The sequence below is a fragment of the Cognatiyoonia sp. IB215446 genome, assembly GCF_033963825.1.
GTDB lineage: Bacteria > Pseudomonadota > Alphaproteobacteria > Rhodobacterales > Rhodobacteraceae > Yoonia.
This window is the reverse complement of record NZ_JAXBMD010000001.1, coordinates 147,501-375,044: the sequence shown is the minus strand read 5'-3', so window position 1 is coordinate 375,044 and position 227,544 is coordinate 147,501. Positions and strand designations below refer to the sequence as shown.

The following is a 227,544-nucleotide window of genomic DNA, read 5'->3' as shown; positions in this document are numbered from 1 at the left end:
AAGAGCTTTTGTCACTGTTCCCATCACTAACCGAAGCGATCCGCGATTTCGGCGATATGGCCGCACCCGCCTTGCGGGGATTTGAGGCATCGGTGCTGCGCGATCACATGGCTGCTCAATCAGCGACGGCGCGCTAAGCGTGGCCTCGCGACGAGTCGCCGCATACGTGGCACCATGTAGGGCACCTGGGCCTGATATTCAGTGAAGCGCTCACCATAAGCTTGGGTAAATCGCCGCTCTTTCAACCGCGGTGCCAGCACACAATAGGCTGTATAGCTGACTGCCAACACCAACTGGTCCGGTGTCCAGACCGGCACCGTCCAGAGTGTCAGCGCAAAGGCCACATAGATCGGCTGCCGGATCAGCCTGAAAAGGCCCACGGTCGGCATGTCTGGAAAGACCGGTTTGATCTTTTGTAGCAGTGACATCCAGCCCAGCGCACCCGATTGCACCTCGGCTCCGGCATCATAGCTGGCCTTGATCAGGATGAGCCATGCCAGCGCATAAAGCGCCGACCAGACGACAAGGGCCGAACCCTCTGCCTGCCACCAGATGATCCCGCTTGGAGTCCAGAGCGTGAACAGCACCAAAAGCTGTGTCGAGGCGATGATTGCATATGTCGTGGTCGCTAGGGTTGGTCCATGACCTGCCGGTGCAAACCGGGTAAGAATCATTCGCCCTCTTTTCGACAACAGAAACGAATGGGCCAGCGGAAATTGCACGATCAATGCGATGTTGGCGACCCAAGCCCACGGCTGCGGCACCTGCCCGAAACTCGCGCTCATCCCGAAATACATCGCGGCAATCATCGCCAAAACGGCGGCGGTAAAGATCACGTGGCAGACCGCACCGTAGGTAAGTGCGACAGCGATCCTGCTCTTCCCGGGTGGTGGATGAAAATTGCCCGCCATCAAACGGTAAAGGCGACGGAAATGAGAATGATCGTGACGAGCCATATAGCGGAGCTAAAACCGCGGCGTGGCGCGACAAGGGCCACTGCCAACGGGTCGCAGGGCTTCGGGTTAGCGCCGCATGTCATATGCGCGGACCAGAACTCGCCTTCCCTGATAATCCCCGCGCAAGGCACCAAACAGGTAGCTTGCATCTTTGGCAAAGGCCCGCACGATCTTCTCGCCGGCCTTGTCCACATCCTGAAGGTCGTGCCGGCGCAGCCTAAATGGCTGACGCCCCAACAAAAGGTCCCACCGCGTTCCCCCACATAGTTGATATTCGGTGAACGGTTGGTGCAGCCACATATCCGTCCAATCCCCCACAACAGCGGGGAGGTCTACCAAATCATTGATCCCGAACACATTCTCAGAGCGTGTGATCGCGAAACGGAACGCACGATCTTTCGGAAAGAATGACATTTCCAGCTGATCAATATGCGGCGCAAGATCGGTGCAAATCAGACTTTTCTGGTAGGCCTGGTTTGCCGCCTCCCAGCCAGTGGGATAAACGGGATGCTCGACAAAACCTTCTGGCTTCCAAAGGTCGGCGACTGCGTCGCTCACACTGAGAAACAGGTGCTTGTTTGCCTTCATCAGGCCAGTGCTGCTACCGGCCGAATTTGGCCCGTCGTAATGCCGCGCCGGTTCTGAATAGGCGGGCTCAGGCGCGCCTTTGCGGCTGAATGATCGGCATCCAAGACACCCAGTTTCACAAGGATGGCCGCGATAGCACATTCGCTCGCCCGCGTTGCGCCATCCGCAATCTTGAGCGCAACGCCCATACGTTTTTCAGGAACAATGGCAATAAACACGCCCTCAGCCCCCGTCTTGATTGCAACGCGTCCATCCATTGCCCGCATCAACTCCGTGCAAGCCCGCGTCTCACCCGCGACAAGATCGGGATGCGCCACCATCGCTTGGGTGAGCCGGGTGGCTGCCTGACTGCGCGTATCGCTCCGCTCACTGGCGCTTGCAAAGAACGCCATCGCGCGGGCAAGACCGTGCAAGGTGCAGGCATGGTTAGGGGCAGAGCAGCCATCGATACCGAACATTGGGCTCGTCTCACCCGACACATCCTCAAAGGCCGCCTTGCAGGCCTGCTGCACGGGATGGTCAATCTCATGGTACTCCGCGCCGGCATTCAGATGCTTTGTCAGCGTCAGAAAGCCCGCATGCTTGCCCGAGCAATTGTTGTGAAATTGACATGGCGCATCGCTCGCACGGATCAGTGCATTGCGAGCCTCTTTGTCGCTGGGCATCTGCGGACCACAACGCAATGCATCATCCGTAAGATCAAGATCGCGCAACCATGCCCTGACCCGGTCCGTATGGATCGCTGCCCCCTGATGCGAGGCGCAGGCCAGCGCCAATTGCTCATCGGTCAGATGCGCTCCTGCCCCACTTTCCAAAAGCGGTAGGGCCTGCACCATCTTGCAGGACGACCGTGGATAGATCAGCGTCTCCGGATCGCCCCAAGCCTCAACAATCTGGCCGGTTTCATCACAGACAAGTGCATGCCCCTGATGCACGCATTCGCGCAGATCGCCACGCCAGATTTCAACCAGATCGACAGGATTTGTCATGCTTTTTGCCTTGCCCAGCCGGGCCGTCCTGCCCGCGTGATATGTGTATTTCGGGGCTTTGCCCGGCCAGCAATTTTTTGCTACGCTTCACGCTATCGAGTTGAACCACGTCTCGCCAGTCGAAAAGGTGTCGTCAGATGCATCAGGGCTGAACGAGGCATCCAGAGGCAAGGACAGCTTGGAGGCTGTAAAATGATTTTGAAGACTTCCCGGACCCTTGGTGCGATTTTGGCGTTGTGTGTGGCCGGGTCCGCATTCGCACAGGAAGAAAGCGACAACCGTATCGCCGCCAACACTGACTGGAGCGTATTTGTCGAAAGCGATCCCACCGAATGCTGGGCCGTATCAGCCCCAAAGGAAACGGTGAATACGCGTGACGGCAGTGTCGTGACAGTGCGCCGTGGCGACATCCGTTTGATCGTGTTTTACCGGCCGTCTGAAGATGTGGCGGGCCAGGTCATGTTCACCGGTGGCTATCCTTTTGCCAGCGGCTCGACCGTGTCGATGACCGTCGGTGATACGACCTTCCAGATGTTCACCGAAGGCGAAACCGCATGGCCTGCAACGCCAGAGGACGACGTGAAATTTGTCGCGGCAATGAAGCGGGGCGCGGATGCGGTGATCACCGGACGCTCCGGTCGCGGCACGCAGACCGAAGACACGTTCAGCCTGCTGGGCTTTACCGCAGCCGTTGAAGAGGCCGAAAGACGGTGCACGAGCTAGGCACGTGCGATAGGCGGGAATGATGACGGGCCGGTTTTCTTGCGAAAATCGGCCCTTCCTCTTATATGCCAAGTCTGATCCAGAAAAATGAGTCGCCCGATGCCTGCAAGCGCCCCGATCACACAGGACGTCATGACCTTTCCGCGCCAGCTGCCGGACGGGCTGCCAAACCTTGTGGGCATGACGAGCGACGCGATGCGCGAGGCGTTGGTTGGTGTCGGGACACCAGAAAAACAGGCGAAAATGCGCGTCGGGCAGATCTGGCAATGGATTTACCACTGGGGCGTACGCGACTTCGCAGCAATGACCAACCTCGCCAAAGACTATCGTGCGATGCTGGCCGAGAACTTCGTCATCGAAGTTCCTGAAGTCGTAACGCGCAAAGTCTCGGATGATGGGACGCGCAAATATCTTGTGCGCATCGCCGGCGGGCATGAGGTGGAGGTCGTCTATATCCCCGAGACGGATCGCGGGACCTTGTGTATTTCGTCCCAAGTCGGCTGCACGCTGACCTGTTCGTTCTGCCATACCGGCACCCAGAAATTGGTCCGTAACCTGACCGCAGGAGAGATCATCGGCCAGGTCATGATCGCGCGTGATGATTTGGATGAATGGCCCGTGCCGGGCGCACCCAAGGACGAAACGCGGCTCTTGTCCAACATCGTCCTGATGGGTATGGGCGAGCCGCTCTACAATTTTGAGAATGTACGCGACGCGATGAAGATCGCGATGGACTCGCATGGCATCCAACTCTCACGTCGCCGGATCACGCTGTCGACTTCTGGCGTCGTGCCTGAGATTGCGCGGACGGCCGAAGAAATCGGCTGCCAGCTAGCTGTATCCTTTCACGCGACGACGGATGACGTACGCGACAAGCTGGTGCCGATCAACAAGCGCTGGAATATTGCAGAATTGCTCGATGCCTTGCGCAGCTATCCCAAAGTCTCGAATTCAGAGCGGATCACGTTTGAATACGTGATGCTGGATGGCGTGAATGACACGGATGAGGATGCGCGCCGCCTGATCAAGCTGATCGATGGTATACCGGCAAAGATCAATCTGATCCCATTCAATGAATGGCCGGGCGCGCCCTATAAGCGGTCATCAAACAACCGTATTCGGGCCTTTGCGGATATCATCTACAAAGCGGGCTATGCCTCTCCCATTCGGACGCCACGTGGGGAAGACATCATGGCCGCCTGCGGGCAGTTGAAATCTGCCACCGAACGGGCCCGCAAAAGCCGGGCACAGATTGCACAAGAGGCCGGGCTTTAATCGGATCTTGGAGACAGGTTCTCCAAGGTAGTGTGCGTCATTCGTAAACGGTTTCCGGAGCACACGCACCGATATCCGTATGAAAGTTAGGCCAGCAAGGCGCGCGCTTCGTCTGGCGAAAGGGCCGCTGGACGTTCGCAGGTCGTGGTCAGATCCACAAAGCGCCGCTCCTCCCCCGCCTTCAAGATGCTCGTCATGACATCAACGGCATGCACGGCCAGATCGATACTGCAGCGGTGCGGGCGGCCCTCTACAATCGCGGTCGCCATGTCTGCAAGACCTGCACAACGATAATTGGCCCGGTCGTCCTGGTTATTGACCCCAAACGGATGATTCCAATCAGGCAAAGGCTTGATACTCCCGTCGCCTGTGCCGATTTCAACGGTCCCGCCAAAGAAGTTGGGATCAGGCAGGAACAGCGACGCGTCTTCGCCATAAAGCTCCATGTGCGTATGCCGATGCGCCTGGACATCCCAGCTTGCACCAAGGGTGATCGTGGTGCCATTTGCCATCTGCAACAGCGCATGGATGTTTGTCGGCGTTGCGACCGGCACCTTCTCTCCCGCACGATCACCAGATCCGATGAGCCGTTCTTTGAATGCCGCCGTCGCCAATGACGCGACGGACTTCACCGGGCCCAAAAGCTGAATGAGGTTGGTGACATAGTAGGGACCAATATCAAGGATCGGGCCAGCGCCCGGTTGGTAAAAGAAATCCGGGTTCGGGTGCCAGCTTTCCATCCCGCGGTCCATCACGTGGCAGGTGCCCCCAATCACGTTGCCAATCTGGCCCTTGTCAATCGCTGCACGGGCCTGCTGATGGGCGGCGCCCAGAAATGTATCCGGTGCGACGCCCACGCGAAGGTTCCGTGCTGCGGCTAGGGCGCGCAGTTCTTCCGCCTCGGACAAATCAAGAACCAGCGGCTTCTCGGAATAAGCATGTTTGCCCGCTTGCAGGATCTGCCTTGTCACCTCAAAATGCACGACCGGGATTGTCAGATTGACGATTATGTCAATGTCTTTTGCGGCAAGCAGATCGGCAACCGTCTCGGCCCGCACACCATATTGCGCGGCACGGAAATTAGCGGCGTCCATGTTGAGGTCAGCCACCGCAACCATGCGAAGCAATCTGAAAAGCGGCGCCAATGACAGATATGTCGTTGAGATATTGCCGCAGCCGATAATGCCGACGCGTAATTGTGTCATGAATGCTGTCCTTCGAATGCTTTGACCGATGCAAGACTGCGCGTCGCAAAGCGATTGTCATCATTTGGGTTGTCGTGTTCGATTACGTAGTGATCGACGCCGGCGCCTTGCAGCGCTTCATGGATGGCTGGCCAGTCCATGATGCCATGTCCCACATCGGCCCAGCCATCTTCATCGGCGCATGCGCCGTCAGCAGCGATATCCTTAACATGCACCGACGCGATCCGGCCCGCGTATTTGTTGATCCAGGCGACCGGATCGTGGCCAGCCACACGAACCCAGCCCAAATCAAGCTCCAACATCAGGTCGTCCGACGCAGCGGCAATCAGATCAAGCGGGATATCCCCACTACTTGTCACATCGAACTCAAAGGCGTGATTGTGCCATCCAAAGATCAGCCCCGCATCCATGAACGGTTTGCCCGCCTCGGCCAAGCGCTTGCCAAAGGCGGCCCAACTGGCGGTGTCGCGCGGGCGATCCTCGGCATCGATGTAAGGCACAAACACCTTTTGCACGCCCAAGGCTTTGGCGATCCGTAATGCGTCATCAAGGGCACCGGCGATCATATCCAGCCCCATATGGCAACTTGTCATCTGCAGATCGTTGACATCCAGCGCAGCCTTCAGCCCGTCCATGTCCGTGAACAGCCCGGCATAACCCTCAACCTCGGTAAAGCCTGCCTTTGCCAGCATGCGCAAAGTGTGATTCAACGGCGGGAAATTGCGGGAACAATAGAGTTGATAGGATATCCGCATGGTCAGTGTCCTTTAGACAAATTCGGCGCGCTGCCCGCGACAGTGCGGCGCGTCACTACCCAGATCCGAAATCGTTATAGTTCGACCTATAACGATTTAGATTGACGCATCAATACAAAATTCGCAGAGTCAAGCTAAGGACTAGCATCCCGACGGGAATTGCGTGATAGAGCCGAAAGCAGCGCGTCGATCCTGTCAATGCGCCACCGCCAGAAAGACGAAGCATGTCGCAAGACAAAATCGACAACAGCAAGCCGTCCAGAACTGCGGCCAACGAAAAGCCGACGCTCAAGACGATTGCCCGCCTCAGCGGTCTTGCCGTGCCAACAGTGTCGCGGGCGCTGAATGATGCGCCCGATATCGGCACCGACACAAAAAAGCTGATCCGCCAAATCGCAACCGATATCGGCTATGTGCCCAATCGGGCTGGCGTCAGGCTCCGCACGGGCCGCACGAATGTCGTTAGCCTTGTGATATCGACCGAGCATGATTTCATGGGCCATACGGCCCGCCTGATCACCTCGGTCGCAGGTGGATTGCGGCACACGCCTTTTCATCTGGTCGTGACGCCGTTTTTTCCGGATCAGGACCCGATGGTACCCGTACGCTATATCGTCGAAACAGGCTCCGCCGATGCGATCATCATGAACCAGGTCCAGCCCGACGATCCGCGCGTCGCCTATCTGATGGAACGCAATTTTCCCTTTGCCACCCATGGCCGCAGCAATTGGGCCGATCAGCATCCATATTACGACTTCGACAATAAAGCATTTGGGCAGATCGCGATCAAAAAGCTTGCCGCACGCGGTCGCAAGTCAATCCTGATCATCGCGCCGCCACGCACGCAAAGTTACGCGCAACACATCATTTCTGGTGTTCGGGAAAGCGTCGATCCTCATGGTGCCGAGATCCTTATTGCTGACGAAATCACCAGTGACGCGTCCGGGGCTGAAGTTGTGGCTTTTGTGCAAGATAAACTGCGAGAACGGCCCGATATTGACGCGGTTGTGACCGCCTCAACCTCCTCTGCGATGGCTGCCGTCGCCGCGATTGAGCAGCACGGCGCGCAGGTGGGCCAGCAGATCGATGTCTTTGCGAAAGAGGCGATACCGTTCCTAAAGCTTTTCCGGGCTGACATTCTGACAATCGCGGAACAGGTGAACACGGCAGGTGAATTTCTGGCGCAAGCGGCCATTCAGGCGATCCGCAGCCCGGACGACCCGCCAATGCAGGCGCTGGACGTTCCCGAAGACCGGCGGTCTTGAAAGGGTCAGCTATCGCCCCGGGATCGCACCGCGCTTGACGCCCTTACCCTCCCAATTGTCCAGAGCCGCCACCGCCTCATCAGCGGTTTCGACGAACCGGAAAAGCTTCAGATCATCTTGAGAGATCGTGCCCGCCTCCGCCAGAGCATCCCAGTTGATGATCTTGTCCCAGAACTCCCGACCGAACAGCAGGAAGGGGACCTGCGCCATCCGGCCTGTCTGGATCAGCGTAAGGGACTCGAATAGTTCGTCCAGCGTGCCGAACCCACCGGGAAAGACGCAGATTGCAGAGGCGCGCATCAGGAAATGCATCTTGCGGATGCCGAAATAGTGGAAGTTGAAGCAGAGTTCCGGCGTCACATAAGGGTTGGGCGATTGTTCATGCGGCAGCACGATGTTGAGCCCGATGGACTTGCCGCCCGCATCCTCCGCCCCACGATTGCCCGCCTCCATCACGCCCGGCCCACCGCCGGTGACGATCACATCGTCCTTGCCGCCCTTGGCCAGTGACTTCGCGGTCATGATCTGCGCGAATTTGCGCGCCTCATCGTAGTATTTGGTCAGATCCGCCAGCGTCTTTGTCCGCGCCTTGTTCTTATGCGCAGGCTCTGGAATCCGTGCGCCACCAAAAAGCACGATGGTCGAATTGATACCGGCCTCATTCATCAAGAGTTCAGGCTTGAGCAGTTCCAGTTGCAACCGCACCGGCCGCAATTCCTCGCGGCACATGAAATCCTCATCCGCGAAGGCAAGCCGATAGGATGGCGCGCGCGTTTGCGGCGTGTCGACGGCATGCGTGGCCGCCTCACGGTCCTGATGGCTGTCGCGGAAGGGATGCTTGCGGTCGTCTTTCATCGATCGGGTCCTGTCATGGTTTACCGCTAACATTTCGTGATGCGGGCATAGATGCAATGGGCATGGTTCACGATTGCGGAACATGGGCACGGCCTTTATAGCCAATCCGAATGAATGTGACCGGAGAATCCCATGTCGAACGCAGCCCTTGAGACCGCCATCGAAGCCGCTTGGGAGGCACGCGATACGATAACTCCGGCCACAACAGGTGAGACACGTGAGGCGATCGAGGACACATTGAACGCGCTCGACAGTGGTGATCTGCGCGTCGCCGAAAAGCAGGGTGACGGGTCGTGGCATGTGAACCAGTGGGCCAAAAAGGCGGTGCTGCTGGGCTTCCGCATCAAGGACATGGAACAGCAGGATGGCGGCCCGCAGGCGGGTGGCTGGTGGGACAAGGTCGACAGCAAGTTCAAGGGCTGGGGCGACAATCAATGGCGCGCAGCTGGCTTTCGGGCTGTGCCCAATTGCGTGGTCCGTAAATCAGCCTTTATCGCCCCCGGCGTCGTGCTGATGCCATCCTTCGTGAACCTTGGGGCTTACGTGGACGAAGGCACGATGGTCGACACATGGGCCACCGTTGGCTCCTGCGCGCAGATTGGCAAGAACGTGCATCTCTCTGGCGGTGTCGGCATCGGCGGTGTTCTCGAGCCAATGCAGGCCGGACCAACGATCATCGAAGACAACTGCTTTATCGGCGCCCGCTCTGAAGTGGTCGAGGGCTGCATCGTTCGCGAAGGTTCCGTCCTCGGCATGGGCGTCTTCATCGGCCAATCCACCAAGATCGTGGACCGCGAAACGGGTGAGGTCATGTATGGCGAGGTGCCGCCCTATTCGGTGGTCGTCGCAGGCTCCATGCCGTCCAAGAACGACATCAACCTATATTGCGCGGTGATCGTCAAACGTGTCGACGAAAGAACGCGCTCAAAGACCGGCATCAACGAGCTTTTGCGCGACTAGGATGATCCTGAGCCGCTTTCTTGCGCGCAAGCGGATTGCGGCGGGCATGCACCCGTCATTCCGGGCAGCCTGGGCGCCAGTTGCCTTTGACACCTGTGTCATCGCACTGATCCTGGGCGTACTGTTCCTGCCCATCGTGTCGCTTACGCTGGCCATGGGCTTGAGCCTATTCTGGCGCATCGTGTTTCTGATGGTTGCTGTTTACGTCCCGTTTCAGATCGTCGTGGTTATTTCAACGATCTGGGCTATCAGATCACGTTGGGACGAAAACGCCTGATCCTTCATGACGCATTTCGGGATCATGTGGCGGACAAAAGAACGTCCGCCTCATAGCGCTTGAGCACCCGCCGTGCGGTTGGCAGCTTTGAAAGATCCGGAAAGAGCGAAAAAACTTCACGCCGCGCTGCACGATCAAATTTTGAAACTGTTCTCTGCGCGGGATGAAAGCTCTCGGTAGGCAAACCGTTCGAAATCAGGATTTGATGCGCATCGAACAGAAGGTGATAATAGCAGATATCTTGGTTAACGGTCGCTCTGAGGATCCCGTCAAATTGATCGACAAGGAATTTCGCGGGGACCAATGCTTCGCTTTCGCCGAAAAGAAGTTCCGCCTTTGCATCGCGGATCAAGATGCGATGACATGGCGAAAGTGTCAGATCAGTTGAGGGTTTTTGAGCCCCGAGCGCGCCTGCGGAAATGACGATAGGCGTCCATTCAGGTCGCTGGCGTATCTCATTTGGCGCAAGCATGCGCGAACCCACCCAGCGTAGCTGACATGGCCCATCATCCAGCGTGTTGACCCAATCACCGGCTCGCAGTGCTTCGACGGGCGCTGCACCTGTCGGTGTCATGATCAACGTGCCCTGCCCAAAGCAGGTCAACACAAAATCATCCACGACCAGTGCCGAATTCACGCCGCCAAAACCAAAACCGCCCCGAAACTGCAGCACCGCATCCTCGAAAGGCGACACAAATGTAATGCTGACGTTGTTCGTGACCCCATTGAAGGCAAATTCGAACCCAAGGAACTCTGTATTACCCAGACTGCCGTCGGGGTTCAGCTCAATGAGTTCGATGTTTAAGCCGAAGCCACCAAATGCAGGACCAACTTCCTGCATCGTAAAGGTCAGCGTGTATTCGGTACCCGGTTCAAGGCTCACCTGCTGCTGTAGTCTATCACCATCCTGCACATCGTTGTTACCGGTACCGAAGACAACCCATCCATTTGCAGCATCAAAGGTCGGCGCAGTCGGCCCCGTACCAAGGACAGTCCAGCCGTTCAAACCATCCGCAAAATCACCATTTTCAAGAATTGACATTTTGGACACTCCCATTCGACGCATATCAGTTTTTGGGCATCTCCCAAAGAATGAACTTGCCGTTACATGGCATCGCGGCGTACTTGGATATTGCGTGGCTTAGCGGTGCGCAAACGCGAGATTTTGAGGCGGTTCCAACCCTGTAGCGCGTGGACATTGACACATGGAATAGTTCACCGCATGCAGGTGCGACCCTAACTGCAGGCCGCCTTTATGTCCGTGAAAGCATCCAAACAAAAAATCTTTACGTTATTGGTTCAGGTGGGCCGGAACGCCGGTGACGGCCTGCCTGAAGGGGCTACTGGGGGCGCACTGATGTGCTATGCCAGCGGCGTGGATGAGGCCGAGGCGGTGCGCGAAACGGTGGCGATCCTCAAGCAGGCTGACCTCGCCCCCTTGGATGTGTCGGGTTACGGCACACTTGAGGAACGGCTGGCCGAGGGGCATGACATCTCGGACGAGGAAAAGACGCTGATGCAGCGGGCGCTCAACGAAAACAGCGTCATCGTCGCGCAGATGACGCCATTTTTTGACGACGACTGACAAACGCGGCTGGAAACCGGCTATAGCATTGCCTGACCTTTGACGCGCGGCGTTCAACGCAAAAGCACCAGCCCTTCATCGACACTGTAAACCGCGCGCTGGCCTGAAAGGATTACCGTGTTCACCCCGCGATCCAGAAACCGACGCGGCGCACCGACCGGGGCGACATATCCCAACCCACCTGCATTCTCGCCATGCATGATCAGCCCACGCGCCACGATCCGCCGGGACGCATCGAGACCACTGGAATAGACCAAACCAGAGCCGCCCGAAATCGTGAGAACCCCATTCATCTGCACATCCGGCGCTTGCCAAACCGGTGCAAAGCCCCGCCCATCCCAAGCCAGCGAGACCACGCCCCCCGCGCGTGGGTTGGCGCGATAGCCGCCATAATCAGCAATCACAACTTGTCTGCCGTCGGTGGCGGGCGAATTTTCCGCGGTGCGGATAAATCCGGGCAACCTGACCTCCCCCACCTCTGGCCGCGCGCCGTCACGCCGCACCCAGATCAGGCGCGATGCATCACGGTTGCTGCACTCGATACGACCGGAAAAGACGCCAGTTACAGCGCAAATACCTTCGACCAGCACGACGAAGCGGTCTCTGCCAAAGCCAACCAATGTGGGGGTGGTCCCGGTCCGCTCCGCAAGATCAATGGGCACAGACCACCGGCGCGTCATGGTTGAACCTGTCTGATCAATCCGCACCAGCGCCTCATCTGTGGCTACATAAAGCGCGCTTCGACCGCCCCCGAGGCTTTCGACGGGAATGTTGTTCGTCGGTCGGCCCGCACCAACTTGCACGCAGGCGATCAGATTGCCTGAACGCGGATTTGCCGTGACAAGATAAGTGACGCGTGCGCCACCGATCCGGAAAATCGCGGGAACGGCGATGCTCCCGTCCCAAAGCGGCACAACGTTGGATGCGGTATAGCCCATCTCGCCGCGCGCGCCGCAGAGCCGCCTGATTGTTGGCGCATCAAACCGGATCTGGCGGAGGCAGCGTAACGGACCATCCCGATCTTCGAACACCAGCAGCGCTGGATCCTGCCCGGCACAGGCGCTGCCGCGATGTACGGCAGGGCGCAATCCGAGCGGTTGCGGAACGATGATCAGATCCGGGCCGCCCTGCCCTGCAAGTGCCACGATATTCCAACTGATCGACCCAACCCGCGTCAGCTGAAACCCCGTCTCAAATGCTAAGTCCGGCGCGGTCCGATACCGGAAAAGATGGGTCAGGCTGGCCCCGTAAAGCGCGCCACGCCCCGTCTCGACCAGCCACGGCGATGTCCCTTTCACACCCGCACCATAAGGGACAAGCGTCGCACTGCCTTGGCCTGTGGGTCCCGGACGGGCACTAAAGGCGGCTTGAGCTGATGACCCATGCCCCATCGCCCAGTCACTCGCGAGGTTTGGATTGCGCGGCGGCTCTGCCCGCGCAAGGCTCGCCCAGCATGCCAGAGCCATCGTTATGATAAACCACATCTTCCATCTCCCTTCTGGGCTGCAACAAATCCAAGCAGGCCGGACACGCGATAGGGGGCGGTCCAACCTGATCTTCTCTCACGCATACGCGGGAGATGGCGCAGACCTACGCTGGAGGTGCATGTTTTTTCGAAGAACGCTGATTGGGTTGCGCGCCTGGTTTACTCTGCTGGCAGGGCGTCCAAGTCGCGCGTGGCGCTTGGCTTACGCGTCAGCACCAGTCGCAATAGTGGTGGCACGGTCAGGAGCGTCAAGAACGCTGACATCGACAAGCCACCCACGACCACGGCACCAAGACCACGATAAAGCTCCGACCCCGCACCGGGGAAGATCACTAGCGGCAGCATCCCGAAAACCGATGTGAGCGTAGACATGAAAATCGGCCTGATCCGGTTGCGTGTCGCTTCTTCGATGGCATCAACGGGGCTCATCCCCTCTTCGCGCAGGTGATAGAGCGATTGGTGCACGATCAGGATCGCGTTATTCACGACGATCCCCACGAGGATCACAAAGCCCAATAAGGTCAGCATGTCCAAAGGCTGCGTGCCGATCATATTCAGCACCGCCAGACCGCCCACCCCGCCTGCCGCTGCAACGGGGACGGAGATCATGACGACCAGCGGCAAAACAAAGCTCTCAAACAGGATCGCCATGACAAGGAATACGATCAGCATCGCCACTATCAGGTTGATCTGGATCGCGTTCCAGGTTTGCGACAACTGATCAGCAGTGCCTGAGACCGAGAGCCGCACACCCGGCGGCAGGCCCTGTTCTTCCAACGGCGCGATCACCTCCGTTTCAAGCAACTCCACCGCCGCTTCCAATGGCAAAGCGTCGGATGGGCGCACTTCCAGCGTCACGGTTCTGAGCCGCTCAAGATGGCGGATTTCCGTGGGTCCAGCGGTGACGCGGACCTCGGCCAGTTCCGACGCGGGAATGATCTGCCCCGACGGTGTCACAACCGGAAAGGACCCGATATCCTGCGTCCGCAAAGCCGATTGCACCGTCTCGTCGCCTTTCAGCGTCAGGTCGATCCGCCGGTTGCCCACGCTGATCTCGGCCACGCGGATCCCGTCATTATAGGCGTCAATCGTCGCAGCAAGGGCTTGCGTCGTCAGCCCCGCATCTGCCAGCCGCAACCGGTCGGGGATCAGACGCACCTCTGGCGCGCCAAGTTCCAGCCCAGGGATAGGTCGGAACTGATGCCCCTCAGATCGTGGCAAAAGACGCGCGACATTGCCAGCGGCCTGCCCCGCAACGCCGAGGATCTCTTCAAGTTCATTACCGGTGATGTTCAACTCAATCGTGCGGCCCCCACCCACGCCACGCCCGAAAAGCGACGGCTGGGTCATGAAGCCAAACGTGCCCGGCTCGGAAAAGATCGGGCGCGACAGGATCGGGATCACCTCTGCGACACGGTCACCATCGACCGTTGCCGCACCGACAAAGCTGTTGCCCGGCGTCGCCACGAAGAAAAAGCTTTCGAGCGCCGGTGCACCTTCCGCGGTCTCGGTGGCGGGTGCCGCTTCCCACATGGGCTGTGCGACGGTTTCAATCCGCTGGGCGATGGTCTCGGTCGTTTCAAGATTATAGCCCGGCGGCGGGATGATCAGGCCGAAGACCAGATTGCGATTGCCCTCTGGCAGGTATTCGAGCTTGGGCAGGAACGTGAAGGCGGCCACGGCAGCGCTCGTCGCGATGGCTGAAACGAAAAGCAGGCCCAGCGCACGAAACCGTACTGTCATCTGCACATATTTCATGACCAGCCAGCTGAACGCGCGGGCGAAGTGATCGATGATCGGCAGCCGTAATGTCTTGGCCTCACCTCCCGCCAAAATGCGGCTTGAAAGCGCCGGGATCACGGTGACCGCCACGAGAAGCGACAAGAGCACCGAGACCGAAATCGCGACGGCGATATCACGGAAAAGCTGCCCTGCCTCCAGCTCCATTACCAGGATCGGGATGAAGACCATCACGGTGGTGAGGGCCGAGACAAGGATCGCCCCCCAGACCTGCCGCGCACCGTGATAGGCCGCATCGCGCCGGTTCATGCCGCGTTCGCGCAGGCGACAGATGTTTTCGAGTACCACAATCGCCGCATCGACGATCATCCCGATGGCAAAGGCGATGCCAGCGAGCGAGATCACATTCAGCGTCCGGCCCGTCGCCGCCATCGCCACAAATGTCGCCACGATGGAGACCGGAATGGCCAGACTGATCACCAGCGTTGCACGCGGCGAGCGCAGGAAGATCAGGAGGACGAGCGCGGCAAGAAGGCCACCGATCCAGATGTTCTGCACGACCAGATCGATGGCCCCTTCGATATAGATCGTCTCGTCATACACCTGTTCCAGCACAAGATTTTCGCGGGTGATCGGCCCGGCCTCAAGCTCAGCCAAAACCGTTTTGACCTCTTCCATGGTCGAGATCACGTTCGCGCCTTGTTCGCGGATCAGGTTGAAGGCCAGCGCAGGCTCACCGCGAAAGCGCAATTGCGCGGTGTTTTCCTTGTAGGCAAAGCCCACATCGGCCACGTCCGACACACGCACGCGGCCCAGAATACCCGCGGCACCCTGCCCCTCACTGCGCAGAACGACGTCCTCGATGGACTGGATCGTATCGAGCCGCCCCTCGGCCCGGACCACATAACGGCGCTTGCCCTCGTCGACCTCACCAGCGGAAACGCTGACATTTTCTGACCGCAAGCTTTGGACAACCGCCGGAATGGTCATGTTGTAGCGGGCGAGTTCCTCGGGGTTGATGACGATCTGCAACTCGCGTGAGACGCCGCCAAAGACGTTGACGGTGGATATGCCGTCGATCCTCTCCAGTCGCTCTTTGACCTCATCTTCCAGAAAGTCGCCGTAATTTGGCATCGGAGTCAGATTGCCCTCACCCGCGCTGACGATAACCCAGGCAATCGGGCTGTCATCGGCACCTGCTGTATTCAGCGTCGGCTCACCCGCCTCGTCAGGATAGCCACCGACCCGGTCAAGCCGGTTTGAGACCAGCAAAAGTACATCGCCCATGTCAGAGCCAACGGCGAATTCCAGCGTAACCTCAGCCTGACCCGTCCGCGACCGGCTCGTCATCCGTTCCAGCCCCTCAAGGCCGCGAAACGCATCCTCTTGCGGGTTCACGATCTCGCGTTCGACCTCGGCGGGCGCGGCGCCGGGCCAGGATGTTTCGACGACAACGATGGGTTTGCGCACGTCGGGTGCGAGCTGCACCGGGATTCGCGTAAGCGCCAGAACGCCGAACAGAACCGCCATCACCACGATGGCCATGACCGCGATGGGGCGCTCAATCGAAAGGCGGATCGGGTTCATGATCTACCCTTCCTCTGCCGGGGCGGTGCCGGCCTGCGCGGCGGCGGGGGGCGGGCCGTTCATCGGCATGATATCCTGCCCGGGGCGCAAACGCTCATTGCCGCGCACGACCACCTCGTCCCCCGGCGCAAGCCCCGAGACGACTTCGAACGTGTCACCGATGGCCGCTCCGATCGTGACTGTGCGCGGCGCCGCCTTGCCCTCTTCGTTGACAAACGCGGTCCAGCCCCCGCGCGCTTGTACCAGCGCATCTTTCGGCACGACCACAACTTCGCGGGCGGCCCCGATGGGGACATCCAAGGTCACCGGCTGGCCGATTGCAAAGGACGGATCCACTTGCGTCAGGGAAAAGCGTACGGGGCGGGTGCGGGTCTCGGAAAACTCCGTGGGCAACACCGCGCGCAAGGTCATGGTCAGCGCGGTGCCTGCATCGTTTTCGCCCATCACATCGCGCCCCGGCTCCAATGCGGCGATGAAACGTGAAGGCACATTGGCCTCTACCTCCATCGATCCGGTGTCCAGCAAGGTCGCTACCTGACTGCCTGACGAAGCGAACTGGCCCACTTGCGTCGCGACGTCCAACACGATGCCGTCAAACGGTGCCCGGACAATTGCGTTGTCGAAATTGTAGCGCGCCAGTTCAATCGCGTTGTCAGCGGCGCGGATCCGCGCCTGCGCCTCGGAAAGTCCGCCAAGGGCCGCAGCCAAATCGCTCGCCCGGTCATCAAATTGCGCGGTGGAGATTGAGGCATTGGCGACCAGTTCCTCAGCCCGTGCAAAGGCGGTCTGCGCGCGATCCGCTTGAGCCTGCGCCACTTCAAGCCCGGCGGTGGCGATGGCCAATTCCGCCTCGGCACTGCGCAGTTCGATCTCAAGCCGGGAGGTGTCCATGCGCGCGAGCACGTCGCCCGCCGCAACGCCGGAGCCGATCTGGACCGGCACCTCGTTCACGATGCCCGCAACCCGCGTGGCCACATCACTTTCGCGCACCGCGACGATCTGGCCAAAGACCGTCACGGTTTCTGTCATCTCGGCCATTTCAACCAGATCGGTCTGTACGCCTGCGGGTCGGCCTTGTGCTGCCAGAAATGCCGGTAGCGTGATCGCCAACAAGGCGACAAATGCGAACTTACGGCATCTCATGACGTTTCACGCCCCACTGATTTTCGGTTTTCCAATGGCTTCTGCGCAGTGACCTAGCGTTAAGATCCCGCCGGACCAGTCGCTAGCCGCGCGGTGCTGCAGCGCGCCTCAGGCGGTCATTGATCGCACGGCCCAGACCGTGATGGGGAATGGGTGACACGGCGATGGCAGTGGCACCCACCTTATCAAGCGCATGCAGGCAGGCAAAAAGCCGCGCCGCCGCTTCTGTCAGGTCACCCGAAGGCGAGAGATTGAGGTCGGCCTCTACGGGTCCGAAACCGAGTAAGAACTCACCGTCTTGCGCTGCATTTGCGTTCAAACGGACGCTGCCAGCGGGCGCATAATGCGAGGCGAGCTGGCCGGGCGCCATCGGCGTCTGCGGGTCGTCAGGAAGCCGCAACAGCGCGCCAAGACAATCCTCGATGCGCTCTGCTGGAATCCCACCTGCGCGCAAGAGGGCCGGGGCGCCGATGCAGGACACAATTGTGGATTCCAACCCAACGCGACAATCGCCGCCATCAACAACCGCGTCAATTTCATTGCCAAGCCCGGCTATCACATGGGCTGCACTGGTCGGGCTGACCCGACCCGATGGATTAGCCGAAGGCGCCGCAACCGGCCCGGCAAAACGCCTCAGCAAGCCTTGAGCCAGACTATGATCAGGCACGCGCACTGCGAGACTGTCCAACCCCGCCGTCACCAGCTTTGAGATACCCTCATCCGTGCGCAAGGGTAAAACGAGGGTTAGCGGACCGGGCCAAAAGTTTGCCGCCAAACGCTCTGCCGTATCGTTGAAATCGACGTACTTTGCGGCCGTTTCGAGGTCGGCCACATGCACGATCAGCGGGTTGAAACTGGGCCGCCCCTTGGCCGCAAAAATGCCTGCCACCGCCCGGTCATTCCGCGCATCTGCACCTAGGCCATAGACCGTCTCGGTGGGGAAAGAAACCAGACCACCTTGCTGCAAGATTCCAACGGCCTCGGACAAACCAGCCTCGTCGGGCGAAAGGATGCGCAATGTCGCTTGGCTCATGACGTGGCGTTTTGGTTGATGGGGCAGAGTGCTGGTTTAGGTTAGCGCTAAGTTTGCGATGCATAGACTCACGCGTGGTCTTTGCCAAGCTGTTGCAAAATTTGGAGAGATGACAATGCCCTATCGTGCCCCGGTAAGCGATTTCCGCTTTTTGATGGATCATGTTGTGGGCTTTTCGGATGTCGCCGCAACCGAACGTTTTGCCGAAGCGACACCCGATATGGTCGATGCGATTCTGACGGAAGCGGGCAAGATGTGTGAAGAGGTGCTGGCACCGCTCAATCGCGCGGGCGACCTGCACCCTGCGCATCTGGAAAACGGCGTTGTGCGCACTTCGCCTGGTTTTGCCGATGGCTACCGCGCCATTGCAGAGGGCGGCTGGGTCGGCATGGCGGCGCATCCCGACAATGGCGGCATGGGCCTGCCCATGACGCTGACAACCAGCGTGAATGAGATGATCGCAAGCGCTTGTCTGTCGCTACAACTGAACCCGTTGATGACGCAGGGCCAGATCGAGGCGCTGGAACATCACGCCTCGGACGAGATCAAGGCGACCTATCTGCCGAAGCTCATTTCCGGTGAGTGGTCCGGCACGATGAACCTGACCGAGCCGCAGGCCGGGTCGGATGTTGGTGCGTTGCGATCCAAGGCCGAACCGAATGGTGACGGCTCTTACGCGATCACGGGGCAGAAGATTTACATCTCTTGGGCCGACAATGACTTTACCGAGAATATCTGCCATCTGGTGCTCGCCCGTCTGCCCGACGGTGTGCCCGGCACGAAGGGTATCAGCCTTTTCATGGTGCCCAAGTTCATCCCTGACACCGATGGCAATCCGGGCGCAAAGAACGATCTGCGTGTGGTCAGCCTTGAGCATAAGATGGGCCTGCATGGCTCACCCACTGCCGTGATGGAATATGCGGGCGCCAAGGGGTGGCTCGTTGGCCCGGAACATGGCGGTATGGCTGCGATGTTCACGATGATGAACAATGCCCGTCTGGGTGTCGGCGTGCAGGGAATCGGTGTGGCCGAGGCCGCGATGCAGCATGCGCTCGCCTACGCGCAGGACCGCAAACAGGGCAAGGCGCCCGGCACCGGCTCGATCATCGAACATGCCGACGTGCGCCGCATGCTGACGACGATGAAGGCCGAGGTTTTCACCGCACGCGCCATCTCCCTGATGAATGCCGTAGCCATCGATATGGCAACCGCCACAGACGATGCCGGATGGCAGGCCCGCGCCGCGTTTCTGACGCCCATCTGCAAGGCCTTCGGCACGGATGTCGGCATGGAATCGGCGGCCACCGGCATTCAGATCCATGGCGGCATGGGCTTTATCGAGGAAACCGGCGCCGCCCAATACTCCCGCGACGTGCGCGTGACGGCCATTTACGAAGGGACCAACGGCATTCAGGCCATGGACCTCGTCGCGCGCAAGCTGATGGATGGTGGTGAGGCCGCGTTCCGCTTGCTTGAGGAAATCGAACAAGGCGCCGAAGCCGCCAAGGCAAAGCATCCAGAACTCGCGGAGGCTGTTTGGCAAGCCGCAGAGACATTGCGCGAAGCGACCGAGTGGCTGGTGGCGCAGGACAATCTGAACGACCGGTTCGCCGGTGCCGTGCCCTACTTGCGCGCCTTTGCGCGCGTGCTGGGCGGCCATATGCACCTGATGGCGGCGATGAAGGGCGATGAGGCGCGGCTGAAACTCGCCACCTTCTATATCAAGCGCCTGCTGCCAGAGCATGTGGGGCTATTGGCCCATACACGCGAAGGTGCCGACGATCTGATGGCGATCACCGCAGAAGACCTGGCCGCCTGATGGCGGATGGGGAGGGCGGCATCCGGTACCCTTTCCCGGAAGCCCCATTGGAAGGCGAGGCGATGGAGGTTGCGTCACGCATCTTTTGGATGCGGCTGCCGCTGCCCATGGCGCTGGATCATGTGAACGTCTACGCGCTGGACGATGGTGACAGTTGGACGATCATCGACACCGGCTTTGCGTCAAAACGCGGACGCGGCATCTGGCAGACACTCCTGAACGGCCCCTTGGCAGGTAAGCCAGTGGCCCGCGTTGTTGTCACCCACCATCATCCTGATCATGTGGGGCTGGCAGGCTGGTTCATTGAAAATGGTGCGGAACTCTGCATGCCGCGCACCGGCTGGCTGATGGCGCGCATGCTTACGCTTGATGTACAAGACGCCCCCTCGCCCGAGGCGCTGACATTCTACACCCGCGCTGGCATGGACCCGGCGGTTTTTGCCAAACGCAAGGAAGAGCGTCCGTTCAACTTTGCTGATTGCGTGGATCCGCTGCCGCAGGGTTACACACGCCTGCAGGACGGGCAGACCATCACAATGGGCGGCCGGGTCTGGGACATTTGCATGGGTCACGGCCATGCCCCGGAACATGCTACATTCTGGAGTCGCGATGACGCGCTTGTCATCGGTGGCGATCAGCTCTTGCCGTCGATCAGCCCGAATCTGGGCGTCTATCCAACCGAACCGGAGGCTGATCCGGTGGCGGAGTGGCTTGCGTCCTGTGCGATGTTTCAGGCTTCCGCCCGCGACGGTCAGCTTGTCCTTGGTGGGCACAAACTGCCCTATACCGGCCTGCCACTACGGTTGACACAGATGATCGCCAATCATCACGGCGCATTGGCGCGTCTGCTGGATTTCCTGAAGACACCGCATACCGCCGGAGAATGCTTTCCGCCGCTATTCAAGCGCGAGATCTCAGGCGGCGAATACGGCCTCGCGTTGGTGGAGGCGGTGGCGCATGTCAATCACCTCTATCAGACGGATCAAGTGCGCCGCGAGCTGAATGATGCGGGCGCGTGGGTTTATCAGGCCACCTGATCCACTTCGCCGTTGAAAGGCGTTTGGCTCAACCCCGTCGCGGTCAGCGCACATAACGTGTTTTGCGGCAAGAGCGTCCAATGCGGTGCCCGCCCACACAAAGGTTCAGAGGCAAGCGCGCGACCGCCATTGTCCAGCACGCCGGACGCATAAAGCGTCGGCGCAGGACCAGAGGATGCATAGCGAAAGCCGTAGAGCGTTTCGCCATCAGAGAAGACACATGTCAGCTTGATGGGCCCCTCCTCGGCGGCGGGTCCGATCTCAGTCAGTGTTGCGTCAATCGCGGCCAGCGGATCGGCATCGAGCCAATGCGACAGGAGCAACAGAAACACCATCTCACTATCTGTCGTGCCGCGCCTTGCGTCGTAAAGGTCATCGGGCAATGCGGCGGCCAGGCGCCGCCTGATCGCGCGAAAATGCGGGATTTGCCCGTTATGGCAAAACGACCAGCGCCCATGCGTGAAAGGATGACAGTTTGCGCGGTTCGTCTCGCCCACGGTCGAGGCGCGGATATGCGCGATGAAGTGCTCGGCATGCACCATGCGGCAAAGATTGGTCAGGTTGTCATCGGCCCAGGCGGGCAGGACATCACGATAAAGACCGGGTTTCTCATCCTCGCCATACCAGGCAATGCCAAATCCATCTCCATTCACGGCCAGCTTCGCCTCGCTCGCGTGCTGGCTTTGCTGCAGCAGCGAATGCTCGGGTCGGATAATGATGTTTTCCAGTGGAATGGCGGGACCGGTATAGGCAGCGATCCGACACATCAGTGGCGGTTCTCAATCCGGGCATGAAGACGTTTGAGGATGCGGCTTGCCGTGGTTTCGCACAGTGCCGGAACCACAGCGTGAACCAACGCGGCGACAGCTGCAACCCCAAGCCAGAAGGCAAAGCCCAGCGCAAACCGCATGTGGCCGAAATAGCTTTCGTTTACGCTTGCGGGATGATCAAGGAAGAGGGTGGTGATGATGCCCCGCTGCTTGGCTGCAGTATCTGCGTCTGACATGGTGAGCCTTTCCTCTGCTCGCTCCCTAGTCAGGCTATCCAGCACGTCGCGCACAAACATCCCAAGTGTGATTGTGTTTTCTACAAATTGTGGGATGTTGTCCCAACAATGGGACATGAGCTAGATCAGATAGACCGCACTATCCTGCGTTTGCTGCAAAAGGATGCAAGCCTTTCCGTCGATGACATCAGCGGCGAGGTTCATCTGTCTCGCAATGCGTGCTGGCGCCGGATCAAAGCCATGGAACAGGTGGGTATCATCAAAGGTCGTGTCGCGCTCATCGACCCCGCAAGCGTCGGCGTCCCGCTAACCGCGATTGTACTGATCCGTACCAATGCTCATGACGCGGCCTGGATGAAGAAATTCCAGACGACCCTGCAGAGTTTTCCCGAAATTGTGGGCGCCTATCGTATGACTGGTGATCTGGACTACATGTTGCGGGTGCGCGTGGCGGATGTGCCCGCCTATGACGCGTTCTACAAAAGGCTCACTTCACGGATTTCTGTCTCGGACATCTCGGCAAGTTTCGTTATGGAAGAGATCAAAGAGACAACGGCGGTGCCCTTATGACCGAAACCAACCCACCTCAAATGCGTATCGACACCTCGGCGGAGCAGATGGAGAACGCGGTTCTCCCCCGGACGCAGGAAATCCACACCGATCCAAATGTCCACTGCCCCGATACATCAAAACTCCCGCAAGCGCTGTCGGAACCTGTAGCGCAAAAAAGCCCCGCCCAATGGGCCTATGAGCGGATCATCATGTATATCCAGAACTTCGAGAAGCATCTCGACAATGACCACGAGGTCGGTATGGGTCTGGCCGGTGGTGAGGCTGGCGTGATCCGCATCGAGGGGCTGGGTTACTACGATCCCGATATTGTCACCTATTACGGGGTGAACGGGGCCGGTGCAAAGACCCAGCTGATCCAGCATGTCAGCCAGTTGAACGTCACATTGGTGGCAAGTCCAAAGCATATCGATCAACCTGAAGCGAACCGAATCGGCTTTCGCCTCGCCAAGGGGCTGGAACGGGACGAAGATGTGACCACCTGACCGCGTGACAGGCCAGAGTGAATCGTCTAAAGGACTTCGCAAATGATGCATGAGGGAGCCGCGTGATGGCTGAGCACAAGCACGGTGAGATGGATATCACCACACAAGAAAAAACCTTTGCGGGCTTCATGAGCATGAGCACCAAAGCCACCATAGGCATTTTGGTGTTCCTGATCTTCCTGGCCCTTATCGCCGCCTAAACATCCTGATGGATCGTCGTGCTTTTTTGATCGGCCTGCCGCTGGCCCTGTCGGGCTGCACGGGACAACCCGTCTGGGCGCCTGACGATGTCATCGAACGCGCAATCTATCGCGACCCAGGGCCAAAGCATCTGACGCTCTACACGATGAGAAATGTGCGTTCGGATGGTGGAGAGCATTCGGCGCTGCTGATCAACGCGAGCCAGCGGGTGATCTTCGACCCTGCGGGTGCCTGGAAACAGGATCGGATGCCTGAACGCAACGATGTGCTCTTCGGTGCCAGCCCACAGCTGGAGGACTATTATGTCAGCTTCCACGCCAGGATCACATATTACGTCGTCGGGCGGAAAGTCCCTGTTGCACCGGAAGTCGCTGAGAAAGCGTTGAACCTCGCACTGGTGGCAGGGCCAGTCGGACAGGCCAACTGCGCCCGCTATACATCGCGTATCGTGCGCCAGTTACCGGGATTCGAAAGCGTCCGCCAGACCTGGTGGCCCGGCAAACTTGACAATGATTTTGGCAGATTGCCCGGCGTGGAAACCACTGAATACCGCGAAGACGATGACGACGATAAAAGCGTCGCCGCCCGCGAAATCGACGCCGCGCTCAGAGCAGGGCAGTAAGGCCCATCGCGCTATAAAGGGTGAGCGCGCCAGCGACGATGGCCCAAAGGACATTGCGCGTCCAGATCCCCACCGCGACCGTGACCAGCGCTGCACACAGGCGGAGCGGATCAAGTGTACCGCCCGTTGCGGGTGGCCATATGACCAATGGCGCAACCATACCAGGAAGCACGGCCACCGGGGTGAACCGCAACAGCCTAAGCACGAAACTCGGCATCGGCCGGTCCCCGATCAGGCCCAGAAAAGAAAAGCGGATCAGAAACGTGCCTGCGCCCAGGATCGCGATAATCGTCCAGATTTGCGCATCAGAATAGGTCATTTCTGCCGCCCCTCGATCCATATCTCGACCAGCGCACCGGTCAGCATTGCCGCACCGGCAGCGATGAGCAAGCCCGTGCCGGATGGCAGGCCTATCAGGGCGAGTGCCACGCTGATCGAGACACAAGTGGCCGCAACATGGGCGAGTGATTTGACCATGGGTGCCACCATTGCGAGGAACATAATCGGCATGATGAAGTCCAGAGCCCATGCTTCTGGAATGGCCGCGCCCGCCACCATGCCCACCATGGTCATGCCAACCCAAAACGGCACAATTGGTGTCGCCACGCCGAAAAAGTACGCGAACCGTTCAGGAACGGTCATCTCCGGTCTGCTCTCATAGCGGGCAACCGACACGATATAGGTCTGGTCAAAATTGAGATATGACACCAATGCTCGTTTCCACAGTGGGGCCGCACCAAGATAGGGGACGAGGGCCGCGGAATACATTGCCATCCGCAGGTTCACTGCCAAAGCCGCCAGGAGCACGAAAGCGATGCTCGCATTCTCAATCATCATCTGGATCGCGGCAAATTGCGATGCACCGGCGATGACCAGAACGCTGAACCCCATCCCTTGCGCCAATGTCAGCCCGGCATCCGTCGCGATCACACCAAAGACCATCGCAAAAGGTGCGGCCATCAGGATGAACGGCAGCCCATCCCGGAAGCCCGCCCAATAGGGCGCGCTGGTCTGCGTTTTGACGGTAGAAGTTGTCATGGCTTTGCCCTAGCTTGAGGCCGTTGTGACAGGCTTAACGGCGCAATACGGGAATGACAATTGGCGCGCATTGATGACATGTCGGAGTATCTGATCGCGCCCGCACCGCAGGCCCGCCGACTGACCCGTGCGGTCACCGGTACGGATCAAAATGGCGCGCAAATTGACCTGAGTGTGGTTGAAGAACGCCCGTTGACCATCTTTCTCAATGCGCAGGAAATCGTCACGGCGATGACCATCGGCGATTACCCGGAATATCTTGCCCTTGGGTTCCTGCGCAATCAGGGCATGCTGCGCCCGGGTGAGGTGATCAAGGTTGTCGATTATGATGAGGAACTGGAAACGGTTGTCGTCCGCACCGAGGGCCAGACGACCTACGAGGACAAGCTGAAGAAAAAGACCCGCACAAGCGGATGTGCGGTTGGCACCGTCTTTGGCGACATGATGGAAGGGTTGGAGGATGTGGTCCTGCCCAGGCTGCAGGTGAAAACCTCGGACCTTTATGCGCTGGCTTCCAAGATCAACCGCACCCCGTCGCTTTATCTTGAGGCGGGTGCAATCCATGGCACGGTTCTGTGCCAGGCGGATCGTCCGCTTGTCTACATGGAAGATGTGGGTCGGCACAATGCCGTCGACAAGATCGCAGGCTGGATGCTGTCAGAAGGTATCGCAGCCGAGGACAAGACACTCTACACAACGGGCCGCCTGACCTCCGAGATGGTGATCAAAACAGCGCTGATGGGCATTCCGGTGCTCGCCTCCCGCTCGGGCTTTACCGCCTGGGGGGTTGAGATCGCCCAGCAAGTAGGGCTGACACTGATTGGGCGCATGAAGGGGCAGCGCTTTGTTTGCCTTTCCGGTGAAGAACGTCTTCTGCGCGATGCCGACCCGGCGATGGTGGCCGATGAGCCCCGGAAGATGGGCAGAAAAGGATCGGCATGACCGATAATATAAGCGTGACCTATCAGGCCTCTGCGCCCGCGATTGCAGAGGGGATCCGGGTCGCCGGTGTTTGGATGCTTGGCCCCTACCGCCCATTGCAAAGCGCTGCCGCATTGCTGGTCACGCTGCTGGTTGGGCTTGGGGGTGCCGGACTCTACTTCGCGATAGCCTTGCGCGCCACCGGCACAGCCAAGGCCGCATTGCCTTATGTCTGGATCGGAACCGTTATCGCCATCGTCTTTTTTATCGCCGTGCAAAATTGGTCGATCCGCAGGCTGGCGCGTCATGCAGCCGCTTCAACTTATTGTAGCGGGACGCAGACAGCGGACTTTGATGAAACCGGCATGGTCATCCGCAATGCACACAGCCACTGGCAAACCAATTGGGCGGCTGTCGACAAAATCGGGCTCGGGAAGACCGGTCTGATCATCGGCGTCGCCGGGCTGGTCTTTGCAATCCCGCGCGAAGCGCTGGATGATCCGCAAGCCACAGAAGCCAAACTCCGCACGTGGAAAGAGGCTTCATGACCCAGCCCCTTGGCGTGATACTCGCGGGCGGTCGGGCAACGCGCATGGGCGGCGGTGACAAGGGCCTGCTGGACTTGGGCAACAGCACGATACTGCAGCGGGTCATCGATCGTCTGGAACCGCAGGTTGCAGCACTTGCGCTCAATGCCAATGGTGACCCGCAGCGGTTCGCGCATCTCGACCTGCCGGTGATCGCTGACAGCATTCCCGGCTTTGCGGGGCCGTTGTCTGGCGTGCTGGCGGGTCTCGATTGGGCGGCGGATCAAGGGGCCAGTCACATTGTGACCGCCGCCGCCGACACGCCCTTCTTTCCTTGCGACCTTGTCCCGCAACTGATGCTGGCCGCCGAGGATAACGGCACCCAGATCGCCCTCGCGGCGACCCCCGACGGGCGGCATCCGACCTTCGGGCTTTGGCCCACCGCCTTGCGCGACGATCTGCGCGCGGCACTCACGGATGGATTGCGCAAGGTGATCCTCTGGACCGACAAGCATGGCTGCGCCATGGCACAGTTCCCTGACGATGCCGCCTTTTTCAACGTCAACACGCCCGACGATCTGGCCACAGCGGAAGCGATGCTATGAGGCTTTATGGCATCGTCGGCTACAAGAACGCCGGAAAGACCGGGCTGATGGAGCGGCTGGTGAAAGAGATCACCGGACGTGGCTTCAGCGTCTCAACGCTCAAACACGCACATCACACATTCGATATCGATCATCCCGGCAAGGACAGCTATCGCCACAGGCAGGCGGGTGCGCATCAGGTCCTGCTCGCCTCACGCGCGCGCTGGGCGTTGATGACAGAGCTGCGTGATTCGGACGAACCACCGCTGGCTGATCTTCTGACAAAGCTCGACCCGGTCGACCTGATCCTTGTCGAAGGCTACAAGCGCGACACCCACCCCAAGATCGAGGCCTATCGCGCCGAAACCAAAAACCCGATCCTCGCCCATAACGACCCGACCGTGCGCGCGATGGCCAGTGACACGGCCATCGACCTCGACCGCCCCGTCTTTGACCTCAACGACACAAAGGCCATCGCCGATTTCATCCTCGCCGAGGTTGGCCTGTGAGCTTTGACACCTTTCTGATGGTCGATTGGTCCGGCGGGAATGATCGCGGACCAACCCCGAAAAAGGACGCGATCTGGGTCTGCGCGGCGCGTGACGGGGTGACCGATGCGCCGATATACCTGCGCAACCGTCAGTTAGCCGAGAAGTGGATCAGGGCATTCCTTGCCGAGGAAGTAGATGCTGGGCATCGTGTCCTCGCCGGGTTTGATTTCGCCTTTGGCTACCCCGATGGCTTCGGCAAAGCACTGACCGGCAGCGATGATCCATTTGCCGTGTGGGACTGGTTCGCGCAGCGGGTCAAGGATGCGCCCGATGCCAACAACCGCTTTGATCTGGCGGGTGAGATCAACGCGATGTTTCCCGGCATCGGGCCGTTTTGGGGCAATGGTCGCAGGCACGATATCCCGCATCTGCCCCGCAAGGGCAGCGCGCGTGAGGGTCATGGTTTACCGGAAAAACGCGCGGCAGAGGCGCAAGCGAAAGGCGCGTTTCCCGTCTGGCAATTGGCCGGTGCGGGCGCCGTTGGGTCCCAAGTCATCATGGGATTGCCCGTGCTCGCCCGGTTGCGGGCGGAATTCCGCGACGCCCTGCGCGTCTGGCCGTTTGAGCCGCTTGATGCCTCGATCGCGATTGTGGAGATCTGGCCCTCGCTCATCGCCAAAGCCGTGACAGCCACGATGCCCGAAGGCCAGATCAAGGATGCGCATCAAGTCGCGCTTTTGGCGCAGACCTTGTCTCGGCTGCCAGCCACACAACTAGCGGCGATGCTCGATATTCCCTACACCGCCGAAGGGTCAATCCTCGGGCTTGGGCATGTCAGCTTGTTAGAAGAGACCGCTATGGCACCCGCCGCGCCGCGCCCGCTGAAGAACGACTGTTTTGCCATGCCGCAAGGCGCGCATTGGACGCCGGTTGACGATGCTTTGGAGCATCTGAGGTCACAACTGCGCCCGGTGACCGGAATTGAAAACCTGCCCATCGCGCAGGTCGCGGGCCGGTTTCTGGCGGGAGACGTGGAAGCCGCACGCGCGCATCCACCAGCGCCAAATGCCGCCGTCGATGGGTATGGATTTGCAGGGCCCGCCGCGGAAGGTATGCAACGGATGCCTCTGATCACGGGCCGTGCTGCGGCAGGTGCCCCTTTTTCGGGGGCGGTCCCCGAAGGACGCGCCATCCGCATTCTCACCGGTGCGAACCTGCCTGAAGGTGTCGACACGGTGATCTTGCAGGAAGATGTCACTGCCACACCATCCGAAATAGCCTTCCAAGGCCCGCTGAAAAAGGGGGCCAATGCCCGCAAGGCGGGCGAGGATATGGTTGCCGGTCAGACCATCCTGACAAGCGGACGCCGCCTTAGCCCCGCTGACCTTGGCACGATGGCCGCTGCCGGTATTGGCAGTGTTGCGGTCCGGCAGTGCCTGCGTGTCGGCGTCTTGTCCACTGGCGATGAACTGCAAGACCCGGGCATGCCTGCGGATGCGGGCCAGATTTACGACGCCAACCGACCCATGTTGTCAGCGCTGATCAAGCATTGGGATTACACGCTTGTCGATCTGGGCCGCGCCCCTGACGACCAAACCAAGCTGCGCGCGGTCCTAGATCAGAGGGCGGCGGATTGCGACGTAATCCTGTCATCCGGCGGCGCATCGGCGGGGGATGAGGATCACATTTCCACGCTTCTGGAAGGTACCGGGTCATTCGCGCTTTGGCGGATTGCGGTCAAGCCGGGACGCCCGCTCGCCTTGGGCCTTTGGAACAATACGCCCGTCTTCGGGCTGCCCGGCAACCCAGTGGCGGCCATGGTCTGCGCCCTGATCTTCGCCCGCCCAGCCTTGCGTGTTCTTGCCGGAGGCGGCTGGACAGAGCCGCAATCCTACCAGCTCCCCGCCGCCTTTTCGAAATCAAAGAAAGCGGGGCGCCGCGAATACCTGCGCGCGCGTATCACGGATGGCGAGGTCGAGATTTTCACCTCCGAAGGGTCAGGCCGTATCTCCGGGCTGAGTTGGGCAACAGGGCTTGTGGCGCTGAACGACCCTGCCCAAAACATAAAACCCGGCGATCCCGTCACCTACATCCCGTTCTACAGTTTCGAGCCATGAAGATCACGACAGGCATACCCGAGGCAAACAGGGCCGAAGTCGCCGCCCTTTATTGGGAGGCATTCGGCGAAAAGCTTGGTTTTGTGCTCGGCCCCAAATACCGCGCGCTCATTTTCATCACCAGCGTCCTTCGAGGTGATCACGGGATTTGCGCCCATGACGAACGGGGGCGGCTTTTGGGCGTGGCGGGCTTCAAGACGGCGCAGGGCGCACTAGTGGGCGGCGATTTCACGGATCTTCGGCGCGTTTATGGTTGGGTAGGTGCGTCGATCCGCATCCTGCTGCTGGCCGCGCTTGAGCGCGATACGGAAAATGAACGTTTCCTGATGGATGGGATTTTCGTGGCGCCCGAAGCGCGCGGTCGGGGTGTCGGCACCGCGTTGATCGACGCCATCTGCAAGGAAGCGAAGCAGCGCGGTTATCGTCAGGTCCGCCTTGATGTCATCGACACCAACCCGCGCGCCCGCGCGCTCTACCTGCATGAGGGGTTTGAGGAGGTGGCGACCCATCACTTGGGCGTCTTACGCCACATCTTTGGCTTCAGCGCGTCAACGACGATGATCCGGGAAGTTTAGCGACCGCAGCATTGCGCATAGACCGCGCCAGGCACAGCAAACAGCGATGCCACATTGGCCCATGAAGGGTCATCTTCATGGTCGAGCGGCACAAACTCGGCCGATATGGGCACAGCGTCGCGGCGTATCAGCGGCGGTGGCGTCGCGCCCTTACTCCAAATGCGCAAGATGCCGGATCGACGGAGAGATGTGAACATGTTCCGCCAGCTACCGATTATTTCCTGCATGCTTCAACATCAGAGCCATTTTTTTGTCCCTCTCCATGATGCCGCAGGCACGGGACCACTTGCGGTGGTCCGACGGGGTTGTCGCAACTTTATGTTCGCAAAACTGAACTACTCAGTTCATTTTTCTCTTGATTTCTAAACTGAACAGTTTAGTTAGTGTTTCACCTAGAGATTTGGCAAAGGAAAATCGTCATGAAACGCACGCTTTTTGCACTCTCCGCTGTGGCTCTTGTCGGGTTTGCGGGATCTGCTTCTGCAATGTCCCTTCAATTCGAATTACCGCGGCTCAGCTTCCCGACACAGCCCGCGCCAGAGACGACGCAAGGCTGCGCGGACCTCAAATCGCTGCAGGGCGACGTCTGCGTGACCCCTGCAAAGTAAGCACAGATTGACGAGGCCTCGCGTCATGTGAGGCCTCATTTTCCGCAATCTCCTTGCTCAAAATGAACTGGTCAGTTTATAATTGCTCTAAAGCGGGAGGACGCGATGCCGGACGGAACGATCGAACCCAAAAAAGGACGGAAGTTTGATCAGGTGCTGGACGGCGCCCGGACAGTCTTTTTGTCGGACGGGTTTGAGGGGGCCTCGGTTGACGATATTGCCCGCGCTGCTGGCGTCTCAAAGGCCACGCTTTACAGCTATTTCCCGGACAAACGTTTCCTGTTCATGCAGGTGGCCAAGACAGAATGTCAACGTCAGGCCGACCTCGCGATTGAGACCATCGACATGGACGCCCCGATCCGGCAGGTGCTGCATGATATCGCCACCGAGATGGTCGATTTCATGACCTCGCAATTCGGCAAGCAGATCTTCCGGATTTGCGTCGGCGAAAGCGACCGTTTCCCCGAACTCGGTCGCGAATTCTATGAAAGTGGCCCTGTGATGATCCGCGCGAAGCTGATCGACTTCTTCGAGAAAGGCGTGGCGCGCGGGGATTTGAAGATCGACGATTTCGAGTTGGCGGCCGAACAGTTTCACGAACTCAGCAAAGCTGATCTTTTCCCGAAGCTAGTGTTCAACATTGCCGAAGACTTCACCCATGAAGAAAAAGAGCGTGTGGTGAACGGCGCCGTTGACATGTTCATGGCCCGCTACGGGACCTGAAGGTCTGAAACCGCCTCGAAAATCTGCAGCTCCTCTGTGGCAAAAGCATCGCTTTCGTCACCCATGGGAAAGCCGTTAAGCGCGTAGGCAAAACTCAGGTCGCGCGCCTGATCGTACCAGACACCCCCTCTGAACCCATAAGCATTGCCGAAATGGCCGACGAGAGGGCGTGGATAAAAACGCGGGTGATCAAAGATTTGCAGGCCCGGACCATAGGCTTCAAAAACACCGTCCGGATCGTGGGTCTCACCCATCGCCGCGTCCCAAAGGGGCGTGGCATCCGCTGCCCGCAGGCTCTCCGCCAGATACAGCATCCCGTTCAGTGAAATGCGCAAGCCTCCTTGGGGTGAGAATACGCCGACATTCCTTGCCAGTCTGATCCGGGGGATTTCAAAGTCGATCTGCGGCAAGAACTCGCCCTCATCAGATCGAAATGTCGGTAACCTGTTCGTGGCGGCGGCATCCGGCACGTTACACCAGTTAAAGCCGCCCGGTTGTGGCAGATAAGCGCCGAAGGCATCGGGAAAAGCCTGACCGGTCAGAGCTTCGAGTGCGGTGGCCAAAACAACGTAGTTCAGATTGGCATAGTCAAACCGGCTGCCGGGCTTAGCGGCGAAGACCGGCTTTGACGCGAACCAGTCCTGCAATGTCAGATCGGGCGGCAAGACATATCCCGCATCATCGCTCAGCCCGCTCGCGTGGCTCGCCACCATGCCAAGGGTCACCGGCACGTCCGGGGCGTCCGGATGACGTAAGGGCCATCCCAGAATCTCCGAGATGTCACTGTCCCAGCTCACATCCCCTGCATTTACACGCGCCGCAACGGCCTGCCCTACCACCAGCTTTGAGATAGAGGCGACGCGGAACATCGTATCTTCGTCCGCGTTAATCCCCGGTGCTGTAGCGAGTGACAGATGGCGCGCGCCGCCTTGCGCCACACCCACCCCACAAAACGCAAAAGACCCGGCCAGTGACCGGGTCAATGCATCAAGCGGGTCGGTCTTCAAAACTCGACGACAGCCCGGATCGACTTGCCCTCATGCATCAGATCAAAGCCCTTGTTGATGTCATCAAGGCTGAGCGTGTGGGTGATCATCGGATCAATCTCGATCTTACCCTGCATATACCAGTCCACGATCTTGGGCACATCCGTTCGGCCCGACGCACCGCCAAAGGCCGTCCCGCGCCAGCTGCGCCCGGTGACCAGTTGGAAAGGTCGCGTGGAGATTTCCGCACCAGCCGGTGCAACACCGATGATAATGCTTTCGCCCCAGCCCTTATGCGCGGCTTCCAATGCTGTGCGCATCACCTCGACATTGCCGGTTGCGTCAAAGGTGTAGTCGGCGCCGCCACCGGTCAGTTCGACCAGATGCGCGACCATATCGCCGGTCACATCCTTGGGGTTCACGAAATCGGTCATCCCGAAATGCTCGGCCATCGCGACCTTGCCGGGGTTCAGATCCACGCCGACGATCTGGTCCGCACCGGCCAGCCGCAATCCCTGGATCACGTTCAGCCCGATGCCACCCAAGCCAAAAACAATGGCGCGCGACCCGATCTCCACCTTTGCGGTGTTGATGACAGCACCGATGCCCGTAGTCACACCGCAGCCGATATAGCAGATCTTGTCAAAAGGCGCGTCCTTGCGCACCTTGGCCAAGGCGATCTCAGGCAGAACCGTATGGTTCGAGAAAGTTGAACAGCCCATGTAATGCAGGATCAGTGTGCCATCGAGCATCGAGAACCGGCTCGTCCCATCGGGCATCACACCCTGCCCTTGCGTGCTCCGGATTTTCTGGCACAGGTTTGTCTTGGGGTTCAGACAGTACTCACACTCCCGACATTCAGGCGTGTAAAGCGGGATGACGTGATCGCCAGGCTCCAGACTGGTCACGCCCTCGCCCACTTCAACGACAACACCCGCCCCTTCATGGCCAAGGATCGCGGGGAACATGCCTTCGGGGTCCGCACCGGACAGCGTAAATTCATCGGTATGACAGATGCCTGTCGCCTTGATCTCGACCAGAACCTCACCCGCTTTGGGGCCGTCGAGGTTCACCTCCATCACTTCAAGTGGCTTCCCCGCCTCCAAAGCAACCGCTGCACGTGTGCGCATCATCATTCCTCCCATACTTTTGTCCGACGATCAGACAAAGGCTGGCAGATTTCAACCATACAGTTTGTGCAGGCTTGCCAATCACCGGCGCTTGTCACCAGAATGGGCCTATGAAACGCATTCCCTTACTGCTGTTGCTGGCGGCGTGCGCGCCTGCATCGGAGCCCTTGCCGCCCACATTGGAAGACACTTGTGGCGCCCGTGAGTATGGCGATCTGATTGGCCAGGATGTTACCGCGCTTGAACGCGTGCTGATCCTTGGGCCGGTGCGGGTAATCCGACCGGGTGACATGGTCACGATGGAATTCCTACCCGACAGAGTCAATTTCGGCATCAGTGAAGATGAAAAGGTCATTGAGGTCTCGTGCGGCTGATGACAGCGGCGCTCTGACGACTTTGGAGGGAAAGGTCCCCGATGTCACGAACTGGGTGGGGGCTATTGACCGTAACATCGGGGTAAGCTTTTCGCTATGCCCTGACTATTCCGCTCAGATGTGTTCCCAGTTGGTAAGTGCTGCGGCGCGTCAATGGTGATTTCGTGGCATAAACGTGGCGGCGCGCGAAGAATGCTTGATTTTTAAAGGAGAGGCCGCAACTGTCATTGTATGACGTTACATACCCCTTCGCCGTTTCAGTCCCCCCAGCAAGTCGCATTCCAACGCAATGAGCTTAACGTGATTCTCGGTTTGTATGGCCGGATGGTCGCGGCGGGCGAATGGCGCGACTATGGGATGTCGCATCTGCGGGACGTGGCGGTCTTCTCGGTCTTTCGCCGCACGGCAGAGCATCCGCTTTACCGCATCGAAAAGCGCCCGAAGCTGCGGCTGCGGCAGGGCCAATATGCGGTGATCGGGATGGATGGGCAGATCCTGAAACGCGGGAATGACCTGCGGCAGGTGCTGCGGGTCTTGGAACGCAAGCTGATCCGCGCGGTCGACTAAAGCCGCCTTCGCGCCAATACCGGCCCATCTCCCTGCGCCGCAATCCTCGTGATGGCCTGATCGATCGGCTCATAGTTGGTTGCCATATGATGGGCATTGGCGTGGATCATCGTCTCTGCATCCACCATCATCCCCACATGCCCCTGCCAAAAGATCAGATCGCCGCGCTGCAACGGTTCGGTCAGATCGTCTCCCAATGCCGCGCGCTGCATGTCGCTATCCGCCGGGCAGTCGACATCACAGGCCGTCAGGCCTGCCGCGATCAGCCCCGAACAATCAATACCGCGCGTGGAGTTGCCACCCCATAAGTAAGGGACACCAAAGAAGAGTTGCGCAACGGTGGCGGGGTCCGCGAATGGCCGGTCCAGTGGACGCAGATGCTTTTTCGGCACAAAGCCAGCATCCGTTTCAAAGAACTTCTGCCGTTCATCCAGAACCGATAGGCGCGCGCCAAAGGGCAGCCACTCCAGATCTGGTGATTTGAAGTCCGGTTCTTCATAGGCATGGGTGGCGGCGGTGGCGACCCGGTGGGTCATCGTCTTGACAGGGCCAAGCGCATCGGAGGTGACATATCCCACATAGCCATCCGCAGCTTGTAAAAAGGCCCAGCCCGCGCGGTCTTCGTACACCGTCACCGCAGCCCCAAGCAGCAATTGCCGGTCCCGCGCACCGCCGGGGCTAGCGCAAAGGTCGGTCACAGGGCGGCGCAGGCGCATCACCTCGCCCTGCACGTAACGCTCTGCTGTCACCTGCCCGGCCAGATGCATCGCCGCCACACGGCCATTGGCAGGTGTCAGACGCCGGTCGCTCACAAGTTCAAAAGCTCTGGCAGCGCATCCAGGATCGCCCGCGCGCCCATGCCAACGCCACCCTTCGGGCGCGACGGCGCAGCGTTCGGCTGCCATCCATAGATGTCGAAATGCACATAGCGGCTTTCGACAAAGCGGCGCAGGAATAGAGCGGCGGTGATGCTGCCTGCAAAGCCGCCCTTTGGTGCGTTGTCCAGATCGGCGATGCCGGGTTCGATCATCGCCTCGTAAGGGGCATGAAACGGCATCCGCCAGACCGGATCCGCAACGGCATCACCTGCCTTTAACAAAGCTGCGGCATCGTCATCGCGATCCGTGAAGAAAGGCGACAGATCAGGGCCTACCGCGACACGTGCCGCACCCGTCAGGGTCGCCATCGAGATGACGAGATCGGGCTCATCCTCATCCGACAGAGTTAGCGCATCGGCAAGCACCAACCGCCCCTCCGCATCGGTGTTGTTGATCTCGACCGTCAGCCCCTTGCGGGATGTCAGGATGTCCTGCGGCCGGAACGCATTGCCATCAATGCTGTTTTCCACCGCTGGAATCAGGACACGCAAGCGCAACGGCAGGCCCAGCGCCATGATCATCTGCGCAAGGCCCAGTACGGTCGCCGCCCCGCCCATATCTTTCTTCATCAATGCCATGGACGCGCCGGGTTTGAGGTTCAACCCGCCCGTGTCAAAGCACACGCCCTTGCCGACAAGCGTTAGTTGCGGCCCCGCCTGCCCCCAGCGCAGGTCCAAGAGACGCGGTGCGCGGGTGCTTGCACGACCCACAGTGTGGATCATCGGGAAATTTGACGATAACAGATCATCACCCGTGATCACATTGATCGCCGCGTTATGATCCGCCACGAGGCGCCGCGCCGCCTGCTCCAACTCGTCCGGCCCCATATCCGATGCGGGCGTGTTGATCAGATCACGCGTTAGCACCTCACCGTTTGCAATAATGGCCAACCGCTCCGCATCGACGCCTTGGGGCGCAACCAGGCCGGCAACCGGCTGCGCGGGTTTCCGGTACTGATCAAAGGAATACCCGGCAAGCAGCCAGGCCAGTGCCGCCTCTTCCAGATCAGAGCCTTCGAGCCCGCTTGCAATGCGATAGGTGCCTTTGGGTAAGGCCTTGGCAACAGCGCCCAAGTGAAATCGCCCGCGCGCGCGCTTCGCTTTTGTCCCAAACCCGATCAGCCCTTCGGAGATTTGACCCTCCGCATCAGGGATCAAGACATGCTCACCCAAACCCGCCGAGAACCCCTGAGCTTTGACCCAGTTCCGTGCGGGCGATTGCAGCCGGTCGAGCGCCTTATCCAAGGCATCCGCCGAAATCACATGAAGTGGGATTGCGTCGTCAGTCTCATCGGCAAAGGCAAGGGGCATTGGGGTTCCTGCGTCGTGTCAGTTACTCGTCACCCTAACCGCCAAGGAAAGCGCTGCAAGGTCCTAAACCTCGCGATAGGTCCAGATCTCTGAAACGGCCACGTCAAACCCACGTTCAAGCCGGGCCATTGTTGCCTCAAGTGCGACACCATCCATTTGTTCCAAACAGGTGACCACGTGACCGGCGGCAGCAGCCACCTCGATCAGGCCAATCTGGCTTGCCACCGACCGGATGCGGCGGGCAGGTTTGAACATCAGATCAAACCGGCTTTCGCTGCGCCCTTCCTGCAGCATATCAAGGCGCATCGCGATATCCTCAAGGATGCGGCACACCACCTCCTCAGCGGCATGAAAGCCCTTTTTGGCGAAAAGCGCATTCAATGCGGTCGGATCAAAGTGCAGATGATCCGAACAGCGCAGCACGATAACGTCGGATTCTGCATCGGGCACGGGTGCCAGGAAGGGAGTTGTAGTGTCCATGAGGGCGGTCCTAAGCCATCAAGGTTCCCAGAACGTTTAGCGCGCCGCCAAAAGTCGCTCGAATTCCATGAAAATGCGAACCATCCTTGCCCGTAGTTGGTTGGGAACCCAGATGTACGAGTGGTGCGAAGACGCCGCTGCCAGACCAATCTCAATCACCCTGCGAAGGCGCCTATCATGCGATCCAAGCAAGCCCTGATGATCTTACATTCCGCTCCAAAGAATTCTTCGACGAAGGGCCAGCCACACCAAAGCGCAGTGAACCGCTGCCGCACGGCCAACATGCTTTCTGGGCACTAGACAATGCGCTTGCGGCACTGGCTGATCATTGGCGCGCTTTCTGTTGTCGCCTTTTTTGCGGTGCTGCTGACAGGTCTTGATGATTTTGACCTTACCGAGTTTGAAAGCATAGAGATTGCGTTTCTAAGTGATGAGCAAACGCTGCGAGGGACATTGCTGCGACCAAATGAAGTGTTTGATCCGCCAATTGCCGTGATCGTGCATGGCGACGGTCCTCAGGACCGGTTTTCAGATGGTGGGTATCTGCCGCTATTCCATGTGTTGCTTGATGCGGGCATTGGCGTTTTCACCTGGGACAAGCCCGGAATTGGTAAAAGCGGCGGCAATTGGCTGGATCAGTCGATGCCTGACCGCTCGGCGGAAGCCATAACTGCACTGCAAATCATTCGCGACCACGATGATCTCTCATCAAGTCGAGTCGGATTTCTGGGATTTTCTCAAGCAGGCTGGGTCATCCCGGCAGCCACACACGAGGTGACACCCGCATTTGCGGTGCTGATCGGACCTGCAGTGAACTGGCAGGAACAAGGTGCGTACTTTACCCGTAAAAGGCTGGAAGCTGAGGGTGCCACTACGGACGAGATTGAAGCGACCATTGCAGCAGATGCACGACGCGACGCACGCATCTTTGCAGAAGAATATGTGCCCAGCAGGGAGGATCTGCGCGGTATGACGCCGGATCGTTTTGCGTTTGTGGCCCGCAACCATCAGACCGATGCAACCGACGACATCGCGGCGATGACCGGCCCGGTCCTGGCTGTTTGGGGCGCGGATGATCTGAACGTCGACGCAGAGACAGATGCGGCCAGATAGCGCGCGCTGTTGCCGAACCCAAACATGCAATCAAGTCTCATCATCCCCGATGCAACACACGGTCTGTTACGCACCCGTTTCTTTAACTACCAACTGGCTGATCAATGGCCCGCATACAGTCAGGCTCTGTTTCTGGTCGCAGGCCGACGCGCCTTTGCTCCGAACGCACTGGATGACATTGCCAAATGGATCCATGCACAGGTGAAGTGAGGGGGTGTGTCCACCATTTGCATTCAGCAGCAATTGCAGTAAACCGCGCCAAAATGGTCTGAGGGACGTTCATGTCAGAAATCCTGAGCTTGGCGGGCGAAAACCTGATTTCGCCCATTATCCTCAGCTTTGCGCTTGGCCTTGCTGCCGCCCTCGCCCGGTCTGACCTCACAATCCCCGAGGCTGTGGCCAAGGGGATGTCGATCTACCTGTTGTTTTCCATCGGCTTTAAGGGCGGTGTTGCGGTCAGTGCGAATGGGCTGGATCAGACGCTGATCCTGTCACTCATTGCGGGGCTCGTCCTGTCTTTCGCCCTGCCGCTGATTGCTTTTGCACTTTTGCGCATCATGACAGGGCTGTCGCATATCGATGCCGCTGCCGTTGCTGCCCACTACGGCTCAATCAGCATTGTGACCTTTGTGGCAGGCACCTCTGTTCTACAAGGGCGGCTTATTGACGCAGAGGGCTATATGGTTGCCGTGGCGGCTGTGATGGAGGCGCCCGCGATCCTGTCGGCCCTCTGGCTCGTGGCGCGCAGCGGAGGCGCCGCGAAGATGGAGCCCGGACTGATCCGCGAGCTTCTACTGAATGGCTCCATCGTCTTGCTGGTTGGTTCTTTCGCCATCGGCGCCATCACGGGCGAAGAAGGTCTGGAAGATATCAGCGCCTTTATCGTGGCACCTTTCCAGGGTGTGCTCTGTCTGTTCCTGTTGGATATGGGCCTGATTGCGGGGCGGGGATTGCGCCAATCACGGGGCGTGTTGGGGTTGGGCGCGGTCGGCTTTGCCATCCTGATGCCGCTCATTTCCGCCTCGATTGGCCTCGTCGTCGGCATGCTGATCGGTCTGTCGCTGGGTGGTATCGTCCTCTTGATGGTGCTCTCCGCCTCGGCCAGCTATATCGCGGTGCCTGCGGCGATGCGCGTGGCTCTGCCAGAGGCGAACCCGTCCGTCTATCTCACCCTTTCGCTGGGCGTGACATTCCCATTCAATCTGACTTTGGGCATCCCACTTTATCTTGCGGTCGCCCAATCACTCGCCGGAGGCTGATATGGAAACCCACACCGCCAAGCGCGTTGAAATCGTCATCGAAGCCCCGCTGGAACGTCGCCTGACCGATGCCCTGACCAGTGCGGGCGTCACTGGGTACACGATCCTGCCGGTGCGCGGTGGCTCTGGCCGCTCCGGCAAATGGACCCGCGAAGGTCAGGTGGGCCGCGCCGGTATGGTCGCTGTGGTCTGCCTGATCAAGCCAGAGCGGTTGGACGGCCTGCTCGACGCGGCCTTTGCCGTGGTCGAAAAGCACATCGGCGTGGTCAGCATCACCGATGCGCAGGTCGTCCGGGCCGAGCGATTTTAGGCGGCGACCGGCGTAATTCTCACGCCGCCATCACCGAAAAAGCAGGTCTTGCTGAACAGGTTTAGATCAAGCGGATTAGGCAGACGCACGTCCGACAATTCGGGGATCGGTCTGACAGAAGGATCGTAGTTCCGGCTGATCTGGGAGATCAACACGATGATCAGGCCCTGTCGTTGTGCGCAGTTTCGCAGCGCCGTGACCTGATGTGCCAGATCGGGATGATCGCGTCGCTGGTCCAAAAGCTGCAGATAATCAATCACAACAAGACTGCCGGAGGGCATCCCTGCCACCTGTGCAACAACATAATCTGCACTGATATCGTCCGAGACATCCAAGCCGAAAACCGCGCCCAGCGCCTGCGGGTCAACATCCAACTGCCGCAACCGGGCGACCACGTCGGCCTGCGTATACTCCAGAGAAAAGAAGACGCCTCGCCCGCCGTCCGCCACCGCGTCGGCGATCAATTGCAGGCCCATCAGCGTTTTGCCTTTGCCAGGGCGCGCGCCGAGCAGGACCAGATCACCGGGTGCAAGGCATGAGAGTAGCTGGTTTTGACGACTTTGCGCCTCCTGCGCGGCCAGCAGGCTCCAGGCTGAAAAGCCTTGCGTCCGGGCCATCTGGTCGAGCGCTCGGCTCAACGGGATCCTGTCGCGTTTGGCCAACGCCTTCGCGCGGCTTTTGAGAACGGGAATTGGTAATGTGCAATTCATATCTTACATCCATCGCTTGATGATCGCGTCACAGCCCCTCCTTTTGTGCGGTATCAGCGTGGTTGATATGATCGCGATGTGTCCTGCAGGCTCACTGCTTCCCGAAGCGGAGGGTGGTGGGCCGAACACCAAGGCCCAATTTCAGCCTAAGCCGCGGCCAAACAAATGCAACGGCTAAGTGATCCAATCCGCTGATTGCATCTCACGCAAGCGGCTTGCGGTGCGTTCAAACTCAAACGTGCCCTCACCCTCAACATAGAGCATCTCGGGCTGGGCAGCAGCGGAGGCGATTAACTGAACCTTCCCTTCGTAGAGCGCGTCGATCAGCGTGACAAACCGCTTCGCCTCATTGAAGTTGTTGCGCGAAAGGGCGGGAATGTCCTCCAGGATCAGAACCCGCACCGCATCGGCCAGTGCGAGATAATCTGCGGGGCCCAACGGTCGCCCACACAGATCAAAGAATTTCGCGCGCGCGACCCCGTTGTGAAACCGCGGCAATTCGACCTGGCGTCCATTCACATGCAGAACAAGCGTCTCGGATTGCCCATTGCTGAGCCGCGCCCAGATATCGGAAATCGCCGCGCGCGCGGCGGCATCAACCGGCGTGAAATAGCTTGGCGTTCCCGCGAGTCGGTCCTGCCGGTAATCGGTGTCGCTCGCCAATTCATGGACAACCATGCGCTCCTTTAGGAGATCAATGAACGGAAGGAAAAGCTGTCGGTTCAGACCGTCCTTGTAAAGGTCATCTGGTGGTCTGTTGGATGTGCTGACGATGGTGACGCCCGCAGCAAACAACGCCCCAAAGAGACGGCCCACGATCATTGCATCGGTGATGTCAGTGATCTGCATTTCGTCGAACGCCAAAAACCGGATGTCATCGGAGAGTTTGGCGGCCACTGGCGCAATCGCGTCATCAACGCCGCGCGCACGTGCCGCATTCATCTCCGCATGAACCCATTGCATGAAAGCATGAAAATGCCGGCGCTGTTTGGGCGCATCCACATGATCAAACAGCAAATCCATCAGCATAGACTTGCCACGGCCCACACCGCCCCACATGTAAAGGCCTGGAATCGGTGGCGGTGCCTTGCGAAACAGGCCCTTGCGCGGCGGCGGAACAGCCAGCGCGCTGCGTACCCGTTCAAGTTCCGGCAAGACGGCCACCTGCGCGTCATCCGCACGCAAACTGCCGGCAGCCACCGCCGCCTGATATGCCTCTTGCACTGTCATCGCGTCTGGATAGCTTGGGCCGCGTCCGTTGGAAAGCATGGCGTCACACAGATGAACCTCAGACCGGCAACACCAGATGACGTGGAGACGCTCGCGCATATCCATGTGACCGCCTGGCAGGAAACCTATGCCGGAATGTTGCCCGCCGAAGTCATTGCAGCCCAGACCATCGCGAAACGTACGTCTTTCTGGCGCATGTCACTTTCGGAAAACCTCGGGCGCGTGTGGCTGCTGGACGACACAGGCTTTGCCCATTTCGGCCCGCAGCGTACCCGGCGATGGCTGGCACAGGGCTATCCTGAAGAGCTTTATGCCATTTACCTTCTGTCCACCGCCTACGGCAACGGCACCAAATTGTTGAAGGCCTCGCATGGGCGAGATGGCAGGCCGTTCACGGCCAACGTCCTGACAGGCAACAAAAGAGCCTGCGCGTTCTACGACAAGACAGGTGGACGCATCCTGATCACCTGCAAGGATCGGGTCGGCAACGTGGTGGTTGATGAACATGTCTACGGTTGGCGCAGCCTTGAACCTCGAAAAAACCAAGATCATTCAAGGGACTTAAGCCCAATTTGAATTGAATGCACAAAACACAGGTAAGTTGTCGGGTCAGATTGCTTGTGTTGTTAAGATTACCGTTACGACCCGCGCGTTATGGTCGTCCTTCAAAGAGGACAGGACCGAGATGCTCCCAGCTTTTGAAAACATGATGCTTGTTGTCCAGCCAATCGCTTTGGCTGTTCTCGTAATCTATCTCTACGGGTTGTTTTCGCGGTCCTTGCAAAACAGGCATATCCTCAACAGCGTCATGGGTGGGATGCTTGGCTTTGCAGCGATCGCAGCCATGTCATCCCCAATTCCAATCGCCGACGGTGTGATTGTTGATATTCGAAACCTCTTCATCGGTGTTGCCGCCGCATTCTTTGGTGCCGTTGGCGGAATCATCGCCTTGGTGCTTGCTGCCACAATGCGCATTTCAATCGGTGGATATGGTATGTTTCTCGGCGTCACCGGCATGTTCGTTGCGGGACTAATGGCGTGGATCTGGGGCCACGCATTACGGCAACGCATCAAGAACGAGAATCTCGGCCTGTTCGTGCTTGCAATTATGATTTCGTTGCAGATGCTGACCGGCTTGTTCTTGCCGCCAGCCGTGCGCACCAGCTTTTTCCTAGGGCTTGGGCCGACGCTTCTTTTGGCCAATCTGATTGGCGCGTTTCTGTTGGGAAAACTGATCGCACGTGAACGCGCGTTGATCGCGGAAGCAAAACGTCTGGAAAATGAAGCGACAACCGATCCCTTAACCAAGCTGATTAACCGCCAGACCGCGACTGCAGCCTTTCGCAAGCTGCCCCGGATTGAGGATCCGTCTCAGGGTCAGGCCATGCTGTGTATCGATGTAGATAGCTTCAAAGGCATCAACGACAGCCATGGCCATGTCAGCGGTGATCGCGTTTTGGTAGAAATTGCGAAACGTCTTTCTGATTGCTTGCGCCCTGTCGATATTGTCTCACGGCTCAGCGGCGACGAATTTGTCATAATTCTGCATGCTGTGACCGCCAATCAGGCGCTTAGTATCGCGGAGCGTTGCCGACAGGCCATCGGTACAAGACCAATGACATTCGACAGTCGCATTTTAAGGCCATCAATCAGCGTTGGGGCAGTCTGGACGCAATTGCCAATGTCATTCAACGCATTCCGCGAAAAGGCTGATGACGCTCTATATCAATCCAAATCCGATGGTCGCAACTGTGTCACCTTCGAAATCCATAGCGAACCAAAGGGCTTTGTTGCTGCGGCCGTTGCCTAGGAACAGAACGCGCACGATCGCAACGCGAAGCCCAACTGGCTGAGCATTCCAAAGTGAAAGGCGCGGTTCTTAGTTACGCAGCGCAGTGCGCAGCGCGTTGATAAGCTGCTCGGCATGCGTGTAAGGCAGCGCGTGATCCGCACCGGAGACGACCTCTTGCCGGGCCGCCCGGTTCCATTGGGCCAAGACACCCAAGGCCTTGATTGGGATGATCTGGTCATTTTCGGCCCAGATAGCGATTACTGGCACATCTTCTCGCGCCAACTTACGGTGGTCCTTTTGCGATGACCCCGCCAGCATTCCGCGACGGCTCGACAGGATCGCGGGAAGATAGCCGCGCCGCGCAAGCTCTTCCCTTTGTGCCGCCAGCACCCGCTGGATATAGGGATTATCGAAATCAAGCGGGATCGCCTGCATAATCCGGCGGCGCACGAACATGCCGTGCCACCAATCGCCAAGCAAGGGAACCACCCGACAGAACCACGAAAACCGGCTTTCATTGGTCACAACACCAGCAGATGCCACAAGGATCACGCGGTTGATCCGATGCGGGTTCTCGGCGGCAAAGGCGGTCGCAATCGCACCACCCATTGAATAGCCCACAAAGGTGATCTCTTCTTCAACCTGCTGTTCTGCGAGAAGCTCGGACAATTGCTGTAAAAAGAACGCGCGACTTTGTCGCCCGAGCGGCGCGTCCGACAAACCGCGCCCGTAAAGATCATAGGTCAGTACGCGATAGCCCATGTTGCCCAGCGCCTCGGCCAGACCCTCCATCGCGATTTGCGGCGAGGCGAGCCCATGGATCAGCACCGCAACCGGGCCGCGCACCGGTCCAACCCAGCGATAATGCGTCACACCTTGCGACAATTGCGCAAAGCCACCCTCCGCACCACGTCGTTGCGCCGGGCCGATCGTCGTCCGTAGACGCTCCAGCACCACCGGAAGCAGTGCCAGGAAAGCAACGACCGCCAATCCTGCGCCAAACCACATCGCCCGCAGCCTTTCTAGCCTTGAATCAGCGCATCGCCCTGCGCTGCCTGCCAAGCCGACAAAATGTACCGACTTGTCATCAAATCCAAATGCGCCCCGCCGCCATTCTTGAACAATGTAATGTCCTGCGGATCACGCCGGACAAACTGATCAATCGCGTAATAGTCGGCGACAACGTAGTTTTCGTCAATCACACCGTTTGCGATGGGGATTTTCAACTCTCCGATATGGTCAATTGTCGTGGCGCGACTGTCCACAAAGACGCGAGAGCGCAGCAGGGCCTCATCGTCAACCTCGCGCATATCAGGGCGATAAGCACCAATAAGATCAATGTGTTGACCCGGTTGCAGCCACGCGCCCTTGATCAAGGGTGCGGTCGCCATTGTCGCACACGCCACAATATCAGCATCACGTACCGCCGTCTCCAGATCCGTCGCCACCTCAACCTCTGGATGCTGCGCGCTGAACGCCTCGGCGCCTTCTTTCGAGCGGTTCCAGATTGTGAACTGCGCCTGCGGAAACCCTGCCCCATAGGCCGCGACCAGAGAATGAGCAACAGTTCCGGCACCAACGATCAGCACTTTTCGACTGTCAGGTCGCGCCAGCCGTGTCGCAGCAAGCAGGCTGTCGCCTGCTGTCTTCCACTTGGTCACCAGCGCGAAATCCAAAATCGCCTCTAAGGTGCCATCCCGACCTGAGAAAAGGTTCACCGCCCCGCCAATGGCGGCTTTGCCTTCCGCGCGATTGCCGGGAAAGATCGTAGCGCATTTGACCGCCAATCCCATCCCCGCAATCCAGGCCGAGCGGTTCAGGAGCGTGTTCTCACCTTCATACAGGAATACATCGGCCACTTCGGCCTTGGGCAATTCGTGCCCTGCGGCCAATGCCTCGGTCAGCGCAAGCCAATCTAGATGCCGCTCACCGTCGGCGAATGGGATCATCACCGTCATTGCGCGGCTGCTTGCGTCAATAGACCCGCCTGAACAAGCCGGTCTGCCCAACCCTGCGACCCTTCAAACAGATGTGTTTGCCACCCTCTTGCAGCTGCCGCATCGATATTGTCAGGCTTGTCATCGGTGAAGAGCAGTGCGGTCGGATCCAGTCCGCAATCCGCCTCAACCATCTGATAAATCTGCGCTTCCGGTTTGATCACGCCCATATGGCCCGAGATATAGCGGCGGTCGAACTCACCCAGAAAAGGATAGACCGGCTCAGCCACTTCAAATGTCTGGATCCCGAAATTGGTGAGCGCGAAAACAGGAACATCGGCGGCTCGCAAGGCCTGCAAAAGCCTGACAGAATGGTCGATGGCGGGAGCCGCCATCTCAATCCAGCGATCATGCCACATCCGCACTTCATCGGCCCAGCCGGGATTCGCCTCAGCGGCGGCATAGATCGTGTCGCGAAAGTTGCCGCCGCGATCGACGACATCATTGATGCCGTGCAAATCGATCTCGGCAAACATCGCTTTGCGACGTTCGGGGCCGATCACGCTGTCATAAAACCGTTCCGGTTGCCATTCGATCAGCACATTGCCGATATCAAAGATCACCGCCTGCACGTCTGCCATATCTGCCCCTCTTGCCCTGGCGTCACACTAGCGGGGTGAGGGGCACTGTAAACACCCTTGCAACTCAGGCGGTCAGAGATTGCTGCGCTAAAGCCGCGCGGCCTGCCGCACCACCCGTTCCAACGCATCCAGAAAGCGTGCCCGATCCGCCTTACCAAACGGCTTGCCCCCGCCCTGCCGGAACGGATCGGCGGCGCGCATATCGGCCATCAGATCGCGCATGGCGAGGACATTGCCGATGTTTTTTTCGGTCAAGGCCTCACCATTGTGCTTGAGCACCAGTGCACCGTTCTCAATGCAGCGCGCCGCTAACGGAATATCACCGGTGATCACCGCATCGCCACGAGTCGCACGTTCCGCAATCCACATATCGGCAACATCCGGACCGTCAGGCACCACAACGGTCTCAACAAGCGGGTTTTGCGATGGTCGCAAACCGCCGTTCGAGACAATGAACATTTTCAGCTTGTGGCGGGTGCCGACCCGCTCGATCTCGGCCTTGACCGGGCAGGCATCGGCGTCAACGTAGATCACCGGTAGAGCGCAGCGGCGTGAAAGGTCACGTGATCTTCCACAAAGCTTGAGATGAAGAAGTAAGAGTGATCATAGCCCTTTTGAAGGCGCAGCTGCCCCTCTTGCCGACGCGCCGCCATGGCCTGCGCCAGATGTTCCGTCCCCAACAGATCGCCGAACTGATCATCCGTGCCGGTATCCACCAGAACTGGCCCGTCGAAACCGGCCTCGCGCATCAAAAGCGTCGCATCATGGGGCGCCCATGTAGCTTCATCGCTACCAAGATAAGCAGCCAATTGCTTGCGGCCCCAGTCGCTTTGTGTCGGATGGCAAATCGGTGCAAAGGCAGAAACGGACCGGAAACGCCCAGGCAAGGACATCGCCAAGGTCAGCGCGCCATGGCCACCCATCGAATGCCCGGTGATTGCCTGCCGCTCCATATCCAGCGCGAAGTGTTCCGCCAGAACACCGGGCAATTCATCTGACATGTAGTCCCACATCTGGAAATGCCGCGCCCACGGGTCTTGCGTCGCATTCACATAAAACCCCGCCCCTTTGCCCAGATCATAGGCCTCATCATCCGGCACATCGTCACCGCGCGGCGAGGTGTCAGGAAAGACCAGGGCGATCCCATGCTCGGCCACCCAGGCCTGCGCCCCGGCTTTGGTCATTGCGTTTTCATGGGTGCATGTCAGCCCCGACAGGAACCACAAAACCGGCACCGGGCCGTCCGCCGCCTCGGCAGGCAGGAACAAGCCGAATGTCATATCGCAGGAACAGGCATCCGATTTGTGCGTGTAGACGCCCTGCGTCCCCTCAAAACTCCGGTTCTCAGAAACAGTTTCCATACCACCCTCCTGTCATCGCAACAGGGCTATCCTAGGCGATCAATGTTGTCACCCAGGCAATCACCAGAGAGACGGTGACGACGCTCGCCATCGTGGACAGCAATATCGCCGCCGAAGCGCGGGCCGGGGCCACGTCATAATGCTGGGCTATGATGTAGACGTTGCCCGCTACCGGTAAGGCTGCGGCAGCGATCATCACGCCCGCCGCATAAGGATCGATATCGAAGAGAAACAGCGCCGCGATGGCCACCGCTAAGGGGTGCAGCACAAGTTTGCAGAACGAAAGCCAGCCCGCCACCGCAACACGTTCTGCCGATTTGGAGGCGAGCGAGGCACCGATGGCAAAAAGCGCTCCTGGCGTTGCCGCCGCCCCCAAAAGACTCAGGAAGTCGTTGACCGGCACCGGGATCGGCACGTTGTTGGCCGAGACCAGCAGTCCCAGCGAAATCGATACGATCATCGGGTTCTTCACCAGCCCCAGCGCGACGGTGACCAGAATACGCGGCGACATCCGCCCATCACGCGCACCGGTGATCAGGATCACGATCAGGCTGCCAAAGACGATAAGATCAACAGCCAAAACCATCATGACAGGCCCCACCGCCGCTTCACCCAGCAACAGAACCAGCATCGGGATCCCCAGAAACCCCACATTGCCGATCACGGCGCATTGCGCCTCAATCGCAGCCTCGGTCACAGGTGCGCGGCGGCGGAGTGCGACATATGTTGCCAGCACATAAACCGCAGATGTGGCGGCGAGATAGGCCAGCACAAACTGCCAGTCGAGAATCTCGCCCAACGACAGATTGGCCGAAAACCGGAACAACATCGCCGACAGCGCGAAGTAAAAGACAAACTTCGTCAGATACGCTGTCGCCTCTGCGGAAAAAAACCCTGTCCTGCCAGAGCCATAGCCCAGCGCGATCAGCATGAAGAAGGGCAAGGTCTGCAGGAAGATGTCGAGCATGTGTTAGTCGAAGGTGCCCGTCGCCCGCCCCAACAGCATGAACGCCCGGGCGGTGCGCGTCTCGGCGAGTTCCAGAAGGTCGGTATCGGTCGCCTCGGCCTCGAAGGTGATTAGCAATTGATCGAAATGCCGCAGGAAATGATGTACCGCATCGCGAAAGATCGTGTCTTCGCGCATCCGTCCCGCGGCTAGCGAAAGTGCCGCGCGGTCGCGCACAGCGCCAAGCGTATCCATGCTGCGCCCCCGTTCGCCATGGGCAAAGCGGCGCCACATCTCGGCACTTGCAGGTTCGGGGCGCAGATCATCCATATAGATGCCGTCTTGCGACAAGAGCGTCAGCACGTCCTGCGCTGCCTGCACCAGCTTGCGCATGGGCCGGTCCTGCAAGGCACGGCGCAGGGCCGCAAATCCATCCATATCATGCTCATCATCGGGGAAGTTGAGCGCGCGGATCAGATCGACACTTTCCAACGGCGGTGCCAATTCCTCTTGCGAGGTGCCAAGCGCGAGTGCGGGCTGGTCGCTCGGTGTCTGTGGTGCCGCGCGTGGCACGATGATCCGCGAGACCTCGCGACGGGACGCAAAGCGAGACACAGCCGTTTCGGTGTTTTTGGCCGATTGCGCAATCGCCTCAAGATGCTTTTCCACAGCAGGTTCGGCATGCGCTTTCTGAGCCTGCGCCAGATAGGTCTGCCGCATCCCGTCAATCGCCGCCTGCACGCGAAACGATTCCTCGCGCATGATCCGGGCAGAGCGGGCCGCGACAGCGGCGACCCAAATCAGCCCGACCGGCATGAAGATCGCGATCAGCATCACGATAAAGCGCAAGCTGTCAAAAGGCGCGCCTTCCGGCTGTTTGGGCGGCAGGATCCAGAAGAACAGCCCGACTGCGATCAGCCAGCCCACCGCCAATGCCATGGCAATGCCTTCGGCCTGGCTTAGCCCTTCGGCCTCACGCGCCTTATCGCTCAGCGGTTGTTGCGCCATGCACTGCGCACTTTCTACTTATACGTTACAGACAGAATTTCGTAACTGCGCACACCGCCGGGCGTCCGCACATCCACACTATCGCCTTCTTCCTTGCCGATCAAAGCCCGCGACAACGGCGATTTCATGTTCAGCTTGCCGTTTTCGATATCGGCCTCGTATTCGCCTACAATCTGATAGGTTTTTTCTTCGTCGGTGTCTTCGTCGACCAACTCAATGGTCGCGCCGAACTTGATCGCGCCGGACAGTTTCGACGGATCAATCACATCGGCAAGCGAAATCACGCCTTCAAGCTCTTTCACGCGCCCTTCGATGAATGACTGCTTTTCCTTGGCGGAATGATACTCGGCATTTTCGGACAAATCGCCATGCTCGCGCGCCTCAGCGATCGCGCGGATAATCGCCGGGCGTTCCACTGTTTTCAGATGCTTGAGTTCCGCATCAAGCTTGTCAAAACCGGCCCGGGTCAGTGGTATCTTGTCCATCTTTCATCCCCTTCTGAAGAGGTCTTACAGTCAATCGATCGTTCATAGTCCATTCGGGACGCAAATAGTCAAGCCGTTGACGCGATTTGGTGTCGCGCCAAGCCGTTTTGACGTCGTGTCTTGATTGCCCCGTAACCTTCCTTGAGGTAACCGGTGCCGACGCTAAATGAAAGGGGCGAAATTCCCCAAGGTTGAAGGATGTGTTGATGGCCGAGATTGAACGCGAAGCGATGGAATATGACGTGGTGATCGTGGGTGCGGGCCCAGCAGGCCTGTCAGCGGCGATCCGACTGAAACAACGCGATGCAGATCTCAATGTCGTCGTGCTCGAAAAAGGGTCAGAGGTTGGCGCGCATATCCTGTCGGGCGCGGTGCTTGATCCCGTTGGCCTGAACAAGCTGATGCCCGACTGGAAGGAAAAGGGCGCACCGCTCAACGTCCCCGTGAAGGAAGACAACTTCTATATGCTGGGCGAAGCGGGGCAGTTGCGTATCCCCAATTTCATCATGCCCCCACTGATGAACAATCACGGCAATTATATCGTCTCCATGGGCAATGTCTGCCGCTGGATGGCGGAACAAGCCGAAGAGATGGGCGTAGAAATCTTCCCAGGCATGGCCTGTTCTGAGCTGGTCTATAGCGAGAACGGCGAAGTCAAAGGCGTGGTCGCCGGTGAGTTCGGCAAGAACCCCGATGGCACCCCTGGCCCATCCTATGAGCCCGGTATGGAGCTTCACGGCAAATACGTTTTCCTCGGGGAAGGCGTGCGCGGGTCGCTGTCAAAGCAGGTGATCGCGAAATACGACCTTGATGCGAAATCCGACGTCCAGAAATACGGGCTGGGCATGAAGGAAATCTGGGAAATCGACCCAGAAAAGCACCGCGAAGGCACCGTGACCCACACGATGGGCTGGCCGCTTGAGGGCAATGCCGGTGGTGGGTCATTCATCTACCATCTTGAAAACAATCAGGTCTATGTGGGTTTCGTCGTCCACCTTAACTACAAGAACCCGCATCTTTTCCCTTACATGGAGTTCCAGCGCTTTAAGCATCACCCGATGGTGGCCGAGCTTCTGAAGGGCGGCAAACGCGTGGCCTACGGCGCGCGCGCGATTTCCGAGGGTGGTTTCCAGTCGATGCCGCAGCTCGAATTCCCCGGCGGGGCTTTGCTGGGTTGTGCCGCGGGCATGGTCAATGTGCCGCGGATCAAGGGCAACCATAACGCCATGCTCTCCGGCATTGCTGCTGCCGATGCGGCGGCCGACGCGATTGCAGCAGGTCGTGGAGGTGATTTGCTCGACGGCTACGACAAGGCCGTGCGTAAGGGTGAGATTGGCGCAGACCTCAAGAAGGTGCGGAATGTCAAACCGCTCTGGTCGAAATACGGCCTGCTCGCGTCGCTCGGCATTGGCGGCATGGATATGTGGATGAACACGTTTGGTGGCGGTATTCTTGGCACGCTGCATCACGGCAAGTCGGACGCCGACGCCACTGAAGATGCCAGCAAGCACAAGGCCATCGACTACCCCAAGCCCGATGGCACGCTGTCCTTCGACCGGCTGACGAATGTCTCGTTCAGCTTCACCAATCACGAGGAAAGCCAGCCTGCGCATCTGAAGCTGACCGACGCGTCCGTCCCGGTTGAGGTCAACCTGCCGAAATATGCGGGCCCCTCAGCCCGCTACTGCCCGGCAGGCGTTTATGAATTTGTTGAGGAAGAAGGCAAAGACACACGCTTTGTCATCAACTTCCAGAACTGCGTGCATTGCAAGACATGCGACATCAAAGACCCCAGCCAGAACATCACCTGGACGGTCCCGCAGGGTGGCGACGGACCGAACTACCCGAATATGTGATAGCGAAAGGGGCGCTGCAACGCCCCTTATCGCATGGACCTCATTGATGAGCATGTACCGTGCAAGACATTGCGCCTACTGCATGTTATCACCCCATCAAGTACGGGGTACATCTGTTGAGAACACTTACATGGATTGGGCTGACCGTTGCCGCACTTGGCGGTGGTATCGCTGCATGCTCAACAGCATCTGTGCTTCTGGGATGTCACAACCCAACGGGCTATTGCGGCGGTAATACCCCGGACCCGGACCGTGTTGGCGGGCCATCTTGGTTTTTGTGGCAGGCGACCGCAGAAGAACGTTTATCCTATTACAGCACAAGATGCGCAGCGCGCGATCCGTCACAATTACAGCGCGAGGTCGAAGACTGTGCGTTGGAAAGCATCGCGCAGAATGCGCATCAATACTGTGTTCTCTACTATTTGCCCCCCACCCGGCCCGCAGATGACGCGGAAGAGGCAGAGCGTGACCGCAACTTTGCGAAATGCAAAACCGACCTGCTGTCCCAGCACAATTTGTGACGGTGCGGTGGGCCGGATGGGCGGTGCCCATCCGACATCGGTGCCTCTACCGTAACAGATAGCCCTCAGGCCAGGTCAGCTTGTATTCCAAGGACACATCCTGCGTCGCACCCGCAGCCACATCGAGGTCCCATTCAAGGATGCCGCGCTGGCCTTCTGGATTACGGCGGGTGACCGATGGGGAGGCTGAAAACTCCACCTCCAGATCATCCTGTTCCGAATAAGGGATCGCATCGCGCAACAGCACGCGCCAATCCTGTCCGGTCAGGTTCTCGACCGAAATCTCAGCCTGCTCGACCAGTTGGTTATTGCTGGTGAACACCCCGGCATCACCCTCTGACCGGCGCGGGGTCGCGCGGGTCAGCCGTAGCCCGTCAAGCGGGCCGAAGCCCATTTCGGTGTCCGCACCGGCAGCGAGCAGCGGCAACTCACTGAACCCGATCATCGTACCATCAGCAAAGATCAGCGCCTGTCCGGGCAACAGTATCTCATCGGTCGTGTTGGTGAACTCCGCCATCCGATACGCGATGCTGTCACGGCTTGGCGCAGCCTCGGCCCAAACGTCAGCCTCCAAAGCGAGCGTATCAAGCGGCAGCCGCAAATCCTCCACCCCGTTGCGGATATCGACGCGGCCTGGATAGATGTAGGTCACGGTCGCACCGCTGAAATCCGCCTGCGCCGTCATCGCCGGGGCAGGCATGATGGCTTCGGCCATACCTGCCAAAGAGCGGTTCATCGGCATCGCCTCATCCGCCATCAACAGCATCTCTCCCTCTTCGCGCTTCAGCGCCTCCTCCGAGATAATCCGCCGCAGCGGTGCCCAGACCCCGCTGGGTGCGATTTGTTCGCCCGGACGGGCGGTTGACAGGATCAGTTGCACATCGAGCCAATCCTGCCCCGTTGCCTGGCTGACCACGACGGCCCTGTCGATATCCAGTGCGGCGTCATCGCCCGTGGTCAGGTGCATGTCATAGACGGGCGACCAATTGGCGAAGCCCTCCAGCGTGCTAACGTCAATCACAACCTCGCCAGCCTCGACCGCATTCACCGTAAAGGTCAGCACCGCGCCATCACTTTCCGGCGCCATCAAGGCGGCGAGCGCCTTCTTCGCATCCTCCAGCGCCTCAACATCGTCTTCGCGGGCGCGCAAGGCCGCTTGAGCCTCTTGTTCGGCGGCAAAAGCCGCCTCGCGCACGGCCAAGGTCTCGGTCCCGACCATCTGAGCCAGCGCTTGAATATCTGCGATGGAAGACGTCGTAAGGGTCTGACCCGCGCTGGCTTGGCTGAGGCTTTGCAGGAATGCGATCTGTTCTTCTGCCGCCTGAACCCGCAAACGGATCGCCGCAATCTCGGCGTCACGCTCACGCAGCACTTCTTCCAGCCGCTCCACCTCTTCTTTTGCCGCGACGATGGCCGGGCTGCTTTGATCCGGCGTCACGGGCAACCGGTCATAGGCAAGGTTGACCGCGCCGATCTGCACGCCTGCAGGTGCAGAGAGCCGCAAGCCTTCGGTCGAAAGCGATTGCGGCAGGTCCGGCACGATAATCTCGTGCGATCCGGCAGGCAGATCCAGTATTACCAGACGGCTGACCGTCGCCAGACCGGGATAGATCGTGACGGTGTCCACTTTGGCCTGCCCTGTGATCGTGTCAGCAAGGCCGGGTGCGGCCAATGCGATCAGGCTGGTTGTCAGAAAAAAGCGCAGCATCGATGTCTCCTGCAAATTTTGCGTCTTCATTATACATCTTTGACGCGCCGCAAGAGCCGATCCTTGGAAAGAAATCGAAAAAAGAGGTCCCGCGTCTGCTGGGGACGATATACGCGGGGCCTGTTGTCGCTAGTTGGCCCAGCGACGCCACCAGCTTCGCCGTTCATGACGGTCGATGCGGGGGGTAGCCTCAATCCCGTTACGGTCGGCGACGCTTTCCCAGAGGTCAATCCGGTCTTCGATCACATCGCGCGGGCCGTGGTCAACGCGCTCATCCCGGATGCTTTCGCGCCGGTCTATTCTGTCTTCGACCCGGTCGAGATTGATGTGTGCGTCAGCAGCAGCAAAGGTCGCCGGAAGGGTCAAAGTCGCCGTTAAGGCCACGATCAGGATTGTTGTTCTTCGCATATCCATCACTCCTGTTGTTGGGGGATATGCGGGTTGAACGCTGACCAAGTGACGCTCCGTCGCGGAGGTATTTCACGAAACCTGACACTCCGAAACAATGAGGGCCGAGTGGGCTAGCCCTTCTTCAGACACTCACGGCCCAACAACTCCGCAATTTGCACCGCATTGAGTGCTGCACCTTTTCGTAGGTTGTCAGAGACGCACCAAAGGTTCAGGCCATTGTCGATTGTGCTGTCCTGCCGGATGCGGCTGATGAAGGTGGCGAAATCACCGACGCATTCGACAGGCGTGACATAGCCGCCATCCTCGCGCTTATCAATGACCATGACACCGGGGGCGGTCCGCAGGATATCGCGCGCTTCGTCTTCATCGAGGAAATCTTCGAACTCGATATTGATCGCCTCGGAATGGCCGACAAAGACCGGCACCCGCACGCAAGTCGCGGTGACCTTGATGGCGGGGTCGACGATCTTTTTCGTCTCGGCCACCATCTTCCATTCTTCCTTGGTCTCACCGCTATCCATGAACTTGTCGATATGCGGGATCACGTTGAAAGCGATCTGTTTGGTGAATTGCTTGGCCGGTTTATCATCGGTGGGGTTGTAGATCGACTTGGTCTGGTCCCAAAGCTCATCAATTCCGCCTTTGCCTGCACCTGAAACAGACTGATAGGTGCTCACGACAACCCTTTTGATCGTCGCGCGATCATGCAGGGGCTTGAGCGCCACAACCATCTGCGCGGTCGAGCAGTTGGGGTTGGCGATGATGTTTTTCTTGGCATAATCGTGCACCGCCTGCGGGTTCACTTCCGGCACGATCAGGGGGACATCGGGGTCATAGCGGTAAAGCGATGAGTTATCGATCACCACGCAGCCAGCCGCCGCAGCCTTGGGCGCATAGGTCTTGGTTGCATCCGACCCAATGGCAAAAAGCGCGATATCGCAACCGGTGAAGTCGAACGTATCGAGATCCTTGGTGGTGAGTGTCGCATCCCCAAAGCTCACCTCGGTACCCAGCGATTTGCGGCTGGCGAGGGCCACAACCTCATCAACGGGAAAGGCCCGTTCATCAAGGATGTTCAGCATTTCGCGGCCCACATTGCCCGTGGCACCGGCAACGGCGATTCGATAGCCCATGTCGCAGGCTCCTTCTTAACAGATGCGCCCCTTTACCGCGCAGCGTGGTGAAGGGAAAGGGGCTGCGACGGAAGCGTTGGTTGACATTAATTCATTATTCCATTAATCCATGGATTATGGAATCAAATGACGCGATCAACGGCCTCAGCGCCCTTGCCCATGACGGGCGGCTTGATCTCTTTAGGCGGCTTGTTCAGGCGGGGCCTTCGGGTATGCCAGCAGGCGCCCTTGCCAGTGCTGCAGGCAGCGCCTTTACGACAACCTCCGCACAGTTGAATGTACTCAGCCAGGCCGGACTTGTGAAAGGCCAGCGCGCAGGACGATCCGTGATTTACGCCGCCAATTACGATACGATCCGCAGCCTCTTTGCCTTCCTGTTGGAGGATTGCTGCCAGCGGCGCCCGGAAATCGTGCAAGACCTCATCACCACCAACCCAGACGGAAAGGACCAGTCATGAACCGCTTCCACGTCCACGTGAATGTCGATGATCTCAAGCAATCGATCAGCTTTTATTCGAGCCTGTTTGGCACCTATCCGACCGTTACGAAGGATGACTATGCCAAGTGGCTGCTTGATGATCCGAGCGTGAACTTTGCCATTTCGGTCCGCGATGGTGCGAAGCCAGGGTTGAACCATGTCGGGCTGCAAACCGATACCGGCGAAGGGCTGGGTGCGATCAGCGCACGGCTGAAGGCGGCGGAAGCGGCGACCTTTGATGAAGAGGCGACGACCTGCTGCTACGCGGTATCTGACAAAACCTGGGTACAGGACCCCGCCGGATTGCGGTGGGAGACGTTTTATACCCATGGCGATGCCACCGAATACGGCGTTGATGCGTCCGACACGATCTACACCGCGATTGACCAACCGCACTCCAACGCGCGCTGCTGCGCAGCAGAATAATCCCATCAACAAGTATCAGCCGGTCATGATCGGCTGATACCATCCGATTGCCAGTCGCTTGACCTTACGTCACTGACGTAGCGTCATTTATCCGATTGCAAACCTTCTCCCTATGGTCGGCCACACAACCAAAACGCGCATCCCGCGACGAGAGGAGCCAGCATGCTGGTGTCAAAGGGACGCGTCACCCCAGGGAGGAATGATATATGGGATGGCTTAATTGGCTCAAAGCGGTGGTCACACCGGTTGTCCAAGCGGTTGAAGAGACCGTTGAATTTGTCAAAGAGACGGTAATCGACCCCGTTGTCGATACGGTCACACAGGCCGTTGATACTGTTGTCGAGGTGGTGAAAACCACTGCCGAGAAAGTTGTGCAAGAGGTTGAGGAGGCCGTCGGATCACTGATCGACACAACCGCCGCGGCGGCAATCGATCTGGTGCTCGAAACGGTCGAGGACGCCGTGGGTGAAGGATATGTGCCAACCAACCCCGATCTCTCGCGTTTTGAGCCTGTCGCGGCCCTGGAAGATCAGGTGCCATCCCAAACCATCAAAAGCGCGGACTGGACCCTGGATCAAGAGATTGAGGTGCGCGACGCCATCGTCGCCGCCCAGATCGGGTATGCCGATTATTCCGAACTCTTTGCGGCGGGTGCTGTCGATGCGGATGGCTATGTGCTTGATGCTGAACTGGTCTATGAGACCGAAGAGTGGCTCGACGGGATCGTGACCTGGGCCGATGACCGTTTTGAGATCATTCGCGTGCTGGAGGACTCCAGCAGCAGCTTTCTGGCCAGCTTCGAGGCAAATGTCACCCTTTTGCAGAACAAGGCGACGGGTGAATACTATATCTCCGTCGGCGGATCGGACGGTTTTGGCGATGCGCTGAGCGACATCACCTTGATCCTATCTGAGGATACGGGCGCCAGCGAGGACGCGATCAGCGCGATGATCGCGGAATTTTTTGAGGATGACATTGAGGATGGTGCCATCGTCAATCTTGCCGGTCACTCGCTGGGTGGGGCCGAAGTCGTGCTGCAATATCGCGACAATCCGGAGCTTTTTGACGATGTCTATGCTGTGCAGGCTGTCGGCATCGGAGGATTTGACGGCACGCATTACGATCAGACAATCTGGCATGGGATCGGCGACGCGAATATCACCGAAATCACGGGCGATGATCCGGGCAACGATTTCAACGATCTGGTGACGTCCTGGGGTCATATCGGGGCGGGCCAGACCTTTCATGTGGAAGAGGTTATTCTGGCCTCGGATGAGCCGGATTTTCTGCGCGATCTTGATCTGATTGACGCGCATCTTTTGGACAATCTCTGGGCCTCGTTGCCCGGCGGTGAGGACCCCGACCTGCCGGTCTTTGATCCAGGTGCGGATGTTTTTGCGTTCGTCTAATTCTGTGGAAGGCCGGGATAGAAATCCCGGCCAACCCAGCTTCGTTGGCTGATCTGCCCTTGGCCTTCATCCGCTGCGCCGCTAGGCTCGGATGATGGGAACCAGCCCCCAAACCCCCGCCTTCAACACGCCCGCGCCGCGAGGCCTTTGCACCGATTGCGGCGTCTCGCGCATGTCGGATCCCAGCGCCTGCGGCAAGGCGTGTCAGTTCATCAAGCCCGACTACCCGACGCCTGAGGCGCGCGTGCATGGGCGCGAACCCAGGGCGCAAGGTGATGAGCGTTTTTTTGGCGTCACGAGTGCAATGTATCGGGCCGCACTGCACCCGGCGCGGGATGGTGCCCAATGGACCGGGCTGACCACGCGGCTGGCAGAGCGACTGCTGGAAACCGGTGCTGTGGATGCGGTTCTGACAATGATCCCCGACGCCAATGACCGCTGGCGCCCGCGCCCTGCGATCATCACGGACTCCACCGACTTGCAGCAGGCAAGAGGCATGCGGATGGGTTATGCGCCACTGCTCGCGCTGCTTGAACCGGCGCGGGATGCGGGGCACCGGACGATCGCAGTGATCGGCATTCCCTGTCAAGTCTACGCGCTCCGCGCGCTTGAGGCCAAGCTGGGATTTGATCGGCTCTACGTGATCGGCACGCCCTGCTCCGACAATACAACGACCGAGAATTTCCATGCCTTTCTCGCGCGCCTCACCGACGCGCCGGAGACGGTCACCTATCTGGAATTCCGTGCCGACTATCATGTGGAACTCCGGTTTGAGGATGGGCGCAAGCGCCTCATCCCGTTTCTGAAACTCCCTCTAGCGGATTTGCCGTCTGACTTTTTCCCGCTGACCTGCCGCACTTGTGTGGATTACACCAACAGGCTCGCTGACATTACGGTTGGGTACATGGCTGGTGAGGGCGATCAATGGCTGATCGTCCGGAATGCGCGTGGGCAGGAAATGCTGGACAATCTTGGGGCAGAAGTTTCTTTGAGCGACCTCGGCTCGGCCGGGAAACGCGACAACGCCGTGAAGGGCTTCATCGAGAACACCCGCCGCGCAGCAGGTGGTCTGCCTCTGCGCCGGATGCCGAATTTCATGCGTGGGATCATGGGGTGGCTCATGCCCCGGATCGGACCACGCGGCCTTGAATTTGCACGCGCACGGGTCGAGATGAAGGCGGCCGAAACGATCCTGCATCTGCGCCGGGAGGAACCGGCCAAGATGAAGAACATGGTGCCCGACCATGTCTGGACCATCGCTGTTCGGTATGGGCTGGGGCGCGAAGAGGACCCGCTGAGCCGCTAGATCGGCAATGCCGTTGTCTGGCGAACAGTACGCAGCGCAAAGGAGGATTGGATTTGCGCAACCCCCGGCAGGGTCGCGAGATAGCGACGATGGATGCGGGCAAAATCCTCGGTGTCCCCTGCCACGACCTTCAGCAGATAGTCCGCTGTGCCTGCCATCAGGTGGCATTCCAGTACATCCGGCACCCGCGCCACGGCGCGCTCGAACGCATCCAGAACCTCGTCTGCCTGTCCGCTCAAGGTGATCTCGACAAAGACCGTCGTCGGGCGGCCCATTTTGCGCGAGTCGAGCAGCGCGACGTAGTCGCGGATGAATCCCTCCTTCTCAAGCCGCTGAACGCGCCGATGACAGGCCGAAGCCGAAAGGTTGGCCTGCTCGGACAATTCGGCATTCGACATGCGGCCCTTTTTCTGCAGCACGGCGAGGATTCGATGATCGATGCTATCAAGTTCGGACACACGCACAATCCTTCGGTTTTTTTGTCGTTTGTTGCACGTTTCTAGCGTCAAGTGCCGAGTACTTCAACAAATTGCCATGCACCTTGCGCCCGGATCAGTAGATTATCACCTTAAGGAGCGAGGAGGAGAAAGATCATGCATATCGGCTGCCCGAAAGAGATCAAGCCGCAGGAGTTTCGCGTGGGGCTCACGCCAAATGCGGCCCGCGAGGCTGTGGCGCACGGTCATCAGGTGACAATCGAAACCGGCGCAGGTGTGGGCGCAGGCTTTTCTGATGACGATTACATCGATGCCGGGACGGCTATTGCAGGCACGGCGGTGGAAATCTTCGAAACCGCCGATCTTGTTGTAAAAGTGAAAGAACCGCAGCCCGTTGAGCGGAAAATGCTGCAGGAAGGGCAGATTTTGTTTACCTATCTGCACCTCGCCCCAGACCCGGAACAGACCAAGGACCTGATGGAAAGCGGGTCCACCTGCATCGCATATGAAACCGTCACTGATACCCATGGTGGTCTGCCCCTTTTGGCGCCGATGTCGGAGGTGGCCGGACGGCTCGCCCCGCAGGTCGGGGCCTGGACACTGCAAAAGGCCAATGGCGGACGCGGTGTTCTGATGGGCGGCGTGCCCGGCGTTGGCCCTGCTAAGGTGGTTGTCATTGGCGGCGGGGTTGTTGGCACCCATGCCGCACGTATTGCCGCTGGAATGGGTGCGGATGTCACGGTGCTCGACCGGTCACTGGCCCGACTTCGCTATCTGGATGACGCTTTCGGCATGCTCTTCAAGACAAGTTACGCCAGCGCGGGCAATACGATTGCGCTTGCCAGTGATGCGGACCTGATCATTGGTGCTGTCCTGATCCCCGGCGCGGCTGCGCCCAAGCTGATCAGCAGGACGCAGCTTTCAGAACTCAAGGCAGGTGCCGCCCTTGTCGATGTGGCCATTGATCAAGGCGGTTGTTTTGAGACCTCTCGCCCGACAACGCATCAGGATCCGACTTATGATGTCGACGGGATCATGCATTATTGTGTGGCCAATATGCCCGGCGCTGTGGCTCGTACCAGCACCATCGCGCTTGGCAATGCAACGATGCCCTTCATGCTCGCATTAGCCGACAAGGGGTGGCGTCAGGCCTGCGAGGACGACCCGCATCTTTTGAACGGGTTGAATGTGCACGCTGGCAAGCTGACCTATTACGCGGTCGGCAAGGCGCTTGGCATCGATGTCTTGTCACCCAGCCTCGCTCTGAAAGCCTGAATGTAAAAGGGCCTACCAAGATTGCAGGCCCCGAACCACTGGTGCGCCTCAGTTTTGTTTGGCCAACGCGTCCCGGATCTCCAGCAGTACATCCAGCTCGGTTGGGCCTTTTGGCTCTTCCGGTGCTTCTTCCTTCTCCCCTTCCGCGGCGTCTTTGATGCGGTTCACCATCTTCACCAGGATGAAGACAACAAAGGCCACGATCAGAAAGTTGATCACCGCCATGATAAAGTTGCCAATCGCAAAGACGGCGGCGCCCGCCTCTTGCGCGGCGGCAAGCGAAGCATGGTCGGACCCGTCAAGCGTGTAGAACCAGCCTGAGAAATCGATCCCACCCGTGAAGAGCGCGATAATCGGGTTGATCAAATCGCCGACAAGCGATGTGACGATGGCCGTAAAGGCCGCGCCGATGATGATACCGACGGCCATGTCCATCACATTGCCCTTGGCGATAAACTCTTTGAATTCGTTGATCATGTTAAGTCCCCACAACTTTTCACCCATGCGCCGGTCTTTTGCCCTATGCGCAACTACGCACATTGATATCAATATTGGCTCACATGGCTATGGGTTTTATCATGCGGCTTTGGGTCTATCTTAGGGAAACGTTAATTTGCCCAAGAAAGCACATCCATGACCGACCTGTCTGCATTCCCGATCACCAAGCGCTGGCCCGCAAAAGACCCGTCCGTAATCCAGCTTTATGCTTATCCGACACCGAATGGTGTGAAAGTCTCAATCGCGTTGGAAGAGATGGGGCTGGCCTATGAGCCGCATCTGGTCACCTTGTCCGATGCGGACGTGAAGAGCCCTGAATTTCTATCGTTAAACCCCAACAACAAGATCCCCGCGATCATCGATCCGAATGGTCCCAACGGACCCATCGGGATTTTCGAGAGTGGCGCGATCCTGCTTTATCTGGCTGAAAAGTCGGGAAAATTCCTTGGGTCGAATGCCGCCGAAAAGGCGCATGTCACCCAATGGCTGATGTTCCAGATGGGCGGTTTGGGGCCGATGCTGGGGCAGATGGGCTTCTTCTACAAATTCGCGGGCAAGGATATCGAAGACCCGCGCCCGCGGGAACGTTACCGCGATGAGGCGATCCGTCTGCTGGCCGTCGTCGACAAACAACTGGAGGGGCAGGACTGGATCGTGGGTGACTATTCCATCGCCGACATGGCCATTGCGCCCTGGATCAATGCGCTGGAATTCTACGGCACGAAGGATGTGGTCGGCTATCATGACCTCAAAAACGTACCGGCTTATGTCGAGCGGTTTTTCGCCCGCCCCGCCGTCGACAAGGCGAGGCGCATTCCTGATCCGTCCTAGGTCAGGGCAGTTGCCCGGACAGCACGTATTTCAGGATATCAACCACCTGCTGCGGCCTTTCGACGACGGAAAGGGCCGCGGCATCCACCTCTTTGAGCGCGTGTTGATGATCGTCCCCATGCATGACGATCAGTGATTTGCCAAGCGCTGCGGCATAACCTGCATCAAAGGCCGCATTCCACTGCTTGTACTTCTCACCAAATCGCACGACGACGATGTCGGCGTTTTCAATTCCGTGGCGCGTGCGGATCGCGTTCAGCTTCGCGCCTTTGTTGTCATGCCAGAACTTATCCGGCTCCGCCCCCATGATCGCCACACCGCAATCATCCGAAGCCGCGTGATCGGTCACCGGGCCATCAAAGACGACGTCCAGACCTTTCGCTCCATTAACAATCTGATCCCGCCAATCGGTGTGAATCTCGCCGGAGAGATATACGCGCATCGTTCCACCCTTCTTTCGTTCAAAAATACCTCCGCCGGAGGCCAAAGTTTTCGTGACGAAAACTCTGTCACCCGCGCAAAACGCCACCCGTCGCTTTCGTCACTTTCTCGACGATCTTGGCACTCACTGCCTCAATATCCGTGTCTTTCAGCGTCTTCTCGGTCGGCTGCAGGCGCACGGTCAGGGCGAGAGATTTCTTACCTTCACCGAGGCTGCCCCCGATGAATTCGTCAAAGACGCGCACATCTGTGATTAGCGTCTTGTCTGCCCCGGCGGCAGCATTGATCAGGGCCAGGGCTTCGACATCAGCGTCCACGACAAATGCAAAATCGCGCTCAACCGCTTGCAGGTCCGTTGCGGCAAGTGCGGCGCGGGTTGTGGATTTCTTGCGCGGTGCGGGCACTTCGTCAGGCAAGATGGTGAAGGCAACAGCGGGGCCTTTGACATCCATCTCGCGCAGGACGCGCGGGTGGAGTTCGCCGAAGATGCCCAGCACCTTTTTCGGACCGAGGCAGATCATGCCGTGCCGACCCGGGTGCCACCAGTCTGACGCCCCGCGCAGGATTTGGACCTTGGCGGGCGCGCCTATCGCCGCCAGCACAGCCTCGGCATCGGCCTTGGCATCATAAAGGTCGACGGGGCGCGATGCGCCATGCACATCTTTCGGACCCGTTTTTCCGATCAGAACGCCAAAGATCAGGTCGTGTTGCTCGCCCGGTTCACCGCCGTGGAAACCGGCACCAACCTCAAAAAGCGCCATATCCATGAAGCCCCGCGCCTGATTGCGCGCCGCCGCCCGCAGCAGGCCGGGCAAAAGGTTGGGCCGCATATGCGACATCTCGGACGAGATCGGGTTTTCCAGCATGGTGCTGTCGTCGCCGCCGCCGAACAGTTTCGCTGCCTGATCGTCGATGAAGCTGTAGGTGACACATTCGTTGTAGCCCAGCGCCGCAGCGGTCCGCCGCACGGCCTGTTGCCGCGATTGGCTCGGCGTCAGGATGGGCCGCGCCACGCCCGGTTCAGTCCGGGGCAAAGGTTTGCCTTCCAGCTTAGTCAAGGACGCAATGCGCGCGACCTCTTCGACCAAGTCTGCCTCGCCCTGCACATCGGGGCGCCATGTGGGCACATGGGCCATGTCGCCTTCCATGCGAAAGCCGAGCGCTGTGAGCGTCGCGTGCTGTGTCTCTGCCGGGATGTCCATGCCGACAAGCGACGAACAACGGGCCGAGTCGAGCTTGTAGGCGCGGGACGTATCGGGCACCTGCCCCGCCTGGATCAGCTCGGACGCCTCACCGCCCGCATGATCTACGATCATCCGCACCGCATGCTCCAGCCCAACCGGCGTGAAGGCCGGGTCAACGCCGCGTTCGAACCGGTAGCGTGCATCGGAATTGATCTTGAGCGCGCGGCCCGCATAGGCGATCTGGATCGGGTCCCAATAGGCGCTTTCCACGAACACGTTCACAGTGTCCGTGGTGCAGCCCGTTTCGGCCCCGCCCATGATCCCCGCGATGCTTTCCGGGCCTTCCTCGTCCGAGATCACCATCTGGCCGGGCTGGAACGTGTATTCCTTGTCATCAAGCGCCATCAGCACCTCACCACCCTTGGCACGGTGGACCCGCAAGTTGCCTTTGACCTTGTCCGCGTCAAAGACGTGCAGCGGGCGGTTGAGGTCGTAAGTGAACCAGTTCGTCACATCGACTAGGAAGCTGATTGGCCGGAGACCGATGGCGCGTAGCTGCTGCTGCAACCACTCGGGGCTAGGGCCGTTTTTGACACCTTTGATCAAACGACCACAGAAAACCGGGCATCCGTCCAGAGTATCGTCATCAATGGACACATTCAGATCAGAGGTAAAGCTGGCCGGAACCGGGGTCACCTCGACCGCTTTCAGCCTGCCAAGGCCACGGGCGGCAAGGTCACGCGCGATGCCATGCACGCCCAGCGCGTCGGGGCGGTTGGGGGTAATCGCGATCTCGATCACCGGATCGACCTTGGAAGGATCATTGGCGGCGAGCCAGTCGGTGAACCGTTCTCCCACCTCTCCGCTAGGCAGTTCGATGATGCCGTCATGCTCGTCCGACAGCTCCATCTCGCGTTCGGAACACATCATTCCGTAGCTTTCGATGCCGCGGATTTTGCCGACGCCGATTGTCGTGTCGATGCCGGGCACGTAAGTCCCGGGGCTGGCGATCACCACGGTGATGCCGGCGCGGGCATTCGGCGCGCCGCAGATGATCTGGGTGGGCCCATCCTTGGTGTCGACCTGACAGACCTTCAGCTTGTCCGCATCGGGGTGTTTCTCGGCGCTCAGCACCTTGCCGATGGTGAAGGCGGCCAGCCGTTCGGCAGGGTTCTCGACGCCTTCCACCTCAAGCCCGAGGTCGGTCAGCGCATAGGTGATGTCATCCACGGAAGCATCCGTGTCGAGATGGCGTTTCAGCCAGGAAAGCGTGAATTTCATGCGAGCGTCCAGCGTCAAATTCGGGTCGGACAGGGCTTAGCGGATAACGCCGGGGGGTGGAAGGCTATTTGCGGTGCTTGTGGGCGGCGGCCCATTTGGAAACCGCCCATACAGGCAACAGGATCACCGCCCAGGCAGCGGCATTGATCAGCGTCAGCTTCAGCGCGAGATCGCGGGACATGTCAGAGGTCCACATGGCGATATGGGCACCCACGATGAGGATGAGCAGAAGGAGGAGGGAGACGCGCATCATGTCACGCAGGATAGCGCGGACTGAACGCGGCGTGGAGTCCAGCGGGCACTTTAGGCGAGGTCTTCGACAAGTTCGAAGTGTTCGAAGACCAGCATCATGTCAGGGCTGAAGCCGCCGTTGCGGGTGAAGAAGGCCTCGTGGTCCCGCCGCCACCCGGCGAGGCTGTCGTTTTCGCCTTCGGCCAGCGCCATGGCTTCGGTGACGTCGCAGAACCGGATTTGGGTGACTTGGGTAGTGCGGATGACCAACGCCGGGCTGCCGTTCCAATTGAGCGCGATATCGCAGCGACCCACGACGGGCAGCGGCTCGCCCTCGGCTGTGAAGTCCGACAGCGCCCCGCAGGTGGCGGTTTTCTTGCCTTGCCGCACAAGGGTGATGAGACGCCGGCAGAGGTCTGGATTGTCGCCGAAGGTGAAGGTTTCGGCGGTGGGGTATTTGGATTTGAGGGCGGTCAGGGTGGTCATGCAAGGAATATGCAAAAGCCCGACGTGGTGCGCAACGGGAGGGCAGCGCCCGGGCTGAGGGGGTCTGGACCGTCTCGAAAACTGTCCAGTGAACAGTTGCAGGTCCAGACGGGTGGAGCCCAGGGGGCGTGGCAACTATGCACAGCGGTAGGGCAGCGCCCGGACCTCGGGGTGGGCGCACGGACATCTCATCGATGCGAAGTGGTCAATTCATGTGCGACGGTTGTTAGGGTTGCAGCGTTGCAAAAGCGCCCTCCCCGTGGGGGAGGTCCGGGCGCTGCCCGGCTTCGCCGGGAGGCCGGTCATAAGAATATGTGAACCAACACGGATAACATGAACACAAACGTAATAAGAAACATCCAACGAATTGCGATATTCAGAAGCAAAGAGCGCCTTCTGACCTCCAATCGAAGCTGCTCGTCTATTCTTCCCAGGCCACCCGTACCCGCTAACGGAAGGTCAACAAAGCGCAGACACCGAACACAAATGAGTGCGAGAAACAGGTAGCAAACGAGTTCGAGGCCTATGATCACACGCTCTACATCTGAGGTATCGGCAGCTGAAATCATGAAAGTTGCTGCCGCAAGCATCATTGAAATATGGGTGAGCAACGATCCCGCCTTTGAGTCTAAGCGATCAAGTGCTGCCGCATTTCCTTTGACCCAAACAGTTGGGTTAACGCCTTCAAAATCCGCGTCATCAATCATAGGATCGTCGATCATCAAATGATCGATTTCTAAGACCATCTTTTGTGCAAGGCGGTCTAAAAGTCTGATCATCTACCTACTCAACCCACCATGCAGCGTCGGCTGCACCAGCGGGTTGAACCCGTAGTGCCGCAGCCATCGCAGGTCTGAATCGAAGAACGCCCGCAAATCCGGGATCCCGTATTTCAGCATCGCCAGCCGGTCGATCCCCAGACCAAAGGCAAAGCCCTGCCACTCCGCCGGATCAATCCCGGCGTTTTGCAGCACTTTGGGGTGGACCATGCCAGAGCCACCGCCCTCCAGCCAGTCATCGCCTTCGCCCAGTTTCAGTTGGCCATCGACCCAGGAACAGCGGAAATCGATCTCGGCCGAGGGTTCGGTGAAGGGGAAGTGAGAGGCGCGGAAGCGCACCTCGATCTTGTCGACTTCAAAGAAGGCTGCGGCGAATTCCTCCAGCACCCATTTAAGGTTCGCCATGGAGATATCGCGGTCAATCGCCAGCCCCTCTATCTGATGGAACATCGGCGTGTGGGTCTGGTCATAGTCAGAGCGGTAGACGCGACCGGGGCAGATGATGCGGGTGGGCGCGCCCGTCGCCTCCATCGAGCGGATTTGGACGGGGCTGGTATGGGTGCGCAGCACATGTGGCGGGCGGTTATCGCCTTCCTTGCGGTGCGTGTAGAACGTATCCATTTCGGCCCGCGCGGGGTGGTGGCCCGGGATGTTGAGCGCGTCGAAGTTATACCAGTCGCTTTCGATCTGCGGGCCTTCGGCGACGGAGAAGCCCATATCGGCGAAGATGGCCGTGATCTCTTCGGTGACCTGGCTGATCGGGTGGATTGTGCCTTGGGCGCGAGTACGGGACGGCAGGGTGACATCCAGCCATTCGTCGCGCAGGCGGGCATCGAGAGCCGCATCCGCAAGGGCCGCTTTCTTGGCCGAAAGCGCGCTGTTGATCTCATCCTTGAGCGCGTTCAAAGCCGGGCCAGCCACCTGCCGTTCTTCAGGTGTCATCTTGCCCAGCTCGCGCATTTTCAGGCTGATCTCACCCTTCTTGCCGACCGCCTGCACGCGCAGGTCCTCAATCGCGGCCTCATCGGCGGCATTGGCAATCAGGCCCAGATACTTTTCCTTAAGGTCGTCCATCACGCGCCTCTTACATTCATCCGCCTTCGGTTAGCGAATGGGTGGCACGGTTGCAAGCGCCCTTAACCCGGCGCGATTTTGGCAATCTCGCTTTGGAAATAGGCAAGGGTCACCGTCGCCCGGTTGCCCGCAATCCCGTGATAGCGCGACCGCCCATTTGAGGTGGGTAAACCTGCCCAGATCGCAGCGAGGTTGTTCATGAAGTCTTTCTGGTTCAGTTCACCCGCGAGAAACGCGGCAAAGCCAGCATCGGCAAGCAGTACATCGGCAAGCCGGTCCTGCATTGCGGGGCTGAACCGATCACCAGGTTGTGCGTCGATCTGGGTGGCGACGCGGCGCAGGGTGGCCGGGATAAACTGATAGCGGCCAATGGCATGCGGCTGGCCGGGCGTGGCATCGATCCAGGCGAAAATCTCGGCCAGGGTCATTTGCGTCGGCAGATTTGCGGGGCGAATGCGGGCACCATGCTGCACGGCATCATATCCCGCTTGCGGCGATTCCGCCTGACCGATCACGTTGCGGATATGGATCAGCGCGTCTTTGTCGAAGGTCGATTTCGGCGCAAAGAAGCCGGTTGCGGCCCCTTGAAAGAGGCTGGCACTTTCCACGCCACCAGATGTCGGAGCCATCTGGAAAAGCGGCTGCCGCGCGCCAGAGAGGAGCGGCACGGTTTCAGCCTTCGCCACAAAGGGCCATAAGAGTAACAGGATCAGCAGCGTTCGCATCAGCACCTCGGACCATCCGCGCGCAACTTGGCGCAAAGTCCTTACGGTTTCATTGCCTGTTCACGGAAAGGCGCACAGGACTTCAAATAATCGGGAAAGGCGCAAAACTGATACTTGTTTAAGCGCGATCTTAAGACCTCTGTGTCCACAAAGGCCCATGACAGACGAAAAGCACTTTGTCGAACCGTTCCGGCTTGCGGAACATGCGCGCGCCGCGGCCGGGCGCGACGCGTTGCAGGTGCCAATCGGCTTTTTGAACGACCTGTCTCAGGCGACATCCCGAGGCGAGGTGCTCGATGCGTACTCCCTGTGGTCAAAGCAAATTGTTGCGGCGGATCGTTGTTCCATCGCTCTACATGATGACACTCAGTTGGTAGTCACTGCGATGACGGGCACCAAAGGGGTTGCGCCGGACAGCCAATACGGCGTCCGTCACAGCATTGCCGGCGCAGTGTACCGCGAAGGACGATCAGCATACGTCCCCGATCCAGCAAGCGTTGACTCACCCGGCGTTCAAACTTTGGCAAACATGGGATATCGGACAATAGTCATTGTCCCGCTGATGACCAAATCGCGCCGGTTTGGCGTCATCAATGCAAGCTTTTTCGGGTCGCTTGATCAGCCTGGCAACGTCATCTGCGCGCTGGAAGCGATCGGTCAATGCCTTGCCATGCAGTTGCAGGTGATCGAACAGATGGAGACGCTGACACATATGGCGCGGATTGATGCGTTGACGGGCGTTGGAAACCGACGCCTGTTTTATGAAGAAGCCGAGGTAATCTGGGACCAATGGCGGCTGACAAACGAACCCTTTTGCTATCTTGCGATGGATCTAGACCACTTTAAGCAAATCAACGACACATACGGCCACGATGTAGGCGACGCGGTGCTAACAGCATTCGCGCAGCGGGTGAGCGGACGATCGAGGGGCGAAGACACGCTCATCCGGATGGGGGGCGAAGAGTTCGGGCTTTTGATGAAAGCTACACAACTTGAGGATGCAACGCGGGTTGCGAAAAGGCTGTGCGACGGCATCGGGGATACGCCTTTTTCAGTCGCTAACATGCAACTGATGGTCACGGCCAGTTTTGGATTAACGCAAGTTCATGCAGACGATCACGCGGTCGAAGAGACGCTCAAGCGGGCCGACATCGCGCTTTATGAAGCGAAAACCGGCGGTCGTGACCAAGTGGTTGTGCTGAGCGGTACGGATTTGGCCGCCTGAGGGCAGCACGTTGATACCACGCCCCAATAATGGCGACCTAGTCTTGCTACTTACAAAAAAGGCCGTCACTTTTCGCAACGGCCTTTCACATCCTGTTCACGTGTCGGACCTGCTTTAGGCCATCGCGGCCTTCGCCTTACCGACAATCGTCGCAAAAGCCTCAGGCTCGTTCACAGCCAGATCGGCGAGGACCTTGCGGTCAACTTCGATGCCCGCCTTGTTCAGACCGTTGATGAACTTCGAGTAGTTCAGTGTCTCATCAACGGCACGCACGCCCGCATTGATCCGCTGGATCCACAGCGCACGGAAATTGCGCTTGCGGTTGTGCCGGTCGCGGGTTGCATATTGGTTGGCCTTGTCGACGGCCTGCTTGGCCACCTTGAAGGTCTTGGAGCGGCGATCATAATAACCTTTGGCCTGATCCAGAACTTTCTTGTGACGACGATGGGTGACGGTTCCGCCTTTAACGCGCATATCTCAAATCCTTCCTTAACGTGCGTAGGGCATCATCGGCTTGATGATACCTTCGTCGGCCTTCGACAGGGTTGTCGTGCCGCGTGCGTTGCGAATGAATTTGTTTGTGCGCTTGATCATGCCGTGGCGCTTGCCCGCCTGGGCGGCCACAACGCGACCGGAGGCCGTGGTCTTGAACCGCTTTTTGCAGCTCGATTTTGTCTTCATCTTTGGCATTTCCGTCTCCATCTTTGGTCGGTCGAAACGCGCGACTCGGCATGCCATACTGGCCGGACGCGCGGGTGAAGGACGCCGTATAGGGCGCATTTGAAATCCGTGCAAGACTTATTCGTTGAGAACCCAACCAATGACGCGCAGCACCACATCATCAACCTGATCGACGGCGTAGACGCCGGGGTTCATCACCACGGCGTAATAGATCATGCCTGCACCAATCAAAACCGTGAGAAAGGCCTGTGTCGGGCGGCGTTTGTCAGCATAAGCGCTCGCAAAGGATGGCGCTGAAAACAGGACCAGCAGCAGCCCAAGCACAAAGATGACGTCAAATTCCACAGCGTTACGCCCTTTTGCAACGCCCCCCCTGGCGCGCAACCTACTCTGACTGGTTGGCGTAAATCAAACGTTCTTCGCACGGGGCGACGCGCAGAATGTTCGTTGATCCCGGCGTGTTGAACGGAACGCCGGCGGTGACGACCACCTTGTCCGATGTGGAGGCCAATTCTTGATCCAATGCCGCCCGCACTGCCGCAACGACCGCATCCTTGAACCGGTTCACAGCGCCAGTCATCACGCAATTGGTGCCCCATGACAGGCACAACCGGCGTGCAGTTGATTCATAGCTGGTCAGCGCCACAATTGGCACGCGCGGGCGTTCGCGTGACACCAAGAGCGCGGTTGTTCCGGATTGGGAGAAGCAGCAGATCGCTTTGACATCGGTGGTCTCCGCAATCTCACGCGCGGCGGAAACGATGCCATCGGCCACGGTCTTGCCATCGGATTTGCGCGAGGCCTCGATGATGTCGGTGTAAGTGGGGTCGGCCTCAACTTCCGCGGCGACGTTGTTCATCGTCGTAACCGCTTCAATCGGATAAGATCCGGCGGCGGATTCTGCCGATAGCATGATCGCATCCGCACCTTCATAGATCGCCGTTGCTACGTCGGAAACTTCAGCGCGGGTGGGCATTGGGCTGTCAATCATGGACTCCAACATCTGCGTCGCGACAATCACCGGCTTTGCAGCAGCGCGGCATTTGCGGACCAACTGCTTTTGGATCGGCGGAACATTCTGTACCGGCAGTTCCACCCCAAGATCCCCGCGCGCGACCATGATGCCGTCAGAGGCTTCGAGAATGCTGTCAAAGGCCTTTACCGCGTTTGGCTTTTCAATCTTCGACAGGATCGCAGCGCGCCCCTTGGCCAGTTCACGCGCCTCTTCTACGTCTGCCGGGCGCTGGACAAAAGACAGGGCAAGCCAATCCACACCCAATTCGCAAACAAACTCCAGGTCCTTGCGATCTTTGTCAGACAAAGCTGCGACCGGCAGCGTTACGTCAGGCACATTCACACCCTTGCGGTTCGAGATCGTGCCGCCCACCACGACTTCGCAATTTGCGAAATCAGCGGCGCATTCCTTCACCCGCAGCTTGATCTTGCCGTCATTCACCAAAAGATGCGCCCCCGGTTCAAGCGCGTCGAAAATCTCTTTATGCGGCAGCTTTACGCGGGTCACATCGCCCTCAGCATCGTCAAGATCTAGGCGGAAATCGGCACCTTCGACCAATTCCTCCTCGCTATTCTTGAACACGCCAACCCGCAGCTTCGGTCCCTGCAAATCCGCAAGGATTGCGATGGGGCTGTTCATATCCGCCTCGATCTGACGGATGATGTCGTGGCGCACCTTAATCTCGCTATGATCGCCATGGGACATGTTCAGGCGGAACACATCTGCGCCCGCCTCATGCAGCGCGCGGATTGTGTCGTAATCGTTAGAGGCCGGGCCCAGTGTCGCGACGATCTTTACATTGCGGTGACGTCTCATCTTTGGTCCCTCCGGTCTTTCCACCGTTAGCGGTAACGGCGACGTTGCGCCTCTTATACGCAATTCCCTTCCTGGAACAACTAGCCTAAACGCGGTGACAAAGGAATGACACCGCATGACCGACCAACCATTTGAAATCATAGGGGCAGATCGGCCCGGGCGATGGCTGATCGCCTGTGATCACGCCTCAAACCATATCCCTGATTGGGTGCATGGCGGTGATCTGGGCCTGCCTGCCTCGGATATGGGCCGCCATATCGCTTACGACATCGGCGCGGCGGGGGTGACCAGGCATCTCGCCGATCTGATGGAGAGCCCCGCGATCCTGTCCCGTTTTTCCCGGCTGGTCTGTGACCCGAACCGGGGTGAGGATGATCCGACGATCATGATGCGGCTTTATGACGGCACGATCATCCCCGGCAACAAATACGCCGATGATGCCGAGAGAGAGGAGCGTTTGCGCCGTCTCTATCGCCCTTATCATGCGGCTTACGCAGATCTGGCTGACCAGATGGGTGATCCTGCGATTTGCGCCGTGCACAGTTTCACGCCTCGACTGCAGGGACGGCACCCGCGACCTTGGGAAATTGGCATCCTTTACGCCCATGACGATCGGCTGGCGCGACCCTTTATTGAAGCCTGCCGCGCACAGGGCTGGTGCACGGGTGAAAACCAACCTTATGCGGGCCATTTGCCCGGTGACGCAGTTGACCGCCACGCCTTGCAACATGGGCGGCCCAATGTGCTGATCGAATTGCGCCAGGACCTGATTGAAGATGCCGCAGGCCAAAGACTTTGGGCCGAACGATTGGCACCTATATTGAATGACGTACTCGCCAATTCCGGCCTGTGAGGGAGAGACAAGATGGACGACCAAACCCGCCTAGAAATCGAAGCCGCCGCCTTTCGCCGCCTGCAAAAGCACCTGATGGAAGACCGCAACGATGTGCAGAATATCGATATGATGAACCTCGCCGGGTTCTGCCGGAACTGCCTGTCACGCTGGTATCAGGAAGCCGCGAATGAACGCGGGATCGAGATGAGCAAGGACGAAGGGCGCGAGGCCTATTACGGGATGCCCTTCGCGGAATGGAAAGAGAAGTACCAGACCGAGGCTAGCGCCGAAGCCAAAGAAGCGTTCAAGACGTCGCATGGGTAGGGGTAGTTGAGCAGACGAAAGACATTCTCGCTGCGGCTCAGCCAGCGAAAGCTTTCCAACCTCATTAATTTTGCGGACAGTTTGAAGAGGTTTGCCAAGAATGCCGGTATTTTTTGGCGGGCATGGCGACAGGCCGCGATCACTCTGATTTGCGGCGGCCAAACGCGGTGATCACGCCGACCAAATGGAACATGAATTATCGGGTATCAAACGAGCTATGCCGATCTTAATTGCTGAAAATATTCGAAACTTGCGATAGGAAAATGGGGTCTTGTGACAAAGCCAGCACCCTAAACCCCACCAACAGCCCTTCTTGAAAGTGGGGCGCATCAGCTCGCAACTCATCCGCCAACCCATTCCAAGCGGCGACGGCCTCCTTTTCAAAATCGCTATCAGCCTCGACAACCAGCACAAAGGCTCGGCATTCTTGAGGTAACCCCATACATGAATGTGCCGCGGCCCGAACCTGCGGTATCTGCTGCTCTAAATTCGCTAGCGAAATGGGCTGTGCAATGTCGTAAAACGGCACATCATAGATCTCCATTTGCCTAATCAAAGGTGGATAACTCTTCGCAAAGACCTGATCCGAGGCGGGATCCAGTAGCGTTACAAGAGGGCCGATTCTGTCGACTAGCAAATCCTCGCGCGCGTGTGGATATTCGTTTATTGCGACCGTTGCGATATTTAGAGCCAATAGCCCAGCGCCTGTCACCAAACCAAGCCAACGTGGCATTTCCAGCAGCAAGAATGCCGCGAAAACGCCGGAAAAGGCCGTAAAAACCTGAATGGTGCGCACCAGATATATCGGTTCCCAAATCCCGATCACTGCAGCAAGCAGCATGCCGCCCACACTCAGGAACAGCAAAATCGCGGTCTCGTCGCGAAAGCGGCGGGTCATCAAGACCAGCCCAGAGCCCAGAATTGCAAGAATTCCTAATTTTAGCACCCCGGGATAAGGGTAGGCCCCAAGGGTATTGCTGTAGAACACGGTCCATGTCGTCGGTGCCATCCAGCTCTTTCTCGGGTCACCGAGAGAGCTTTGCAGCATTTGCACCATTTGCGGCAGCACGAGCAAAGTCGCGATAGCCAGACCGCCCCAGACCGCCACGAATAACCCGCGGTGACCCCGTAACAGAACGTGAAGCCCAACTAAGGTATAAAGCATGAAGTACAATGCAGCTGTGTAGTGAGTATAGAACGACAGTGCCAAACTGACAGCGAAGCCCGCTATCCAACTTGCACGCTGCCCTGCCGATATCGGCGATTTTTTGTCAAGCATACCGCGATAAAGATAGGCAAAACACAAAAACGACAGTAAAAACCAAACCGTCAGAAGTGGATACATACGGATTTCACGTGCGTAGTGAACGGCTGTTGGGAAGGTGGCAAAGAAGCCAACTGCGATCAGTGCAACCGGCGTAGAAAAAAGTTTTCGGGTGCCAAAAAACAATAGCAGGAGCGCGAAACACCCAAGCGTCACTGACAGGGCGCGACTCGCTTCTCTGCTGACACCAAAAAGTGACGACCAGCCTTTCAAAGTCAAAAAGTACAATGGTGGATGGATATCGGTACTGCGATGGATATCGAGCAGATGCGAGGTGGAGTTCCGAATATACCACAGTGAGTGTAGCTCATCCCACCATGGCGCCGGATGACCCAGCTGCCATGATCTGAGCACAATTGCCGCCATAAGAATAATTAGGAATGTCGCCACCGGGCCAAACCTTGCAGGCGTCTTAAATGTCAACATACAAAGAGAAACCCCAAAACTAACCAGACCGATTCCTAAAATGCTGTTAGGAGCAAAAGGACTGAGAACCCGCATCAACGGGTTCTAGGCTACCACAAAAAAGGTTAGTTTCAAATTTGTCTCAACCTTCTTCCTGTATTGTTGTGCTTAAGGATAGCCGGGTGTCATAGTCAAATTATGGAAACGCCGCGCCCATTGATTTTCAAAACCACAGGTCTGTATTTAGATTAGTCTCGGTAAGCTTTGAGCGTCTCGCCGCCGAGCGTTCGTCGGTTGCTATTTAGTTGGAATGGCTCCAGCCGCAACCTTTCCGCCCTAAACGCCTCCGGTCAAAGCTGTCTTGACCAGTCATAGTTGCAATGGCCCCAGCATGAATGTCAGGTTAGGCTGCAGCTAAGCGTCATCGACGGAGCCACTTACATGCTCGAACGCCTCATCGCCTTTTTTGGCAATCCAGCCGGATACAAGACCCCTTTGCCAGAGGCAGACGCGCCGCACGCGCTGGGGGCCCTCTTGGTGCGTGCCGCCAAAGCCGATGACGCGTATCTTTTTGAGGAGATCGTCGTCATCGACAAGATTCTCGCCAAGCGGCACGAGCTGAACCCGGTTGAGGCGGCAAAGATGCGTGCCGAATGCGAGGTTCTGGAAAAAGAAATCCCCCGCACATCCGATATTGCTGCAATCCTTGAACACGCGATCAGCACAGCGGAAAAAGAAGCTACCCTGCTCGCCTTGTGGCAGGTCGCGTTGGTGGATGGCACAATCCACACCGAAGAAGACACACTTCTTCACCGGATCGAGGAAGTTTTGGGCGTTCCGCCTGAGCGCGCCAAAGCCTTGCAGGCACAAGCGCAAGGCTGACTTCAGGTTCGAAACGGGTGCTCACCGTGGCGCCCGCCGGACATATCCCGCACTGTGACGGTCAGCCGCATTATGCGGGTTGGGTCACCCTGTGCTATCGTTGTCATCTAACTTTTAAGAACGGGTACTAGCAGGTCGCCTAGAGCAGGTCCTGTTCAGCCTGCAAAGCTCAAACATCTAGGGGAGATCCAGAGACATGTCACGGCATGACATTATCCAGAGTTCGGAATACGGGAACAAGGCCGAAGCCTTTGAAGCCTTCGATGACATCCCAACCAATCCAAATCTTGGCAACACGATCGGCGATGTGATCCAGCGCCGCTATGGCCGTCGCGATGTGCTGCGCGGAGCATTGGGCGTGACCGCGACAACCGCGTTGTTTGGTACCACCGCACTGACTGCCCCCAATGCAGCCCGCGCGCAGTCGGCCGCTGACAGCCGCTATGTCTTTGACGAATTGCAGTGGGGTAATGACGTCAACCACCACATCGCTGACGGCTACAATGCCGATATCCTTGTGCGCTGGGGTGACCCAATCACCGCTGATGCACCTGATTTCGACGTCATGAACCAGACCGCCGAAGCGCAATCCAAGCAGTTCGGCTACAACAACGACTATGTCGGCTTTGCCGAAATCGAACCCGGCCGCGGCATGCTTTGCGTCAACCACGAATACACCAATGAAGAGGTGATGTTCCCGGGTCTTGGCCGTCAGGACCGCGACGGTTTCCAAGGCATGACGAAGGAACTTGTCGATATCGAAATGGCCGCTCATGGCGGATCGGTCTTTGAAATCGTTAAGGGTAGCGACGGTAAGTGGGCGATCAACCGAGACAACCCGGCCAACCGGCGCATCACCGCCGAAACGCCAATCACTTTCGATGGCCCCGCCGCTGGTCACCCACGTCTGCGGACCTCGGCTGACCCTGCTGGCATGACCGTGCTGGGCACCATCAACAACTGTGCCGGTGGCATGACACCGTGGGGCACCTACCTGATGGCCGAAGAGAACTTCCACGGTTACTTCTGGTCTGACGTGGTCGATGCCGACGGTGACGTGGACGTGTCCGCCCAGCCCGAAGCAGCCTCGATGGAGCGTTATGGCGTTCCCGGTCGCTGGTACGCCTGGGGTCAGTACCATGACCGCTTCAACATCGACATTGAGCCGAATGAGCCCAACCGCTTTGGTTATGTCGTTGAAGTTGATCCGATGAACCCTGACGCGATGCCGATCAAGCACACGGCTCTGGGTCGCTTCCGTCACGAAGGTGCGGAAACCACCATCGCGTCTGATGGTCGTCTGGTCATCTACTCGGGCGACGACAACCGCTTTGACTATCAGTACAAGTGGGTGTCGGCAGAAGCTGTGACGGAAGAGAACAGCCATTTCGGCTCGACCCTTTTGTCCGAAGGCACGCTCTACGTGGCACGCTTTGACCCGAATGGCACGATCCACTGGCTGCCGTTGGTCCATGGCCAGGGCCCACTGACCGCTGAGAACGGGTTTGAAAGCCAGGCTGATATCGCCATCGACACGCGTCTGGCCGCCGACCTTCTGGGCGCTACCCCGATGGACCGCCCCGAAGACGCACAGCCACGCGGCGACGGGACAGCATATATCATGCTGACCAACAACTCGCGCCGCACGCCTGAGCAGGTCGATCCCGCAAACCCACGGCCTGAATCGAATTTCGGCCACATCATCGAGATCAAGGAAGAAGGCGGGAACCACTCTGCCGAATTCGGCACATGGTCGATCCTTGTTCTTTGCGGTGATCCGACCATCGCGGAAGTGGGCGCGATGTGGAACCCGGAGACATCGGAGAATGGCTGGTTCGGCTCGCCCGACAACTGCGCCATCGACACGTCCGGTCGTCTTTGGATCTCAACCGACCAAGGCTCTGGCTGGGGTCGGACAGGCAAGTCGGATGGCCTCTATTCGTTGGAAACCGAAGGTGATCTGCGGGGCCACTCAAAGCTCTTCTTCCGCTGCCCGGTCGGTGGTGAGCTTTGCGGGCCTTACTTTGCCGATGAGGACAAAACACTGTTCCTTGCCGTGCAGCACCCCGGCACCGACGGCACCGGCGATTTCGCTGGCTTTGAGCGTGCATCAACCTTCGAAGACCCCGCCACCCGCTGGCCCGATTTCGATGACAACATGCCACCACGGCCATCCGTTGTTGTTGTCACGAAAGAGGATGGTGGCGAGATCGCCGTCTAAATCCCACACCAGAATTGAAAAGGCCCCGATGCAGATCGGGGCCTTTTTCGTGAGTATTGGCTAATTTCAGACAGCGGCCTTGCGGCTTTCGTCCAGATAAATCTCGCGTAGCCGCGTGGCGACTGGGCCGGGCGCACCTGCACCGATAGTCGCGCCGTCAATCTCAACCACTGGCATCACGAATGTGCTGGCCGAGGTGATGAAAGCCTCATCCGCCTCTTGCGCCTCGGCAATCGTAAAGCTGCGTTCTTCGACCTTCATCTGCGCCTCGCGGGCAAAGCGGAGGACCGCTGCGCGTGTTATGCCGTGCAGAATCTCACTGCCCAGGTGACGCGTGATGATCGTGTTGTTCTTGATGATGTAAGCGTTGTTGGACGTGCCTTCGGTGACCGCGCCATCCTCGACCATCCAGGCATCATCCGCACCGGCGGCCTTGGCCATCATCTTGCCCATCGACGGGAAGAGAAGCTGCACGGTCTTGATATCCCGCCGCGCCCAGCGCTGGTCTTCGATGGAGATGACCTTGATGCCCTTTTTGGCCGCTGGACTATCAGCAAGACCCGGCTTGTTCTGCGTGAAAAGGACGACGGTCGGTTCGGTTGTCTCCGGATCAGGAAACACAAAATCTCGATCATCCGGCGCGCCACGCGTGATCTGCAGATAGACCATCCCTTCTTCCACACCATTTAGGCGCACCAGTTCGCGGTGGATATCCAGCAGATCTGGCAGACAGGCTGGTTGCTGCATGTTGAGTTCGCTTAGCGACCGCTCAAGGCGTTTGGCATGGCCCGCAAAGTCGATGAGTTTGCCATCGAGCACCGATGTCACCTCATAGACGCCATCCGCCATCAGGAACCCCCGATCAAAGACCGAGATTTTGGCGTCGTTTTCCGGCACGTAATCGCCGTTGACATAAACCGTGCGCATGATCATCCCCAAAGTGCGGCGGCGGGCGGATGCACGCCTTGGTCATCGTATAGAAGCGGTGTGTCCCGGTCTTCGGCTAATAGAAGCGGGCCGTCAAGGTCCGTGAATGCCACACCTTGTGCGAGGATCGTAGCGGGTGCCATGGCAAGGGATGAGCCGACCATACAGCCCACCATGATCCCGTAGCCTTCGGCCATCGCGGCCTCTTTCAATGCCAAAGCCTCAGTCAGCCCTCCGGCCTTATCGAGCTTGACGTTGACCATGTCGTATTTGCCCTTGAGCGCGGGCAGGCTGGCGCGGTCATGGCAGCTTTCGTCGGCGCAGACGGGCAAGGGCCGCGCGACCTCGGCCAGCATATCGTCGTCATCGGCAGGCAGCGGCTGCTCAACCATCTGGACACCCAGCCGGATCAGATGCGGGGCGAGATCGGCGTAGATTTCGGCGGTCCACCCTTCATTCGCATCGATGATGATCGGTGTGTCGGGGGCGCCACGGCGCACGGCCTCCAGCCGCACCATGTCGTCGGGTGTGCCCAGCTTGATCTTCAGCAAGGCGCGCTTTGCGTTGAGGGCCGCTTGCGCCTCCATCCTCTCTGGCGTGTCGAGTGACAAGGTGTAGGCGGTAAATTCCGGCGCGGGCTTCGGCAAACCCAACAAGTCCCAGACCCGACACCCGGCCTGCTTTGCCTCAAGGTCCCACAACGCGCAATCGACCGAATTACGGGCCGCGCCAGCCGGCAACAGGTCCGGCAGGCCTTCGCGGGTGATATCGCTCGGTAAACCTTCAATTTGCGCCGTGACACTCTCCAGCGTCTCGCCATAGCGGGCATAGGGCACACACTCCCCCCGCCCTAAACCATCAAGCGTCACACTCAGCACCTTTGCCTCGCTGCGCGACCCCCGGCTGATCGTAAAGGCCTGCGCCAGCCGGAAAACGTCGTGCGTCACCTCTATCTGCATGCGGGCACCTTGCTTCTCATGTTCAAAAATACCTCCGCCGGAGGCATAAAAGTCATAGCGCTGCCAGCGCATCAACCAGACGACCCGCCCCCTGACGGAACGGATCAATCGTCGGCAGGCCCATCCGCGTCTCAACCTCTGCCATGTAAACCAGCGCCTCATCCTCGGCCAAATGATGGGTGTTGATCGAGATGCCAACGACCTCGCAGGCCGGGTTGGCCACGCGGGCCAGGGGCAAAGCCGTATCCCGCAAAGCCTCAAGGCTCGGCAGATCATAGTCGGGCAGGCCGCGCATATGAGTGCGCGTTGGCTCATGTGCGAGGACCAGCGCGTCAGGCTGGCCACCATGGATCAACGCCATGGTCACCCCGGAATAGGAAACGTGGAAGAGGCTGCCCTGCCCTTCGATATGATCCCAGTGATCCGGGTCATTGTCGGGCGTCAGATACTCGACTGCGCCTGCCATGAAATCAGCGATCACCGCGTCCAAAGGCACACCGCCACCCGTGATCAAGATCCCGGTCTGCCCGGTGGGGCGGAACGTGGATTTCATGCCCCGACGGCGCATTTCGGTATCCATCGCAAGGCCGGTATACATCTTGCCCACCGAACAATCCGTCCCCACCGCGAGGCAGCGTTTGCCGGTGCGTTTCTTGCCATTGGCAATGGGATAGGCGACCGAGGGGATGCGTACATCAAAAAGGCTGCGGCCATTGACGCGCGCTGCGGCAACAAGCTCATCCTCATCCCGCAGAAGGTTGTGCAGCCCCGAGGCGATATCGAATCCCATTTTCAAGGCCTCGACCAGGACATCCTTCCACGCCTGCGAGATCACACCCCCGCGATTGGCCACGCCGATCACCAGCGTCTGTGCGCCAGCGGCGCGCGCCTCTTCCAATGTCAGATCGTGAATACCGAGATCAGCACCACAGCCTTTCATGCGAAACTGCCCCACCGCATTTTCCGGGCGCCAATCCTTGATCCCCTGCGCCACCTTCGCGGCAAGCTGATCCGGCGCGTCACCAAGGAACAGAAGATAAGGGGTCTGGATCATGACAAAGCTCCAATCGCGCTGGGAAGATATCTACGAGAGACAATATGAACGATACCGGCGCAATTTCTTCGCAGAATGAGCCATACATTCGATACCTTGCGACAGGTTATTGCAACATTGCCTGTAATCGCGGCAGATTTTGCAATGCGACGCGCCCCTGTCTTGAACGAAAAAACCCGGGCGCATCCGCCCGGGTTTGTCTTGCAGAACTGACTGGAAGGAAATCAGCCCTTTGCAAATTCAGGATAGGCTTCCATCCCAAGCTCCGAGACGTCGAGCCCATCAAGCTCGGCCTGTTCAGAGACACGGATGCCCATCACACCTTTCAGGATGATCCAGACCACGAGGCTGACCACAAAGGTGAAGCCACCGATGGCGATGAAGCCGATGAACTGCGTCACAAAGCTTGCGTCGGCATAAACCGGCACGACGATTGTCCCCCAGAAACCAGCGATCATGTGGACCGAAATGGCGCCAACCACGTCGTCGATCTTCAGCTTGTCCAGGAAGGGCACCGCGAAGACGACGATGATACCACCAACAGCACCGATCCAGAGCGCGCCGAAGAGGCTCGGCTCAAGCGGACTGGCTGTGATCGACACGAGGCCTGCCAGCGCGCCGTTCAGGACCATCGTCAGGTCAGGCTTGCGATACATCACATTGGTCATGATCAGCGCTGCAATCGCACCTGATGCAGCGGCCATGTTCGTGTTGGCAAAGATGCGGCCCACATCGGTGATGTCGCCAACGGTACCCGCGGCAAGCTGCGAACCACCGTTAAAGCCGAACCAACCCAGCCACAGGATGAATGTACCCAGCGTAGCAAGGGCGAGGTTTGAACCTGGCATCGGGATGACCTGACCGTCCTTGTACTTGCCGATCCGGGCACCCAGGATGATCGCACCGGCAAGCGCTGCGAAACCACCGGCTGCGTGCACAACAGTCGAACCAGCGAAGTCATAGAAGCCCATTTCAGACAGCCAGCCGCCGCCCCACTGCCAGGAGGCACCGATGGGGTAGATCAGACCTGTCAAAATGACGACGAAGATCAGGAAGGGCCAAAGCTTGATCCGCTCGGCCAGTGTACCGGACACGATGGATGCCGTGGTTGCACAGAACATCAACTGAAAGAAGAAGTCCGACGCGACGGAGGCATAATCAAGCGCTGCATCACCAGCGGCCAGGCCCACAGGCTCCAGTGAGGTTGGCGCGAATGTGCCAAACCAGCCCGGAACGATCCAGGCATCGCCCGGATACATCAGGTTGAAGCCGACGAGCCAGTACATGATCGCCGACAGCGAATAGAGTGCGATGTTCTTGGTCAGCTGTGTTGTGACGTTCTTGGAACGAACGAGGCCCGCCTCAAGCATCGCAAAACCGGCTGCCATCCAGAACACCAGAAAGCCGCCCACAAGGAACAGCAAGGTGGTCATGATATAGGGGCCGATCTCGTCAAAGCCGGGCGCGGCGTCCTGCGCCAGCGCAAATGTCGGCAGCAGCGTCAGCGCCGCCCCGACCGATAGAAGTTTGGTAAATTTCATGACTTTGTCCCTCATTACGCGATCACAGCGCGTCATCATTGATCTCGCCCGTGCGCACGCGCATTGCGCTTTCCACGTCGAGTACGAAAATCTTGCCGTCGCCGATCTTTTCGGTCTTGGCGGTGGTGGCGATGGTTGAGACGACCTGCTCGGCCATGCTGTCCTGCACCACGATCTCTAGCTTGACCTTGGGCACAAAGTTCACGGCATATTCAGCGCCCCGGTAAATCTCGGTATGGCCTGATTGTGAGCCAAAGCCCTTGATTTCCGACACCATCATGCCGCGCACACCCACGGTGGTCAGCGCTTCGCGCACCTCCTCGAGCTTGAACGGCTTGATTGTTGCAATGATGAGTTTCACGTTCTTCCCCTTGCAATTTCCTTGCGGGCCCCGGTTTTTGGACCGGCGCGCGCTTGCACACGATGACAAAGCGTGCACCTGCGGAGTCGGCAAGCTTGCGGCCTGCCCTTCGTCACGTGAAACAGGGTGCATTTGCACAATTTTTGCACAAATTATCCCAATCGCCTCATTTCTGAGCAGATTAAAAAGACGGATATCCGCGCATGTCAGCGCTCTACATTTGCATCCGCCTCCACTATGATCGCAGAAAACAAGCAACCCAGTCAGTCGAGCGGAACATGAGTGGAAACGGCAAAAAGCGGTCACCTTTGGTGGCCGAACGGCGCTATCCTGCGGGCAATGGCGGGAAGAAGCCCGGCCCAAAGAAAAAGGCCGCCAAACCGGCAGCGCGCAAAGCACCGCGCCGCAAGGCCGCCCCGAAGCCCGCGCGGCCAAAGGGTTTGTTAGGCTGGATTCTTTTGCCCTTTCGCTGGATTTTGCGCCTTGTCTGGGCGTTCAGTTGGCGCATTGGGCTGATCACAGCACTCATCATCGCAGGATTTTCGTTTTACTTTGCCGCACAGATGCCCGCGATCACCGATTTGGTGGATCAGCGCACACGGGGCTCCGTCACCATGACGGACCTCACGGGTGAGGTCTTCGCCTGGCGCGGTGACCAATTCGGCGGAATGATCACCACCGACACGATTTCCCCGCATTTGCGTAATGCTGTCGTCGCGACCGAGGATAAGCGCTTCTATCGCCATCTCGGCATTTCCCCGCGCGGCATCGCCTCGGCCATACGGATCAACCTGCGCGAAGGACGCGGGCCTCTCTCCGGTCACGGCGGCTCGACAATCACGCAGCAAACGGCAAAGCTTTTGTGCCTTGGCGTGCCGTATGACCAGAACGCTTGGGAATCAGAGGCCGCCTATGAACGCGATTGTCGCCGCACCACCCTGTGGCGCAAGGCGCGCGAGGCTGTTTACGCGCTGGGTATGGAAATCGCCTATACCAAGGACGAAATCCTCACGATCTACCTCAATCGGTCTTATCTGGGCGCGGGCAGCCGTGGTTTTGAGGCCGCCGCCCAGCGGTACTTTGGCGTTTCGGCCAATCAGGTGAACCCGGCCCAGGCCGCCATGCTCGCGGGCCTTTTGACCGCGCCATCGACCAATGCGCCCACCCGCAACCTTGAACGTGCGCAGAACCGGGCCGCGCTGGTACTTGGACTGATGGAGGATCAGGGCTACCTCACCGCATCCCAGGCTGATGATGCCCGCGCGAACCCCGCGACATTGTCTGAGCAGGCCGCCCAGCAATCCGGCGGGTTCTTTGCCGATTGGGTGATGGAAAGCGGGCCGGAATTCTTTACCCGCGATACGACTGAAGACGTGATCATCCGCACCACGTTGGACCAGGACATCCAGAAAGCGGCGGAAGAGGCGCTGCTGACCGTCTTTGACCGCGACGTCCGCGAAGGGTCAGAGGCGCAGGCGGCCATTGTCGTCATGTCCGCCGACGGTGCCGTGCGTGCGATGGTCGGTGGCCGTAATATCAGCGCCACGGGTGCGTTTAACCGGGCGACCCAGGCGCTGCGCCAGACCGGATCGGCCTTCAAACCGTTCATCTATGCCACCGCCCTTGATCTGGACATGTCGCCATATGCGCTGATCGAAGATGCGCCGACTTGCTGGCAACGACGCGGGTCTCCTGAGTGGTGCCCGCAGAATTACGACCGCCAGTTTAAAGGCCCCGTCACGATGATTCAGGCGCTGGCCGAAAGCCGCAACATCCCGGCGATCCTGTTGTCCGAGGATGTCGGGCGCGAATACGTCCGCAATGTCGCGAACGGTTTTGGCCTGCAGGGTGACCTGGCCGCAGGGCCTGCGCTGGCACTTGGCGTGTCGGAAAGCACCCTTTTGAACATGACCAGCGCCTATGCAGGCATTCTGAATGGCGGTTCTGCGGTCGAGCCTTACGGGCTGACCGATCTGCGCATTCAGGGCGATCCGGAATCGCTCATGGATGCGCAGGATGCCGGCATTCGAGAGCGGATCATCCGCACCGATGCCGCGCGGCAACTGACATGGATGATGACCAAGGTTGTCGAAGGCGAAGGAGGCACCGGGGGGCGGGCGCGCATTGACGGCTGGCAGATCGCCGGGAAGTCCGGCACGACCAATTCGTCACGCGACGCATGGTTTATCGGCTTTACCGGCGATTACGTGACCGGCGTCTGGATGGGCTATGACGACAACCGCCCGCTTTCCGGCGTGACAGGTGGCGGGCTGCCCGCGACGATCTGGCGGGAAACGATGGTGCATGTGCTTGATGGCAAACAGCCGACACCGCTCCCCATGACCATTCCGCAAGCGCCGCCAAGCACTGGTGTTCTGGAAAGCTCGGGCGGCGTGATCGCAGATGGGGCGATCCTGAACCTTCTGGAAAACATCATCAGCGAATCCGACGCGCTGGCACGACAATAGGCCCAGTTTGATACGCAGGACGCACGACCTACCATCGTCGATCGGCATTTCGCGTGCCGCGACGATTCTTTTGGTCATCGGGTTGTCCTTGCTTCTGGTCACCGCCGGTCACATGAATTTTATGACGTTTTCGGACAAAGTCGGATTTTCCGGCAATCGTGACCATTACTTTCATGTCCGTCACCCGGTACGCGCGTTGATCCGTGAGGGCGCGTTCTTCCTGGGACTTAGTTGCGCAGGTCTGGCATTTATTTACTTGTCGTTGCGCCGACCGATGCATTTGGCCCGGACCTGTTGGATTGTCGCAGTCTTTGCGTTGCTCTTGCTGTTCATAAGCCTGTCTGTCTTCATTCTGCTTCTGGTGGCTGAAATGATGGGAGCGGACGGCATAGTCCGTCACTTAGTCGCGCTTGGAGCGATCGTTTTTCCGCAAATCGTTGGAGCTGCCGCGCTCATTGCGCTACGCAGGATCGTGCGTGACCGACAGCGACTGTCCATTGCTTTGACGGGTTTTATCGTGATTGGGTGTGCAGCGCTTGGTGCACAATCCATCTGGTTACTCGTGCAGGAGGCGATCTTTGGCCTTGTCCCCGGTTGTGCCGGTTTTGCTGCAACGCTTGCATTGGGGATTGGTGCCCTTGCGGCGGGTCGACAAAGACATCGAAATCCGGTGCAAGCTGCCTAAAGCTCCCCGTCTTCACAGCGCTCGTACCGAAAGGCATAGCCGTCCCAGATCATGTAAATGCCGGTCTTTTCAGCGTCATGCATGATCATCGCGCGCTCGGTCCAGGTTTCGCCCTCACCCGAACACTCCATATGATAGATCGTGGCGTTCATGTCATTAATGTCGACAGGCCGCGCCATGCGGCATTCGACCTCAACACCATAAAAGATGCTTTCCTCAATCTTCAGCGACCCGCCATCAGCACCAACAAGCGAGCATTCGGAATTCACGGTCTGCTTATAGACCCCGTCATAGGGACCTGCCGTCGCGGCAAAGGGTATCAGAAGAAGGGTAGTCAGGCAGCGCATCTTGCGATCATTGCGAGAATTGATGCGTGCAATCAATCCTTTATGAAAAATCGCTCAGATGCGTGCGGGATTTTGACAACAACTATTCACCTTTGGCGAATATGGTATAGCAGACGTACATGATGCAAGAATGGGCATATCTTCATGGCCGATGACCTGATCAGCCAAGGCAAAGCGGAATTGGTCGCCGCCCGCCGCGAAAGCCGCAACCTTTACTGGGCCGTGGGCATCTTCAGCTTTTTCGTCAACATGCTGATGCTGACCGGTCCGCTCTATATGCTCAATGTCTATGATCGGGTGCTGAGCTCACGGTCTTTTGAGACGCTGGTCACACTTTCCGTGCTCGTGGCGTTTCTTTACGGGATGATGGGCATCCTCGATTTCGTGCGCGGGCGGGTCATGGCGCGGGTCGGCGCGCGCTTTCAGGCGCGGCTGGATCGGCGTGTCTTTGGCGCGGTGCTGCGCGCCACGACGCTCAACCGAGCCCCGAAAGAGGCGGCGACGGGCTTGCGTGATCTGGAGGCGGTGCAGCGGCTGATCACATCGCCCGCGCTGATGGCGCTGTTTGACCTGCCCTGGGCGCCGCTGTTCTTCTTCGGGATCTTCGTGTTCCACACATATCTCGGCCTCTTGGCAGTGGCCGGGGCGTTCGTTTTGGTCGCGGTGGCGATCTTCAATCAGATCAACACCCGCCAGCCGCTCGAAAAGGCGAACGCGGCGACCTTTACATCCGAGCAACTGGGCAGCCAGATCCGCAATGAAAGCGAGATGGTGCATTCTTTGGGCATGCGGAATGCTGCCTTTGACCGCTGGCAGGTGGCACGCGGCGCATCGCTTGATGCGACCATTGGCGCGGCCGATGCAGCAGGGTCTTACACCGCTGGCACCAAATCGTTCCGGCTGTTTCTGCAATCGGCCATGCTGGGGCTGGGGGCTTACCTGGTGCTTATCGGGGAGTTGTCGCCCGGTGCGATGATCGCAGGCTCGATCCTGCTGGGCCGCGCTCTCGCACCGTTGGAGATGATCGTCGGGCAATGGCCTGCCTTTCAGAAAGGGCGCGAGGGCTGGCAAAGGCTGAGCGTTCTTTTGGGCGCGATTCCCGAAGAGCAACAGCGCACGCAACTGCCGGTGCCGAAGGCGCGTCTCGTGGCCGACCAAGTCACCGTGGTGCCACCGGGTGAAAAGCAGGCATCTTTGCGCATGATCAGCTTCACCATCGAACCGGGTCAGGCCGTTGGGGTGATTGGCACATCAGGCGCAGGCAAATCGACCCTGGCGCGGGTGCTGACGGGTGTCTGGCAGCCGGCTGGCGGCAAAATCCGTCTGGATGGCGCCGCACTCGATCAATATGACCCGGATGTGCTGGGCCAGCATATCGGCTATCTGCCGCAGCGCGTGCAGCTTTTTGACGGCACCATCAAGGAAAACATCGCGCGCATGTCGATGACGCCCGATGACGCAGAGGTTGTGAAAGCAGCCCAGAAGGCCGCCGCGCATGAGATGATCCTGAAGCTGCCCGATGGTTACGACACGCGGGTGACCGCCAATACCGGGCGGCTGTCTGGCGGACAAATCCAGCGGATCGGGCTGGCACGGGCGATGTATGGCAACCCCGTCGTACTGGTGCTGGATGAACCCAATTCGAACCTCGATAATGACGGCTCCATCGCGTTGAACAAGGCGATCCGCACGCTCAAGGAAGAGGGTAAGATCGTCTTCATCATGGCGCATCGCCCGGCGGCCATTCAGGAATGCGACACGCTGCTTGTGATCGAAAACGGTGCCCGCCGCGCCTTTGGCCCCAAGGATGAGGTGCTGGCAGAGATGGTCAAGAACCACGATCAGATCAAACGCAGCGCGGGCAAGGCCGGAGGTGTGTCATGAGCGATGATGGCAGCAAGGAACGGTGGTCGGTCAGCCGCCATATGGTCATCGGTCTGATCACGCTGAGCATTCTCGTGGGCGGTTTCGGCTTTTGGTCGGTAACAGCGCAGATCACCGGCGCGGTGATCACCTCAGGCCAGGTTGAGGTTGATCGCAACAGGCAGATCGTCCAACACCCCGATGGCGGCGTTGTTGAGGAAATCCTCGTCGATGAGGGCGACGCGGTCGAGGCGGGTGACCTCTTGATCCGTCTGGATGCGACGGTATTGCAATCCGAACTAGCCGTCGTCGAAGGGCAGCTTTTTGAGATCCTCGCCCGCCGCGCGCGTCTGGAAGCGGAACGCGATGATACCGACACGCTGACCTTTAGCCCCATCCTGCTTGAGGCGACCAATCCGGATGTGCCCGACCTGATCGCGGGGCAGGAGCGGCTGTTTCAGGCGCGGCTGGAAACCAACCGCCGTTCGGCAGAACAGCTCAGCCAGCAACGCGCCCAGATCGCAAGCCAGCTTCAGGGGATCGCGGCGCAGCAGACCGCCATCAACACGCAACGTGCCTTGATCGAACAGGAACTGAGTGATCAGCAAAGGCTGCTCGACCGCGGTCTTGCCCAGGCCAGCCGGGTATTGTCGTTACAGCGGGAAGAGGCTAACTTGCTGGGCCGCGTGGGCGAGTTAACGTCACAAGCGGCCCAGGCGGCTGAGCGGATGACGGAGATTGAGATCGAAATCCTTGGCCTCTCCTCAACCCGCCGGGAAGAGGCGATTACCCAATTGCGCGACCTGCAATTCAACGAATTGGAGCTGGCCGAAAAACGTCGCACCCTGACGCGGCAGTTGGACCGGCTGGATATCCGGGCACCTGTTTCGGGCATCGTCTACGGAATGCAGGTCTTTGCGCCGCAATCGGTGATCCGGCCCGCCGATCCGGTGCTTTATCTGATCCCGCAGGACCGCCCTCTTGTGATTGCGACGCAGGTGCAGGTGATCGATGTTGACCAGATCTTTGTGGGGCAGGACGTCACTTTACGTCTGTCCGCGCTCGACCAACGGCGCACGCCGGAACTCAAAGGCAAGGTCACGCTGGTTTCGGCAGATGCGTTTCAAAACGAACAAACGGGCCTTTCGTTCTACCGCGCCGAAGTTCAGTTGAACGATGGCGAGATGGAGCGTCTGCCCGCTGACATGACGCTAATCCCGGGCATGCCGGTCGATGCTTTTGTGCGCACGGCGGACCGGACACCCATGAACTACCTCCTCAAACCGCTGGCCGATTACTTCGTGCGCGCCTTCCGGGAGACTTGATTGCACACATGCGAAAGGCCCGCTAGCGTCCGCCCGAAACCAAGGAGGATGCGATGTCTGCGATCGAAGCGAAACTGGCCAAATTGGGTGTGACCCTTCCGGATGTCGGCCATGCACCCAAGGCGGCGGGAAACTATCTGCCTTTCGTCACCGTGGGCGATATGGTCTATGTCTCGGGCCAGATCAGCCAGGACGAAAACGGACCGGTAAAGGGCGTAGTCGGCGCGGATTTTACGCTCGAACAAGGGGCGGATGCCGCGAAGCTCTGCGCGATTTCGCTTCTGACGCAGCTTAAAGTGGCTTGCGACGGCGATATCGACCGGCTGGTGCAAGTCGTGAAGCTGACAGGTTTCGTCAACTCTACTCCTGATTTCACTGACCAGCCCAAGGTGATCAACGGGGCCTCGGACTTCCTCGTGGCCGCTTTGGGTGACAAGGGCCGCCATGCGCGTGCGGCCGTCAGCGCGGCCAGCCTGCCCTTGGGTGTCGCGGTTGAGATCGAGGCCATCTTTCAGATCAAATGACTCTGCCAGCCTCGTTCTTTGCCCGGCCCATCGCCCACCGCGCCTTGCATGATCGCAAGGCGGGCAGGGTTGAAAACAGCCTCGCCTCGATCAAAGCCGCGATTGATGCGGGCTACGGGATCGAGATTGACGTGCAGCTTTCCAGCGATGGTCACGCGATGGTGTTTCACGACGACGTGCTTGATCGGCTGACAGGCGCAACCGGCCCGGTCCGCGCGCGAAGCCGCGACGACCTCGCCGCAATTCCTCTGAAAGATGATGCGGGCACAATCCCGTCTCTTGAGACGGTGCTTGAAGCGGTCGCGGGACAGGTACCGCTTCTGATCGAAATCAAGGATCAGGACGGCGCGATGGGCCCTGATATCGGACCATTGGAAGAGGCCACTTGTCAGGCGCTTAAGAACTATCAAGGCAACGCCGCCTTGATGTCCTTCAACCCCCACAGCGTCGCCGCCTGCGCGCAGTCTGGGCCAGACATCCCACGCGGTCTCGTCACATCCAGCTACAAGCCGCAATTCTGGCCAAAGGTCCCGCGGGATGTACGGCAGACACTGCGCGAAATCCCTGACTATGATCGTGTCGGCGCGTGCTTTATCAGCCACGAGGCAAACGACCTCGACCGGCCCCGCGTGGCAGAACTCAAGGCACAAGGTGCGCATATCCTCTGCTGGACCATCCGCTCGGCCAAACAAGAGGCGGAGGCGCGCCGCATCGCCGATAATGTGACCTTTGAAGGCTATCTGGCTTGACGGCGGGGCACCTGCACACAAGTTGCAAGACATGAAGGACACGCCCATCGAAATCACGGCCCATCCGTCGATCAACGCGATTGATCCGGTCGAATGGGACGCGTGTGCCTGCCCGGAAGCGGCGGAGGGGCGTCCGAGTGACCCTTTTACTACACACCGGTTCCTGAAAGCACTGGAAGACAGCAAATCGGTCGGTCCGGGCAGCGGCTGGCAACCGCAATACCTGACCGCAAGTCAGGATGGGCAGATGATCGCCGCCGCCCCTCTTTACGCCAAGGGGCATTCTCAGGGTGAATACATCTTCGATCACAATTGGGCCCATGCTTATGAGAATGCGGGCGGGCGCTATTACCCCAAGCTTCAGATCGCCGTGCCCTTCACCCCCGCCACAGGGCGGCGGTTTCTGACCCGTCCGGGCTATGAGATCACCGGCATGTCCGCCCTGATCCAGGGCGCAGTCGAGATTGCCGCGAGCAATGAGCTTTCATCGCTCCACGCTACCTTTTGTACCGAAGCCGAAGCGCTGGCAGGCGGCGAGATGGGCCTGCTCACCCGCACGTCTCAGCAATTTCATTGGGTCAATGACGGCTATGCCGATTTCGACGCCTTCATGGCCTCGCTCGCCAGCCGCAAACGCAAGAACCTGCGCAAAGAACGCCAGCAGGCGAACGGGTTCGGCGGTGAGATCATCGAATTGACCGGCGATCAGATCCAGCCTGAACACTGGGACGCATTCTGGATCTTCTATCAGGACACCGGCAGCCGCAAATGGGGCACGCCTTACCTCACCCGCAAGTTCTTCGACATCGCGCATAAGACTTTGCTTGACGATATGCTCATGGTACTCGCCCTGCGGGATGGGCGGCCCGTGGCTGGCGCGCTGAACTTCATCGGGCGCGACGCGTTGTTCGGGCGCTATTGGGGCTGCACCGAACATCACCCCTGCCTGCATTTCGAGCTCTGCTATTATCGGGCCATCGACTTCGCGATCAGGCGCGGGCTGGACAAGGTCGAGGCGGGCGCGCAGGGCGAACACAAGCTCGCCCGCGGCTATCTGCCCGTCGCCACCCATTCGCTACACTGGTTCGGCGACCCAGGCTTTCGCGATGCCGTCGCCCGCTATCTGGAGGCCGAGAAAAGCGCCATCGATCACGAGATTGAGGTGCTGACGAGCTACGGCCCCTTCCGAAAAACCGACATGGAGGATCACCAATGACCGACAAACTGACCGACGCTGAACGCGGCGAACAGATCACGCCACTCCTTGAAAGCGGTTGGGCCATGGTCGATGGCCGCGACGCGATCCACAAGACGTTCGTTTTCAAAAACTTCGTTGAGGCCTTCGGTTTCATGACCCGCGCGGCGATCTGGGCCGAAAAATGGAACCACCACCCCGAATGGTCCAACGTCTACAAAAGCGTCGAGGTCACCTTGACGACCCATGACGCAGATGGCCTCAGCGCGCTTGACGCCAAACTGGGCGCAAAGCTGGACGCACTCGCCGGGGGATAATGTGCAAGAGTTAATGAATACCGTGATCTGGGACGGGCGCACCGTCGCAGAGATACTGACGATTGAGTTTCTGGCTTCTGCCGTGGGCAGTGTACTGGCGGCGATTGCGATCATCATCCTGGGCTTTGTCATCGGCGGCTGGGTGCGGCGCCGGCTCGTCTCGCTCGGCGGCAAGCATGCGCATCTGGACATCACACTGTTCAACTTCCTGGGCAATGTCGCGCGCTATGTCATCATCGGCTTTGCGTTCCTCTTTGTGCTCAACACGTTCGGGGTGCAAACAACTTCGGTCGTGGCCGTCATTGGTGCGGCTGGTCTCGCGATTGGTCTGGCTCTTCAAGGCACGCTCTCAAACGTCGCCGCAGGCGTGATGATCGTGTTTTTCCGCCCCATCAAGATCGGCGATTTTGTCGAGGTCAGCGGCCAGATGGGCACGGTGAAGCAGATCACGCTGAACTTTATCGAGCTTGCCTCGGTCAGCAATGTGCAGATCATCATCCCCAACGCGCAGGTCTGGGGCAACACGATCGTCAACTATTCAAGCTATGATACCCGCCGGGCCGAATGGACCTTTGGTGTCGGATACGGGGCCAATCTGAAGCTGGCCGAAGACACGATCCGCGCCACGATCCTTGCCGATCCACGCGCCAAGACAGAGCCTGCGCCGTTCATTCAAGTGAACAATTTGGGCGACAGCTCTGTCGATTTCCTCGTCCGGGTCTGGTGTGACAGCGCCGATTTCTTCGGTTTTCAGACCGACATGAAGCGGCAGGTCAAAGAGGCGCTGGATGACGCGGGCATCGAGATACCCTTCCCGACGCGCACTGTTATTCAGGTGCAGGAGTAAGCCCGCTTACTCCATCGCCTCGAGCAGTGTTTCACCTGCAGAAATCTCGCATTCGCCGGGATTGGTCTCGGCGTTCAGGATCTTCACAACGCCGTTTTCGACCAGCATCGAATAGCGTTTGGAGCGGTTCACGAAACCGACCGGTGGTGCGCTGAAATTCATGCCAATCGCCGTGGTGAACTGGCTTTCCGCATCGGCAAGCATGGTGATGCCCGTCTCAATCGCGCGGGTGCTGTCGCCCCAAGCCTTCATCACGAACGGGTCGTTCACGGCAACGCAGATAATCTCATCCACGCCCTTTTCTTTGAAATCGTCAAACGTGATCATGAAGCTTGGCACATGGGCAGTCGAACATGTCCCTGTATATGCGCCCGGCAATCCAAAGATCACCACCTTGCGGTCTTTCAGCTTGTCAGCAAGCGCGACTTGTTGCGGTCCGTCTTCCGCCATCTGCAGCAGTGTTGCATCTGGCAGAGTGTCACCGGTCTTAATTGTCATGAACATAGCCCCTGTTCGGAATTGTATCCTTTGAGCCTTCCCATATAGAGTGCCGCAAAACAAGAGGCCTCGCAAAGCAAAGGGATGTCCCCATGACCCATGTTGTTGTCATTGGCGCCGGACAGGCGGGCGCATCACTTGTGGCCAAGCTGCGGGCTGACGGGTTTGAAGGGGCCGTCACCTTGATCGGGGCAGAGCCCGTGCCGCCCTACCAGCGACCGCCGCTGTCGAAGGCTTATTTGCTTGGGGAAATGGCCGAAGAGCGCCTTTATCTGCGGCCAACCGCCTTTTACGCCGACAACGACATTTCCTTGCGGCTGGACACGCGAGTTACGGGCATTGATGCAAAGGCGAAGGCGGTTCTTCTCGATACCGATGAGCGGTTGATCTACGATGAGCTGGTGCTGACTGTCGGCGCCAATCCGCGCATGTTGCCCGACGCGATTGGTGGCGGCCTGAAGGGCGTGTTCGCGGTCCGCGATCTGGCAGACGCGGATGCGATGGCACCGGCCTTTGCGCCGGGCAAACGCGTGCTGATCATCGGGGGTGGCTATATCGGGCTGGAGGCCGCGGCCGTCGCCGCCAAGCGCGGTTTGCAGGTCACTTTGGTTGAGATGGCCGACCGCATTTTGCAACGTGTCGCGGCGCCTGAAACCTCGGACTATTTCCGCGCCCTGCATGAGCGGCATGGCGTTACCATATGCGAGGGCGTTGGTCTTGAGAGTCTGTTGGGCGAAGAACACGTGACGGGTGCGAAGCTGACTGACAGGACGGAGATCGCCATCGACTTTGCCGTTGTCGGAGTTGGTATCACGCCCGCAATGGCACTTGCAGAAAGCGCCGGGCTGACGGTGGACAACGGGATCGTGACGGACACGCAGGGCCGCACCTCTGATCCGCATATCTGGGCGGCAGGCGATTGCGCGACCTGCCAGTTTGACGGCCAGACGATCCGCCTCGAAAGCGTCGGCAACGCAATTGATCAGGCCGAGGCCGTCGCTGCCAATATTATGGGTGCTGACAAACCTTACATGCCCAAGCCCTGGTTCTGGTCCGATCAGTATGATTGCAAGTTGCAGATTGCGGGACTGAACCTTGGTTACACAGATGTCTACGTCCGCAAAGGGGCCGAACCTGACGTGCAATCGCATTGGTACTACCGCGACAACACTTTGCTGGCTGTCGATGCGATGAACGACCCGCGCAACTACATGATTGGCAAACGTCTGATTGAGGCCGGGCGTAGCCCTGATCCCGCAGCGATCACCGATCCAGCCACAGACATGAAAGCCCTGCTGAAACCTTGAGGATCATTGGTGGCACCCATCGTGGCACCGCCTTGGCCTCGGTCGGCAAGGGTGACGCGGGCGCGCATCTGCGCCCCACCTCCGACCGGGTGCGCGAAAGCCTGTTCAACATCCTCCAAGGCGGGCGGTTTGATGACCCGATCAGCGGTGTGCATGTGCTGGATCTGTTTGCAGGGACAGGCGCGTTGGGGCTGGAAGCACTCTCGCGCGGGGCGGCGCATGTGACCTTTGTTGATAACGGGCGGGTGGCGCAAAAGCTCATCCGCGAGAATATTAGGAAGCTGCGTTGTGAGGCTGAGACGACGTTGCTCCAGACCGATATAAGCCGCCTGCCGCAAGGCGCACCGTGTCAGTTGATCTTTCTCGATCCACCTTATGGCAAGAATCTGGGTCCCGCGGCCCTTCGGGCGGCCAAGACGCTCGGATGGATCGGATCGGAGGCGCTTGTCGTCTGGGAGGAAAACAGCGCCCAACCGGCCCCAGAAGGTTTCGCCAGCCTTGATCAACGCCGCTACGGCGACACCTGGATCAGCTTCCTGCACCATGAACCCTAGGCTCGTCATCTTCGACTGCGACGGCGTGTTGGTGGATACGGAGATGGCCACCAACACAATCATTGCTGAAAACCTGCAAAGCCATGGGCTCTCCATCACACCAGATCAGGCGCACACGCTTTTCGCCGGCGGGACTATGGAGTCAGCCGGGCACGAGGCCAGGCGCAGGGGCGCAACCCTACCTGATGATTGGTTGAGCGAGATTTACGATCAGGTTTTCAACCGATTGCGGCAAGGGGTGGACGTGATTGACGGCGTCTGGGATCTCCTGAACCTGCTTAAGGACCGTCAGATTGCCGTCGCATCCAACGGGCCGATGGAGAAGATGGCGATAACGCTCAAGCCCTCTGGCCTTTGGGCTCATTTTGCGGGGCGCATATATTCCGGCCACGATCACGGGCCAAAGCCTGCGCCCGACATGCTCTTGCGGATCATGCGGGACGCGGGCGTGACGGCGGCTGAGACGGTTATGATCGACGATATGCGTTCCGGCTGTCTTGCAGCACAGGCGGCGGGATCCGCTGTTTTGGATATGTGGCGACGGGTGATCCGACCCGCATCAACGGAACAGGCGCGATACTTGTAACGTCCCTGTCGGCAATCGCCAGCGCATTGGATTTGCGCTGAGACACGTGGCCCGTTACGCTTTCTGGCATGAGTGATGCGGCTTACTTCACTAAAGTTCCGCGCGTGGCGCAGGTGCCCGCAGCAGATATCCCGCTGCCCGCGCCGGTGCCTTTCAGCGCACCTGTATTTATCGGGGACTGTGTCACACCTCTGGCAGGCGAAACGGTCCTCAGCCTTTTGTGGAAACGGTTGGATCAAACAATTCCTGCGACAGGAATTGATGACAAATAATCATCGATTATTTGTAACCAGACTTTTAGTAAAAGTCTGGTTACAGGACGGCCGCCGGGGCCACCCACCAGTTCATCTGTGACACCTGCACAATACGCGCCACGTGCCGGGCGGCGGCCATGTCTTTGACCAAGCCAAAACAGGTGGCACCCGACCCTGACATTCCGGCAACGCTCACCGCGGGCAGGGATTTCAATTTGGCAATCGCCTCGCTCACCTCAGGCGCGATCTTTTCGGCGGGCGCCTGCAGGTCGTTGCGCTGTCGGGCAAGCCATCGGGCAAACCCGTCAAAGTCGAGCCCCTCTGGCAGTGGTTCCATCGGGCCACCGTCTTTTTTGGCAAGTGCCTTGAAAACGGTCGCTGTGGGCACGTCAATCGGCGGGCGAACCAGAACCAGCGCGCATTCAGGCACCTGCGGGACAGCCGTCAGCACGTCGCCAATTCCCGACATCCGCGTGGGTGTCGGTGCGCGCAGGCAAACGGGCAAATCCGCGCCCAGCGCCAGCACCTCTGGTGCGGTGGCAGGCAATGGCGGCACGCCCCAAAGCCCGGCGAGCATGGCCAGCGTTACAGCGGCATCAGATGATCCGCTGCCGATGCCTGCCGCATGGGGCAGATGCTTTTCAAGCGTGAGCGTAGCCCCCTGTTTCACACCCCGCACCGACCGTAACACCTCCGCCGCGCGCATCATCAGATTGGTGTGGTCAGTTGGAATCCCGCCCGAAAACGGACCGGAAACCGAGATGCGCAAATCAGGGGCAATGGTGGCGCTGAGCCGGTCCGCCACATCTGTAAAGACGACCAGACTATCGAGCAAGTGATAGCCATCGTCGCGTTGCCCTGTCACATGCAGGGTCAGGTTCACTTTCGCAGGGGCAATGGCCTTAATCGTTGCCACGGGCCACGCGGATCGGGTCTTCGCCCTCGTCCTTCAGCACCATATCCAGACCACGGGAAAGCTTGTCACGGATCCGCAGTGCGTCATCCGCTTCAGGATCAAAGGACAGGGCCCGCTGCCATTGGAACCGTGCCTCGGTCATCCGTCCAACGACCCAGAACACGTCACCCAAATGATCGTTGACTACGGGGTCAGTTGGCAGAAGCGATGAGGCGCGTTCAAGATGCACAAGCGCCTCGTCATAGCGGCCAAGTTGGAAATAGACCCAGCCCAGACTGTCGATAATCGCCCCATTATCAGGGCGCGCCGCGGCCGCGGTCTCAATCATCTCCAGCGCTTCATCTAGCTTCTCGCCCCGCTCTACCAGCGAATAGCCCAGATAGTTCAGCACCTGCGGATGATCGGGGTTGAGCTCCAACGCCGCACGAAAATCAGCCTCTGCCGCGGGCCAGAGATTAAGTGCGTGATTGGTGATGCCGCGCGTGTAATGAACAAACCATCGTGCCGCGCTTTCATCATCATAGAGGTCAAGCGCCTTGGTATATGCGTCATTGGCCTGATTGTAGCGCTCCGTCTGGCGGAAGGTGTCGCCTTTCGTGGCCCAGACCTGTGGCAATTCGGGATGGGTACGCGTCAGCGCCTCCAATACCTCAATCGCGGCATCGTCGCGTCCTGCACTGCGGAGCGCTTCGGCCCGGCCCAGTTCGGCGGCATGGAATGACGGATCATCGGTGGCAACGCTAGAGAAAGCAGAATTGGCAAGGTCGTATTGGCCCATATCTTCAAGCAATCCGGCGGTCATGAGGATCGCAGGCGTGTTCGAGGGATCAAGATACATCGCCGCACGTGCATACATCAGCGTGAAGCTTGCAGGCGCCTCATCCTCAACCAATCCGGCGATCATGTGATAAAGATCGGCCATCCCGGCTTCGGGGCTCGGGACGGCACTGTAAGCCACCGCGTCACCAGCCTCCAGCGCGTCGCGGATCAGCGCGACGGCAGGGTCCATCTGCCGCCCAAAGATTGCCTGGAGGATCGCGAGCGCGTCACTATTGCGGTCCAATTGGCTCAGGATTTGCGCATGGGCGATTGCGCTGGTCCGGCTATAGCGCAGACCGCCCGAGACCGGGCGTTCAAACAAGGCAGCCGCCCCTTCGAAATCACCGACAGAGGCCAACGCGTAAGCCTTGTGCGTCATGCCATAGACTTCCATGCCACGAGTTTCGATCACCTGATCAAAGCTGGCCAGGGCACGGCTCATGTCGCCTTCGCCCAGATGAGCCCAACCTTGTGCAAGGCCATCGACCAGCGGGCCTACTGTGCGCCCCTGCTCTAGCGCACTGAAAATGTCTGACCAGTCGCCGGTCTTCGCATTCTCGACACTCAGGACCAGATGCGCGATCTGACTGCTAATGCCCTGATCGACCATCACTTGCGCGACGGGGACCGCGCGGCTGAACTGGCCCAACGCGATGAAAGAGTTCATTGCGTTTTCCAGCATGTAGCTATTCGACGGGTCCTGCAAAAGCGCCTTGGTGTAATAGCGCGCGCTGCTGGCGAAATCGCTATGCGCACCGGCCTGACGCGCCGCCAGATAAGCGCCGGCATCGACATCCGCCATCACAGAGGTTGCAGGGGTAATCATGCACAGGCACGCGACAGCGGACAGGGTACGTTTCAACACGAGTCAGGAATACCTTTTCAAGATTTTCATGCAGCCTAGAGTGGCCGACGCTCGCATGTAAATATGACAATGTCGGGGCGGCAAAATGTTGCAGATAAGAGGATGTGGAAAGCGGCAAAATGACCCTGCGTCGAGACACAAGAAGACAGGCCCGAAAGCCCGCCCACTCGCCCTGCCAAGACTGCTCGCGCGCGCTTATTTTTATGGCGCTTTGCGTTACCTGCGACACTAAGCGAAGTCACGATTCGCAGTCAATAGACTGATTCGCGAATCGGCGAACTTCATGGGTTGCAGAACACGAACCCTCACTCGCCAGTAATGGGGAACGCTAGCGCGAGAGAGACTAGACCTCTGAAAGGTCAAGAAGCCTTGTCAGATATGGCATAAGTTCTCTTTGTTCGGGGCGCTTCTGTCCACCGACGAACACTTTATGCGCCAGCATCACGGCGGCCCATTGTGTCAACCGCAAAGGGGACGTGCCGACCGCCTGGGCCAGAACCGGTCCGCGCGTGGCGACGCGGGTCTCAAAATCGGACAACGACGTATTACCATAAGGCGTAATAAGTGACTTGGCGACCTCAAAGGCGGGATCGGCCCGCAGACCCTTTGGATCAAAAAGCCGCGGCCCTTCCGGCGTGAGCATGATGTTGCCAAAACCCAGATCACCATGAAGCACACGCTCATTTGGCGAGGTGTTCATCAGCTGCAATAGCAAAGCCATGGCGCGGCCAAGTTCCGATTGCCGCGACATGTCACTAGCAGGAGAAAGACAAGACTTGAAGTCCCGTTGCAGACCCGGCGCCAACCTTCGATAAATGAAAGGCAGCCGAAAGTTAGTGGCGGTCACGGCATTGGCTACCTGTGCGGTCAGCGCGATTGCTTTTGCATCCTCTCCCCGCACGACAAGCTTATCGAGGGTATCGCCTTCTAACCATTCCATCAGCACGGCTGAACGCCAAGCGCTCTTGCGGTAGATCCGCGCGCCAATCCCCGGTGCAAGGTTTTGCAGAAAATGAATGCCCGCCCCTTCGCCCGCGGCACCGAGCCGCTTGTAGATTTTCAGCGCAGCGACACCGTTCGGACGATCAACTTTGAAAACGTAGGCGCGGCGGGTCTCGGCTATCCGGTCGCAAAGTTGCAACCGCCAGCTTTTGGCGATCTTGTCGGCTGCCGGCCCGATCGTTTCTTCGTTGAGTTTTTTGCGCATTTCGTCTCATCCCGCGACGCAAGCGCGTAATCTGCGATATTTGACGCGAAATGGCAAATGCTCATTGTCACATCATTGTTACAAAGCGCGCGTTTCTTCTATTGGTGTAAGTGCAGGGCCCCGATGATTGCCCATGGTTAAAGTGTCCGGGTGTGAGAGCGGTTTGTTTAGCGCCCCTTACTGAAACAGCAGATCGGCGCGGAAGCCGCCCGTTCGCCAGCCGACCAAAGCGAGTTCCATTTCAGGGTTGAACAGGCCGTCAATCGGCCCGCCATACTGGTTCGCCGCCGTCAGGATTGTCTGGACCGAACGGAGCGTCTCGGCGCTCCAGTCACCAGCTTCGCCTTCGTCGAAGAATGCCGTCACCAATCCACTATCGCCTTCCGCGATGCCCATGAGCAGCAATTGCGACGCACGGGTCGCGGCCTTTGGCATGATCTCGCCATCGTCAAGAATCGTTGCGGCCAGATAATATCCCCGTGCATGCCCCGCGACGCCTGCACGTTCAAAAAACCCCAAAGCGGCGGCGGGCGTATCGCCCAGGTTTTCCAAAGAGAATGCGCCAAGGTTGAAGAGCGCCAGCCTGTGCCCCTGAGCGGCCGCTTGTTGCATCAGTTCAACCGCCATCTGCCTGTCTTGTGCAATATTCTGTCCGGCGTAGAATTCCAGCGCCAGATTGACCTGTGCATCGGGCAGACCGCCATCGGCGGATTGCTTGTAAAAGGAAACGGCCCGTTCGAAATCACGGTCAACGCCTGTGCCCGTCTCGTACAAAACACCCAAGCTGAACAGCGCGCGTAAATCGCCCATTGCCGCAGCGGCTTCATATTGTTCAAGCGCAAGCGCGTAGTCGCCACGCGCAAGATAGGCACGCGCCAGAAGAGTGCGGTAATGCGGCAGACGCGGCGATTGCGCAATCGCATCGCGGCACGTGTTGATCGCGAGCGACGCATCATGCGCCAACGCAGCGAGGCTGACACCAGCCGTATTTGCCGTCGCATCACCGGGATGCGTGGCCAACCGCTCACAAATGCGGCCCGGACTTACATCTTCGGCCCGGGGCAAAGAATCCAGCAAGAGCTGCGCCTCTTCTGCGTGAGGCCCATCGGGATATTGCGCCAGATAAACCTCAACAAGTTGCCGCATCCGGGTCCGCCGCGCCAGCGCCCAGAGATCAGCGGCTTGCGCCGCAGCTCTTTCAGGTGACGTGATCACTGATTGGCGTGTCACAGGGCTTAGCAGGATCGCCTGAACCGAACCGGTATGTTTGCCTTCCGGGTAACGCTGCAGATAGATGTTCAGAAGCTGCGGATCGCGTCCGCTTGCGGCAACCTGCCAAAGCAAGGTTTCCTCGGACACCGTCTGCGGGCTTTGATCAAACAGGAACTGGCGCGTCAATGACGAGCTATCCCACGGGATCTGCCGACCGCCGGTCGCCGCGAGCACATCGCGCCGCACATTGATCATCATGTCAGAGATGTTCTGACCGGGCGTGAAAATATGGCTCAGCACGGCCTCGGTGAAAAAGCTGTTTCGCCCCACCCCGTCGTAGGCTACGTTATCTGGCTGTGTGGCAAAAACAATCATCAGATCCGCATCGCTGCCCAAACGTGCCAACCCGTCATCACCATCCGGAAGGTCGCTCAGATTGCCCCCAAAAGGATTGTCGCGGCATGCATCCAGCATGATGATCTTGAGCCCTGGCGCCCCTTCCAAGGCGTCAAGCACCGTTTGCATCGATATCGTCTGCGAAGGCACATCCGCCGTGCTCGCGATCGTGCCGTCGACTGGCAGTAGGTAATTGGCACCTGACACCTGGAAGCCATGCCCTGCATAGAACACCAGAGCTACATCGGCGCTTTTCGCCTGCTCTCCGAAGGCTGCGATAAGGGCGGCCATGTCGTCGTGGTTCAGATCAAGGCCCGTCATCACATCAAAGCCGAGGTTTTCGAGCGCCAATGTCATGTCTGTGGCGTCGTTCACCGGGTTCGGCAAAGCGGCCGCAACACTGTAGTCACCATTGCCAATAACAAGCGCCACCCGTTCTTCCGCCAAAGCGGCACCCGCACAGATCAGCACCATCAAAACTGCAAGGCATTTTTTCAAAGCACTGTTCATGCGTCTGTCCGTCAGAGATCTGTCGCGCGTGCCAATTCCACACCAACCGTTTCAACCGCTGTCGCCACAACCGAAATTGTTGCCTGCTGCACGGCGGCAAGATCGGGGTCTTGCGCGCGGACCAGTGCCACGCGCTGACGCAGACGGTTGGCCGCAATATCAATGGATGCACGTGCCTCGATCAAGGCCTCATTGCGAATCTGTTCGCGCTCCGCCTCGGTTGTGGCGGTGGCCAGACGGGCCTGAGCGCGGCGCCGCGCTGCGTCCACACCATCGCGGGCATCTTCGATGATCCGCGCGACGTCGCCTAGTTCAGGCGGCAGTTGCAACAGGATTGTATCAAGCTCTGTCCCGAACGCATCAAGCGCATCCGTCAAACATGCCAGCACCGTCTCAACATCTTCACCACCCGCACAAGCCGCAGCAACGGTGACAAGACCATTCGCCGCCACTTGCGCCTGCGCCTGACCTTCCAGAGCATCAGCGACGGCGCCGCCCGTTGCAGCGCCTTCGCCACCGGATGAAACGGCAGTCGTAGGGCTCAGATTCAGTTCGCCGAGCGTATCGGGCGGGTTGGGTAACGTAATGATGGAAACTGCCACAGGATCAGGAATTGGCACGGGGTCCACAACTGGCATCGGTTCTGGTGTGGGATCAGGAATAACCGGGTCAACGACAACACCGTTGATTTCAACCACCGCAGCACTGTTGTTCGTAACCGAAATCAGCCCAGTGCCGTCAGAACCTATTATGGCCCCGCCATCAGTGCGTCCTGCTAGGTCACCTACCTCAATTGTACTGCTGCCATCTGTAGGTTGGGGGCCCGGAAAAATGACGTCAATATCGCCACTTGCAGATGAATCTAGAATAGTACCGTTCCCAGAATTGCGGCCGGCAATACCGCCCACAACGAGGTTAATATTGCTACCAACGGTTGGCTGTGCCACGACATCGCCAAGGCTCTGACTGTTCGAGATCGTACCTGAGTTTGTCGACACGAGCCCTCCAATTGACAAAAAACCGGAATAATTGCCAAAGCCCTCATCCAAAAACACATCCGCATTCGAAACGCTGCCATCAATTGTCCCGCTATTGGTATCGACGAGTCCTCCCGCAAACGCACCACCGACAACGCGTCCACTGACCTCTACATTCTCAATCAGTCCAGAATTGCTTGCGACGAGACCTGCCGCTCTGCCGCCATTGAAATCAACATTCGTCAACGAGAGATTTCGGATAGCGCCTCCATTTTCTGCAAATAGCGCCGCAGTCCCAAATCCTCCGACTGTGTTCTCGACAAATAGCCCGTTGATGGCGTTCATATCACCATCAAAAGTTCCCGAGAATGGTATGTCGGAATTGCCAATGGGAACAAAACCACGCGTTACACCGGTATCGGCACGGCTCCATCCCCGCGTGATGATTGCATCAATATCCGCCCCGAGCATGTAGTTGCTCGACAGCATTCGCGCTGAAGAGCCGACCCCCTGCAAGCCATAGACATCAACAATGATGAATGGTTCCGCATCGGATCCGATACCACCAGTGGCGCGCAGGAACTCGCCACCTTGAACATTGAAATTATTGGCGGAAAACGGGGCGAGGGGACCAACCTGCGTCCAGTTTCCACTTTGCAGCACAAATTCGTTTACATTCACCGCGCCGTCCGCGACGACATCGCTGGATGCGCTTACGATCAGCGCACCATTGATGCCGTTCAGGGCGCCACTGAGGAAAATGTCATTGTCGGCGACCAGCGTCAGACTGTTTTCGGTCGTCCAATCAATGTCGCGTGTGATCGTAATGTTACCTTCATCCACGCCGGTCGCGTTGGTGTCCAGAATAACATCGTTGTTGGCCAGATCGGCCTCCAGCGTCTCTTCTTCAGCCGCAGTCGTGATAAAGATGTCCGTTGGGTCAAGCAACAACGTGCCCGTCTCGCCCATAGCAGCTGTCGTTGTCGTCCGCCCGGTATACTCCAGCACTTGCGCACTTGATATCTCGACAAAGCCGCCATCACCGCCAGCATCGCCTCCGCGGGCTGAGTTTCTACCGGCAAATTCAGTGCGCAGGTCCGACCAAACCGCGATGCGGCCCCCATCGCCCGTGCCGAGCGCGTCGGACGAGATCGTTGTGGCCGCATCGACCTCAACAGCTTCGGCGCGTTGCAGATCGCCCGCGCCTGCAAAGTCGCCGCCGATCCTGATGAGGCCGCCGCCATCGGCGCCGCTTGCGTCGATCTCGGCGCCGGAGAGTGCGATATCGACGCCCGTCACCGTGATATCACCGCCGCGCGCTTGCGGACGGATAGATGTCTCAACCGCTGTTACAACTTCAGCCCGGGCGCTCACACGGCCCGTGACCTGCACCTGACCGCCAGCGCCACCGCCCAGAAAGATGGTGCCGCCGCGCTGCTGCACGGACGTCGCCTCGGCCACACCGCTGAGGTTCACGGCCTGGCGCACAGCCTCGCGCGCGGTCGCCGCCTTCATCTCGATAATGCCACCTTCGGCCGCGACCGAACCGGAATGTTCGATCAGCGCCTGACCCTCTTCACTGATTGCATCCGTGGGCACAGCCACCTGCAAGAAGCCGTCGCCGGAGAGATCAAGCGTGATCCGCTCGCCCGACCCAAAGGCCACGCGGCCCATGGGTACGGAAATCGTGCCGGAATTGTCCACATGGCCACCCAGCAACGCGGCATAGCCTCCACGTCCGACAGTGATCGTGCCTGCATTCTCGACCTTTGCAGACTGGCCGTTACCCTCGAAACGCAGCCGCCCGTTCTGAAAGCCGTCATTGGATATATCAAGGGTGGAGGCCACAAAGCCGCCGCCGGTCTGAATATTGCCGTCCGCACCAATGAAAATGCCGTTCGGGTTCACCACAAAAACCGACCCGTTTGCGGTGATCTGCCCGTGGATCTCCGACCCCGTCGACCCGTTCACGCGGTTCAAAGTCGCACTTGAAGTACTGGGTTGGTTGAACTGAACATGCGCGCCCGAGCCGACATTGAAACTGTCCCAATTGATGACAGCGTTGTTCGTCGACTGGTTGATGGTCATCTGATTGGTGGACGGTGAGGTGATCTGCGCCTGACCGGCAACCACGTTCCCCCCGGTCGGCAAATCCTGCGCCATCAGTGCGATCGGTGAGGCGCAGGATGCGAGCACCGCCAGCAGCCTGGCGCTGCGGCGGCCCTTAGAATCTGAGACTTGCTGAAATGCTGAGCCGGTTCTGATTTCCATCATTTTCACTAAACCCTCTCCCAAATTCGATGCGCATATTGTCCGCGCGAAACGGCGTGTCGCCTAAAACAAAGTAGTCAAATCCGATCCCGACGGAGGCAGCACTGTCTTCGCTTTCCTCCACCCCTGTCGGGTTGTTGAGCCGCAATGCACCGGCTGCCGCAAAAATGTACGGTGCGATCACAAATGGCTCGCCACCCAGTTGTCCATTAAAGCCGCGGCTGAATTCTGTGCGCAGAGTGGCGCCGCTGTCACCGCGCAAGGACCCGCTATCAAATGTCGATAGATCACCCGCGCCAACGGCGCTGAATTGCTCGGAGGCGACGACGGTATCGCCAAAGGACGTCTGCGCGCGGGCATTGATTGAGAGTGCATAGTCATTCTCAAAACCACGCTGGAACCGATACGATCCGCTGAGCGTCGTGAAGACTGGCTCGGCTCCATCACGGGACAACGGCAGCTCTGCCGTCCCCTCGCGCGCCTCAAGAATATCAAGCCCGCGAGACACTGTCAGTCCGCCCTCGGAGGTGGCGCGATCACTATGCTGGTAGCTGCCATTCGCCGTGAGGCGCAGGATGTTGATATCATCTTCATAGACCGGGCCAGCATCGGTCTCTTGCTCATCCGTTTGATGATCAAACGCGATTTGCGCATTCAGGTTGATGTTGCGCGAGCGTATCCAGGGATAAATCAAACGGAGTGACTCCCGCCCAAATGATGAGCTGGTTGGTGCAATAGTCTCATCCGTTTCCTCAGGATTTGTGACACTGCGTGTGACTTCCAGATTGGCGGTCAGACCGGACCGTCCTACCGGAAAGATCGCCCCGACGGCGCCCACGCGATAAAGCGGATCGTCTGAAAAACCGCGTTGCGGGGTCGCTGAAACTCTGAGGTATAATGTCTCGCCAAAACCCAGGGCCGAGTTGACCTCGGTGCCGAAGTTCAGCGTGGGCTCGCCCAGGGCCTTATCGGGGAAATTGTCGTAAGAGAAAAAGCTGGTGACGCGCTGATATTGCACGTCCAGCGCCAGAACGGTCCCGCCTTGGGTTTCACCGGTTGCCAGTGCTGTATTCAGCGCCACGCCGGAGACATCGCCCGCCAGAAGAAGTTGCCGTTCAAGCTCGGCCAGTGTTACACCCGGCCTACCGACCAACGGCTCAACAAGGCGCCCTACCCGCGTGCGCACCTCATCCGGCACAGCGACATCGTCAATCGTTTCGACAAACCCGTTCACAACCTCGACACGCAGAACGCCGCCATCGCGCAAGGCCTGTTGTGGGAGAACAACGCGCGTCAGGACCAGGCCCGCATTCACGTAAGCTTCTTCCAGCGCAGCCGTTGCCTCAAAAAGCTCCGAAACCGGGATTTGCCGCCCTGTCAGTCGCTCTTCCAAGGCCGCATTTGCATCGGCCAGTTCCGGCCGCGCGCCGGTGATCTGCACACCCGACAGTGTAATCCCAATACGTTCCGAGCCGGGGGGCGCCTGCGTGCCAGGCTCTCCGCTAAAAACAATGGCACCGGTCAGCGCGCGCAGTTCAGGACGAAAACTACCCGGTGTCACTTCACTAGCCGTCTGCGCGACGGCCTGCGGCCCGTTCAGCAAAACAGCGCCAAGAAAAGCGGCGCTCAATATGACACGACATAGCATGTTAGTCATTGAAAAGTCAGCCGAGTATGAGATTAACAATATGTTAACAGCGTAACGCGAATCCGCGCGACGGATCAAGTCAGACAAACCTTACCCGACGTATTTTACAGATAAAGCAACAACGGCTGAGGCTGACCGCACAACGCGATATCATTTGCGGTGCAACGCCAATTCCCCTAGGCTTTGCCGCATATTGAACCGAAGACATTGCGAGGGCGTCATGCTTCAGAATGATACTGTCGGCGGCGTGATTATCGGGATTTTCATGGGGCTTAAGGAGGGTCAGCCGCTTGTGGTATTCGCAGGCAACCCGTCGCCCGAGGCGATCCCGGCCCGCACTCTTGTCACACTCCCCAGTTCCGCGATTGGCTGCGAGGTAGCGCTCTTGTTCGAGGATGATGCCCGCGACAAGCCACTGATCATCGGCCGCGTTCTGGCGCCCGCACCGCAGACCGATACTCCAAAAGTGATCAGCGATGGAGAAACGGTGACGGTGAAGGCTGATGAACGTATTGAGCTGCGCGTCGGTAAAGCCTCGATCGTCATGGAAAAGGACGGGCATGTCACGATCCGGGGCACGTATCTCGTCAGCCAGGCTTCAGCCAGCAACCGCATCCGTGGTGGATCAATCAACCTGAACTGAATGTCCGTTCCCATCCTTAAAGACATCGTGCGGCAACACGCTGAACAGGCCGCGTTTCTCTGGACAGTCTATGACCGCGCCCTGCTATACCCGGACGAAAACCCCGACATGGACGCCGACCGGCTGGCGCGGGTGGTGGAACGTTTGGAGGCCCACCTCGATGGTTTGAAGATCGCTGGGCCAGATGGCTTGCGGATCGCCGAAGAACAACTGGCCGAACACCGTGACGCAGGGCAGTTGTTCGTAGTGCGGATGCTTCAGCCGGGCGCTGAGGGGATAACGATTGACGGATTGGATCTGGATAGGGTGCGGGAATACATATCGCAGAGCCTATTACGGCATGAAATCTAAGGGCACCCGGTTTACAAGCCTCTCAACGGATGGAGAGACATGCAGTTGAATCCAGTCCGTCCCATCAAACACATCGACCTCGGTACCCACCGGTGCGTACATCACGTCTGTGGCATTCAGTTCAAAGGCATCCTCTGTTTAGAATTGCTCGGCGAGTTCGTCACACTCACGAATAAATATCCCAAATTTATCGTGGCCCCACTGCCCAACGCCCTGAAAAACCCAGATGGCCTGAATGCCTCCGTCCGCTTGACCGACACGAACGGCTTCATCGTCTCGAAAGACAATTCCAGTCCCATCGTTCACCCCAAGAAGCGTTGTCTTTGCCGAATACAGCCTCAAATTCTTTATAGCCACGATGATCGATAGCTCGTAATCACTAACCGTCCCAGCCAACGAACGGAACTCGTGTATCACAGACATGGTCCTTGTCCGATGCAATGAAATGTCCACCAAGCATCTCATTATCCAACGGATTTGATAGTTTTTCAAATTTGCCAGCGGGACATGAAAAGACTGACCCGTCCTTGCCGAATAAGAATAGTTCTTCCGCCTTGCGAAGCCACGTAAGTAAAGATCGATTATCGGCTTATAAATTACTCTTCTGCGATTTATATGTAGTGAGTATAACAACCACTAACAAGAAGCTATTGATCATCGGCACTGGACGCAACATAATTAAGAGTGTCAAAATCGATTGGCTGAATTGTCGTGACGACCGGGGCCTCTTGGGTCAAATCAGTACGCAACAGCGGCGATGCCCGCTGATCCGCTTCGTCACTTTTCATATCGAGATATATGAAACCTCATTAATGAAAGATGACCAAGCGCTCGTTACTTTGCACAAATAGTCGTTCGCCGAAAAAACCTCTAATCGTCTCCATTTGCTTCTTACGTGCTTGCGCAGGCGTGTCATTCTTGGTCACACCGGCCACTTAGGTCAGGTTAATCAGCTCCGGGCATTCGGACACCTATTTCTGTTTTTTGTTTTCTTCTTTGCCTTACTCTTTTTTTGAGTACTCTTCGACCTTGGCATCGGCGGATTTCTTTGCCAGCGCCTCAGCTGTCGGTGCCTTGCGCTTCTGTGCAGACCTTACTCTTGAACCCGACTTGCAGCGTACGTGTTCTGCGTCCCAAAAGTTATCTACCTTCTTGGCTTTGTTGTGGTGTGGCATAACCTTGATCGAAGGTTCTTTCTTCCTTTTTTCATGATTTTGGCCTCCATGCAGATGCAAGGAGCCATTTTCTGATCGTGGTTATAGAAATTCGTACAAGCCTTACTTGACTTACAGGTATGCATCAATGCTGATGCACGCGCGATATGCTTGGATTGCTTGCGTGTTTTTGGGCAATTGCGTAGGCTTTTCCCATCGGGGTGTCCTTCACGCTATTGGTAGACTTTCTCGCAATCGTCATCTGCCTTGGAAAGTTCGGCAATATGCACCCATGGCGATGTATTCCCTACCGGCGATACATCATTGTTCGTTGCCATATCGGTATTCCGGTAGCCGACTCGCCATAGAATTTCACCTCATTTGACCGGGTGTTGAATTGCAATTTCCCGGTATTCTTTGATGTCACAATTCCCTTTTTCGCGGCACTTTCTGCCTCAATCCGGGACGTTTTTTTGTCAGACGACTGTTGTTCTTGATATTGACCGTCTTCCCGCCGATCAGAACTGTTCCGGTCCCCTTGTCCGTGCCGCCAGCCGTGCCGAAGCTGGGATAGGGGATGGGCACGCCACTGGCGTATGGAAGGTTGCCACGGGCGGGGTAACGCTGGTGTCTGGCGTCGCTGCGATGGTTTTGGCATCAATCGCTTTGCCCGAAACCTCCAAACCGTTGGCGAAAACACTCATCTACGAAGCTTCGCGTGTGTGAAAGACCGCGGCACCGCAGGCGCCTGCATCCGATGATGCCTCGATCAGGACCGGGCTGCCGGGTGTGTAGCCTTTTTCTGCGGCGCTCAGCGCCATACCGATCATAACCGGCACGGTTGCGGCGCCGATATTGCCAAGCGACTCGCCTGGGCTCCAAAGGTCCTGGAACTCCTTGCGGCCGCGCTCCAGGCGCAGGCTCGCGAGTGCTGTTTGCTTGAAGAAATACTGTTCGCCAGTCAGATCCGCGATGCGGTATTCGACATCCGACAGGACGACGCCAGCGCTGTCCATCGCGGCTTTATATGCCGCTGTCATGCCGTCGCCGCGCAGGGGCAGGTCGAGTCCGTCTTCGTCCAACCCATTGTAGATATGCGCCTCTTCGCGTGACAGGCCCAATCCGGTCAGGACCAGGCGGCCCACAGGTTCCGCCGTACACAACACTGCTGCCGCCGCTTCGCCCGGGACAAATCCATTGGGGTTGTCTGGTCCCAGCAGCCGGTCTTGGCCCAGATAGTGTGCAATCGCGGGACCGGTCAAATAGCTGTCCACGCCCGCGATCATGACATAGCGCGCCGCCCCTTCGGCAAGCATCTTGCGGGCACGATCCAGGGCAGCGAAACCGGCAGGGCGACCATGGGCCACAAGAACCGTCCGCTCTCTGCTGCGCGCCTCGACAATCTCGGCCACCATTTCGGCAAAGGCGGGGCCATCATGGGGCAGCCTGCCAGGGCGATCCTCCTCGGCCAGACAGAGGATCAACGCGGCATCTTCAGCGGCCTCTGGTGCCGCGCGCAATACCTCGACAATCGCGCCCGCGACCAGATGGGCCAGCCGTTTTGCCCCGATCCAATTGCGCGGCAATGGGACTGGTGCGCCGATTTGCCATTCACCGGACCCCGCAACAAATCGTGTCTCCTGAAACCCATCCAGCCGCCCGCGCATTGCCGCACAGGATGACGCCCGGTCGAGGCCCACCGCTGTGGCCATACCCGCCGCCACGATATCGAGCGTCGCGCTCATACGTCTTCATCCTCGGGCACCGCGACACCTGCCGCGCGGATGTATCCGCGTCCAGCCGCAATCGCGCGCAGCATCGCATCAGTCGGTGGGCCAACCCAGCATTCGGTGAACTCAGTCATATGACGATGGATCCGCACCTCTGCCCGCCAGACCAGCGAGAACACCCGCGCCTCGCAATCAAAGATCAGCGTATCGGCCGTCACGGCTTGATCAAAGCACTTATCCCGCCCCCGGAAAATGGTGAGCGGCAAGGCCGTCTCGGGCAAGCGGAACCGTTCGATGCCATTTGGCGTCATATTCGCAATCGTCACCTCGGTCCCGGTGCGCGGCGCGGCGATCCATTGATCGGGCGGGGTGGATTGATAGTAACGCTCGTCAAAATCCGGCGGAAGGAAGGGAAAGATATTGTCGACCCAATTGTCGTCGTAGGTCCCGCCATATTTGATGCGGTCGGGCCAGGCCCGGCTGACCGGGCCAAGGGCCATAGGCGCGTAGTCTTCGTAGGGAGAGCGGATGTCCTGTCCAACGGCCTGCGTGTTTGGCAGTGCCAGACCATTGATCCGGTCCTGATTGCGTGGCGTTGCAAAGCCGCGCCCGACCGGGTTGGGCATATAGACATCCGGTTGCGGGTTGTCGGGGTTGAGCCGGTCAGGCCCGCCAAAGGCCGTATCATAAGTGAAGGGCGCGCGCGTGAAAGGCACTGCTTGCGTTGGCACAATCGCCACCCCGGCATTGCGCCATTCGCGATAGCCGAGCACGTCAAACTGCTTCAGCCAGTCGCCCACTTTGATCCCGACCCGCACGCGTTCCGCTGGTTTGCCTTGCGGGGCATAGGCGGCACCTTGGGCAATCACCTCTGCATGGGGTTTGCGAAAGGCGAAATCGGTTTCCCACAATGTCGCGGAATGGCCCGGCTCGCCCGTATGCTCATCGGCCATCACCAACGGACGCTGCTCTTTGCTGGGCTGTGGCTCCGTGCCGGGATCGTCGGGGAAATCAAACGTGCCGCGCACGACGAGCGAGAGGTATTCGCGACCCGCCGGGTCCATGCCCATCGTGTGCTGGTAGACAAAGCGCGTTTGATTATAGGTTTGCATAAACCCCCTAGGTCCTATTCGAAATGATAGGCAAAACCGTTGCTGTCGCCCGTCACCTCAACCTTTGTCAGCGTGGTGCCATCTAGTGTCTTGTTCAAAAGCGCACGGCTGAGTTCCGGCAAAAGCGTGTTGGTCAATATAGCATCGATCATCCGCCCACCGCTTTCGATCTCGGTGCAGCGCGCCTTGATCAGGTCATGCACGCCGTCGCCGATGACAAGCTCGGCCTCGTACTGCTTGGCCAGACGCCCCGCGATGGCGCGCAGCTTGTGACCGGCGATCACCTCAATCATCTGGTCAGAAAGCGGATAATAGGGAATGGTGACAAGCCGCCCCAGCAAGGCCGCTGGGAAGACCTTCAGGAGTGGCGCGCGCAACGCCGCAGTCAGTTCGTCAAGATCGGGTTTGACCTTTCCATCCTCGGTCATTGCCATGATCTCATCCGAGCCAGCATTGGACGTCAGCAGGATCAGCGTGTTCTTGAAATCAATCCGCCGCCCTTCGCTGTCATCCATCATGCCTTTGTCGAAGACCTGAAAGAAGATCTCGTGCACATCCGGGTGGGCCTTTTCGACCTCATCAAGCAGCACGACAGAATAGGGCCGCCGCCGCACAGCCTCGGTCAGGATACCGCCCTTGCCGTAGCCGACATAGCCGGGCGGCGCGCCTTTCAGGGTGGAGACGGTATGCGCCTCCTGAAACTCACTCATATTGATGGAGATCAGGTTCTGTTCGCCGCCATAAAGCATGTCGGCAAGCGCCAGCGCCGTTTCCGTCTTGCCCACGCCGGAGGGTCCGCAAAGCATGAAAACGCCCATGGGTTTTTCGGGTGCTGATAGCCCCGCGTAAGAGGTTTGGATACGTGACGCGATCATCTCGGCTGCATGGTCTTGGCCTGTGACGCGGGCGCGGATCGTCTCAACCAGTTCCAACGCGCGTTCGGCCTGGCTGGCCATCATGCGGCCCGTGGGGATGCCGGTCCAATCCTGCACAACGGATGTGACGGCAGCGGTGTCGACCGACGGAAGTATCAGAGGTTTCTCGCCTTGCGCTTCGGTCAATTCTGCCATCTTGGCTTGCAGGTCATCCATCACGGCAGCCCGGTCAGCGGGGTCGAGCGCAGGTGTATCGGCTTCCGCCTCATCCTCGCCTTCAATCGGCGCGCCGCTTTCGCGCAGCTTTGCACGCAGGGCGATGATATCAGCGACCAGCGCTTTTTCCGCATCCCAACGCTCGTTTTCCCCTTCTAGTTGGGACTTCGTCTCTTCCAACTCGGCGGTGATGCTTTCGATACGCTGGGCCGTGTCGATGCCAATCCCCGCCTCGCGCTCCGCAATAGTCAATTCGAGTTCCAACGCAGTGGCGCGCCTTTCCAGATCCTCCACGGCACCCGGCGTCGCGTGCTGCGAAATCGCGACACGGGCGCAAGCGGTATCGAGCAGGCTGATCGCCTTGTCGGGCAACTGGCGGGACGGGATATAGCGATGGGAGAGTTCGACCGATGCCGCAATCGCCTCATCCAGTATCTCCACCTGATGATGCTTTTCTAAAACGCCTGCCACGCCCCGGCACATGCGGATCGCGTTTTCAACGCTGGGCTCTTCGACCTTGACCACCTGAAAACGTCGGGTCAGGGCGGGGTCTTTTTCGATGTGCTGCTTGTATTCGTCCCAGGTCGTGGCCGCGATCGTCCGCAACTCCCCACGCGCCAAGGCGGGCTTAAGGATGTTGGCGGCATCGCCTGTGCCAGCCGCACCGCCCGCCCCGATCAGCGTGTGCGCCTCATCGATGAAAAGGATGATCGGCGTGGGCGAGGCCTGCACCTCATCAATCACCGATTTCAGACGCTTTTCGAACTCGCCCTTCATGGAGGCGCCCGCCTGCATCAGACTGACATCCAGCATATGCAGGGCGACATTGCGGAGTTGCGGCGGCACATCACCGCGCACAAGGCGCTGCGCAAAACCTTCGACCACCGCAGTCTTACCGACCCCCGCCTCGCCGGTCAGGATCGGGTTATTCTGCCGACGGCGCATCAGGATATCAACGATCTGCCGGATTTCAGGATCGCGCCCCACAACCGGGTCCATCTTCCCGTCACTCGCCGCAGCCGTCATGTTGCTGGCATAAAGGTCAAGCGCGGATTGCCCGCCCGGTGCAGCCTTGGGAGCAGCCGGTGCCGTTGTCTGCCCTTCAATCGAATCAGCCAGAAGCTCGTCTAACTGGCCGGACATGCCTGCCACATCCACCTTGTCGAACTCGGTCGAGATCCGAAACAGCAGCGATTCCAGCACCGGCGTCTGTCGCATGGCGAGCAGCAGATAGGCGGACCGCACCGTCTCATCCCCGAAATCAAGCTGGCCCATATTCCATCCATCGCGGATGGCATGAAACAGATGGTCGGAAAACTCCTCAACCGCGCTTGCCCCGCGCGGAAGCGCATCAAGCGCGCGGGTGACATCCGCGGTAAGCGTGCTTTCGTCCACCGCCGCCGCGCGCAACAACAGAGCGAAATCTGACCCGTCTTCATCCATCAGTGCACGGATGAAATGCACCAGCTCCACATAGGGATTGCCGCGTGCCTTGGCCGCCGCAGCCGCTGCAGAGAAGGCCTTCAGACAAAGCGGGTTGAGCTTTCCAACCAGCTCTTTGCGCTTCACAGTTTCAGAAGATCCAGTTTGGGCCAATGCCGTCGCCCCCCATCTCGAAATTAAGTCTTGGGGCAACAGTTTGGCAGAAATGTGTCGCACCCTAACGAAAGGTAGCCTATCCTCGCACCGAACTGAAAGCGACATTTGATTTTCGTAAGCTCTTGTTTCTTGGAAGAACGCAATGACGCATCCGCTGCCCGGTGATATTTTCAAAGTCGGACAGGTGCTCAACAACACCTATGAGATCGACAAGATTCTCGGGCGCGGCGGAACCGGCGAGGTTTATCGCGCGCGCAACAGGATTACCGAACGTCTTGTCGCGATCAAAGCGCTCAATCGGCAGTTTTCGGGCAATGCCGACTATATCGAGCTGATGAAGCGCGAAGAAGAAATGCGCGCGATCCAGCATGATGCCGTCGTGCGTTACACCGAATGCTCGCTTTCTGATGACGGTCATGTGTTTCTTGTCATGGATTACGTCGAGGGCACGCCGCTGAGCGACGTCATGACCCGCCGCCGGATGGATGAGCGCGAATTGCTCATTGTTGGTCATCGCGTTGCCGAAGGGCTCGTCGCGACCCACGCAAAGGGGATCATCCACCGCGACCTGTCGCCCGACAATATCATCCTGCGTCAAGGGGATCCGGCAAGGGCGACGATCATCGACTTCGGCATCGCCAAGGATACGGCTGTTGGCGCCCGCACGATTGTCGGATCGGACTTTGCGGGGAAGTACGAGTATTCCGCACCCGAACAGCTTGACGGGCAGGTCAGCCCGCAATCCGATCTTTACGCCTTAGGGGCAACGCTCCTTGCCGCGTGGCGGGGGGAAACGCCGTTTCGCGGTGCCACGCCGGGAGAGATCATTCGCCGCAAGCAGGCCGCTCTCGACACAGATGGCGTGCCGGACATGCTGCGCGGAATTGTCGAGCGACTGACCGCACCTGACCCGCTTAACCGCCCAGAGAATGCAGCCGAGCTTGTCGCGCAGATCGATGCAGTGCTGCGTCCGGCAAGCGAACCGGTTGAGAAGCGCGACAGGAAAACCCGTCGTAAGCCACCCTGGGCGCTGTTGGGCGGTGTGGCTGTCGTGGCCGCTGCCGCACTCGTCTGGCTTGGCGGTCTCTTTGATGAATTGCTGACGCCCCCCCTGCCCGTTGCTGACCCCTATAGGCTGGAGCTTGTCAGTGCCGATGGCACCCCCCCGGTCCTGACTGGCAATGCGCCGGATGAAGCTGCCGTAGAGGCGTTTCGTAATGCGATCACCAACAGTTTCGGCGCGATGCCAACCGGTGAGTTCGTTCTGGCCACGGGCCTTCCAGAAGGCGAATGGATGGGCGAGGCGCAGATCCTGATGGATCACACCAGCGTCCTCGAGACCACGCAATTGTCAATCAGCGACCGCACAGCAACGCTGTCCGGCTTTGCGCCAGATGTGACCACCCGCGCCGCGGTAATAGCCAACATCGACACGTTCGCCACCACTTATGACTGGCAACTCAACACCGATCTCGAGGCCGGTCCGCTGGTGCTTTCAAGAGCCGCCATCGCGGAGGCTTTAAGCACTGTGCAGGATTGCGGACCACTGAACGTTGAGGGCGACACCGCAGGGCAATTTGGCCTGCGTGAGCCGGTGAGGATCACGGGATATGTCTCGGATGAGGAGGTACGGCCGAAGATTACGGAACAACTCAAACCGCTGGTCGGCGACCGTCCGGTTACGGTGATCATCCAAACGCTTGCGCTCGGACACTGTATGGTCCGCCAAAGGCTTGCCGACGTGGCGAACGATGTCGGCACGCTGGCGCTTTCAGAAGGCGATACCGGCGAGCGCAATCTGTCGGGCGTCTTCCGGGTTGGGCAGAACCCGGTGGTGGACTTTCTCGTACCCGAAGAATATGGCGACGGTGCAACATGGGCCTTCTTTGTAGATCCAGACGAAAAAGTTTTTAGCGTCATACCGCATGCCTTGGATGATCGCGTACTGATTGCTGAGCGATCAGAACTCCAAGACGGCATCCATCGTGTACGCGTATTGTTCACGATCGAAGAATTCAATGAAGACCGTCGACAACTCGCAACGCGAGTCAATGCAGATAACCTTGGCAAAAGCGAACTCTTTGTCATCCTTTCACGTGGACCACTCTTTGACGGGCGCCGCCCCCGCGAGGAAAGCCCCGCCGCAGTTGTGCAGGCGCTGGACGAGATATTTGCGCAAGATGCGGACAAGGTGATCGGCTATGCCTCCGCCATTGTTGACGGACGGCAATAATGGCTCAAAGATGTTAAAAGTTTGTCAGAATCAATTTGTTGTGTGAAACTAAAATTCATTGATGAAAAACACTTAAGCTATGATGACACAGCTGGCTAGCTTCCAAGATGTGGTTGATCCCGCAGCACCATCGGGCATCGACCTGAGGAATGTGCCGGAGTTTCATGCGATTGAGCGGATGCTTGATCCGGCTGCGCGCGAAAGCCGCATTCAGCCCGACAATGACGGCCCGCCAACAACGGCGGATGTGGATTGGACAGCCGTCTTCGATGCCGCTGCCGACCTTGCCACGCAAGGGCGCGACCTGCGTCTGCTTGTCATAGTTGTCCGCGCGCTTGCCAATCAGGACGGTCTTGCTGGCCTGACTGCCGGGGTAACCCTGATCAACGAGACATTGGAGGCGCATTGGGACAGCGTGCATCCCGTGCTGCGCGAACGCGATGATCCAAAAGAGGCCGCACTTAGACGTATCAACAGCCTCAAACAGCTCGAAAATGACGATAACGGTCTGCTTGGCGATCTGGAAATGAACCCGATCATGACCTTGCCGGGTCTGGGGATCATCACCGGGCAAAACCTCTTTGATGCCGCACTTAGCGAGTTTGACGCGATGAATCGTGTGCCATCGGGGCTAAGCGCTGATGAGCGTGAAAAGCTGCGCAGCGCTTATCAAGCTAACAAGAATCGGGTTACCGCCGCCTGCCGTGCTGTTGCGGCAGAACAACCCGATCTTGCCGAGACGCTCAAGAAAGACGTGGGCGAGGCGCTGGCCGCAGTCGAGGCTTTGGAAAGCCGCTTTTCCGAGAAGGCCGGGCTCAGCAATGGCGGCGGCGTCCGTTTTCCGGAACTGACCGAGTTTTTGAATAACGCAAAGACAATGATGGATACCGGCATGGTCAAGACAGACGCCGCCGAACCGCAAGTACCTGAGAACACTCAGGAAACGAACACGACCGCAAGTGCGCCGAAAGCTGCGTCTTCGGGCAGTAGCTCGGGAGATATCAACTCGCGCGACGACGTGGAACGTGCCCTTGGAAAGATCATCGCCTTTTACGAACGTACCGAACCATCCAGCCCGATCCCGCATCTCGCACGGCGGGTCCAGCGGATGGTTCACATGGATTTCATGGAACTGATGTCTGAAGTCGCACCAAGCGGCATGAAAGAGTTCCGTAACGCTGCTGGCGTCCAAGACGACAAAGGCAAATAACAGGAAAGAAACGGATTATGGCAGACAGTAAACAGAAGGTCATTGAGCGTAATCGGGCCCCACGGGTGCAGATCGCCTATGACGTTGAGCATTATGGAAGCCCCACGACCATCGAGTTGCCCTTTGTGATGGGGGTCATGGCGGATCTTGCAGGCAAATCCGAAACGCCCGAGGCGCAAAAGCCGCTGGGCGAGCGTGAATTTGTCGAAACCGATGCGGGCCGCTTCCCCAAATTCATGGAAGCCCTGTCGCCCCGCGTGAAAGCCCGCGTTCCCAACAAGCTGCCCAGCGCGGAAGGCGAAGACGCCGAGGAAGAGTTGTTCGTGGATCTGACATTCAAATCAATGTCCGATTTCGCACCCGACAAAGTCGCTGAACAGGTCCCGGCTTTGGCGGAACTTCTGAAGATGCGCCAGCAGCTCGAAGAATTGCTGGGCTACATGGATGGCAAGGTCGATGCCGAAAAGCGCATCGCGCAGCTTTTGTCCAACGAACCACTACTGGCCGAAGCGGCAGAAGCCGCGATGAAAGCCAATGAAGAAGGGGAGGGTTGATCATGGCCGATACCGAAGCCCAAGAAGCCGGCAAGGAAACCGAAACCCTTGATCTGGGCGAGTTCTCATCGCTTCTGGAAAAGGATTTCCGCGTCAAAGAAAGCGAATCCGACAAGCTGCAGACACTGGTGCAAAACTTGGCCGTCGCGGCCAAGGAACGCTCCGGCTCTGCCTCAATCTCGGGCAATGCGGTCAAGTCGATCAAGTCGCTGATCGCCGGGATTGATGCGATGCTGACCGAGCAGGTCAATGAGGTGATCCATGCACCTGAGGTCCGCGAGATCGAAGGGACCTGGCGCGGCCTGCACTACCTCGTAAACAACACCGAAACCGATCAAAAGCTTAAGATCCGTGTGCTGAATGTCAGCAAGGATGAGTTGGCTGACCATCTGGAAGACTTCGAAGGCCAGATGTGGGATCAGGCCGACATGTTCAAAAAGGTCTATACGGACGAATACTCGATGTTCGGCGGTGAGCCTTTTGGCTGCATTATCGGCGCCTATGAGTTCTCGCATAAGCCGAAGGATGTCGGGATGCTGCGCAACCTATCGGGGATCTGTGCGGCGGCACATGCACCCTTTATCGCAGCGGCCGCCCCGCAATTGTTCCGCATGGAAAGCTGGCAGGAACTGCCCAATCCGCAGGACCTCGAACAGATCGTCTCATCCCCCGATTACGCCAGCTGGCAATCGCTGCGCGAAAGTGAGGATGCCCGCTACATCGGTCTGACGATGCCACGGGTTCTGGGCCGCCTGCCTTACGGGGCCGAGACGGTGCCCGTCAAAGGGTTTGCATTCGAAGAAGAAATCGATGGCAATCACGACCACTACGTCTGGATGAATGCCGCCTTTGCCATGGGCGTGAATATCAACCGCAGCCACAAGCTCTATGGTTGGGGTACGCAGATACGCGGTGTCGAATCCGGTGGCACGGTCATGAACCTGCCTGTGCATACTTTCCCCACCGATGATGGTTCGGTCGCCATGAAATGCCCTACTGAGATTGCCATCGACGACCGGCGCGAGGCGGAGCTGGCCAAGCTGGGCATGATGCCGATCCTGCACCGCAAGAACACTGATACAGCGGCGTTTATTGGCGCGCACAGCCTGCAGGATGACGAGGCGCGCGCAGGGCGGCTGGTTGATCCGGATGCGCAGGCGAATGAGCGCCTGTCGGCCAACCTGCCCTATCTTTTCCCCGTCAGCCGCTTTGCGCATTACCTCAAGGCCATTGCACGCGACAAGGTGGGCACGTTCAAGGAACGCGCCGACATGCAGGTGTGGCTCTCGGAATGGATCAACCGCTACGTGCTGGCCAATACGGCCATGGCGGATGACAAGGCCAAGGCAAAGCGCCCTCTGGCCGCGGCCGAGGTGCAGGTGGACAGCGTTGAAGGACGCCCCGGCTACTACAACGCCCGGTTCTTCCTCCGTCCGCATTATCAGCTTGAGGGGATCAACGCGTCGTTGCGCCTCGTCTCAGAATTACCATCGGTCAAGGGCTCCTGATCAGCGCCTTTGCCACCCCAAACCCCGCAATTAAAAGGAAATTGATATGTCACTTACCGGTTATCTTAAGATTGATGACATTCCCGGTGAATCAAAACGTGCCGAGCATGAAGACGAAATCGATGTCCATGGTGTGCATTGGAACATCGAACAAATGAGCTCGGCCGCGCGTGGCAGTGGCCGCACACAGTCGCGGGCACAGGTCGACAGCCTGACATGTTTCAAAGAAACGGATGCCTCGTCGGTTTACCTGGCGCTGGCCTGTATGCAGGGCAAATCCATTCCTGCGGCAACGCTGGCGCTGCGCAAGGATTCCGGTGAAGCGCATCTCGACTACTTGATAATCACCATGGAAAACGTCGTGGTGACCAAGTTCGAGATGGTCAATGACGGCAGCGATGAAAACGATCAGGTTGTCACCGAGAAGCTGTCCCTGTCTTTTGAATCAGTCAATATGAAGTACACGATTCAGGCGGACGACCACTCAGCCGGTGATGAGCACGAGGTCGAGTTCGATATCGTGGCTGGCGCCTAAATCATGAACCGCCGCACGGGACCGGATGTAATGCCAGTGGCCCGAAGCGAGGCGATCCAACCATCGCTTTGGGACCGGCTGGTGAATGATCTTCCCGGTCTTGAGGCGGAAATCGAAAGTCAGCGCCGCCAGCTTGCCAAAGAGCTTGGCGGCGATGATGCCCTTACAGGCCTTCTTGATGACAGTAAGCGCAACGCAACTATTGAAGAGGCGGACGAGGACACCAATCGCCTGCTTTACCTTCTGCGTGCCAATATGCAGCGCCGCAACAGGTTGCAGACGAGCGGCATCGCCGTGACCCGCGATGTTCTGCGCGAAGCTGTGCGGCGCGACATCGAAACGCTGTTCAACATCGAACGGATGGAAGCGCAGACCATGATGACAGACCGGGAGGCGCGCATGATCGAAACGCCTGCCGATCTGCTCGCCGATTTTCCGCATGTCCGCGCAAGTGTGATCAATTACGGGGTGCCGTCCTTTGCAGGCCGCAGTGGCTCGGACTTCGACAAAACCGCGCTGGCGCGCGAATTGCGTGATGTCTTGATCGCGTATGAGCCGCGTCTGAAACCCAACACGATCAAGGTCAAGATCGACCTGAACGACAAGACAGGCATGAAAGTCACGGTTGACGCCGTACTGATGCTCTCACCCACACCCGAACGGCTGAAACTGTCGACGACCATTGATCTGGACACCGGGTCTGCCGCCACCGTGCTGGAAGATGCGTAATGGACCGCACGTTCCTGCATTATTACGAGAGCGAGCTGGAGCATATTCGCGATCTGGCAAGTGAATTTGCAGCACTGCATCCGGCGGTGGCGACGAACCTCTCGCTTGATACCACGCCCTGCCCGGACCCCTATGTCGAACGGCTCTTGGAAGGTGTCGCCTATCTCGCCGCGCGCACCCGGCTGAAGGTTGATGCGGAAAGCAGCCGCCATGTGCGCAATCTGCTCGATGCGCTCTACCCCGATATGGTCGCCCCCGCGCCAGCCATGTCCATGGCAGCCCTGACCCCCGGCGATCAGGTCGAGGCCATGGTGGAAGGCTACACCGTGCCACGCGGCACACGCATGATCTCTGGCTTGCGCGACGGTCTGACCACCCGCGCGACCTATACCACCGCGCAGGACGTGGCGCTTTGGCCGATTGAGGTTGCCGGGGTCCAGTATCTGCAGGATATCGGCGCCTTGCGGGCGGCGGGCTTTCGGGATGGCGCAGGGCCAAGGCCTGCCGCAGGCATCCGATTGACGCTGAAAAGCGCGGGGCCTACAGCGCTCAACACCTTGAAGCTCGACACGCTCGATCTTTATCTGGGTCACAAGGCACGTGGCGGGCAGCTTTTCGATGCGCTTCACGGACACGGCATGGGCGTGATGTCCCGCGCCGATGAGAGCCATTTCGAGACGCTGGGCGACAGCACCATGGTCGGCATCCGCGATGCGGAAACCCTGCTGCCACAGGTGCGTGATGCCTTTCAGGGCTACGGCCTGATCCGCGAATACTTCCTGATGCCAGAGCGGTTTCATTATATCCGCCTGCACGACCTGCAACGTGTTGTGCCCGGTGCCAAGGATCACGTTGACGTCCTGATCCTGCTCGACAAGGTGCAACCCGATATCGCGGATATTTCGCCCGCCGATTTCCAGCTTTTCGTCACACCAATCGTCAACCTGTTCGAGCGGGAGTGTAACGTTGTTGACCTGGATCCGGGTCGCGCCTCTCATGCGGTGCACCCCGACCGCACGCGTCCGCTGGATTACGAAGTGTTCCGGCTGATCCGGGTCGAGGATATCGAAAATGACGGCCCCGGCGCGCAAATCCCACCGATCTTTGCCGCTGAGGGGGGCCATGCAAACCGGCTGTCCTACAGCATCGAACGGCAGGCCCGTCGCCCCAGCGCGGATGAGGTCCGGCGCGGCCAGATGCGGACGAGCTATGCGGGCGACAATGTGTTCATCGCGCTTAGCCATGACGGCTCAAAACGGGCGGGCAGCGCGGTCCGCAGGCTCGATATCCGCGCGCTTTGCACGAACCGCGACTTGCCGATCCTAGATGACAATCCGCAACTAACGCTCGATTCCGGGGCGCCGGTTAGCGCGATCACCTTGCTGCAGGCCATCAAGCGCCCGCGCAGCAGCCTGCCCGCGGTGCTTCCGGCCGCTGGGCAAGAAGAGACACGGCGGGATGAGCTGAACTGGCGTTGGATCAGTCAGCTCTCGCTCAACCACGTCTCGCTAGCCGAGGCCGGGACGGATGCCGCACCGCTGCGCGCGCTTCTGGCACTTTATGCAGATCGGGGTGACCCAACGCTGGTGAGGCACGCACAAGCCCTCCGCACGGTCAGTTCAGGGCCTCTTTTCGAACGCTTGCCCATCAAAGGGCCGATCTGCTTTGGCCATGGCACTGAAATAACGCTTGATATCGACGAAGGTGTGCTGAGCGGGCATAGCCAATTGCTGCTCTCGGCGTTGCTCGCGCAGCTATTGCGCCGTCAAGCGGCGATCAACGCGGTGGTGCGCACCAAAACCCGCCTTGCCGGATCACAAGAGGAGGTGGTATGGCCGCTCACGCTCGGCAATCGCACGATGATCTGACCATGCTGGCCGCAAAGGCGGGGCGGGCGGATTTCTTTGCGCTTCTGCGCACCATCGAGGAGCTTGATGGGCGGCGCTTTGGGCGTGAGGGCGGGGCCGAAGAAGAACCGGCGCGGCTGGGCCAGCATGTGCGCTTGTCCTTTGCGACGACAGATGTGGCGGATATGCGGACCGATCCGCAGGCCAAAGTGGCGGTGAATGTGCTGGGGCTGCTGGGCCCGGAAGGCCCCATGCCGCTTTACCTGACACGCTGGGTCATGGCGCGGCTGTCAAACCGCTGGTTTGCGGGCGATGCGGAAGGGGTGACCTCTGACACCGCCTTTAAGGATTTTGCCGATGTGCTGCAGCACCGGCTGATCGCGCTTTACTGGCGCGCCTGGGCCGATGCGCGGGCAGAAATTCAGGTCAGCCACAAGGGCGGCGGGCCGAGCGCTGCGATCCTGCGGGCGCTGGCCGGGCTTGGCATGGCGGCAGGTGGCACTGCGCCGCATGACAATGCCAAGCTGCGCCATGCCACAACGCTGGCCCAGCATATCAATCACCCACAGCGGCTGACGCGCTACCTTGCAGATGCGGTCGGCGTGCCGGTCAGCTTGCAGGAATTCGTGGGCCACTGGGAAGAGATCCCCGCCCCGCTGCAATCACGGCTGGGCCACAGCTATTGCGGGCTGAACGCGGATGCGGTTTCGGGCGCGCGCGTCTTTTCGCGCCAGAACCGGGCGGAGCTGCGGCTCGGCCCGCTGACCCATACGGAGTTCACCGCACTTCTGGACGATCCAGACACCCGCGAAAAGCTGCGCCATGCGATCCTTTTTGCGGCAGGTCATGAGGTCTCGTTCCAGATTCGGCTTGTGCTGAAAGCGGCTGAGATACCGGCGGCACGCCTTGGCGATTGCCGCCTGGGTGCCACTGCCTGGGTTGCGCCACGACGCGACAAGGATGCAGATGATCTGATGCTGGCGGACATGACAAAACCAAGAGAAGCAGCATGAGTGACGCGCAACTCATCCTCGAAAGCTCGCCGGGGCCGCAGGCGCGGATGAGCTATCCGATTGGCGGCAATTCCGTTGTTGTCGGGCGGGGCGATGACGCGGATTGGCAGTTGGACGACCCGGATATGTATCTCAGCCGCAAGCACTGCGTCATTGCGGTGACGGACGGGCGGCTGATGGCAACCGATACCAGCCGGGGCGGCACCTTTGTGGATGGCGCCGAACAGCCCGTTGGCACCGGAAATGCCATCGCGCTGACGGACGGGATGCGGCTGCGCATGGGTGATTTTGTGTTTCGCGTCGATATGGCATCGGCGACACCCACGCCCGAACCACCCCAAAAACTTAGCAGCAGTTTCACATTCGCCCCGGCATCCGCTGAGACAGCCGAAGCCGCACCGCGCCCCGACACGCTCCCCCCGCCATTTGACCCATTTGCCGAAAGCACTGCCAGCCAAGCGGCGGCAAGGCAGGACACGACCCCGCCGAAGCCGCTCGACATGGATGACCCGTTCGGCCTTGATCTGCCGACGCGAGAGACCGAAGCCCCTGCCCCCACTGGCAACCGGTTCTTCGACGCACCGCTGTCAGCGCCGCTAAAACCGGAGGCGCCGCCGCCAGAGCCGACACCGCCGCCCATCACCGCCGAACCCGAACCAGCGACTCCGCCCGCGCAGCAACCTGTGTCAGCGGATGACGCGCTGCGCGCGGCCCTTCTTCGCGGCATGGGCATTGATGCAGACCGTATGCAAACCGCCGACCCGGTGGCACAGATGGAGGCGATCGGCACCCAATACCGCTACCTGATCGAAGGCGTGATGCATCTGTTGCGCGCGCGTGCCTCGGAAAAGCAACAGGTTCGTGTGGCGCAAACTCTGATCTCAAGCGCGGATGTCAATCCGCTGAAATTCGTCGCCACCGCCGATGATGCGATCACAACGATGCTCGACAACGACCGCCCCGGCTATCTGGACGGGCCCGCCGCGATCAACGGCGCCTATCGCGATCTGGCCGATCATCAGGTGCGCACGTGGAAGGCGCTGCAGTCCGCTCTTCGGCGGATGATCGACCAATTCGACCCGACCGAGATCGAAAAGACGCTTGATGACAGCGGCATGCTAGAAGCGCTCTTGGCAGGCGGGCGCAACGCGCAGCTTTGGCGCGCCTATGAAGAGCGCTATCAAGAGATCGCGCGCGCTGCCGAAGAACGCTTCCTTGGCGAGGTGGGCGAAAACTTTCGCGACGCATATGAAGGCAAAGAGGAGACAGGGCGATGATCCTGACACGGCGATACTTCATTCTCTCCGGCACAGGTGCTGCAGCGCTCGCCGCCTGTGGCGATGCAGGGCCGGGCACCATCAGCGTCTCCGCCAGCATGGCCACCGGGGCCAATCCCGGCCCGGATGGCAGCGACCGGCCACTGACGCTCTCGTTCTTTTCGCTAAACGCGCAGGACGCGTTTGATGCCGCCGACGTGCTGGCCCTGCAGGACCCTGAAACGGCCCTTGGCGGAACCTTGCTGCGCGCCGATCAACTGGCCTTGGCACCGGGTGGTGCAGGCACGCTTGATATCCCCGTCCCGGTGGGCGCGACCACCCTTGGCGTCATCGCGGGGTTCCGCGATGTCAGCGGCAAGACATTCCGCACCACCACGGCGATCCCCGCCTCTGGCGATCTTTCCCTGACGATTGCCGTCAGTCCCACCGGATTGGCGCTGTCGTAACGATTTGAAGGCCCGAAATATATGAGCGACACAAACCGCGTTGTCTGGTCAGAGGGTCTGTTCCTCCGCCCGCAGCACTTCCAGCAGCAAGATCGGCACACCGATGCACTTATTCGGGGCGCGATGCTGGCTGCGTCGCATCAGAATTTCGGGTTTCGTCACTTGACCCTCGATAAGGCGGCGTTGGAGGCGGGTCAGATTGGCGTCGATGCTGCTCAAGGTATCTTTCCCGATGGCACGCCGTTTTCGCTGCCCGAAATGACAACGGGGCTCAAGGCGGCGACCGTGTCTGCCAGCACCCATGCGGGGCTTGTGATGCTGGGCATCCCGGCGGTGCAAAGCGGTGCAGCAACAATGGATCCGGAAAGCACCGGTGCGGCAGGCGCGCGCTACACTGGCCAAATCGCAACCGTGCGCGACACGATCAAAGGCGGCGCCGATCCGACCGAGATCGAAGTTGCCCGCCTCGCCCCGCGCCTCTTCCTGCCCAAGGCCGCGACGGATGGTTATAGCTGCATGCCCATCGCCCGCATCAACGGGCTGCATGCAGACGGCTCGGTCGCGCTTGATGCAGCCTTTCTGCCGCCAGCGCTCGTCACCTCTGCCAGCCCCTGGTACGCGACCTTCCTGCAAGAGGTGCTGACCGGGCTAGACCGGATCCGGCAAGCGCATGGCGATATCGTGATGCGCGGGGCCGGTGCCTCGGTCGAGAACCTGCTGATCCTGGAGCTTGCCAACACCGCCCATCCCCGCATCGCCCATATGATGACGCAGGACATGTTTCACCCCTCCGAGCTGTTCTTTGAGCTCGCGGGCCTCGCCGGGCGCATGGCGACCTTTGGCAGCTCTTCACGGCGCATGTCGGAACTGCCCGCCTATGCCCATGACGACCCGCAGGCGGGTTTCGCTGCCATTGCGGACACCCTGCGCTCACTCATCCTGTCGCTGCGCCATGTGGAGGTCAAAAGCCAGGCACTGCAGGTCGCCAACCATGCAGAAAACGTCTGGACCGTGCGGATCGACAATACGGATATCATCAACAAACACCGGATCGTGCTGCGTGTCGGGGGCGAGATGTCGGAAGAGATGTTGCGCAAGATCTTTGTCGAACAGGCCACCATCGGGGCTGCTGACGAATTTGATGCGCTCTGGAAGTCCAAGCTGACGGGCATCGCTCTCAAACCTTTGCATTCGCAACCGCGCGAAATCCCCTATGATGGGGACAGGCTGTGCCTTGAACTTGACCGAACATCGGATCATTGGGCGAAACTGGCCGATGCGCCGGGCTTTGTGATCGGGGTTGCGGGCAAGCTGGAAAAACCGCCGTTGATTGATTGCTACGCCGTGAAACGATGACAAAGGATGATCCCTTCGGTCTGGAAACAGACGCCGGACGCACCCGGATCAGGCCCGCGAAGGCCAATCGTCCTGCGCCTGCGCCCGCGCAGGCACCTGTAGCACAAACAGCGACCTACACTGACACATCCGCCCGGATGCGCGCCACGCGGGCCAGCGACAATCCCCTGATCGCGGCGTTCTCGTTACTTTTGGGCCTCGCCCCGGAACTTGGATCGGCCACCATGGTCGAAGACCCCGAAACACTGCGCGCGCGTCTTCTTGACAACCTGACCTATGCCCGCGATCAGGCCGTTTCGTCAGGCGTGCCGCTTTCGCGCGCGGATCAGGCGGCGTGGTTTGTTGCGGCCCTGCTGGACGACATCGCGCTCAACACACCCTGGGGCGGGCAATCATCCTGGCCCCGGCAGCCGCTGGTCGCAGCACTTTATGGCGATGTGGATGCGGGTGAGAGGTTCTTTGCCCGGACCGATGAGCTCTTGCGTTTTCCCGACAGCGACCGCGACATGCTTGAACTGGTTTTTCTATGCCTGTCTTTCGGCTTTCGCGGCATGCACCGCGTCACCGGCAGCAATGGCGCGAGCGCGCTGAGCAGTCTGCGGGCGCAGATCTCGCGCTATGTGCGCGATGCAGAAGCTGATGACAAACCGCTTTCCCCAAACTGGAAAGGCGTCGATGCGCCGCCGGAAAAACAGGCTTTCGCGGTGCCCTACTGGGCTATCGCGATTATCGCCGTCGTGGTCATGTTGATGATCTATGTCGGCCTCTCGATGCGCCTGACCGGCCAGTCCGAGAGGCTATATGCCCTTGCCAATGTCCTGCCACCGCCAGAGCGTGCGGCGATCTTCCGCCCCGTCCGCGATACCGAACCCCCGCCTGAGATCGAGCTTGAGACGGTTTCGCTCGACCTTCTGCCACTTTTTGCCGACGCGGCCCCGCCCGACGACCTGCCCGCGCTGACCGGGCGCGAGGATGTCTCGCTTGTCGTGATCGCCGTACAGGCAACCGAACCAGAGGTTTTCCGCTCGGCCCAGGCCGAGATCAATGAAGAGTATCGCGATCTGATCGCCTCTATCGCGCGCGTGATCATCGAAAATGGTGACTTCGTCGGCGGTGTTTCGGTCGTGGGCCATACTGACAGCATCCCGGTCCAGCGCAGCAATCCATTCGCCACCAATCAGGGCCTGAGCGAAGCGCGGGCGCAAACCATCGCCGATCTTCTGATCGCATCGGGCGTTGCTGCCGATCTGATCACCGCCTCCGGCAAGGCCGCGACCGAACCCATTGGCGACAACGCCACCCGCGAAGGGCGCGCGCGCAATCGCAGGGTCGAAATCATCATCGCCAAAAGGTTCTGATCCATGGGCTTTGTCAAAACCATCTTCGGCTTTCTGTTTTCCCGCCTTCTCTGGACGCTGATCGGGATCACACTGCTATGCCTGGTGATCTGGTTTTATGGCGCACTGCTGCAGTTCGGCACTGCCGTCCCGCTGGCCTCGCCCATCGCGCGGATCATCCTGATTGGGCTGATCGTGATCGCCTGGCTCGTCTCGATGCTGTTGCGGCAATTGCGAGCAGCACGGGCAAACCGGATGTTCGTGACCGAACTCGCTGGGCCTGAAGAGCCGGCACCTGCCGCCCCGGGCGAAGAAAATGTGGCCGAGGTACAGAAGAAGTTCCAGAACGTGCTGAGCCAGGTCAAACGCTCGAAACTCGGCGGGCGCAAGTTTGTCCGCGACATGCCGTGGTACGTGATCATCGGCCCGCCTGGCACCGGCAAGACCACAGCGCTCAAACAATCTGGCCTGCATTTCCCGCTTGATCTGACTGATGACCTCAAGGGCATCGGCGGCACCCGCAATTGCGATTGGTTTTTTACCGAAGATGTCGTGCTGATCGACACGGCAGGGCGCTATATCGAACAGAAAAGCGACCCTGATGTGGATTCGACTGAATGGTTCGGCTTCCTGCGCGTGTTGAAAAAACACCGGGGACGGCGGGCGTTGAATGGTGTGATCCTGACCCTTTCGGTGCAGGAACTGACGGACGACGAAGCGGAACTGCGCGAACATGGCCGCCAGATCCGCAAACGCCTCGCTGAGTTGCGCGATGAGCTTGGGATCGACCTGCCCGTCTATCTGCTGATCACCAAGGCCGATCTGATCGTCGGGTTTGAGGCGTTCTTTAACCACCTTTCCACCCGCGAGCGGGAGCAGGTCTGGGGCGCGACACTGCCCGTCGGCGCGCGCGTGCATGGCGACACGGTTGAGCAAGAGATGAAGGCGCTGCTGGGCGCGTTGGAGCATCGCACGACCAACCGCGTGGCCGATGATATCCCGGTCGCCGACCGAGCCGCCGCGTTCCGCTTTCCCGCGCAGCTTGAGGCGCTCACGCGCCCGTTGAAACAGCTGATCGAGACGGTCTTTGGCGAAAGCCGTTTTGACGATCCGGGGAACCTGCGCGGATTCTATTTTACGTCTGCCACGCAAGAAGGCTCTCCGGTGGACGTGCTGGTCGGCGGGATCGCGGCCAATTTCGGCCTGCCACGGCCCGCAATCAGCGCACGCCATAGCGGCGAAAAGCGGTCCTTCTTTCTGCGCAATCTCCTGACAGATCTGATCTTTCCAGAGGCGGGGCTTGGGGCCTTCGATCCAAAGTCGGAAGACCGCCGCCGCTGGATCTGGCAAGGCACGCTTGCAGCGGCCTGCGTCAGTACGTTGGTTGCGGGTGGCACCTTCCTTGCATCCTACGTACAGCAAAACCGGGCGATCACGGCCTATGGCGAAACGCTCACGGGTCTGAGCGCGCGGCTCTCCAACATCGCCTCGCGGCAGGCGCCGACCGATCCGCTGGATATGCCGCTAGCCCTTGATGCGATGGGCGAGATCAGCCGCGCGAGCGCTGGCGAACCGGCAGGCTTTCTCGCGCGGATCGGCCCGACAGCATTGGCAGAGCGCGCTTACGCCCAGAATATCGCCTATACACGTGGCCTTGACCACATCCTGCGTCCGCGCATGGTGGCGCTGTTGGAGGCCACGATGTGGCGTCAGATCCGTGACCCGGAATACCTCCTAGGCGCGCTCAAGACCTATCAGATGATGACGGGGCTCGCGCCGTTTGACGCGGATTTCGTCACCGGCTGGTGGCAAAACGGTCTGCCGCAATACGCCCCGCTTGACCCATTCCCGGATGCGGAGGCGCTCGAACACCAAGTGGCGGCGATTGAGGTGATGGCGCTCTCCACCGAGTGGCCCGCCCCTGACCCGGCTTTGGTGACCGCAGCGCTCGAAAGTGTCTGTTCCATTCCGATCAGCCTGCGCGCCTATCGCGCCTTGCTCGGAGATCCCGCAGTGGCTAATCTGCCCGACTGGACACCAGCCGCACATGTGGGTCCCAACGGCGCGCAGACGTTCACGCGGCTTTCTGACAAGACCCTGCGGATCGGCCTGCCGGGTGCCTTCACCTACAGCGGTTTTCACGAAACGGTCGCGCCGCGCATCGGTGCCGTTGCCGTGCAGGCCGCTGTGGACCGCACCGTCTTTGCGGGCGGCTGTCCGGAAAGCGCCGATGCCTCTGCCGACAGTATCGAGGCGGATATCGCCAAGCTTTATTACGACGAATACATCGCCCAATGGGACAGCCTGTTGCGCGATCTGCGCATCGCGCCGATCACCGATCTGCAAACGGCGACCCGCAATCTGCGTGACCTGTCGTCAGCTGATTCCTCGCTGCAACGGCTGCTCACCGCCGTGGTCGCCGAGACCGATCTAACGCGGCCCTCTGACGCTGAGGCCGCCGCAGACGCAGCGACAGATTCCGTGCTTGCCGCAGCGCAACGGCGCCTCGCCGGTTTGACGAAGCTGGGCAAGAATACCGGCCTGACCGCACAGCTTGGCGGCGCGGGGGCGGAAGAGGCAACAAGTGGCATGCGCGTGGCAGAGCATTTCAAACCACTGCGTGCCACAATCGCCGAGGTCGACGGCCAACCGCCATTGCTAACCGACACGCAAGCTGCCCTCGTGGCCCTCTCAAACGAATTGCAGATCGTCTCGGCCAGCCCCAATCCGCAGGCGGCACTGCTCTCATCCGGCGGACTACCAGTACTGACCGGAGCCATCGCGAACGAAGCAGCGATCCTGCCTGACCCGATCGACGACTGGATCACCGGCATCGCAGGCGACACAACCGCCGTGACCCGCGACGCGATTGTGGCACAGCTCAACGCGAAATGGCGCTCTGATGTGCTGCCCTTCTGCACATCCGCGACCCGCGGCCGGTATCCGTTCGATCAATCTAGCGGCATTGACGTAAATACCCTGGATTTCGCGCGGCTTTTAGGTGCAGGCGGGCTGATCGACAGCTTTATCGAGAACAGCCTGGCACAATATGTCGATACGAATACCCGGCCCTGGTCCTGGCGGGCGGATTTCGGTCTGAGCCCCGAGGCGCTTGCCCCATTTGAAAACGCCCGCGCGATCCGGGATGCCCTCTTCCCCGGCGGTGCTGGGCCGGTGATCGGGTTCAATTTGCAGCCGGTCGATCTCAGTCCGAACGCGTCCCGTGTGACACTCGACGTGGATGGCCAATCCCTTAGCTACTTTCATGCGAATGCCGGTGCGCAAAGAATGGCATGGCCGGGGCCGGGTGGGAGCAATATGATCGCCCTTTCATTCACGCCGTTGGAAGGTGGGCCCGAGGCGCGGCGCACCGTAACCGGTTCCTGGGCGATACTGAGGCTTATCGGTCAGGGGCAACTGAGCCCTACCGCATCACCAGATCTGTTTATGCTAACCCTTGCAGAGGGCGGCTACAGCGCCACTTACGACCTGATTGCCAGCAGCGTCATCAACCCGTTTGATCTGCAGATATTCTCTGGCTTCCGCTGCGCTGAAGGCTTCTGAATATGGGGGTTGGCCTTTTTGGCAAACTGCCGGCGCATGGCGACTTCATCAGCCGTGGTCTGCCCGGCCCGTTGCGCAAATCGCTCGACCAGTGGATCACCCAAAATATCGGACAAGAGACACTCCCGGATGGCGGGTTATGCAAAAGCCTAACACTGGCAGGCACTCCGATCACTGCGGTCATCCTACCCAGCCATGACAAGTCAGGACGCGTTTTTCCGGTTGTAGCGGTGATACTGGAACCTGCGGGCGGGGCCACCAGCATAAATGAATGGTGCGATCAGATTACCGTTCGCCTCAGCGACGCGGTGAGCACAGCAATTGATGCCGATACGCTGCTGGCGTCATTGCCAGCCGCGCCCAAAGCGACCTGATCTACACAAAAGAGCCTAATGAGCCCGCCTAGCTCAGCGCCTGGAACTCGACCCTGCGGTTTTCATCCGCGCGTGTATCACTCGCATTGATCGGGAAGCGTTCACCCATGCCCAATGTGGTGAGCCGATCCGCCGCAATCTCACAACTGCCCACGAGATAGCGTGCCACTTCCTCCGCGCGCAGTCGAGAGAGACGTTCGTTATATGTATCCGAACCGGCGGTGTCGGTATGACCGACGATCTGGAAGACGTTGATGTCGCTATCGCGCATCACCACGCACATGCGGTCCAAGGTTGGTTTTTGATCATCAGCAATGGCCGCTGAGTCAAAGTCGAACTTCACGAAAAGGTTCACCTGCAGGGTCGGGTCAAGCCGCCCAAACATCACGCTGTCGGTGGTCGGCGCGACGGGCGCTGTCGGCGCTGTTTGGGCAACGGTTGTATCCGTGGTGGGCTCAAGGGGCGCAAGCTCTGCACCAACGCTAGGACTGTCCGGCGTTTCGACCTCTTCAAGGCCAGACGGTTCAACATCATCGACAGTCACAAGCGTCAGCCCACGTGTGCGCAACTGCCCACCTTCACGCAATTCGGTAAAGGCAGATCGCTGCGCCTCAAACAGCGACAGAATTTCGCTTTCGTCAATGTCCTGCGCCGCAGCAGGCAAGGACATCGCACCTATCATCAAAGCAGTCACAAAATGAAGTTTTCTCATATCAATCCCCATCTGAAAAAGGATTAGTACCTCTAATAGTATTGCGGTAAACTCGGGCCATTGCAACGTTTGGTCGGTACCGCATGGCCTATTTCAACCATCCTAGCTGCAGCGTTTTCACCCCTTCTCTGGCCCTTGAGCAATGACCTCGCCTGCGCTTCGGTTTTCCGGCGCGGGCTATACCCATGTGGGCCACGTGCGCGAACGCAATGAGGATGCGATTTTGCTTGATCCGGCGGGACAGCTTTGGGTCGTTGCTGACGGTATGGGCGGGCATGGACATGGTGATATCGCTGCCGATATGGTGGTGGATGGCCTTGCCAATCTTGCGGACGGGGACGAACCTGAGGTGATGCTGTCCGAGCAGATTACGCGGATCAACACCGACATTCATGCGATGATGATCCGGCGCGGGCGCACGATTGGGGCGACGCTGGTGGTGGCCTTTTTGCAAGAAAATGTGTCGTATCTGGCCTGGGTCGGGGACAGCCGCATCTATCTGTCGCGCGGCGGGCGCCTGCGGCAATTGTCGCATGATCATTCGCGCGTGCAGGAAATGGTGGATGAGGGTTTGCTTGGACCGGAAGAGGCCGCAACCCATCCCGAACGCAACGTGATCACCCGCGCCATGGGGGTGGAGCCAACAGTTGCCATCGACAGCGCCACTCTGCCCATGCTTGCCGGTGACCGGATCATGCTGTGTAGTGACGGTCTGACGACATGTGTGTCCGACCATGCCATCGCGCAGATCATGAACGCACATTCGGATCCTAAGGAAACGGCGGCAGCTCTCATGCATGCGGCACTTGCTGCGGGCGCGCCCGACAATGTCTCGGTCATCGTGATCGCCGCGACGGAGGTTTAGGGCATGCGCGGAACCGGACTTGCGGGCCCACTGATCGTTGCGATTGGTCTGGTGCTGGGCGGTCTGGTCTTTGCCATCGTCTCTGTTCTGTTGCAGACCGATGATGGCGGTGCGCTGGTGCGATTGAACAGGGCCGAGGTTGAATTGCGTGCCGCACGGGCTGATCAGGTGGCCGCTGAACAAGCGCTTGCGACGGCGCAAGAAGAGATCGCCAGACTGCAATCCGCACTTGAGGCTGCAGCCACCGCCCAAAGCGCCCAGGTGACTACATCGATTATCCCGGACACGGTCGATGATCCGGGTGATCATGGCGAAGTGGTTGAGTTGACGGAGGAAATGATCCTTGCACGGGATCGGTTCAACCGTGGCGTCACGCAGCCCGGCAATCGGGTGATGCTCGAACTGCTTGGCCAGCCGCGCGGGCAATATGACAGCACGTGCCGCAATGTGACGAACCCCGAACTGCGCGCCCTGCTTGAGACGCGGCAGATTGGCCCGATCCGCGTGACCATGATCAAACCGGCACTCGACTCGCTCGAACGGATCATGGGCCGTCTGCAAGAGACAGAGCCGGATATTTACGCCGCTGTCGGGACCGCAGGCGGACTTTGTGTACGGTTGATCCGCGGCTCCAGTTCGTCGATCTCCAATCACAGCTGGGGCACTGCGGTGGATATCACCCTGGCCAATGACCTCGATGATTTTGCTGATGGCAGCACGCAATTTGGGCTGCTGCTGATTGCCGAGCTTTTCAATGAAGAGGGCTGGTATTGGGGCGCGACCTATTCGCGCGAGGATTCGATGCATTTTGAGGTGGGCGTCGAAACCCTGCGCCAGTGGGCGGCGGACGGGCAGATCTGATGCAGCCGGGCGATGAGGGCGCGGTTTTCCGGGCGCAAGCGGCACCTTTCGAAGAATTTCTGACCCATCTCACCCCGAAGCAGATGCGCAACCTTGGCAGGTTGTCGGATGAATTGGCCGTGCGGCTCGACCGGTTTGCCGCCGATTGCGCGGACAACAATGTGCCGAATGTTCAAATACGCCCCGCAAGGCTGGCGCTGGCCACTTGGGCCGATCAGGTGGTCCGCCAACGCAGCAAAGCTGACCTGACCGCCTGGTCAGGTCATGCCCGGCAAAGCCTGTTTGAAGGCCGTGATATCGGCAAGTCCGAGATCATGCATTTTGCCAATGTAGCCAAAGAACAAGGGTCGGATTTCGCCGATCTGGCCGCGTTTCTGGATCATTGCCAGCGCCAGATGTCGGACATGCGGCAGGTAACACCACCGAAGCGGGGCCGCACTGGTATTTCTGCGGTGCTTGTCATGTTGGTTTTGCTAACCCTCGGCGTTGGGTCTTACGCGGCCTATCTTGAAGCACGCTTTCACCGCCAAGCGCTTGACGCCTACGCGGCACTCGAAGACGAGCTGACCGGCGGAATTACGGGGCAAAGCGCACAGGTTGTCGAGATATTGAACACGCTGTCGGGTGATCTGGTGCATGTGCGCGCGGCAACAACTCAGGCTCCGCTTCGCGGCATGATCACCTTGCCTTTTGCCGACGCGGTAGGCAGCGCACAGATGCGGTATCAAGAGACGGTCAGCGAAGTGGCAACACCACTGCTTGGTGAGGCGATTGAGCTGGCACTGGCCACCGAAGGGCAGGGACTGGCCCTTTACGACACGATCCGGGCACATGGCATTCTGACGGGGCTGACGGCGTGGGAGCCGCACTTTCTCGCCGGATGGGTCGCGGCCCGGGAAGAGGCGTTTGGCCTGCAAGGCTTTGCCGATCATGTGGCGCTGATCCCCGGCCCGGTGACCGATCTGCCGCCGCCCGATCCGCTGATCATGGAACAGGCGCGCGGCTTTGCCGCCGAAACCGAAGAGGCGGACCGCGCCTGGCTTGAAATGCTGCGCGCGCCCGACATCGCCGAACTGCCGGTCTGGGATGCGCAACAATCCGTGCCACGGCTTGGGCAGGTGGCTTACCGTCGCTCTGGCGCGCCATTGCAGGTGGCGGGGCTTTACACCATTGCTGGGTGGGAGGCCGCGCGCGATGTAGCGGCAGGTGTGGCGGTGCAGAAAACCCGTGATCTGGCCTTACCGCTTTTCGGGCAGGATTTGCCGCGCCTCAACAACACGCCCGATCTGGTGCTGGCGCGCCAGCAGGCCGAGACGATCCGTGTCTGGCAGGATTGGCTCTCTGATCTGCGGGTTCTCCCCTTTGATGAGCCGCAGACCGCCATCATCGTGTCGGGGACACTGTCGCAAGCGCAATCGCCCCTTCCCGCACTTCTCGAAGAGGTCTGGCTGCAGGTCGGTGGCACCGACCGCGCCCGTCCGCGCCCTTTGCTGCAAGACGTCGCTCGTACCTTCGGCCCGATGATCCAATATGTCGAACAGGGCCGCATGGACGAAATCGCCGCACTCTTCGCCAGCGTCAACGTAGCACTCAGTACCCGCGATCTCGATCAGGCGCGCGGCGATGACGCGATCATGAGCGTGGCGACCCGTGCGCAATCGATCCAATCGCTGCGTGCGGCGCCACGCGTCGTCGCACTTCTGGTCGAGGATACTTTGGCACAGATCAGCGGTGGCAATGCCGACGACACCCCGCTCGGACGCGCCTGGACCCGCGTTCATGCGCAATGCACGCGGGCGCTCACGGGTCGGTTCCCGTTTGGCGAAGGGCCACCGGTCACGCCATCCACCGTGGAACAAATGCTGGGGCCCGCAGGCGCGATTCCGGTCTTCTTCCGTCAGTTCGCCGCACCCAACCTCGATACCGAAATCAGTCCATGGCGCTGGAAAACTGAAGCACGCTTTGCCGGTTTGTCCCCCGACACAGCCGCCTTTCTGGAACAAGCAATGACAATCAGCGCAGGCATGTTCGAGGGTGGAACACTGGGCGCAGATGTAACGATCACAACGCTGGCCGAGCGTGGGTCTGCCACGCTGCGTCTCGGCGGGGTCGAGGTGCCGATGGGCGCCAACACCACTCCCGCTCCGGTCGACTGGCCCGGCCCCGCCGCCGCGCAGGGCATCGCCTTGCAATTCGTAGGGGCTGAACCCAGCGACACGCTCACACGTACCGGACCCTGGGGGATGCTGCGGCTGCTGGACGATCTGCGCTTGCGCCCACGCGACGAAGGGCGCCGGTTTCTGGTGGATATGCGCGATGCCACGGGGCGGCTTTTTGTCGAACTCAGCTTTGCCGACCCGATCAATCCGGTTTCGGTCCGGCAGTTGATGCAAACGCTGCAATGTCCTGACCAATTGTGATGAGGTGACTTACGCCGCGCCCGAATTCGGTTATGTTACAAGGGTATTGCAAGCAATGACGATAGTTGCGACGATTTTTGAATGAAAGCGATCTGACCCATGCCTCAAGGACGCGAATTCACGATAACGACGCCGCTTGGCCCCGACACGCTCTTGTTTTCGCGGATGCAGGGCCATGACGCGATAGGGGAATGCTTTGCTTTCGATATCGACATGATCAGCGAGGATCTGGACATCGCAGCCGCCGATCTTCTGGGGCAAGGGATCACGCTGCGCATTGGCCATGAAGATGAGGAACCTGTATTTCTGCATGGTCTAGTCGATAGGCTCAGCATGATCGAGATCACCGACAGGCAAGCCAGCTATCGCGCGCAATTGCGGCCCTGGCTGTGGTTTCTTTCGAAATCCACCGATAACCGCATTTTCCAGAACCTGTCGATTGTGGAGATCATCGAAGAGGTCTTTGCGGCCTATCCGGCGGCAAAGTTCGAAAACCGCCTGCAGAACACCTATGATCCGATCCCCTATTGCGTCCAATACGGGGAAAGTGACCTCGATTTCCTCATGCGCTGGATGGAGCATGAGGGGATATTCACCTTCTTCGAGTTTGAAGATGGCGCGCATACGCTGATCCTCGTCGATACGCTTAGCGCGCTGGCCCCGGCAGATGGGCAGGAACAGATCGCCTTTTCACCCGATCTCCCCCCGAGCTTTGAGAACCGCGATTTCATCACCCGTTGGACCTGGGATGCACAGGTCACCACCGGGGAATTCACCCATACCGATTATGACTTCACCAAGCCCGCCGCCGATCTGATGGGCAAGTCGGTCAATCCCGGTGAGCACGATCTGGGCGACCTTGAAGCCTACCATTATCCCGGCACCTATACCGAGCTTGATCGCGGTGATGCGCTTGCTGTCGTGCGGATGCAGACCCTGAAATCACCCTGCGCCCGCGCCTGCGCCCAAGCGACAGCGCGCGGCATCCATAGCGGCCATCTGTTTGAGCTGACAGATTTCTGGCGCGAGGCCGAGAATGCGGAATATGCCATCCTACGCACCGACTATGATATCTGGGATGGCCAATATGCAGCGCTGGGTCGTGATGTCGAAGAGGGGTTTCAGATCACCCTCGCCCTGACCCTCACAACAGAGGAATACCGTCCGCCCCGCATCACGCCAAAGCCGGTGATGCGCGGGCCACAAACGGCTGTCGTGGTAGGCCCTTCGGGAGAAGAGATTTTCACGGATGAATATGCCCGCGTGAAGGTGCAATTCCATTGGGATCGCCTGGGCGCGAACGACGAAAACTCGTCGTGTTTTGTGCGCGTCAGCGCAGCCTGGGCAGGATCGGGCTACGGCTTCATCCAGATCCCCCGCATCGGGCAGGAGGTCATCGTCGACTTCCTCGAAGGTGACCCCGATCAGCCGATCATCACGGGCCGCGTCTATAACGCCGCCCAGATGCCGCCCTATGGCTTGCCGGGCAGCGCCACTCAATCAGGCTGGAAATCCGACAGCTCACCCGGCGGGGGCGGCTATAACGAGTTGCGGTTTGAGGACAAAGCGGGTTCGGAAGAGGTCTATTTCCAGGCGCAAAAAGACCATAACGAGCTGATCAAGAATAACGAAAGCCGCCTGATCCAGAACGATTTTTCCGAACGCGTCGACAACAACGCGACCCAGTCCATCGGCGTGGACCGGGCCGAGGACGTGGGCAACAACAAGACAACCGAGATTGGCGTCAATCGCACGGTGACCATTGGCAATGATGATACCGAAAGCGTTGGCGCGAACCGGTCACTGAGCGTAGGCGCGGACGAAACGATCAGCGTCGCCGCCAATAGCAGCGAAGATATCGGCGCCAATCACAGCCAGACTGTCGGCGCCAATCAGAGCATCAACGTCACCGTCGCCCGTACCGACAATGTGGGTGCCGCCGAAAGCCGGATTGTCGGCGCCGCACAATCGCAAGTCGTTGGCGCCGCACGCACCGTGACCGTAGGCGCCGACCAAAGCCACACGATTGGGTCCGACAATTCATGGACTATCGCCGGGAATGAGAGCCAGACAATTGCCGGAAACCGGACAGAGGATGTAGGCGGCAATGAAACCATCACGCTGAAAGGCGACCAAAGCTGGACGGGACAGGGTGGCCGAACGGTCAAGGTCAGCAAAGGCCAGATCCATGACGTGACAGAAGACGTGATGATCAAGTCCGGCAAGGCAATGGTGCTGGAAGCTGCTGACAGCATCGTGCTGAAATGCGGCTCCGCCGTCATGACGCTCAAGAAAGACGGCACGATCACAGTTGAGGGCAAGGACATCAGCTTTGATGCGTCGGGCAAGTTCAACGTCAAGGCCGGCGGTGATATCACGATGAAGGGTAGCAAGATCAATCAGAACTAGATGATTTCTTCCGGAAGACTGCGCCAAGTGTCGTTAACGCACGCCAGTACAGTCTGCACGCTTACATGAGTATGGGTCTCCTTTTCGCGGCATCGGGATGCTAGGATTTCAAATCGAAGGCATGAAAAATAAGCGGCGAACGCAGAGAACGATCCCAATGTGGCAAATACCGCAGCTTCTTCGGATGTTTGCTACGAGGCGCTCAACAGCCATCAGAGACCTAGTAGGCACCTGTTGAAGTTTACGAAACTCAATATTGGCTGGAATGCAGAACCCAATGCGCCGCTCCTATCAGTGAACGAAGGCGACCGCTGTTTGGTTGCGCGGTTCAAGCCAAATCCATTTCTTCATCCTGAGTTCGAGGACGTCTTGAGGATGGAGGTTAGATTTGAGAGCTGCTCAAGATACCGCATCACAGGCCTCAATGACGAAGGTTGGTACCTCGGACAATGTCGCTTCAGCAAGCTTGCTCCGGCTTGGGGAGAGTTCTACGAGATTGCGGGAGATACCAACGACGACGCTGAACAAACGCCCTGGATCGCAATGGAAGGCTCTGGCTCGCGGCATTTTCATTTTTATCTGCGGGACGAAACCCTTGAAGTCAAAGCGCAAGACTGGTCGATGCGAATTGTAAGCTGAAGTTTTCGAGTGTTTTTGTTATAATGACTTCGTCCCGCACGCCTGTCTTAGAAGACTGTGTCTCATGCACGTTTTTGCGATTGCAGCCGATGCGTCGGGTCTCGCAACACCCCGGTCAGTTGAATGCTTTTGCTAAAAAAGTAGACCATCAGGATCCGCAGTCTCGCGTCTTCATGTTGCCATGACAGTTACTTATCGCCCCGTTTGTTATTCACCCCACCCACCATGCCCAAAAAAGCAGCACATTTGCTAAAAATTTGAACAGCTGCTAGGTAGAAGGCGCTGCCTGATCCTGTCGCCCCGCTGCATGCCTTTTCTTGTGACGCGGTGTTTGATCAACATGCGGTGGTTTAAAATCCGTGAAATTCAGATGATTGCGAGGCCTGTTCCATGAGACACTACACCCATCTTGTCGCCGCTCTGGCGCTGACCGCCACTGGCGCTTTTGCCGATGGACATGCGACCGAAGTGCCCTTTGCGCTTGACTGGAAATTCGAAGGCCCCGCCGCCCCTTATTTCGCCGCCATAGACAACGGCCATTTCGAAAGCGCTGGTCTGAGTGTTGAGATCACGGCGGGTTCCGGCTCTCTGGATGCGATCCCGAAGGTCGCGACGGGCGCGTTTCCTATCGGCTTTGCCGACATCAACAGCCTGATACGTTTCCTTGATCAGAACCCTGACGCGCCGGTCACTGCCGTAATGATGGTTTATGACAAACCACCATTCGCGGTCATTGGCCGCGCCTCGCTGGGCGTGTCGGAACCGTCCGACCTCGAAGGTAAAATCCTCGGCGCTCCGCCACCCGATGGCGCATGGGCGCAATTCCCGATCTTTGCCGCTGAAAATGACCTCGATTCCGATGCGATCACCGTTGAGCCCGTGGGCTTCCCTACCCGCGAACCGATGCTGGCCGAAGGTAACGTTGCCGCGATCACGGGCTTTTCCTTCAGCTCCTACCTGAACCTCGTGCGCCTCGGCGTGCCAGAGGATGACATCACAACGCTGCTCATGGCCGATTACGGGCTCGACCTTTACGGCAATGCAATCATCGTCAACACCGACTTTGCCGCTGACAACGCCGACGTAGTGTCAGGGTTCCTTGAGGCCGTTGCCATGGGCTGGAAAGACGCGATTGCCGATCCTGCCGCTGTCATGCCCGCGCTCATCGACCGCAACCCGGCGGCTGATGCAGGTCTCGAACAGCGCCGTCTGCAACTGGCCATTGATGCCAATGTCCTGACCGACCACGTGATGGCGAACGGGATGGGAATGATTGATCCCGCCCGGCTGGATGCGGCCATTGAACAGATCAAGATGGTCTATGAGTTCCAGAATGAACCTGATGCGAGCCTCTATTTTACCGATGCCTACCTGCCAGAGGGTGGCTTCCCACTCAATTAACAGGCGCGGTTTGTGGGGCGACCTTGTCGCCCCGCAAGGTGAACCAGAATGACCCCACTTATTGAGATCAAGGGCGTGCGCCACGCCTATGAAACGGCCAGCGGCCCTCTGCCCGTGCTGGATGGGCTTGATATCACCGTGCAAGAGGGCGGCTTTTGCGCCGTGGTTGGCCCGTCTGGCTGCGGGAAATCCACGCTGACCCGGCTGATCGCCGGCCTGATGCGCCCGGATGAGGGCGAGGTCTGGTTGCATGGAGAACTCGTTAGAGGACCACGCTCAACCGTCGGGATGGCCTTTCAGAACCCTGTGCTGCTGGAATGGCGCAGTATCCTGCGCAATGTCATGTTACCCCTCGAAATTGTGCCCGGCGGGCTCAAGGGCAAAGCTGCCGAGGACCGCGCTCGGTCGCTTCTTGCGCTGGTCGGGCTTGAAGGTTTCGAAGAGAAACGCCCGTCCGAACTGTCGGGCGGCATGCGCCAGCGCGCTTCGCTCTGCCGCGCCTTGGTGCATCAGCCGGATGTGCTGATCTTGGATGAACCCTTTGGTGCATTGGACGCTTTCACCCGCGAGGACCTCTGGCAAACCATGCACGAGGTGAAGGCAAAAGAACCCTTTACCGCCGTCCTGATCACCCATGATCTGCGCGAATCCATCTTTCTGGGTGATCAGGTTGTTGTTCTCTCCGGTCGCCCTGCGCGGACGCAATATGTCATGGACATCCCTCGCGACGGCACACCCAGCCTTGATGACCTTTATACGCCAGAAGGTGCCGGACGCCTTGCGACCCTGCGCCACCAGATTGAAATCGCCCAGGGCCGCGCGCCGGAAGAGGCCGCATCATGAACTCCACCGTGCGCAAAATCCTCGTCCCCACCTTAGCGATGATCATCTTTCTGGTACTGTGGGAGGCGCTGGTCTGGGTTATGGGATGGCCGAATTTCAAGATGGCCTCCCCCAGTGACCTGATCCCGGCCTATCAACGCTATTGGGAACTGTTCCTGATCATGGGCTGGCAGACGCTATGGCGCACAGTGCTGGGTCTGCTGCTGGCCATCGTTGTCGGTACGGCCATCGGCATGATCATGGGGTTTTCGCGCACAATGCGGGACGCGCTTTATCCATTGCTCGTCGGTTTCAACGCAATCCCCAAGGCAACCGTCGTGCCCATCGTCGCCCTGATGTTTGTCGGCGCGCACGACTTCAACACGGTACTGATCGCCTTCATGATTTCCTTCTTCCCGATTGCTGTGTCCGTCTCCATTGGTCTCTCAACACTCGAACCTGAATACCGCGATATCCTGCGCGCACTCGGCGCGTCCCAAACCACCATCTTCTGGAAAATCGCCCTGCCCAAAACGCTGCCCGAGTTTTTCGGGGCGCTCAAAGTCTCCGTCACGCTCGCCTTCATTGGCACCAACCTGATGGAGATCGTCAGCCCCCATGGCCGCGGCCTTGGCGCGCTTTTCGACAGCGGCAAAACGAATTCCGACTACCCGCTAATGTTCGCGGTGCTCATCGCCTTGGCCGTACTTGGCATCGTACTTTATTATGTCGTGGTGGCACTGGAACGCATCTTTGCTGGCTGGGCCGAACGGCAGCCAGGTTAGAGCGACATCAGCTTGTGGGCGCGTAGACCCGGCATTGCGGGTCAACGGGTGTGGGGCTGACGAGAAACGTGGTCTCGGGCGGCATGCCGCTTTCCTCGATCCAGACGCCATTCAGGCAGAAATCCTGTGCGTAATTCCCGAGGTTGAAGCCAAATCCGGGATTGCCGCAATCCTCTGCCGTGCCGTCAGCGTTCCAGGCCTGGCTGACGCCCAGGCCGACATCGCCAGGGGTCATGAAGGCGTTGCGTGCCGGGTCAAAGTGCAGGATCCAGCTATCATCCGGCTCGCGTGTGGCCATATCCCATTTGCCAAGCAGCGTGCCTTCCAGATAGCCGGCTATGCGAAACTCGGTCACATCATCCTGCGTGACCAGCGGTTTGTTCAATGACGATGGCTTGATCGTCATCTGCCCGACCATCGAATAATCATTCGCACCCAGCCAGCAGAAATAGAATTGCGCGGCCTGCGCATTGCTGGCCAAGACACTTAAGATCATCGCACACAGCCGGATCAAACCGCATTCTCCCGCATCACATGGCCCGCCAGATAAAGCGATCCGCAGATGAGAATACGCGCATTCGGGCTTTGGGTGGTAATCTGGCGAATTGCCGCAGTGACGCTGTCGGCTGTTGTGGCGGGCAGGCCCACGGCCTCTGCCGCATCCGCCGTCTCATCCGCCGTCAAAGTGGCGCTTTCGCCGGGGATCGACACGGCGGTCAGGCTTTCCGCCACCTCTGCCAAAGGGGCCAAATAGCCACCCACATCCTTGGTTTTCAGCATCCCACAAATCAGAAGCGTTGGACGCGCGGGCAGGTCTTTAAGTGTCGCCGCAATCGCCCGCCCCGCCGCCGGGTTATGCCCGCCGTCGAGCCAGAGTTCCGCCGCGCCCGCCAGATCGCATAAAGGCCCGCTGCGCAGCCGTTCCATCCGGGCGGGCCACTCGGCGCGGGTCACCGCCGCTTCACACGCGGCCTCATCCCAGCCCAGCGCACGCAAAGCAGCAATCGCTGCACCGGCATTCATCACCTGATGCGCCCCCGGCAGGTTCGGCATCGGCAAATCCAACAGACCCGTCTCATCCTGATAAACCAGCCGCCCTCGCTCGGTCGTCACGTGCCAGTGCTGCCCATGCGCGAGAAGCGGAGCGCCGAGCGCCCCCGCCACCCGCTCAATCACATCCATACACTCATCATGCTGCGGGCCTACAACACAAGGCACACCGCGCTTGATAATCCCCGCCTTTTCACCCGCAATCTGCGGCAGCGTATCGCCCAAAAACTGCTGGTGATCCATGTCCACCGGGGTGATCACCGTCAGCAGGGGCTTGTCCACCACATTGGTCGCATCGAGCCTCCCTCCCAGGCCAACCTCCAACAGCGTGTAATCCGCCTCCGCCTCGGCAAAGGCGAGCAGAGCGGCCACTGTCGTGATCTCAAAATAGGTAATCGGCTTGCCATCATTGGCCACATAACAGCGGTCGAGAACCTCTGTCAGCGCCTCTTCGGAAATCAGCGTCCCCGCGACACGGATCCGCTCATGAAACCGCGCCAGATGGGGTGACGTATATGCGTGCACACGCGCGCCGCCTTGCTCCAGCCCCGCGCGGATCATCGCTTGCGTTGATCCTTTGCCGTTGGTGCCCGCGATGTGAATAACGGGTGGCAAGCGTTCCTGCGGATTGCCTACCGCGTCCAACAGGGTCCAGACACGATCCAGCACCAGATCAATGACCTTGGGATGCAAGGCCATCATCCGTTCCAGGATCACATCAGAGCGGGCTGTCACTTCGCCTCTTCAGGTGCAATCGGGTTTTCAAGCTGCAATGCGGCGTCCGAAGTGATCTCAGGCGCGGGCAGGTCACCTTTCACCGGGGCGGGTTGCTGCATCAACAGCCGCACAATCGTGACCAGTTCATCCTTCAGATCGGTCCGCTTGGTCACGCGATCCAGCATGCCATGATCGAGAAGGTACTCAGCGCGCTGGAACCCCTCCGGCAGTTTCTCCCCAATCGTCTGCTCAATCACCCGCGCACCGGCAAAACCGATCAGCGCATTGGGCTCCGCGATCTGCACATCGCCCAGCATCGCATATGATGCTGTCACCCCGCCGGTCGTTGGATGCGTCAGCACTACGATGTAAGGCAACCCCGCCTCTTTGAGCATCTGCACCGCTATCGTCGTGCGCGGCATCTGCATCAGGCCCAGTATCCCCTCTTGCATCCGGGCACCGCCTGCCGCGGAAAAGAGGAACAGCGGGCGCTTCAGCTTAATCGCACGTTCCGCGGCAGCCACAATCGCATTGCCGACATAGATCGACATCGACCCGCCCATAAAGGAAAAGTCCTGCACGGCCACAACAACAGGCGTCCGGCCCATTTCGCCCTCGGCCACCAGCATAGCATCTTTCTCGCCCGTCTTCTTGCGCGCCTCTTTGATCCGGTCGGTGTAGCGTTTCTGGTCCCGGAAATGCAGCGGATCGGGCACCGCATCAGGCACCGACACCTCAACAAACACGCCGCCATCAAAAACCGAATGCAAGCGGTCCCGCGCCCCGATGGGCATGTGGTGGCCGCAATTGGTGCACACCTTCAGGTTCTCAGCCAGTTCGCGGTGAAACAGCATGGTTCCGCAATTGTTGCACTTGGTCCACAGGTTCTCTGGCACCTCACGCCGCGAAAAGAGCGAGTTGATAGTTGGGCGGACATAATTGGTGATCCAGTTCATGCGGGGTCCCTGTGTTATTGCCTGTCAAATATGCCGCAGGCGGGGGAAATGCAATCAGGCGCGCAAGAGGCGGCGCAGGATGGCCCAGGTCAGCACCAGCATGATCACGAAACCCAGATAGGCCATCGGCGGTGTTTCGATCACATCATAAGGTGTGACGCGTAGCGCGAGCCCATCCATTTGTCCCGGTGAGCCAAAAACGCCAAAAACAATGAAGTTGTTTGCAAAGTGCCAACCCCAGGCCGCCCCCAGATTACCTGTCACCCGCGTCAGATCCGCCCACATCATTGCGAGGATGAAAATCACGCCAATGATCAGCCAGGTGATCGGCCCGTAGCTGGCGGGGTTAAAGTGCAGGAGTGCAAACAGTACCTGCGGGATTACCATCCAGACTAAGGGAGAGCGAAAGCGCGCCGCCATCTGCTGCATCAGGTAGCCGCGAAACATCAACTCTTCCGCGCCGGTCTGGAAGATCAGGACAATGATCAGAAGAGGCAGCCACGCCAGAAAGACGTCAAGTGCGACATTCGGTGTGCTGTTGTAAAACAGATGCCACAGACCGATATTCACGGCCTGCAATCCAAGGAAAACGCTGGCACCGATAAGGAAATTTCGCATCACAGGTCCATGTCCGATCAGGCTGCGCCAACCGCGCTTGTGCAGCACACGGGCCACGAGCCAGACGGCGAAAAACGCACCGATGAACACACCCAGAAATGATACAACGCCAAATGGGGTTGCGCCGCCAAAGGCCACGTCAACTGTCACGGGTCCGCGGCCAAAAAAGGCTACCGCTGCCGACACGGTAATTGCGAAGGCGAAAGTCAACGCAACCCACAGCACCACCCCGACGATCACCCGCCAAAGCGCAGTATGCGCACGGGCCGGGGCCACAAAACGCTCAAAGGTTTCGGAAAACGAAGGTGTTGTCATCGTTTCAAACTGATCCTTGCCGCAAGCCAGACAATCAGGACGGACAGCGCCATCACCGCCATGCTAAACCCGATCCAAAGCCCCGCAACCGCCTCAATCTCTGCGCTGAGTACGTCCGGATCCTCGTAAGGATAGAGGATCAGCGCGAGCCCCGACATCGGCCAGCTATCAGTGCTGATAAACATTACGGCGGTGAAATTCGTGGCAAAATGAACGCCAAGCGCTGCGCCCAAGTTGCCGGTTCGGGCCGTCAGGTCCGCGCAGGCGAGCCCCAAAAGCGTGGCCCAGAAAGCATAAACAAAGCCCTCCGCCGGGCTATTGCCGTTCCAGAAATGCCAGACGCCGAACATTGCCGAAGGAATGAACATCCAGACCCATGGGTTGTTGGAAAGACACGCCAATTGTTGCTGCAGATAGCCGCGAAAGAGTATTTCTTCGGTGGTAATCTGGATCATGATTGCTGCAATCCCCAGGGGGAGCAGCGCTGCCCAGAGCAAGGGGTTGCGGATTAGTGCGGGCTGCCCCCATGAACCAATGGGCAAGATGACTTGTGTGAGAAGCAGGATCGCCCCAACGGCAATTGCCGTCTTGCGAAATGCAAACCAGGCTTCCTGATAGGGGCCGATCAGTGACCAGAAACCGCGCCCATGCACCCGCCGCAGCGCCCAGATCAGCGCCCAGGCAGAGACACCGAATATCCCGAATTGTGCCAGCGTCGCGACCGTCGAGACGGGCTCAAGGAACGCCGTCTGCGCAGCCTCTGGCAAAAACGCCATCAGCAGGAACGGAAACCCGAAGAAAACCGCCAGAAACGTCGCAACCACTGATACGATATTGCCCGGATGGGTCACTGACCGGGCCGGACGAACAAAGTCGGTATGAGCGGCGTAGACGTTGGCCATGCCGGACCCTATGCCGCGTGGGCACCGGGGCGCAACCGCGACTTCCACCTTGCACCCCGGCCACCCACTATTTAGACCCGAACCCGAATGTTTTCCGGGAGAAGTTCAGATGCTCAAAGGCAAGGTCGACAAAACAAATCTGCCCAGCCGCCACGTGACCGAAGGCCCATCGCGGGCGCCGCATCGGTCGTATTTCTATGCGATGGGTCTGGATGAAGAGGCGATCAAACAGCCGTGGGTCGGTGTCGCCACCTGCTGGAACGAAGCCGCTCCCTGCAACATCGCGCTGAACCGGCAGGCGCAATCGGTGAAGCTGGGTGTCAAAAAGGCGTTTGGCACGCCCCGTGAGTTTACCACGATCACCGTCACCGACGGGATTGCGATGGGGCATGAGGGGATGCGCTCTTCGTTGGCATCGCGCGAAGCCATCGCCGACACGGTTGAACTGACGATGCGCGGGCATTGCTATGACGCGCTTGTGGGGCTGGCAGGCTGCGACAAGTCTTTGCCCGGCATGATGATGGCGATGGTGCGCCTGAATGTACCATCCGTCTTCATCTATGGCGGATCGATCCTGCCGGGTCGTTTGGAAGGCAAGGACGTCACGGTGCAAGACGTGTTCGAAGCTGTCGGAAAGCATCAGGCAGGCAATATGTCTGATGCGGAACTTGAAGTGCTGGAACGTGTCGCCTGCCCCTCTGCCGGTGCGTGCGGCGGTCAGTTCACCGCCAACACCATGGCCTGCGTGTCCGAGGCTGTGGGTCTTGCACTGCTGAACTCTTCCGGTGCGCCGGCTCCCTACGAGAGCCGCGACCAATATGGCGTGGCCTCCGGCGAGGCGGTCATGAACCTGATCGAAAAGAACATCCGCGCCCGCGATATCGTGACCCGCAAAAGCCTGGAAAACGCGGCACGAATCGTCGCCTGTACGGGCGGGTCCACCAATGCAGGTCTCCACCTGCCCGCCATCGCCGCCGAGGCCGGGATCGACTTCGACCTCTTCGACGTCTGCGACATCTTCCGCGACACGCCTTACTTCGTCGATCTGAAACCGGGCGGGCAGTATGTGGCCAAGGACCTCTATGAGGCGGGCGGCGTGCCGATCGTGATGAAGGAACTGCGCAAGGCGGGCCTGATCCATGAAGACTGCATGACCGCATCCGGCCATACGATGGGCGAAGAGCTCGACATGATCAAAGGCGAGGCTGATGGCCGCGTCGTGTATCCGGTTGAAACACCGCTGACACCCACAGGCGGCGTTGTTGGTCTCAAGGGTAACCTCGCCCCCGACGGTGCCATCGTGAAGGTCGCGGGGATGTCGGAAGAAGAGCAAAGCTTCACCGGCCCCGCCCGCGTGTTCGAGAGCGAGGAAGACGCATTCGAGGCCGTCAAGGCACGCCAATATGAAGAAGGTGAAGTGATTGTTATCCGCAACGAAGGCCCCTCCGGCGGGCCGGGCATGCGCGAGATGCTGGCGACAACCGCCGCCCTCTCCGGCCAAGGTATGGGCAAGAAAGTGGCGCTCATCACCGATGGCCGCTTTTCGGGTGCCACACGCGGGTTCTGCGTGGGCCATGTGGGGCCAGAGGCGGCCCATGGCGGGCCGATTGGTCTTTTGCAAAATGGCGATGTGATTACGATCAACGCGATAACCGGTGAGCTGACAGTTGACCTGAACGAAGAAGAGCTCGCCCAGCGCAAGGCCGACTGGAAAGGCCCGAAAGAGACGATCTATGCCTCCGGCGCGCTCTGGAAATACGCGCAGCTTGTAGGTGGGGCGCGCAAAGGCGCGTTGACCCATCCCGGTGCCAAGGGCGAAAAACACATCTACATGGATCTCTGAACAGAATGCTGCGCCTTTTTGCGGGCCTTGCGCTGGCTTTCGCCTGCGCGGCCTGCGCACCGACCGCACCTGCAAAAACCGTAGCACTCGCCGATGGTACCGTCATCGCGACCACACCTGCCGGGTATTGCGTCGATGGCCCATCCAGCCAGCTACGTAACGGTTTTGCCGTCCTTGCACCTTGCGCAACGCTTGGTGATCTCGGCCCAGTGCCCAAGGTGGTTGGCGTTGCGACGATTCAGGTCGGGCCGCCCGAGAGCGGCGCCGTTGAGGACGCAGAAATCGCGCTGCGTGACTTCCTGATCACCGATGCCGGGAACGCGCTTCTCAGTGCTGGCGGCAAGGACAGTGAAGTGACAATCCTATCGACCCAGGCCTTCAACAACCGGGTGATGGTGCACTTCATCGACAAGGGCACACCACCCTTGCCCGGTCTGCAGGGCGAGGAATGGCGCGCCTTTACGGATGTAAACGGGCGTCTAGTGACGATCGCGGTGCGGGGGCTAACCTCGGCGCCGTTGCAAGATGGCCCGGGGGCGGGGCTTTTGAAGCTTGTGCTTGGCGGATTGAAGGCGCCACCAGTTGAGCCGACCGAGACGCCGGCGGACGATCCCGAAGCTTAGGCTATTTGCATCGCGGCGCAGGCTTGGCACACTGGGCGGCAGGAACAAGGATACAACCCGCAATGCCCCTCAGCCCGCAAGGCCCTATCGGACAGTTTCTGCATCGACGGATGTTGAAGCGGTGGCGCTTGGCAGCGCGGGCGGCGCCCGACACCGACCTGGGCACCTTGAAAAACCTGCGCCAGCAGGCCCGTCAATTGCAGCGTCCCTTGCAAGAACTTCTGCACACCGCAGAGGCGCGGATGGCGCTGCCATCTGTTGAAGCGACAGCACCACCTCGTCCCACCGGCACCGACTGGTCTTGGCGCCCCAAAGCCTGGCAAGCGGCCTTCGCCGCGCCCGGCACCGCCAATGCGCAAAACAGAACGCCACTTGGCAACGAGCTCACGCTCTTTCACGACTGCCCACTGGCCGAAATTGCGATCCGGCAGGTGCGTAACACGCGCAAGCAGGATGCCGCACCTTTTGGTGTGCAGATCGACATGTTTCATTTCCAGGGCAGCTATCTGTCGCTGGTCGTCGAGATCCCGACCGAGGCTTGTGCCGACCTGCGCAGGCGCCACGTCATCCAACTGGCTGCCGTGATCGAACGGGAACAACCAATTACCATCTATGCACGGATCAACGTCCTGAACGGACCCAATACCGAACAAATCTTGCTGACCCTGCCCGATGATACCCCTGAAACCATGGTGGAGTTCGATCTTGCCTACAGCCAGCTTAACGAAAAACGGGCGGAGCGGATGTGGGTGGATCTGATGTTCGAAAACCCAAAGATGAACCAGATCACCCTGCGCGATCTGACCTTCTGCCGCCACCCGCGTGCGGATATCTGAGGATCAAGGCATGAGCGACCTGACACTTATCAAAACAAGGCTGCAGGGCGGCATCTGGGAAGGCGAGATCATGGGTGCGGTTTCCGATGCACCCAAAATCTCGGTGACCCATCAGGGGGCCGAGATTGAGGGCGTCGCGGTCAGTCAAGGGGACACAATCGGCACATGGCGGCTGACATTTCCATTGCCGCAGCACCTGATCAGCGACGGCGTGCTGACCTTCGTCATTGGCGATGATCAGGGGCGTCGGCTTGGCAGTCTGGACCTTTTGGCGGGTGAGGCGCTGGCCGGTGATATCCGCGCGGAACTGAACCTATTACGCGACGAACTGGATATGCTGAAAAAAGCATTCCGGCAGCATTGTCGCGAAACATAAAGCGCACCCTTACGCCACATGCGACACTTCGGATCACTATAATACAGCCCATAAACTCATTGTCAGAATGACAACCAGTCTGGCTAAGCCCCCGTAACAATGGCGTTAACAGGGACTTGAAAGGACACTCCCATGAACCGTCGTTTTGCATTGAAGTCAGTCATTCTCGCCGCGGGCGTGGCCGTTGCCGCCGCTTGCGCGCCGATGGATAGCGAGCCCGATATCGTCGATATCGCCGCGTCCAATGGCAACTTCAACACGCTCGTCGCCGCCGTCACCGCCGCTGGCCTTGTCGATACGCTGAAAAGCGAAGGGCCATTTACCGTCTTCGCCCCAACTGATGAGGCGTTTGCCGCATTGCCAGCCGGCACGGTCGATAACCTGCTTCTGCCCGAAAACAAGGACCAGCTGACAGCGATCTTGACATATCACGTTGTCCCCGGCGCTGTAACATCCGACCAGCTTGCTGGTCAGCGCTTGTCGGTCGCGACCGTGAACGGCGAAGAAGTGCATATCGACGGCACCAACGGAGTGATGGTCGATGATGCCACAGTGACCACGGCGGACATCATCGCCTCTAACGGTGTGATCCACGTGATCGACAGCGTCTTGCTGCCATAACGACATACTGCATCACTGCAGTTTCCAAGGCCCTGCCGCGCATCCCCCTTCGCGCGGCAGGGCTTTTTTGTGACCAATCCAAAGACCTGAACTGTTTGCAGAAAACGTCCGCCCGGCGAGGCGCCTCATGACTTTGCTGCCGATCCGCGCTATCCAAAACCCGTCATGGCTTTGGCCTGCATGCGAAAGGATCGTTGACGATGTCGCAATACCCGCTCGACCCCGCTTATCTGATTAATGATGAGGAGGAGTTGCGGGCACTCTTTCCGCAGGTCACACCCATCGCCGCGAAGAAAAGCGTGCAGCGGCTCGACAAACATGCGCGGGAACTCATTGCACGTGCGCCGTTCCTTTGTATCGGAACGCAACGCCCGGATGGGCAGGCAGATGTCAGCCCGCGTGGTGATGCTCGTGGCTTTGTGCAGGTGCTCGATGACACGACACTGCTGATCCCCGATCGGCCCGGCAACAACCGCCTTGATACGCAAGGCAACATCCTCGCAAATCCAGCCGTCGGCCTGCTTTTCATTGTCCCCGGTTTTGACGAAACGCTGCGCGTGAACGGCGCCGCCAGGATCACGCGTGACCTCAAGCTGCTTGCGGACAGCGCGGTGAACGGGCGTGTGCCCCTGACTGCGATCATCGTGAGTATTGAAGAGATCTTCATCCATTGCGCCAAGGCCTTTCGCCGCGCCAAGCTATGGGATCCCAACCAGCATCAGGACCGGCGCGAGATGCCGTCGCTTATTGAAATCGTGCTGGATAAGACGAGCGGCCGGCCGGATGATCCTGACGAGATGCAGCGCATGAACGAGCGGCTTGAAGAGGGTTACCGGACCAAACTTTATTGATCCGCAAGTAACGCGTTTAACGCCGTAATCTCCGTCTCTGCCCAGACCCGCACACCGGCCTGCCGCAACGCCGCGGCAGTGGTGCCCATTCCGGCTTTGGTCACACCAGCGAAGCTGCCATCATAGATAAAGCTGGACCCGCAAGAGGGTGAGCCGTCTGTCAGCACCGCATGGCGACACCCATGCCGCGCCGCCAATTGCACAGTATCGCGGGCCGCCCGCCGGTAGAGGTCCGATACATCGCGACCGGTCTTTTCCAGAACTGCAGCCCGCCCCGCCAGTACATCCGCGCCCTGCAGGGCCGCATTTAGTTCATCGCCCAGCGCAGCAATCTCCGCTGGCGGGCGGGGTGTCGGAAAACCCACTGCAACCTCCGGACAGATTGCCACCAGCCGCCCCTGCGCTTGCCACGCATCAAGGATCGTGTCGGCACCCGACGCTTTGGCCGTGCCGTTATATCGCAAGGGCCGCCCGAGCAAACAGGCTGAGATCAGGACTTTATCCATGTTGACCTGATAACGCGCCAGCTGCTGACTACCAAGTAGTGCAACCCATTAAGCGGATATTGCGGGAGGGTGAACGGACGCCGCGCAAGAACAGCCGCACAGTCAAGCGAATGATCGCTACACACTCTGCAATTTTGCACAGTGCAGTCTTCACGTTATTCCCCTTTTCCTCTGGTAGACGGCACACTAGGTTCCCCGCACCCAGCCAAAGGCCAACTCCATGTCCGCAATCGTTTCTGTCCAAAACCTGCGCAAAGCCTATGAGGGCGGTTTTGAGGCGCTGAAATCTGTCAATATCGATATCGAAGAGGGCGAAATCCTCGCCCTGCTCGGCCCCAATGGCGCCGGGAAGACCACATTGATTTCAACGATTTGCGGGATCACGGTGCCCACCTCCGGCAGCATTACAGTAGGCGGGCATGACACGCAGACCGACTTTCGCGCGGCCCGCAATCTGATCGGGCTTGTCCCGCAAGAGATCAATCTTGAACCTTTTGAAACGGTGATGAGCACGGTCAGCTTTTCGCGGGGCCTGTTCGGCAAGGCGCGCAACGATGCGTATATCGATGGGATCCTCGATCAGCTTTCGCTGAGCGATAAGAAGAACAGCAAGATCATGACTCTCTCGGGGGGCATGAAGCGGCGCGTGCTGATCGCCAAGGCGCTCAGCCATGAACCGCGGGTGCTTTTTCTGGACGAACCCACTGCAGGCGTCGATGTGGAACTCCGCAAGGACATGTGGGAGGTTGTGGCAGGCCTCAAAGCCTCTGGCGTGACCATCATCCTGACCACGCATTACATTGAGGAGGCTGAGGCGATAGCGGACCGCATCGGCGTGATCAACAAGGGCGAAATCCTGTTGGTGCAGGACAAGGCCGATCTGATGGCGCAGATGGGGCAAAAGCAGTTGCGGATCGATCTTGCCGAAGCTGCAGCGGACATCCCCGACACGCTCAACGCCTACAACCTGATACGCGCCGATGATGGGCTGAGCCTGACCTACAGCTACGACACATCCGGCGAGCGCACCGGCATCACGACATTGCTCAACGACCTGCAAAAGGCCGGGCTGCAAATGAAAGATATCCAAACCGCGCAAAGCAGCCTTGAAGACATCTTTGTCGGTCTGGTGAAGGAAACGTCATGAACCTGCAAGCGATCTACACGATCTATATGTTTGAGATGAAGCGGTTTTTCCGCACATTGACGCAAAGCCTGATCTCACCCGTCCTGTCCACATCGCTCTACTTTGTGGTCTTTGGCGCGGCCATTGGCAGCCGGATCGATCAGGTCGAAGGGGTGAGCTACGGCGCCTTCATCGTGCCGGGCCTCATCATGCTGTCGGTCATGACGCAGGCGACCTCCAATGCAAGCTTTGGCATCTATTTTCCCAAATTCATCGGCACGATTTACGAGCTTTTGTCCGCACCGGTGAATTTCCTGGAAATCGTCGCGGGCTATGTGGGGGCCGCCGCGACCAAGGCGCTCTTTATCGGGGTGATCATCCTGATCACGGCGTTTTTCTTTGTCGAAATCCAGATCGCCCACCCCCTCGCGATGATCGCCTTTCTCATTCTGACCTGTATCAGCTTTTCGCTTCTGGGCTTTATCATTGGCGTCTGGGCGGGCAACTTTGAGCAATTGCAACTGATCCCGCTTCTCGTGATCACACCGCTCGTCTTCCTTGGCGGATCGTTCTACTCGATCACGATGCTCCCACCCGTCTGGCAGACCATCACGCTGTTCAATCCGGTCGTCTATCTGATCAGCGGTTTCCGCTGGTCATTCTTTGGCACGGCAGATGTGGGGATTGGCATCTCGCTCTTTGCTATCGCACTCTTCACCGGCATTTGTCTGGCGACGATCTGGTGGATTTTCCGCACGGGCTGGCGGATCAGGCAGTAGGCCTTGTGTGCCCTGAGAGAAGGCCTAAGTAGGGGCGCATGAAACGATTTATCCCCTTTATGCAATCTGATCCGCTGGTTGCCGTTATCCGGCTACAGGGTGCGATCATGAATTCGGGCCGGGGTCTTGATAACCCCAGCCTCGCCCCCGTCATTGAAAAGGCTTTCAGCCGGGGTAAGCCCGCGGCCGTCGCGCTGGAAATCAACTGCCCCGGTGGTTCTCCTGTCCAGTCTTCGTTGATCGCCGCGCGTATCCGACGTCTGGCGGATGAGAAGAAGGTCCCGGTTTTCGCCTTTGTCGAAGATGTCGCGGCCTCGGGAGGCTATTGGCTGGCCTGTGCCGCCGATGAGATCTTCATCGATAGCTGCTCCATTACCGGCTCCATCGGTGTGATCAGTGCCGGTTTTGGCGTGCATGAGGCCATCGAAAAGGTTGGTGTGCAGCGGCGTGTACATACTGCGGGCAAGTCAAAATCCATGATGGACCCGTTCCGCCCCGAAAAGCCTGCAGATGTGAAAAAGCTCAAAGGCTGGCTGGAAGACCTTCATGCGACTTTCATCGAGTACGTGAAATCGCGGCGGGGTCTGAAGCTATCTGACAATCCCGAGCTTTTCACCGGAGAGGTCTTCATCGGCCAGAAAGGCATCGATGCCGGCCTCGCGGACGGCATTGGTCATCTGGCGCCGGTGATGAAGGAACGCTTTGGCGAGAAGGTGAAATTCCGCCGCTACGACCAGAAAAAGCCACTTCTGGCACGTTTCGGCGCGCGCTTTGTCGATGACACGCTTGCAGGCCTCGAAGAGCGTGCGGCCTTTGCGAGGTTCGGCCTGTGATCCTCAAGGCGATCTTTTTCTTTCTCGCCTTCATGATGGTGCTGGGCATTTTCGGCAAGCTGCGGTTTCCGGGGCAAGACCGGTTGGCCAGCGCCAAATGCCCAAAATGCAACCGCTACCGCATCGGCAAGGGCCCGTGCAATTGCGACAGGGCGGCCAAATGAAGGCACTCGTGACCGGCGCGGGCGCGAGGCTAGGACAGGCCATGGCGCTTTATCTCGGCCAGCGCGGCTATGATGTGGCCGTGCATTATGCGGGATCGCAGGCGGGCGCGGACGAGACTGTAGCGAAACTCAAGGCCATGGGACGCAACGCGGTCGCGCTGCAGGCCGACCTGCTGGATGAGACGGCAACGCAAGACCTGATCCCGCGCGCGGTGGACGCGTTTGGCGGCCCGCTCACCTGCCTGATCAACAACGCCTCGATCTTTGAATATGATACGATCAGCACGGCGACCCGTGACAGTTGGGACCGGCATCTTGAGTCAAACCTGCGCGCCCCTTTCGTGCTGACCCAGCATTTCGCGGCCCAGGTGCCAGAGCCCGTGCTGGACGAAATGAATGAGCCGGTCGCCCAAGCTCTCGTCATCAACATGCTCGACCAGCGGGTGCATAAACTGACCCCAGAGTTCATGAGCTACACAATCGCCAAGATGGGACTCTGGGCGATGACGCGGACGACAGCCCAGGCGCTTGCCCCGAGAGTCCGGGTCAATGGCATCGGCCCGGGGCCGACATTGCAGGGTCACCGGCAAAGCAAAACGCATTTCGACAGACAGCGCGCGGCGACGGTGCTGAAACGCGGCGCGAACCCTGCTGATATCACCGCTGCCCTTGGATATTTCCTCGACGCGCCTGCGGTAACAGGGCAAATGCTGGCCGTTGACGGAGGGCAACATCTGGCCTGGGAAACCCCCGATGTTCTTGGGGTTGAATAACCGCGCGTCAGACTTACGCACGGGCGTCGTGAAAGGTTCACAAACTGTTTACAAATGCTCTATTTATCAATGTGTTACCAAAACGTGAAGAAAAATACTGAATGAAATCAGTATCTTGATGTACTGCCTAATTTTTAGGCAACTCGACGAAGTCAGCCAAATACAAAGGAAAATCCACGCTGCCCGCAATTCACCCACGGACTTATCCACAGAAAAAGTGGATGCCTTTCCTCTTGTACCTGCTGCGTTACCATTGCAGCCAAACCAGAATCACGGGCGAGGCATGAGCGACACCACATCCACTGGATATGACGTGATCCATGGCTATTTGCGCACGCTGGATTCCTCGCCAGGTGTCTACCGCATGCTCGATGAAGAAAGTCGGGTGCTTTACGTGGGTAAGGCGCGCAATCTGAAGAACCGCGTCAGCAGCTACAGCCGCCCCGGCCAGCATTCGCCACGGATCACGCGGATGATCCGTGAGACAGCGTCGATGATGTTCCTGACCACGCGGACCGAGACCGAGGCGCTGCTTCTCGAACAGAACCTGATCAAGCAGCTCAAACCGCGCTACAACGTGCTGTTGCGTGACGATAAGAGCTTTCCGAATATCCTCGTCGCCAAGGACCACCCGTTCCCGATGATCAAAAAGCATCGAGGGGCGAAGAAACAGAAGGGCGACTATTACGGCCCCTTTGCAGGCGCGGGGGCTGTGAACCGGACGCTGAACCAGCTGCAGCGCGCGTTCCTGCTGCGCAACTGCTCGGATTCGGATTTTGAGACCCGCACGCGCCCCTGCCTGCAATACCAGATCAAGCGCTGTTCCGGCCCTTGTTGCGGGCTGATCAGTGACGCGGATTATGCGGCCTCCGTCCGCGACGCTGAACAATTCCTGCAAGGTCGCACCAAGGGCATTCAGGAGGCGCTTGCCCAACAGATGCAAGATGCGGCCGCCGAGATGGAGTTCGAACGCGCCGCCGCCCTGCGCGACCGCATCAAGGCGCTGACACAGGTGCAATCCGCCCAAGGCATCAACCCGCAATCCACGGCAGAGGCAGACGTGATCGCACTCCACCGTGACGGCGGCCAGGCCTGCGTGCAGGTCTTTTTCATTCGCGCCAACCAGAACTGGGGCAATCACGACTACTACCCCCGCATCAGCGGCGATGAAGACCCTGCCGAGGTGATGGAGGCCTTTGTCGGCCAGTTCTATTCCAATCGCGAACCGCCCCGGATGCTGATTCTCTCGCACGGGCTTGATAATGATGACCTGATGGCTTCAGCACTCGCCGAAAAGGCAGGGCGCAAGGTTGAGATCGTGATCCCACAACGCGGTGAAAAGGCTGAACTTGTGCAATCCGCCTTGCGCAACGCCCGCGAAAGCCTCGCCCGGAAGATGTCCGAGACCGCGACGCAGACCAAATTGCTCAAAGGCGTGGCCGAGGCATTCGACCTCGCCAAGACACCTGAGCGGATCGAGGTCTACGACAACTCCCACATTCAGGGCGCCCATGCGGTGGGGGCGATGATCGTGGCGGGGCCGGACGGGTTCGACAAGAACCAGTACCGGAAGTTCAACATCAAGGACACGAAGATCACCCCCGGCGACGATTTCGGGATGATGAAAGAGGTGCTGACCCGCCGTTTCCAACGCCTCTTGAAAGAAGACCCTGAACGAGTGCAAGGCACGTGGCCCGATCTTCTTTTGATCGATGGCGGCGCGGGTCAGGTGAGCGCCGTGCAAGAGATCATGGATGATCTGGGCGTGGCGGATATCCCGATGGTTGGCGTCGCCAAGGGCGAAGACCGCGACGCCGGGAAAGAGGAATTCTATCGCACCGGCAAACCCGTCATGGCGCTGCGCCATAATGATCCTGTTCTCTACTTCATCCAGCGCATGCGGGATGAGGTGCACCGCTTCGCCATCGGCACCCATCGCGCGAAACGCTCTAAGGCCATCGGTGCCACGCCGCTTGACGACATCCCCGGCGTCGGTGCGACACGCAAACGCGCATTGCTTGCGCATTTCGGATCAGCCAAGGCCGTCGCGCGCGCCAACCTTGCCGACCTCAAGGCCGTTGACGGGGTGTCGGCCAACATGGCGCAGACGATCTATGACTTCTTTCACGAAAACGGCTGACGCTGCCGAAAGTCGGATATGGTCAGCACCGCCCAGCCGCGCTACCACTAGCGCATGACATTGAACCTGCCCAATATCCTCACCATTCTGCGCCTCGCCGCCGCGCCGGGTGTTGTTGTGATGTTTCTCTATTTCCACCGGCCTTGGGCAGATTGGTTTGCGCTGGTTCTGTTTGTTGTCGCCGCGCTGACCGATTTCCTCGACGGCTACCTCGCCCGCGCTTGGAAGCAGGAAACAAAGCTGGGTGCCATGCTGGACCCGATTGCCGACAAGGCGATGGTGATCATCGCGCTGATCGTGATCACCGGCTTTTCCGGCATGAACCCGTGGATCCTTCTGCCCGCCACCGTGATCATCTTTCGCGAGGTCTTTGTCTCGGGCCTGCGCGAGTTTCTGGGCGACACGGCAGGTACGCTCAAAGTGACCAAGCTTGCGAAATGGAAGACGACCGCGCAGATGGTGGCCATCGCCATGCTCTTTGCCACCGGCGCATTTGAGCATTACTTTGGCATGCAATCGCTCGCCATGACCTCTGAGATGGTCGAGGCGGCGATTTCCGGGACCGGCCCGGATGAGCTGGGCCTGTGGTGGAAGTTTCAGGGCATGAATATCAGTTGGTGGGGCGGCATTATCATGCTGTGGCTCGCCGGTGTGCTGACGCTGGCCAGCGGCTGGGACTATTTCCAGAAGGCACGGCCCTATTTGAAGGATGGTGCGACATGAATGTGATGTATTTCGCCTGGGTGCGCGAGCGGATCGGCATCCCTCAGGAAACGGTGGAAACCGAGGCCGCCACCGTCAACGACCTGATCGCGGAATTGCGGGGCCGCGAAGAGCGCTATGAGGCCGCATTTGCCGATATCTCGGCTTTGCGTGTGGCGCTTGATCAGGAACTGTCGGATTTCGATGCACCGCTTTCAGGCGTGCGCGAGGTCGCGTTCTTTCCCCCCATGACAGGCGGCTAGATGAAGGTCCGCGTGCAGACCGAACCCTTTGACGCGGGCGCGGAACTCAATGCCTTTGCACAAGGCCGCACGGATGTGGGCGCAGTGGTCAGTTTTACCGGTGTCGTGCGCGATACTAACGGCGATCTGACCGAGATGCAGATTGAGCACTACCCCGGCATGACGGAACGCGCGATTGGCAAGATCGTGGATGAAGCCATAGGCCGTTGGGACCTCGCCGATGCGCTCGTCATCCACCGGCACGGTACACTTACACCCGGCGCGCCCATCATGATGGTCGCGACGGCCTCAGCCCACCGCGCCGCCGCCTTCGCCGCAGCGGATTTCCTGATGGACTACCTGAAATCCCGCGCCCCATTCTGGAAGAAAGAGGTGACCGCGAAAGGGTCCGACTGGGTTGCGGCCAAGGATGAAGACGAAGACGCTTTGAAGCGCTGGTGAACCGTAATTGCGCCCGACCTTGCCGGCCGGACGCAGGGATATAGAGCTATCAGCTCGGACGTTCGCGCCAGTGGATCACCATATCGCGGACCACGAAATTGTCATCGCCGATGCGACGGATTTGCAGTTCATTGATACCTGGGCGGAGAACACCCGGCTCAATCCGATCCATATAGGTGAACCAGGCATCGGAGTTGTCAGGGGGAAGCGGCACATCAAAGCCACCAAGTTCACGATTGTTGATCCGGATACGGTGGCTTTGCGCATCAACGCTGCGGACGGTAATCAGCAGATAACCATCATCCGAGATTGTGCGCCCATCACCGACGACGATGGGGAAATCAATTTCGACCACCGGGTTGTTCGCATTCAGTGTTTGGTTGACGGGAATATAATTAAAGTCACCACGAGACATGGCGTTTCTCCTTTCAGTGATTTGTTTTGATTTTCGCCACTCGCGTGGCGCCTAGGGACCGGTCGCTGGGCTAACTTCCATCTTCCGGCGCATTCATTTCTAGGAGATTGGGCTGATGAACGCCCGTTGATTACCGTTGAGTCTTTGTGGAGCGTCCGTCATCCCACAAAGCTTTATCGTACCGATCCGATCAGAAATCTGATACGTTAAATTGGGGGATATATATAATGTCAGATTGGTATTTCTCAGAAAATGACGCGCGCCTAATCTGCCCGGAACAGGTCGTTCAATTGACACCGAAGGCTGCTGCAGTGCTCTCTTGCTTGCGAAGACATGCAAACGATGTCGTCGGCATTGACACATTTCTAAAAGAGGTTTGGCCCGACACACATGTGACGCCCGATCTCGTCCGCGAGTACATCCATGATCTCCGCATCGCTTTAGGCGACGACGCCAAGCAGCCCAAATACATTGAAACCGTACGCGGCAAGGGTTTCCGTCTTGTCGCCGAGATCGAAGCAGCGAGCCAGGACCCAACATCTCGCGGCGCGGTCAGTCAGGAGAAGAATTACCCGACCATTGCCGTCTTGAAGCCCACGACAGGTGAAGATAACCAATTAGCTGAAATTGCTGAGGCCGTTGCATCCGACATTATCAATCGGCTTGCGCGATTTCATTATTTGGGCGTTGTTGCGCGCCAAAGTACGTTTTCATCGGTCGATATCACCGACATACGCACATTCGCGCGCGACGTGCAGGCGAGTTATGTGTTGGAAAGCAACTTCTCCAGAATTGGCGGTGTTGTCAGAGCGAGGTTGCAACTCGTAGATGCCAGAACGGGTCAGAACCTTTGGGGAACGCGGCTTGATATCGACAACCGTGATCCACTTGCCGGTATTGATGCGATCTCAAATCATGTGACGTTGGCATTGACAGGTTGGCATGGGGAGTTGCATCGCGCCGAATTCAAGTCCGTGACCCGTAAGAAAGACGGCGATCTTAGCGCCTTTGAGCACTTCGTTCTTGGCTGTGACCTGGAGATGCGGCTGGATGCCGATAGCCTGCGCCAATCACTCGCGCATCTTGCACGTTCGGTTGAGTTGGATCCCACATTTGCGCGGGCATGGCTTGTTTATGCTCTTGAACTGCGCTGGGCCTATGCCGTCATTCCAGGCCGTGACCGCAATTATCTTGAGCGCGCTAAGGAGGCTTTCGAAACCGCATATAATCTAGCTCCCGCAGATCCGGTCAACCTCGCATTGATGTCGATGAACGCAGCCCGTCGCGGCCACATCGACAAGGCGCTGAAGATGTTAGAGCAGGCGACAACCGGCATGTCTGGAGACTCGGACGCCATGATTTGCGTGGCAACAGCAACATCGCTCCTGACCGATGATGTCGCCCGCGCCAGTCACATCCTTGACACGACCTTTAACGTAACCGCGGCATCGCCCAGTTGGTTCCACTTTGCCGAAGCCTGCGTGTCATTCATGGCAGGCGATTACCACCGCACGGTTTCCAGCACACGGTCTGCCCCACGCGAGATCTCTGCATTGGTCTTTTCTTGTTTAGCCCATGCTGCACTTGGTCATCGGAAAGAAGCCGTGAAGGCGTATGATCACCTTGTGGCCTGCTTTCCAAGTGTTGATCTAGTGCGGTTTGGTGCAAATCTGCCAATCGTCAGTTCGAAACGTCTTGCAGAGTACAATGCGGCGGTTGATCGTCTAAATGGGTTTCTCGCAGCGACCAAAACCGTCGAGGCGCCTTTGCAGTCAGCCCGCTGAACGCTTGCCTCCAGGGTTGGCGAGTGCGGCACATTCCTGATGCCGGAAACAGGTGGTCAGGTGATTGTTGAAAAGGCCCGTGGCCTCCATGAACGCATAAACAATCGTCGGGCCGCAAAATCGAAAACCCGCCTTCTTCAGGTCTTTCGATATCTGGGCGGAAAGCGGAGACTGCGTGGGGATATCCGCCCGATCTGACGCGGTTGTCTGAAGGGGCCTACCGTCCACGTAGTTCCATAAAAACCTGTCAAAGCCCTCGCGCGCTTCAATCTCTTGCCACGCGCGGGCATTGCCAATCGTCGCTTCGATCTTACCGCGATGGCGGATGATGCCGGGGTCGCCCAGCAGGCGCTGGACGTCATCCTCACCCCATTCCGCGATCACATGCGGATCAAACCCGGCAAATGCCGCCCGGAAGTTGTCACGCTTCTTCAGGATCGTGATCCAGCTCAACCCCGCCTGAAACCCATCGAGGATCAACTTTTCCCACAATGCCCGGCTGTCGTATTCGGGCACGCCCCACTCGGTGTCGTGGTAGTCGATATAGATCTGCTCGGGCCCGGCCCAGCCACAACGCTCAACCATCGCTGTGTCCTTAATGTGTTGTTAGGCCGCTTTGGGCATCTTGCGTGCAAAGTATGGAGCTCTTGGATGCAAAACGCCACACTTGCCCGCGTCGAGATGGATGAACAGGCACTGATCGATCCGCTGCATTATGCGATGGCGAGCCGCGACGCGGATGTGATGCATTTGGTGGATGAGGCTTTGGCGGCAGGCCGGGCGCGCTTGGCCTTTCATCCGATTGTGACGGCGGATGCAAAACCGCGTGTGGCATTCTACGAAGGGCTGGTGCGGTTGATGGATGATGCCGGGCGCATCATCCCCGCCGCCCATTTCATGCCGCTGGTTGATGAAACCGGCATGGGGCGCCAGATCGATTGCGCCACATTGGACCTCGCCTTGAGGTTCTTGCGGCAGAACCCGAAAGTGCGTCTTTCGGTGAACGTATCTGCCCGGTCGATTGGCGATGGCGAATGGCGGCGCATCTTGGACGCGGGCCTTTTGCATCGCAATGACCTGGGTGAACGGCTGATTTTCGAAATCAGTGAGACGTCGGCGATGATGCTGCACGAAAACGTCATTCGCTTTATGGCCGAAATGCAGCCCAAAGGCGTTGGCTTTGCGCTGGACGGCTTCGGGGCGGGTATGACGGCGTTTCGTTACCTCAAGGACTTCTTTTTCGATCTGGTCAAGATCGACAAATCCTTCATCCGGGGTATTGAAAGCGACCCGGACAATCAGGTCCTCGCCGAGGCGCTGATCACCGTCGCCCATCAGTTTGAGATGTTTGCGGTCGCCGACGGGGTCGAAACTGCAGCCGAAGCCGCCTTTCTGCGACAGGTCGGTGTGGATTGTCTGCAGGGGTATTACTTCGGCGTGCCGAAATTCGATCTCTAGTTCAGTTGCGCCACATGCATAGGGGATTTGATTTGCCCTGCGTCAACTGACCGAATACACAAGGATACGAGCCGCAGTGGGGGCTGACTCGTACCTTTTGATGTATGACTGGCCTCGTCCTGCCAAGGGAGCAACCTAAAGGGACTATTCCATGACCAATGTCGTAATCGCATCCGCAGCACGAACTGCCGTGGGCAGCTTTGGTGGCGCATTTGCCAACACGCCGGCCCACGACCTCGGCGCCACGGTGCTTGAGGCGGTCGTCGACCGCGCAGGCGTTGATAAATCTGAAGTGAGCGAGACGATCCTTGGTCAGGTTCTCACCGCCGCACAAGGCCAGAACCCCGCGCGACAGGCGCATATCAATGCAGGTCTGCCAAAGGAATCCGCTGCCTGGGGCATCAACCAGGTTTGCGGATCGGGCCTGCGCGCCGTGGCACTAGGCGCCCAGCATATCCAGCTTGGCGATGCAGAGATTGTGGCCGCTGGCGGTCAGGAAAACATGACGCTTTCACCCCACGCGGCCGCCTTGCGTGCGGGCCACAAGATGGGCGATATGAAGTACATCGACACGATGATCCGCGACGGTCTGTGGGACGCGTTCAACAATTACCACATGGGCCAGACGGCCGAGAACGTCGCCGAGAAATGGCAGATCAGCCGCGACATGCAGGATGAATTCGCCGTTGGGTCGCAGAACAAGGCCGAAGCCGCGCAGAAGGCAGGAAAGTTTGATGACGAAATCACGGCCTACACAGTGAAGACCCGCAAGGGCGATATCGTCGTCGATAAGGACGAATACATCCGCCACGGCGCGACCATGGAGGCGATGCAGAAACTGCGTCCGGCCTTCACCAAAGAGGGCTCTGTCACAGCCGCCAATGCCTCTGGCCTGAACGACGGTGCTGCCGCGACGCTGCTGATGTCCGCTGACAATGCCGAAAAGCGCGGGATCGAACCGCTGGCCCGGATCGCGTCTTATGCCACGGCTGGCCTCGACCCGTCAGTCATGGGCGTTGGCCCGATCTATGCCTCGCGCAAGGCGCTCGAAAAGGCGGGCTGGGCGGTCGACGATCTGGACCTTGTGGAAGCCAATGAGGCATTCGCCGCTCAGGCCTGCGCTGTGAACAAGGATATGGGCTGGGACCCTGAGATTGTGAACGTCAATGGCGGTGCGATCGCCATCGGTCACCCGATCGGTGCGTCGGGCTGCCGCGTGCTGAACACACTTCTGTTTGAGATGAAGCGCCGAGACGCCAAGAAAGGTCTCGCCACGCTTTGTATCGGCGGCGGCATGGGCGTGGCGCTTTGCGTCGAACGCCCCTGATCTAGATCAAGGCGGTGCCACGGTGCGCCGCCTAACACCATCAAAGCAATACCTGTGGAGGAGACTAATATGGGACGTGTCGCACTCGTCACCGGCGGCTCGCGCGGAATCGGCGCAGCCATTTCAACAGCATTGAAGGATGCGGGCTATTCCGTCGCCGCGACCTATGCGGGGAACGATGAAAAGGCTGCGGCCTTTACGTCGGACACGGGCATCAAAACCTACAAATGGAACGTCGCCGATTACGAGGCATGCACAGCGGGCATCAAACAGATCGAAGATGATCTGGGCCCGGTTGAAATCCTGATCAACAATGCGGGCATCACCCGCGACGCGCCCTTCCACAAGATGACGCCGCAGCAATGGCACGAATGCATCGACACAAACCTCAACGGCGTCTTCAATATGACCCACAATGTCTGGGGCGGCATGCGCGAGCGCAAGTTTGGCCGCATTGTGACAATCAGCTCGATCAACGGGCAAAAAGGTCAGTTCGCCCAAGCGAATTATGCTGCGACAAAGGCCGGTGACATTGGCTTTACCAAGTCGCTGGCGCAGGAAGGCGCACGGGCTGGCATCACGGTCAACATCGTCGCCCCTGGCTACATCAACACCGAGATGATGAGCACGATCCCGGACAAGGTCATGAACGAAGTGATTCTCCCACAGATCCCGGTTGGTCGTCTGGGTGAAGCAGAAGAAATCGCGCGGGCCGTCCTGTTCCTTGCCTCGGATGAGGCCGGGTTTGTGACCGGCTCGACGCTGTCGGCCAATGGCGGCCAATACATGTCCTAAGGCTTCACTGCTTTGGAGAAGCAAGGGCCGCGCTGATCAGGCGCGGCCCTTTATCGTTCGGCTACATCAGCAGCCGCAGCGAAATCTCTAGCGGCGCCCGCTGATCCAGCGCAACGCGGCGCGGACAACCTGCGCCCGTTCTTTATGGGCATTCTGAAAACCTTGGCGGACGCGGGGGTTTGTTGTGATCTCTAGCATGGCAGAACTCCTTGCTGCGTGTGTGTCTTGATGCCCCCAATATGCGCTTTTGGGTCCAGCCCGACAAACGAGACTTCCTATGCCTTCAGTTAAGCTGTATTAAACTGAATTATGAACGAAAGGTTACCACCTCTGACGGCTTTGCGGGCGTTTGAAGCGGCAGCGCGCCACATGTCCTTTGCCAAGGCGGCTGAGGAACTCAACGTCACGCCAGCCGCATTATCTTACCAAATCAAAGCGTTAGAAGCGGATCTGGGCATGCCGGTCTTCCGCCGCCTGAACCGCGCGGTGGAGTTGACCGAAGCCGGACGCGCGCTGGCACCGGGAACATCGGATGCGTTCGCAAGCCTTTCAGCGGCCTGGCGCAATACAAAACGGCTGAACAATAATGACGTGCTGACGGTCACGGCAGGGCCTGCCTTTACGTCGAAATGGCTCGCACCTCGTCTTTATAAATTTGCGCAGGAGCACCCGGAAATCGAACTTCGCTTTCACGCGGGCCTTCGCGTCGCGGATTTTGACCGTGATGAGGTCGATGTCGCAATCCGGTTCGGGATCGATGTGGCCGAAGGCCTATTCGCCGCGCCACTGCATCAGGAATGGATGACCCCGATGATGACGCCGGAACTGGCGCTGACGATCCAGACCCCCGAAGACATTGGCAAGACAATGCTCATCCATGACGATTCTGTCGCGTTCCTCAAGATGGACTGGGATTGGCCGTCCTGGTGCAAGGCGGCAGGCGTGACGCTGGATACCGAACATGGGCTGCGCTTTTCACAGGCCGATCATGCCTTGGATGCAGCGATATCCGGCGCGGGCGTTGTGCTGGGCCGCATTACGTTGGCGACCCGCGCCCTAGAGTCTGGACGCTTGGTCGCGCCATTTGATGTTGGGATCATCGCGGATGCGCAATTTCGATTAGTTTGTCCCGCTGGGCACGAAAAACGCCCCAATATCAAGGCGTTTCACGATTGGGTCATGAACGAGATTGCGTCGTCGCGGCGGTTCGAAGACGGGCGACTTCTGGTCTATGCAAAGGACCTCGCCGCCTAGGGCACCGGCGCTAGACGCCAGTACCGTGCGTGGCTGAGGCGGAGGTTCCGCCTAATGCGCGCTGAGCCGCGTGATCTCTTCCTTGATCATCAGCTTCTGCTTTTTTAGCTTCGCGATTTCGAGGTCATCAGTCGCAGGGCTGCGCTGGAGCATCTCGACCGAGTCCGAGAGGTGCTGGTGCTTCTTCTTCAGTTCCTGCAAATGTGAACTCAAGCTCATGATCGTCCTCCTCTGGGATATGTGTGGATGTAACAAGTGCATCACAGATTTCCGGCCGAGTCACGCCGCAAAGCAGCAATCGGGCCGTTCTGTCACGGTCGCCCAGAGGTATTGCCAAAAGGTTAAAGGCCGATGGCCAATTCCGCGCCGTTTCGCAAAATGGCCTGAACGGCGGGCGTATAGCTCTCGTGATCGCCCTGATGGGCAGCGCCTTCATGCATGACGAGGGTCGGTGCCATCCGAAAGGCCGCCCGCCCCTCTTGCCGCGTCTGCAGCAGGAAAAGTTCAGGCGCGCGTGCTTCACGTGCCGCAACAGGTTTGACGATCACCGATCCCAAACGCCCATCGATATGACGCAGCACCTCTGGCAGGCGTTCTATCCTTTGGATCAGGCTCAGATACCCTTTCGGCGCAATCCGCCGAATGCCGATATCGAGCCAGTCAGACAGAGGCGTGGCACCACCCAAAGACGTATCCTTCCCCACATCATCTGACGCGGTCCCGGCAGCGCGATCAAAATACGGCGGGTTCATGATCACGTGATCAAACCGCCTTTGGCGCAGGTCAGCGGGGAGCGCGCGCAGATCGGCAGTAATCACGTCGAATTCTGCGTCATTGGCGGTCGCGTTCCGCCGCGCAAGCGCGGCATAGGCCTCTTGCACCTCAACGCCGGTCAGAGATAGCCCCGGCACACGTGCTGCCAAGCAGAGCGAGGCGACGCCCACGCCACAGCCCAGTTCAAGCACTGATTGCCCGGCTCTTGCTGCCGTGAAAGCCGCCAACAACACCGGATCAACGCCTGCCCGATACCCTTTGCGGGGCTGAAAGGCCCGCACCTTGCCGCCCAGAAAATCGTCGCAAGTGGTGTCGTCAGTCACGGCCCAGATCAATCTCGGCATCGCGCATCACGGCCTCGGCCATGAACAGATCGCGGTCCAGCACCATCAACCGCCGTGGCATTATGCCTATGCTGCCTTCGAGGACGCTCATATTTACGTCAAAGGTGAACCAGTCTATACCCTCGCTGTCCAACAGGGCGGTTGCAAAGGCGATCACAGTGGGGTCGTTGGTGCGCAAAAGCTCTTTCATAACAGCAGACCTATGACGGGGCGCGCACCTTGTCTATTCACATGACGGAAACTTCAATGAGCCTCGATATCGCCGCCACCAAGCCGCATGAACAACTGGCCGCGGCGCTGGCTGATGATCTGGCGCAGGTGAATGCGATGATCCGCGCACGCATGGCGTCGGAACATGCGCCACGCATTCCGGAGGTGACGGCGCATCTGGTCGAGGCGGGCGGTAAGCGCCTGCGCCCGATGCTGACGTTGGCGGCGGCGCGGATGTGTGGCTATGAGGGGCCTTATCACGTGCATCTGGCCGCAACCGTTGAGTTCATCCACACCGCGACACTGCTGCATGATGACGTGGTGGATGAAAGCAGCCAGCGGCGCGGTCGACCGACTGCGAACCTGCTGTGGGATAACACTTCGAGTGTTTTGGTTGGGGATTACCTCTTCGCGCGGTCGTTCCAGTTGATGGTTGAAACAGGATCAATGCGGGTCCTGGATATCCTCGCCAATGCTGCCGCAACCATCGCCGAAGGTGAGGTCCTGCAACTGACCGCCGCCAGCGATTTGGCCACAACCGAAGAGATTTATCTGCAGGTAATACGCGGGAAGACCGCGGCCCTGTTTTCCGCCGCGATGGAAGTCGGTGGCGAAATTGCGGGGCAGGATGCCGCCACCAAACAGGCGATGTTTGATTATGGCGACGCCTTGGGCATCGCGTTCCAGATCGTCGATGATCTGCTGGATTATGGCGGCACGAAAGCGACCGGCAAGAATGTTGGTGATGATTTCCGTGAGCGGAAGCTGACCTTGCCCGTAATCCGCGCGGTGGCGGCAGCGAATGCGGAGGAGCGCGCTTTTTGGGAGCGCACCATCGCCAAGGGTCGTCAGGAGGACGGTGATCTGGATCACGCGATCAGCCTCCTCGCCAAACATGGCACGATGGAAAGCACCCGCGATGATGCGATTGCCTGGGCGGGCAAGGCGAAGGCGTCACTTGACACCCTGCCCGACCATCCGTTGCGCACGATGCTGATCGATCTGGCCGATTACGTGGTCGCGCGCATTACCTAAGGCTCAGTTCGCAGCGCGGGTTGCCTCGACGGCGGCTTGGGCTGCACTAACCAGCCCAGCACCGTCATAGCCCTTGGCATCCATCTCGGCGATCCATTCTGCTGTCACTGTTTCGCCCAGCGCCTTGATCCGGTCGGTCTGTTCGACCGATAGTTCGGCGATCTCATTGCCATCCTCCGCCATGAGGTCGCGCCCAACAACATCTCCCGTATCATGGGCACGACCGGCCCAACGGCTGGCCATCATACCGGAATTTGCATCGATGATCGCACGCAAGTCATCGGGCATGCCATCGTAAACATCCTTGTTCATCGCCCAGATGAAATAGAGGTTATAGAGCGCGCGGTCGCCCGCCACATCCGTGTGGCTGTCAGTCAACTCATTCAGCTTCAGCGATGGCGACATTTCCCAGGTGATCACGCCACCATCGACCACGCCTTTCGACAGCGCTTCGGGGAATTGCGGGACGGGCATACCGATAGGCGTGGCGCCGAGTTCTTCGAGCAACAGCGTCGCAGGGCGTGACGGGCCGCGGAGTTTCAGACCAGCGAAATCCTCGACCGTACCGACAGCCGCGCCGCGTTTATGCACGATGCCGGGTCCATGCATATGGGCGGCGATGACATGCACATCGACGAAATCATCCATCAGGTAGTCTTGCGTGAACGTCCAGGCGGCGGCAGAGGCTTCCTCGCCCGATTTTGTGGTCATGAAGGGGAGTTCCAGCGCCTCGGCTTCGGGGAAACGGTTGGGCTGATAACCGGGGATGACCCAGCCGCCATCAATCGCACCATCACGGATCAGGTCATATTGGTTCGCGGCAGAGCCACCGAGTTGCATGAAGGGATAAAGCTCGACCTTGATGCGGCCCTCCGATTGTTCCTCAATCGCGTCGGCCCAGGGTTGCATGAAATAGGTGGGGTTGGCGCTGGCTGGAGAGACGAAGTGCTGAAAGCGCAGCGTCACCTCTTGCGCGGAAAGCGTGGTTGCAGGCAGGCCAAGCACGGCCAAAAGGGCGGCAGATTTTACGAATTGCATCAGGTGCATCCTTTTCTTGATCATGTAGGGGAAAGGCGTCACCGCTAGCGACACGGGATATGTCGGGGTTTGGGACCCGGATTACAAGCAAATTTATTACGGGGAATTTTTGCAGCTTTGCGTCAGACCGCAAAAAGCGGAAAGGTCACGCCCAGCGCCCAGCCAAGGAAGACGCCCAGGCTCAAACCTGCCGCGACAGGGCGATGCGTGGCCCGCCCGACCCATCCGGCGAGCGTGCCAAAGAGTAGAAAAAACAACAGGATAATCGGCAGGATCAGCAGGAGGAAGAACAGCCCCTCAAGGTCCAGCGCGGTGGCGATACCGAGCGATGCCAGCGCGGAAGTCCGCACGGCCAACACCCGCCAAAACGGCGCGCACCCGCCTTCGGTCAGATAGCTGTCGGCGAGCATGAACGGGATCGCACCCAGTGCGATGGCCGCGATAATGCCAATCCGCGCCTCAAAAGCGAGGAAGGACGCGACGTAGCGGTCCAGGATGCCACCGAAGATGAGGATGCAGAACAATCCGATGGGCAAGGATAGTAAAAGGCCGGTGTGATCCCTGCGTAACGCGCCCGCGCGCCAGAGGACGGCGAAGCCCAGAAGGCCATAAAGCGCGAAATGCATGGCCAGGTAATCAGCGACGAGCACGGGCAGAAAGCCGATTTCAATGGGCCACAGCAGAAGCGGCGTGATGATCATCGGGCCAAGCGTTGCAGCCCAAAATGCACGAGGCGCGAGCCGCACAGGCGGCGCGGAGGCCCGCAAGGGCCCCGCAAGCCGCGCGAGGGGCCAGGCCAATGCGGTGACGCTGACGATCAGCAGGACAATCCAACCGCCGCGTTCCTTGATAGGCGTGTCGCTTTGCCGGTCAAAAACAGCGTCCAGCCAGTCACGCGCCTCGCGAAGGGTCGTCGGCGCGTAAAGTACGCCGACATGTTCCACGTTGGGCGCATTCACCGCCCGCCGCCCGGTGCCGAGTGCCGGATCGCCCAAGGTCTGGCTGAATTGCGCATCCGTGTCGGTCAGCGCAATGACACGCTCCGCCTCCGTCACCAGCCTGTCTTCCCATGCGCCGTTTATGATCAGCAGGTTACGGGGCGCGTCCGCTGTCACAGCGCCCGAGAACATCGACACCGCAACCGTGGCCTGCACCCGGGGATCAACCACGGCTTGGCGCACGATGATGTCGGTCGCCATTGAATGACCCAGCAAAGCGAGGCCTTCCGCCCCCGGCAAGGCGAGGCTTGCATCGACTACCCGATCCAGTTCAGCGATCAATATCCGGGTTGTGCCTTCGATTGAATCGACATCGCCCGACATCGGGACCGCGTTGCGCCCGTGTCCCTCCAAATCATAGGCGACAGCGATATAGCCTGCCCGCGCCAGCGTTTGCGCAAATCCCAGCATGAGTTGCTGAGACCCCGCAAAACCATGGGCGACAACAACAACAGGCCCCGGCACCTCACCCGGTAAACGCCAAACGGTCGCAGGGGTCGTGCCAACCGATATCTGGGATGTGACCAGCCCTGCGCGACCTTGTTCCAGTTTGAAGATCGAAAGGCCCGCCAGAACGAGCGCAAGACCAAGGATCAGGAGTGGCCAGCTTCGTCCGCGCATCCGCTTAGGCGGAATAAGTCGGGTGGAACATACCTTTGGGCGACAATGTAAAAATCTCACATCCGTCAGCGGTGATCCCAACGGAATGCTCAAACTGTGCCGAAAGGGATTTGTCGCGGGTCACAGCCGTCCAATCATCGGAGAGGACTTTCGTATCGGGGCGCCCCAGATTGATCATCGGTTCAATCGTGAAGAACATGCCCTCTTCCAGCACGGCCCCGGTCCCCGGACGCCCGTAATGCAGCACATTGGGCGGCGCGTGAAATACCCGGCCCAGCCCGTGGCCGCAGAAATCACGCACGACCGACATCCGGTGGCTTTCGGCATAGGTCTGGATCGCATGGCCGATATCACCGAATGTATTGCCGGGCTTGGCCGCCTCGATCCCCTTCATCAGCGCATCATGGGTGACCTGCACAAGACGCTCTGCCTTGCGCGGCATCTTACCCGCCACGTACATCCGGCTGGTGTCGCCGAACCAGCCATCGACGATCACGGTCACGTCGATGTTCAGGATATCGCCATCTTTCAGCTTCTTGTCGCCGGGAATGCCGTGGCAAACCACGTGATTGACCGAGATGCAGCTGGCATGCTGATACCCCTTGTAGCCGATCGTGGCCGAGGTCGCGCCTGCATCGCTGACCATCTGCGTGATGATCCGGTCAATCTCGCCTGTGGTCTGGCCGGGGAAAACATGTTCGGCGATGTCATCGAGAATGCGCGCGGCGAGTGCCCCCGCTTTGGCCATGCCTGCGAAATCACCGCGCTCATAGATGCGGATCCCGTCCTTGGTCAGATGGCCCTTATTTGTTTCCACGTTAAGCGTCCTTTCGCCAATATCGGGGACATAGGTGAAATCGGGGTTAAGTTCTAGGGCCTCACGGGAATCGGATCAGCCAATGTGATCGCTTGCGGGGTGATGGCGCAGGTTTGCGCGAGTGCAGTGACGCCTTCCGCTTTTGCCGCGGCGAAAGCGGCGCCATAGGTCGGATCGATGTCGCTTGCAATCGTGACCTCCCGACAATCGGTGCGTTGCACCAGATAGAACATGACCGCGCGGTGGCCCTGGCGAACCATCTCGGCGAGCTCATCCAGATGCTTGGCACCGCGTGCTGTCACGCTGTCAGGGAACTCAGCCAGCCCCGCCTGCCTAGACAGGGTGACGCTTTTGACTTCGACATAGGTGTCCGGCCCATCACCGCTGAGCAGGAAATCGATACGGCTGTTTTGCCCGTATTTCACCTCGGCCCGGACAAGGTCATAAGGCGGCAGGCCGGGCACCTGATGGGCCAGCAAAGCGGCCTTCAGCGCCTTGTTCGGGATTGAAGTATCGACGCCCGTGAAATGGCCGTTTTCGTGATCCACAAGCCGCCAGCCGAACTTCAGCTTCTTCTTCGGATCATCATTCGGCTCCAGCCAGACCTTCATGCCCGGCTCTGCGAGACCCATCATTGAGCCGGGGTTGGCACAATGCGCCGTCACCTCGCGCCCATCCTCAAGCCGGACATCGGCGAGAAAGCGTTTGTAGCGGCGGATCAGGCGGGCGGGGACAAGAGGCGTGGCAAATTCCATTTCCGCCCTATAACCTGTCTGCCAGAGTAGGAGAAAGACCAAATGCCAAACCCCACAGCCGCCATGCTTGTGATCGGGGATGAGATTCTTTCAGGCCGCACGCGCGACGCGAATATGCATTATCTCGCGGGGCAACTGACCGAGGCCGGGATCGATCTGAAAGAGGTACGGGTGGTGAGCGACGACGCCGACGCGATCATTGCGGCGACGAAGGCGCTGTCAGCGTCTTACGCGCATGTCTTCACCAGCGGCGGCATTGGACCGACCCATGACGATATCACGGCCGATTGCATCGCCGCTGCCTTCGAGACGCCAATCGACGTCCGCGACGATGCGCGTGCGATCCTGCAGGCACATTATGACCGCTCGGGGCAGGAACTCAACGCCGCCCGGCTGCGGATGGCACGCATTCCGGATGGTGCCATCCTGATCGACAATCCAATTAGCGCGGCACCCGGCTTTACCATGGGAAATGTGCATGTGATGGCGGGTGTGCCATCGATCTTTCAAGCGATGGTGGCAAGCGTGCTGCCAACGCTCACCGGCGGCACGCCCCTTGTGTCGCGCAGCTTACGCGTGATGCGGGGTGAGGGCGACATCGCCGGACCGTTGGGCGTGTTTGCATCTGACTACAGTGACCTCTCGGTCGGTTCCTACCCGTTTCAGAAGGACGGAATTTATGGAGCGAATGTCGTCGTCCGCGGCACCAATACTGCACGCCTTGATGCGGCCATGGCGAAACTGTCCGAGATCTTCGCCACATGACATTGCCCAGCGCCAAGAAGCTTTATGCCATTATCGACGGGACATGGCCTGCTTCGGCCAAACAGGCGCTGGGGCCCTGGATGATCCGGCTGGATGATAGCGGCAGCAGTCGCGTGAGTTCCACAACAGCCGAGCAGCCCCATGATGAGGCCGATATTCCGCTGGCAGAGGCGGCGATGCGCGAGGCGCATCAGACACCGCTTTTCATGATCCGCGAGGGTGAAGAGGCGCTAGATGCGCAATTGGCCGCGCGGGGCTATGTCATCAAAGATCCGGTCAACATGTATGCCGCACCGATTGACGCGCTGACGAACAAGCGCCCACCCGCTGTCACAACTTTTGAGACCTGGCCACCGCTGGCCATCCAGACCGAGATCTGGGCCGCTGGCGGCATCGGCCAGGGACGCATTGCGGTGATGGACCGGGCCCGTCCGCCGAAGACGACCCTTTTGGGGCGGATCAACGACCGTCCGGCGGGCACGATCTATGTCGGTATCGCGGCAGATTGCGCGATGATCCATGCGCTTGAAGTCGCACAGGAAAACAGGCGGCAAGGGCTGGCCCAGCATTTGACACGCGCGGCGGCGTTCTGGGCGCGCGACAGTGGTGCGGACTACATGACGCTGGTGACGACGCAGGCGAATGTGGCAGCCAACACGCTCTACTCTTCCCTCGGAATGACGCTTGTGGGACATTATCATTACCGAACCTTGCGGGAGTGATCCTTTGACCGAACAGCCCACTGCGCTCGATCTGCCGATGGTCGATCCGTTACCCGAGGCGACGCAGAAATACTTTGACATCTGCCAGGAAAAACTGGGGATGGTGCCAAATGTGTTGCAGGCCTATGCGTTCGACATCGACAAGCTGAACGCGTTCACAGCGCTTTATAATGATGTGATGCTGGCGGAGTCGGGGCTCTCCAAGCTTGAACGTGAGATGATCGCCGTCACCGTATCGTCCATCAACAAATGCTATTATTGCCTGACGGCGCATGGCGCCGCAGTCCGGCAGCTTTCGGGTGATCCGCAACTGGGTGAGATGCTGGTGATGAACTGGCGCGTGGCGCCGCTAGATGCTCGGCAAAAGGCGATGCTGGAATTTGCGGAGCTGATGACTGTGGCAAGTGCCAAGATTGAGGAAAAGGACCGCGCGGCTTTACGCAAAGTAGGTTTCTCGGACCGCGATATCTGGGACATCGCGGCGGTGACGGGCTTTTACAATATGAGCAACCGTATCGCCTCTGCCACGGATATGCGCCCCAACGACGATTACCACGCGCAGGCACGATGATCCGGCGGCTTTGTCTGGCCCTTCCACTGCTTGCCAGTCCGGCGCAGGCGCAGGTGCTGGACTTTCCCAGCAATGCAAACTTGCAAACGGAAATCACGGAAGCTCTGGACAGCTATGATCTACCAACCGGCATCTGGGATGGCACCGCGATCCCGACCAAGACGGTCGAAGGGGCGCTGACCCGGCAAGCCTGGCGGATTGAGGCGCCGTCGCTGACCACCTTGCAATTACTGCGGCCCTTGCGTGAGCAATTGCGCAATGCTCGCTTTGACATCCTGTTCGAATGCCAAACTGAGGCCTGCGGCGGCTTTGATTTTCGCTTTGGGACAGAGGCACTGCGCCCGCCTGAAATGCAGATCAATATCGGCGATTTCCGCTTTCTCTCCGCAGAGCGGATGAGTGATGAAGGGCCTGAATATATCAGCCTGTTTGTCAGCCGGACGGCACAGGCGGGCTTTGTTCAGGTCACGCGCGTGGGTGTGGCAAATGAGGAAGAGGAGGCGCTGGCCACCACCACTGCACCACCCCTGCGCGCGGTGGGCGCTGTGGAACCATTGGACCTCGCCACAAGACTCGAACAGGACGGCCATACGATTCTGGAGGATCTGACGTTCGAGACGGGATCGGCGCAATTGGCGCCAACACCCTTCGCGTCTTTGACCGCCCTGGCGGAGTATCTGCTTGATAACCCTAATCGCACGGTTGCGTTGGTCGGTCACACCGACAGTTCCGGGTCATTGGCGGGGAACATCGCCCTCTCCAAACAACGCGCGGGTTCGGTTCTTGAGCGATTGGTCAGCGACTATGGCATCAGCCGTGCGCAGCTGGAGGCGGAAGGAATGGGATATCTCGCGCCGATTGCCACCAATTTGACCGAAGAGGGACGACAGGCAAACAGGCGGGTCGAGGTGATAATCACGTCGACCGAGTAGGTCCGAACAAAAAAACGCGGCCCAAGGGCCGCGTTAGTTAGGTGGACTTACACCCAAGGGAAATCACCATGTATCGGGGCCTTTTTCAGCAAAGGCGTGCACTAGAAAATCGATGAACGCGCGGACTTTTGGTTGCGTGAACCGGCCCGGCGGGTAGACGGCGTAGATGCCTTGCGTTTCAACCGGCAGATCGGGGATTGCTTCCTCAACCAGCCCGTCACGCATGGCGTCCGCGTAAAGAAAGCTGGGCAGGTAAGCGATGCCGAGGCCACCAATGCACGCATTCAGCAAGGATTGTCCGTCATTAACTGTCAGCCACCCCGCTGTACGCACTTGACGCTTTTCACCCGAAGGCGCGGTCAATTTCCAAACGGCGGAGTTTGCCTGATTGGAATAGTGCAACAGCTTATGCTCGTTCAGATCGTCGATTTTTTCGGGGCGGCCATACTGCTCGAAGTAGGCGGGACTTGCGATCATCCTTTTTGTTGTGTCGGTCAGTTTGCGGGCGCGCAGGGTGCTGTCTTCGAGCTCTCCAATGCGCACGGCCATATCGAAACCTTCTGAGATCAGCTCAACATAGCGGTTGTTCAGCACCATATTGACGGTGATGTCGGGAAATTCGCTGAGGAAATCGCCTAGGACAGGCGACAGATGATTCACGCCGAAATCGGTGGCGACGCTGATCCGCAAAAGGCCCGAAGGCGCGGATTGCATCGAAGTGACGAGCGCGTCGGCCTCGCCCGCGTCATTCAGCACGCGGCGGGCGCGGTCATAATAGGCAAGGCCAATCTCTGTCGGGCTAACCCGGCGGGTCGTGCGGTTCAACAGGCGCGCGCCGAGGCGCGCCTCAAGCGATGAGACATGCTTGGACACGGCGGATTTGGAGATGCCCATCTTCTTTGCGGCATCTGTGAAGCCCCCTTGGTCAACGACCGTGGCAAAGGCCTCCATTTCCGTCAAACGATCCATACGCTCATTCCAACTTCTTGATACCGACAGGGAATTGATGCCGGGCAATTCGGGCAGGAATAGGACCAATGCCTGACAATACCGGGGTATGAATCAGTTTGATGCAGATGCGGAAACAGCCATTTGGCAGCTCTTCGCCTGTCAATGGGCGATGTTTCGCTACAGAGTGGCGGCCAATCTTGTGCCTTGATCGATAGCGCGCTTGGCGTCCAGTTCAGCCGCGACATCGGCGCCGCCAATCACGTGGACGTTGCGACCAGCCGCGATTAGGTCATCCGCCAGACTCCGTTCAGGTACCTGTCCGGCGCAGAGAACAATCGTGTCGGCGGCGATCACTTTGGGGTTTTCACGCGCTTCGCCATGGCTGATATGCAGACCATCCACATCGATCCGTTCGTAGTTCACGCCGCCTACCATCTCGACATTCTTCATCTGCAGCCCGGCCCGATGGATCCAACCGGTGGTCTTACCCAGACGCTTGCCCAGCTTCTCGGATTTGCGTTGCAGCAGCGTGACTTGCCGAGCAGGTGCATCCGGCTTCGGCCCTTCTGGGCGCAGGCCGCCACGGACATCGCCGGGGTCGCCGACACCCCATTCGGTCAGCCATTCCTGCAGGTCTTCGGTTGGGCTGTCGTCGGTCACGAGGAACTCGGCCACATCAAAGCCGATCCCGCCTGCACCGACAATGGCGACGGATTGGCCAACCTCGGCCTTACCCCGAAGTACGTCGATATAGGACAGCACGTTCGGGCCATCCTGACCAGGGATTTCCGGGTCGCGCGGTGCGACGCCGGTGGCGATGATGATGTCGTTAAAATCCGCGAGCAGATCAGGCGTTGCGGTCGTGTTGAGTTGCAAGGTGATGCCCGCCTTGGCAACCATGGTGCGGTAGTAATCGACCAGCCCCCAGAACTCTTCCTTGCCAGGCACCTGCTTGGCCATGTTGAGCTGGCCGCCGATCTCATCGGCTTTATCGAAGATGGTCACGCTGTGCCCACGCTCTGCAGCGGTGAGTGCTGCGGAAAGGCCTGCAGGCCCAGCGCCGACGACAGCCACCTTTTTGGCCGTGTCAGCCAGAGCGATCACCAGTTCAGTTTCGTGACAAGCACGCGGGTTCACGAGACATGACGACAACTTGCCACTGAATGTATGGTCGAGGCAGGCCTGATTGCAGGCGATACAAGGTGCGATTTCAGCCGCTTTGCCTGCCGCCGCCTTTGCCACGAAATCCGCATCGGCCAGGAAGGGGCGCGCCATGCTGACCATGTCGGCGCAGCCATCGGCCAGCACCGCCTCAGCCACATCGGGCATGTTGATCCGGTTGGAGGTGATGACGGGGATTTGGACCGCGCCCATCAGCTTTTTCGTCACCCAGGTGAAGGCACGGCGCGGGACCGAGGTCGCGATGGTCGGGATGCGCGCCTCGTGCCAGCCAATGCCGGTGTTGAGGATCGTGGCACCTGCATTTTCGATGGCCTTGGCGAGTTGGACAACCTCTTCCCAGGTGGAGCCGTTGGGGACCAGATCGATCATGGAAAGGCGATAAATCACAATGAAATCAGTGCCTACGGCCTCTCGGACGCGGCGGACGATTTCGACGGGGAGGCGCATCCGATTTTCGTAGGAGCCGCCCCAGCGATCCTCGCGCTTGTTGGTATGGGTGACGAGGAACTGGTTGATGAAATACCCTTCGGACCCCATCACCTCGACCCCGTCATAACCAGCCTCTTGCGCGCGTTTGGCAGCAGTGACGATATCGCTGATCTGCTTTTCGATGCCCTCCTCATCCAATTCCTTGGGTGGGAAAGGAGAGATCGGGGACTTGATGGCCGAGGGGGCGACGCAATTGGGGGCGTAGGCATAGCGGCCCGCATGCAGAATCTGCATCGCGATCTTGCCGTCCGCGTCGTGAACGCGGTCCGTCACGATCTTGTGGTTGGCAATATCCTCGTCTGTGTACAGCCCCGCAGCACCGGGAAAAACGCCGCCTTCGGGGTTGGGGGCCATCCCGCCCGTGACCATCAGGGCAACGTCTCCACGGGCGCGCGTGGCGTAGAACTCGGCGACGCGGTTCCAGTCCTTCGTCTCTTCCAGCCCGGTATGCATTGAGCCCATCAGGACGCGGTTTTTCAGCGTCGTGAAGCCCAGATCAAGCGGGGCCAGAAGATGTGGGTACTGGGTCATGATGCGCCTCCCTTTGCGTGGGCGAGCATGGCCAAAGTTGACGCGCGCGTCACCCCTGAACGCGGCGTCATGCTATTTCGGAAAACCATTTACGCACGCGACCCGGCATAGCCGACAGGCATCTCGCCGCCGTCAGAGTTTGCTCAGCTTTTGACAAGCGGCGGTCATTTTGCTGTGCTTCGCCTGACTGCGCCTTTCCAGATCACATCCAACAGCAAGAGATGTCAGCCATGACGGATCGCAAGCTTTACCTCGGCCCACTGACCGATAACAGACGTTGGGACATGGTGAACATCAGGCCCGACGATGTCATCGTCGCAAGCCCGCCGAAATGCGGCACGACCTGGATGCAGACGATCATCGCGCTTTTGCTGTCGGGTGATGTGGAGGTCGAAACCGAGCTTTCGTTCAAGATGCCCTGGGTCGATATTCGTGTGCGCGAGATGGATGAAGTGGCCGAACGGCTGGAGGCGATGACCCATCGCCGCTGCCTGAAAAGCCACACGCCGATGGATGGCCTGCCTCTTCATGATCAGGCGCAGTATATCTGCGTCTTTCGCCATCCGCTTGATGCGCATTTTTCCTATCGCGACCACCTGCGCAACACTCCCCTGCCCTGGTTCGACCTTTGGTATCCGGAGGATGATCCGGAGCGTGTCACCTTTCGCCGTTTTCTGGACGGCGGGGCAGAGGGGTTTGACACCGACGCGATGCCGCTGGCCCATATCCTGCAGCATTACCAGGCTGCCAAAACGCTGTCTGACCGCGCGAATGTCACCCTCTTTCACTATGCAGATATGAAGCGCGATTTGCCCGGCACTTTTGCCCAAGTGGCGGCTCTGCTGGGTGTGTCCTATCCGGCAGACCTGATGGCGCAGTTCGTGCAGGTTGCGCGTTTCGACAATATGAAGACACATGCCGACCGCTACGCGCCATCAGCAGGCAAGGGGTTTTTCAAGTCCGACGAAGCGTTCTTTCAAAGCGGCAGCAGTGGCAAGTGGCATGGGCAGCTGACAGGCGATGAGCTTGCAGCCTATGATGCCATGATGGACGCACAGCTGGCCCCCGCCGAACGTAAGTGGTTGGAGTTCGGCGCCGCGTCGTAAAATGGATCTTCATGCACGTTACCTGCTTCAAAGCGGCGCAAACCGGCAGGTGAAATGCCGCATAAGCGCGGGTTCCTGCGTAATCCGAAATCCCTTCAGATCATCGATCTCGGCCTGCAATTCACCGAAGGCCTCAATCACGTAATCCGCGTGGCTTTGCGTGTAGGTCCGGCGCGGGAAGGCGAGGCGGACGAGTTCCATCGCGGCGGGTTTTTCGCTGCCATCGGGTTGGCGGCCAAACATGACACTGCCGATCTCGCAGGAGCGGATGCCCCCGATCTCATAAAGCCTGCAGGCAACGGCATGTGCGGGGTAATGGAGTGGATCAATCTGCGGCAGCCAGCGTTTGGCGTCGATGAAGACCGCGTGCCCGCCCGCCGGTTTAACCACAGGAACGCCCATCGCATCGAGTCGTTCGACGATGTATTCGTTGGTGCGGACGCGGTAGCGCAGGTAATCCTCGTCCACGATCTCGGTCAGACCCTGGGCGACCGCATCCAGGTCACGTCCGGCAAGGCCGCCATAGGTGGGAAAGCCTTCGGTCTGGATCAGCCTGACGCGGGCCTGTTCGGCGAAACCGTCGTCATTCAGAGCCAGCCAACCGCCGATATTGCCGAACGCGTCCTTCTTGGCACTCATCGTCATGCCATCGGCCACGGCAAAGCAATCGCGGACGATGTCAGGAATGCTGCGGTCGCCCTGCCCCGGCTCGCGCTGTTTGATGAACCAGGCATTTTCGGCAAAGCGGCAGCCATCAATGATGAAGGGCTTGCCATGCGCCTTGGCGATCGCCGCTACCGCGCGGATGTTCTCCAGGCTGACGGGCTGACCGCCGCCCGCATTGTTGGTGATCGTGAGCATGACGATGGGCACGCTGTCGACATGCTGGTCCATGAACGCCTCAAGCGCAGCGATATCCATATTGCCTTTGAACGGGTGATTGGATTGCCCGTCGCGCCCTTCGGCGATGACGAGGTCATGGGCGAAGGCGCCGCTCGCCTCGATATTCCCGCGGGTCGTGTCGAAATGGGTGTTGGACGGGATTTTGTGGCCATTGCCACCAAAGATCGCCATCAGGATCGCCTCTGCCGCGCGGCCCTGATGGGTGGGGATGATGTGTTTGAAGGGCATCAGGTTCTGCACAGCCGCCTTAAACCGTTCAAAAGAACGCGATCCGGCGTAGCTTTCGTCACCGCGCATCGTGGCGGCCCATTGCTCGGCGCTCATCGCGCCGGTGCCACTGTCGGTCAGAAGGTCGATCAGGACATTATCAGCGTGCAGGCCGAAGAGGTTGTAATGCGCCGCCCTCAATTTCGCCTCGCGCTCAATGCGCGTGGTCATGCGGATGGGCTCAACCGATTTGATGCGGAATGGTTCGATTATCGTTTTCATCAGGTCCTCCGGGTTTGAGGGCCCGGTTGTCTGATGAGGACGTTTCCGGGCCATGCGCCGCGGTTGCCCCCTTGCTTTGGGATGCCGCGCTCAGCGCCGAAAATCTGGGCGGACGGTATTTTCGCGCGCAAGCCACGTCAAGAAGTGTTTGCCCCAGCGTCACGCGCAGCTAGTGTTCTGGGAGGAAGGGGATGAAAGATGGATGCGAGCTTTTCACGGCGCGACCTGCTGACACCGGCAGAGTTGCGCAGCTTGTCAGAGAGATCTGACCTGCGCGGCGCGCTGCAGATGGGCAGCCATGTGGGAGCGATCTTGGTGATTGGCCTGGCGCATGCCATGGCCCTGGGCACATGGTGGATCCTGCTGACCGGCTTCGCGCTGGGCGTGCTATTGAACTTCCTCTACGCGGCCCAGCACGAGTTGAGCCATGCGACGGTGTTCAAGACCCGCAAACTGAACGAAGTCTTTGGCCGCATCATCGGCTTCATCCAGATTTTCCCTCGCGATTTCGACCAGATCATGCATTTCGCCCATCACCAATACACCCAGGATTGGGAGCGGGATGGTGAACTCGTGCGCGAACCCTACACTCTGACCACGTATCTACTCTGGCTAAGCGGGGTGACCTATTGGCGCAACCGCATCGTCGGCGTGATCCGCCGAGCGCGCGGGATCATCATTGAGCCCTATATCCGGGTTGAGGAAGAGGCACGTGTGATCCGGGAAAGCCGGATACATGTGGCGGGCTATGCGCTCATCGCGGTGGTTTCGGTGGCCACCGGGTCATGGGCCGCGCTGACGTTCTGGCTGCTCCCGATGGTGCTGACCAAGCCGGTGCATCAGCTGCAGAACACGATTGAGCATCTGGGGTTGAGCCATGAGGACGACATTCTGGCAAATACACGCTCGACGCGGGCGAACGCGCTTCAGCGCTGGCTCTGCTGGCAGATGCCCTATCATACGGCGCACCACACCTTTCCCGCCGTCCCCTTCTGGAAGCTGCGCGATCTCAATGACCGAATTGAAGACAAGGCCGGTGCGGTCCATCGCATGGGCTGGATCGAGTTCCAGATCGCGGTGATTGGCAAGCTGATGGCCAAGGATGAAAGCCAGTATCCGATGGACGAAGTCTGGGTCGTTCCGCGCGAAGGCGGGCGGGTTAGCCGCGTTCCGGCAGAGTGAGGCGACTGCAGGTCTACACGTCGCTTTGGGCGATGCAGCCGCATGATCAGACTGGCGTCAAGCTGCCTTTGGATCAAGTCTGTGAGATGGTGGCGCAGGCCGGATTTGACGGGATGGCGATTGATCTCGGCGCCTCGGACATCGCGGTCGCCAATGCTGTCCGCCCGCATATGGAGGCGCATGGCCTGACCCCGCTGATCGTGGCCTTTCCGAAAACTATTGAGAGCCTGGAAGACACATTGCACATGGCCGCCGACTTCGGCGCGCCTTTTGTCGATGTCATCGGGCAGGTAATGCCGATAGCACTCGACGATATGGTGCCGGTGATTGAGGCATGGATGGACATGGCCGACCGTATTGGTGTCCCCATCCAGTTCGAAACCCATCGCAATTGCATCACGAACGATCTGTTTGTGACCCTGCAATTGCTGGAGCGGATCCCGGACATGCGGCTTTGCGCGGACCTGTCGCATTACGTCGTGGATCGGGAGTTCTGGTTTCCGCTTTCTGATCACGACATGGGGCTGATGAGCCTTATCCTGCAGCGCTCTGACAGTTTTCAGGGGCGTGTCGCCAGTCGTCAGCAAATCCAGCTACAGCTGGATTTTCCGCAAAACAAAAAATGGGTCGACTTGTTCAAAGGCTGGTGGCGCGAGGGGCTCGCCGATTGGCGCAAGCGCAACGAGAGCGGTGACTGCATCTTCGTTTGCGAACTCGGCCCACCGGAATACGCCATGACCGACGCGCAAGGCCGCGAGATGTCGAACCGCTGGGAAGAGGCGCAAGTGATCGCGTCCTGGGTGCGCCAGATGTGGGATGAGTTGGGGGGCGACGGCTGAGCCGTCAGCATCTGTCGGCAGTCCGTGCTTTGGGGGCTTGTGCGACACCCGTTTCGCGTGTCGTGTGGCGCCATGAAACTTAGCGGTCCGTTCCTGTTTATTCTTGCCACCCTGATGATCGATGCCATCGGGATCGGCATCGTGTTTCCGATCATGCCGGACTTGATGGATCGGGTCGGTGCGGGCAGCACGGCGGAAGGCGCGTTCTGGGGCGGCATCATGATGTCGGCCTATGCGGCGGCGATGTTTCTGTTTGGCCCCATCATCGGCAGCCTGTCGGACGCCTATGGGCGCAGGCCGGTGCTGATCGCAGCACTTGTCACGCTGACCATCGATTATGTGATCATGGCGGTCGCGCAGACCTATTGGGTGCTGCTCTTGGGCCGGGTCGTGGCCGGGATGGCCGGAGCCACCTACATCACCGCAACCGCCTATATCGCTGACATCGCGAAGCCAGAGGAGCGCGGGGCAGCGTTCGGCATGATCGGTGCAGCGTTCGGGATTGGGTTTGTCCTGGGGCCTGCGATGGGGGGCCTCGCCTCGGGCTGGCATATCACCGCGCCATTCTGGATCGCGGCGGCTCTTTCAGCGCTGAATGTCGCGTTTGGAATTTTCGTGCTGCCGGAATCGCTGAAACCCGAAAACCGTAGGCCTTTCGGGCGGCGTGATCTGAACCCCTTTGGAACAATTCTGCGCGCCTTCGTCATTCCCGGTCTGGCCATTCCGCTCCTCTGCCTCTTTGTCTTTGAGTTTGCGAATATGGTCTATGCCACGCTCTGGGCGTTCTGGGGGCGGGAGGTCTTTGGCTGGGACGGGTTTACCATCGGACTGACATTGTCGGCATATGGCGTGCTGATCGCCGGGGTGCAGGCGGGCATCTTACCACAACTGACCAAGCGTCTGGGCGATTTTGCGACGCTGAAGATTGCGGTCGCCAGCGCGGTCGTCGCGATGGTCGGGTTCGGGTTGGGGAATGCTGTCTGGGTGCTCATCGTCTTTCTGCCGCTCGCCGCACTTTCGGACATGGCCCCGCCGCTCATGACTGCATATGCCGCAAACCGCGTGGGCGAGGATCAGCAGGGGCTGGTGCAGGGGGTGATCGCCTCACTGTCTTCTATTGCTGCTGTGGCAGCACCCCTAGTGCTGACTCGTGTGTTTGAGCGGTTTGTGAGTGGCGACGGCCCTTATCTGCCGGGGGCACCCTATTTGTTGGCAGCGGTTCTGATCTTTGCGATTGTTCCGCTGATCCTGCGGATGGACCGTCCGCCGCCTGACCGAGAGGCCTAGGCGGCGTCAAGGCTCTGCCATCATGCCTGCCACATCCAGCATCCGGCAGGAAAAGCCCCATTCGTTGTCGTACCAGCCAAAGATGCGCACAAGCCCGCCTGCCGTGACGCGCGTTTCGGGAAGCGAGACGATCACACTTTCAGGACGCGCGCGCAGGTCGGTTGAGACAAGCGGTTTGTCGGTCCAGCCGATGATGCCGGACTGCTCGCGCAGGACAGCGTGCACGGCGTCAAGATCGGCGGGACGATCCAGCGTTACCGTCAGGTCGACGGCAGAGACCGAAGCGACGGGAACGCGCACCGCCGCTGCCTCGATCCGGCCCGCGATGTCAGGCAGAACCTTGTTCAGCAATTGCTGCGCAGAGGTTGTGGTGGGCACCATCGACAGTGCAGCCGCCCGGCTGCGCAGCATATCGCCGCGCGGCGCGTCAATGCTCGGCTGGCTACCGGTGTAGCAGTGGATCGTTGTCATCCAGCCGGTCTTCAGACCCCAAGTATCATCAATCAGCTTCACCAGCGGGGCGAGCGCATTGGTTGTGCAGGATGCGTTTGATACGACAGGTTGATCTTCCAGCAGATCGTCATTAGCGCCGAGAACCATCGTCAGGTCGGCGGTTTCTGATGGGCCAGAGATCAGGATGCGCCCGGCACCCGCCTTCAATCCCCTTTCAGCAAAAGCGCGATCTCCCGCGCGACCGGTGCATTCGAAAACGATATCGACATGCGAAAGGTCAATCGTGCTGAGATCGGTGCGCTGATGAAGCGGGATCGCCGTTCCGTTGATCATCAAGGCGCCGTCCTCAAGCACAGCCTCACCCGGAAACGGGCCAAAGACGCTGTCATAGGCAAACAAATGCGCACAAAGGTCCGGGGCGGCGATGTCATTGATTCCCACAATGCGAATCTGTGGCCACGACCCGGTGGCCCAGGCGCGCAAAGCCGTCCGCCCGATCCGCCCAAATCCATTGATGAACACGTTGATCATCACCGCAACTCCCTAAATGTCGTTGCGCAGATGCTGCATCGTTGCGTCACTTGCCACAAGCGGGGTTTCGCGCGGCGTTTGTCTGCTTGTATAGAAGAATTGGTAAGTGTGCATGGGGCAGCATTTACCAACGGCACAGAGAATCGGTGCCGAATCCATTTAACAAGTGGTTAAATTAGTGGCCAGTCGCCAAAAGAACGACAGGTTAGCGAAGGATGTTGTGCGTTAATGCCACAATGTTTCGGAAACAACTGCCTGATGTGGCAGAAAGTATACGTAAGCAGTGAAAACAGGTATTTATCGGCGGATTATTGCCAAATACTGTTTCACAAAACGACTGTAATGCCGGACAAAATCCGGGATTAAGAACCATGAAACAACAAGTTAGCGTCACTTTTTGGCCTAATTTGAATGAGACTAGACAATGAAGGGTGTGTGGGTGCTCTCCACATGGCCGCAAAGTTTGAAAGCTGGATGTGAAGATGGCGAAGGCGCAAGTACAAGACAACGCGGACGACAAGGACAGTTTCGTCGATGAGCTGAAGCCGGGCACCAAGTTGATGCATGGTCAGTACACGATCGAAAGCTTCCTGAACGCTGGCGGTTTTGGCATCACTTATCTTGCCAAGGACAGCCTCGACCGCAAGATCGTGATTAAAGAATGTTTCCCTGGTGCTTTCTGCCGTCGCAGCCGCTATGTCGTGCAGGCACGTTCGCGTGCGCACCAGAATGAGCTGAAGTCGATTGTCCGTCTGTTTGTGCAAGAGGCGCGCAGCCTGGCAAAGCTGGATCACCCCAACATTGTCGGCGTGCACCAGGTCTTTGAAGACAACGACACCGCTTATATGGCGCTTGATTTCGTTGAAGGTCGCGACCTTCTTGATACGATTGAGGATCCGACGGCAACGCTGACACCGCCGCAGATCAAGAATATCCTCAAAGAGATTCTGGGCGCTGTTGGCTTCATCCACGATCAAGGCATCCTGCACCGCGATATCTCGCCCGACAACATTCTGATCAACCAGGATTTCCACCCTGTCCTGATCGACTTCGGCGCGGCGCGTGAAGAGGCTACTAAGCAAAGCCGCGTCCTTTCAGCGCTCCGGGTCGTCAAGGACGGATACTCGCCCCAGGAATTCTACATCGCAGGATCGGAGCAGAGCCCGAGCTCTGACCTTTATGCGCTTGCGGCGTCGTTCTATCACCTGATCAACGGTGACGTGCCGCCGAACTCACAAGCACGTCTGGCCGCGATCGCGTCAGGCGACGCTGACCCGTATGTGCCGCTGGCAGGTCGCTTCCCGGACTACGAAGACAACTTCCTGGCCGCTGTCGACAAGGCGCTGGCCGTTCTTCCCAAGGATCGTTTGCAGTCCGCCAAGGACTGGATCGACATGATGGAAGGCAATACCGGCAATGTGACAGCGCTAAACGTGGCGCCTGCCGCCACTGCAGCCGCAGCGCCGGAAGTGGCAGAGCCTGTCGAGACCAAGAAATCAAAGATGCCACTGTTGCTGGGTTCTGCTGCGGTTGTCGCCCTGCTTGTGGGCGTTGGCGTATTGACGATGGGCGGCGACCCAGAAGCAGCGTTCGACACCACGCCAGAGGCAAGCGCTGCGTTGCCTGTTGAGACGGCAACAGCACCTGAGGCACCGGCAGTCGAAACGCCAGCACCAGCTGTCGAGACACCAGCCCCTGCTGTAGAGGAACCGACCGAGGTTGCCACTGCAGAGCCTGTGGTCAGCGAGCCCGCAGCAGAAATCGTGGAAGAACCTGCACCGGTCGTCGTCGAAGAGCCCGCACCTGTTGTTCCTGAAGCGACAGGACCCGTTGTGGTCGAAATTCCTGGACCCGTTGTTGTGGAAGATCCTGCGCCGCTTGTAACCGAGACGCCCACACCGCAGATCGTTGAAGAGCCCGCACCAGTGATAGCCGGTGACCCAGCGCCGGTTGTGGAAGGTCCAGTCATCGTTGACGAGCCAACACCCACGATCCGCCCCAGCGCACGTCCCGAAAGTGTTGAACTGGCAGCTGTGCCTGAGCCTGAGCCACTGCCAGAGCCTGTTGCAACACCTCAGCCTGCAGCAGATGCGAATGCCGCAGCCGCTGCTTTGCCCGATATTGCAGCGGGTGGCCCCGTCGCCGATGGCGATACGGCGCAAGTGGACCTGCCTTCGGCACCTGATGTGGTTGCTGCTGTTGGTACTGGTCCAAGTGTTGAAATTGATGCGGTCACGCCCGGCAATGAGCTGGTTCCTGAGCCTCAAGATGTCCTGGCTTCCTGGACCGTTCAGTTGCCATTCCAGGCCGCGGGTGCACAATCGAATATCATCGCACAGGCCGCTGCCGTTTCACCCGTTTGGGTCCAGCCCGGTCTGGTGATCACGTCGATCAACGGTACACCGGTTGACGCAATTGCGGATATCCCGACGGTCTTGAACCAGACCATAGCCTTGGAAAGCCTCGACGCCACGTTGCCGGTCACATTCGGCACGCTGAACCCGGCTTCGGGCGAACAGGTCGAACAAAGCTGGGTTTTGCCAGTTGTTCGCGAACTGGAATTGCTGAACGGTGTCGCGTTTGAGGCCATCTTTGCAGGCGGTGAATGGCGCACAACGGTCGCCGAGCTGCCTGAAACCTTGACTGGCGGTTTAGAGGTTGGTGATGTGATGAGGTCATACATCCCAACGGCCGAACTGATTCAGGAGCAGGACAGCCTGCAGACAATTTTTGAGCGCGAGCTGAGCAATGGCACCGATCAGTTCATGTTTGCAGTCGAACGTAACGGCGGCATGTGGGTCGCATCGCTGAATTACGACGGTGTAGAGGAGTAATCTGACGACACCCTCCTGGGGGAACAGGCGTGTCGTTGAGTTTGGAAGGTAGGCAAGATGAAGTTTATTCGTGATCTCTTGGGTCGAAAAAAGCGCAATACTGATGCGCCAAAGTCCCGCGAAACGGTTGAGTCGCTAGAGCAATCCTATCGCGACACGATTGGGTCGATTGTCGAGGACAATGAAGGCGCGTCTGTCTCTGACATTCTGACTGATGTTGCTCAAAAAACGAGCACAGCTGCTGAAGAGCGCGTTGTCAAACCTGAAGAAAAGCCCGCCGTGAATATCTGGGACCTGGAGGATGACGGTACGTCAACCGAACTTCCAATGACGGCACCTACATTGCCGACACCGGCGCCAGCACCAGCCCCCGCTGCAGCGGCGAGTGCTGCCGCCCGGTCGCCCGGTCGCTCGCGCCGGACGAAGACACGCCTGATCGGCTTTGAGAAGTCCGACGGCGACGTCGTCGATCTGTTCAATGATGCACCGCGCGCCGCGCCAGTCAAAAGCGTCAAGTTCCCTGTCGGTTGGATTGTGGTCGCCGAAGGTCCCGGTCGCGGTGAAAGCTTTTCTCTGATGGCAGGCATGTCGCAGATTGGTCGCGGTGAAGATCAGGCTGTGCAGCTTGATTTCGGCGACAACTCGATCTCGCGGACCAATCATGCCGCGATCGTTTACGATGCCGACAGCAAGGAGTTCCTGCTGGGTCATGGCGGAAAATCCAACATCGTCCGTCTGAACGACAAGCCCTTGATCAGCAATGAGGCGCTGAAATCAGGCGATGTGATCCGTATTGGTGAGACTGTTTTACGCTTTGTGGCGCTTTGCGATGACACGTTCAGTTGGGACGACAACGCAAGCGGGGAGGACGAAGATGTGGCGATCGCCTGAACCACGCTTTGACGTCGCTTCGGCGATTTGTCAGGGCGGACGTGACTATCAAGAAGACGCAATTGTCACCGACTTTCCGTTTGGAATGGACAGTGGCGTTGTGGTCCTTGCCGACGGTATGGGCGGCCATGCTGCCGGTGACGTGGCCAGTAAGATTGTTGTCACCGAAGTTTATAGCGAACTGAAATTTCAATCCGCGAATTTCGCCGATTTTGAAGCCGAAATCCCGCAATATCTGACATCATCAGCAGTCAACGCCAACAATGTCGTGCGGGAATATGTGATGGCACATCCCGAGACACGCGGCATGGGTGCGACCCTTGTGTCGCTGGTTTTGATCGAGAACCGGATGTTCTGGATGTCGATTGGGGACAGCCCGCTTTATCACTATCGCGCCGGAAAGATGCAGCAGTTGAATGAGGACCATTCCATGGCCCCTCAGATCGACTTCATGGTCAAGCAGGGCCTGATGGATCCTGAGACCGGTAAGAACCACCCCGACCGCAACTGTCTGACATCCGTGATCCTGGGTGATCGCGTCGCGAAGTCTGATTGCCCGAAGACGCCGTTTGAATTGCAGGTGGGCGACATCGTCGTCGTCTCCTCGGATGGACTGCAATATCTCGAAGACGAACGTATTCAGAAGATCCTGCACCGCTATCGCCGCCGCAAGAGCGCCGAGATTTGCGGGCACCTGCTTGAGGCGATTGAGGCATTGGCCGATCCGGATCAGGACAATTGCTCTTTCTCGGTGATCAAGCTGAACCACAACAAGCCGGTGATCCGTGCGATCCGCGCCAAGCCTGTGGATTATGTCGAGACACCAACCGCCACGACGACCCGTGTGGTTGAACTTGATGACGGCGATTCCATCGCTGCCAAGCTGAGCAAGGATGCGGCGTCGATGCAGAAGGCGGCAACCGGCATGGGGCAAGCCGCTGCACAGCCAAAGTCGCAGTCGGCACCGCAAGAGCCTGCAGCGACCAAGCCGGTGATCAAGGAAGTGAAACCCGTCCAGAAAGTCGAAGAAATCGACGCTCAGGATAAGACAGAGGAGGTTGATGAGGCGACGCCCCCGGCTAAAGTAGCTGCCGGAGGTAAGTAATGCCGAATCAATCGCTGGGGGCGCAGGTCCAGGAACGACTCACGCAGGCCGTGGAATCGGGTCTGCTGCCCGATGAGGTTTCCGAACGGGCGGGGCAAATCCTGAATCGCCTGCAGCAGCCGGTTCGTCTTGCAGTGTTGGGGCGACCCGGCGCGGGGAAATCTGCACTTGTCAACTTGCTTATCGGGCGCGAGGTGCTGCCCGATGATTTTGGCATGCCGACAACACAGATTGTTCATGGCGAAAAAGCGGGCGCGATATGCACGCTGTCGGATGGCAGCAAGCAAGAGCTCGACACCGCCAACGCCTATGACATCTCCGAGTTGAAGCCGGTTTTTGTTGAATTGCGCTTGCCGCTTGCTGCGCTCAAGAAAATCTCTGTGCTTGAAGTGGTCACCCCAGACGATCCAAACGCGATTCACAAGGCTAGCCAATGGGCCTCAAAGCGGTGCGAACTGGCGATCTGGTGCACGGAGACCTTTGATACCAATGAGCAGGCGATCTGGGCGCAAATGCCCGATGTGCTCAAGGATCATGCGTTCCTGATGCTGACCAAATCCGATGTGCTCTCCTCCCAAGGGACGCTGGAGCAGATCCTTGACGCTACCAAGGCGCTGGTCGGCCACGAATTCAACGATATCCTCCCGATCTCCACGCTTGATGCGATCTCGGCCCGCCGGTTGGACGGGACGGTGGACAAAGAGCTGATGCGCCGCAGTGGCGGCTCTGCCCTGATTTCTGCGGTGCTGAAACAGGTCGAAATGGGCCGCCAGTCGGATGTAGACATGGCGGACGTGTTGCTGTTGCAAAATGCTGACCACTTGAATGGAGGTGCCGCCGCCGAGGTTCCCGAAGAAGACAGCGAAGTGTTGCAAGCCGTCATTGGTGCTGCCGCCTCTGCTGACGAGGACGCTGAGACGCCCGCACCCGCATCAGAGAACGTAGCAGAGCCCGCGGTCGCGCCTGAAGAAGAGGCGCAGGACGCCGCCGAGACCGTGCCCACACAAAAGGTCGCCGCCTTGCATCCGGCGACGCGCGAAGCCTATGCACATGTCGTCAGCTACCTCACCGAACAGGCGCAAGCATTGTCGCAGATGGCCGCCGATTTGGGTGACGCCGCGCCCACGCAAATCATCGCAGAGACAGTTGAACACACGCAATGGATGAGCGATTATCTGAGTGTGCATGGTGATGATGCTGACGAGGCATTGCAGCGCGCTCGTGACGCAGCGTTTGATGCTGCAGATCTGGTACAATTGATGCAAATGGAAAAGCGTGACAGTGCAGCTATTGAAGCTGTCAGTGTCATGCTCCAGATTAAGCGTGAACTACAGGCGGATCTGGCCGCCTAACCTGCGGCAACACTTGCAATTTTTATGAAAACAGCGCCACACTTTCGCCGTGCTGCCCTGTTTCCATTATGGCAATAAATCAGTGTTATGACCCGTATTTGGCGACGGGACCAACAACTGATAAAGGTGAAGCCAGCACGACTGAGTGAGGACGGACACGAATGAAGATGGAAGAGCTGACAAAAGGGGATGGTTACAAAGTCCCGGCAGCGCAGCACCCGTTCATGCGCATCGGCTTGGAGAAGCTGGACGACTTCCACGAGGATATCCTGGATCTGGAGGCGACCATGGCTGACGTGGTCAAGCTGGGCGGACAGGATGCTGAAAAGAAAGCTGCGAGAGTTATCAAGCAGTTACGCTCTTTCGAGCCCAGCGTGACGATGATCGGACAGATCAAATCGGGCAAGACGTCTTTGGTGAATGCGATGATCGGTCGCCCCGAATTGCTGCCTGCGGATGTGAACCCGTGGACCTCTGTTGTCACGTCACTGCACTTGAATGCGCCTCTGCCTGCGGATGCACCAACCGCCACATTCCAGTTCTTCAGCCAGGGTGAATGGGATCATCTGGTGGAGAATGGTGGCCGAATCGGTGAATTGTCCGCGCGCGCCGGTGCAGATGATGAGCTCGAGAAAGTTCGGCAACAGATCGCCGAGATGCGCGAGAAGACCAAGACGCGTCTGGGCCGCAAGTTTGAACTGCTCTTGGGCCAAAAGCACAATTACGCAGAACTGACGGACGATCTCGTGCAGCGCTATGTCTGCATGGGTGACGATTTCGAAGATCTTGATGAAGAAGATCAACAGGGGCAGTTCGCCGATATCACCAAATCCGCTGACCTCTATCTAAAGGCGCCCTCGATACCCATGCCGCTTTGCCTGCGGGATACGCCCGGTGTCAACGACACGTTCATGATGCGCGAACAGATCACGATCAACGCCCTGCGCGATAGCCGCATCTGCGTTGTCGTCCTGTCGGCCCATCAGGCGCTGAGTTCGATGGATATGGGGCTCATCCGCCTGATTTCGAACGTCAAAGCACGCGAGGTGATCATCTTCGTAAACCGGATCGACGAATTGTCGAACCCGGCCGAACAGGTGCCCGAAATCCGTGACAGCATTCTGCAGACACTCGCGGATCACAACGGGCCGGAAAATCCGCAACTGATCTTTGGCAGCGCCTATTGGGCCAATATCGCGCTTTCCGAGAACCTCGACGATATCGTGGCTGAAAGTGCGGCGGCGATGTTCAACTGGGCTGAGGCATCGCTGGACGCAGAGACGGCGGGCATGGAGACCAACGAACTCGTCTGGCATCTGTCGGGTGTGCCGCAACTTTACAAAGCGATCTCTGAACGCGTGGCCGAGGGGCCGGGCACGGAAATCCTGTCGGCCTCGCGCAAGCGTGCGCTTAACCTTGTCGGCGGTGTTCGCGCTTCAAATGCGATGGTGTCCATGCGTCTGGACGGTGACCAGGTAAAGGTCATGCCCAAGCCGGAACTGATGGCCCATCTGGACAAGCTGGAAAAGGACAGCAAGAAGTTCCTGAATGATCGTTTGGACATCGTGTTCCAGCAATTCGGTTCGCGCGTGGATCAATCACATAAACGATTCCTCGACCGCGCCCTGGAGTCGCTGTTGCAGCATCTTGAAACGAACGGTGAGGATGAGGTCTGGCAATACAGCCCCGATGGACTGCGTATGCTTTTGCGCACCAGCTATCAGGTGATGCGCCGCAATGTCTCGTCATCATGCGAACAAGTCTTTGCTGCCGCCGCGACCGATCTGGCTGAAACCTATCGCACGGCTTTTGGGGTGGAGGTCGAGAATTTCTCGATTACCCCGCCTGCGGCACCCGAAATCCCCGCGCCCGTGTCGCTGGGCCAGACCATTGCGCTTGATCTGCAGACATCCTGGTGGAAGGGCTGGTGGAAGCGCCGCAAGGGCTACCGTGCCTTTGCCAGCGGCTTTTATGATCTGATTGAGGCCGAAACGGCACCCATTGTCGATGAGCTGAAAATTCGGCAGGCCGATGATATTCGCACCATGGCCGAACGCGAGCTGAGTGAATTCCTCGCAGAACAGCGCGGTCTGTTGGGCGATATGAGCGACAAGTCCGAGTTGAGCGTCAACGATTTGAAAGACATTTTTGGTATTACCGCCCAGCAGGAGCGTGAAGAGCTGTTCGATTACATCTTCGAAGAGCTGAGCGATAATGCCCCTGTTGAAGCGATAGGAAACGGGTAATGAGTGAGAACGACCCCACCGCCGGTGGGCCGCGCAAGCCGCGGATCGCCTTGATGGGCGAGTTCAGTGCGGGCAAAAGTACACTGTCAAATCTGCTGATGGGCGCACGCCCGCTGCCCGAAAAGGTGACCGCAACACGGCTGTCCCCGGTCTGGATGTCGCAAGGCAGTGACACGCCCTATCGCATTGATGTGGACGGGACGATCGAACCGATCACGCTCGACCAGCTTGAATCCGTTCCGGTGGAAGAGACCTTTGCGATCCGGCTGTTTCTAGATGTCGATATCCTGAGCGTTTGCGACCTCATCGACTTCCCCGGCATCTCGGACCCGAACATGTCCTCCGAAGTGTGGGAGCGTGTCCTGCCCGAAGTTGACGCCGTAATCTGGTGCACCCACGCTACGCAGGCCTGGCGCCAGTCAGAGGCAGCGGTTTGGGAGAATATGCCAGATGCGGTGCGGGAACATTCGATCCTGTTGATCACCCGCTTTGACAAGCTCACCAATGAACGGGACAAGACACGCGTCATCAAGCGCGTGACGCGAGAGACCGAAGGGCAGTTCAGCGGCATCTACCCGGTGTCGCTGTTGCAGGCCATTGCAGCCGGCGATGACCAGGAGAAATGGGATGCGAGCGGCGCAGGCCCATTTGTTTACCGTCTGATCGAGACAATCGAGAAGCTGACGAAAATCGCCGAATGCACCGAACGCCCACTTTACAACATTCCGAACGGTCAAGCAATTCCAACCCGTGTTCTGCGGTCGGTTGCGCCACGCCGCGTTGTGCGGAGCCGTGACGGCGACACTCCTAAACGCGAACGACCACCGGCCGAGCCTGAGGCAGGCCAGGAAAACCCGCCCGGCCCGATCCTCCGATCTTCTTGATCACGACGTTGCCACCTGGGCTTTTCCCTTCGCTCGTTTTGCCTTAGTCAGAGTGACACCGTAAGTAAGAGCGAGCCCTGAAATGGTCGTCGACGCGTTGGATACTTTGCAAAGCGATTTCGCAGGTTGTGAGACCCTGGCTTTTGCAGATCTGTCGACCCAGATGATCCTGGTGACGAACTCAGCCACGACATTGCCACGCGAGACGCTGGATGCGCTTTGCACAGAGGCGGCGCTGACACTTGGTACCAAGGGCAAAATTGCGATCGGGTCGGACAAAAGTACCACCGCTATCGTCGCAGGGCAGGACCAGTTGCGCGTTTTTCTACGCGCAGAAAGTGAGCCCTCGGATGTATTGTGCTGCGTGTGCCAGCCTGATGTCAATATTGCAGGATTTTTACCTGCAGCGCGCGCCTGCCTTGAACAGATCAGCGGTGGCGCGTAAGCCGGTACGCATGGATTACCCCGCATTGGATTGCCAGAATTGAGCGACATGACCGCCCTGACAGAAAAGCTCGCCGCGCTCGCCGCAGAGGATGAGGTTTTCGTGGCCGGTGCCCGGGTCATCGCCCAGGATGGTGGCACTGTGGGACTTGCGGCCATCTTGCGCGAGATTGACGTGACCGTACTTGAGCGGACGCTGGTCTTTGGTGTCGGAGATGTGACCGCGTCTTTGATTGTGGCGGGACGTCGCTTGCGCGGGATTGCGGCAGTGTGGGACCGGGATGATCCGGCGATTGGCCAACCCCTCTCGCGCGAAGAGCCGGACACATTGCAGGCGGCTGGCGCGTTGATGAAAGCCCTTTGCGACCAGGCAAGCCGGGTGACCGTGCGGGCCGAGCCGATCCAGCCTTTTGGCAAGGGCGGCGATGCGGGCATTTCGGCCACCGGACTGGCCGAGCTTTGGCAGGTTGATCTTGATGCCAAACCATTGCCGCCCGTGGCCCGTTTTCTCGCAGCCAATGCGTCTTCGTTTGGTGGCCATCTTCTGATCATCGCAGGCAACACCACCGAGACAGCAGGCGAGACGACAGCGCTGAAGCTCATTTGGGATGAGCAGGTCATGGCCTTGCGCAAAGCGCAAAAGACAATCGCCAAGCGGCAATCCGGGGCGCAGATGATGTGTTTTGACGGCGCGATGGGCGCAGGCACAGCCGTGGCCATTGCCATGGCCGGGGACGAGGCCTGCATTTGCGCATTCGCGTCTGAGCAGATCACCGCGCTGACCGCATCCTGGCAATCGATCATCAGCTGATCCCGGTTCGTGATGCACCCTTCCGTCGCAAAGGCCCCGCAAGCTACGCAATTCTTCTACGGATTTGAAGAGCGCTATTTCGAAACGTCTGCGGGCCCGATCTTCTGCCGGATCGGCGGTGAAGGACCGCCGCTTGTCTTGTTGCACGGATATCCGCAAACATCGGCGATGTGGCACGCCGTGGCCGCTTCATTGGTCCAAGACTATCGCGTGATCTGCCCCGATCTGCGCGGCTATGGTCGATCCGCCAAGCCGGAAACAGACGCAGACCACACACCCTATTCCAAACGGGCGATGGCAGGTGATGTGATCGCGGTCATGGACGCATTGGGACATGAGCGGTTCTTGGTTGGCGCCCATGACCGGGGCGGTCGCGTCGCGCACAGGCTCGCCGCGGATCACCCGGATCGGGTTGTGGCATTGTCCACCTTGGACATTGCGCCCACGCGTGAAATGTATCGCGAAGGCACCAGCGCCTTTGCCCATGCCTATTGGCATTGGTACTGGCTGACCTTGCCGCATCCCTTTCCCGAAAGGCTGATTGGCGCTGATCCCGTCTATTTCTGGCTGCATAAGTGCGGAGCCGGTTCGGCCGGTCTAACCCCATTTGTCAAACAGGCGCTGGATGAGTACCTGACCGCTTTTTCTGACCCTGCCGCCATTCACGGCGCTTGCGAGGATTATCGGGCCGCCGCAACGATTGACATCGCGCATGATGATGCGGATCCGTCAAAACTCACCATGCCGCTGCTGGCGCTTTGGGGGCATGACGGGGCGATTGAGGCGCATTTCGACTGTCTGGCGCTTTGGCGCGAGCGGGCAGTGGATGTGCAGGGATGGGCCTTGCCGGGCGGGCACTATCTGGCCGAAGAGTGCCCTGACGAGGTGATCGCCGCTTGGCGACCTTTCTTTGCCAAAGCCGCCGCCAAACTCTAGGTCAGCCGTGCAGGAAAGCCGTCCGCGCGCAGGTCGGTCTCTAACAAATCTTCCAGCAATCTGACGATCATTGGTGATTGAGCATCGCCACCATAGGCTGCCCGCGCGGCGATGTAGGTCTGTTCGGTCGCGGCTGCGAGGTCGAGCGGGACTTCGAATTCACGCCCAAACGCCTGCGCAAAATCGAGGTCTTTCAGCGCAAGATCGATGTTGAACGCCACATCATACGACCCGTTGAGCACCAGTGCCCCTTCGGTTTCATGCACAAATGAGTTGCCGGATGAGGCCTTGATCGCGTGCCAGGCCTGCCCCAGATCAAGCCCGCCGCGTTTGGCGAGCATCAGCGCCTCACCACAGGCCTTCAGATGAATGAAGGCGAGCATGTTGGTGATAACCTTGATGATTGCGGCAGAGCCAAGCGGCCCCATATGAAAAACCTGCCCGCCCATTGCCTGCAGGGCGGGCAGATGCAAATCGAACATATCCTTGTCGCCGCCCGCAAGCATCGTGATCTTACCTTGAGCGGCAAGATGCACGCCGCCCGTCACGGGCAGTTCCATGGCCCGGATGTCATGAGCAGCGGCCTTGGCCGCAAATGCCAGCATCTCGTCCCGGCCAAGGGTCGACATCTCAATCCAGTGGCTACCTGCCCGCATCACCGGCAGGATACGGTCCAGCACCCGTTCGGAGATGGCCGGCGAAGGCAGACAGGTGATCACATGATCGGCGGCCTGCGCGACCTCTTCCGGCGTATCAGCCCACGCACATCCGAGCTCCAATAGAGCGTCAGCGGCATCCCGGTTCAGGTCTGTCACGGTGAGCTTCATGCCCGCCCGGCGCAGACAAGCGGCGCAATTGGCCCCGAGATTTCCGAGGCCGATATAGCCGTAATGCATGGCCTGCCCTCACTTGAAATAGATGTTGTAATCGGTGCGAATGGCCGCATCGAATTCGGGCGAGACCTGGATTTGCGCCTCTTCCAATATCCTGTTTTTCCGCGCGATGGCTTGCGCAATCAGCTCCGGCTGCCCGGCTTCGGCCCATTCCTTGGGGCTCATCCGGTTGCCTATGTTGGGATAGATGTATTCGGTCTGCATCAGATTGAGGGTTTGTTCCGACCCCAAGTAGTGCCCAGGACCATCGAGGCAGACGGCCTTCATCGCATCAATGGACGTACTGTCTTCGGTCACATCAATGCCCCGCACGCAACGCAGGACCTGACCGATGATGTCATCACCCAACACCAGCGACTCAAGGCAAAAGCCCAGGAGTGATGCGTGCATGCCAACGGCCTCATAGGCCATGTTCAACCCTGAAAGACCGGCAAGGACATTCGTGATCCCTTGCTCCCAACCAGCCTGCATGTCGGGCAGTTTGGCATCGGATATGCCCGCCGCCGCGCCTCCCGGCAGGTCGTAGAACCGGTGCATCTGCGCGCATCCTGCGGTCAGCAGCGCCTGTTCGGCCGATCCGCCCGACATCGCGCCGGTACGCAGGTCAGACACGAACGGCCATGTACCAAAGACCGCCGGATGACCCGGCGCCATTGCATTGACGTAAACGACGCCCGCCAGACACTCCGCCACCGCCTGCACAATGGCGAGCGCGATCGGCGCCGGAGCGGTGGCCCCCGCCTGCCCCGCCGACAGAAGCAGGATCGGCATGCCGCCGCGAATGCAGTGTTCCATCGCAACACAGCTTTCTTCCGCGAATTTCATCGGCGGCACGACAAAGCAGTTCGTGTTTGATATGAAGGGTCGCGCCCGAAAAGCGTCCTCGCCCCCGGCGATCCGATAAATCAGCTCCAGCCCGGGTGCCACATGATCGGGTTCGCTGAAATTGGTTCCGATATGCTTGGTCGTCCCGGCACAGCAGGCGTAAATCGTGTTGAGATCAAGTTCCAGATTATCGGTGACGTCGCGGGCCACCATGGCCCGTTGGAAGAAATGCACATTATCAAGCGCGTGGGTGATCCTGGCTGCATCATGCAGGTCCTGCGCAGTGCTGTCGCGATAGGTGTTGGTCTCCAAGTCCACGATATGCACCGCCGCGCCCGCCGTCCCGAAATGCACATTGGTCCCGGTCAGATGCAAATCATATTGCGGGTCGCGCCCATGCAACGTGATGTTGCGCGCGGCCTTGGCGAGCATGTCCTCGACCAATCCGCGCGGAAACCGGACGCGGCCATCATCGCCAAGAACGGCACCCGCCCCAGTCATGATATCGATGCCGGATTGCGGCGCATTGGCCAGCCCGATCTCTTCCAGCGCATCAAGAGCGGCGTGGTGGATGCGCGTAACGTCCGGCTCTGACAATGGTTTGTACTGCCCACCGGGTAGGCCCGGACGGACGGGGCGCAAGTCCTTGGCCAATGGCGCATTGCGCAGCTCCACGCGGGCGGCGCGCCCACCACTGCGTCGGACGGGTTTATTCATATGCGCAACCTCCCTTGACGTGGAGAAGAGTATTACGCTGGTGCCATTCCTAATCAATTGGGTGGTACGGTCATTATTGATCGGTTTGGCCGATTAGTTCACAGTCCCCATATGCAGATTGAACTGATTGTGACCTTTCTGGACCTTTGCGAAACGCGCAGTTTCAACAAGACAGCCGAGCGGCTGAGAATCACGCAATCCACCGTTTCGGGCCGGATCAAGGCGTTGGAAGCAGTGATCGGTCGCCGCTTGTTCCAGAGATCTCGCGCCGGTACGGCACTGACGACCGAGGGCCTGCGCTTTGAGCCTCATGCGCGCAGCCTGCGCCATAACTGGATCACCGCGCTGAACGCGACCCGCGATAGCGGCATGGCTGGCGTGACGATGCGGATTGGCCTGCAACATGACCTTGTTAGCTTTGAGATCAGCCGCCTGATTGGCGCATTTCGGAATACCCTGCCTGACACGGTATTCCTGTTTGAGGCCGATTACTCGACACAGATGTGCGCCGATCTAGTTGCCGGGATGCAGGACATAGCCGTCCTTTATTCTCCGCAAACCCACCCAGATCTGCATTTCGAAGGTTTGGGAGAGGTGAGTTACGTGATGATCTCGACCCAACCTGATGCGCTGCAAGAGATGTCGCGAGACAGATACATCCTCGCCAATTACTCACCCGCTTTTGCCTATGCGCATGCGGCATTGCTCCCTGATTTCGCACAAGTCTCGCTTTCCATCGGACAGAATGCGGCGATGGTGGATCTGCTAACGTCACTCTCTGGCGCGGGGTATGTTTTGCGACATTCTGCAAACGCACTGATCGCTGCTGGAACATGTTATCCGGTCGCCAACGCCCCGGTGATCTCCCAAAGCGTCTTTGCAGGCATCAATGCAAGGAACCGGCATAGGAGTGTTTATCGCCGGATGCTGCGCATCCTGATGGATCATTACGCCCATGACCGCCGTCAAGTGACTGGCACACCATAGAGCCAAAATACAAACACCCAGACCGTGCAGGTCTGGGTGTTTTGTTGTTGGTTGCGGGAGTTCGTCACGACCGAAAGCGAATGGTTTTTGTTCTGGATTTGTAAGTGACCACATTGTTGCCGGATTGCGGTGTTGATACTCACTATTCACCGCAACTTGTTGAGTTCATTGATTATGCAAATCGAGATTACATTGCTGGCAGAAGGTGGCGCAGACTATTCCGCCCGTGATCTCGGCTTCTTGCTGCATAAGCATCCAGATCATGTGCATACCAAGAAGACATCTGCGGGTGATGCGACCATCTTCTATCCTGAGGTGTCGGACGAACGCACCACAGCCGTCTTACATCTGGAGGTCGATCCGGTTGGCCTTGTGCGCGGGAAAAACCAACAAGCTGATGGATTGTTGGCCCAATACGTGAATGATCGACCCTATGTGGCGAACTCGTTTTTGTCCGTCGCAATGGGCCGGTCTTTCGCCCAGACCATGGCAGGCAAGTCCAAGGACCGTCAGACGCTTGCTGATCAACTTCTGGATTTCGAAATTCGCGTCCTTCCCGTGGCACTGGCCGGGGATCGTGAACTGCTGTCGGCTTTATTCGAACCACTTGGGTACACGATCCTGTCTCCTGACACGACAGATGATCAGATGGTCATTGACCTGCGTCTGAGGGCGAAGCTGCGATTGGCTGACATCCTGAACCATTTGCATGTGTTGATCCCGGTCCTGGATAACTTCAAGCACTACTTCATCGCACAAGAAGAGATCGACAAGCTGTTGGCCAAGGGCGAGGGGTGGCTGGCAGATCACCAGGCGAAAGAGCTTATCACCCGCCGTGCCCTCAAGCATCGCCGGTCGTTGGCGAATATGGCTTTGGCCAGACTGGAGGAGTCTGTCACCACCGAGGAAGATGAGGCAGAGGAAGAGAAGGCTGAACAGGAAAAGCCGGAAGAGAAGCTGGAAAAGCCTATGCGCCTGCACAGTATCCGTCTGGATACCGTGGCGGGTGTTCTGAAGCAGCGCCATGTGAAATCCGTTCTTGATCTCGGATGCGGTGAGGGGAAGCTGATTTCTCGGCTGATCAAGGAACGTGGCCTTGATCGGATCGTTGGCGTTGATCCATCGGTGCGGACGCTTGAGGCCGCGCACCGCAAATTGCGTCTGCACCAAGCCGGTGATGCGATGTCAGAACGGGTGAAGCTGCAAATGGGTAGCCTGACTTACGGGGATCGCCGATGGAAGGGCTTCGACGCCGCAACACTGGTTGAGGTCATCGAGCATATTGAACCACACCGGCTGTCGGCGCTGGTCATGTCCCTTTTTGCGGACGCACGTCCTAACCTGGTGATCATCACAACCCCTAACCGCGAATACAACGTGTTGTTCGAGACGATGAAGGAGAACCAGCTTCGGCACCCTGATCATCGCTTTGAATGGACGCGGGCCGAGTTTGAGGCTTGGGCAAACACAGCGGCCTCTGACAACGGCTATACAGTGGAGTTCGAACCTCTGGGACCTGTCGATGAAATACATGGCGGACCCTCGCAGATGGCCATCTTCACCGTGGGGGATGCCGCATGAGCTTACCTGTATTCGTGCCAAGCATTGCATCGGACATCGAACACACCATCCAGTCCAAGCTGACAGCACTGGAGGCGGACTATGACGTCCGGGTCCTCTTTGCGATTGAGAGTGGGAGCCGTGCATGGGGGTTCCCATCTCCGGACAGCGACTATGACGTACGTTTTGTCTATGCGCACCAACCTGACTGGTATCTCAGCATCGAACCCGGTCGTGATGTTATCGAATTGCCCATCGAAGGCGACTGGGACATCAATGGCTGGGATATCCGCAAAGCCTTGGGTCTACTGATCAAGCCCAATCCCGTTATGCTGGAGTGGCTGTCCAGTCCGATCAGGTATCGTTGGAACGATGACGTGTGCCAGCGTCTGATTACATTCTCGGAGAAAACCACCTTTGGTGAATCCTGCTTGCACCACTACCGCAATCTTGCGCAAAAGCAGTGGGACAAGCATGTCGGTGACAACCCCGACGTTGCACTGAAGAAGTACTTTTACATCCTCCGACCTGCTTTGGCGATTTACTGGATCAGACAAAACGTCGATGTGCAGCCCCCGATGAACCTACAGGCACTGGTCGAGGGGCTGGATATTGCACCGGTCCTAACTGCTGAGATTGAGAGGCTGTTGGAACTCAAGGCCGTCGCAAAGGAGGTGGGTCGTGGGGACCGCATCGCCGAAGTCGATGCCTTCATTCATGAGCAGATTGAGTGGGCTACTGTTGTGGCCAAGAAAGAGGAACGGCCCGACCTGATGGCGGAAGGCGACCATCTTTTGCGGATGATCGTGAAGGGCGAGGGTTAAAAGATGTCAGCGCACAACATTGCCATCCCCGACTTCGCCCTCATCGTCCTGATCGGTTCCACAGGGTCCGGCAAATCCAGCTTTGCCAAGAAGCACTTTCTGGAGACCGAGATCGTATCATCAGACACGTGCCGTGCATTGGTGTCCGATGACGAGACCGATCTTGCGGCCACTGGCGATGCCTTCGACCTGCTGAACTACACAGCCTCCATCCGGCTGAAACGGCGTCTGCTGACCGTGATCGATGCAACGTCGGTGAAACGGGAAGATCGTGCCAAATTGGTCCAACTTGCCCGGAGGTATCATGCTTTGCCAGTCGCATTGGTCTTAGATATTGACCCCAAGATTTGTCACGAACGCAACCAGGATCGTCCAAACCGTGACTTTGGGGAACATGTGACCCGCAATCACGCAAAGGCGCTGCGCCGTGGATTGCGTGGCTTGCAGAAGGAGGGCTTCCGTCAAGTCCAGATCATGAAGTCACCGGAAGAGGTAGACGCCCTTCAGATCGAACGTCAGCCGCTCTGGACCGACAACCGTGGTGACCATGGGCCATTCGACATCATCGGGGATATCCATGGCTGCTTCGAAGAATTGACCGAACTCCTTGGCACTCTTGGTTACCAGATTGATCCATTTGAGCCGGGTGCAGAAGACCTGATCCGTGCCCGGCACCCCGAAGGACGCATTGCGTTCTTCGTTGGCGACATCACAGATCGCGGCCCACGCAACCTCGATGCGCTGCGGCTCGTTATGGGTATGTGCGAGGAGGGGTCGGGCCGCTGTGTCATCGGAAACCACGACTTCAAGCTGAATAAATGGCTGAAGGGTCGGTCTGTGACCCAGACCCATGGCCTCGACCTGACAGTTGCAGAGCTTGAGCAGACCTCCGATGCGTTCCGCAAACAGGCCAGTGAGTTCATCTGGGATTTGCGGTCACATGCTTGGTTGGCAGATGGCAAGCTGGTCATCGCCCATGCAGGTCTGAAGGAAGAAATGCATGGGCGTGGCTCAGGCCATGTACGAAACTTTGCGATGTTCGGTGAAACCACCGGCGAGGTGGACGAGTTCGGCCTTCCTGTCCGGCTGGAATGGGCCAGAGACTACCGTGGCAAGGCCGATGTCGTGTTTGGTCACACACCCATGGCAGAGGCCGAATGGCTGAACCACACGATGTGCATCGACACTGGCTGTGTCTTTGGGGGCAAACTCACGGCCCTTCGGTGGCCAGAACGAGAGACCGTTTCAGTGCCTGCGAAGAGGCAGTACGCCGTACCCGCCAAACCGCTGGACGCAGGTCAATCGCTGACAGCACAGCAGGACCACGATAAGCTCCTCTACTTCGATGACTACGCAACCAAGATGCGGATCGAAACCCGGTTCAAGTCCACGATCCAAATCCCAGAGGAAAACAGCCTGGCCGCCTTGGAGGTGATGAGCCGCTTCGCCGTCGATCCACGTTGGTTGATCTATTTGCCGCCCACAATGGCAGCCTGCCCGACCGCCGCCGAAGGCCCGTTCCTGGAACGTCCAGAGCAAGCGATGGATCACTATGCCAGCCGTGGTGTGACCGACCTTGTGGTTGAAGAAAAGCACATGGGGTCACGGGCATTGCTGGTCGTGGCGAAGAACACAGAGGCCGCCAAAGCCCGTTTCGGCGTGGAAGACGGCAAGGCAGGAGTGATCTTCACACGGACAGGGCGACCATTCTTCAAAGATGAACAGATGGAAGCGGCGGTCGTGGGCCGTGTCGCAACTGCGATGGGCGCTTCAGGTTTGTGGGACGAACTCGCAACCGACTGGGTGCTGCTGGACGCCGAACTCATGCCGTGGTCGGCGAAGGCACAAGACTTGTTGAAGCGCCAGTATCTGCCAACCGTCTCAGCCGCGGAGAAATCTGCCACGGCCTTACTCGATGCACTGGCCGGTAGGGAAGGGTCGGACGAACTTCAGAAGCTACGGGCACAGGCTGAGATCAGGCTGTCCAATGCCAAACTGATGGGACAAACCATCGACGGGTACTGCTGGGATGCCGACATCATCGAAGACTACCGCATCGCACCCTTCCACATCCTCGCGACCGAGGGCGCTGTCCATACAGATCAGCCCCACACCTGGCATATGAGGATGATCGAACAACTGGCCAAAGCTGACCCAATCATTCAGCCGACTGGATGGAAACAGATCGACCTGAACGATACTGCGCAACGTGAAGCCGTGACCGAATGGTGGCTGGATCATACGGCCAAAGGCGGTGAAGGATTGGTATTCAAGCCGACTGCGTTTCTCGTGCGCGGTGAAAAGGGACTGATCCAACCGGCCATGAAGGTGCGCGGTCGGGACTACCTCCGCATTATCTATGGCCCTGACTATGACCTGCCCGATAACATCGAACGGCTCAGACAACGTGGGCTGGGAAGGAAATTTTCACTGGCCGAACGAGAGTTTAAGTTGGGCTTCGAAGGTCTGCACAGGTTTGTGGAGGGAGTGCCACTGTCAAAGGTACACGAATGTGCGTTGGCTGTGCTGGCACTGGAAAGTGAGCCAGTTGATCCAAGGCTGTAATATGCCAACTCCCCCTGACCATAGCCCACGGTATGCTATCAGTCTTGGCAGTACATGCTTGAGTGACGTTTGCTTCTGCCCAATTGGCTATTCGCCACAAACTCGACTACTGCAAAAGACCTTCAGGTATGGGCTGAGGCACAGCAATTTGTGACAACTGAATAAGCAATGCTTTCGCATTCTGAAGTCGAACAGGTGTTACTTTTTCCGGCTTTCTTTGTGATGTCTCTTCCCAAGGATCATCATAACCTTCCCTAGCAAGGAAAACAGCAGTCGCAGCAAGTTCAAGCTCGATAGAGTCCGATGCAGCAGCAATCGACGCCAGTTGTCCACGTGCCGTCATCACCTCTGGTGGCTGAAAGCCGTCAACAGTGTAAGTGGAGTAGACAGCACCCCACTGGGTTTGAGTTTTTTCTTCCGTCAGATTGCCTATTAACGCACCAAACTCAGCGGACGAAGCCAAGTCTGCACTAAAGGGTCCATAGTGCTTGTAAATGAACTCAAAATTCTCATCTAAGCCTGTAGCGGTAAGTAGATATGCGATCTTTTGCAGCCTTGTCCGGCCAACGACCCGCCCTCCTGCTTCACCAACAATGCTGACAACTTCATTGATTTTGATATCTGACATCAGTTGATCTCCCCTTCAACGATATCGAAAATAGCTTTTCGGGCATCCAGGTCTTCGGGATCGTAGTACGCACGGGTGAGCTTATACACGCTAAGCGACCGCACAATCTCAGACCTCTGGAGGATGTCGATCAACTCTCCACCGTCGGTGCGAACATTGATCTGCTCGTTGTGCCCATTACTACCGCCGCTTGGTTTATAAGGCTTACGCTCAGCCACATCTACTATGATGCGGGGAACATCACCTTCTTGGTTTTTCTGCCACTCTTGTAGCTTCAAGACTACAGACGCACAAGATTTTTCAATCTGCGCTACATTTTGTGCGTCTCCACTGTTATGTGGATCACACTTGTGGGTGATCTCTGCACGAACGTCATAACACTTGAACAATTTTCGGTTCAGCAACCGTTCGGCAAAACTGGACAACAGATTGTCTTCAGCACCTTTCAACAGTTGTAAGGCCCCCCATACAACAGTGTCATCAAGAGCAAGAGCACTCTCAAGAGCCTCTGGTTCCTGTGCGAACCGGACGAGAGGATGCTCTGACGGCAGCCCCGTCTTTCCAACGGCTTCGTTCTGAACGAGTTGAACTAGACGTACTAGTATTTCAGCAAAGAGCTTCTCGGCCCCACGAGTGGTCTTGTGAAAGTAGATCGTGGGGTAAAGCTGGAACAGCCCCATTACGTACGCTTCTGCTGCTTGAATGGCCTTAGGGCCAATAACGAACGTCGGGATTTTGCCGACAGCAGTGTCATCGATGCCGGTCGTAACCTCACCAACATCCAGATTCGCCAGCAACCACGTTAGGTCGATAGCAGAATGCTTACTGCCCGTCATAAGTCGGTCACGTTGCATGTAGTCCAACCGATCAGCATCAAATTGGCTTGAAACTACCGAGTTATGCAGAGTGATTTTCCCCTCTTTTTTGATCATATTTGCAACATTCGAAGCGAAACCATTCATGATCTCATTGTTGAGGATTTCGGCAATCTCTCCGTTGCGGATCAACTCATCACTCATGACTTCGTGGTCCGCCAGTTTCAGACCTAAACGCTTACCAACAGTTTCAAACGCATGACTGAATGGACCGTGGCCAACGTCATGAACCATTGCAGCCGCCAGTGCGATATCTTCGCGAGACCTCTGGTTTTCTGGTGCCTTTTCTCTGACGGTCTCCATAAGTTTCCTAGCAGTATGAAAAACACCAATACTATGAGCAAAGCGAGTATGTGTCGCACCTGGATATACCAACTCAGAGAAGCCCAGTTGTTTGATTCTGCGGAGCCGTTGAAATGGCCTACTCTGAAGCAACTTCCACACAACTCTTTCGAGTTCCTTGTCCGTATCAAACTCGATTAGATTGTGAACTGGGTCTCTTACTCGCTGAATTGGCAATTCAAAATGTTCTCTTTTTGTTCTAATTCAGTTCTTCCTTCTGGTCAACCTACAGCATCTGCGCCGCAGCGCAAGTTATGGTGGTACCGGGCCGACACACTACAATAGTACAATTGAAGGCATCTCGCTGTATTCGTTACAAACGAAACAAGTATTGCGACGACTCAAACCGTTACGGGTATCCCACTTTTGCATAGACTTCGATGAAGCTTGGAACATCAATCACACGCGGCAGCCGACGCCGTTCACCGGTCCACCTTTCCATCTCGGCCTCCGCCTTCTTGTAAACGCGATTTAGCTGAAGGAGCCTAGCTGGGATGCCGTGGTTGCCACCCACTCTCGACCAAGCGTCCATCACGAATGGTTGCAGACGCATCTCGTAGGCGAGATCGGCAATTGTGATCGGCCCGCCGTCGTTGCCAGCAAAGATGGGCAAACGCCGCAGAAACGCACGTAGTTCCTCGTCACCGGCACTGTTCAGAAACTCAAGGGCGTCGGGTAGATCAGAAGACAACGTGTCTGTTCGATAATCTGATTTGCTCATTTCATGTTCCTCTTGGACCGAGCCCGGTAGGTTCTCGATCCTCCAGGATATTTACCTTTTGGGTTCGTATTGGCGGTCATGATACAACAAGCAGGCTGTGAGCCTCCCACACCTGTGGTGGTTCCAGTTTCCTTGCCAAATGATCTATGACAGCATCAGGTACCGCATCCGGACGATCCCGGTTCTGACGGCGCAGTTGACCTGGGCTTGGTTCGAGGTAGACGATCTCGATGCAGGCACCGTAGTCCCGCAGTAGCCGCAGAACCCGTGATCGGTTCTGTCGTGTCACGTTGGTAGCGTTCCAGGCAAAATCACGTCCTGCCCGCAGGTGCTCTCTGGCCCGTTCATGTGCGGCTTGAATGACCTGACCTTGGTTGTCAGTTGCAGCGACGCCCAGTTCGCCCCGGATGAGGTCGAGACTAACGACCGGGTGTTCCGGGCGGTGCTTACTGATCCAGGTATCCTTTCCCGCTCCTGGCAAGCCGGACATGACGGTGACTGTGCATGGGAATGCCTCGTGAGCCGCGTATTGCGGATCACGGTCGTCCAGTTCGAAGTACGCGACCCGACTTTCATCATTGGCGAAGGTAAATGGATGGTCCCAGCAACCAGCCTCCTGAAACGTCAATGCGGCGAGGCTCACGCTTTCGAGTATGGTCCGCTGGTCCTGACATATCCGACCCAACGCATCGGCCTTTGCATGGAGGCACAGATGATCCGGTCTGCAACGCCAAGATGTCTCGATGGCCATACGTGGCGGATCAGGCCGTTCGATTAGCCAGAACGGCAATTGGTGGTGGGCGATGATCCCGCACAGCGCCTCACGCCAGGCAAATGGAGACCCCGCATACCACAGCAGCTCCCGTGCGATGGACGCCCCGACACGCGAATGACCACGGGAGGATATGCGTCCGCCATCCTCATGCTTTGTGACGGCGGGCTTGCCGACATCATGCAAGACGGCGGCCCAGAACAGGTTGGCTCGGTCCATATCGGGAAGACCTTTCCAGTCTGGGTCAGAAACCAGAGACTCGACCACCATCCGTGTGTGGGTGCCGACATCGCCTTCGGCATGATGGATCGGGTCTTGCGGGCAGGTGTCGAGGACGGCAAGCTCCGGCCACAGAGACCAAATCTCGCCCCAGTCCACCCGCCAGACTGGACCGGAAGGCACCAAGTCCAGCAGGTTTTCGTGGGTGACGGTGTGTTTGATAGGCTTACGCATCGTAGGCACCCTCCACACCCAGCGTGGGTGCAAAGATATCGACGCCATCGGCCAGGCCGTTGGGCAGGATCGGACGGTCATGCCAGTGCCCGTCAGCCGCCTCAATCGCCTGTAAGAAGTCAGCACGGACGAACTTGAAGCGGTCCTCCACGTGGTCCGCACTTTCCTGCTTCAGATACAGCCCTTCGGCCAGGTCACTATCCTCTGTCTGCTGATCAACCATGTCAGGACGGCTGCCAGACTGTTCGGCTGCCAGTACCAGTGCGTCACGCCACGCTTCCGATTTATACGGTGAGGGCCGGGTCAGGCTGACCATTTGGTCAACCGACCTGACTTCGCCTGTATGGACGACCGGCACCGGCATGATCGGCAACCCTGCAAGCAGAGCCCGACGAGCCGCTGTACTCAGGAACAGGCCGGTGTCCCGATCCAACACATCGAACTCCATGAAGTAATGCGGCAGCCGATCATAGAACACGGTGTGTTTGGCATACATCCATTCGCCATACATGACGAAGCGGTGCCCCAGCACAGGGTGTAGGACATGCGCATGGGCGGCAGCCCAGGTCTTCAACAAGGCGAAGTGGCGTTCCCGTCCACCACCGGTCAGATAGTGCCCCCTGCTTTGCAGCAGCAGATTGCCACCCACGTCGAAGGACACGGCGGAATTGGCCCCGTCGAGCTTTTCTTCGACAATCAGGGGCTGACCTGAAAGCTCTTTGATTGGTTTGTCATCCGCCATATCGCCCACCTGAAGGCGCGAACCTTCGATGTGCCGCGTACGCGGGTATTTCCGGATTTTCATAACAGTCTCATGATGTATCGATTGGTCGCACGAAAACACCCGGCAGGATTTACCAGGGTGTTGGTTTGATTATGTGCGTTGCGATTACATCGGACTTCCGTGGGGTTCGGGGTTGAGACGAATGGATCGGATAGTCGGACTAATGATTCCAATCAACCCTCCACCGGATTGAGTTCAGCAGCCCAGGTCGCCTATGCCATCATTTGTCTTAGGTGCCGGTACACTGACGCCCGTCCAATTCTCATCTTCTTAGCAATTGCAGTTGCGCCGAGCCCTTGTTCCTTCAGTCTGTTGACCTGCTCAGCATCTATGCTGACTGGACGACCTTTATACTTTTCTGGGTGCTGAGCCTTTGCACGGGCGATACCCTCGGCCTGCCTGGCCTTCGCAATGTTTCGCTCCCACTGTGCAAACGCGGCCAACATGTGCAGTTGGAGCCGGGCCAACGGATCGTCGTCATCTCTGGAGAACTTCAGCCGTTCAGACATAAACTCAACCGCAACACCCTTTGTGTTCAGTTCCTCGACGATGTTCAGGAGGTCACGGATGTCACGACCCAATCGGTCCAGTGAATGAACCACCACGCAGTCGCCCTCACGGCAGAATGTGAGCATTTCTTGCAGACCAGGCCGATCCCTGGATGCACCTGTCAGCTTATCTTCAAAGACTTTTTCGATGCCGGGTGCATCAACAAGCTGGCGGTCCAGGTTCTGATCAGTCGTACTCACTCTGCGGTAGGCTACGCGCATCAATCCTCCTCGGTGTCTCGAATGGTTCTAAGCCATTAATCGGATTCGTCTCATAAGTCAAAGTAGTACCCTAATGAGACGTTCTGGGTGTCTCACTTTGATGGACCATGTTGGCTTACCCAACCGAGACAATCCCAAGTAGGTTGTGATGTCTCTTTCCGTTCTTTAGCCGACAACATCGTCAGGAAAATGATTGAGCCGAACGGTTCCAACAGCCGCCGTTCAAGCAATGTGTAGTTAGTGCTACAGAAGGGCCCCAGAGTTACTGATGCTGTATGGCGCACAAATGTCGGCAGTGAGCGCAACGTGGCGAGTACATCCGCCTATGCGAACCTCAGTTATCGAGTGTGAGACCCGGTAAAGCCAACGGGTCGCATTTCGTGGGTCAGCTAGTTAGCCCTGAATAACTAACTATTTTATACGTATAATTGAAATAGTATACATTTTGTACTATTTATCCCATGTCGGTGAGGGCGGGTCGTGGCTTTTGCGAAGGCAGGGTCCGCCCTCATCGACGTAACCGAACGGCGCATCGGGCCGTGGTCTCAGAAAGCCCCCGGCCCGACGCGCGGTTCCTATCCAACCGAAAGGAAAGGACATCATGTCTTATATCTACATGTATAGCTGCCCCTGCATTGGTGCACGCAGCGGCATTGTCGGAGGTGACCCTCCCGGCAGTCATCCCAAAGCGATCACAGCTTGGAAGAACAGAACCGATAAAACAGAGTTTCGGGTCTGGTTTCGTTCACCCAGTGGTGACGGGGACTATGCCTGTCGACACTAAAAACATCAACGCGATGCTTCCTGAGAAGGTTCCCGGTGGAGCGTTTGGGATGTTCATCCTTGCGGCAATCAATCGCCTCAATGAGGACGCCTATGGCGCAAAAATCGCGAAACTGCTTGTGGAGCACGGAAGATCGGCACCAACGCCCAGAGTTTACCAGAATCTGGCGCAACTAGAAGAAGCCGGACTTCTCACGTCGCAAACCCATACTGGTGATGGACCTCGTGTTCGTGGAAAGCCTGCGAGAGTTTACTCTCTTACAGACTCAGCCAAATCCATCATTCAGTTCTTCCTGGCGGACACGAGTAAGGCGACATGAGTCGCAGGCGCAACGCATGGAGGTCCATATGGCCCCACGGGTTACGCCGCCCACACGCGAAGAAGTCCGCCCACCAGGGCTGGCTAGGTGGATGGTCAAGCATTCACTGCGTTCGAGAGAACGTGAAGAAGGGCTTGCTGCCTTTGAAGATGAATTTGCCGACCACCTAGCAGAAACGGGTGATTTGCAGGTTGCACGCGCCATGGCGCTACGCATCGGATGGGAAAGTCTACAGCAAGCATACAAACCCCTAATAGATATCAGCATGTACGTGCTGGCGCTGTTAGGTGTGATTTTGGCGGCGGCGGCGCTGTTGATGATGTAAGTCTTGTACTGCACATCAGGGTTTCGGTCTCCTCCACGAAAATTCAAAAGCCGCCGGACCCCTCCCGGCGGCTTTTTAGCATCGCAAGCCACGTATACGTTTCTCCCACCGGCGATATCCGATGCGAACCGCGCGACGGTAAGGTGTCAACGGTCATGAAGCTTGGCGGTTGAGATCACGCGAAGTATCACGACCAACAGCCGACCTCGGTTGTCAAAGCAGTGCGTCCTTTATAGCGAACGAGGCGGGCAGTTGCGGTGCTTGAGCTATCAACGCACATCTTTGTACTGCTGATGTCCACTGCAATCATCTATCGCCCGCTGTCCGATCTCGCTTTCTTCCACTTCGTCATTGACCAGCCTTTCGAGTGCTTCTGTAACGACCTGCCCCATTGTTTGTTTGGTTTGTGCGGCATAGATTTTGGCGTCCCATAGGACATCCTCGTTGATGTTACGGATTGATGTTTTGTTCATGGTGTTTGTCCCTAGTGTTTGCTGACCTTGCACTGGTATTTAGAGTTCTGGTGTCTGGATTGTGGGACGTTGTGGTCTAGCTGGACGCGTCGGACGCGGGTAATCTGTACGTCGTGCTGTTGCGGATTGTGTGCCGGAACGGATTGCGATGAACCCTCCCGATATTGGGTTGGTCCCTTCCCGTTGGTGGGGACCTGTACAGTATTGTTATAGGTATAGATAATGTGACTGGTATGACTGACTGGGTATGATGTGGGTATTCCAGTTGATGTATCTGGGTATCTCTTTGTGATTGCCCCGGTCATTGCGGATAGTGGTCACCCCCCAAGCAGGTGTATGACTGAATTGTTTGCCCGTCTGATCGGACCCGCCCGTACGCTGATCTTTCCCACATTCATGCCATCATTGATGTCGGAATATGCCTGAGCGCGATCCTGGTGGCCTGTGGCTGTGTAATAATTTGCACCGGGTGTATCGGGTGCGGCAGGCCCTGTAGTGAGCCTGTACGAGCGTTATTTTGACGTGCTGACTTGGGGCAGGACTGCAAGGCTTTGGAGCTTCCACTCTGAGCTGCCGACCGTGCTGAGGGATATCCTGCCACAGTATGCATTGCTGACCTGCATCAGTGCATCTGACGCTGATTCCGACGCCGCTCTTCTTCAGAAACCTATATTTTACTGGGTGTTTTGTGCGCCATGTCGGAAATGTGGGTCCTGTGGGACGCGGATGGATAAATACGGGTGTGGGTGAGGATGTGGCAATTTTTGGGGTGTGTCACTTGCAATCCGATCATGCTGCTCTCATGTAGTTGTGAGTGGGCCGCATTCTTGCCCGCGTTTTGCGCTGTCACGGTGGCCGATATAGGGGTCGCTTGGTGATGCAGGGTCGTACTTGCACAGCGTACCAATGACATCGGTGATCGTCTGGGCTGCGTGAGCGGTCTCTTTTGGGTCGTCTTGTCGTTGGATTTAGAAACGCATGGCAAGAAGGATACCCCACTCATGCAAAACACATTTGATCCGTCCCAGTTCAAGCTGGACACATTGGTTGACCCGACGCTGGTCACAGAAACCCTACTGACGAATATCCCGGTCCAGAAACCGAACCGTCAGCAGTTCATCAGGACGCATCCTGATCCTGCATACACCTATGACGCCGCGATCCTGCCTTATGATGGGGAGAGCTATCTGGTTGCGGGGGCGATGCTGCCTGCACTGGACGGGGAATACCGTGCTGTACGGTTGCAACTGTCCATCGCACGTGGTGGTTTGGTGCCGTTCCTGTGGCCGTTGAACCTGCCCGGTGGGGATGGTCGCCCGAACATGTGGAACGAATCTGCGATGATGTCCGCGCGGAAAGCGCAGGATGCGTGGGTGCGTGTGATGTCTGATCAGGCGCAGGGCATGTATATCACCCGTGAGGCCAAGGGGATCGAGGATGAACCTCAGTGGCCAGAAAAGCCCATGGTGGAGCTTCTGGGGATTGCCTTTGACGGCAAGACGATCACGGAGATTGAGCATCCTGTGGTGCGCCGGTTGATGGGGTACGCATGATGGAGGGTGTGGTAATACCAGCCACCTATGATCGGTTTGCCACGATCTGGGTTGTAGATACGGAGTTTGTCGCCCGTGATGGGGACCGTCCTGATCCTGTGTGTGTAGTGGCTCAGGAGCTTCGGAGTGGGCGTGAAGAACGGGTGTGGTTGGGGACTAGTCCAGCGCACCCGATCAGGCCGATCCCATGTCCATATGATCTGGGTGATGATGCGCTGTTTGTGTCGTTCACGGCGTCAGCGGAACTTGGTGTGCATTTGGCACAAGGTTGGGCCATGCCATGCAATGTCCTTGATCTATACGTGGAGCATCTGCGGATCACCAATGGCCGGGATCGTCCATGTGGCACGAGCCTGTTGGGTGTCATGGCGTCTTACGGAATTGGGTCGATGTCGGCGGGTGTGAAAGATGCCTGTCGTGATCTGATCATGGTAGGTGGTCCATGGGATGCACAGGATCAGATCCGCATCTTGGATTACTGTGCTGAAGATGTTGTTGGTACGTGTGATCTGTTTGGGCGGATGGTGGCACTGGATCACATTGATCTGGATCGCGCACTGGTACGTGGTCGGTATATGGCTGCGGTTGCACGGATGGAATGGGCGGGCATTCCGATGGATCACGCCGGACTGGCGAATATTCTGGATCATCGTGATGAGGTGCGGGATAGGCTGATCACGCAGGTAGATGCAGATTACGGTGTCTACACAGGTCACAAGTTTAATGTGGGCGCGTTCCAATGGTACCTGATGCCGGAAGGGATTGCGTGGCCACGCCTGCCATCGGGCAGGCTGAAACTTGATGATGATACGTTCAAGGACCGTGCATCTGCATATCCGCAATTGCAGCCTTTGTATGAGTTGCGCCGAAGCCTGTCAGGGTTGCAGACCAACCGTCTTCAGATCGGGAGAGATGGTCGCAACCGTGCAGCCTTGATGCCTTTTGCGTGGAAGACGGGGCGTAACCAACCATCGAACAGCCGGTTCATCTTTGGTCAGTCTGCATGGTGGCGGAGTTTTATCCGTGCTGATGTTGGTTGTGGTCTGGCCTATCTGGATTGGGATCAACAGGAGTTCGGAATCGCAGCGGCTTTGTCCGGGGATGAAGCGATGAAGGCGGCGTACCAGTCTGGTGATCCGTATCTGGCCTTTGCTAAGCAAGCAGGTGCGGTCCCTGAGGATGGGACCAAGGATAGTCATCCATCTGAGCGCGATATGTTCAAAGCCTGTGTGTTGGCCGTGCAATATGGAATGGGTGCGGAAGCTTTGGGTGGTCGGATTGACCAGCCTGCCATTGCAGCCCAGGACCTGCTGTTGCTGCATCGTCGCACATACCACCAGTTCTGGTCATGGTCTGACCAGATGTTGGAAACAGCGTTGATGCGGGGGTGGATTGAAACTGTGTTTGGGTGGCGGTGTCATTTGCCTGTGCAACCGAATGACAGGTCGATCCGCAACTTCCCGATGCAGGCCAATGGCGCGGAAATGCTGCGTCTGGCCTGTATCAACGCGACTGAAGCTGGGATTGAGGTTTGTGCGCCGGTGCATGATGCGGTGCTGATCCATGGACCACTAGGCCGTCTGGATGCCGACATTGATCAAATGAAAGAGATTATGACGGAGGCATCCCGTGTGGTGTTGGACGGGTTCGCAATCACGGCAGGTGTCGAACAGGTGTGTCATCACCCAGATCGGTTCATGGACAAACGCGGTGCAGGGTTGTGGTCCTATTTGTCGCAGTGGGCTGCGTGATGAGAGAGGTGCTTGATCTGAGCCTGTTCGCCTTGCCTAAGACCCTGGACGACTCCTGTTCCTCTTTGACTACCAAACAACCTGTTCCACCGTCATCGACCATGACATCTGTGGATCAGCAAATCCATGGTGGGGAGTTCCTGGCGGGGCCGATCCGTATGGAATGGATTGAAGCGGCGGCTAGATTGCCGGGGGCGGCGTTGCCTGTGGCGCTGCTGGTACGTCACTTATACGTCCTGCGCGGGCAGGACTGGGTAGTTCTGAGCAATGCTGCCGTGAAACGCTTTAGCGTGTCATCCAGCGCTAAGGGCCGTGCTGTCGAGGTTCTAGAAGAGGCTGGCTTGATTGAAGTTCAGGATCGGCGTGCTGGTCGTGCGTACCGTGTGCGGCCTATTGGGGACAGTTTGCGGGCTATTCGCCGACTACGAACTGATCCAACAGAAAACCAAAACCGGATAACGCAGCCTTGACGTGGTGGGCCTAGCTATTGGGCAAATGCGTGATGTTGATGCTGTCATAGTCCACGATGCTGTGCCTATTCCCGTCGAGGTCCCCAGGGCGGTAGATACCTATCCGCAATGACGGTTGCCCGCACTGGAAGCCGACACCAAATGCGGTCTCCCGCAGTACGGGCACACCATCGATCTGCACGGCCAAACGCATTGGCTCACCAGTGTAGAACTGTGCAGTCACCTGATGCCACGCACCGTCCAGCACATCGTTACTGATGAACTGACTATGTTGGCGTGTGTTGCCTGTACCAGGCCCCAGTTCGAACTTGATGCGGGCTCTGGGACCACGAGTGGTGTCCCACTGGCCGATCTTGGCCATGACAGGAACAGCGCTCGTGGGGCAGTCTTTGATCTGGAAAAACGTCTCATCTACGCGAGTCTGATCGAAGCCCTGGAGGAAACGCACATTGAAGCTGAGTTCATAGTCACCAGGTTCTGGTGAGAACGCTGGGCCCCGCCACTCTGCCCGTTCTGAGTAGGGTTTGTTGAACCGTTGGCTATGAGCCGTATCGTTGTCTGTGGGGCAATTGCCAATGTCACCATCGCGTAGCTGGAACCGAAGAAAGCGCATTCCGTCCTCTTCGATCCACTTCACGGAGTCTGATCGTGGAGGCGCACAGTTTGGCCGACCAGACCAGTTCCAGTCTGTATCGGTATCAGCCGTCTGCACGTTGCCGTCTGACCCTGGCAGCAAAGACATCAAGCCGACGATAAGTGTGACCGAAACATGATACCCAACTTTTGCTGCTACCAATGAGACCTCCAGAGATGACGGGTTTTGCCAGTTGACGCCTTTTTGCGGCGCACTCTGCATAATACAGACCATAAAATGTCATACTTTGTCGAAGTATGCCATATGGTGTGACTGCACCTATCGACGAAAGTTGGCCAATATGACCGTCACACTAACCAGCAAGTCAGAAGACTATGGCCCCAGTCGTTCCGAACAACATTGCCAAGTTCCGCAAGACTCTCGACATGTCTCAAGAAACACTCGCCGGAAGGCTCGGTATCTCGGTGACCCAGCTATCTCGACTAGAACGGGGGCGTTCGTCCTTGACTCAACATCGAATGGTTCAGTTAACAGAGCTTTTTGGTGTGGAGCCACACGCCTTGTTCAACGATGCCAAGACTAGGGAGCAGCTTGACTTGGATGTGATGCGGGACGTGATCGTTCAACTAGACGAGATGTTACACAGGCTGGAGATCACGTTGACACCTGAGCAACGGGGCGACCTAACCGTTGAACTCTATCGGCTTGAAACACATGGTCTGGAAGACGGTGATCTTGCAGAACATCAAGTCGATATCAGGCGCTTCGAGGGAATGGTTCGGGCACTTGGGGCTACTAGCCCTTGATATTACTAAGACGGTTCTTATGTCCTGTGCACCGCGATGTTCCCTTGCCTAGATCGAAGATCAGGGCCGAACCACGGATAGGTAATACAACAATGTAGTCGGCATGGTATTTGCTGAACCTTTTCGTGCGCATCCACAACAGGTCGTGAGGGTGGAAAACTCAGGCCACAATTGTGGGTCTGATCATGGAATCCCAAAATACATTGGCGGAAGTAAGCCGCCACAACACTACCAACGAAATGAACTCTGCGCTGCTCGACGAAGCGTTGACACTGCTTAGCCGGTTGTTGGGCCGACAAGCGGCATTGGACTTCGTACGTAACCCTGACATTCTGATCGAGGGAGATGCAGAATGACTCGTTGCGCAATCTACTGTCGTTACTCGACCGACATGCAAAGTGATAGCTCTCTCGTGGACCAGGAACGGGAAGCACGGGAATATGCTGAGAAGCAGGGCTGGAATGTCGTAGAGGTCTATGCTGACGCAGCCATGAGTGGCGGCTCCACACGGCGACCCCAGTTTGAAGCGATGAAAGCTGACGCCGATCTGGGTAACTTCGACGTTGTGCTGGCTGAATCTCTGGACAGGCTGTCTCGTAATCTGGCTGACATCTCACAACTGCACGATGAGCTTAGCTTTGCCGGTGTCGGCCTGTTTACCATTCAATATGGTGAGATGAATAAAATGTTGGTGGGATTTCTAGGAACCATCGCAGATAATTTTGTCGATGACTTGCGGAGAAAAGTGCAGCGCGGACAGCGTGGTCGCATCTTGGATGGTAAAGTAGCTGGTGGCGTAAGCTACGGCTACACGGTCGGTTCACCAGGCGAACGTTCCATTGATCCAGAGCAAGCTGTGATCATCAACCGCATCTTTTCCATGTACGCAGATGGGGTCAGCCCACGCACGATTGCCAAAGTCTTGAACGATGAAGGCGTGACAGGCCCGACGGGCTCAGTCTGGAAAGACACTACTATTCGCGGTCAACGTGATCGTGGTACGGGCATTCTGAACAACGAAGCCTACATCGGCAGGCTTGTTTATGGCCGGACGGAATACAAGAAGAACCCCAAGACTGGGAAGCGTGTCTCAAGAATCCAACCAGAAGAGAACTGGACGATCACGGAAGTGCCAGAACTCAGGATTATTGATGATGAGTTGTGGCAAAGGGTCAAAGAGCAGCAAGAGAACAACACACTCGCCATGCCGAGAGACAGCGATGACAACGCTTTGAACCGCAAACATCGCAAAGTACATCCGCTGTCTGGTGTGTTGACGTGCGGCGTTTGTGGCGGCCTTTTGGCGATCACAGCCAAGGATCGTTATGGTTGCTCAGCTTATCGTGCTTCCAAGACCTGCACCAACAAGAAGACAATCCTGCGCTCTGAGGTCGAAGAGCGGGTCTTCGAGGGTCTTCGCACTGGTCTGTTAAACTCGGAGTATTTGGACCACTTCACCGCTGAGTTTCAGAAGGAAGTGGACAGGCTCCGTAAAACAACCGCATCCGAACTGGGCTTGAAGAAGAGACGACTTGCCAAAGTGACCGGTCAGATTGAGCGGATCATCGAACACATCGTGAATGGCACCGACACAAAGAGTATCACCAATAAGCTGGTCGCACTGGAAGCCGAAAAGGACTCGCTGGAAGCCGAGGTGGCACAGTATGAGGAGAAGAACACGATCATCCCGATCCGTAACATCGGGCAAGTTTACCGCACCAAGATCAGGCAACTTACAGACGGTCTGAGTGATGATGCCCTTCGCCAACGAGCCATTCATGCCATCCAAGACTTGATCGATCATATCAAGGTAACCCCAACAAACACTGGGTTTGATGTTGAGTTGCACGGTGAACTGGGGGCGATCATGGAAATGGTGGATGAGAACGAACGACGCCCCGCAGGTATTTCTGCGGGGCGTTCGTTGTCGGTGGTTGCGGGAGCAGGATTTGAACCTGCGACCTTCAGGTTATGAGCCTGACGAGCTACCGGGCTGCTCCATCCCGCGCCAAGTTTTGGTGGTTTAAAAGGAGTCGCCGGGGACTACAAGCCCCCGGCGATGGGAAACTTTAAGAAACTGTCACAAAAATTACCTCGCTATTCGTCTTCCCAAAAGGATGCCTGCCAAGTCATTTGCGGAAGCTCGGCGACCACCTCAAACGGAATCGTATCTTCAAAGATGCGGCCATGTGGATCGACCACATGCACGTGCAATTGATGCGCGCCCACGGGCAAATCGGTGGGCAGATCCGCACGCCAAAGGTGTTGACTGCTATCCGTCAGCATCCAGCGCTGGAACGGGCCGGGCACGCCCTGCCAGATGGAACCCTGCCACATGCTGAACCCAGCGGTTTCTTCACCACCATCAACCGATTGCGCCGCGACACGGCCTTGCGTGGCCTGCTGCGCAAGTGCGAGCGGGTCGGCGAATTCAACGCCGCGGTTCTTTGCTTCGCCCGTGCCGGACTGAGTGCGAGTCGCAACAATTGTGTCCATGTCATTGATCTGAACGGTCACCATTGTCCGACCCGCACCGTTCCAGACATTGATCGCGGCCCAGGTCCCATCAGCAAGGTCTTCTTGCGTGATCATGTACATATCGCCCAGATCGTTGCGTGTGACGGGTGGCGTCTGGTCAAAACTGCTCCCATAAAGATCGCGGTAAGCAATCAACCGTTCTGCCCATTCACGGAACCGGGGAGTGTTGAAGGACGCGTGGAATTGCTCGTTCTCTTCGCCGTTAAAGGTTTTGTAGGTATCCACGTAGTCGCTGCCATTGAAATCAAGCTGGTAATAGCCGCGCGGACTACCAAGTCGTTGGGTCGCATGTGGCACGCCATCATCATTCAGATCACCAGCCCACCAACTGCCCGATAAGGCACCGGCGACAATCTGGTGGAAGGGTGCGGGCCCTACATTTGTGTTTTCCTCCCAGCCTTCGAAATATTCGCCGGCCTCAATGTTTTCGGTCGTGTGTGTGTGACCAGCGAGACCGAGCACGGGACGATCACCGAGAACGGCGACAAGTTCATCGAGATTATCGGTCTGATGCTTGGCGGCCGTGTTATCGGTAAAGGTTTGGAAAGGGATATGCGCCGTCATGACGATCAGCTTGTCTTCGGGCACATTGGCAAGATCGTTCGCCAGCCATTCCAGCTGCCGCCCGGTGATCACACCGTTGTAGGTGTGGTTACGGTCCGTGGCACAGAAGGGATGTTCATCGACGCCGTTGCAGGGGTAACGGACATTGTCCAGGCCCACGAAATGCACGTTGCCGATGTCAGCCGACCAGTATTCCGGGCCCCATTCACGGCGGAATGTGTCAAAGCTGTGCTGGTCGGTTTCGGCATCAAAGTCGATGTCGTGATTGCCGCCCACGAAATACGTCGGCACGCCACCCACCGCGATAATGTTCTTGAACCGCGGATAGAGCGACAGGTCATCCCCCATCACGTCGCCTGCAAAGATCAGGCACTCGGTTTCGGAATTATCGCGCGTGGCCAGCAGCTTCCCTGCAGTTTCGCGTACATAGGTCACTTCCTGATTGGTATATGACTGTGCATCACCAAAGACGAGGCAGCTGAAACTGTCGCCCACATTGTCTTCAATCAGGGGGAAGTTGATCGCTTCAGGAAGTGGGCCGGTTGCTGGAATCCCGCCGAAGCGCAACGGTGGCGAGCCCTCGACCTTATGCACGTAAGCGAATTGCGGGACCATGTCAGCGCTGACCGGGGTGATATGGGTCGAAGGTTTGGTGATAAAGAGGTTCATGTCGTCATAGGCGGGCAGTTCGTAAGTCCCGTCCTGGGCGGTCAAAACAACCTCGCGCCCGTTTGAGACCTGAACGCCCGCAATGCCGACCTCGCCCGGATCAAGCGTGGAGTTGCGGTTTGCATCCAGAAAAACGGTGCCCCGCGCGGTGTCACCACCGTCGCCCGCACCGCGCACCACGTCTACTTGTCCGATGTAACTACTGTCTTTGGCAGAGGCGGCGCTGCAGGTGATCAGCAGCACAGCCGTTGCATTCAAAAGCGTCTTCATGACGAGACCTCCGATTACTGAGGCCGTCACGGTCGCGTGACTTTGTAAATGCTGGCAGACCATTGCATGACGTTCATGCAACAGGTTTGTGACGCAGGTCGTTATGTTGGGAATAAGTCATCGTCAGAGAGATACATGTCGAAACCATGGCTTCGACAGAGATGTTCCTTATTAGATTTGGCGGTGACTTACTCTCCCACGTCTTAAGACGCAGTACCATCAGCGCTGTGGCACTTAACGGCCGAGTTCGGGATGGGATCGGGTGTTTTGCTCACGCTATGACCACCAAATCAAATAAAGAACATCTCCGGTGAATGCCGAAACATTCACCGTTGTTCCAAGTCTGCACATCTACATGTGTGCACTTGTTCTTCCAGTCTTACTATTACTGGATCAAATCAAGCCTATCGAGCAATTAGTACCAGTCAACTGAACGTATCACTACGCTTACATCTCTGGCCTATCGACGAAGTGGTCTACTTCGGCTCTCAGGGATACCTTGTTTTGAGGGGGGCTTCCCGCTTAGATGCCTTCAGCGGTTATCCTGTCCGATCATAGCTACCCTGCACTGCCGTTGGCACGACAACAGGTCCACCAGTGGATCGTTCACCCCGGTCCTCTCGTACTAGGGGCAACTCCTCTCAAGTATCCTACACCCACGGAAGATAGGGACCGAACTGTCTCACGACGTTCTAAACCCAGCTCACGTACCTCTTTAAACGGCGAACAGCCGTACCCTTGGGACCTGCTCCAGCCCCAGGATGAGATGAGCCGACATCGAGGTGCCAAACGGTGCCGTCGATATGGACTCTTGGGCACCATCAGCCTGTTATCCCCAGCGTACCTTTTATCCGTTGAGCGATGGCCCTTCCACTCGGGACCACCGGATCACTATGGCCGTCTTTCGACTCTGCTCGACTTGTCAGTCTCGCAGTCAGGCTGGCTTCTGCCATTGCACTCAACGAGCGATTTCCGACCGCTCTGAGCCAACCTTCGCGCGCCTCCGTTACGATTTGGGAGGCGACCGCCCCAGTCAAACTACCCACCACGCAGGGTCCCGGACCCGGATAACGGGCCGCGGTTAGACATCAAGCAGAATAAGGGTGGTATCTCAAGGGAGGCTCCACGATGACTGGCGTCACCGCTTCAAAGCCTACCACCTATCCTGCACATACTGTGCCTGATGCCAATGCGAAGCTGTAGTAAAGGTGCATGGGGTCTTTCCGTCTAACCGCGGGTATCCTGCATCTTGACAGGAAATTCAATTTCGCTGAGTCCACATTTGAGACAGCGGGGAAGTCGTTACGCCATTCGTGCAGGTCGGAACTTACCCGACAAGGAATTTCGCTACCTTAGGACCGTTATAGTTACGGCCGCCGTTTACCTGGGCTTCAATTCGGAGCTTGCACTCCTCCTTTTAACCTTCAGGCACCGGGCAGGCGTCAGACCCTATACGTCGTCTTGCGACTTCGCAGAGCCCTGTGTTTTTAGTAAACAGTCGCCACCCCCTGGTTTGTGCCCCCGCCCAATAGTTGCCTACTAAGCGGGCCTCCTTCTCGCGAACTTACGGAGGTATTTTGCCGAGTTCCTTAAATGTGGTTCTCTCAAGCGCCTTGGTATTCTCTACCAGTCCACCTGTGTCGGTTTAGGGTACGATCTCATGGAGGGCTATTTCCAGGAACCTCTCAACGGCCCGACCAATCCGATAAGGTCGAACAATCTTCGAGATCCGTCACATCCTCCTGGCCCAGGAATATTAACCTGGTTCCCATCGACTACGCCTTTCGGCCTCGCCTTAGGGGTCGGCTTACCCTGCTCAGATTAGCTTTAAGCAGGAACCCTTGGACTTTCGGCGACAGGGTCTCTCACCCTGTTTGTCGCTACTCATGTCATCATTCTCACTAGTGATCTCTCCACCGGATCCCTCACAGGCCGGCTTCATCGAAAACTCCAAATATCCATCACAACGGTCGAAACCGCTGATATGGATAGGAGTTATGTCACACTACGCTCTGCTACCATGCACTACGTGCATCCTAGACTTCGGCTCATGGCTTGAGCCCCGTTACATCTTCGCCGCAGGACAACTTATTTAGACCAGTGAGCTGTTACGCTATCTTTAAAGGATGGCTGCTTCTAAGCCAACCTCCTGGTTGTTTTGGTCGTCCCACCTGCTTTCCCACTTAGCCATGAATTAGGGGCCTTAGTCGTAGGTCAGGGTTGTTTCCCTCTCCACAACGGACGTTAGCACCCGCTGTGTGTCTGCCAGATAGTACTCCTCGGTATTCGGAGTTTGGTTAGGATCAGTAAGGCGGTGAGCCCCCATTACCCATCCAGTGCTCTACCCCCGAGGGTATTCGTCTGACGCTCTACCTAAATAGATTTCGCAGAGAACCAGCTATCTCCGAGTTTGATTGGCCTTTCACCCCTAGGCACACCTCATCCCGACCTTTTTCAACAGGTGTGGGTTCGGACCTCCAGTTGGTGTTACCCAACCTTCATCCTGGACATGCCTAGATCACTCGGTTTCGGGTCTAATGCATCTAACTCAGTCGCCCTATTCAGACTCGCTTTCGCTGCGCCTACACCTAACGGCTTAAGCTTGCTAGATACACTAAGTCGATGACCCATTATACAAAAGGTACGCTGTCAGGCCTCAAGGGCCCTCCAACTGATTGTAGGCGTTCGGTTTCAGGGACTGTTTCACTCCCCTCGTCGGGGTGCTTTTCACCTTTCCCTCACGGTACTGGTTCGCTATCGGTCAGTAAGGAGTACTTAGCCTTCGAAGGTGGTCCTCCGATGTTCAGACAGGATTTCACGTGTCCCGCCCTACTTAATACGTCCAATCGTGCTTCATATACGGGGCTGTCACCCACTATGGCTGTGCTTCCCAACACATTCTATTCACACTCATGGCTCGGCTGGTCCCCGTTCGCTCGCCGCTACTAGGGGAGTATCTGTTGATTTCCTTTCCT

Annotated in this window: 222 protein-coding genes, 1 tRNA gene, 2 rRNA genes and 1 pseudogene (2 of these 226 running past the window's edge); 126 read left to right on the top strand and 100 right to left on the bottom strand. The window is 58.5% G+C overall.

Going from position 1 to position 227,544, the window contains the following annotated elements; all coding sequences use genetic code 11:
• Positions 1–137 carry the 3' end of a Hint domain-containing protein gene (locus SLH49_RS01905; RefSeq protein ID WP_320267479.1) on the top strand. Its footprint begins 937 nt before the window's first position, so the window shows 137 of its 1,074 coding nt (coding positions 938–1,074); its start codon lies off the left edge, out of view; its stop codon occupies positions 135–137.
• Here SLH49_RS01905 and SLH49_RS01900 read toward each other — a convergent pair.
• The 3 genes from SLH49_RS01900 to SLH49_RS01890 form a co-directional block, all read right to left on the bottom strand.
• Complete coding sequence (locus tag SLH49_RS01900) at positions 120–956, bottom strand: methyltransferase family protein (RefSeq protein ID WP_413785260.1); 837 nt, start codon at positions 954–956, stop codon at positions 120–122. The genes SLH49_RS01905 and SLH49_RS01900 overlap by 18 nt on opposite strands.
• A gap of 66 nt (positions 957–1,022) precedes the next feature.
• A complete protein-coding gene (locus SLH49_RS01895; protein WP_320267478.1) occupies positions 1,023–1,544 on the bottom strand; it encodes a hypothetical protein in 522 nt (173 codons plus the stop codon).
• Positions 1,544–2,533 carry an asparaginase gene (locus SLH49_RS01890; RefSeq protein WP_320267477.1) on the bottom strand — a complete coding sequence of 330 codons (990 nt, stop codon included), beginning with the start codon at positions 2,531–2,533 and terminating at the stop codon, positions 1,544–1,546. Before SLH49_RS01890 ends, SLH49_RS01895 begins: the two co-directional genes overlap by 1 nt.
• 192 nt (positions 2,534–2,725) lie before the next feature.
• Here SLH49_RS01890 and SLH49_RS01885 point away from each other — a divergent pair, with 192 nt between their 5' ends.
• A complete protein-coding gene (locus tag SLH49_RS01885) occupies positions 2,726–3,256 on the top strand; it encodes an invasion associated locus B family protein (protein WP_320267476.1) in 531 nt (176 codons plus the stop codon).
• Between the two features lie 99 nt (positions 3,257–3,355).
• Positions 3,356–4,531, top strand: coding sequence for a 23S rRNA (adenine(2503)-C(2))-methyltransferase RlmN (gene rlmN / locus SLH49_RS01880; protein WP_320267475.1), 1,176 nt, complete (start codon positions 3,356–3,358; stop codon positions 4,529–4,531).
• An 86-nt stretch (positions 4,532–4,617) separates the two neighbouring features.
• Here the strand turns inward: rlmN and SLH49_RS01875 are convergent, their stop codons facing one another.
• Together SLH49_RS01875 and SLH49_RS01870 are read right to left on the bottom strand one after the other, a co-directional pair.
• The gene (locus SLH49_RS01875; protein WP_320267474.1) at positions 4,618–5,736 is read right to left on the bottom strand and encodes a Gfo/Idh/MocA family oxidoreductase; all 1,119 of its coding nucleotides are present in this window, start codon (positions 5,734–5,736) and stop codon (positions 4,618–4,620) included.
• Positions 5,733–6,491, bottom strand: coding sequence for a sugar phosphate isomerase/epimerase (locus tag SLH49_RS01870; RefSeq protein WP_320267473.1), 759 nt, complete (start codon positions 6,489–6,491; stop codon positions 5,733–5,735). The genes SLH49_RS01875 and SLH49_RS01870 overlap by 4 nt, the downstream gene beginning before the upstream one ends.
• Positions 6,492–6,715: 224 nt before the next feature.
• Here SLH49_RS01870 and SLH49_RS01865 point away from each other — a divergent pair, with 224 nt between their 5' ends.
• Positions 6,716–7,756: a LacI family transcriptional regulator gene (locus SLH49_RS01865; RefSeq protein ID WP_320267472.1), complete on the top strand. Its 1,041-nt coding sequence runs from the start codon at positions 6,716–6,718 to the stop codon at positions 7,754–7,756.
• Positions 7,757–7,765: 9 nt separating this feature from the next.
• Here the strand turns inward: SLH49_RS01865 and SLH49_RS01860 are convergent, their stop codons facing one another.
• Positions 7,766–8,611, bottom strand: a complete 846-nt coding sequence (locus SLH49_RS01860; RefSeq protein WP_320267471.1) for a TIGR00730 family Rossman fold protein — start codon at positions 8,609–8,611, stop codon at positions 7,766–7,768.
• 132 nt (positions 8,612–8,743) lie between these two features.
• Between SLH49_RS01860 and dapD the strand changes: the two genes are divergently transcribed.
• Together dapD and SLH49_RS01850 are read left to right on the top strand one after the other, a co-directional pair.
• On the top strand, positions 8,744–9,571 hold the full coding sequence (dapD, locus tag SLH49_RS01855) for a 2,3,4,5-tetrahydropyridine-2,6-dicarboxylate N-succinyltransferase (protein ID WP_320267470.1): 828 nt from the start codon (positions 8,744–8,746) through the stop codon (positions 9,569–9,571).
• Between the two features lies 1 nt (position 9,572).
• Positions 9,573–9,848, top strand: coding sequence for a hypothetical protein (locus SLH49_RS01850; protein ID WP_320267469.1), 276 nt, complete (start codon positions 9,573–9,575; stop codon positions 9,846–9,848).
• A 22-nt stretch (positions 9,849–9,870) separates the two neighbouring features.
• Here SLH49_RS01850 and SLH49_RS01845 read toward each other — a convergent pair whose 3' ends face one another.
• Positions 9,871–10,890, bottom strand: coding sequence for a Hint domain-containing protein (locus SLH49_RS01845; RefSeq protein ID WP_320267468.1), 1,020 nt, complete (start codon positions 10,888–10,890; stop codon positions 9,871–9,873).
• Positions 10,891–11,103: 213 nt separating this feature from the next.
• On the opposite strand from SLH49_RS01845, the gene SLH49_RS01840 reads away from it, so the two are divergent.
• A complete protein-coding gene (locus SLH49_RS01840) occupies positions 11,104–11,433 on the top strand; it encodes a hypothetical protein (protein WP_320267467.1) in 330 nt (109 codons plus the stop codon).
• 53 nt (positions 11,434–11,486) lie between these two features.
• Here the strand turns inward: SLH49_RS01840 and SLH49_RS01835 are convergent, their stop codons facing one another.
• The 4 genes from SLH49_RS01835 to SLH49_RS01820 all read right to left on the bottom strand — a co-directional run bounded on the left by SLH49_RS01835 (position 11,487) and on the right by SLH49_RS01820 (position 18,422).
• The gene (locus tag SLH49_RS01835; RefSeq protein WP_320267466.1) at positions 11,487–12,917 is read right to left on the bottom strand and encodes a hypothetical protein; all 1,431 of its coding nucleotides are present in this window, start codon (positions 12,915–12,917) and stop codon (positions 11,487–11,489) included.
• A 161-nt stretch (positions 12,918–13,078) separates the two neighbouring features.
• Positions 13,079–16,246 carry an efflux RND transporter permease subunit gene (locus SLH49_RS01830; protein WP_320267465.1) on the bottom strand — a complete coding sequence of 1,056 codons (3,168 nt, stop codon included), beginning with the start codon at positions 16,244–16,246 and terminating at the stop codon, positions 13,079–13,081.
• Positions 16,247–16,249: 3 nt separating this feature from the next.
• Complete coding sequence (locus tag SLH49_RS01825; RefSeq protein WP_320267464.1) at positions 16,250–17,389, bottom strand: efflux RND transporter periplasmic adaptor subunit; 1,140 nt, start codon at positions 17,387–17,389, stop codon at positions 16,250–16,252.
• An 82-nt stretch (positions 17,390–17,471) separates the two neighbouring features.
• The gene (locus tag SLH49_RS01820; RefSeq protein WP_320267463.1) at positions 17,472–18,422 is read right to left on the bottom strand and encodes an L-threonylcarbamoyladenylate synthase; all 951 of its coding nucleotides are present in this window, start codon (positions 18,420–18,422) and stop codon (positions 17,472–17,474) included.
• A 115-nt stretch (positions 18,423–18,537) separates the two neighbouring features.
• Here SLH49_RS01820 and SLH49_RS01815 point away from each other — a divergent pair, with 115 nt between their 5' ends.
• Complete coding sequence (locus SLH49_RS01815) at positions 18,538–20,241, top strand: acyl-CoA dehydrogenase (RefSeq protein ID WP_320267462.1); 1,704 nt, start codon at positions 18,538–18,540, stop codon at positions 20,239–20,241.
• Entirely contained in the window at positions 20,241–21,278 is a 1,038-nt protein-coding gene (locus SLH49_RS01810) for an MBL fold metallo-hydrolase (protein ID WP_320267461.1), read from the top strand. Before SLH49_RS01815 ends, SLH49_RS01810 begins: the two co-directional genes overlap by 1 nt.
• Here SLH49_RS01810 and SLH49_RS01805 read toward each other — a convergent pair.
• Together SLH49_RS01805 and SLH49_RS01800 are read right to left on the bottom strand one after the other, a co-directional pair.
• Positions 21,266–22,045, bottom strand: coding sequence for a class II glutamine amidotransferase (locus tag SLH49_RS01805; protein ID WP_320267460.1), 780 nt, complete (start codon positions 22,043–22,045; stop codon positions 21,266–21,268). The two genes, SLH49_RS01810 and SLH49_RS01805, sit on opposite strands and share 13 nt — an antisense overlap.
• Positions 22,045–22,284: a DUF6356 family protein gene (locus SLH49_RS01800; protein WP_320267459.1), complete on the bottom strand. Its 240-nt coding sequence runs from the start codon at positions 22,282–22,284 to the stop codon at positions 22,045–22,047. Before SLH49_RS01800 ends, SLH49_RS01805 begins: the two co-directional genes overlap by 1 nt.
• A gap of 108 nt (positions 22,285–22,392) precedes the next feature.
• On the opposite strand from SLH49_RS01800, the gene SLH49_RS01795 reads away from it, so the two are divergent.
• The 4 genes from SLH49_RS01795 to SLH49_RS01780 all read left to right on the top strand — a co-directional run bounded on the left by SLH49_RS01795 (position 22,393) and on the right by SLH49_RS01780 (position 24,162).
• Entirely contained in the window at positions 22,393–22,854 is a 462-nt protein-coding gene (locus tag SLH49_RS01795) for an Lrp/AsnC family transcriptional regulator (RefSeq protein ID WP_320239464.1), read from the top strand.
• Complete coding sequence (locus tag SLH49_RS01790; RefSeq protein WP_320267458.1) at positions 22,851–23,339, top strand: DUF6173 family protein; 489 nt, start codon at positions 22,851–22,853, stop codon at positions 23,337–23,339. Before SLH49_RS01795 ends, SLH49_RS01790 begins: the two co-directional genes overlap by 4 nt.
• Positions 23,340–23,404: 65 nt before the next feature.
• Positions 23,405–23,539 carry an aa3-type cytochrome c oxidase subunit IV gene (locus SLH49_RS01785; protein WP_320267457.1) on the top strand — a complete coding sequence of 45 codons (135 nt, stop codon included), beginning with the start codon at positions 23,405–23,407 and terminating at the stop codon, positions 23,537–23,539.
• An 8-nt stretch (positions 23,540–23,547) separates the two neighbouring features.
• Positions 23,548–24,162 (top strand): hypothetical protein, encoded by a 615-nt coding sequence (locus SLH49_RS01780; protein WP_320267456.1) that lies wholly within the window; start codon positions 23,548–23,550, stop codon positions 24,160–24,162.
• On the opposite strand, the gene SLH49_RS01775 is transcribed toward SLH49_RS01780, so the two are convergent.
• Complete coding sequence (locus SLH49_RS01775) at positions 24,146–24,481, bottom strand: AzlD domain-containing protein (protein WP_320267455.1); 336 nt, start codon at positions 24,479–24,481, stop codon at positions 24,146–24,148. The genes SLH49_RS01780 and SLH49_RS01775 overlap by 17 nt on opposite strands.
• On the bottom strand, positions 24,478–25,200 hold the full coding sequence (locus SLH49_RS01770) for an AzlC family ABC transporter permease (protein WP_320267454.1): 723 nt from the start codon (positions 25,198–25,200) through the stop codon (positions 24,478–24,480). Before SLH49_RS01770 ends, SLH49_RS01775 begins: the two co-directional genes overlap by 4 nt.
• Before the next feature lie 78 nt (positions 25,201–25,278).
• Here SLH49_RS01770 and SLH49_RS01765 point away from each other — a divergent pair, with 78 nt between their 5' ends.
• The 8 genes from SLH49_RS01765 (at position 25,279) to SLH49_RS01730 (ending at position 31,746) form a co-directional block, all read left to right on the top strand.
• Complete coding sequence (locus SLH49_RS01765; RefSeq protein ID WP_320268498.1) at positions 25,279–26,142, top strand: formate dehydrogenase accessory sulfurtransferase FdhD; 864 nt, start codon at positions 25,279–25,281, stop codon at positions 26,140–26,142.
• Positions 26,139–26,669 (top strand): hypothetical protein, encoded by a 531-nt coding sequence (locus SLH49_RS01760; RefSeq protein WP_320267453.1) that lies wholly within the window; start codon positions 26,139–26,141, stop codon positions 26,667–26,669. Before SLH49_RS01765 ends, SLH49_RS01760 begins: the two co-directional genes overlap by 4 nt.
• Complete coding sequence (gene mobA, locus SLH49_RS01755) at positions 26,666–27,253, top strand: molybdenum cofactor guanylyltransferase MobA (RefSeq protein ID WP_320267452.1); 588 nt, start codon at positions 26,666–26,668, stop codon at positions 27,251–27,253. Before SLH49_RS01760 ends, mobA begins: the two co-directional genes overlap by 4 nt.
• Positions 27,250–27,741 (top strand): molybdopterin-guanine dinucleotide biosynthesis protein B, encoded by a 492-nt coding sequence (gene mobB / locus SLH49_RS01750; protein WP_320267451.1) that lies wholly within the window; start codon positions 27,250–27,252, stop codon positions 27,739–27,741. The genes mobA and mobB overlap by 4 nt, the downstream gene beginning before the upstream one ends.
• A 17-nt stretch (positions 27,742–27,758) precedes the next feature.
• Positions 27,759–29,840 carry a gephyrin-like molybdotransferase Glp gene (gene glp, locus SLH49_RS01745; RefSeq protein WP_320268497.1) on the top strand — a complete coding sequence of 694 codons (2,082 nt, stop codon included), beginning with the start codon at positions 27,759–27,761 and terminating at the stop codon, positions 29,838–29,840.
• On the top strand, positions 29,837–30,415 hold the full coding sequence (locus tag SLH49_RS01740; protein WP_320267450.1) for a GNAT family N-acetyltransferase: 579 nt from the start codon (positions 29,837–29,839) through the stop codon (positions 30,413–30,415). The genes glp and SLH49_RS01740 overlap by 4 nt, the downstream gene beginning before the upstream one ends.
• Before the next feature lie 419 nt (positions 30,416–30,834).
• Positions 30,835–31,023, top strand: a complete 189-nt coding sequence (locus SLH49_RS01735) for a hypothetical protein (RefSeq protein ID WP_320267449.1) — start codon at positions 30,835–30,837, stop codon at positions 31,021–31,023.
• 105 nt (positions 31,024–31,128) lie between these two features.
• On the top strand, positions 31,129–31,746 hold the full coding sequence (locus SLH49_RS01730) for a TetR/AcrR family transcriptional regulator (RefSeq protein ID WP_320267448.1): 618 nt from the start codon (positions 31,129–31,131) through the stop codon (positions 31,744–31,746).
• Here SLH49_RS01730 and SLH49_RS01725 read toward each other — a convergent pair.
• Both SLH49_RS01725 and SLH49_RS01720 read right to left on the bottom strand, forming a co-directional pair.
• Positions 31,734–32,753, bottom strand: coding sequence for a serine hydrolase domain-containing protein (locus SLH49_RS01725; protein ID WP_320267447.1), 1,020 nt, complete (start codon positions 32,751–32,753; stop codon positions 31,734–31,736). The genes SLH49_RS01730 and SLH49_RS01725 overlap by 13 nt on opposite strands.
• A complete protein-coding gene (locus SLH49_RS01720) occupies positions 32,750–33,862 on the bottom strand; it encodes an S-(hydroxymethyl)glutathione dehydrogenase/class III alcohol dehydrogenase (protein WP_320268496.1) in 1,113 nt (370 codons plus the stop codon). Before SLH49_RS01720 ends, SLH49_RS01725 begins: the two co-directional genes overlap by 4 nt.
• Before the next feature lie 110 nt (positions 33,863–33,972).
• Between SLH49_RS01720 and SLH49_RS01715 the strand changes: the two genes are divergently transcribed.
• Both SLH49_RS01715 and SLH49_RS01710 read left to right on the top strand, forming a co-directional pair.
• Positions 33,973–34,236, top strand: coding sequence for an I78 family peptidase inhibitor (locus tag SLH49_RS01715; protein WP_320267446.1), 264 nt, complete (start codon positions 33,973–33,975; stop codon positions 34,234–34,236).
• A 231-nt stretch (positions 34,237–34,467) separates the two neighbouring features.
• Positions 34,468–34,803 (top strand): DUF2794 domain-containing protein, encoded by a 336-nt coding sequence (locus SLH49_RS01710; RefSeq protein WP_320267445.1) that lies wholly within the window; start codon positions 34,468–34,470, stop codon positions 34,801–34,803.
• Here the strand turns inward: SLH49_RS01710 and SLH49_RS01705 are convergent.
• From SLH49_RS01705 to SLH49_RS01695, 3 genes are all read right to left on the bottom strand, one after another.
• The gene (locus tag SLH49_RS01705) at positions 34,800–35,615 is read right to left on the bottom strand and encodes a C40 family peptidase (RefSeq protein ID WP_320267444.1); all 816 of its coding nucleotides are present in this window, start codon (positions 35,613–35,615) and stop codon (positions 34,800–34,802) included. The two genes, SLH49_RS01710 and SLH49_RS01705, sit on opposite strands and share 4 nt — an antisense overlap.
• Positions 35,612–36,991: a leucyl aminopeptidase family protein gene (locus tag SLH49_RS01700; protein WP_320267443.1), complete on the bottom strand. Its 1,380-nt coding sequence runs from the start codon at positions 36,989–36,991 to the stop codon at positions 35,612–35,614. Before SLH49_RS01700 ends, SLH49_RS01705 begins: the two co-directional genes overlap by 4 nt.
• A 63-nt stretch (positions 36,992–37,054) precedes the next feature.
• A complete protein-coding gene (locus SLH49_RS01695) occupies positions 37,055–37,471 on the bottom strand; it encodes a hypothetical protein (RefSeq protein ID WP_320267442.1) in 417 nt (138 codons plus the stop codon).
• A gap of 303 nt (positions 37,472–37,774) precedes the next feature.
• Here SLH49_RS01695 and SLH49_RS01690 point away from each other — a divergent pair, with 303 nt between their 5' ends.
• From SLH49_RS01690 to SLH49_RS01680, 3 genes are all read left to right on the top strand, one after another.
• The gene (locus SLH49_RS01690; protein ID WP_320267441.1) at positions 37,775–38,584 is read left to right on the top strand and encodes an alpha/beta hydrolase family protein; all 810 of its coding nucleotides are present in this window, start codon (positions 37,775–37,777) and stop codon (positions 38,582–38,584) included.
• Between the two features lie 281 nt (positions 38,585–38,865).
• A complete protein-coding gene (locus SLH49_RS01685; RefSeq protein ID WP_320267440.1) occupies positions 38,866–39,843 on the top strand; it encodes a sodium-dependent bicarbonate transport family permease in 978 nt (325 codons plus the stop codon).
• Position 39,844: 1 nt separating this feature from the next.
• Entirely contained in the window at positions 39,845–40,153 is a 309-nt protein-coding gene (locus tag SLH49_RS01680) for a DUF3240 family protein (RefSeq protein WP_320239443.1), read from the top strand.
• On the opposite strand, the gene SLH49_RS01675 is transcribed toward SLH49_RS01680, so the two are convergent.
• On the bottom strand, positions 40,150–40,863 hold the full coding sequence (locus tag SLH49_RS01675; protein ID WP_320267439.1) for a DNA helicase: 714 nt from the start codon (positions 40,861–40,863) through the stop codon (positions 40,150–40,152). The genes SLH49_RS01680 and SLH49_RS01675 overlap by 4 nt on opposite strands.
• A 174-nt stretch (positions 40,864–41,037) precedes the next feature.
• Positions 41,038–42,093: a cell division protein ZapE gene (zapE, locus tag SLH49_RS01670; protein ID WP_320268495.1), complete on the bottom strand. Its 1,056-nt coding sequence runs from the start codon at positions 42,091–42,093 to the stop codon at positions 41,038–41,040.
• A 51-nt stretch (positions 42,094–42,144) separates the two neighbouring features.
• Here zapE and SLH49_RS01665 point away from each other — a divergent pair, with 51 nt between their 5' ends.
• Together SLH49_RS01665 and SLH49_RS01660 are read left to right on the top strand one after the other, a co-directional pair.
• On the top strand, positions 42,145–42,669 hold the full coding sequence (locus tag SLH49_RS01665) for a hypothetical protein (protein WP_320267438.1): 525 nt from the start codon (positions 42,145–42,147) through the stop codon (positions 42,667–42,669).
• Positions 42,670–42,778: 109 nt separating this feature from the next.
• A complete protein-coding gene (locus SLH49_RS01660; RefSeq protein WP_320267437.1) occupies positions 42,779–43,903 on the top strand; it encodes a diguanylate cyclase in 1,125 nt (374 codons plus the stop codon).
• Positions 43,904–43,972: 69 nt separating this feature from the next.
• Here the strand turns inward: SLH49_RS01660 and SLH49_RS01655 are convergent, their stop codons facing one another.
• The 8 genes from SLH49_RS01655 to greA form a co-directional block, all read right to left on the bottom strand.
• Positions 43,973–44,893: an alpha/beta fold hydrolase gene (locus SLH49_RS01655; protein WP_320267436.1), complete on the bottom strand. Its 921-nt coding sequence runs from the start codon at positions 44,891–44,893 to the stop codon at positions 43,973–43,975.
• Between the two features lie 14 nt (positions 44,894–44,907).
• Entirely contained in the window at positions 44,908–45,843 is a 936-nt protein-coding gene (locus SLH49_RS01650) for an ornithine cyclodeaminase (RefSeq protein ID WP_320267435.1), read from the bottom strand.
• Positions 45,840–46,463, bottom strand: coding sequence for an HAD family phosphatase (locus SLH49_RS01645; protein ID WP_320267434.1), 624 nt, complete (start codon positions 46,461–46,463; stop codon positions 45,840–45,842). The genes SLH49_RS01650 and SLH49_RS01645 overlap by 4 nt, the downstream gene beginning before the upstream one ends.
• A gap of 87 nt (positions 46,464–46,550) precedes the next feature.
• The gene (locus tag SLH49_RS01640) at positions 46,551–46,997 is read right to left on the bottom strand and encodes a YaiI/YqxD family protein (protein ID WP_320267433.1); all 447 of its coding nucleotides are present in this window, start codon (positions 46,995–46,997) and stop codon (positions 46,551–46,553) included.
• A complete protein-coding gene (fghA, locus tag SLH49_RS01635) occupies positions 46,994–47,824 on the bottom strand; it encodes an S-formylglutathione hydrolase (RefSeq protein WP_320267432.1) in 831 nt (276 codons plus the stop codon). The genes SLH49_RS01640 and fghA overlap by 4 nt, the downstream gene beginning before the upstream one ends.
• A gap of 31 nt (positions 47,825–47,855) precedes the next feature.
• On the bottom strand, positions 47,856–48,791 hold the full coding sequence (locus SLH49_RS01630) for an AEC family transporter (RefSeq protein WP_320267431.1): 936 nt from the start codon (positions 48,789–48,791) through the stop codon (positions 47,856–47,858).
• 3 nt (positions 48,792–48,794) lie between these two features.
• Complete coding sequence (locus SLH49_RS01625) at positions 48,795–49,778, bottom strand: hypothetical protein (RefSeq protein ID WP_320267430.1); 984 nt, start codon at positions 49,776–49,778, stop codon at positions 48,795–48,797.
• Between the two features lie 14 nt (positions 49,779–49,792).
• The gene (gene greA / locus SLH49_RS01620; RefSeq protein ID WP_320267429.1) at positions 49,793–50,263 is read right to left on the bottom strand and encodes a transcription elongation factor GreA; all 471 of its coding nucleotides are present in this window, start codon (positions 50,261–50,263) and stop codon (positions 49,793–49,795) included.
• 206 nt (positions 50,264–50,469) lie between these two features.
• Here greA and SLH49_RS01615 point away from each other — a divergent pair, with 206 nt between their 5' ends.
• Positions 50,470–52,119, top strand: a complete 1,650-nt coding sequence (locus SLH49_RS01615) for an electron transfer flavoprotein-ubiquinone oxidoreductase (protein ID WP_320267428.1) — start codon at positions 50,470–50,472, stop codon at positions 52,117–52,119.
• A 116-nt stretch (positions 52,120–52,235) separates the two neighbouring features.
• Complete coding sequence (locus SLH49_RS01610; RefSeq protein ID WP_320267427.1) at positions 52,236–52,640, top strand: hypothetical protein; 405 nt, start codon at positions 52,236–52,238, stop codon at positions 52,638–52,640.
• 46 nt (positions 52,641–52,686) lie between these two features.
• On the opposite strand, the gene SLH49_RS01605 is transcribed toward SLH49_RS01610, so the two are convergent.
• From SLH49_RS01605 to SLH49_RS01595, 3 genes are all read right to left on the bottom strand, one after another.
• The gene (locus SLH49_RS01605; RefSeq protein ID WP_320267426.1) at positions 52,687–54,348 is read right to left on the bottom strand and encodes a DUF4139 domain-containing protein; all 1,662 of its coding nucleotides are present in this window, start codon (positions 54,346–54,348) and stop codon (positions 52,687–52,689) included.
• Between the two features lie 129 nt (positions 54,349–54,477).
• On the bottom strand, positions 54,478–54,756 hold the full coding sequence (locus tag SLH49_RS01600) for a hypothetical protein (RefSeq protein WP_320267425.1): 279 nt from the start codon (positions 54,754–54,756) through the stop codon (positions 54,478–54,480).
• 113 nt (positions 54,757–54,869) lie between these two features.
• Complete coding sequence (locus SLH49_RS01595) at positions 54,870–55,892, bottom strand: aspartate-semialdehyde dehydrogenase (protein WP_320267424.1); 1,023 nt, start codon at positions 55,890–55,892, stop codon at positions 54,870–54,872.
• A 116-nt stretch (positions 55,893–56,008) separates the two neighbouring features.
• Here SLH49_RS01595 and SLH49_RS01590 point away from each other — a divergent pair, with 116 nt between their 5' ends.
• From SLH49_RS01590 to SLH49_RS01575, 4 genes are all read left to right on the top strand, one after another.
• The gene (locus SLH49_RS01590; RefSeq protein WP_320267423.1) at positions 56,009–56,350 is read left to right on the top strand and encodes an ArsR/SmtB family transcription factor; all 342 of its coding nucleotides are present in this window, start codon (positions 56,009–56,011) and stop codon (positions 56,348–56,350) included.
• Positions 56,347–56,796 (top strand): ArsI/CadI family heavy metal resistance metalloenzyme, encoded by a 450-nt coding sequence (locus SLH49_RS01585; RefSeq protein WP_320267422.1) that lies wholly within the window; start codon positions 56,347–56,349, stop codon positions 56,794–56,796. Before SLH49_RS01590 ends, SLH49_RS01585 begins: the two co-directional genes overlap by 4 nt.
• A 206-nt stretch (positions 56,797–57,002) precedes the next feature.
• A complete protein-coding gene (locus SLH49_RS01580; RefSeq protein ID WP_320267421.1) occupies positions 57,003–58,205 on the top strand; it encodes a hypothetical protein in 1,203 nt (400 codons plus the stop codon).
• A 91-nt stretch (positions 58,206–58,296) separates the two neighbouring features.
• Positions 58,297–59,511 (top strand): Coenzyme F420 hydrogenase/dehydrogenase, beta subunit C-terminal domain, encoded by a 1,215-nt coding sequence (locus SLH49_RS01575; RefSeq protein WP_413785259.1) that lies wholly within the window; start codon positions 58,297–58,299, stop codon positions 59,509–59,511.
• On the opposite strand, the gene SLH49_RS01570 is transcribed toward SLH49_RS01575, so the two are convergent.
• Positions 59,508–59,969 carry an Lrp/AsnC family transcriptional regulator gene (locus SLH49_RS01570; RefSeq protein WP_320267420.1) on the bottom strand — a complete coding sequence of 154 codons (462 nt, stop codon included), beginning with the start codon at positions 59,967–59,969 and terminating at the stop codon, positions 59,508–59,510. The two genes, SLH49_RS01575 and SLH49_RS01570, sit on opposite strands and share 4 nt — an antisense overlap.
• A 135-nt stretch (positions 59,970–60,104) precedes the next feature.
• On the opposite strand from SLH49_RS01570, the gene ald reads away from it, so the two are divergent.
• Positions 60,105–61,223: an alanine dehydrogenase gene (gene ald / locus SLH49_RS01565; protein WP_320267419.1), complete on the top strand. Its 1,119-nt coding sequence runs from the start codon at positions 60,105–60,107 to the stop codon at positions 61,221–61,223.
• A 48-nt stretch (positions 61,224–61,271) separates the two neighbouring features.
• On the opposite strand, the gene mscL is transcribed toward ald, so the two are convergent.
• Positions 61,272–61,700, bottom strand: coding sequence for a large conductance mechanosensitive channel protein MscL (gene mscL / locus SLH49_RS01560; protein ID WP_320268493.1), 429 nt, complete (start codon positions 61,698–61,700; stop codon positions 61,272–61,274).
• Positions 61,701–61,856: 156 nt separating this feature from the next.
• Between mscL and SLH49_RS01555 the strand changes: the two genes are divergently transcribed.
• Positions 61,857–62,552: a glutathione S-transferase family protein gene (locus SLH49_RS01555; protein WP_320267418.1), complete on the top strand. Its 696-nt coding sequence runs from the start codon at positions 61,857–61,859 to the stop codon at positions 62,550–62,552.
• Between the two features lies 1 nt (position 62,553).
• Here the strand turns inward: SLH49_RS01555 and SLH49_RS01550 are convergent, their stop codons facing one another.
• From SLH49_RS01550 to SLH49_RS01520, 7 genes are all read right to left on the bottom strand, one after another.
• On the bottom strand, positions 62,554–62,994 hold the full coding sequence (locus SLH49_RS01550; protein ID WP_320267417.1) for a YtoQ family protein: 441 nt from the start codon (positions 62,992–62,994) through the stop codon (positions 62,554–62,556).
• A 67-nt stretch (positions 62,995–63,061) separates the two neighbouring features.
• A complete protein-coding gene (gene pheT / locus SLH49_RS01545; RefSeq protein WP_320267416.1) occupies positions 63,062–65,458 on the bottom strand; it encodes a phenylalanine--tRNA ligase subunit beta in 2,397 nt (798 codons plus the stop codon).
• 64 nt (positions 65,459–65,522) lie between these two features.
• The gene (locus tag SLH49_RS01540) at positions 65,523–65,711 is read right to left on the bottom strand and encodes a phenylalanyl-tRNA synthetase subunit beta (RefSeq protein WP_320267415.1); all 189 of its coding nucleotides are present in this window, start codon (positions 65,709–65,711) and stop codon (positions 65,523–65,525) included.
• A 50-nt stretch (positions 65,712–65,761) separates the two neighbouring features.
• Positions 65,762–66,175 carry an ASCH domain-containing protein gene (locus SLH49_RS01535; RefSeq protein WP_320267414.1) on the bottom strand — a complete coding sequence of 138 codons (414 nt, stop codon included), beginning with the start codon at positions 66,173–66,175 and terminating at the stop codon, positions 65,762–65,764.
• Between the two features lie 302 nt (positions 66,176–66,477).
• A complete protein-coding gene (locus tag SLH49_RS01530; RefSeq protein WP_320267413.1) occupies positions 66,478–66,954 on the bottom strand; it encodes a hypothetical protein in 477 nt (158 codons plus the stop codon).
• Positions 66,955–68,028, bottom strand: coding sequence for a phenylalanine--tRNA ligase subunit alpha (gene pheS / locus SLH49_RS01525; RefSeq protein WP_320267412.1), 1,074 nt, complete (start codon positions 68,026–68,028; stop codon positions 66,955–66,957).
• Between the two features lie 62 nt (positions 68,029–68,090).
• Positions 68,091–68,753, bottom strand: coding sequence for a hypothetical protein (locus SLH49_RS01520; protein WP_320267411.1), 663 nt, complete (start codon positions 68,751–68,753; stop codon positions 68,091–68,093).
• A gap of 157 nt (positions 68,754–68,910) precedes the next feature.
• Here SLH49_RS01520 and SLH49_RS01515 point away from each other — a divergent pair, with 157 nt between their 5' ends.
• A complete protein-coding gene (locus SLH49_RS01515; RefSeq protein WP_320267410.1) occupies positions 68,911–69,978 on the top strand; it encodes a sensor domain-containing diguanylate cyclase in 1,068 nt (355 codons plus the stop codon).
• Between the two features lie 114 nt (positions 69,979–70,092).
• Here SLH49_RS01515 and rplT read toward each other — a convergent pair whose 3' ends face one another.
• The 4 genes from rplT to pyk form a co-directional block, all read right to left on the bottom strand.
• Complete coding sequence (rplT, locus tag SLH49_RS01510) at positions 70,093–70,452, bottom strand: 50S ribosomal protein L20 (RefSeq protein ID WP_320267409.1); 360 nt, start codon at positions 70,450–70,452, stop codon at positions 70,093–70,095.
• Between the two features lie 15 nt (positions 70,453–70,467).
• On the bottom strand, positions 70,468–70,668 hold the full coding sequence (rpmI, locus tag SLH49_RS01505; protein ID WP_320239408.1) for a 50S ribosomal protein L35: 201 nt from the start codon (positions 70,666–70,668) through the stop codon (positions 70,468–70,470).
• A gap of 108 nt (positions 70,669–70,776) precedes the next feature.
• Complete coding sequence (locus SLH49_RS01500; RefSeq protein ID WP_320267408.1) at positions 70,777–71,004, bottom strand: hypothetical protein; 228 nt, start codon at positions 71,002–71,004, stop codon at positions 70,777–70,779.
• Between the two features lie 40 nt (positions 71,005–71,044).
• Positions 71,045–72,490, bottom strand: a complete 1,446-nt coding sequence (gene pyk / locus SLH49_RS01495) for a pyruvate kinase (RefSeq protein WP_320267407.1) — start codon at positions 72,488–72,490, stop codon at positions 71,045–71,047.
• A 115-nt stretch (positions 72,491–72,605) separates the two neighbouring features.
• On the opposite strand from pyk, the gene SLH49_RS01490 reads away from it, so the two are divergent.
• Together SLH49_RS01490 and SLH49_RS01485 are read left to right on the top strand one after the other, a co-directional pair.
• Entirely contained in the window at positions 72,606–73,343 is a 738-nt protein-coding gene (locus SLH49_RS01490) for an N-formylglutamate amidohydrolase (RefSeq protein WP_320267406.1), read from the top strand.
• Between the two features lie 12 nt (positions 73,344–73,355).
• A complete protein-coding gene (locus SLH49_RS01485) occupies positions 73,356–73,649 on the top strand; it encodes a DUF1244 domain-containing protein (RefSeq protein ID WP_320267405.1) in 294 nt (97 codons plus the stop codon).
• Positions 73,650–73,875: 226 nt separating this feature from the next.
• Here the strand turns inward: SLH49_RS01485 and SLH49_RS01480 are convergent, their stop codons facing one another.
• Entirely contained in the window at positions 73,876–75,474 is a 1,599-nt protein-coding gene (locus SLH49_RS01480; protein ID WP_320267404.1) for a glycosyltransferase family 39 protein, read from the bottom strand.
• Between the two features lie 345 nt (positions 75,475–75,819).
• Between SLH49_RS01480 and SLH49_RS01475 the strand changes: the two genes are divergently transcribed.
• Together SLH49_RS01475 and SLH49_RS01470 are read left to right on the top strand one after the other, a co-directional pair.
• A complete protein-coding gene (locus tag SLH49_RS01475) occupies positions 75,820–76,260 on the top strand; it encodes a TerB family tellurite resistance protein (RefSeq protein ID WP_320267403.1) in 441 nt (146 codons plus the stop codon).
• Between the two features lie 196 nt (positions 76,261–76,456).
• On the top strand, positions 76,457–78,481 hold the full coding sequence (locus SLH49_RS01470; RefSeq protein WP_320267402.1) for a PhoX family phosphatase: 2,025 nt from the start codon (positions 76,457–76,459) through the stop codon (positions 78,479–78,481).
• A 66-nt stretch (positions 78,482–78,547) separates the two neighbouring features.
• On the opposite strand, the gene SLH49_RS01465 is transcribed toward SLH49_RS01470, so the two are convergent.
• The 5 genes from SLH49_RS01465 to SLH49_RS01445 form a co-directional block, all read right to left on the bottom strand.
• Positions 78,548–79,414, bottom strand: a complete 867-nt coding sequence (locus SLH49_RS01465; RefSeq protein ID WP_320267401.1) for a D-amino-acid transaminase — start codon at positions 79,412–79,414, stop codon at positions 78,548–78,550.
• Positions 79,411–80,367 carry an N-acetyl-D-Glu racemase DgcA gene (gene dgcA / locus SLH49_RS01460; RefSeq protein ID WP_320267400.1) on the bottom strand — a complete coding sequence of 319 codons (957 nt, stop codon included), beginning with the start codon at positions 80,365–80,367 and terminating at the stop codon, positions 79,411–79,413. The genes SLH49_RS01465 and dgcA overlap by 4 nt, the downstream gene beginning before the upstream one ends.
• A gap of 52 nt (positions 80,368–80,419) precedes the next feature.
• The gene (gene dgcN, locus SLH49_RS01455; RefSeq protein ID WP_320267399.1) at positions 80,420–81,421 is read right to left on the bottom strand and encodes an N-acetyltransferase DgcN; all 1,002 of its coding nucleotides are present in this window, start codon (positions 81,419–81,421) and stop codon (positions 80,420–80,422) included.
• A 224-nt stretch (positions 81,422–81,645) separates the two neighbouring features.
• A complete protein-coding gene (locus SLH49_RS01450; protein ID WP_320267398.1) occupies positions 81,646–82,962 on the bottom strand; it encodes an ammonium transporter in 1,317 nt (438 codons plus the stop codon).
• Positions 82,963–82,984: 22 nt separating this feature from the next.
• Positions 82,985–83,323 (bottom strand): P-II family nitrogen regulator, encoded by a 339-nt coding sequence (locus SLH49_RS01445; protein ID WP_320239396.1) that lies wholly within the window; start codon positions 83,321–83,323, stop codon positions 82,985–82,987.
• A 278-nt stretch (positions 83,324–83,601) separates the two neighbouring features.
• On the opposite strand from SLH49_RS01445, the gene SLH49_RS01440 reads away from it, so the two are divergent.
• Complete coding sequence (locus SLH49_RS01440; RefSeq protein ID WP_320267397.1) at positions 83,602–85,791, top strand: PBP1A family penicillin-binding protein; 2,190 nt, start codon at positions 83,602–83,604, stop codon at positions 85,789–85,791.
• A gap of 28 nt (positions 85,792–85,819) precedes the next feature.
• On the opposite strand, the gene SLH49_RS01435 is transcribed toward SLH49_RS01440, so the two are convergent.
• Together SLH49_RS01435 and SLH49_RS01430 are read right to left on the bottom strand one after the other, a co-directional pair.
• Positions 85,820–86,191, bottom strand: a complete 372-nt coding sequence (locus SLH49_RS01435) for a hypothetical protein (RefSeq protein WP_320267396.1) — start codon at positions 86,189–86,191, stop codon at positions 85,820–85,822.
• 281 nt (positions 86,192–86,472) lie between these two features.
• On the bottom strand, positions 86,473–86,823 hold the full coding sequence (locus SLH49_RS01430; RefSeq protein WP_320267395.1) for a hypothetical protein: 351 nt from the start codon (positions 86,821–86,823) through the stop codon (positions 86,473–86,475).
• A 144-nt stretch (positions 86,824–86,967) separates the two neighbouring features.
• On the opposite strand from SLH49_RS01430, the gene SLH49_RS01425 reads away from it, so the two are divergent.
• Genes SLH49_RS01425 through SLH49_RS01395 form a run of 7 tightly spaced genes read left to right on the top strand, consistent with a single transcriptional unit; the run spans position 86,968 to position 93,643 of the window.
• A complete protein-coding gene (locus SLH49_RS01425) occupies positions 86,968–88,707 on the top strand; it encodes a type I secretion system permease/ATPase (RefSeq protein WP_320267394.1) in 1,740 nt (579 codons plus the stop codon).
• A complete protein-coding gene (locus SLH49_RS01420) occupies positions 88,704–90,011 on the top strand; it encodes an HlyD family type I secretion periplasmic adaptor subunit (protein WP_320267393.1) in 1,308 nt (435 codons plus the stop codon). The genes SLH49_RS01425 and SLH49_RS01420 overlap by 4 nt, the downstream gene beginning before the upstream one ends.
• Before the next feature lie 53 nt (positions 90,012–90,064).
• Complete coding sequence (locus SLH49_RS01415; RefSeq protein WP_320267392.1) at positions 90,065–90,535, top strand: RidA family protein; 471 nt, start codon at positions 90,065–90,067, stop codon at positions 90,533–90,535.
• Positions 90,532–91,284 (top strand): glycerophosphodiester phosphodiesterase family protein, encoded by a 753-nt coding sequence (locus SLH49_RS01410; RefSeq protein ID WP_320267391.1) that lies wholly within the window; start codon positions 90,532–90,534, stop codon positions 91,282–91,284. Before SLH49_RS01415 ends, SLH49_RS01410 begins: the two co-directional genes overlap by 4 nt.
• A gap of 31 nt (positions 91,285–91,315) precedes the next feature.
• Entirely contained in the window at positions 91,316–92,500 is a 1,185-nt protein-coding gene (locus tag SLH49_RS01405) for a GNAT family N-acetyltransferase (protein WP_320267390.1), read from the top strand.
• Complete coding sequence (locus tag SLH49_RS01400; protein WP_320267389.1) at positions 92,497–92,796, top strand: 4a-hydroxytetrahydrobiopterin dehydratase; 300 nt, start codon at positions 92,497–92,499, stop codon at positions 92,794–92,796. The genes SLH49_RS01405 and SLH49_RS01400 overlap by 4 nt, the downstream gene beginning before the upstream one ends.
• A gap of 13 nt (positions 92,797–92,809) precedes the next feature.
• Positions 92,810–93,643, top strand: a complete 834-nt coding sequence (locus tag SLH49_RS01395) for a mechanosensitive ion channel family protein (RefSeq protein ID WP_320267388.1) — start codon at positions 92,810–92,812, stop codon at positions 93,641–93,643.
• A gap of 6 nt (positions 93,644–93,649) precedes the next feature.
• On the opposite strand, the gene SLH49_RS01390 is transcribed toward SLH49_RS01395, so the two are convergent.
• Positions 93,650–94,141 carry a peroxiredoxin gene (locus tag SLH49_RS01390; protein ID WP_320267387.1) on the bottom strand — a complete coding sequence of 164 codons (492 nt, stop codon included), beginning with the start codon at positions 94,139–94,141 and terminating at the stop codon, positions 93,650–93,652.
• Between the two features lie 92 nt (positions 94,142–94,233).
• Between SLH49_RS01390 and SLH49_RS01385 the strand changes: the two genes are divergently transcribed.
• Genes SLH49_RS01385 through SLH49_RS01375 form a run of 3 tightly spaced genes read left to right on the top strand, consistent with a single transcriptional unit; the run spans position 94,234 to position 96,588 of the window.
• The gene (locus tag SLH49_RS01385) at positions 94,234–95,448 is read left to right on the top strand and encodes an NAD(P)/FAD-dependent oxidoreductase (protein ID WP_320267386.1); all 1,215 of its coding nucleotides are present in this window, start codon (positions 94,234–94,236) and stop codon (positions 95,446–95,448) included.
• The gene (gene rsmD / locus SLH49_RS01380; protein ID WP_320267385.1) at positions 95,445–96,002 is read left to right on the top strand and encodes a 16S rRNA (guanine(966)-N(2))-methyltransferase RsmD; all 558 of its coding nucleotides are present in this window, start codon (positions 95,445–95,447) and stop codon (positions 96,000–96,002) included. Before SLH49_RS01385 ends, rsmD begins: the two co-directional genes overlap by 4 nt.
• Positions 95,992–96,588 carry an HAD family phosphatase gene (locus SLH49_RS01375; RefSeq protein WP_320267384.1) on the top strand — a complete coding sequence of 199 codons (597 nt, stop codon included), beginning with the start codon at positions 95,992–95,994 and terminating at the stop codon, positions 96,586–96,588. The genes rsmD and SLH49_RS01375 overlap by 11 nt, the downstream gene beginning before the upstream one ends.
• 312 nt (positions 96,589–96,900) lie before the next feature.
• Here the strand turns inward: SLH49_RS01375 and SLH49_RS01370 are convergent, their stop codons facing one another.
• The 6 genes from SLH49_RS01370 to SLH49_RS01345 form a co-directional block, all read right to left on the bottom strand.
• Entirely contained in the window at positions 96,901–97,758 is an 858-nt protein-coding gene (locus SLH49_RS01370; protein ID WP_320267383.1) for a 4-(cytidine 5'-diphospho)-2-C-methyl-D-erythritol kinase, read from the bottom strand.
• Entirely contained in the window at positions 97,745–99,403 is a 1,659-nt protein-coding gene (locus tag SLH49_RS01365) for a tetratricopeptide repeat protein (protein ID WP_320267382.1), read from the bottom strand. Before SLH49_RS01365 ends, SLH49_RS01370 begins: the two co-directional genes overlap by 14 nt.
• 382 nt (positions 99,404–99,785) lie before the next feature.
• Entirely contained in the window at positions 99,786–100,649 is an 864-nt protein-coding gene (locus SLH49_RS01360; protein ID WP_320267381.1) for an aminoglycoside phosphotransferase family protein, read from the bottom strand.
• A gap of 177 nt (positions 100,650–100,826) precedes the next feature.
• On the bottom strand, positions 100,827–102,767 hold the full coding sequence (locus tag SLH49_RS01355; protein WP_320267380.1) for a caspase family protein: 1,941 nt from the start codon (positions 102,765–102,767) through the stop codon (positions 100,827–100,829).
• A gap of 11 nt (positions 102,768–102,778) precedes the next feature.
• On the bottom strand, positions 102,779–106,018 hold the full coding sequence (locus SLH49_RS01350) for a filamentous hemagglutinin N-terminal domain-containing protein (protein WP_320267379.1): 3,240 nt from the start codon (positions 106,016–106,018) through the stop codon (positions 102,779–102,781).
• A complete protein-coding gene (locus SLH49_RS01345; RefSeq protein WP_320267378.1) occupies positions 105,969–107,645 on the bottom strand; it encodes a ShlB/FhaC/HecB family hemolysin secretion/activation protein in 1,677 nt (558 codons plus the stop codon). The genes SLH49_RS01350 and SLH49_RS01345 overlap by 50 nt, the downstream gene beginning before the upstream one ends.
• A gap of 238 nt (positions 107,646–107,883) precedes the next feature.
• Here SLH49_RS01345 and SLH49_RS01340 point away from each other — a divergent pair, with 238 nt between their 5' ends.
• Positions 107,884–108,306, top strand: coding sequence for a DUF6484 domain-containing protein (locus SLH49_RS01340; RefSeq protein ID WP_320267377.1), 423 nt, complete (start codon positions 107,884–107,886; stop codon positions 108,304–108,306).
• The gene (locus SLH49_RS01335; protein WP_320267376.1) at positions 108,307–108,657 is read left to right on the top strand and encodes a hypothetical protein; all 351 of its coding nucleotides are present in this window, start codon (positions 108,307–108,309) and stop codon (positions 108,655–108,657) included.
• 138 nt (positions 108,658–108,795) lie between these two features.
• On the opposite strand, the gene SLH49_RS01330 is transcribed toward SLH49_RS01335, so the two are convergent.
• The 4 genes from SLH49_RS01330 to tssH form a co-directional block, all read right to left on the bottom strand.
• A complete protein-coding gene (locus SLH49_RS01330) occupies positions 108,796–109,074 on the bottom strand; it encodes a hypothetical protein (protein WP_320267375.1) in 279 nt (92 codons plus the stop codon).
• Positions 109,075–110,515: 1,441 nt separating this feature from the next.
• Positions 110,516–111,556, bottom strand: a complete 1,041-nt coding sequence (locus SLH49_RS01325) for a 3-oxoacyl-ACP synthase (RefSeq protein ID WP_320267374.1) — start codon at positions 111,554–111,556, stop codon at positions 110,516–110,518.
• Complete coding sequence (locus tag SLH49_RS01320; RefSeq protein ID WP_320267373.1) at positions 111,553–112,653, bottom strand: DUF2169 domain-containing protein; 1,101 nt, start codon at positions 112,651–112,653, stop codon at positions 111,553–111,555. Before SLH49_RS01320 ends, SLH49_RS01325 begins: the two co-directional genes overlap by 4 nt.
• A gap of 14 nt (positions 112,654–112,667) precedes the next feature.
• A complete protein-coding gene (gene tssH, locus SLH49_RS01315; RefSeq protein WP_320267372.1) occupies positions 112,668–115,313 on the bottom strand; it encodes a type VI secretion system ATPase TssH in 2,646 nt (881 codons plus the stop codon).
• A 172-nt stretch (positions 115,314–115,485) separates the two neighbouring features.
• Here tssH and SLH49_RS01310 point away from each other — a divergent pair, with 172 nt between their 5' ends.
• From SLH49_RS01310 to SLH49_RS01245, 14 genes are all read left to right on the top strand, one after another.
• Positions 115,486–117,576, top strand: a complete 2,091-nt coding sequence (locus tag SLH49_RS01310) for a serine/threonine-protein kinase (protein ID WP_320267371.1) — start codon at positions 115,486–115,488, stop codon at positions 117,574–117,576.
• A 79-nt stretch (positions 117,577–117,655) separates the two neighbouring features.
• Entirely contained in the window at positions 117,656–118,786 is a 1,131-nt protein-coding gene (gene tssA / locus SLH49_RS01305) for a type VI secretion system protein TssA (protein WP_320267370.1), read from the top strand.
• A 17-nt stretch (positions 118,787–118,803) separates the two neighbouring features.
• On the top strand, positions 118,804–119,340 hold the full coding sequence (tssB, locus tag SLH49_RS01300; RefSeq protein WP_320267369.1) for a type VI secretion system contractile sheath small subunit: 537 nt from the start codon (positions 118,804–118,806) through the stop codon (positions 119,338–119,340).
• A gap of 2 nt (positions 119,341–119,342) precedes the next feature.
• The gene (tssC, locus tag SLH49_RS01295; protein WP_320267368.1) at positions 119,343–120,848 is read left to right on the top strand and encodes a type VI secretion system contractile sheath large subunit; all 1,506 of its coding nucleotides are present in this window, start codon (positions 119,343–119,345) and stop codon (positions 120,846–120,848) included.
• Between the two features lie 46 nt (positions 120,849–120,894).
• Positions 120,895–121,383, top strand: coding sequence for a type VI secretion system tube protein Hcp (locus tag SLH49_RS01290; RefSeq protein WP_320267367.1), 489 nt, complete (start codon positions 120,895–120,897; stop codon positions 121,381–121,383).
• A 3-nt stretch (positions 121,384–121,386) separates the two neighbouring features.
• Positions 121,387–122,112, top strand: coding sequence for a type VI secretion system baseplate subunit TssE (gene tssE / locus SLH49_RS01285; RefSeq protein ID WP_320267366.1), 726 nt, complete (start codon positions 121,387–121,389; stop codon positions 122,110–122,112).
• Complete coding sequence (gene tssF, locus SLH49_RS01280) at positions 122,112–123,980, top strand: type VI secretion system baseplate subunit TssF (RefSeq protein ID WP_320267365.1); 1,869 nt, start codon at positions 122,112–122,114, stop codon at positions 123,978–123,980. The genes tssE and tssF overlap by 1 nt, the downstream gene beginning before the upstream one ends.
• Positions 123,944–124,972, top strand: a complete 1,029-nt coding sequence (tssG, locus tag SLH49_RS01275; RefSeq protein WP_320267364.1) for a type VI secretion system baseplate subunit TssG — start codon at positions 123,944–123,946, stop codon at positions 124,970–124,972. The genes tssF and tssG overlap by 37 nt, the downstream gene beginning before the upstream one ends.
• Entirely contained in the window at positions 124,969–126,249 is a 1,281-nt protein-coding gene (gene tagH / locus SLH49_RS01270; protein WP_320267363.1) for a type VI secretion system-associated FHA domain protein TagH, read from the top strand. The genes tssG and tagH overlap by 4 nt, the downstream gene beginning before the upstream one ends.
• Positions 126,246–126,695: a type VI secretion system lipoprotein TssJ gene (tssJ, locus tag SLH49_RS01265; RefSeq protein WP_320267362.1), complete on the top strand. Its 450-nt coding sequence runs from the start codon at positions 126,246–126,248 to the stop codon at positions 126,693–126,695. The genes tagH and tssJ overlap by 4 nt, the downstream gene beginning before the upstream one ends.
• Positions 126,696–126,716: 21 nt before the next feature.
• Positions 126,717–128,051 (top strand): type VI secretion system baseplate subunit TssK, encoded by a 1,335-nt coding sequence (gene tssK / locus SLH49_RS01260; RefSeq protein WP_320267361.1) that lies wholly within the window; start codon positions 126,717–126,719, stop codon positions 128,049–128,051.
• The gene (gene icmH / locus SLH49_RS01255) at positions 128,048–129,409 is read left to right on the top strand and encodes a type IVB secretion system protein IcmH/DotU (RefSeq protein WP_320267360.1); all 1,362 of its coding nucleotides are present in this window, start codon (positions 128,048–128,050) and stop codon (positions 129,407–129,409) included. Before tssK ends, icmH begins: the two co-directional genes overlap by 4 nt.
• A gap of 3 nt (positions 129,410–129,412) precedes the next feature.
• On the top strand, positions 129,413–132,952 hold the full coding sequence (gene tssM / locus SLH49_RS01250) for a type VI secretion system membrane subunit TssM (RefSeq protein ID WP_320267359.1): 3,540 nt from the start codon (positions 129,413–129,415) through the stop codon (positions 132,950–132,952).
• Between the two features lie 2 nt (positions 132,953–132,954).
• Complete coding sequence (locus SLH49_RS01245) at positions 132,955–133,326, top strand: TagF domain-containing protein (protein WP_320267358.1); 372 nt, start codon at positions 132,955–132,957, stop codon at positions 133,324–133,326.
• A gap of 28 nt (positions 133,327–133,354) precedes the next feature.
• Here SLH49_RS01245 and SLH49_RS01240 read toward each other — a convergent pair whose 3' ends face one another.
• Positions 133,355–134,038: an OmpA family protein gene (locus SLH49_RS01240; RefSeq protein WP_320267357.1), complete on the bottom strand. Its 684-nt coding sequence runs from the start codon at positions 134,036–134,038 to the stop codon at positions 133,355–133,357.
• Positions 134,039–134,180: 142 nt separating this feature from the next.
• Between SLH49_RS01240 and SLH49_RS01235 the strand changes: the two genes are divergently transcribed.
• The 8 genes from SLH49_RS01235 to SLH49_RS01200 all read left to right on the top strand — a co-directional run bounded on the left by SLH49_RS01235 (position 134,181) and on the right by SLH49_RS01200 (position 144,240).
• Positions 134,181–134,903, top strand: a complete 723-nt coding sequence (locus SLH49_RS01235) for a PP2C family protein-serine/threonine phosphatase (protein ID WP_320267356.1) — start codon at positions 134,181–134,183, stop codon at positions 134,901–134,903.
• A gap of 3 nt (positions 134,904–134,906) precedes the next feature.
• Positions 134,907–135,764, top strand: coding sequence for a M15 family metallopeptidase (locus SLH49_RS01230; protein ID WP_320267355.1), 858 nt, complete (start codon positions 134,907–134,909; stop codon positions 135,762–135,764).
• Positions 135,764–138,184: an ImcF-related family protein gene (locus tag SLH49_RS01225; protein WP_320267354.1), complete on the top strand. Its 2,421-nt coding sequence runs from the start codon at positions 135,764–135,766 to the stop codon at positions 138,182–138,184. The genes SLH49_RS01230 and SLH49_RS01225 overlap by 1 nt, the downstream gene beginning before the upstream one ends.
• Positions 138,185–138,283: 99 nt before the next feature.
• Positions 138,284–140,593 (top strand): type VI secretion system Vgr family protein, encoded by a 2,310-nt coding sequence (locus SLH49_RS01220; RefSeq protein WP_320267353.1) that lies wholly within the window; start codon positions 138,284–138,286, stop codon positions 140,591–140,593.
• A gap of 234 nt (positions 140,594–140,827) precedes the next feature.
• Positions 140,828–141,232 carry a hypothetical protein gene (locus SLH49_RS01215; RefSeq protein ID WP_320267352.1) on the top strand — a complete coding sequence of 135 codons (405 nt, stop codon included), beginning with the start codon at positions 140,828–140,830 and terminating at the stop codon, positions 141,230–141,232.
• A 390-nt stretch (positions 141,233–141,622) separates the two neighbouring features.
• Positions 141,623–142,633 (top strand): ABC transporter substrate-binding protein, encoded by a 1,011-nt coding sequence (locus SLH49_RS01210; RefSeq protein ID WP_320267351.1) that lies wholly within the window; start codon positions 141,623–141,625, stop codon positions 142,631–142,633.
• Between the two features lie 48 nt (positions 142,634–142,681).
• Complete coding sequence (locus SLH49_RS01205; RefSeq protein ID WP_320267350.1) at positions 142,682–143,476, top strand: ABC transporter ATP-binding protein; 795 nt, start codon at positions 142,682–142,684, stop codon at positions 143,474–143,476.
• Positions 143,473–144,240, top strand: a complete 768-nt coding sequence (locus SLH49_RS01200; RefSeq protein WP_320267349.1) for an ABC transporter permease — start codon at positions 143,473–143,475, stop codon at positions 144,238–144,240. The genes SLH49_RS01205 and SLH49_RS01200 overlap by 4 nt, the downstream gene beginning before the upstream one ends.
• Positions 144,241–144,247: 7 nt before the next feature.
• Here SLH49_RS01200 and SLH49_RS01195 read toward each other — a convergent pair whose 3' ends face one another.
• Genes SLH49_RS01195 through SLH49_RS01175 form a run of 5 tightly spaced genes read right to left on the bottom strand, consistent with a single transcriptional unit; the run spans position 144,248 to position 148,798 of the window.
• The gene (locus SLH49_RS01195) at positions 144,248–144,736 is read right to left on the bottom strand and encodes a hypothetical protein (RefSeq protein ID WP_320267348.1); all 489 of its coding nucleotides are present in this window, start codon (positions 144,734–144,736) and stop codon (positions 144,248–144,250) included.
• Positions 144,737–144,750: 14 nt separating this feature from the next.
• The gene (locus tag SLH49_RS01190; protein WP_320267347.1) at positions 144,751–146,025 is read right to left on the bottom strand and encodes a folylpolyglutamate synthase/dihydrofolate synthase family protein; all 1,275 of its coding nucleotides are present in this window, start codon (positions 146,023–146,025) and stop codon (positions 144,751–144,753) included.
• Positions 146,022–146,963 carry an acetyl-CoA carboxylase, carboxyltransferase subunit beta gene (gene accD / locus SLH49_RS01185; RefSeq protein WP_320267346.1) on the bottom strand — a complete coding sequence of 314 codons (942 nt, stop codon included), beginning with the start codon at positions 146,961–146,963 and terminating at the stop codon, positions 146,022–146,024. The genes SLH49_RS01190 and accD overlap by 4 nt, the downstream gene beginning before the upstream one ends.
• Before the next feature lie 54 nt (positions 146,964–147,017).
• Positions 147,018–147,896: a type II CAAX endopeptidase family protein gene (locus SLH49_RS01180; protein ID WP_320267345.1), complete on the bottom strand. Its 879-nt coding sequence runs from the start codon at positions 147,894–147,896 to the stop codon at positions 147,018–147,020.
• Positions 147,893–148,798, bottom strand: coding sequence for a type II CAAX endopeptidase family protein (locus tag SLH49_RS01175; RefSeq protein ID WP_320267344.1), 906 nt, complete (start codon positions 148,796–148,798; stop codon positions 147,893–147,895). Before SLH49_RS01175 ends, SLH49_RS01180 begins: the two co-directional genes overlap by 4 nt.
• A 109-nt stretch (positions 148,799–148,907) precedes the next feature.
• On the opposite strand from SLH49_RS01175, the gene ilvD reads away from it, so the two are divergent.
• The 6 genes from ilvD to SLH49_RS01145 all read left to right on the top strand — a co-directional run bounded on the left by ilvD (position 148,908) and on the right by SLH49_RS01145 (position 153,948).
• Positions 148,908–150,641 (top strand): dihydroxy-acid dehydratase, encoded by a 1,734-nt coding sequence (gene ilvD, locus SLH49_RS01170; RefSeq protein ID WP_320267343.1) that lies wholly within the window; start codon positions 148,908–148,910, stop codon positions 150,639–150,641.
• 5 nt (positions 150,642–150,646) lie between these two features.
• The gene (locus tag SLH49_RS01165) at positions 150,647–151,264 is read left to right on the top strand and encodes a dihydroxy-acid dehydratase (RefSeq protein ID WP_320267342.1); all 618 of its coding nucleotides are present in this window, start codon (positions 150,647–150,649) and stop codon (positions 151,262–151,264) included.
• 62 nt (positions 151,265–151,326) lie between these two features.
• On the top strand, positions 151,327–152,100 hold the full coding sequence (locus SLH49_RS01160) for a DUF6478 family protein (protein ID WP_320267341.1): 774 nt from the start codon (positions 151,327–151,329) through the stop codon (positions 152,098–152,100).
• Between the two features lie 10 nt (positions 152,101–152,110).
• The gene (locus SLH49_RS01155; RefSeq protein ID WP_320267340.1) at positions 152,111–152,476 is read left to right on the top strand and encodes a hypothetical protein; all 366 of its coding nucleotides are present in this window, start codon (positions 152,111–152,113) and stop codon (positions 152,474–152,476) included.
• 132 nt (positions 152,477–152,608) lie between these two features.
• A complete protein-coding gene (locus tag SLH49_RS01150) occupies positions 152,609–153,097 on the top strand; it encodes a fasciclin domain-containing protein (RefSeq protein ID WP_320267339.1) in 489 nt (162 codons plus the stop codon).
• 200 nt (positions 153,098–153,297) lie between these two features.
• The gene (locus tag SLH49_RS01145; RefSeq protein WP_320267338.1) at positions 153,298–153,948 is read left to right on the top strand and encodes a pyridoxamine 5'-phosphate oxidase family protein; all 651 of its coding nucleotides are present in this window, start codon (positions 153,298–153,300) and stop codon (positions 153,946–153,948) included.
• Here SLH49_RS01145 and SLH49_RS01140 read toward each other — a convergent pair.
• The gene (locus SLH49_RS01140) at positions 153,942–154,454 is read right to left on the bottom strand and encodes a DUF523 domain-containing protein (RefSeq protein ID WP_320267337.1); all 513 of its coding nucleotides are present in this window, start codon (positions 154,452–154,454) and stop codon (positions 153,942–153,944) included. The two genes, SLH49_RS01145 and SLH49_RS01140, sit on opposite strands and share 7 nt — an antisense overlap.
• 220 nt (positions 154,455–154,674) lie before the next feature.
• Between SLH49_RS01140 and SLH49_RS01135 the strand changes: the two genes are divergently transcribed.
• From SLH49_RS01135 to SLH49_RS01095, 9 genes are all read left to right on the top strand, one after another.
• Complete coding sequence (locus SLH49_RS01135; protein ID WP_320267336.1) at positions 154,675–155,601, top strand: ABC transporter ATP-binding protein; 927 nt, start codon at positions 154,675–154,677, stop codon at positions 155,599–155,601.
• Positions 155,598–156,359 (top strand): ABC transporter permease, encoded by a 762-nt coding sequence (locus SLH49_RS01130; protein ID WP_320267335.1) that lies wholly within the window; start codon positions 155,598–155,600, stop codon positions 156,357–156,359. Before SLH49_RS01135 ends, SLH49_RS01130 begins: the two co-directional genes overlap by 4 nt.
• 38 nt (positions 156,360–156,397) lie before the next feature.
• Entirely contained in the window at positions 156,398–157,192 is a 795-nt protein-coding gene (locus SLH49_RS01125) for a S49 family peptidase (protein WP_320267334.1), read from the top strand.
• The gene (locus SLH49_RS01120; RefSeq protein WP_320267333.1) at positions 157,189–157,356 is read left to right on the top strand and encodes a hypothetical protein; all 168 of its coding nucleotides are present in this window, start codon (positions 157,189–157,191) and stop codon (positions 157,354–157,356) included. The genes SLH49_RS01125 and SLH49_RS01120 overlap by 4 nt, the downstream gene beginning before the upstream one ends.
• Positions 157,353–158,129 (top strand): SDR family oxidoreductase, encoded by a 777-nt coding sequence (locus SLH49_RS01115; RefSeq protein WP_320267332.1) that lies wholly within the window; start codon positions 157,353–157,355, stop codon positions 158,127–158,129. Before SLH49_RS01120 ends, SLH49_RS01115 begins: the two co-directional genes overlap by 4 nt.
• 283 nt (positions 158,130–158,412) lie before the next feature.
• Complete coding sequence (gene uvrC / locus SLH49_RS01110) at positions 158,413–160,269, top strand: excinuclease ABC subunit UvrC (RefSeq protein WP_320267331.1); 1,857 nt, start codon at positions 158,413–158,415, stop codon at positions 160,267–160,269.
• A 54-nt stretch (positions 160,270–160,323) separates the two neighbouring features.
• A complete protein-coding gene (gene pgsA, locus SLH49_RS01105) occupies positions 160,324–160,992 on the top strand; it encodes a CDP-diacylglycerol--glycerol-3-phosphate 3-phosphatidyltransferase (RefSeq protein WP_320267330.1) in 669 nt (222 codons plus the stop codon).
• A complete protein-coding gene (moaD, locus tag SLH49_RS01100) occupies positions 160,989–161,234 on the top strand; it encodes a molybdopterin converting factor subunit 1 (protein ID WP_320267329.1) in 246 nt (81 codons plus the stop codon). The genes pgsA and moaD overlap by 4 nt, the downstream gene beginning before the upstream one ends.
• Entirely contained in the window at positions 161,235–161,675 is a 441-nt protein-coding gene (locus SLH49_RS01095) for a molybdenum cofactor biosynthesis protein MoaE (RefSeq protein ID WP_320267328.1), read from the top strand.
• A gap of 49 nt (positions 161,676–161,724) precedes the next feature.
• Here the strand turns inward: SLH49_RS01095 and SLH49_RS01090 are convergent, their stop codons facing one another.
• Complete coding sequence (locus SLH49_RS01090) at positions 161,725–162,090, bottom strand: hypothetical protein (protein WP_320267327.1); 366 nt, start codon at positions 162,088–162,090, stop codon at positions 161,725–161,727.
• 227 nt (positions 162,091–162,317) lie between these two features.
• Between SLH49_RS01090 and SLH49_RS01085 the strand changes: the two genes are divergently transcribed.
• Positions 162,318–163,874, top strand: a complete 1,557-nt coding sequence (locus SLH49_RS01085; RefSeq protein ID WP_320267326.1) for a winged helix-turn-helix domain-containing protein — start codon at positions 162,318–162,320, stop codon at positions 163,872–163,874.
• Here the strand turns inward: SLH49_RS01085 and SLH49_RS01080 are convergent.
• The gene (locus tag SLH49_RS01080) at positions 163,863–164,459 is read right to left on the bottom strand and encodes a DNA-3-methyladenine glycosylase I (protein WP_320267325.1); all 597 of its coding nucleotides are present in this window, start codon (positions 164,457–164,459) and stop codon (positions 163,863–163,865) included. The genes SLH49_RS01085 and SLH49_RS01080 overlap by 12 nt on opposite strands.
• Positions 164,460–164,525: 66 nt before the next feature.
• Between SLH49_RS01080 and SLH49_RS01075 the strand changes: the two genes are divergently transcribed.
• The 4 genes from SLH49_RS01075 to SLH49_RS01060 all read left to right on the top strand — a co-directional run bounded on the left by SLH49_RS01075 (position 164,526) and on the right by SLH49_RS01060 (position 168,708).
• Positions 164,526–165,332: an EAL domain-containing protein gene (locus SLH49_RS01075; RefSeq protein ID WP_320267324.1), complete on the top strand. Its 807-nt coding sequence runs from the start codon at positions 164,526–164,528 to the stop codon at positions 165,330–165,332.
• Positions 165,333–165,483: 151 nt separating this feature from the next.
• A complete protein-coding gene (locus SLH49_RS01070; RefSeq protein ID WP_320267323.1) occupies positions 165,484–166,659 on the top strand; it encodes an acetyl-CoA C-acetyltransferase in 1,176 nt (391 codons plus the stop codon).
• A gap of 69 nt (positions 166,660–166,728) precedes the next feature.
• Positions 166,729–167,454 (top strand): acetoacetyl-CoA reductase, encoded by a 726-nt coding sequence (gene phbB, locus SLH49_RS01065; protein ID WP_320267322.1) that lies wholly within the window; start codon positions 166,729–166,731, stop codon positions 167,452–167,454.
• A gap of 309 nt (positions 167,455–167,763) precedes the next feature.
• Positions 167,764–168,708, top strand: coding sequence for a transcriptional regulator GcvA (locus SLH49_RS01060; protein WP_320267321.1), 945 nt, complete (start codon positions 167,764–167,766; stop codon positions 168,706–168,708).
• A 51-nt stretch (positions 168,709–168,759) separates the two neighbouring features.
• Here the strand turns inward: SLH49_RS01060 and SLH49_RS01055 are convergent, their stop codons facing one another.
• The 3 genes from SLH49_RS01055 to SLH49_RS01045 all read right to left on the bottom strand — a co-directional run bounded on the left by SLH49_RS01055 (position 168,760) and on the right by SLH49_RS01045 (position 170,016).
• Positions 168,760–168,927 carry a YdcH family protein gene (locus tag SLH49_RS01055; RefSeq protein ID WP_320239319.1) on the bottom strand — a complete coding sequence of 56 codons (168 nt, stop codon included), beginning with the start codon at positions 168,925–168,927 and terminating at the stop codon, positions 168,760–168,762.
• Positions 168,928–169,049: 122 nt separating this feature from the next.
• Positions 169,050–169,826: a tRNA1(Val) (adenine(37)-N6)-methyltransferase gene (locus tag SLH49_RS01050; protein WP_320267320.1), complete on the bottom strand. Its 777-nt coding sequence runs from the start codon at positions 169,824–169,826 to the stop codon at positions 169,050–169,052.
• Positions 169,798–170,016 carry a DUF2007 domain-containing protein gene (locus SLH49_RS01045; protein WP_320239317.1) on the bottom strand — a complete coding sequence of 73 codons (219 nt, stop codon included), beginning with the start codon at positions 170,014–170,016 and terminating at the stop codon, positions 169,798–169,800. The genes SLH49_RS01050 and SLH49_RS01045 overlap by 29 nt, the downstream gene beginning before the upstream one ends.
• A gap of 56 nt (positions 170,017–170,072) precedes the next feature.
• Here SLH49_RS01045 and SLH49_RS01040 point away from each other — a divergent pair, with 56 nt between their 5' ends.
• Positions 170,073–171,071 (top strand): polyprenyl synthetase family protein, encoded by a 999-nt coding sequence (locus SLH49_RS01040; RefSeq protein WP_320267319.1) that lies wholly within the window; start codon positions 170,073–170,075, stop codon positions 171,069–171,071.
• 3 nt (positions 171,072–171,074) lie between these two features.
• Here SLH49_RS01040 and SLH49_RS01035 read toward each other — a convergent pair whose 3' ends face one another.
• The 4 genes from SLH49_RS01035 to sfsA all read right to left on the bottom strand — a co-directional run bounded on the left by SLH49_RS01035 (position 171,075) and on the right by sfsA (position 175,300).
• Positions 171,075–172,109 carry a TRAP transporter substrate-binding protein gene (locus SLH49_RS01035; protein ID WP_413785258.1) on the bottom strand — a complete coding sequence of 345 codons (1,035 nt, stop codon included), beginning with the start codon at positions 172,107–172,109 and terminating at the stop codon, positions 171,075–171,077.
• A gap of 122 nt (positions 172,110–172,231) precedes the next feature.
• Positions 172,232–173,728, bottom strand: coding sequence for an alpha/beta fold hydrolase (locus SLH49_RS01030; RefSeq protein WP_320267317.1), 1,497 nt, complete (start codon positions 173,726–173,728; stop codon positions 172,232–172,234).
• A 4-nt stretch (positions 173,729–173,732) separates the two neighbouring features.
• Complete coding sequence (gene map, locus SLH49_RS01025) at positions 173,733–174,545, bottom strand: type I methionyl aminopeptidase (protein WP_320267316.1); 813 nt, start codon at positions 174,543–174,545, stop codon at positions 173,733–173,735.
• A 53-nt stretch (positions 174,546–174,598) separates the two neighbouring features.
• Positions 174,599–175,300: a DNA/RNA nuclease SfsA gene (sfsA, locus tag SLH49_RS01020; RefSeq protein ID WP_320267315.1), complete on the bottom strand. Its 702-nt coding sequence runs from the start codon at positions 175,298–175,300 to the stop codon at positions 174,599–174,601.
• A gap of 42 nt (positions 175,301–175,342) precedes the next feature.
• On the opposite strand from sfsA, the gene SLH49_RS01015 reads away from it, so the two are divergent.
• The 4 genes from SLH49_RS01015 to SLH49_RS01000 are packed head-to-tail and all read left to right on the top strand — an operon-like array spanning position 175,343 to position 178,290.
• Positions 175,343–176,065, top strand: a complete 723-nt coding sequence (locus SLH49_RS01015; protein ID WP_320267314.1) for a competence/damage-inducible protein A — start codon at positions 175,343–175,345, stop codon at positions 176,063–176,065.
• Positions 176,062–176,787 carry a GNAT family N-acetyltransferase gene (locus SLH49_RS01010; protein ID WP_320267313.1) on the top strand — a complete coding sequence of 242 codons (726 nt, stop codon included), beginning with the start codon at positions 176,062–176,064 and terminating at the stop codon, positions 176,785–176,787. Before SLH49_RS01015 ends, SLH49_RS01010 begins: the two co-directional genes overlap by 4 nt.
• Positions 176,788–176,791: 4 nt before the next feature.
• Complete coding sequence (locus SLH49_RS01005) at positions 176,792–177,358, top strand: peroxidase-related enzyme (protein ID WP_320267312.1); 567 nt, start codon at positions 176,792–176,794, stop codon at positions 177,356–177,358.
• On the top strand, positions 177,355–178,290 hold the full coding sequence (locus tag SLH49_RS01000; protein WP_320267311.1) for an OmpA family protein: 936 nt from the start codon (positions 177,355–177,357) through the stop codon (positions 178,288–178,290). The genes SLH49_RS01005 and SLH49_RS01000 overlap by 4 nt, the downstream gene beginning before the upstream one ends.
• A gap of 63 nt (positions 178,291–178,353) precedes the next feature.
• Here the strand turns inward: SLH49_RS01000 and SLH49_RS00995 are convergent, their stop codons facing one another.
• Entirely contained in the window at positions 178,354–179,259 is a 906-nt protein-coding gene (locus SLH49_RS00995; protein ID WP_320239308.1) for a LysR family transcriptional regulator, read from the bottom strand.
• Between the two features lie 159 nt (positions 179,260–179,418).
• The gene (locus SLH49_RS00990; RefSeq protein WP_320267310.1) at positions 179,419–181,443 is read right to left on the bottom strand and encodes an NADPH-dependent 2,4-dienoyl-CoA reductase; all 2,025 of its coding nucleotides are present in this window, start codon (positions 181,441–181,443) and stop codon (positions 179,419–179,421) included.
• 230 nt (positions 181,444–181,673) lie between these two features.
• Between SLH49_RS00990 and SLH49_RS00985 the strand changes: the two genes are divergently transcribed.
• A complete protein-coding gene (locus tag SLH49_RS00985; RefSeq protein WP_320267309.1) occupies positions 181,674–182,549 on the top strand; it encodes a sulfotransferase domain-containing protein in 876 nt (291 codons plus the stop codon).
• Positions 182,550–182,576: 27 nt separating this feature from the next.
• Here the strand turns inward: SLH49_RS00985 and SLH49_RS00980 are convergent, their stop codons facing one another.
• Positions 182,577–183,941 carry a tryptophanase gene (locus tag SLH49_RS00980; RefSeq protein WP_320267308.1) on the bottom strand — a complete coding sequence of 455 codons (1,365 nt, stop codon included), beginning with the start codon at positions 183,939–183,941 and terminating at the stop codon, positions 182,577–182,579.
• A 198-nt stretch (positions 183,942–184,139) separates the two neighbouring features.
• Between SLH49_RS00980 and SLH49_RS00975 the strand changes: the two genes are divergently transcribed.
• From SLH49_RS00975 to SLH49_RS00965, 3 genes are all read left to right on the top strand, one after another.
• A complete protein-coding gene (locus SLH49_RS00975) occupies positions 184,140–185,123 on the top strand; it encodes a fatty acid desaturase (protein WP_320267307.1) in 984 nt (327 codons plus the stop codon).
• Positions 185,120–185,962 (top strand): sugar phosphate isomerase/epimerase, encoded by an 843-nt coding sequence (locus SLH49_RS00970; protein WP_320267306.1) that lies wholly within the window; start codon positions 185,120–185,122, stop codon positions 185,960–185,962. The genes SLH49_RS00975 and SLH49_RS00970 overlap by 4 nt, the downstream gene beginning before the upstream one ends.
• Before the next feature lie 72 nt (positions 185,963–186,034).
• A complete protein-coding gene (locus SLH49_RS00965) occupies positions 186,035–187,249 on the top strand; it encodes an MFS transporter (protein ID WP_320267305.1) in 1,215 nt (404 codons plus the stop codon).
• 6 nt (positions 187,250–187,255) lie between these two features.
• On the opposite strand, the gene SLH49_RS00960 is transcribed toward SLH49_RS00965, so the two are convergent.
• Positions 187,256–188,233: a type I glyceraldehyde-3-phosphate dehydrogenase gene (locus SLH49_RS00960; RefSeq protein WP_320267304.1), complete on the bottom strand. Its 978-nt coding sequence runs from the start codon at positions 188,231–188,233 to the stop codon at positions 187,256–187,258.
• A gap of 482 nt (positions 188,234–188,715) precedes the next feature.
• Here SLH49_RS00960 and SLH49_RS00955 point away from each other — a divergent pair, with 482 nt between their 5' ends.
• The 9 genes from SLH49_RS00955 (at position 188,716) to SLH49_RS00915 (ending at position 199,736) form a co-directional block, all read left to right on the top strand.
• Positions 188,716–191,067 carry a serine/threonine-protein kinase gene (locus SLH49_RS00955; protein ID WP_320267303.1) on the top strand — a complete coding sequence of 784 codons (2,352 nt, stop codon included), beginning with the start codon at positions 188,716–188,718 and terminating at the stop codon, positions 191,065–191,067.
• A gap of 57 nt (positions 191,068–191,124) precedes the next feature.
• Positions 191,125–191,958, top strand: a complete 834-nt coding sequence (locus SLH49_RS00950) for an FHA domain-containing protein (RefSeq protein ID WP_320267302.1) — start codon at positions 191,125–191,127, stop codon at positions 191,956–191,958.
• On the top strand, positions 191,942–193,063 hold the full coding sequence (locus tag SLH49_RS00945) for a protein phosphatase 2C domain-containing protein (protein ID WP_320267301.1): 1,122 nt from the start codon (positions 191,942–191,944) through the stop codon (positions 193,061–193,063). The genes SLH49_RS00950 and SLH49_RS00945 overlap by 17 nt, the downstream gene beginning before the upstream one ends.
• Positions 193,063–194,415, top strand: a complete 1,353-nt coding sequence (locus SLH49_RS00940; protein ID WP_320267300.1) for a hypothetical protein — start codon at positions 193,063–193,065, stop codon at positions 194,413–194,415. The genes SLH49_RS00945 and SLH49_RS00940 overlap by 1 nt, the downstream gene beginning before the upstream one ends.
• Positions 194,416–194,576: 161 nt before the next feature.
• The gene (locus SLH49_RS00935) at positions 194,577–196,661 is read left to right on the top strand and encodes a dynamin family protein (protein ID WP_320267299.1); all 2,085 of its coding nucleotides are present in this window, start codon (positions 194,577–194,579) and stop codon (positions 196,659–196,661) included.
• Entirely contained in the window at positions 196,661–197,545 is an 885-nt protein-coding gene (locus SLH49_RS00930) for a dynamin family protein (protein ID WP_320267298.1), read from the top strand. The genes SLH49_RS00935 and SLH49_RS00930 overlap by 1 nt, the downstream gene beginning before the upstream one ends.
• An 82-nt stretch (positions 197,546–197,627) precedes the next feature.
• The gene (locus SLH49_RS00925) at positions 197,628–197,990 is read left to right on the top strand and encodes a hypothetical protein (RefSeq protein ID WP_320267297.1); all 363 of its coding nucleotides are present in this window, start codon (positions 197,628–197,630) and stop codon (positions 197,988–197,990) included.
• Positions 197,991–198,038: 48 nt separating this feature from the next.
• Complete coding sequence (locus SLH49_RS00920; protein ID WP_320267296.1) at positions 198,039–198,800, top strand: hypothetical protein; 762 nt, start codon at positions 198,039–198,041, stop codon at positions 198,798–198,800.
• Between the two features lie 12 nt (positions 198,801–198,812).
• Entirely contained in the window at positions 198,813–199,736 is a 924-nt protein-coding gene (locus SLH49_RS00915; RefSeq protein ID WP_320268492.1) for an alpha/beta hydrolase, read from the top strand.
• Here SLH49_RS00915 and SLH49_RS00910 read toward each other — a convergent pair.
• Both SLH49_RS00910 and SLH49_RS00905 read right to left on the bottom strand, forming a co-directional pair.
• Positions 199,733–200,632 (bottom strand): NAD(P)-dependent oxidoreductase, encoded by a 900-nt coding sequence (locus SLH49_RS00910; protein WP_320267295.1) that lies wholly within the window; start codon positions 200,630–200,632, stop codon positions 199,733–199,735. The two genes, SLH49_RS00915 and SLH49_RS00910, sit on opposite strands and share 4 nt — an antisense overlap.
• A gap of 9 nt (positions 200,633–200,641) precedes the next feature.
• Complete coding sequence (locus SLH49_RS00905; RefSeq protein WP_320267294.1) at positions 200,642–202,171, bottom strand: trimethylamine methyltransferase family protein; 1,530 nt, start codon at positions 202,169–202,171, stop codon at positions 200,642–200,644.
• A gap of 111 nt (positions 202,172–202,282) precedes the next feature.
• Here SLH49_RS00905 and SLH49_RS00900 point away from each other — a divergent pair, with 111 nt between their 5' ends.
• The 4 genes from SLH49_RS00900 (at position 202,283) to SLH49_RS00885 (ending at position 208,107) form a co-directional block, all read left to right on the top strand.
• Positions 202,283–203,158: a LysR family transcriptional regulator gene (locus tag SLH49_RS00900; protein WP_320267293.1), complete on the top strand. Its 876-nt coding sequence runs from the start codon at positions 202,283–202,285 to the stop codon at positions 203,156–203,158.
• 174 nt (positions 203,159–203,332) lie between these two features.
• Entirely contained in the window at positions 203,333–204,739 is a 1,407-nt protein-coding gene (locus SLH49_RS00895; RefSeq protein ID WP_320267292.1) for a 3' terminal RNA ribose 2'-O-methyltransferase Hen1, read from the top strand.
• Positions 204,736–205,542: a nucleotidyltransferase domain-containing protein gene (locus SLH49_RS00890; protein WP_320267291.1), complete on the top strand. Its 807-nt coding sequence runs from the start codon at positions 204,736–204,738 to the stop codon at positions 205,540–205,542. The genes SLH49_RS00895 and SLH49_RS00890 overlap by 4 nt, the downstream gene beginning before the upstream one ends.
• 3 nt (positions 205,543–205,545) lie before the next feature.
• Positions 205,546–208,107 carry a polynucleotide kinase-phosphatase gene (locus tag SLH49_RS00885; RefSeq protein ID WP_320267290.1) on the top strand — a complete coding sequence of 854 codons (2,562 nt, stop codon included), beginning with the start codon at positions 205,546–205,548 and terminating at the stop codon, positions 208,105–208,107.
• A 106-nt stretch (positions 208,108–208,213) separates the two neighbouring features.
• On the opposite strand, the gene SLH49_RS00880 is transcribed toward SLH49_RS00885, so the two are convergent.
• The 6 genes from SLH49_RS00880 to SLH49_RS00855 form a co-directional block, all read right to left on the bottom strand.
• Positions 208,214–208,735 carry a hypothetical protein gene (locus SLH49_RS00880; protein ID WP_320267289.1) on the bottom strand — a complete coding sequence of 174 codons (522 nt, stop codon included), beginning with the start codon at positions 208,733–208,735 and terminating at the stop codon, positions 208,214–208,216.
• Complete coding sequence (locus tag SLH49_RS00875; RefSeq protein WP_320267288.1) at positions 208,735–210,054, bottom strand: HD domain-containing protein; 1,320 nt, start codon at positions 210,052–210,054, stop codon at positions 208,735–208,737. Before SLH49_RS00875 ends, SLH49_RS00880 begins: the two co-directional genes overlap by 1 nt.
• A 247-nt stretch (positions 210,055–210,301) precedes the next feature.
• Complete coding sequence (locus SLH49_RS00870) at positions 210,302–210,673, bottom strand: hypothetical protein (protein WP_320267287.1); 372 nt, start codon at positions 210,671–210,673, stop codon at positions 210,302–210,304.
• Positions 210,674–210,749: 76 nt separating this feature from the next.
• On the bottom strand, positions 210,750–211,898 hold the full coding sequence (locus SLH49_RS00865) for an AAA family ATPase (protein ID WP_320267286.1): 1,149 nt from the start codon (positions 211,896–211,898) through the stop codon (positions 210,750–210,752).
• A complete protein-coding gene (locus SLH49_RS00860) occupies positions 211,891–212,703 on the bottom strand; it encodes an RNA ligase family protein (RefSeq protein WP_320267285.1) in 813 nt (270 codons plus the stop codon). The genes SLH49_RS00865 and SLH49_RS00860 overlap by 8 nt, the downstream gene beginning before the upstream one ends.
• A 191-nt stretch (positions 212,704–212,894) precedes the next feature.
• Positions 212,895–213,452, bottom strand: a complete 558-nt coding sequence (locus SLH49_RS00855; protein ID WP_320267284.1) for a recombinase family protein — start codon at positions 213,450–213,452, stop codon at positions 212,895–212,897.
• A gap of 767 nt (positions 213,453–214,219) precedes the next feature.
• On the opposite strand from SLH49_RS00855, the gene SLH49_RS00850 reads away from it, so the two are divergent.
• Positions 214,220–214,555, top strand: a complete 336-nt coding sequence (locus tag SLH49_RS00850; protein ID WP_320267283.1) for a PadR family transcriptional regulator — start codon at positions 214,220–214,222, stop codon at positions 214,553–214,555.
• A 91-nt stretch (positions 214,556–214,646) separates the two neighbouring features.
• On the top strand, positions 214,647–214,880 hold the full coding sequence (locus tag SLH49_RS00845; RefSeq protein ID WP_320267282.1) for a hypothetical protein: 234 nt from the start codon (positions 214,647–214,649) through the stop codon (positions 214,878–214,880).
• A gap of 269 nt (positions 214,881–215,149) precedes the next feature.
• Here SLH49_RS00845 and SLH49_RS00840 read toward each other — a convergent pair whose 3' ends face one another.
• Entirely contained in the window at positions 215,150–215,353 is a 204-nt protein-coding gene (locus tag SLH49_RS00840; RefSeq protein WP_320267281.1) for a hypothetical protein, read from the bottom strand.
• A gap of 1,001 nt (positions 215,354–216,354) precedes the next feature.
• Here SLH49_RS00840 and SLH49_RS00835 point away from each other — a divergent pair.
• From SLH49_RS00835 to SLH49_RS00825, 3 genes are read left to right on the top strand one after another with little or no spacing between them, the layout of a single operon-like run.
• Complete coding sequence (locus SLH49_RS00835) at positions 216,355–216,906, top strand: hypothetical protein (protein WP_320267280.1); 552 nt, start codon at positions 216,355–216,357, stop codon at positions 216,904–216,906.
• Entirely contained in the window at positions 216,903–218,657 is a 1,755-nt protein-coding gene (locus SLH49_RS00830; protein ID WP_320267279.1) for a DNA polymerase, read from the top strand. The genes SLH49_RS00835 and SLH49_RS00830 overlap by 4 nt, the downstream gene beginning before the upstream one ends.
• Positions 218,657–219,127: a hypothetical protein gene (locus tag SLH49_RS00825; protein WP_320267278.1), complete on the top strand. Its 471-nt coding sequence runs from the start codon at positions 218,657–218,659 to the stop codon at positions 219,125–219,127. Before SLH49_RS00830 ends, SLH49_RS00825 begins: the two co-directional genes overlap by 1 nt.
• Before the next feature lie 10 nt (positions 219,128–219,137).
• Here the strand turns inward: SLH49_RS00825 and SLH49_RS00820 are convergent, their stop codons facing one another.
• Positions 219,138–219,740: a hypothetical protein gene (locus SLH49_RS00820; RefSeq protein WP_320267277.1), complete on the bottom strand. Its 603-nt coding sequence runs from the start codon at positions 219,738–219,740 to the stop codon at positions 219,138–219,140.
• 356 nt (positions 219,741–220,096) lie between these two features.
• Here SLH49_RS00820 and SLH49_RS00815 point away from each other — a divergent pair, with 356 nt between their 5' ends.
• The 3 genes and pseudogenes from SLH49_RS00815 to SLH49_RS22300 all read left to right on the top strand — a co-directional run.
• A complete protein-coding gene (locus SLH49_RS00815; RefSeq protein WP_320267276.1) occupies positions 220,097–220,528 on the top strand; it encodes a helix-turn-helix transcriptional regulator in 432 nt (143 codons plus the stop codon).
• Between the two features lie 185 nt (positions 220,529–220,713).
• Positions 220,714–220,884: a hypothetical protein gene (locus tag SLH49_RS00810; RefSeq protein ID WP_320267275.1), complete on the top strand. Its 171-nt coding sequence runs from the start codon at positions 220,714–220,716 to the stop codon at positions 220,882–220,884.
• Positions 220,881–221,936, top strand: a pseudogene (locus SLH49_RS22300) (recombinase family protein); the annotation flags it as partial. The gene SLH49_RS00810 and the pseudogene SLH49_RS22300, both read left to right, overlap by 4 nt.
• A 21-nt stretch (positions 221,937–221,957) precedes the next feature.
• Here the strand turns inward: SLH49_RS22300 and SLH49_RS00805 are convergent.
• The 5 genes from SLH49_RS00805 to SLH49_RS00785 all read right to left on the bottom strand — a co-directional run.
• Positions 221,958–222,332, bottom strand: coding sequence for a hypothetical protein (locus tag SLH49_RS00805; protein ID WP_320267274.1), 375 nt, complete (start codon positions 222,330–222,332; stop codon positions 221,958–221,960).
• Between the two features lie 127 nt (positions 222,333–222,459).
• A tRNA-Met gene (locus tag SLH49_RS00800) sits at positions 222,460–222,536 on the bottom strand.
• Positions 222,537–222,625: 89 nt separating this feature from the next.
• The gene (locus SLH49_RS00795) at positions 222,626–224,569 is read right to left on the bottom strand and encodes a calcineurin-like phosphoesterase C-terminal domain-containing protein (RefSeq protein ID WP_320267273.1); all 1,944 of its coding nucleotides are present in this window, start codon (positions 224,567–224,569) and stop codon (positions 222,626–222,628) included.
• A 175-nt stretch (positions 224,570–224,744) separates the two neighbouring features.
• Positions 224,745–224,859, bottom strand: a 5S ribosomal RNA gene (gene rrf, locus SLH49_RS00790).
• 104 nt (positions 224,860–224,963) lie between these two features.
• Positions 224,964–227,544: ribosomal RNA gene (locus tag SLH49_RS00785) — 23S ribosomal RNA — on the bottom strand; it runs 253 nt beyond the window's last position.

Bases quoted from the DNA above. Each gene is read 5' to 3' on its own strand.
- SLH49_RS01145 (WP_320267338.1), top strand. From the start codon at position 153,298: ATGTCGCAATACCCGCTCGACCCCGCTTATCTGATTAATGATGAGGAG.
- dapD (WP_320267470.1), top strand. From the start codon at position 8,744: ATGTCGAACGCAGCCCTTGAGACCGCCATCGAAGCCGCTTGGGAGGCA.
- SLH49_RS01475 (WP_320267403.1), top strand. From the start codon at position 75,820: ATGCTCGAACGCCTCATCGCCTTTTTTGGCAATCCAGCCGGATACAAG.
- SLH49_RS01415 (WP_320267392.1), top strand. From the start codon at position 90,065: ATGTCTGCGATCGAAGCGAAACTGGCCAAATTGGGTGTGACCCTTCCG.
- pyk (WP_320267407.1), bottom strand. From the start codon at position 72,490: ATGAGACGTCACCGCAATGTAAAGATCGTCGCGACACTGGGCCCGGCC.
- SLH49_RS01700 (WP_320267443.1), bottom strand. From the start codon at position 36,991: ATGCCCCTTGCCTTTGCCGATGAGACTGACGACGCAATCCCACTTCAT.
- SLH49_RS01165 (WP_320267342.1), top strand. From the start codon at position 150,647: ATGCTGCGCCTTTTTGCGGGCCTTGCGCTGGCTTTCGCCTGCGCGGCC.
- SLH49_RS01870 (WP_320267473.1), bottom strand. From the start codon at position 6,491: ATGCGGATATCCTATCAACTCTATTGTTCCCGCAATTTCCCGCCGTTG.
- SLH49_RS01035 (WP_413785258.1), bottom strand. From the start codon at position 172,109: ATGCAATTCGTAAAATCTGCCGCCCTTTTGGCCGTGCTTGGCCTGCCT.
- SLH49_RS01865 (WP_320267472.1), top strand. From the start codon at position 6,716: ATGTCGCAAGACAAAATCGACAACAGCAAGCCGTCCAGAACTGCGGCC.
- SLH49_RS01515 (WP_320267410.1), top strand. From the start codon at position 68,911: ATGACAGACGAAAAGCACTTTGTCGAACCGTTCCGGCTTGCGGAACAT.
- SLH49_RS01090 (WP_320267327.1), bottom strand. From the start codon at position 162,090: ATGTCTCGTGGTGACTTTAATTATATTCCCGTCAACCAAACACTGAAT.
- tssK (WP_320267361.1), top strand. From the start codon at position 126,717: ATGAGCGACACAAACCGCGTTGTCTGGTCAGAGGGTCTGTTCCTCCGC.
- SLH49_RS01720 (WP_320268496.1), bottom strand. From the start codon at position 33,862: ATGCGCACACGTGCAGCGGTTGCTTTGGAGGCGGGGAAGCCACTTGAA.
- SLH49_RS01310 (WP_320267371.1), top strand. From the start codon at position 115,486: ATGACGCATCCGCTGCCCGGTGATATTTTCAAAGTCGGACAGGTGCTC.
- SLH49_RS01860 (WP_320267471.1), bottom strand. From the start codon at position 8,611: ATGAAAGACGACCGCAAGCATCCCTTCCGCGACAGCCATCAGGACCGT.
- sfsA (WP_320267315.1), bottom strand. From the start codon at position 175,300: ATGGAATTTGCCACGCCTCTTGTCCCCGCCCGCCTGATCCGCCGCTAC.
- SLH49_RS01410 (WP_320267391.1), top strand. From the start codon at position 90,532: ATGACTCTGCCAGCCTCGTTCTTTGCCCGGCCCATCGCCCACCGCGCC.
- SLH49_RS00905 (WP_320267294.1), bottom strand. From the start codon at position 202,171: ATGAATAAACCCGTCCGACGCAGTGGTGGGCGCGCCGCCCGCGTGGAG.
- SLH49_RS00830 (WP_320267279.1), top strand. From the start codon at position 216,903: ATGATGGAGGGTGTGGTAATACCAGCCACCTATGATCGGTTTGCCACG.
- SLH49_RS01155 (WP_320267340.1), top strand. From the start codon at position 152,111: ATGAGCGACCTGACACTTATCAAAACAAGGCTGCAGGGCGGCATCTGG.
- pheT (WP_320267416.1), bottom strand. From the start codon at position 65,458: ATGAAATTCACGCTTTCCTGGCTGAAACGCCATCTCGACACGGATGCT.
- SLH49_RS00840 (WP_320267281.1), bottom strand. From the start codon at position 215,353: ATGAACAAAACATCAATCCGTAACATCAACGAGGATGTCCTATGGGAC.
- SLH49_RS01395 (WP_320267388.1), top strand. From the start codon at position 92,810: ATGAATACCGTGATCTGGGACGGGCGCACCGTCGCAGAGATACTGACG.
- SLH49_RS00885 (WP_320267290.1), top strand. From the start codon at position 205,546: ATGTCAGCGCACAACATTGCCATCCCCGACTTCGCCCTCATCGTCCTG.
- SLH49_RS01130 (WP_320267335.1), top strand. From the start codon at position 155,598: ATGAACCTGCAAGCGATCTACACGATCTATATGTTTGAGATGAAGCGG.
- SLH49_RS01665 (WP_320267438.1), top strand. From the start codon at position 42,145: ATGAACCTCAGACCGGCAACACCAGATGACGTGGAGACGCTCGCGCAT.
- mscL (WP_320268493.1), bottom strand. From the start codon at position 61,700: ATGATCAACGAATTCAAAGAGTTTATCGCCAAGGGCAATGTGATGGAC.
- SLH49_RS01245 (WP_320267358.1), top strand. From the start codon at position 132,955: ATGGGGGTTGGCCTTTTTGGCAAACTGCCGGCGCATGGCGACTTCATC.
- dgcN (WP_320267399.1), bottom strand. From the start codon at position 81,421: ATGATCCAGACCCCTTATCTTCTGTTCCTTGGTGACGCGCCGGATCAG.
- SLH49_RS00980 (WP_320267308.1), bottom strand. From the start codon at position 183,941: ATGAAAACGATAATCGAACCATTCCGCATCAAATCGGTTGAGCCCATC.
- SLH49_RS01050 (WP_320267320.1), bottom strand. From the start codon at position 169,826: ATGCCGAGATTGATCTGGGCCGTGACTGACGACACCACTTGCGACGAT.
- ald (WP_320267419.1), top strand. From the start codon at position 60,105: ATGCATATCGGCTGCCCGAAAGAGATCAAGCCGCAGGAGTTTCGCGTG.
- SLH49_RS01845 (WP_320267468.1), bottom strand. From the start codon at position 10,890: ATGTCAATTCTTGAAAATGGTGATTTTGCGGATGGTTTGAACGGCTGG.
- SLH49_RS01125 (WP_320267334.1), top strand. From the start codon at position 156,398: ATGAAACGATTTATCCCCTTTATGCAATCTGATCCGCTGGTTGCCGTT.
- greA (WP_320267429.1), bottom strand. From the start codon at position 50,263: ATGGACAAGATACCACTGACCCGGGCCGGTTTTGACAAGCTTGATGCG.
- SLH49_RS01490 (WP_320267406.1), top strand. From the start codon at position 72,606: ATGACCGACCAACCATTTGAAATCATAGGGGCAGATCGGCCCGGGCGA.
- SLH49_RS01175 (WP_320267344.1), bottom strand. From the start codon at position 148,798: ATGGCCAACGTCTACGCCGCTCATACCGACTTTGTTCGTCCGGCCCGG.
- zapE (WP_320268495.1), bottom strand. From the start codon at position 42,093: ATGACAGTGCAAGAGGCATATCAGGCGGCGGTGGCTGCCGGCAGTTTG.
- tssE (WP_320267366.1), top strand. From the start codon at position 121,387: ATGAACCGCCGCACGGGACCGGATGTAATGCCAGTGGCCCGAAGCGAG.
- SLH49_RS01535 (WP_320267414.1), bottom strand. From the start codon at position 66,175: ATGACCACCCTGACCGCCCTCAAATCCAAATACCCCACCGCCGAAACC.
- pheS (WP_320267412.1), bottom strand. From the start codon at position 68,028: ATGGACGACCTTAAGGAAAAGTATCTGGGCCTGATTGCCAATGCCGCC.
- tssB (WP_320267369.1), top strand. From the start codon at position 118,804: ATGGCAGACAGTAAACAGAAGGTCATTGAGCGTAATCGGGCCCCACGG.
- SLH49_RS01740 (WP_320267450.1), top strand. From the start codon at position 29,837: ATGAAGATCACGACAGGCATACCCGAGGCAAACAGGGCCGAAGTCGCC.
- SLH49_RS01325 (WP_320267374.1), bottom strand. From the start codon at position 111,556: ATGAGCGCGACGCTCGATATCGTGGCGGCGGGTATGGCCACAGCGGTG.
- SLH49_RS01760 (WP_320267453.1), top strand. From the start codon at position 26,139: ATGACCGATAATATAAGCGTGACCTATCAGGCCTCTGCGCCCGCGATT.
- SLH49_RS00940 (WP_320267300.1), top strand. From the start codon at position 193,063: ATGCCGAATCAATCGCTGGGGGCGCAGGTCCAGGAACGACTCACGCAG.
- SLH49_RS01805 (WP_320267460.1), bottom strand. From the start codon at position 22,045: ATGTGTCGGATCGCTGCCTATACCGGTCCCGCCATTCCACTGGAAAAC.
- SLH49_RS01390 (WP_320267387.1), bottom strand. From the start codon at position 94,141: ATGACAATTAAGACCGGTGACACTCTGCCAGATGCAACACTGCTGCAG.
- SLH49_RS01085 (WP_320267326.1), top strand. From the start codon at position 162,318: ATGTCAGATTGGTATTTCTCAGAAAATGACGCGCGCCTAATCTGCCCG.
- SLH49_RS01045 (WP_320239317.1), bottom strand. From the start codon at position 170,016: ATGAAAGAGCTTTTGCGCACCAACGACCCCACTGTGATCGCCTTTGCA.
- tssC (WP_320267368.1), top strand. From the start codon at position 119,343: ATGGCCGATACCGAAGCCCAAGAAGCCGGCAAGGAAACCGAAACCCTT.
- SLH49_RS01485 (WP_320267405.1), top strand. From the start codon at position 73,356: ATGGACGACCAAACCCGCCTAGAAATCGAAGCCGCCGCCTTTCGCCGC.
- SLH49_RS01060 (WP_320267321.1), top strand. From the start codon at position 167,764: ATGAACGAAAGGTTACCACCTCTGACGGCTTTGCGGGCGTTTGAAGCG.
- rlmN (WP_320267475.1), top strand. From the start codon at position 3,356: ATGCCTGCAAGCGCCCCGATCACACAGGACGTCATGACCTTTCCGCGC.
- SLH49_RS01340 (WP_320267377.1), top strand. From the start codon at position 107,884: ATGCTTCAGAATGATACTGTCGGCGGCGTGATTATCGGGATTTTCATG.
- SLH49_RS01360 (WP_320267381.1), bottom strand. From the start codon at position 100,649: ATGCGCAAAAAACTCAACGAAGAAACGATCGGGCCGGCAGCCGACAAG.
- rplT (WP_320267409.1), bottom strand. From the start codon at position 70,452: ATGCGCGTTAAAGGCGGAACCGTCACCCATCGTCGTCACAAGAAAGTT.
- SLH49_RS00825 (WP_320267278.1), top strand. From the start codon at position 218,657: ATGAGAGAGGTGCTTGATCTGAGCCTGTTCGCCTTGCCTAAGACCCTG.
- SLH49_RS01625 (WP_320267430.1), bottom strand. From the start codon at position 49,778: ATGGCGCAACAACCGCTGAGCGATAAGGCGCGTGAGGCCGAAGGGCTA.
- SLH49_RS01765 (WP_320268498.1), top strand. From the start codon at position 25,279: ATGTCGGAGTATCTGATCGCGCCCGCACCGCAGGCCCGCCGACTGACC.
- SLH49_RS01555 (WP_320267418.1), top strand. From the start codon at position 61,857: ATGACCGACCTGTCTGCATTCCCGATCACCAAGCGCTGGCCCGCAAAA.
- SLH49_RS00975 (WP_320267307.1), top strand. From the start codon at position 184,140: ATGGATGCGAGCTTTTCACGGCGCGACCTGCTGACACCGGCAGAGTTG.
- SLH49_RS01605 (WP_320267426.1), bottom strand. From the start codon at position 54,348: ATGCTGCGCTTTTTTCTGACAACCAGCCTGATCGCATTGGCCGCACCC.
- SLH49_RS01350 (WP_320267379.1), bottom strand. From the start codon at position 106,018: ATGATGGAAATCAGAACCGGCTCAGCATTTCAGCAAGTCTCAGATTCT.
- SLH49_RS01815 (WP_320267462.1), top strand. From the start codon at position 18,538: ATGCCCTATCGTGCCCCGGTAAGCGATTTCCGCTTTTTGATGGATCAT.
- mobB (WP_320267451.1), top strand. From the start codon at position 27,250: ATGAGGCTTTATGGCATCGTCGGCTACAAGAACGCCGGAAAGACCGGG.
- SLH49_RS01225 (WP_320267354.1), top strand. From the start codon at position 135,764: ATGCAGCCGGGCGATGAGGGCGCGGTTTTCCGGGCGCAAGCGGCACCT.
- SLH49_RS00860 (WP_320267285.1), bottom strand. From the start codon at position 212,703: ATGAAAATCCGGAAATACCCGCGTACGCGGCACATCGAAGGTTCGCGC.
- SLH49_RS01600 (WP_320267425.1), bottom strand. From the start codon at position 54,756: ATGCGAAGAACAACAATCCTGATCGTGGCCTTAACGGCGACTTTGACC.
- SLH49_RS01695 (WP_320267442.1), bottom strand. From the start codon at position 37,471: ATGGACACTACAACTCCCTTCCTGGCACCCGTGCCCGATGCAGAATCC.
- mobA (WP_320267452.1), top strand. From the start codon at position 26,666: ATGACCCAGCCCCTTGGCGTGATACTCGCGGGCGGTCGGGCAACGCGC.
- SLH49_RS01400 (WP_320267389.1), top strand. From the start codon at position 92,497: ATGACCGACAAACTGACCGACGCTGAACGCGGCGAACAGATCACGCCA.
- accD (WP_320267346.1), bottom strand. From the start codon at position 146,963: ATGAACTGGATCACCAATTATGTCCGCCCAACTATCAACTCGCTCTTT.
- icmH (WP_320267360.1), top strand. From the start codon at position 128,048: ATGACAAAGGATGATCCCTTCGGTCTGGAAACAGACGCCGGACGCACC.
- SLH49_RS00955 (WP_320267303.1), top strand. From the start codon at position 188,716: ATGGCGAAGGCGCAAGTACAAGACAACGCGGACGACAAGGACAGTTTC.
- SLH49_RS00960 (WP_320267304.1), bottom strand. From the start codon at position 188,233: ATGATCAACGTGTTCATCAATGGATTTGGGCGGATCGGGCGGACGGCT.
- SLH49_RS01420 (WP_320267393.1), top strand. From the start codon at position 88,704: ATGAGCGATGATGGCAGCAAGGAACGGTGGTCGGTCAGCCGCCATATG.
- SLH49_RS00990 (WP_320267310.1), bottom strand. From the start codon at position 181,443: ATGACCCAGTACCCACATCTTCTGGCCCCGCTTGATCTGGGCTTCACG.
- SLH49_RS01840 (WP_320267467.1), top strand. From the start codon at position 11,104: ATGTCCGTGAAAGCATCCAAACAAAAAATCTTTACGTTATTGGTTCAG.
- SLH49_RS01830 (WP_320267465.1), bottom strand. From the start codon at position 16,246: ATGAACCCGATCCGCCTTTCGATTGAGCGCCCCATCGCGGTCATGGCC.
- SLH49_RS01030 (WP_320267317.1), bottom strand. From the start codon at position 173,728: ATGCGCGGACGAAGCTGGCCACTCCTGATCCTTGGTCTTGCGCTCGTT.
- SLH49_RS01335 (WP_320267376.1), top strand. From the start codon at position 108,307: ATGTCCGTTCCCATCCTTAAAGACATCGTGCGGCAACACGCTGAACAG.
- SLH49_RS01810 (WP_320267461.1), top strand. From the start codon at position 20,241: ATGGCGGATGGGGAGGGCGGCATCCGGTACCCTTTCCCGGAAGCCCCA.
- SLH49_RS00835 (WP_320267280.1), top strand. From the start codon at position 216,355: ATGCAAAACACATTTGATCCGTCCCAGTTCAAGCTGGACACATTGGTT.
- SLH49_RS00925 (WP_320267297.1), top strand. From the start codon at position 197,628: ATGGTCGTCGACGCGTTGGATACTTTGCAAAGCGATTTCGCAGGTTGT.
- SLH49_RS01875 (WP_320267474.1), bottom strand. From the start codon at position 5,736: ATGACACAATTACGCGTCGGCATTATCGGCTGCGGCAATATCTCAACG.
- SLH49_RS01080 (WP_320267325.1), bottom strand. From the start codon at position 164,459: ATGGTTGAGCGTTGTGGCTGGGCCGGGCCCGAGCAGATCTATATCGAC.
- SLH49_RS00855 (WP_320267284.1), bottom strand. From the start codon at position 213,452: ATGCGCGTAGCCTACCGCAGAGTGAGTACGACTGATCAGAACCTGGAC.
- SLH49_RS01240 (WP_320267357.1), bottom strand. From the start codon at position 134,038: ATGAGAAAACTTCATTTTGTGACTGCTTTGATGATAGGTGCGATGTCC.
- SLH49_RS01825 (WP_320267464.1), bottom strand. From the start codon at position 17,389: ATGAGATGCCGTAAGTTCGCATTTGTCGCCTTGTTGGCGATCACGCTA.
- SLH49_RS01135 (WP_320267336.1), top strand. From the start codon at position 154,675: ATGTCCGCAATCGTTTCTGTCCAAAACCTGCGCAAAGCCTATGAGGGC.
- SLH49_RS00930 (WP_320267298.1), top strand. From the start codon at position 196,661: ATGAGTGAGAACGACCCCACCGCCGGTGGGCCGCGCAAGCCGCGGATC.
- SLH49_RS00985 (WP_320267309.1), top strand. From the start codon at position 181,674: ATGACGGATCGCAAGCTTTACCTCGGCCCACTGACCGATAACAGACGT.
- SLH49_RS00935 (WP_320267299.1), top strand. From the start codon at position 194,577: ATGAAGATGGAAGAGCTGACAAAAGGGGATGGTTACAAAGTCCCGGCA.
- SLH49_RS01430 (WP_320267395.1), bottom strand. From the start codon at position 86,823: ATGCGCTGCCTGACTACCCTTCTTCTGATACCCTTTGCCGCGACGGCA.
- tssJ (WP_320267362.1), top strand. From the start codon at position 126,246: ATGATCCTGACACGGCGATACTTCATTCTCTCCGGCACAGGTGCTGCA.
- SLH49_RS01680 (WP_320239443.1), top strand. From the start codon at position 39,845: ATGGAAACCCACACCGCCAAGCGCGTTGAAATCGTCATCGAAGCCCCG.
- SLH49_RS01895 (WP_320267478.1), bottom strand. From the start codon at position 1,544: ATGAAGGCAAACAAGCACCTGTTTCTCAGTGTGAGCGACGCAGTCGCC.
- SLH49_RS01785 (WP_320267457.1), top strand. From the start codon at position 23,405: ATGGCTGAGCACAAGCACGGTGAGATGGATATCACCACACAAGAAAAA.
- SLH49_RS01715 (WP_320267446.1), top strand. From the start codon at position 33,973: ATGAAACGCATTCCCTTACTGCTGTTGCTGGCGGCGTGCGCGCCTGCA.
- SLH49_RS01850 (WP_320267469.1), top strand. From the start codon at position 9,573: ATGATCCTGAGCCGCTTTCTTGCGCGCAAGCGGATTGCGGCGGGCATG.
- SLH49_RS01630 (WP_320267431.1), bottom strand. From the start codon at position 48,791: ATGCTCGACATCTTCCTGCAGACCTTGCCCTTCTTCATGCTGATCGCG.
- SLH49_RS01770 (WP_320267454.1), bottom strand. From the start codon at position 25,200: ATGACAACTTCTACCGTCAAAACGCAGACCAGCGCGCCCTATTGGGCG.
- SLH49_RS01095 (WP_320267328.1), top strand. From the start codon at position 161,235: ATGAAGGTCCGCGTGCAGACCGAACCCTTTGACGCGGGCGCGGAACTC.
- SLH49_RS01580 (WP_320267421.1), top strand. From the start codon at position 57,003: ATGGGATGGCTTAATTGGCTCAAAGCGGTGGTCACACCGGTTGTCCAA.
- SLH49_RS01650 (WP_320267435.1), bottom strand. From the start codon at position 45,843: ATGACGGTGATGATCCCATTCGCCGACGGTGAGCGGCATCTAGATTGG.
- SLH49_RS01200 (WP_320267349.1), top strand. From the start codon at position 143,473: ATGAACTCCACCGTGCGCAAAATCCTCGTCCCCACCTTAGCGATGATC.
- SLH49_RS01595 (WP_320267424.1), bottom strand. From the start codon at position 55,892: ATGGGCTATCGAATCGCCGTTGCCGGTGCCACGGGCAATGTGGGCCGC.
- SLH49_RS00900 (WP_320267293.1), top strand. From the start codon at position 202,283: ATGCAGATTGAACTGATTGTGACCTTTCTGGACCTTTGCGAAACGCGC.
- SLH49_RS01000 (WP_320267311.1), top strand. From the start codon at position 177,355: ATGATCCGGCGGCTTTGTCTGGCCCTTCCACTGCTTGCCAGTCCGGCG.
- tssM (WP_320267359.1), top strand. From the start codon at position 129,413: ATGGGCTTTGTCAAAACCATCTTCGGCTTTCTGTTTTCCCGCCTTCTC.
- SLH49_RS01440 (WP_320267397.1), top strand. From the start codon at position 83,602: ATGAGTGGAAACGGCAAAAAGCGGTCACCTTTGGTGGCCGAACGGCGC.
- SLH49_RS01790 (WP_320267458.1), top strand. From the start codon at position 22,851: ATGACCGAAACCAACCCACCTCAAATGCGTATCGACACCTCGGCGGAG.
- SLH49_RS01470 (WP_320267402.1), top strand. From the start codon at position 76,457: ATGTCACGGCATGACATTATCCAGAGTTCGGAATACGGGAACAAGGCC.
- SLH49_RS00945 (WP_320267301.1), top strand. From the start codon at position 191,942: ATGTGGCGATCGCCTGAACCACGCTTTGACGTCGCTTCGGCGATTTGT.
- SLH49_RS01540 (WP_320267415.1), bottom strand. From the start codon at position 65,711: ATGATGCGCGTCTCCCTCCTCCTTCTGCTCATCCTCATCGTGGGTGCC.
- SLH49_RS00950 (WP_320267302.1), top strand. From the start codon at position 191,125: ATGAAGTTTATTCGTGATCTCTTGGGTCGAAAAAAGCGCAATACTGAT.
- SLH49_RS01150 (WP_320267339.1), top strand. From the start codon at position 152,609: ATGAACCGTCGTTTTGCATTGAAGTCAGTCATTCTCGCCGCGGGCGTG.
- SLH49_RS01655 (WP_320267436.1), bottom strand. From the start codon at position 44,893: ATGTGGTTTGGCGCAGGATTGGCGGTCGTTGCTTTCCTGGCACTGCTT.
- tagH (WP_320267363.1), top strand. From the start codon at position 124,969: ATGAGTGACGCGCAACTCATCCTCGAAAGCTCGCCGGGGCCGCAGGCG.
- SLH49_RS01375 (WP_320267384.1), top strand. From the start codon at position 95,992: ATGAACCCTAGGCTCGTCATCTTCGACTGCGACGGCGTGTTGGTGGAT.
- SLH49_RS01480 (WP_320267404.1), bottom strand. From the start codon at position 75,474: ATGCGGGTTCTCAGTCCTTTTGCTCCTAACAGCATTTTAGGAATCGGT.
- SLH49_RS00920 (WP_320267296.1), top strand. From the start codon at position 198,039: ATGACCGCCCTGACAGAAAAGCTCGCCGCGCTCGCCGCAGAGGATGAG.
- SLH49_RS01465 (WP_320267401.1), bottom strand. From the start codon at position 79,414: ATGATCATGCGCACGGTTTATGTCAACGGCGATTACGTGCCGGAAAAC.
- SLH49_RS01230 (WP_320267355.1), top strand. From the start codon at position 134,907: ATGCGCGGAACCGGACTTGCGGGCCCACTGATCGTTGCGATTGGTCTG.
- SLH49_RS00805 (WP_320267274.1), bottom strand. From the start codon at position 222,332: ATGATCGATCAAGTCTTGGATGGCATGAATGGCTCGTTGGCGAAGGGC.
- tssF (WP_320267365.1), top strand. From the start codon at position 122,112: ATGGACCGCACGTTCCTGCATTATTACGAGAGCGAGCTGGAGCATATT.
- SLH49_RS01885 (WP_320267476.1), top strand. From the start codon at position 2,726: ATGATTTTGAAGACTTCCCGGACCCTTGGTGCGATTTTGGCGTTGTGT.
- SLH49_RS01040 (WP_320267319.1), top strand. From the start codon at position 170,073: ATGAGCCTCGATATCGCCGCCACCAAGCCGCATGAACAACTGGCCGCG.
- SLH49_RS01015 (WP_320267314.1), top strand. From the start codon at position 175,343: ATGCCAAACCCCACAGCCGCCATGCTTGTGATCGGGGATGAGATTCTT.
- SLH49_RS01585 (WP_320267422.1), top strand. From the start codon at position 56,347: ATGAACCGCTTCCACGTCCACGTGAATGTCGATGATCTCAAGCAATCG.
- SLH49_RS01890 (WP_320267477.1), bottom strand. From the start codon at position 2,533: ATGACAAATCCTGTCGATCTGGTTGAAATCTGGCGTGGCGATCTGCGC.
- SLH49_RS00820 (WP_320267277.1), bottom strand. From the start codon at position 219,740: ATGCGCTTTCTTCGGTTCCAGCTACGCGATGGTGACATTGGCAATTGC.
- SLH49_RS01115 (WP_320267332.1), top strand. From the start codon at position 157,353: ATGAAGGCACTCGTGACCGGCGCGGGCGCGAGGCTAGGACAGGCCATG.
- glp (WP_320268497.1), top strand. From the start codon at position 27,759: ATGGTCGATTGGTCCGGCGGGAATGATCGCGGACCAACCCCGAAAAAG.
- SLH49_RS01320 (WP_320267373.1), bottom strand. From the start codon at position 112,653: ATGCAAACCTATAATCAAACGCGCTTTGTCTACCAGCACACGATGGGC.
- SLH49_RS01795 (WP_320239464.1), top strand. From the start codon at position 22,393: ATGGGACATGAGCTAGATCAGATAGACCGCACTATCCTGCGTTTGCTG.
- SLH49_RS01010 (WP_320267313.1), top strand. From the start codon at position 176,062: ATGACATTGCCCAGCGCCAAGAAGCTTTATGCCATTATCGACGGGACA.
- fghA (WP_320267432.1), bottom strand. From the start codon at position 47,824: ATGGAAACTGTTTCTGAGAACCGGAGTTTTGAGGGGACGCAGGGCGTC.
- SLH49_RS01220 (WP_320267353.1), top strand. From the start codon at position 138,284: ATGCCTCAAGGACGCGAATTCACGATAACGACGCCGCTTGGCCCCGAC.
- SLH49_RS01070 (WP_320267323.1), top strand. From the start codon at position 165,484: ATGACCAATGTCGTAATCGCATCCGCAGCACGAACTGCCGTGGGCAGC.
- SLH49_RS01780 (WP_320267456.1), top strand. From the start codon at position 23,548: ATGGATCGTCGTGCTTTTTTGATCGGCCTGCCGCTGGCCCTGTCGGGC.
- SLH49_RS01550 (WP_320267417.1), bottom strand. From the start codon at position 62,994: ATGCGCGTATATCTCTCCGGCGAGATTCACACCGATTGGCGGGATCAG.
- SLH49_RS01685 (WP_320267440.1), top strand. From the start codon at position 38,866: ATGTCAGAAATCCTGAGCTTGGCGGGCGAAAACCTGATTTCGCCCATT.
- SLH49_RS01520 (WP_320267411.1), bottom strand. From the start codon at position 68,753: ATGCGAACGCTGCTGATCCTGTTACTCTTATGGCCCTTTGTGGCGAAG.
- SLH49_RS01365 (WP_320267382.1), bottom strand. From the start codon at position 99,403: ATGATTACCCCTGCAACCTCTGTGATGGCGGATGTCGATGCCGGCGCT.
- SLH49_RS01450 (WP_320267398.1), bottom strand. From the start codon at position 82,962: ATGAAATTTACCAAACTTCTATCGGTCGGGGCGGCGCTGACGCTGCTG.
- SLH49_RS00870 (WP_320267287.1), bottom strand. From the start codon at position 210,673: ATGAGCAAATCAGATTATCGAACAGACACGTTGTCTTCTGATCTACCC.
- SLH49_RS01820 (WP_320267463.1), bottom strand. From the start codon at position 18,422: ATGAGCCAAGCGACATTGCGCATCCTTTCGCCCGACGAGGCTGGTTTG.
- SLH49_RS01355 (WP_320267380.1), bottom strand. From the start codon at position 102,767: ATGAACAGTGCTTTGAAAAAATGCCTTGCAGTTTTGATGGTGCTGATC.
- SLH49_RS01775 (WP_320267455.1), bottom strand. From the start codon at position 24,481: ATGACCTATTCTGATGCGCAAATCTGGACGATTATCGCGATCCTGGGC.
- SLH49_RS01710 (WP_320267445.1), top strand. From the start codon at position 34,468: ATGACGTTACATACCCCTTCGCCGTTTCAGTCCCCCCAGCAAGTCGCA.
- SLH49_RS01900 (WP_413785260.1), bottom strand. From the start codon at position 956: ATGGCTCGTCACGATCATTCTCATTTCCGTCGCCTTTACCGTTTGATG.
- SLH49_RS01575 (WP_413785259.1), top strand. From the start codon at position 58,297: ATGATGGGAACCAGCCCCCAAACCCCCGCCTTCAACACGCCCGCGCCG.
- SLH49_RS01645 (WP_320267434.1), bottom strand. From the start codon at position 46,463: ATGGCAGACGTGCAGGCGGTGATCTTTGATATCGGCAATGTGCTGATC.
- SLH49_RS01075 (WP_320267324.1), top strand. From the start codon at position 164,526: ATGCAAAACGCCACACTTGCCCGCGTCGAGATGGATGAACAGGCACTG.
- SLH49_RS01660 (WP_320267437.1), top strand. From the start codon at position 42,779: ATGCTCCCAGCTTTTGAAAACATGATGCTTGTTGTCCAGCCAATCGCT.
- SLH49_RS00795 (WP_320267273.1), bottom strand. From the start codon at position 224,569: ATGAAGACGCTTTTGAATGCAACGGCTGTGCTGCTGATCACCTGCAGC.
- SLH49_RS01235 (WP_320267356.1), top strand. From the start codon at position 134,181: ATGACCTCGCCTGCGCTTCGGTTTTCCGGCGCGGGCTATACCCATGTG.
- moaD (WP_320267329.1), top strand. From the start codon at position 160,989: ATGAATGTGATGTATTTCGCCTGGGTGCGCGAGCGGATCGGCATCCCT.
- pgsA (WP_320267330.1), top strand. From the start codon at position 160,324: ATGACATTGAACCTGCCCAATATCCTCACCATTCTGCGCCTCGCCGCC.
- SLH49_RS01590 (WP_320267423.1), top strand. From the start codon at position 56,009: ATGGAATCAAATGACGCGATCAACGGCCTCAGCGCCCTTGCCCATGAC.
- SLH49_RS01735 (WP_320267449.1), top strand. From the start codon at position 30,835: ATGAAACGCACGCTTTTTGCACTCTCCGCTGTGGCTCTTGTCGGGTTT.
- SLH49_RS01205 (WP_320267350.1), top strand. From the start codon at position 142,682: ATGACCCCACTTATTGAGATCAAGGGCGTGCGCCACGCCTATGAAACG.
- SLH49_RS00880 (WP_320267289.1), bottom strand. From the start codon at position 208,735: ATGTCAGATATCAAAATCAATGAAGTTGTCAGCATTGTTGGTGAAGCA.
- SLH49_RS00850 (WP_320267283.1), top strand. From the start codon at position 214,220: ATGCCTGTCGACACTAAAAACATCAACGCGATGCTTCCTGAGAAGGTT.
- SLH49_RS01800 (WP_320267459.1), bottom strand. From the start codon at position 22,284: ATGTCAGACGCAGATACTGCAGCCAAGCAGCGGGGCATCATCACCACC.
- SLH49_RS01615 (WP_320267428.1), top strand. From the start codon at position 50,470: ATGGCCGAGATTGAACGCGAAGCGATGGAATATGACGTGGTGATCGTG.
- SLH49_RS00865 (WP_320267286.1), bottom strand. From the start codon at position 211,898: ATGCGTAAGCCTATCAAACACACCGTCACCCACGAAAACCTGCTGGAC.
- SLH49_RS01425 (WP_320267394.1), top strand. From the start codon at position 86,968: ATGGCCGATGACCTGATCAGCCAAGGCAAAGCGGAATTGGTCGCCGCC.
- SLH49_RS01405 (WP_320267390.1), top strand. From the start codon at position 91,316: ATGAAGGACACGCCCATCGAAATCACGGCCCATCCGTCGATCAACGCG.
- SLH49_RS01690 (WP_320267441.1), top strand. From the start codon at position 37,775: ATGCGCTTGCGGCACTGGCTGATCATTGGCGCGCTTTCTGTTGTCGCC.
- dgcA (WP_320267400.1), bottom strand. From the start codon at position 80,367: ATGCAGATAGAGGTGACGCACGACGTTTTCCGGCTGGCGCAGGCCTTT.
- SLH49_RS00895 (WP_320267292.1), top strand. From the start codon at position 203,333: ATGCAAATCGAGATTACATTGCTGGCAGAAGGTGGCGCAGACTATTCC.
- tssA (WP_320267370.1), top strand. From the start codon at position 117,656: ATGATGACACAGCTGGCTAGCTTCCAAGATGTGGTTGATCCCGCAGCA.
- tssG (WP_320267364.1), top strand. From the start codon at position 123,944: ATGGCCGCTCACGCTCGGCAATCGCACGATGATCTGACCATGCTGGCC.
- SLH49_RS01835 (WP_320267466.1), bottom strand. From the start codon at position 12,917: ATGTGGTTTATCATAACGATGGCTCTGGCATGCTGGGCGAGCCTTGCG.
- SLH49_RS01290 (WP_320267367.1), top strand. From the start codon at position 120,895: ATGTCACTTACCGGTTATCTTAAGATTGATGACATTCCCGGTGAATCA.
- SLH49_RS01385 (WP_320267386.1), top strand. From the start codon at position 94,234: ATGACCCATGTTGTTGTCATTGGCGCCGGACAGGCGGGCGCATCACTT.
- rpmI (WP_320239408.1), bottom strand. From the start codon at position 70,668: ATGCCAAAGATGAAGACAAAATCGAGCTGCAAAAAGCGGTTCAAGACC.
- SLH49_RS01730 (WP_320267448.1), top strand. From the start codon at position 31,129: ATGCCGGACGGAACGATCGAACCCAAAAAAGGACGGAAGTTTGATCAG.
- ilvD (WP_320267343.1), top strand. From the start codon at position 148,908: ATGCTCAAAGGCAAGGTCGACAAAACAAATCTGCCCAGCCGCCACGTG.
- uvrC (WP_320267331.1), top strand. From the start codon at position 158,413: ATGAGCGACACCACATCCACTGGATATGACGTGATCCATGGCTATTTG.
- SLH49_RS00890 (WP_320267291.1), top strand. From the start codon at position 204,736: ATGAGCTTACCTGTATTCGTGCCAAGCATTGCATCGGACATCGAACAC.
- SLH49_RS00915 (WP_320268492.1), top strand. From the start codon at position 198,813: ATGCACCCTTCCGTCGCAAAGGCCCCGCAAGCTACGCAATTCTTCTAC.
- SLH49_RS01160 (WP_320267341.1), top strand. From the start codon at position 151,327: ATGCCCCTCAGCCCGCAAGGCCCTATCGGACAGTTTCTGCATCGACGG.
- SLH49_RS00965 (WP_320267305.1), top strand. From the start codon at position 186,035: ATGAAACTTAGCGGTCCGTTCCTGTTTATTCTTGCCACCCTGATGATC.
- SLH49_RS01055 (WP_320239319.1), bottom strand. From the start codon at position 168,927: ATGAGCTTGAGTTCACATTTGCAGGAACTGAAGAAGAAGCACCAGCAC.
- SLH49_RS01530 (WP_320267413.1), bottom strand. From the start codon at position 66,954: ATGATCAGACTTTTAGACCGCCTTGCACAAAAGATGGTCTTAGAAATC.
- SLH49_RS01180 (WP_320267345.1), bottom strand. From the start codon at position 147,896: ATGACAACACCTTCGTTTTCCGAAACCTTTGAGCGTTTTGTGGCCCCG.
- SLH49_RS00910 (WP_320267295.1), bottom strand. From the start codon at position 200,632: ATGCATTACGGCTATATCGGCCTCGGAAATCTCGGGGCCAATTGCGCC.
- SLH49_RS00810 (WP_320267275.1), top strand. From the start codon at position 220,714: ATGGAATCCCAAAATACATTGGCGGAAGTAAGCCGCCACAACACTACC.
- SLH49_RS00845 (WP_320267282.1), top strand. From the start codon at position 214,647: ATGGTCAAGCATTCACTGCGTTCGAGAGAACGTGAAGAAGGGCTTGCT.
- SLH49_RS01210 (WP_320267351.1), top strand. From the start codon at position 141,623: ATGAGACACTACACCCATCTTGTCGCCGCTCTGGCGCTGACCGCCACT.
- SLH49_RS00995 (WP_320239308.1), bottom strand. From the start codon at position 179,259: ATGGATCGTTTGACGGAAATGGAGGCCTTTGCCACGGTCGTTGACCAA.
- SLH49_RS01195 (WP_320267348.1), bottom strand. From the start codon at position 144,736: ATGATCTTAAGTGTCTTGGCCAGCAATGCGCAGGCCGCGCAATTCTAT.
- SLH49_RS01675 (WP_320267439.1), bottom strand. From the start codon at position 40,863: ATGAATTGCACATTACCAATTCCCGTTCTCAAAAGCCGCGCGAAGGCG.
- phbB (WP_320267322.1), top strand. From the start codon at position 166,729: ATGGGACGTGTCGCACTCGTCACCGGCGGCTCGCGCGGAATCGGCGCA.
- SLH49_RS00815 (WP_320267276.1), top strand. From the start codon at position 220,097: ATGGCCCCAGTCGTTCCGAACAACATTGCCAAGTTCCGCAAGACTCTC.
- SLH49_RS01140 (WP_320267337.1), bottom strand. From the start codon at position 154,454: ATGGATAAAGTCCTGATCTCAGCCTGTTTGCTCGGGCGGCCCTTGCGA.